This is a genomic window from Methylobacterium sp. PvP105 (genome assembly GCF_017876975.1).
Classification (GTDB): Bacteria; Pseudomonadota; Alphaproteobacteria; order Rhizobiales; family Beijerinckiaceae; genus Methylobacterium; species Methylobacterium radiotolerans.
In genome coordinates this window covers 3,577,501-3,793,715 of record NZ_JAGIPA010000001.1, presented here as the reverse complement: position 1 = coordinate 3,793,715, position 216,215 = coordinate 3,577,501, and the positions used below count along the sequence as shown (strand labels likewise).

Below are 216,215 nucleotides of genomic sequence, written 5' to 3'. Positions count from 1 at the left end.
GGCGCACAGGAGATCGACGCTGAGCCGACGCGGCTCAACCGGGAGCAGCCGGTGGCGGTGCCCGATCCGACACCGGTCCTGGCCGCGAGCCCGTCCGAGAAGTTCACCTTCGGCGGGGCGATCCGCGCCCGCTACGACTGGCGGTTCGACGACGTCGACCGGGCCGGGGCGCCGAAGGCCTCGGAACATCTCGACTTCGACACCCTGGCTCTGAAGGCGGCCTACGATTCCGGGACGATCTTCGGCGCCGCCCAGTACCGTTTCTACGGCGGCAGCTCGATCTACGGACCGCGCAACGGCTACCGCGGCTTTCCGGGCGAAGTCAGCTTCCCGCTCTACGCCTATCTCGGCTACAAATTCACCAGGGAAGACAGCGTCACGGCGGGCATGAATCAAGTGCCGTTCGGCCTCGTGCCGTATTTCGGCGCCAGCTTCATCGAGACCCTCGGTTTCACGATGGGACTCGAGGAGGTCTACAACCTCGGCGTGAAATACGCGCATGTCGAGCCGGAATTCAACTATCAGCTCGCCTATTATCCGGGCGCCAATCCCAACGCGGTCGGCGCCAGCGTCGACAGCGCCCGCTACTCGACCAACATCGTCAAGGCCGACAGCTACGTGCTGGGCGGCAGCCGCAACGCCGAAGAGAACATGATCATCGGTCGCGCCGAGTACTTTCTCGTCAAGAACGACGTCACCTCGTTCGCGATCGGCGGCTCGCTCTGGCACTCCGACGTCTACAATTTCGACACGCGGTCGACCGGATCGAAGCAACTCGAAGGCGTGCACGTGCTCGGCACCTCCGGGCCCTGGGGCTTCAAGGCGATCTACGTCCGCCAGGACATCAACCCGAAGAACCCGACCCGCAACGACCAGATCACCGTCGGCGGCTTCGACTTCTCGTACAATATGGCGACGCACGGCAACTTCGTCTCGGCCGAGGTGACCTACAAGATCGCGGACCCGATCGGCCCGTTCACGGCGGTCCCGTACTTCGGCTACAGCGCCTATTACAAGGACAAGGCGAGCTTCAGGACGAGCGAGCGCTTCATCCTCGGCAGCGCCTGGACGCTGACCGCCGACCCCAACCTCGTGATCTACACGGAGGGGGTGTTCGGTCGGAACGACCCCTACGTCGGCGCCGGCCAGTTCAACAGCGGCCTCGCCATGGGCGGCGACAACCGCTGGAAGTCCCGCTTCATCATGAGCATCGGCTACTATTTCTGACCGAACTGGGCGCGCCCGTTCCGGGCGCGTCCGCCCCTGCCGGCGACAGCAGGAACGAGCCTTCGATCGCCTGGCTCCTCGGGAACCAGGACAAGGTCACACGCAGGCTGCGGCACGGTCCTCGACGGAACGACCTGACGCCGCACAGTCTCCGCGGACAGGATATACCGCATCGCCGCCCCGAGACGCGTACGAGGCGCGTACGAGGCGCAGTGACTGCCGGACGCGCCTGCCTGGCTCAGGCCCCCGCCTTCGCGAGCACGACCTGCGCCGCGCCCGGCCCGCGCCCGACCGCGCCGCCGACGAGCTTGCGCTCCGCGCTCGGCGGGCGCCCGAAATGGTCGACATAGGCCTTCGAGAAGTGCGATGCCGAGGCGAAGCCGCACTCGATGGCGATGCTGAGCAGCGGCATCGCCGTCTGGCGGATCAGGTGACGGGCGTGCTCGAGGCGGATGCGCAGGTAGTGCTTCGCGGGCGAGCGACCGAGATACTTCAGGAACAGCCGCTCGAGCTGGCGCTTCGACAGGCGCACCGAATCCGCCAGCTCCTGGCTGCCGAGGGGCTCGGCGAAGGTCTCCTCCATCAGCCCGACCACGTGCAGGAGCTTGGGGTGCGCCACGCCGAGGCGCATGCGCAGGTCCATCCGCTGCCGCTCGCCGGCCTCGCGGATGCGGTGATGGATCAGCTGCTCGGCGACGTTCGAGGCCAGGTCCGGCCCGTGCTCGCGCACGATCAGCGAGAGCATCATGTCGGCCGCCGCCGTGCCGCCCGCGCAGGTGAAGCGGTTGCGGTCGATCTCGAACAGGTCCGAGCCGATCTCCAGGGCATCGTGCTCCGAGGCGAGGCTCGCGAGATTCTCCCAGTGGATCGTCGCGCGGTACCCGTCGAGGAGACCGGCCTTCGCCAGCACGTAGGTCCCGGTGCAGACGGCCCCGATCGCCGCGCCGCGGGTGCTGCTGCGGCGCAGGCTCGCGTTCAGCGCCCGGTGGTCGTGCCGGTGGATGTCGATGCCGCCGCAGACGATGAGCATGTCGAGGCTCTGCGCCTCACCGAACGCGCCGGACACCTTGACCTCGACGCCGTTCGAGGCGGTGCAACCGTCCCCGCGCTCCGACCAGAGAGAGTAGCGGTAGAGCTCCCGGCCCGCGGCCCGGTTGGCGAGGCGCAGGGGCTCGATGGCCGACGAGAAGGCGATCATCGAGAACTGGGCGACGAGCATGAAGCCGACCGATGTCGTCTCCGACGCCCGACATGCCGCGCTGATCTGGTTCATCGACGTCCCCCGGGGACAGATTAGCCGAGAACCATTCAAAGGTAAGTCCGTGCCGACCACAACCGGCTGAGGCGCGAAACACCCTCTGAATCCCGGTGCGGACGAGCGGCCGGGCTCGGCGTCGCAAATCGCAAACTCGCGGTCGCCGTCGAGAAAGCCGGCCCCGGTCGTCGCGCCGATGATCGATCATCCAAGGGGGCTCACCGATGCGCCGCTTCTCCCTCACATCGCTGCTCTCGGAATCGCTCCGGGGCCACCAGGGCTGGGGCCGTCAGTGGCGGGATCCGCAGCCGAAAGCGGCCTACGACGTCGTCATCGTCGGCGGCGGCGGCCACGGCCTGGCGACGGCCTACTACCTCGCGGCCGTCCACGGGATCACCAACGTCGCCGTGCTGGAGAAGGGCTGGATCGGTGGCGGCAATACCGGCCGCAACACCACGATCATCCGCTCCAACTACCTCTACGACGAGAGCGCGGCCCTCTACGAGCACGCCCTCAAGCTCTGGGAGGGCTTGGCGCAGGAACTGAACTACAACGTGATGTTCTCGCAGCGCGGCGTGCTGATGCTCGCGCACAACATCCACGACGTTCAGAGCTTCAAGCGGCACGTCTACGCCAACCGGCTCAACGGCATCGACAACGCGTGGCTGTCCAAGGAAGCGTGCAAGGACTTCTGCCCGCCCCTGGAGATCGGCGGCCACCTCCGCTACCCGGTGCTCGGCGGCGCCCTGCAGCGCCGGGCCGGCACCGCCCGGCACGACGCGGTCGCCTGGGGCTACGCCCGCGGCGCCGACGCCCGCGGCGTCGACATCATCCAGAACTGCGAGGTGAAGGGCATCCGCCGGGACGCCTCGGGGGCGGCGATCGGTGTCGAGACGACCCGCGGCTTCATCGGCGCCGGCCGGATCGGCGTCGTCGCCGCCGGCCACACCTCGACGGTCATGGCGATGGCCGACGTGCGGATGCCCCTGGAGAGCTACCCGCTCCAGGCCCTGGTCTCGGAGCCGGTCAAGCCGGTCTTCCCCTGCGTGGTGATGTCGAACGCGGTCCACGCGTACATCTCGCAGTCCGACAAGGGCGAGCTCGTCATCGGGGCCGGGACGGACCAGTACACCTCCTACAGTCAGCAGGGCGGGCTCCACATCACCACCCACACCCTCGACGCCATCTGCGAGCTCTTCCCGCAATTCACCCGGATGCGGATGCTGCGCTCCTGGGGCGGCATCGTCGACGTCACGCCCGACCGCTCGCCGATCATCGGGAAGACGCCGGTGCGGAACCTGTTCGTCAATTGCGGGTGGGGCACGGGCGGCTTCAAGGCCACGCCGGGCTCGGGCCACGTCTTCGCCCACACCCTCGCGACCGGCGCGCCCCACGCGATCAACGCGCCCTTCACCCTCGACCGCTTCCGCACCGGGCGGCTCATCGACGAGGCCGCCGCCGCGGCCGTCGCGCACTGACCGGCGACCACCCGTCCCAGCGAGGAGACGCCCGATGCTGCTGATCGCCTGTCCGTATTGCGGGAACCGACCCGAGACCGAGTTCCGCTGCGGCGGCCAGGCGCATGTCGCCCGGCCGGCCGATCCCGCCGCCCTCGACGACGCGGCCTGGGCCGAGCACCTGTTCGTGCGGGCGAACCCGCGCGGCATCCACGCCGAGCGGTGGAACCACGCCCACGGCTGCGGGCGCTGGTTCAACGCCCTGCGCGACACCGTGAGCGACCGCTTCCTCGAGACCTACCCCGCGGGCGCAGCGCCCTCCCGTTCCACCGACACCGAGGCGAGAGCGTGATGGCACAGCCGTACAGACTGGCCCGGGGCGGCCGCATCGACCGCGCGCGGCCGGTCCGATTCAGCTTCAACGGGCGCACGGTCGAGGGCTACCAGGGCGACACCGTCGCCTCGGCCCTGCTCGCCAGCGGCATCCACCTCGTCGGACGCTCGTTCAAGTACCACCGGCCCCGCGGCATCCTGAGCCACGGCCCCGACGAGCCCAGCGCCCTGCTGTCGGTGGATCGCGGCCCCGGCCGGGTCGACCCGAACAACCGCGCCTCGGTGGTCGAGCTGCGCGAGGGCCTCGGGACCCGGTCGCAGAACCACTGGCCGTCCCTGCGCTACGATGTCGGCGCGGTGAACGACCTGCTCTCGCCGGTCTTCGTCGCCGGGTTCTACTACAAGACCTTCATGTGGCCCCGGAAGTTCTGGGACCGGGTCTACGAGCCGTTCATCCGTGCCGCCGCCGGTCTCGGCAGGGCCCCGGCCGAGGCCGACCCGGACCGCTACGCCAACCGCCACGCCCATTGCGACGTCCTGATCGTCGGTGCCGGGCCGGCCGGCCTCGCGGCCGCCACGGCGGCGGCGAGGACCGGCAAGCGGGTGCTCCTCGCCGACGAGGGCGCGGAGCCCGGCGGCAGCCTCCTGCACGACGTGACCTCCGAGATCGACGGCCGCCCGGCCGCGGAGTGGCTGAAGGCCGCCCTCGCCGACCTCGACGGGCGGGAGAACGTCATCCTGCTGCCGCGCACGACGGCGTTCGGCTACTACAACCACAACCACGTCGCGCTGGCCGAGCGGGTCACCGACCACCTGCCCGCCGGGTCCGCGACGGCGCCGCGCGAGCGGCTCTGGCAGGTCCGCGCCGGCGAGGTCGTGCTCGCCGGCGGCTCGCACGAGCGGCCGCTGGTCTTCGCCGACAACGACCGGCCGGGCATCCTGCTCGCCGAGAGCGTGCGGGTCTTCATCAACCGCTACGGCGTCCTGCCGGGACGGCGCATCGTCTTCGCGACCAGCGGCGCCTCGGCCTACGTCGCGGCCCTCGACGCCAAGCGGGCGGGGGCCGACGTGACCGTGGTCGACCTGCGCCTCGAGGCCGATTGCGGGCCCGACCCGGCACGCCTGCGGGCGGCCGGGATCACCGTCCTGACCGGCCACACGGTGGTCGGGTCCAGGGGCCGGGCGCGCGTCACGGGACTGCTCGTGGCGCCGATCGGGAGCGACGGGCGGGTCGGCGCCCGCCGCCGCCTCGCCTGCGACTGCGTGGGCATGTCGGGCGGCTGGACGCCCGCCGTCCACCTGTTCTCGCAGTCCCGCGGCAAGCTCGCCTACGATCCCGCCCGCGACGCCTTCCTGCCCGCGACCTCGGCCCAGGCCGAGCGCTCGGCCGGGGCGGCCAGGGGCACCTACGACCTCGCGGCCTGCCTCGCCGAGGGCGACGCGGCGGGCGCGGCGGCGGCCGGCGCGACGGAGCGGCGCGCCTTCACGGCGACGCCGACGCCGACCGGTTTCCAGCCGGTGCGGATCATGCCGACCGACGCCGACCCCACGAAGCTTCGCGCCTTCGTGGACTTCCAGAACGACGTCACCGCGAAGGACATCAAGCTCGCGGTGCGCGAAGGCTTCCATTCGATCGAGCACGTGAAGCGGTACACCACGACCGGCATGGCGACCGATCAGGGCAAGACGTCGAACATGAACGCCCTGGGCATCGTCGCCGGGCAGCTCGACAAGGCGCTCCCAGGGGTCGGGACCACGACCTTCCGGCCGCCCTACACCCCGGTCACCTTCGGGACCCTCGTCGGCCCGGCGCGCCACGCCCTGTTCGACCCGATCCGCACCACGCCGATCCACGGCTGGGCGGAGGCCCACGGCGCCCTGTTCGAGAACGTCGCCCTGTGGCGGCGCGCCTGGTACTTCCCGCAGCCGGGCGAGGACCTGCACGCGGCGGTCGCCCGCGAGTGCAGGGCCGTGCGCGAGGGCGTCGGCCTCTTCGACGCCTCGACGCTCGGCAAGATCGAGATCGTCGGCCCGGACGCGGCCGAGTTCATGAACCGCCTCTACATCAACCCCTGGGCGAAGCTCGAGCCGGGCCGCTGCCGCTACGGCCTGATGCTCAAGGAGGACGGGTACATCCTCGACGACGGCGTCGTGGCGCGCGTGTCGCCGGAGTGCTTCCACGTCACGACCACCACGGGCGGCGCCGCCAGGGTGCTGGCCCACATGGAGGATTACCTCCAGACCGAGTGGCCGGACCTGCAGGTGTTCCTGACCTCGACCACGGAGCAGTGGGCGGTGATCGCCCTCCAGGGCCCGAAGGCGCGGGAGGTGATCGCGCCGCTCGTCGAGGGCATCGACCTGTCGCCGGAGGCGTTCCCGCACATGGCGATGCGCTCCGGCACGATCTGCGGCGTGCCGACCCGCCTGTTCCGGGTCTCGTTCACCGGCGAGCTCGGGTTCGAGATCAACGTCCCGTCGGACCACGCGCTGGCGGTCTGGGAGGCGCTCATGGACGCGGGGCGGCCCCACGGGATCACTCCCTACGGGACCGAGACGATGCACGTGCTCCGGGCCGAGAAGGGCTACATCATCGTCGGCCAGGAGACGGACGGAACGGTCACCCCGGACGATGTCGGCCTGTCCGGCATGATCGCCAAGGCGAAGAGGGACTTCGTCGGCAAGCGCTCACTCGCCCGGCCCGACGTGGTCGCCTCCGGCCGCAAGCAGCTCGTCGGGCTCCTCACCGACGACCCGAGATGTGTCCTCGACGAGGGCGCCCAGATCGTCGCCGACCCGAACCAGCCGATCCCGATGCGGATGCTCGGCCACGTCACGTCGAGCTACTGGAGCGCGAATTGCGAGCGCTCCATCGCGCTGGCCCTCGTGGCGGGCGGGCGCGACCTACTCGGCCGGACCCTCCACGTCACGACCCCGGACGGCTTCACCACCGCCACCGTGGCCGAGCCGGTGTTCTTCGATCCCAAGGGGGAGCGCATCCATGCTTGAGGCCCGCTACCGCACCGCCCGGGCGCACCCGCTCGGCCGCGCCGACGCTCCGGCGCCGGTCGGCGCCGGTCTCCTGATCCGGCCGGCCGCGGCCGAGGCGCGCTTCGCCCTGCGCCTGCGCGGTCCCCTCGGATCGGCGGCCGGCCTCCCCCTCGACCGCCCGATCAACACCCTGTCGGTCGACGCGACCCGCTGGATCGCCCGCCTCGGTCCCGACGAGTGGCTGATCGGCGCGCCCGAACCCGATGCCGACATCCTGGCCGCCGCCGTGACCGCCGAACTCGCCGGCCGGGCGCACGCCCTCGTGGACGTGTCGCACCGCAATGTCGGGATCGACGTCTGCGGGGTCGCGGCCGCGATCGCCCTCAATGCCGGCTGCCCCCTCGACCTCGGAGACGCCGCCTTCCCGGCGGGCAGCGCCACCCGCACGCTCCTCGGCAAGGCCGAGATCGTGCTGATCCGTCGCCCCGGCCCGGTCCCGACATACCGGGTTGAGTGCTGGCGGTCCTTCGCGACCTACGTGTATGGCTTGCTGCAGGAGGCCGCCTTCGGGGCCGGCCCGCTGGAGAGAGCCGCCGCGCGATGATCAGCGCCTTCGATCTGTTCAAGATCGGCATCGGCCCGTCGAGTTCCCACACGATCGGACCCATGGTGGCCGCGCGCCGCTTCCGCGACCGCGTCGCCGGCCGGCCCGGGCTCGCGCGGGTGAGCGCGGAGATCTTCGGCTCCCTCGCCTGGACCGGGCGCGGCCACGGCACCGACGTGGCGATCTTCCTCGGCCTGCTCGGCCACGAGCCCGCGACCGTCGACCCGGACGCCGTGGCGGGCTACACGCGGTCCCTCGCCGAGACCGGCGCCATCGGCCTGCCGGGCGTCGCCTTCGACACGACGAAGGACCTGCTGTTCAACTTCACCGAGGTCCTGCCCGGCCACACCAACGGCATGCGCTTCCGCGCCCACGACGCCGGCGGCGCCGTGCTGGACGAGGTGGTCTGCTACTCGGTCGGCGGCGGCTTCGTCGAGGAGGAGGACGCGGCGGAGACCGCCGGGCTCGACGCCGTCGCGGTGCCCCACCCGTTCGAGAGCGGCGCCGACCTGCTGCGGATCTGCGCCGAGACCGGCCTGACCATCCCGCAGGTCCAGATGGCCAACGAGCGCGCCCTGCGCACCGAGGCCGAGATCGAGGCCGGGCTCGACGCCGTCCGCGACGCCATGCTGGCCTGCATCGCCCGAGGCCTGCGCATGGACGGCGAGCTGCCCGGCGGCCTCAAGGTCCGGCGGCGCGCGAAGCGCCTGCACGAGACACTCGACGCGAACCGCCTGACGAACAGCCGGCCGGCCCACGAGATCATGGACTGGATCAGCCTGTTCGCCCTGGCGGTGAACGAGGAGAACGCGTCCGGCGGCCGGATCGTCACAGCGCCGACCAACGGCGCGGCCGGGATCGTGCCGGCGGTGCTGCGCTACATCGTCGACTTCTGCCCCGGCTGGACCGAGACCCGCGGCCGGGACTACCTCCTGGCCGCCGCCGCGATCGGCGGTCTGATCAAGCGCCGGGCCTCGATCTCGGGCGCCGAGGTCGGCTGCCAGGGCGAGGTCGGCTCCGCGGCCGCCATGGCGGCCGCCGGGCTCGCGTCCGTCCTCGGGGGCGACGCGCGGCAGGTCGCCAACGCCGCCGAGATCGCCATGGAGCACCATCTGGGCATGACCTGCGACCCAATCGGCGGGCTCGTCCAGATCCCCTGCATCGAGCGCAACGCCTTCGGCGCCAACAAGGCGGTGGCGGCCGCCTCCCTCGCCCTCCACGGCGACGGGGTGCACTTCGTGAGCCTCGACCAGGTCATCGAGACGATGCGCCAGACCGGGCACGACATGCAGGCCAAGTACAAGGAAACCTCCCTGGGCGGCCTCGCGGTCAACGTCGCCGCCTGCTGAGCGCGACCTCCCGCGCCGGCCGCGCGCCCTGGAGCGCGGGGCCGCCGATCCCGCCAGGGCGGCGTCAGGCCGCCTGCGCCGCCTCGGGCAGCGCGAACGGTTCCGGCATGTGCCCCTCCGCGCGGAGCGCGGCCAGCAGGTCGTCCGGCGTGAGATTGAGGGTGCGCGTGCTCACGAGGGGATGGACGTTGATCCGCGCCGCCGTGAGCAGGCTGTCCTGGATGAAGATCCTCACGCGGCCCGGCGCGGCGTTGAGGGCGGCGAGCGGCGAGACCGCGCCGCTCGCGACGCCGAGCTGCTCGCCGAGCGCCTCGGCGCTCGCGAAGGACAGGCCGCCCCGCGCGCCGAGGACGGTCCGGAACGCCTTCAGGTCCACCTGGGCGTCGTGATGGAGCGTGACGAGGAAATACGTCCTCTTCCCGTCGCGCAGGAACAGGTTCTTGGTGTGCGCCCCGACGATGTCGCCGCAGGCCGCCATCATCGCCTCGACGGTCAGGACCGCCGCGTGCTCGTAGAGCTTGTAGGCAACCCCGCGCTCGCGCAGACGGGCCAGGAGATCGTCGGAGGTCAAAGGCATCGGGTTCCTCATCGGGGTTCGCGGGTTGGTGGCGCGAGGACGCCGATCCGGCGCAGGTGCGCCAGGATTTCCCGGGCGGCCTCGTCGGGCTCGGGCCGGACGAGGAGGCGCCCGCCGCCGGACGCGGCCTCACCGGTCGCCGCCCTGAGCCGCTCCGCCGCCGAGCCGCCGGACGGCGCACCTTTTACGAGTTTCGGCCGGCGGCGATAGGGGCGTTCCTCGAGGGCCGGGACGGGGGCGGCCGACGGGTCCGGGTCGCCCGCGACGGTCTCGATGGCGCCGCGCCGCGCCTGCCCGTAGGCGAACGGGAGCGGCGCGGGCGCGTCGGGATGGAGCGTGGCCAGGACCGGCCCGCGCAGGGTCACGCGGCGGCGGGCGCCGCGGCCGAGGGTCTGGTCGAGGGACAGGTCACCCGCGTCGCCGACCGCGAGGGCGACGACGTCGGGGATCAGGAGGCAGTCGAGGGCCTGCGCGAGCGCGTAGGGAACCATCCCGGTCTCGTCGCCCCCCTGGCCGCGACGGCCCGCGAGGATCAGGGCGGGCGCCATCGCCGCCAGGCGGGCGGAGAGCGCCGGCACCGGATCGACTTCAGCCGGCAGGGGGACGTGCACGATCCGGGACAGGCCGTGGCCCAGGGCGTCCGCGACGGCGGCCGCGTCCGGCCCGGCGTGGAGGCCGACGGCCTCGCCGAGGCCCGTGGCGAGGCGGATCGCCTGGGCCTCCAGCCGCGGCAGGACCGTCGCGCCCGAGACCGGATGCCGCCCGGCGGAGAGGAGCACGACGCTGATCATGGGCTGCCCTCCGGGCGCGCGGCCTCCTCGGCCAGCAGCCGCAGCAGGGCGGGCATGACCGTCTGCGCGTCCTGCACGATGGCGAGGCCCGCCCGCTCGATCATCGCCGCGTGCAGGTCGGTGTTGACCGCCACGACGTGCTCGCAGCCCGCGACACCCTGCAGGTGCTGCGGCGCGCCCGAGATGCCGAGGGCGAAGTAGCAGGTCGCCGCCAGGACGGTGCCGGAGGCGCCGACCTGGGTCCGGCGCGGCATTAGCCCGGAATCGCACAGGACCCGGCTCGCGCCCGGGGTCGCGCGGAGCGCCGCGACGAGCTGCCGGAACGTGTCGAGGTCGGTGACGCCGTTGCCCGCGGCGGTGACGAACTCGGCGAGCGCGAGCGGCACCGTGGCCGGGTCGGCCGGGAGGCGCTGCGCCGAGCGGATCGCCGTCCCGACCGGCGCGGGCTCCGCCATCGCGACCGCCAGCGGCCGCGCCTCCCGGGGCGGGCCGGCGTACTCGGCCACCGCGTCGGAGGCGACGGTGGCGAGCAGCCCCGGCGCCGCCCGCTGCTCGACGCTGCGGCCCCGCGCCGGGCGGATCAGCCCGGAGGCGGAGACGCCCTCGGCCTGGGTGAACAGCGGCGCGCCGAGCCGGACCGCGACCCGGCGGGCGACGTCGCCGCCGTCGAGGGATTCCGGGAACAGGACGTGCCGCGGACCGAGTGCGGTCAGGGCGGCGGCGATCCGGGCGGCCCGGCCGGCGGGATCGTAGGCGCGGTCACCGTCGCCGTGCGCGAGGAGACGGTCCGCGCCCGCCGCGCCGCATCCGGCGCAGTCGCCGGCGGCGAGCAGCACGACCGCGCCGTCGCGGCCCGCGAGGACCCGCGCGGCGCCGAGGAGCTGCCGGTCGTGGGTCGAGAGCCGGCCGCCGGCACAGTCGGGCACCGCGACGACGAGGAAGGCCGGGTCGTCCACCGTCACGATGACTGGCGCCGCCTGGGCCGGGCGGGCCGCCTGGACCGATACCGGCACCGCGGGGCGGTCCTGCTGGCTTACGTCGAAGCGCGGGCGGGCGGGGCCGGCGACGCGCCGGCCCTCGCGCTCGGCGCGCGGGTCGCGGCGCGGGCGACCGCCGGCGGCCCGCGCCGCGCGGTCGAAGCGCGGCCGGTCTCCCGTGTCGCGGGGTGCGACGCGCTGGGCGGCCCGCTCGGCGCGGGGGTCGCGGCGCAAGCGGGTCATCGGCCCGCCTCCACGGCCTCGAGGAGCAGCTCCGCGATGTCGCGGATCTCGGCCTCGCGGTCGGTCACGCCCTCCAGCATCGCCGTGCAGGACGGGCAGGCGACCGCGACAGTTCCGGCACCGGTCTCGGCCGCCTGGGCCATCCGCAGGTCGGGGATGCGCCGCTCGCCGGGGATGTCGCTCACCGGGGCACCGCCCCCGCCGCCGCAGCACATGGCGCGGCGTCCGGAGCGGGCCATCTCGACGCGGGTCAGCCCGATCGCGTCGAGCAGAGCGCGGGGTGCCTCCGTCTCCCCGTTGTAGCGGGCGAGGTAGCAGGGGTCGTGATAGGTCACGGCCCGGTCCGGCAGGCGCCCCGGATTCAGGCGCCCGTCCCGGACCAGTTCCAGGAGGAACGCGGAGTGGTGCACCACCGGGTAGCGGGCGCCGAAGTCCGGGTACTCGTTGCGCAGGGCGTGCAGGGCGTGCGGATCCGCGGTGACGATGCGCCGGAAGCGGTGGCGGGCGAGCGTCGCGGCGTTCGTCCGGGCGAGGTCCTGGAAGGTCGCCTCGTCCCCGAGCCGCCGGGCGAGGTCGCCGGTGTCGCGCTCCTCCGGGCCGAGGACGGCGAAGTCCACGCCCGCCTCCCGCAGGAGCCGCACGAGGGCCCGGAGCGTGCGGCCGTAGCGGAGGTCGTAGGCGCCCTCGCCGAGCCAGAGCAGCACGTCGGTGCTCTCCCGGCCGGAGATCAGCGGGAGGTCGAGGCCGGCGGCGAAGTCGGTGCGGGCCCGGAGCGGCCGGCCACCGGGATCGCCGGCCTGGCGCAGCTCCGTCACCGGGGCGACCGCCTTCTCGGGCAGGGCGCCGCGCTCCAGGGTCTCGTGGCGGCGCAGGGCCACCACCGCGTCGACGTGCTCGATCATCATCGGGCATTCCTCGACGCAGGCGCGGCAGGTCGTGCAGGACCAGAGCGTGTCGGGATGGATCCGGGCGTCGGGCCCGATCAGGCGGGCGAGGGGACCCCGCCCGCCCGCGGCCTCGCGGCCGCCCGGATAGGGCGCGCCGGCGTAGGCGGGCTCCGCCGGCGACAGGCCGGCGACGAGGTCCTGGATGAGCCGCTTCGGGTTGAGCGGCTGGCCGGCCGCGAAGGCCGGGCAGGCCGTCTCGCAGCGCCCGCAGCTGACGCAGGCGTCGTAGGAGAGCAGCCGGTTCCAGGTGAAGTCCGCCGGCGTCGCGACGCCGAGCCGCGGCGCTTCGAGGTCGAGGGGCTGGAGCGCGGTGTCCGGCCGCCCCGCGAAGCGGCCGGGCCGCGGATGGGCGACGAGGTGGAGGGCGCCCGCCGCGGCGTGACGCATCGGGCCGTGGCGCACCTCGAAGGCGAGGCCGAGGCCGCCGGCCGCCGCGAGCGCCAGGGCGACGGGGGCGAGGAGGCCGCCGCCGGTGGCCAGCGCCAGGGCCGTTACCGCGCCGCCGAGGGCGTAGGCGACGAGCAGGACGGGCAGGATCTGGAAACGCCCGGCCGAGAGGCGCGGCGTCCGGCGCGGGTAGCGGCGGGCGCCGACGAGCAGCGCGCCGGCGGCCGTGACGGCGAAGGCGAGGGCGACGAGGATCCAGTAGGGCGCGAACCCGCCCAGCGGCGGCAGGATCGCCAGGGCCGTCAGGACCGAGGCCACGAGCAGGCCGCCCGCCACCACCGCGTGCATCCGCGACGCGTAGGCGTCCCGCACCACGACGTTGTGCACGTCCACGAGGTAGCGCCGGGGCAGCTTGGCGAGGCCCTCGAGCCACGCCACCGGGGCGGTCGCGCCGGCCCGCCAGAGGATCGCCCGGCGCGCGACCTGAACGAGGGCCAGCGCCGCCATCGCCCAGACGAGGCCGGGGAAGACGGTGGCCAGGGAGACGGGACCGGCCATGGCTCAGCTCAGATGTCCTTGCACAGCCGCAGGGCGTCGTAGAGCGCCGCGTGGATGTTGCGGCCGGCCACGGCGTCGCCGATCCGGTGGAGGGTGTAGCCACCGGACAGGTCGAAGGGCTGCGGCTCGCCGCGGAGCAGGGCGCCCTGGTCGGTCCGGCCGCGATTCACCGAGCCGGCCTTCAGGCCGTGATAGAGCCCGTCCACCGGGAGGGTGCCGTGATCCACCACGATGCGGTCGACGAGGCGCTCCTCCTCGGCGTCGGTCATGGTGTTGCGCAGGGCCGCCACGAAGCGGTTGCCCTCGGGGTAGATCTCGATCAGCTCCATGTTCGGCGTCATCACCACGCCGAGCCTGTAGAGTTCGCGCAGGTGGATCGGCTGGTTGGTGGTGCCGACCTCCTCGGCCACCATCCGGTCGTGGGTGGCGATCTCCACGAGGCAGCCGCGCTTGGCCAGGAGTTCGGCGACCGAGGCGGCGTTGTGCTGGCCCATCTCGTCGTAGAGCAGGACCGAGCCGGTCGGCTCGACCGCGCCGGAGAGCACCTCGGCCGTGGTCACGGCGTGCGCCTCGGCCCCCTTGGCGTGGCCGCGGGACGGGCTGCCGCCGGTGGCGACGATCACCACGTCGGGCTTCTCGGCGCGGACCGCCTCTTCGGTGGCGGCCGTGTTCAGGCGCAGGTCGACGCCGAGCTTGGTGACCTGGGCGACGAGCCACCGGGTGATGCCCGACATCGCCTCGCGCCAGCCGGCCTTCGCCGCCAGGGTGATCTGTCCGCCGGGCTGGGCGCCCTTCTCGAACAGCACGACCGCGTGGCCGCGCTCGGCGCAGACGCGGGCCGCCTCGAGCCCGGCCGGCCCGGCGCCGACGACCACGACGCGGCGGCGGACCTCCGCCTTTCGGATCTCGTGGGGCATCGTGGCCTCGCGGCCGGTGGCGGCGTTCTGGATGCACAGGGCGTCGCCGCCGACGTAGATGCGGTCGATGCAGTAGCCCGCGCCGACGCACTGGCGGATGTCGTCGGCCCGGCCCTCGGACAGCTTGCGCACCAAGTGCGGGTCGGCGATGTGCGCCCGGGTCATCGCCACCATGTCGACGTGGCCCTCAGCCACTGCCCGGGCCGCGGTCGCGAGGTCGGTGACGCGCTGGGCGTGGAAGACCGGCACGTCGACCTCGCGCTTGATCGCGCTCGGCAGGAACAGGAACGGCGCCACCGGGAAGGACATGTTGGGCAGGGAGATCGCGTGGGCGATGTGGTCCCGCGCCTGCCCGCCCAGGATGTTGAGGAAGTCCACGAGGCCGCGCCTGGCATATTCCGAGGCGATCGCGAGGCAATCCTCCTGCGAGAGACCGTCGGCGATCATCTCGTCGCCGGACATGCGGATGCCGATGACGTAGGCGTCGCCGACCTCGGCGCGCATCGCCTCCAGGACCTCGATGCCGAAGCGCATCCGGTTCTCCAGGCTGCCGCCGTACCGGTCGGTGCGCCGGTTGACCGCGGGCGACCAGAACTGGTCGATCAGGTGGCCGTGGGCCGCCGAGACCTCGCAGCCGTCGAGTCCGCCCTCGCGGCAGCGGCGCGCGGCCGCGGCGAAGCTCCGCACCACGCGGGCGATGTCCTCCGCCTCCATCTCCTTCGGGATCGTGCGGGAGGCGGGTTCCCGGCGCGGCGAGGGCGCGAGCGTCGGCAGCCAGTGCTCGGTGTCCCACTTGGTGCGGCGGCCCATATGGGTGAGCTGGATCATCAGCTTGCCGCCGTGGGCGTGGACCCGGTCGGCGAACTGCCGGAAGAACGGGATCACCGCGTCGTCGGCGACCGAGATCTGGTTCCAGGGGGCGGCCGGGCTGTCGGGGGCGACCGACGAGGAGCCGCCGAACATGGTCAGCCCGATCCCGCCCCTGGCCTTCTCGGCGTGGTAGAGCTGGTAGCGCTCCTGGGGCTTGCCGTCGCGGCCGTAGCCCGGCGCGTGACTGGTGGACATCACCCGGTTGCGGATCGTCAGCCCCTTGATGGTCAGGGGTTTCAGCAGCGCGTCGGCGTTGGCGATCACGGGAGCACTCCCGAAGGCGAGGGGGTGTGCGATGCGGGGAGGGGCCGGGCGCGGCCCGGGCCTCACCGCTCGATGACGAGGTCGCTCGTCGGCCTGGAGCAGCACAGCAGGGCCATGCCGGCATCGATCTCGCGCTGGCGGATGCCGCCCGCGTGGGTCATCGCCACGGTGCCGGAGGTCACCTTCGACTTGCAGGTGCCGCACAGGCCCTTGGCGCAGGAGGAGGGCAGGCGGATCCCGGCCTTGCGGGCCGCGTCCAGCACCGTCGTGTCCTCCGGGCAGTCGAGCACCCGGCGGGTCTTGGCGAACTCCACCCGGAAGCTGCGCACGCCCGCGGCCGGCGCGTCGTCGAGGGCGTGCTCCGCCTCGCGGGCGGCGTCCTGCTCGGCCTCCGGCAGGGCGCCGAAGTCGAAGCTCTCCTCGTGGTACCGGGCCATGTCGAAGCCGGCCTCGGCCAGCATCGCCCGCACCGCGTCCATGTAGGGTTTCGGGCCGCAGACGAAGACCGTGCGCTCGAGGAAGTCGGGCACCGTCTCGCGCAGGAGCGCCGGGGTCAGCCGGCCCCGCGGGCCCGTCCAGGCCTCGCCCGGGGCGTCGGCCTCGCAGATCGCGTGGACGCTGAGCGCCGGGTCGCGGCGGGCCATCAGGGCGAGCTCGTCCCGGAAGACGATGTCGGCCGGGCTGCGCGCCGAGTGCACGAAGGCCAGGTCGCGGCCCGCCCCGAGGTCGTGGAAGGTGCGCGCCATCGCCATCATGGGCGTGACGCCGCTGCCGCCCGACAGGAGCAGGTACTTCGCCCCGGGATGGGTGAAGCACGAGAAGTCGCCCATCGGACCGAGCGCCCGAACGCTGTCGCCGGGCGCCAGATGGTCGTGCAGCCAGTTCGAGACCGGCCCGCCGGCCACGCGCTTGACGGTGATCGCCAGGGTGTGGGGCCGGGTCGGGGCCGAGGAGATCGTGTAGCAGCGGTGGAGCGTCTCCCCGCCGATCTCGAAGGCGAAGGTGAGGAACTGGCCCGGCCGGTAGCGGAACGTCCGCGGCTCGCGGGCGGCGAGCACGAAGGTCTTCACGTCGTGCGTCTCGGCCCGCACCGCGACGCAGGTGAGGACGTCGTCCGTCTCGGCATCCCAGGGCGCGCTGGCCGCGAGCGACGCGGCGGCCGGCTCTGCCGATCCGGGACTTCTGGCGGAGGCCGCGGCCACGATCAGCGCCCCAGATGCGCGGCCATGCGGCCGACGTACCAGGTGCAGAACTTCTCCACGAGCATCTCGGTGTGGGGCGAGTACGGGCCGGGCTCGTAGGCCGGGCTGCGCACGCCCTGCTGGCAGATGCCGACGAGCTCGCTGTCCTGGTCGTTGGTGGCCTCCCAGACGCCGGTCAGGTTGGCGAGATCGTAGTCGACGCCCTCGACCGCGTCCTTGTGGACGAGCCACTTGGTGCGCAGGAGCGAGCGCTCGGTGTCGAGTGGGAGCACCGAGAAGGTGACAATGTGGTCGCCGAGGAAGTGGTGCCAGGAATTGGGCTGGGTCCAGACCGAGAGGCCGCCGAGCTTGGCGTTGGTCAGGCTGCCGAGGAGCTTCCGGCAGGCGGCCTTGGTGTCGATCGTGTGGGATTCACCCTCGCCGTCGAGCGGCAGCCGCTCCGTGCGGAAGCCCGTGATCATGGTGTCGAGCTCGTCGATCTCCTTCGACGGCAGCCCCTCCGCCTCCCACTCGCCGTGGCGCGTCCGGAGCAGGCTGCCGTAGCGCTCGGCCTGGGCGCGGTCGTGCTCGTCCATCTCCTCGGGAGCGAAGCCGAAGCCGTAGGCGAAGAGCGGCACGGTCAGCTCGGGATGGTTCGCGCCGCAATGGTAGCACTCGCGGTTGTTCTCCATCGTGAGCTTCCAGTTGCCCGGCTCGACGATGTCCTTCTGGAAGGCGACCTTGGTGTCGCGGATGTTGTGCGGCGCGATGTAGGGGCCGAGCCGGGCCGCCATGGCATCGAAATCGGCGGGCGGGTCGTCGGAGAGGCAGACGAAGAGCAGGCCTTCCAGCGAGCGGATGTGGACGGGCTTCAGCCCGTGGCAGCCGCGCCTGAAATCCGGCCCCATGTGGTCGGCGTGGATGAGGGCGCCGGTGAGGTCGTAGGTCCAGGAATGGTAGCGGCAGACGAGGTTGCCGACGGTCGACTTCTCCTCGTGGACGAGCCGGGCGCCGCGGTGGCGGCAGACGTTGTGGAAGGCCCGGACCGCGCCGTCGTCGTCGCGGACGATCGCCACGGAGGTCGTGCCGATGTCGACGACCATGACGTCGCCGGCCTCCGGCACGTCGGGCTCGACGCCGACGTAGATCCAGTGGCGGCCGAAGATCACCGCCATGTCGGCGTCGAAGATTTCGGGGCTCAGGTAGAACTCGGCCGGCAGGCTGTAGCCGCGACGGCGCTCCCGCAGGAGACGCTGCAGAGGGGTCGGCGTCACGTCGAGCATGGGACCTCCGGAGCCATTCAGGCCCCGAAACTATCGCCGCCGGACCGACCGCCCGCTGCCACGCCAGCGACACTCGCTTGGTCAACCGCGACGTGGCGCGGACCGGCCTGCGCCGGGAGCTGGAGCGGCGCTACTCGGCGGCCGACCGGGCCGCGCTCTCCGGCCTTTCGTCCGCGCCGAAGCGCGCGATGCTGTCCTCCAGACGCAGCGCGGCGTTGATCAGGGCCATGTGGGAGAAGCCCTGCGGCGTGTTCCCGCGCTGCGCGCCGCTGGCCGGGTCGATCTCCTCCGCGAGCAGCCCGACATCGTTGCACCGGGCGATCAGCCGCTCGAAGGCCGCCTTGGCCTCGCCGGTCCGCCCGTCGAGGGCGAGGCAGCCGACCCGCCAGAAGGCGCAGGCCGTGAACGTGCCCTCGTCGCCCTCCAGCCCGTCCTCCATGCGGTAGCGGTAGATCAGGTCGCCGACGCCCAGCTCGTGCTCGATCGCCGCCAGGGTCGCGCGCATCCGCGGCTCCCGCGGGTCGAGGGCCCCGAACAGGGCCACGCGCAGGACCGCGGCGTCGAGGTGATGCGAGTCGTAGGCGCCGACATAGGCCTGCTTCTCGGCGCTCCAGCCCCTCTCCAGATATTCCGACCGGATCTCGGCGGCGATCCGCTCCCACTCGGCGATCTTCGCCTCCGGCACGCCCGCGATGTTGCGGGCGATCCGGGCCGCGTCCCGCAGGGCGACCCAGATCATCGCCTTGGTGTGGACCTGCTGGCGCGGCCCGGTGCGCAGTTCCCAGATGCCGTGATCCGCGTCGTGGCGGTGGCGGATGGCCCGGGCGGTGAGGTTGTCCAGCACCTCCGGCAGCCGGTCGTTGACCTTCTCGGGCGGGTCGTAATCCACCGCCTCGAGGAAGACACACAGCGCCCGCAGCAGCTCGCCGTAGATGTCGTGCTGGTCCTGGTGCTCGGCGAGGTTGCCGATCACCACCGGCCCCACGCCGTTCCAGCCGGCGAGGTGGCTCAGCTCCTCCTCCGGCGGCATGTCGCCGGCGATGCCGTACATCAGCCGCGTCTCCCGTCCGAACGTGCCGTCGCGCTCGCGCAGGAAGCGCAGGAACTCGGACGCTTCCCTGACGTAGCCCAGCATCACGAAGGCGGTGACCGTGAAGGAGGCGTCCCGCATCCACGTGAAGCGGTAATCGTAGTTGCGGTTGCCCGGGACCGCCTCGGGCAGGCCGGCGGTGGCCGCCGCCACGATGCCGCCCGAGGGCGAGTAGGTCAGCAGCTTCAGGCACAGGGCGGACCGCATCACCGCGTCCCGGTAGGCGCCGCGATAGGTGCTGCGGGCGCTCCAGCGGCGCCAGTAATCGGCGGTCGTCTCCAGGCGCCGCCGGGCGCCGGCGAAGTCCTCGATGCAGGCCTCGTCCTGATCCTCGCCGTGCGTCAGGACCAGGTAGGCGGTCTCGCCCTCCGCGAGGTCGAACCGGATCTCGGCCGCGTCGCCCGCGAGGGTCGGGCACGCCTGCGCGTTGACGCGCACGCGCCACTCCCCGGCCTCGAACAGGACCGAACCGCCCTCGACCAGCGGCGTGCAGGGGCGGCGGGCGTAGTCGAAGGTCGGCCGCACCCGGAACGCGCCCGAGACCCGGCCCTGCTCGCAGGTCAGCAGCCGGATCAGGCGGCTCTCGCTCTCGCCGTCCGGTCCCTCGTCGGGTTCCGGACTCGGCGGGTTGACCGGCATCAGGTCGACGAGGCGCGCCCGGCCGGTCTCGGTGGTGAAGGTCGTCTCCAGGATGTTGGTGTCGGGCAGGTAGCGGCGCGCGCTCCCGGCCGGTCCGTCGAAGGCGACGGTGCAGGCACCGCCCCTCACGTCGTCGAGGAGCTTCACGAACAGCGCCGGCGAGTCGTGACGCGGCCAGCACAGCCAGTCGATCGAGCCGTCGCGGGCGATCAGCGCGCAGGAATGTGTGTCGCCGATGAGGGCGTAATCGCTGATGGGCTTCGACACGGAGCTTCCGGATGGCGGCACCCGGTCCGCCGGGCAGGACAGGTTCGTGAGGTAGCCGGGCGACGCCGGGCGGGGAGTCCCGCTCGACGATTCGCCGCACGGGCGCGCGCGGGCGATCAGGCCCCGGGCCGCGGCAGCATCCGGTCGCTGATGATCCGCCGCTGGATCTCGCTCGTGCCCTCGAAGATCGTCGTCAGCCGCGCGTCGCGCCAGTAGCGCTCGACCCGCCGCTCGGTGGTGTAGCCGTTGCCGCCGTGGAGCTGCATCGCCTGGTTGGTGACCCGCACCGCCATCTCGGTGGCCAGAAGCTTCACCATCGCCGACTCGCTCTCGGCGGGCTCCCCCTGGTCGAGAAGGTGGGCGACCTGGTGCCAGAAGGCCCGCGCCTGCGCGACGTCGGCGGCCATGTCGGCCAGCGCGAAGCGCAGCGCCTGGAAGTCGCCGATCGGGTGGCCGAACTGGACCCGCTCCTGGAGGTAGCTCTGGCAATCCTCGACCGCCGCGCGGGCGACGCCGACGGCCCGGGCCGCCGTGTGGACCCGGGCGATGTTGAGGCCGCGCTGGACGGCGGCGAACCCGCCGGAATCCGCGTCCGCCCCCTGGTCGCCGTAGAGCCCGGTGAGCCGGTCGCTCTCGGGCACGCACACGTCCTCCAGCCTCAGCTCGAAGGTCTGGAAGCCGTGATAGCCGATCTTGTCGATCACCCGGCCGGTCACCCCGGGCGGGAAGCTGTCGCGCTCCTTGAGCACCAGGAACGGCTCCAGGCCGGCGGAGCGCGGTTCCCCCGGCTCCGGGTCGCGGGTCCGGGCCAGGACCTCGATGAAGTCGGCCCCCTTGGCGAAGCCCGCCCAGCGCTTGGTGCCGGTCAATCGCCACCGGTCGCCGTCGCGCACCGCCCGGGTCTGCACGCCGGCGAGGTCGGAGCCGGCATCGGGTTCCGACAGGGAGATCGAGCCGATCCACTGCCCTCGAGCCGAGCGCCGGAGCAGCTCCGCCCGGCGGTCCGGGTCGAGGGTCTGGGTGCCGAGGCCCTGGCCGCGGGCCAGGATGCTGCCCACGGACAGCCAGGCGCGGGCCAGTTCCTCCGAGACCAGGCAGTACTCGAACACGCCGAGGCCGAGGCCGCCGTGCTCCGCCGGGATCGTGATGCCGAACCAGCCTTTCTCGGCCATGGCGTCGATGAGCGCGCGCGGCATCTCGGCCTTGTGGCGGTCGAGCTCGTCGGCGAGCGGCAGCACCGTGTCGCGGGCGAAGGCGCGGGCCTCGGCCTGCAGCGCCGCCCGAGCCTCGGTCCGCCAGGGCGAGGCGAGTTCCGGCGGCCGCGGCGCGATCAGGTCCTTCCGATCCTCGGTTCCGGTCATCGTTCCCCCCTGCGATGTGACGCCGTTCGGCAACTCAGTTCAGGTCCGTGCGGGAAACACGCGCTTACAAAATGGTTCCGTGGCCCACCTTCGAATAATCGGCGGATGGCGTCATAATAGCCTGATGATGCAGGCCGACCCGCAGACCGACTCCTTTGCGATGAGCGCACCCGCAACACCCCACATCCTCGTCGTCGAGGACGATCGGGAGATCTCGGCGCTGATCGCGCGCTACCTGCGCGGCAACGATTGCCGCGTCACGCTGGCCGGGGACGGCACCGACATGGACCGGGTCCTGGCGGAGGCGCGCATCGACCTCATCGTGCTCGACCTGATGCTTCCCGGCGAGGACGGTCTGAGCCTGTGCAAGCGCCTGCGCGGCACCTCGCAGATCCCGATCCTGATCCTGACCGCGAAGTCCGAGGACGTGGACCGGATCCTCGGCCTCGAACTCGGCGCCGACGACTACCTCGCCAAGCCGTTCAACCCGCGGGAACTGCTCGCCCGGATCCGCGCGATCCTGCGCCGGGTCGCCGCCGAGGCGCCGGACGCGGACGAGCGGCGGCGGCTGCACTTCTCCGGCTGGACCCTCGACGTCTCCCTGCGACAGGTGCTCTCCCCCGAGGGCGCCCGCATCTCGATCACCGGGGCGGAGTTCGACCTGCTCCACGCCCTGTGTCTCCGGCCGGGGCGGGTGCTGTCGCGGGACCAGCTCCTCGACCTCACCCAGGGCCGGGCCGCGGGCCCGTTCGAGCGGAGCATCGACGTGCTGATCTCGCGGATCCGCCAGAAGATCGAGCGCGACACCCGCAACCCCGAGTTCATCCGCACGATCCGGTCCGGCGGCTACCTGTTCACGCCCGAGGTCACGCGGTCATGAGCGGCCTGGGGCGGCTCCGCGCGCGGCTGCGCCCGAAGACCATCGCGGGCCAGATCGCGCTGCTCGTGGTCGCCGGCATCGCGGTCGCCCACGTGGTCGCCACCGCGGCCTTCCTGATCCTGCACGAGTCGCAGAATCCCGACACGCTGCCGGGCGTGGCCGCGAGCCGCCTCGGGGTCCTGGTGAGGCTCATGGACGCCGCTGACCCGGCGGCGCGACCGGCCCTCCTGGCGAGCGGTCGCAGCCTGCCGCTGATCCACGTGGAGCCCTGGGACGGGACGGTGCCGTCGGGGGCGACGTCGCCGCCCGACCTGCCGGTGATCCGGAAGCTGCGCAACGGCGCCGGTCGGCCCGTGACGATCACCGACCTCTCGGCGGCCGATCCCGAGCGCGGCCGGTCGGACGCGCGTCTCCATATCGGCGTCGTCACGCCGACGGGGGCGCGGCTCCAGGCGACGCTGCCGAACGATCCCCTCCGGGGTCCCCGCCAGGGGGCGCTGATCTTCACCGTGGTGTTCCTGGCGCTGACGCTGGCGCTGCTCTGCGTCTGGGCCACCCGCGCCCTCACGGCGCCGCTGAAGCGGCTCGCGGGCGCCGCCGAAGCGTTCGGCGCCCGCGACGACCACGTGGCGCTGCCGGAGGCGGGCCCGCGCGAGGTCCTCGCCGTGTCCCGGGCGCTGGACCGGATGCGGTCGCGCGTCCGCCGCCTGATCGACGATCGGACTCAGATGCTGGCAGCGATCAGCCACGACCTGCGCACGCCGATCACCCGGCTCCGCCTGCGCGCCGAGTTCATCGAGGACGAGAATGCCCGGGCCTCGACCCTGCGCGACCTCGACCAGATGAACGGCCTCGTCGAGGCGGCGCTCTCCTTCGTGCGCGACGGCCAGATCCGGGACGCGAACAGCCACAGCCTCGTGGATCTCGCCTCGGTGGTGCAGACGGTCTGCGACGACTTCTCGGATTTCGGCGCCCCGGTCAACGTCAGCCGCAGCCGGCACGTCCTGGTCCAGGGCCGGCCCGAGGAGCTCCAGCGGGCGGTGACCAACCTCGTGGACAACGCCGTGAAGTACGGCGGGCGGGCCGACGTGCAGATGGAGGCCTCCGAGCGCGGTGTCCGGGTCTGCATCTTGGATAACGGCCCGGGGATCCCCGAGGCGGAGCGCGAGGCGATGCTCCAGCCCTTCGTGCGCGGCGACCGGGCGCGCAATCTCAACGAGGCGAGCGGCTTCGGCCTCGGCCTCTCGATCGTGCAGGCCATCGTCGAGGCCCATAACGGGCGCCTGCGGCTGGAGAACCGCCCCGAGGGCGGGCTCTGCGCGGCGATCGAGCTGCCCCTGGCCGCCCAGGCCTTCGCGGGTCGCGCGGCGCAGAAGCCCGCGCCGCTCCCGGCCGAGGCGGCCTGAGGCCGCCCCGGGGGTCGCGTCCGGCCTACGCCGCCCGCACGTTGCGGAGGAACTGCGCCACCTCGGCGCGGAGCTGCTCCGAGCGCGTGGCCAGGGCGTCGGACGCCAGCGCGACCGAGTCCGCGGCCTCGCCGGCATCGCCGGCGACCCGGGCAACCTCGGCGATCTCCAGGGTCATCGTGCCGGTGCCGGCCGAGGCCTGCCCCATGCTGCGGACGATGTCCTGCGTGGTGACGCCCTGCTGGTCCACCGCGGCGGCGATGCTGGTCGACACCTGGTTCATCGCCTCGATCTGGGCCGTGATGCCCTGGATCGCCCCGGCCGCGTCGCCCGTGACATTCTGGATCGAGGCGACCTGACGGCTGATCTCCTCGGTGGCGCGGGTGGTCTGGGCGGCGAGTTCCTTGACCTCGGCGGCGACCACCGCGAAGCCGCGACCGGCCTCGCCGGCGCGGGCGGCCTCGATCGTGGCGTTGAGTGCCAGCAGGTTCGTCTGCCCGGCGATCGTCGAGACCATGCCGACCACGTCGCCGATGCGCGTCGCCGCCGCGGCGAGGTCGGTCATGGTCTGCTCGGCCCGGCGGGCCTCGCCGACCGCGGTGGCGGACATCCCGGCCGCCTGCTCGACCTGACGGCCGATCTCCTGGACGGTGGCGCCGAGCTCCTCGGCCGCGGCCGCCACGGTGTTGACGTTGTCGGAGGTCTGCTGCGCCGCCCCGGCGACGCTGGTCGAGCGCTCGGAGGTGCTGGAGACCGCGGCCCGCATGGTGTCCGAGGCCCCCTGAAGCTCCGTGACGGCGCCGGTCAGGCCCTCGACGATGCCGCCGACCGAGTGCTCGAAGCCGTCGGCCAGCTGCTTGAGCATGGCGCGCCGGCTCTGCTCCTCCCGGAGGCGCGCGGCCTCCGTGGTCTGGAGCTGCTGGGCGGCCTCCTCCAGCGACATGTCGCGGATCGTGACCACGGCCCGGGCGATGTCACCGATCTCGTCCCGCCGCTTGCTGCCGGGCACGTCGGTGAGGGCCTGGCGATCGGCGAGGGCCTTGAGCGCGCGGGTGAGGGCGCCGAGCGGCGCCACGATCGAGCGGGCGAGCAGGAGGCCGAGCAGGGCGGTTCCGGCCAGGACGAACAGGCCGGTCAGGATCAGCGTGCGCGACAGGGCCTGGACCGCGTCGATCGCCTCGGCCTGGGTCTGCTCCGCCACCACCGTCCAGGGCGCGCCCAGGACGGTCACCGCGGAGGCGGCCGCCATGTGGGCGCCGTTCTCCGCCGCGAAGTCGACGGGACCGCCGGCCTTGATCCGGTCGGCGGCCAGGCCGATCCCGGCGAGGCCCGCGCCGGCGTGCACGGCGGGGTTCAGCGGCGGGTTGCTGCGCAGGAGGCCGTCCGCGCCGACCGCCAGGATCTGACCCGTGTCGCCGAGGCCCGTCCGCTTCGACAGCGTCTGGTCGAACAGGGTCGGCGTGACCCGCATGACGATGAAGCCGATCCGCTCGGCGGCCTGCGCCGTGCCCATGGCGACGTTGGCCCGCTTGGTCATGGCGCGGCCGATGAACGCGGCCGGGACCCCGTCCACCGGGTAGGCGGCGAAATCCTCGTAGAGGACCGCGCCCGGGTCGGCGGACTTCAGGCGCTCGACGAGGCGCGCGAGCGCCGTCCCCGCCAAGCCGTCGTCCGTGACCGACTTGCCGAAATCGGCGCCCTTCGTCGTGGTGTAGTCGATCCGGCCGTTGTCGTCGAGGAACAGCAGGTCGGCGTAGCCCGGCTGTGCGACGAGCTTGCGCGCCACTTCCTGGACCTTGACGTGCCGACGGGCATACATCGACGACATGCCGCTGCCGTCGAGGGCGACCCGCGCCTCGGCGGTCTGCGGCGCGCGGAAGGCCTCGATGACGCTCGCGGTGTCGGGCTTCGCCGGGTCGAGGTTCTCGAGCAGGTCGGGGAAGTTCGAGACGATCTGCGGGTGCGCCGCCACCGCCAGGAAGTCGGCCTGCGCCCGGTCCGCCACCAGCTCGATCGCGTCCCGGCGCGCCGCCGCGGCGAGCTCGAGGCGCTCGTGGGCCGCGGTCATCAGGCCCGCCCGCGCCGAGTACCAGCTGAAACCGCCCATGGCGGTGGCGCTCAGGAGCGCGAGGCCGACGGTTGTCGCGGGAAGGCGCGTGCTCAGCCGCGATAGCGTGATCATGATGCCCCTGAATTTTTGAGAAATTGCTTGAGGCTTACCAATCGCCCAATCCTTATAAAAATCTCGTAAACACCAATACGCCGCCCGAAACTTCAGCAGACTCGAAACATACAACTTACGAGACAATCCTAGCGCCACAAACCCAAGTTATGAGTGGTCAATCCTCCGTCCCGGCAAGGTTCTGCCGGTCGGATCGTCGCCGGAACCTTGCGCGTGGCGCGGAGGCCCGGCATCCGGCGCGCCCCTGGAGCGCGCATCGTCTCGCGACCCAGATCCCGGCCCGGGCGCTCCGTCACGGATCTTGCTGGCCGATCCGGTCTCGCGGTCACCGTCATCGGACGGTTATGAGTCCGGATGGTAGAGCGGCCGCGGAGCACCGGTGCTCCGGGACGGCGATGGAGGTGTGATGAGCGGCGAAGCCCTGCCGGACGCGGCGCGCAGCATCGCGCTGATCGGAGCGCCGATCGAGGTCGGCACCAGCGAGCCCGGCGCCCTCATGGGACCGGCGGCCCTGCGCACGGCCGGTCTCGTCCGGGCGCTCGCCGAACTCGGCCACGCGATCGCGGATCGCGGCGACGTGGTCCCGGACGGGCCCGCCGGGACGCGCGGGCTCGAGGGTGTCGCCGCCTGGACGCGGGCCGTGTCCAGGGCCGTGGGGGACGCCCTCGACGCGGGGGCGCTCCCGCTGACCGCCGGCGGCGATCACAGCCTGTCCCTGGGCTCCGTCGACGGGGTGCTGCGGCACTGCGCGCGGCGCGGCCAGCCCGTCTTCGTGCTCTGGCTCGACGCCCACGCCGACTTCAACACGCCGGCGACCTCCCCCTCCGGCAACGTCCACGGCATGCCGCTCGCCGCCCTGTGCGGGGAGCCGGGATTCCCGTCCCTGTTCGCCGAGCCGGCACCGGCGCCCCTGCCGCCCGCCCATGTCCACCTGTTCGGCCTCCGGTCGATCGACGCCGGCGAGCGCGCCCTCGTGACGGCGCGCCGGGTCGGCGTCACCGACATGCGCACGATCGACGAGTTCGGAGTCGTGGCGCCCCTGCGGCGGGTGCTCGACCGCGTCGCCGCGCAGGGGGCGCATCTCCATGTCAGCCTCGACATCGACTTCCTCGATCCGTCGATCGCCCCGGCCGTGGGCACCACCGTTCCGGGCGGCGCGACCTTCCGGGAGGCGCACCTGATCATGGAGATGCTCCACGATTCCGGGCTGGTCCGCTCCCTCGACGTGGTGGAACTCAACCCCTTCCTGGACGAGCGCGGCCGCAGCGCCCGGGTCTTGGTCGAGCTGGTGGCGAGCCTGTTCGGCCGGCGCATCCTCGACCGGCCGACCGGGCCGATCGAGGCCGTGGCCGCAGAGCCGGCCGGACGCGCCTGATGCACGGCCCCCTCGCTCCCGCACCCTCGCCCGAGAGGCTCGGGGCCGCGCCCGCGCGCCAGCGCTCCGACGGGCGCGTCCGGCTGCGCGTCGGGCCGGCCCGTCCGGGCGGCGGGACGCGCATCCTGGATCTCGCGGAAGCCGGGCCGTCGCGTCTGCGCTTCCCGCGGGGGACCGGCGCGCTGGAGGCGGTCCTCGTCAACACGGCGGGCGGCGTGGCCTGCGGCGACAGCTTCGCCATCGACCTCGCCCTGGAACCGGGGGCCGACCTGGTGCTGACCACCACGGCGGCCGAGAAGATCTACCGCTCGGACGGCCCCGTGAGCCGCATCGCCAACACCCTGACCCTCGGGGAGGGGGCCGGCCTCGCCTGGCTGCCGCAGGAGACGATCCTGTTCGATCGGGCCCGGGTGCGGCGGCGCTTCGAGGCCGATCTCGCCGACGGCGCCGCGCTGATCGCCGCGGAGGTCGTCGCGTTCGGCCGCGCCGCCCGGGGCGAGCGGATCGTCGACGGTCTGTTCGCGGATTCCTGGCGGATCCGCCGAGGCGGGCGGCTCGCCTACGCCGACAGCGTCCTGCTGGAGGGGCCGATCAGCGACCACCTCGCCCGCCCGGCCATCGGCGGCGGCGCCCGCGCCTGCGCGACGATCCTCGACGTCTCGCCCGGCGCGGAGGCGCGCCTCGAGGAGGCGCGGGCCCGTCTGGCCGAGGCCGCCTCGCCCGGAACGACGGCGGCGGCGAGCGCCTGGAACGGCCATCTGGCGGTCCGCGCGCTGGGGGACGCGGTCGGACCCCTGCGCGGGCTCGTCGCCCGCTTCCTCGCGGGCTACCGGGCCCTGCCGATGCCCCGGGTCTGGCAGAGCTGACGCGGTCCGCACAATCGGGGCCTCGGGGCCGTTGCCTGCGACCGCCGACCTCTGCTAGAGACGCGCACCCGGAGGTGTCCGCCAAGCTCCGGACGGGACGGCAGCGCCGTTCGGGAAGGCCTCGTGGCGGAGTGGTTACGCAGAGGACTGCAAATCCTTGCACCCCGGTTCGATTCCGGGCGAGGCCTCCATCCCACCTCTAAAGCACTTGTAACTAAAGCGTTTCGTCCTCGGTTTGGGGGCGATTTCCGCTTTGGGTTGGGGCTTGCTTCGGCCGCAGCTTGGAATTTGCGGCGTCGTTGAGCAGCCGCTGGGCGGCCTCGCGGGTGTACCTCTCGACCTCGGCCAGCGACTTGTGGCCGGTGATGCTGGCGATCTCGTGCGGCGTGCATCCGGCCTCGGCGAGGCGCCGGGCCGCAGCCTTGCGCAGGCCGTGGGTGACGCATTCCTCCGGCAGACCGGCAGCGCCGATCGCATCGGCCATCTTGTTGCCGAGCCCCTTGGTGCTGAAGGCGTTGCCATGCGCCGTGTAGAGGATCGACTTCGGCCCCTTCGGCCACGCTGCCAGGATGCTCAGCAGCTCGTCGTGTAGGCCCAGATCCAGCTTCGTGCCGGTCTTGTCCTGTGTGACGGAGATCCGATGGCCGTCCAGGCTCACGTCGGCCCAGGACATGCGAGCCACGTCGGACACGCGCTGGCCGGTGTAGAGCAGCAGAGCGAACGCCGTGCGCTGCTGCGAGCCTACAGGCCAGTGCGCCTCGAAGGTATCGATCTCGGTCTCCGTCCAGGTGTGGTGCGCGCCCTCCTTGAGCTTCTTGATATGAAGCGTCGGGTCGTCCTTCCGGTAGCCGTGCGCGATGGCGAACCGGAGCAGGATCCGCAGCTTCTTGAGCGCGTCGTTTGCGGCGGATGGCGTCTCGACGCGCTTCGCCATGATCCGCTCGACCATGGGGCGCTGCATGCCAGCCACGGGCCGGTGCCCGATGTTCTCCAGCTTCACCAGCCGCTCGATCGCGAGACGATAGGCGCGCTTCGTCGGCGCCTTGAGCGTCAGGAAGCCCGTGCTCTCGAAATACTCGGAGATCAGCCGGTCGAAGGTCCCCGGCTCGCCGCGCTTCTTCGCCTCGGCCTCGGCCGGCTTGGCATCCATGGCGGCCGCGTAGGCGTCCAGGAAGGGCTGAGAGCCAGGTAGCCCCGGCAGGGGGATCCGCTTCCCGCCCGCGCGGCGGAAGTAGTAGCGCATCGTCCCGTGCCGGTCGCGAAACCGGTCGATGTACGGCAGACGGATCCGGCTCACTGCCAATCTTCCCAGCCGTCCGTGTCGCCTACCGCGACGCCGCGCTCGGGCAGCACCGCGAAGAAGGCGTCCACCTTCACCCGATCCCAGATCACGCGGGCGTTGACGAGCTTGGGCGGCGGCATCCTGCCGTCCTTCACCATCTCGTCGAACAGCGGAGCCGACACGCCGACGTAAGCGGCCGCCTCCTGCCGAGAAAGGCCGCGCGGCGGGAACGGCAGCGGCGGCCGGCACGGAGCGTCCTGCGTGGTGTCTGCCGGCCTACGGGGCACCTCGTGCTCCTGTGTTCTCAGATCGAAAATCGGGAAGCCCCCCTGCTGCGCGGACGGCAGGCGCCAGCTGGTAGCCAACGAAGGCAGAGGACGCTTCGGTGTAGGCGAGCAGACCGGCGGCCAGGGCGAGGGAGGTCATGCGGCCTCCCGAGCAGCGCGCAGCGTCTCGGCGAGGCTGTCGCGTAGCGCTGCGCAGTAGGCCTCGTGAGCGTCCTCAAGCTCGGCGAGGGCTTCCGAGCAGGACTGGTCAGCCATCCACCAGAGGGCGGCGTTGCAGAACCGCTCCTTGGCCTCGGCGCGGGCGTCAGTCTGTGCAGGCGCAGTCAAGGGACTCCTCCTGCGGCTCGAAGGTGAGGAGGTCGCCTTGGTCCTGCGACAGGCGCAGCAGCTCGGCGTAGGACGGGCGGTCCTTGCGGAAGTAGGCGAAGTCGCCCGGCCGCTTGGTGCTCGCGAACCGACGTTCCTGGGCGATCCACCAGTCGGCCAAATCGGGACGATCCCGCAGGATGCCGACGATAGTCGCGGCGCCCTTGAGGAAGCACAGATCGCAATTGCCGTGCGGCGTCTTCCCGCCGACGTTCTCCAGGCGCAGGTCGAAGGACTGCCGGGCCCACCACGCCGCCACATCCCGACGGGCAACGCCAGCGTCGGCCAGCGGCATCATGGGGCGGCCGAAGTTCTTTCCATCCTTCCCGCTGGCTGCCCGGGCGTGCTGCTTGGCGACCCGATCGGGCTCATCCGCCCGTAGGCCGACGACGTTCGCCCAGGTCGCGAACCCGAGGATATGCCGGGCGTAGGCCTGCAGCCGCTTGATCTTGCTGTCGATCGTGCAGAACCGCATCACCGGGTTGGCAAGCATCTGCCGCTGAGCCAGAACCGCGGCAAGCGGCTCACCATCGCGCCCGGCGCTGTTGTGATTGACGATGGCCGTCTTGTGCGGTGCCTCCGGATCGAACTCCAACCAGACGATCGGCACGCCCCAGCGCTCGGAGCACTCCTGCACGAAGTCCAAGGTCTCCGGCATCTCCCGGCCGGTGTTGGCGAAGGCGACATGCACATCCGCCGGAAGCGTGCCGCCGTGCGCGTCGAGGATGTGCTTCAGCATGTAGCCGGAGGTCCGGCCGCCGCTGAAGCTGATGAGTGCCGGGCCCTGGATGAGGTACGGGTTCTCGCTCACGCCGCCCTCCCATTCTCGTCCTCACCCGCCTTCTTGGTGACCAGGGCATCGGTGGCGGGGAGAGCGGCAGCCGCGACGTCGCGCGGCCACGCCCAGATCTTCATGCGGCGCCCGGATCGGCCGGTGCGCGCGTCGGTGCCGCCGCCACCACCACGGCCGACAAGCAGCCAGCCGTCGAAGCGGTAAAGGTCGCCCGAGTGCATGGCCTCGTCCTGGTAGGAGACCGCGAGCGCGCGACCGTGGGCGGCGGCGATCGCTGGGAACAGCATCTCGCGCCACAGGCGGAGCATGGGCCGGCAGAGCCCGGGCCGGGCCGCGCAGAGGCGCACGAGCTCGACGCACGCCGCCCGGCGGATCCCGGTCTGCCCGACCACCTCTCGAACTGTCTCGCCCGCAGCTGCGACCGCGACCGGTTCGCCACGCTCGAACATCGCGTGATGCGCCTCGAAGGCGTAGGCCGGGCGCTGATACGGGCCCATGCGGTGACCCCAGCGCACGAGGAGCCGGTTTAGCTCCGCGCGGTCGACCGCCTCGATGTGCTGGACGGGAGCGACGAGCATCATGCGACGAGTTCTGAAAGCGCAAATTTGTGAGAATCGGCGATGTATCTGCAGCGAATTTTCAACCTCAAGCAGTCAAGCTTAGTTCGTTGAGAACTTGGAATAGCACCATGCCTGCTTGGCCATTTGAGATTGGGCGCACCTACAATCGGCGCGCCGACATCCATCGCCGATTTGATGGTCAGCAGCAGGGAGGCATCATCACGCCTGCTGCGCATCCGCTCGTCATCATAATCACCGGCGAGGAGGGGCGCCGTCATGGGTATGAGGATCGCCTCCGTGATGACGGTGTCTTCGAGTACTTCGGAGAAGGTCAGATCGGCCCAATGACGATGGATGCCGGAAATCGCGCTGTACTCCTGCACTCGGCCACCGGCGAGAGCCTTCTGCTCTTTAAGAAGCAACGCGACGGACGACTGCAGTATCAAGGAGAATGGGTTTGTCAGGGCTACCAAGAGCGCCAAGCCCCGGACAGCCTGGAAGAAATGCGCCTGGCGTTCGTCTTCGAACTTCGCCCACTCCAGGCGCTCTTGGACAATGTTGAGATTGAGCCTGAAGACGTTCCTCTCGAGGAGTTGAGAGAACGAGCATTCGCTTCTGTTCGCCCTCCTGAGGGACCGGTACCTGCGCGCAGGAACATCTATCAGCGTAGTAATGACGTCCGTGCTTATATACTCGCGAGGGCTGGCATCAGCTGTGAGGGCTGCGGAGAAAATGCACCCTTCAATCGACCGGATGGCAGCCCATACCTGGAGCCTCACCATCTTCGGCGGCTGAGTGACGGAGGCCCCGATGACCCACGGTTCGTCATCGGTCTCTGCCCAACCTGTCATCGCAGGGCGCATTATTCGGTTGATGGTGTTAGATACAACGCTGAACTTATGGCAAGAATGCCGAACATTGAGCGCATGAACTAATATCTGCAGCAGCAACTGTATTTTTAAGTCGTGATGTCCTGAGGCTCTAAGCCGACAGACCACTTCGCCAAGCTGCGTCTGGCTTAGGCCGGCGGCGACGCGGGGGGGCCTGCCGCGGCCGCCGTCAATCTTGTCCATAGGCCGGGCGCGCTTCGGCCCCTGGATCGCAAGGGCGGCGTTCATGGGCACACCGCGGCGAGCGCGGCGCGGCGCTCGTCCTCGGATGCTGCGCGGAATCGGTTCAGCAGCACGCGCTCGTCGGCCGTCGCCGCAACGGCGGCCATGTCCAGCCCGTCGATCAGCGCGATGTCGAAGCCGTAGAGGTCCGCGATCTTGGTGCGCATCTCGGGCGGGACGGTCTGCTTGGCGCGCTCCCACTTCGAGAGAAGGGCTTGCGAGATCCCGAGCTGCCGGGCGGCCTCGACCTGGAGCATGCCCTTCCGCAGGCGCGGCTCGCGGATGAGGCGGGCAACGCGCAGGCGCTCGGCCTGCTCGAGGCGGCCGTCCACCCGCTGCGGGCGAGGCCCGGCCTCGTAGCGCGGCCGCGACGGACCGCGGGGCGCCGGCTGGCGCAGGAATGCGAGCTCGGTAACGCTCATCGGCGCGGCTCCGTGAAGGTGTTGCGGGGAAGGCCGGCGAGCTTGCTCGGGACCCGGCAGGGCGAAGGCTTGTCGGCGGGCCGGCCGGGCAGGCCGCGGCCCTGGATCGTCTTCTGCGGCGGCTGCCAGCGGTCCGGCTTCGGCGCCCACCGCGCGATGCTCGGATCGTCGGGGGCGATCTCGCCGCGTTCGATCCGCTTCTCGACGAGCTGCCGCGTCTTCCGCATCTCGCCAACATCGCTGCCGGCGGTGGTGGCGCCGGTACCGCGGGTCTTCACCGCATGCCGCGCCTTCGGCCGCCAGACGAGATACCTGGGGTCGTGCTGGTGCGGGCGGTGCTCGCCGGTGGCGGGATCCACGTCGCGGAGCCCGAGGGCCGGCTCGTGGTCGAGCTCCAGTTCCACGGGCTCGCTGACTGCCACCATGCCCAGGCGCTTCATCAGCTCGGCGATCTGGCGCTTGGACGCCTCGAGCTGCTTCGCGAGCGGCACGGCGCGGCGGGGCTCGGCCTTCATGCCGCCCTCCCGACGTTCGCGCTGAGCGCCGAGGCCGGGACGCCGATCAGGTCGGCCACCACCTCAAGGCAGCCCTGCTTGGACCGCTGGAAATCCTCGCGGCCCATGGCCCGCAGTGACTGCGACATGGCCCGCAGATGCCGGACGACGTTCCGGCGGACCTCGGTCACGCTGTACGGGTCGAGGCTGGCGATGACGGTCGCGAGGCGCTGAGCCTCGGCCTGCGAGCCGCAGACGTGCTCGGTGACCGTGGCGAAGCCGGCCTTGATGAGGGCGAACTTCCGCAAGGCCTCGGCGGTCGGGAAGCGCTCGGCCAGGTGCTCGGGCAGCGTGCGCCATGCGTCGCCGATCTCGGCGAACTGGTGCCCGTGCGACGCCTTGGAGCGCTGCTCCTCCGGGACGAGGTTGCGGATCTCGCCGATGGCGTAGTGCTTGTCGGCGACCCGCTGCCAGTGCGGGGTGAGCGGCGCCCAACCCTCGCCCGTGTAGCGGTGCGGGATTGGCGGAACGACGTCCGTCACAGCGCGCCTCCAGCGTTCGAGAAGAGGTCGATCTGGCCCGGGAGCGCGGCGGGCCGCGTCGGCGAGCGGCGGGCCGGCGCGGCCGCGGCGGGTGCGTCCGCGAACAGCATCGAGCGGTAGACCGGGGACTGATGGGCGTGCTTCGTCCGGTCCGTCCGGCAGGCGCGGACCCGCCCAGTGCGGACGATCACGCCGTCCCGAATGGCGCGCGCCCAGACGCTGCCGGCAGCGTTGAAATGCTGGGCCCGGACCGTCAGGATCGGCAGCACGTCGTCCACGTGAACGGTCGACTGCCTGCGCGCGACGGCTAGGATGGCGGCGTACAGCGCCGGGGCGTACTCGGGCTGGTCGCGGCGTTCAGCCTCGGCTGCGGCCTCCATGCCGGCATCGCGCCGGGCTTGGGCGTCGGTGAGGGCGCTCACGAGCTCGCCCCCCGCTGCGCCGCCTCGATCGCCTTCTTCGTCTCCAGCGGATCGCGCGAGGTGTCGCGGCCCCACCACTCGCGCAGGCCGTGCCGGTTCTGCATCTGCCAGGCGCGCACGGCCGCCGGGTCGCCGGCGAGGGCCTTGAGGTGCTCCCGCACGCGGTCGGCGATGCGGCCGATCTCAACGGGCTCTAGCGGCGTGTTCGGCCCGAACTGGAAGAGGATCGTCCGGCCGGCGCCGATGCGCTCCAGCCGCTCCTGCGTGGCGCCCTCGGCTGCTGCCTCGGACGGCAGGACCTCGGAGGCCCGGCTCCGATCCATCTCCTCGGCCGCGTAGACGTTCGCGAGATCGTCCGGCCACGCCTTGCGCAGCGCCAGCGCCTCGGCGACCTTCGCCAGCATCAGCCGGGGCATCTTCCCCCAGTTGCCGGACGTATCGAGCGTCTGCCGACCGGTCGGGCGGCGCTTTCCGTCCTCGCCGGGCGCCCACTCCTCCTTAATCGGGGCGTACTCGTCCCAGTAGGCCGAGGCCGTGACCCGGTGCCACGCTCCGTGTGCGTGCTTGTAGACGCGCACGGTAGCCTTCACGAGACCGGCCGGGTTGGTCGGGCCCTTCGCCTCGGGATCGACCTCGAAGGACGGCTCGTCCTCGTCCGGCCGGTAGGCGCCAGTCCGGTCCGCGATCGCGCGAAAGCCGTCGATCGCCACGATGATCGACATCCGCCGACGGTCCGGCTTGTCCTTGTTGTAGACGAAGGCGAAGATCTGCCGGCGCAGCGGATCCAGGCGCAGATGCCGGGCGGTGTGGACGAAGAGGTTGAACTCGTCGTCGTTGGTGTCGGCGGCGACCGTCCGGCGGATCAGCGCGACCGCCTTGGCGTCGTAGGCGGCCACGGCCGCGGGCATGGTGACGACGTTCGACACGCTCAGGCCCTCCGGATGCTGATGGTGGTGCCGCCGTTGCTCAGGCTGGCGCCGGGCACGTCCCGGCCTTCCTTCAGCGCGGCGAGCAGGGCGCGGCGGTCGAGCTTCGGCGGCTGCGGCTGCCAAAACTCAGCGGGGATGTCCGCGATTTCACCCTCGACGACCTTCTGAGCGACCGGACGCAGGGTGACAGTGCCGCCGTCCGTCTCGATCGTGGGCCGGCCCGAGATCTCCAGGGCCTGCACAAGCAGCCGGCGCTTGAACTCGGCGCGCTCGCCGTACAGCGCGACACGCTGCGCGATCTGGTCCTGATAGGCCTTCAGGCCGACGGCGTGCGCCTCGTCCTCGCCGATGGCGTGCACCAGCGTGGAGACGAGGCCGTCGAGGTCGGTTTCCCCCTCGAGCGAGTCTCGGATGAAGAGCTCGTCACCCTGCGCGAGGTCGGAGAGGTGCTCCCGCAGGACGCGGGCGGCCTCCAGTTCCTTCACGGCGTCACGGGCGATGTCCGGGCGGCGGCGAGCGGCACCCATCAGAGAGCACCGACGCTGGCCGTGGCGGGCAGACGCTCCGCCGGCGCCGCCAGCCGCGCATCCTTGTCGTTCCGGCCGAGCCGGATCTGCATCGCCAGGGCAAGCGAGAGGCTGGTGACGGCGCCCGCGTGGGGCTCGCCCAGCATCACCGCATGGGCGGCCTGCTGGTAGGCGTACTCGGCCTGCTGCGCGATCTTGTTGATCCGCTTCAGGCGCTCGTCGGGAAGGCCCTTGCCGAAGGCAGCGGACCGGGCGCCGTCGTCGATGTCCTGGAGGAGCTTCTGCCGGGCCGCGATGGCGATCAGCAGATCCTCATAGGCCGCATCGGCCTTCTCGCGCAGCGTGGGCGCGTCGGCGGCGTGCGGCTGGTCGGTGGCGGTGAGGAGGCACATGGCTCAGATCGCTCCATGCAGGCGGAGGAAGCAGGCTGCGCCGATGCCGATGCCGGCCACGACGTAGAGGGTGAGGCCGGCGGCGAGGCCGCGGGCGGTCGCGTCCGGCAGGACGTCCGCGAGGAAGGCGCGCATGACGGCTCCGGAGGCTCAGGCTGGGAGGAAGGCGGCGCTCGCGGCGGCGGCCGTGAACAGGGCGGCCACGGCGATGAGGGTCAGGATCTCGACCACGGCTCAGGCCGCCGGCTTGAGGTCGGAGACGATGGCGGCGCGCTCGGCGGTGTTGTCGGCCAGCCGGTGCACGTGCACCTCGGTGGCACCCTTGCTGCGGGCCTTGGCGGTCCAGCGCTGGAGGGTGTCGGCGTCGAGGCCGGACACAGCGCTGATCAGCTCGGCGATGCCGCCCTTGTCGCGACCGACGGCGATGCAGACCGCCTCGGCGCCCTCGTCAGCCTCGAAGCCAACGATCGGATGCACGCCGACGACGTAGCGACGGCCGGACCGACCACGCCAGGCAGAGAGCGGGAGAGCCGGCGTGCCCCGCAGGCCCGCCGTAGTCTTCAAGCGTTCCTCGCGCACGTCGTGCCTCCGCTGCCTGTCGGACTTCAGGTCGCGAAGGGCGGCGGCCCAGCTCATCGTGCGGTTGGACATGGGCGGCTCCATCGCGTCGGGCGATGAAGAAACGCTACATGACGTAGCGATCGCGGTCAACACGCCATGTAGCGATATTGCGATCGTCGGGGTTCGGCGAACTGGGAGTAGCGGCCCGCTATCCACATTCGTCCACAGGTAACAGAAAGTTTGTTCTTGCTATGTTCCGATCCTGAGGCGGATCATCTCGGCGTCGTTCCGGAGGAGCCCGATGCCGAGTACCGAGCGCTACGCTTTCCAGACGTTCAAGAAGATGCCGACGGGCAATTTCAGCCCGGGACGATCCATCCCGTGCAAGACGCTACAGGAAGCGCTCAAGAAGGCAGAGCAGAGCTGCACCGGGAAAGTGGATCACGGTGCTGCCGCATATGTCCTCACAGGCGACGAGGATATCGGCGAGACCGAAGGGCCTAAGACTGTTGGCGTCTATGGCGCTTGCCCGCCGGAACTCACGGACGATCTTCCGTTCTGATCGTCCTATTCGGCAGCTTGAGTCGCAGCCTGCGTCGCAGCTTGCGAGATCTGCGACCAGCTTCGGGCATGCACGGTGCTGATGATGCCCGAAGCCCATTTGATCCGCGCGTCAGAGATCAGCGGCGCGTTGAAGCTCTCGAGGTGGAAGCGGCCCTTCTTGGAGCCCTGCAGGATCCGCTTCAGGTAGCGATCGCCCGTTCCGGTCATCACGACCGCATAGAGGCCCACGAGCCGTTCCGGGTTCTCGCCGTGCTTGGAGCAGAGCACGACGTCGTCGGGATCAAACTTCGGATAGCCCGAGGTGCCACTAACGCGGAAGGCAATGGTGCCTTCCTCGACAGGAAACGGGACCGAGATCTCGTAGAGGTCGGCGCCGTCGGGGAGCTGCTCGGATGCAGTCTCGATAAGGCCGCCGGCGCTGACCAAGCCTTTCACGCCGACGATGTTCTGCCCTTCGACCACGCGCACGGGCGCATCTGTGTCGCCGAAAAGGATGCCGCGAGCGGTGACGTCCACGCCGTCGAAGCGGAAGCGTGCAGCGTAGCGCTCGGCGTCGTCCTGGCCAATCGTCCGGGTTCCGCCTTCATGAGCGCGGTACGAACTCTCGGGCCACTCGTTCTGGATCGCGGCATCGCGCGCCGACCGATAGCCGGCAGCGGCACGAGCCGCCTTCAGGCGAAGCCCCTGGTCCTTCCTGATCTTCTTCACGTCCATGCCACGCAGCGTAGCGACCCGAACGCTACGTGCTGTGTTGACGAGCGTCGCTACCTGATGTAGCGATTGGAGCATGGACACGTTCTCCGATGTCATAGACGCCCTTGGCGTTTCAGCGGTCTCCGAGATCCTCGGCATTCCGGAGAACCACGTCCGGACGCTCAAGGCGCGTGACAGCATCCCGGCTGGCTACTTCAAGCGCCTGGTCGATGCGAAAGCCGGACGCTCGGCGGGCGTGACCTTCGAGCTGCTCTACCGCCTTCACGAAGAGCGTGCCGGCCGTCGCTCAGCCAAGTCGCCGCCCGAGCCTCAGGCGATCGCATCATGATCTGGGCAGCCCTGCCCATCATGATGCTCGCGGCCTTCGCAGCCCTGCCGACGATCGGTGAGGACGGCGAGGATGGCCGCTCGATCTCGCAGCATGCGGCGGGATCGCTTTTCGCGGTCGCCGCGGCCCTCTTCGTCGGCGCGCAGGTGCTGGCATGAAGACGCTGGCGAACACGCCCGAGCGCATCGCCCGCGAACTCAGCGACGGCGCACAGGTCGAGATCACCCACGCCCACGGCCGCACGTACCTCCGCATCAAGCCGAAGGGCGCGCGGTGCTGGTGCTCGGCCCCGGTCGATCTCGAGAGTGCCGAGATCCTGGCCGGTCGCTGGGCTCTCATGAACAGCGTCGAGCGCGCGGCCCGCGCCGCCAAGCAGCGGGAGGGCTGAAATGCTCGCCGATCTCGTCTGCCTCGGCATCGCACTCCTTCCGCAGATCAGCCTGCTGTTCTGGTCGCCCGCGACCGCGCGGGTTGCTGTCGGAGGCCGCCGCTGATGCGCGCATCGCTCCCCTTCCAGACCCCGCGACAGGGGCTCACCACTACTTCCGACCTGTCGCGGCTACTCGCTCGGCCCACAACGCCCACCGGGCCGAGCCTTTCTCTTCCGCAGATCCGCGACGCTAGCTGCCCCGCTGGCCCGTCGCGGAGGGCTCTCGGCCGTCCTTCGGTCGCTCGTGTTCAGCCGAGAGCCCGCGCCTCTTCACCGCGTACCTGCGCCCAGTCGGCGCTCTCTCACCGGAGCATGCGCCGCGTGACGCAAGATGCCCCTGACCTATCCGCCTTGGCCGCCGCGGCCCGGGTCGCCGCCGATGACGCGCTCGCCCTTGCGGCGCGCACGGATCACCTGACGCACCTGTGCGGCGAGAGCGCTGGCGACTGCCAGCGCGGCATGGCCGACGCGATCCGCGCCCATGCGGAGGATCTGGATCGCGGTGCGGTGTTCCTGGAGCGCTGCTCGACTGTCCCCGAGCTGCCCGCCCTGATCTCGGCCATGGAGGCCGGGATCACCTTCGTTCCGACCTCGGCCACCTCCGTCCGGTCGGTTGTCGTTGTGGGCCAGGACGAAGCCGCCAACCGCTCGCCGCTTCGCCATCGCGTTGCCGCGGGCCTTCGCCGCCGCCTGCGCGGGGGCGCCTGAGATGATCTCGTCCGTCGTCATGGCCGCGCCGACCAGTCTCCGTGCCACCGGAAACTGTATCGCGCGCGCTGTCATGTCGTCGTCAACGGCTCGAAATGAGCTGTGCATCGTAGTTCCTCCGTCGCCCTTGCCGCGAAGCCGCCAAGCAATCGGCCTGGGCGCCTGTGTTCCTGAGTTTCGTCTCCTGTTCGACCAAGACCGGCGCTCCGGCCCGCTCCACTCTTTGAGCACGGAGCGCAGTCTTGGATCGTCCAATCGCTGTTCGGAAACGGACAATGCATAGCGCAGCCAGCATCACCCTCCCGATCCTCGGTGCGCTCGTTGAGCGTGCCTCGCGTCGCGCTGGTTCGCGGATGAGCGCCTACGACGACGTGGGCCGCACCATCGGCGAGACCGGTTCCTGGGTCCGCAAATTCCTCGGCCGTCAGCCCGTCCGGCTCGACGCCGACACGTACCTCGCGATCAAGGCCGCCTACGCCCGCGAATGCGAGCGCCTTGAGGCAGAGGCCGCCACAGAACGCGCGCGGTTCTTCGCGCTGGGAGGGAGGCTCGATGCGATGGCTTCAACGGAAGCTCGATCTGCTCGCCTGGAGACGAGCGGCAACTCTTCAGGCGCGCGGTCACCCGCTCCCCTGGTGGTTGCGCGCGTGGCTCCGGTGGTGGACGAGAAGCGGCGATGACTGAGCCGGTCACCGTCGTTCATCGCATCGTCCTGCACCGCTGGCGTGCCGGCGAGAACAGCGCGGACATCGCCAAGGCGGTGTCCCTGACCGAGCAGCAGGTGCTGCACGTGATCTGGGCCGAGCGCGCCGAACGGCAGCGCCGGGACGCCGCGCTCGCGGCGCGCCCCTGGGCCTCCTGACCTTCGCCGCGGCGGGCGGCTCCCGCCATCACCGCCACGAGGCCGAACCCATGGCACAGCCCGACGTGTCGTCAGCCGAAGGCGTCGCCGCCGACGAGCTCAAGCAGTTCATCGAGCGTCTGGAGCGTCTTGAGGAGGAGAAGGCCGGCATCATGGGCGACATCAAGGAGGTGTTCGCCGAGCTGGCCGGGCGCGGATTCGACAAGAAGGCCATCCGGGAGATCCTGAAGATCCGCAAGGAGGAGCACGCCGCCCGTCAGGAGCGCGAGGCGATCGTCGAGCTCTACATGCAAGCCCTCGGCATGGTCTGAGCGCCATGGCTGAGCACCCGATCCTCTCCCTGTTCCTGGCCGAGGCCGAGAGTGGTCGGGCCACCGCCCGCTCTCTCGCGGTGCTCTACGCCCTCATCATCGCCGGTGGTGACCACGTGCACCACGGCGACTGGATCCGGGTGAACGAGGCCGTCAACGCGGCGCTCGGCTTCCGCACGCCGAAGCAGAACGACGCCTTCCGCCGGCTGGCTTGGTCGATCGTCGACGCGACGACCGAGCGGCAGCACGCCGTGCTGGGGCTGACGGCGGCGAGCGCCCACGAGGCACCGAGGGCCGTGCAGTGACGCTCACGGCCGACTGGATCGACACCATGCTGGAGAGCGGCATCCCCGCCGAGCAGGTCCTGTCGGCCGTGCGCGGCATGCTGGTGCGTGAGCAGGAGCGCGCCGCGGCCATCGCTGACGAGCGGGCCGAGCGGAAGCGTGAGGGCAATCGGATCCGTCAGGCCCGCTTCTACGATCGGCACCACCGCCGCCCGACGGAGGACGACGAGCCGACCAATCCTAACGGTTCTAACGGCGTTAGTGGCGTTAAAACGCGTGAGGAGCGTGAGGCCCCTAAAAGGTCCCCCGCACCCCCTAAAACTACACCCCCAGAAGATTCCCCCTCGGACCCTAAAGGGTCCTCTGCCCCCAAGGGGGCGAACCGGCAGCGGGGCACCCGCATCCCGGACGATTTCGCCAGCACCGACGAAGCCCGCGGCGTCTGCGCCGAGATGGGCCTGACCGGTCCCGAGGTCGACGAGGCACTCGCCGAGTTCAGCGATTACTGGCGCGGCGTCCCCGGTGTCCGGGGCACGAAGCTCGACTGGCCGGCGACCCTCCGCAACCGGCTCCGCGAGATTGGCCGCCGCCGGCCATCCGCCCGAGCCAGCCCCCAGAAATCCCGATCCTCGAACGGCTTCTACGACCTGCTCCGCGAAGATTTCGGAGGCCCCGATGACCAGCGTTCAGACCCGCACCGTCAGCACCTCCGTATCGCCGCCGGAGGCCGCCACTAGGCCGCTGCTCGACCTCGTCAGCCGGTTCACGAATCGCCTCGAGGACGGCGACCGGCCGGGTCACAAGCTGATCAGCGCGGGGCTTGCGCCGCGAGGCGCCGAGCGGGCCATGCTGGAGAACCGGAAGCAGTATCTGCTCACCAGCCTGACCCCGCCCGGCAGCGAGGACGACCGCCGCGCGCTGGCGAAGATCATCGCCGCGCTGCTGGGCGCCTTCCCGACCTACGGCGCTGACCGCGAGGACGCGAAGGCGACCGTGGGCCTGATCTGCCGGGCGCTCGACGATGTCCCGCTCTGGGCTGTTCAGCGCGCAGCCGGGCACTTCTTGAAGGGCTCGACGAAGACCCGCTGGAATCCGGACCGCGCCCCGACCCCGCCGCAGATCCGCGCCGAGGCGAAGCTGCTGGTGCTGGATGTGGAGAGCGAGCTGCATCGGCTCGGCCAGGTGCTCGACGCCGAGCTGGTCGACAACGACACCACCGAGGACGAGCGGCGCGCGGCGGTAGCGGCCTGGGACCAGATCAAGGCCGGCATGGGCCGCACCAACGTCCTGCACGAGCGCACGGATGAGGAGATCGCCCTGGAGAGGTCGGAGCAGCGGCGCGCCAACGACCGATTCCGCCAGCGCGATGATCGCACCAAGCGCCGCCTCCAGGCCGAGATCGATGCCGCCCTCCAGTCCGGCGGCGAGCCCTTCGAGGGCGTCGAGCGCACTGCCTGACACCACCGTCGCGTAACCCACAGAGGCCGCCGAGATGAGCAGACGCCAAGCCGCTTTCGCACAGGCCGCCGGTGAGCCGAATCCGCTCACATGGCATGTTGCGGTGACGAACTATGGCTGTGAGCTTCGAGTTCGCGAGCAGATGGCCGAGCGCGGCATCGACACGATCATTCCCATGGTCAGGTTCTGGCGCGTGAAGAATCGGCAGCGGAGCGTCGCCGAGCGCCCTCTTATGGCTCGGACCGTCATCTTCGGCATCGATCACAGCACCCAGAGCTTGATGGATCGCGAGATGGGTCACGAGTGGGTTGGTGAGGGCGAAGATCGGCGCCTCGTGCCGACAGGGCGCACAGGGCGCCTGATTCCCATCCGCGGTCTGGAGCGCATTGCCCGTGGGACGGACGACTGCTGGGCCGTCATGCCGGAGGCCCAAGCCTTTAAGCTACGCTTCAGCATCCTGCGCGGCGACTTCGACGCCACGCTGCGTCAGAGCAACCCGGCATGGGAACTGCCGCCCATGATCCAGTGGCTTCTTGAGCGTGGAGAGATCCCGCGGGATGGAGTGCTGACCCACAAGGAGGCGCGTCGCAGAGGATTGAACTTCTCTGCTGCCGCGTGATATCTAGAGATGTACCGCACGGATGACGGTGTTGCAGATTTGCAACCGTCAGCCGTGCGTTAGCTTTGCGGCTAGATCAGTAGAGATCGACGTAGCCGCGCGTTCCGTCCTTCCAGTGCTCCTCGATCGCGCGATGAACGCGGCCGACCCAGGACTGGTCACCAGCGGCGGCCTTGCCGACATAGCCGTTCCCGGCATTGAGCGTGTCGAGGCGGAAGCGAACGCCCGTCAGGTTCTGACTGCCGATATCGTCGGACAGCACCACGTCGCCGTTGTCCATGACGCGGATCTGTCGGTCCGCGCTGTCGTCCTTTGACGCGATCAGATCCTTGACGCTGTCCACGGTCAGCGAACCCGGATCGTTGAGGTTGATCATCGGCTGCTCCTGTTGAGCCCCCGCCTGCTGCGGATCGGCCTCATAGGCGGGGTGGACGACGTGTTGCAAGGGCGCCAGCGGAGGAGCGATGCTCATGTCTGAGCCCCGCTTCGGATCAGAAGCAGACCGTCAGCACGATGCCCGTCGCCGTGACACCCAGCCCTGGCGCCGCTGGTACCACACAGCCCGATGGCGCCGACTCAGGGCCGGCCAGCTGACCCGCCAGCCCCTGTGCGAGAGATGCAAGGGCCGAGGCGTCCTGACCCCCGCCACCGTGTGCCACCACGTCGTGCCGCACCGAGGGGATGAGAGGCTGTTCTGGTCGGGCCCCTTCGCCTCATCCTGTGCTGACTGCCACGATGTGGACGAGCAGCGCATCGAGCGAGGCGGCCAAGCCCGGCAGACCGTGGGCGAGGATGGCTGGCCTATCGAGTAGGCGCCTATGCGGGGCTGAGCGATAGGCCGCTGCGGGCCCGATACGGGGCAAAGGGTCAGATACCGGACAAGGGTGGGGGCGGGTCGAAAGTCTGAGGCCTAGGGGGCGGCAACCGGTCTGGGACCCCAAAACGAAACGCCGCAGGTTTTCAGCAAATATCCGGACCGTGACCATGGGCGCTCGAGGACCGCGCAAGAAGCTCGCCGAACTAGCCCGTCTCGATGGGAATCCGGGCAAGCGGCCGTTCGTCGACCCGAACGTCAGCGCACTGGGCGATGTGTTCGTGCCCGAGCACCTGCACGAGGACGCGCAGGCCTGCATCGAGGTGATCCGGGGCTCGATGCCGCCGAAGGTCTACGCGGCCCTCGACAGTTTCCTCCTGTCCGGCTTCGCCACCGCCTGGGCGGTCCACAAGCGGGCCGCGCACGAGGTCAGCAACCCCGGGTTCCAGTGGACCGTGGTCAACGGCGCCGGGAGCCTCGCGAAGAACCCATGGCTGAACATCTTGAGCGGCGCGCTGCGCGATATGATGGCAGCGGGCGACCGGCTCGGGCTCGACCCCAAGGCGCGCGCCGCGCTCAAGCTCCCCGCGGAGCAGCCGGCAAGCAAGTTCTCCGGCCTGATCGCGCAGCCCGGGTCATCCGCTTCGTCGAGGCACTGACCGTCCCGAGCGGAGAAGGGCAGGGCGGGCCGTTCAAGCTGCGGCCCTGGCAGAAGCGCTTCATCCGGGACGTCTACGAGCCGCACGGTCTCGACAACCGGCGCCGCGTCCGGCGCGCCATCCTGTCGATCGCCCGGAAGAACGGGAAGACGGCCCTGATCGCGGCCCTGGTGCTGGTGCACCTCGTGGGTCCGGAAGCGATCGCGAACGGCGAGATCTACTCGGCGGCCAACGACCGCGAACAGGCCGCCCAGGTGTTCAAGGTGGCGGCGCAGATCGTGCGGGCCGACCCGGAGCTCGCCGCGCTGTGCCGCGTGGTGGACTCCACGAAGCACATCTCCTGCTACTCGAACGGGAGCTTCTACAAGGCGGTGTCGGCCGAGGCCGGCACGAAGCACGGCCTCAATCCGTCGCTGGTGATCTTCGACGAGCTCGCTCAGGCGCGGAATCGCGAGCTGTACGATGTGCTCGACACCTCCATGGGGGCCCGGGCCGAGCCGCTGTTCATCACGATCAGCACGCAGAGCAACGACCCGGAGCACATCCTGTCGAAGCTCATCGACGATGGGCTGGCCGGCGCGGACCCGACCATCGTCTGCCACCTCTACGCGGTGCCGGAGGAGACTCCGGTCGAGGAGCTGTTCACCGAGAAGGCCTGGAAGCTGGCGAACCCGGCGCTCGGCGACTTCCGGTCCCTGGAGGATCTGCGGACGCTCGCCGCCAAGGCGCAGCGGATGCCGGCCGAGGAGCCGAAATTCCGCAACCTCTACCTCAACCAGCGCGTCGCGCCGGTGTCGTCGTTGATCAGCCGGGTGGAGTGGACGGCCTGCGCGGGCGCGGCCGAGATCGAGGACGGCGCCGAGGTGTATCTGGCGCTCGACATGTCGGCGATCCTCGACCTCACGGCCCTCGCGATGGGCACGGCGGGCGAGCGCACGCGGGTCCGGGCCACGTTCTGGAAGCCGGACGACCTGCTGCGAGAGCACAGCCGCCGGGATTTCGGCTCGGGGCACCTGCGCTACGAGGAATGGGCGAAGGCGGGGCACATTCTGCGCTCGCCGGGCCGCTCTATCGACCCGGCGGCGGTCGCCCTGCACATCGCGGGGCTGGTGCAGCGGTTCCGGGTGCTCGGGCTGGCCTACGATCGCTGGCGCATCGACACGCTGCGGCGCGAGTTCGACCGGATCGGGCTCGCCACCTACCTCGACGGCGAGAAGGGCGACGGCCTCCGGCTGATCCCGTGGGGCCAGGGCTTCAAGGACATGGCGCCGGCGATCGACGCGCTGGAGCAAGCCGTGATCGAGCGGAAGCTGGAGCACCCGGCCAACCCGGTGCTCACCTGGAACATGGCGAACGCCGTCGCGGTCACGGACCCAGCCGGCAACCGCAAGATCGACAAGGACAAGGCCCGGTTCCGCATCGACGGCGCGGTCGCGCTCGCGATGCTGATGGGCCTGAAGTCGCGAGACCGGAAGGACGAGCCCGTGAACCTCGACGACTTCCTCAGTAACGCGGTCTTCGTGTGATGCGGTGGCTCCGCTGGCTTGGCCGGCGCGTGACGGCGCGGGATGGCGACTTCTGGTCGGACTACCACGGCACCGACAGCTGGTCGGGCGAGCGCGTCACGGTCCAAGGCGCGATGAATCTGTCGGCGTTCTGGGCCTGCGCTCGGATCACCGCTCAGACTATCGCGACGCTGCCGATCACGGTCTACGAGCGGAAGTCGAATGGCGACCGTGTGCCGGCCCCGGACCATCCGCTGTATCGGCTCCTGCGTGACACTCCGAACGCCGATCAGACCGCCGTCGAGTTCTGGGAGGGGCGCGTCCTGGGGCTCTGCACAACCGGAAATGGGTTCGCAGAAAAGGTCTCATCGGGCCGGACTCTGATCGCGCTCAACGCAATGCCCGCCGACACCGCGGTCGACGAGCAGCAGGACGGCTCGCTGCGCTACCGCTTCGTCGACCGCGGCAAGGAAGTGACCCTTCCAGAGGAGAAAGTGTTCCACGTCCGGGCATTTGGCGACGGGCGTTCAGGCATGTCGCCCGTGGCATACGCGCGGCAGACGCTCGGGATCGCGATGGCCACCGACAAGGCGGCCGGACAGCTGTTCTCGAAGGGGATGCGGGCCAAGGGCTTCTTCACCTTCCCGTCGCAGCTGACCTCCGAGCAGAGAGAGCAGGCGCGCAAGAACTTCGCCGAGCGCTACAGCGGTTCGGACGCGCCGGGAGTGGGCATCCTCGAGGCGGGCGTCGCCTTCCAGCCCGTGAACATCTCGCCGCACGATGCCGAGTTGATCCTGTCGCGGAAGTTCAATGTCGAGGAGATCTGCCGCTGGCTCGGGGTCCCGCCCATCGTGATCGGGCACTCGGCCGAGGGTCAGACGATGTGGGGCTCCGGGGTGGAGCACATCATGCAGTCCTGGCTAACGCTCGGGCTGCGGCCGTACCTCAAGCGGATCGAGCAGGCGATATCGAAGCGGCTGCTGACCCCGGAGGAGCAGCGACGCTTCTTCGCCGAGTTCAACGTCGAGGGGCTGCTCCGTGCAGACAGCGCCGGCCGGATGAAATTCTACCAGGGCGCGATTCAGAACGCGATCATGACGCCCAACCAAGCCCGCGCGAAGGAGAACATGGAGCAGATGGAGGGCGGCGATCAGCTGCTGGTGAACTCCACGCTCATCCCGCTTGCACTCGCCGGCCAGCAGCGGCCGAGCAACCAGGGGAGCGGCACCCGGGCCGCTGACGACGAATGACCATCCGCCAGCTTCCGCGGGCGCCGCTCGCCGCCACCCCCGCCGCAGTCCGCTCCGACATCCTGCCGGGCGCCATGGACCGATGGCACACTGGGATCCGTGCCGCGGCCGGGAACGACGAGAATACCATCTCGATCTTCGACCCGATCGGCGCCGACTGGTTCGGCGAAGGTGTGACGGCGAAGCGGGTCGCGGGCGCGCTGCGGGCAATCAAGGGCGACGAGATCACCGTCCAGATTAACTCGCCCGGAGGGGACGTGTTCGAGGGGCTGGCGATCTACAATCTGCTGGCCGAGGACGAGCGGCGCGTGACGGTGAAGGTGTTGGGCCTCGCCGCCTCGGCGGCCTCATTCATCGCCATGGCCGGAGACGACGTTCAGGTGGCTCGCAGCGGCTTCCTGATGATCCACAACGCCTGGGTGATGGCGCTCGGCAACCGGCACGATCTGCGGGACGCGGCCGACACCCTGGAGCCGTTCGATGCCGCTCTGTCGGACATCTACGCGACCCGCACCGGTCTCTCGGCCGACGAGATCGCCGCGATGATGGACAAGGAGACCTGGATGAACGGCAGCGATGCTGTCGCCAAGGGCTTCGCCGACGGCCTTCTGGCTTCCGATGCGGTGAAAGAAGAGAAGGGGGGCAGGGCCTCCGCGCTTTCCCGCATTGATCGCCTTCTGGCCAAAGCCGAGGTGCCGCGCACCGAGCGCCGCGCCTTGATCAAGGAATTGACCGCCACGCCGAGCGCTGGCGGTCAGGGCACGCCGAGCGCTGCCGACGCCGTCGATGACGACGGCACCACCGCCGTGAGCCTCGCGCTCGCTCGGCTGAAGCTCACCCGGGCCTGAGGCGCCCAGGAGACACCATCATGGCTGACGAAACCCGCGACCTGCTTAAGCAGGTCTCCAACGAGCTCGTGCGTGTGAGCGACGAGTTCACCAAGAAGGCCGACGAGGCCATGCGTGAAGTCAGGGCGGCGGGCAATCTGTCCACCGAGACCAAGGCGGCCGTTGACCAGCTCGCCACGGCGCAGACCACCCTCACGGGCATGGTCGACGATCTGAAAGCCCGCCTCGGGGAGGTCGAGCAGAAGAACGCCCGCCGTGGTGGCGGCGGCGCGGAACCGCGCAAGTCGGTCGGCGCCCAGCTGGTCGAGGCCGAGGGCGTCAAGTCCTTCGCCGCGAGCGTCCAGGGCGGCCGCCGCGTCTCGGTTCCGGTGAAGAATGCGACGCTCAGCACGAATATCCCCGAGGGTGTCGTCGAGCCGCAGCGCCTGCCCGGCATCGACGTGATGCCCAAGCAGCGCCTCTTCATCCGCGACCTGATCGCGCCGGGTCGCACGACCAGCCCGGCCATCTTCTGGGTGCAGCAGACGGGCTTCACGAACGCGGCCAAGATCGTCCCGGAGGGGACCCCCAAGCCCTACTCGGACATCCAGTTCGACACCAAGATCACGCCGGTCGCCACGATCGCACACATGTTCAAGGCGTCGAAGCAGATCCTGGACGACTTCGCGCAGCTGCAGTCCACGGTCGACGCCGAGATGCGGTACGGTCTGAAGTACGTCGAGGAGCAGGAGATCCTGTTCGGCTCGGGCGCCTCCGGCCACCTGCACGGTATCGTCCCGCAGGCCTCTGCGTTCTCCCCGGCATTCGCGCCGACCGCGCGGACGGAGATCGACGATCTGCGCCTCGCGATCCTGCAGGCGCAGCTCGCGCGCCTGCCCGTCGACGGCTTCGTGGTCCACTTCACCGACTGGGCCAAGATGGAGCTCACCAAAGACGACAGCGGCCAGTACATCCTGGCGAATCCGCTGCGTCTCGCTGGCCCGACCCTCTGGGGCCTACCGGTCGTGGCGACCGAAGCCCCCGAGTTCGAGGGCGAGTTCCTGGCTGGCGCGTTCCAGACCGGCGCTCAGCTGTTCGACCGCGAGGACGCGAACGTCGTCATCTCGACCGAGAACGTCGACGACTTCGAGAAGAACATGGTCTCGATCCGCTGCGAGGAGCGCCTGGCGCTCGCCGTGAAGCGGCCCGAGGCTTTCGTCACCGGCGCCTTCGGCGCGGCCGTCGCGGCCGGCTGATCGCCTCACGTAGCGGGGCGACCAATCCCGGTCGCCCCGTCACCAGGAGGGTGACATGCAACTCAAGGCTCTGCGCACCTTTCGCCACGGCTCGACCACGTTCCGGCGTGGCGCTTCCGTCACCATGCTGAGCGCGCCCGTGGTCAAGGATCTTACGGCCGCCGGGCTGATCGAGGAGGTGAAGCCGGCAACCCCGCCCAAGCCGGCCGAGAAGCCCGTCAAGCCGGCCAAGGCCGACTGAGCGCTGAAGGCACGAGGGCGCCACCGTGGCCGCGACTATCATCACGCCGCCGCAGCCGATCATCTCGGCCGCGGACGCGAAGGCATGGGCGCCGGTCCTTGCCGAAGACGCCGAGGCGCGCATCGAGGCGCTGCTCGCCGTCGCGCAGGCGGGGATCGAGCCCCCGCTCGGCTGGGTCGGCCGGGCCTTCGGCGTCCAGACGCTGGAGGTGGTCTTCGACCGCTTCCGCGACCCGTGCCTGTTCCTGCCGTACCCGCCGCTCCGGAAGGTGATCTCGGTCACCTACGAGGGCGCCGACGGCGAGCAGCAGGAGATCGCGGCGGCCGACCTGCGCGTGCTCGGCCTCGGCACCACCACGGGGTCGATCGCGCCGAAGGGCAGCGCGTCCTGGCCGGCGGCCGCCCGCGGCCCGGAGGCGGTGCGCGTGCGCTTCGAGGCCGGGTACGATGCCGACGACCTGCGGCTCGCGCCGGCGCGGCAGGCCGTTGTGCTCGCGGCGACGCATCTGCGCTCGCTCGGCAGCCAGGATCTGGCCCTACGCAGCGATGAGGTCGAGGGCATCGGCACGAAGACGTGGACCGTGTCCGACGTGGCGCAGAAGCTGATCCAGACCACCGTCGACAGTCTGCTCGCGCCCTACAAGGTCTGGGCGCTGTGACGCCGGCGGACGCCATCGCCAGCCTCGACCGGCAGATTGCCGAGCACGGCCAGAGCGTGAGCCTGCGCCGCGTCGTGGCGAACGCGCCGGCCTTGGAGAAGGGCTGCAAGGCGTGGGTCCGGGGCTACAGGCCCAATGAGCTCGTTGGCGGCCTCCAGCAGGGCGACACGCTGCTGATCTTCAGCCCGACCGACCTGCCGGCCGAGTTCGTCGAGGAGCCGCTGGAGCGCGGCGACGGTATCAAGGTGGATGGCCTGCTGCGCACCGTACAGTTCACCGATCCGGTGCGCCTCAAAGACGTGCTGGTGCGGCTCAACGTGACGGTGAGGGGCGGGAACTGATGGCGCGCGCCACGCGCCTCCGCCCGCTCTCGCGCGATCTCACGCTCGCCGTGCAGCGCGCGCTCGCCCCGCAGGAGCGTCAGCGGCTGATCGCCAGCGCGGCGCGGCGCGTGCTGGCCGAGACCCAGGCGCAGAACGCCCGGGCGATCGGTCGAACCCCGCCGCACGACACCTTCGTGGACGGGCGCGCCGAGGCGCCCCTGGAATCGGTGAACCCGGACCGGGGCGAGATCGTCTTCCGGTTCAGCCTCGCGACCGAGCTGTTCGAGTGGATCGACGAGCAGCTCATCATCCACTCGCCGGTGGGCCGCACACCGAAGAGCCCGCAGTACAGCAAGAGCCACGTGTTCTTCGCGGACGGCGAGCAGGCCGACCCCGCGGCGCCGGTCTCCGGCGAGGTATTCGTGTTCCTCTCGACCGTGCCCTACGCGCGGAAGATCGAGCGCGGGCTGTCCCCGCAGGCGCCGGAGGGCGTCTACGAGGTGGTCGCCGCCCTAGCGCAGCGCCGTTTCGGCAACCTCGCCCGGATCCGCTTCACCTTCCGCTCCTTCCAGGAAGGCGCGATCGTCTACAACGTCGGGAAGTACGAGCTCCGCCAGAAGTTCGGGCGCGCCGCGGCGCACGACATCATCAAGCGCGAGCGCGACACCCGGCAGCCCGCCATCGTCATCACGATGCGCTGACGCCATGGCCAAGAAGCTCGTGATGGACACGGTGAAGCAGGTGCTCACCGCGTGGACGCCTGCCGATGGGCCGCCGCTGGTCGGCGTCTACCCCAACGGTGCTGGCAAGGCGCCGAAGGCACCGAACCCGTACTTCTACGTCCAGTTCCCGGTCGCGAACTCCGACCGCACCACGCACAGCCGCAGCTATGTCGAGGAGGGCGCGGCGCGCATCGTGATCCTGGCCGAGGTCGGATCCGGCACGGATTGGCTCGCGCGGCGGGCCGAAGAGGTCGAGCGGCTGTTCCGGTCGCTGAAGAAGAACGGCATCGAGTTCCAGACGCCGACCTCGCCTCTGATGAACGACGACAACGATAACGGCAATTACTTCCTCGCCTCGGTCGTCGTCCCGTACCTCTATCACTTCGACGATCCCGACGAGGATTGACGAAGTATTGAGATGGCCGCGTTGCCCAGCGCGAGCCTGTGCGAGCCCTTCTGCGGCATGGGCAGCCGTGACAATCGAAAAGGACACCTGTCATGGCGATCAAAACCGCCTCAGGAACCCGCATCTGGATCGGCACGGCCGTCGATCCCGACACCGTGACGCTGACCAGCCTGAAGGCGATCACGACCTGGACCGAGATCAAGAAGGTCGAGAGCTTCGGCGACTATGGCGACGAGTCCGCCGCGGTCGAGTTCTCCGAGGTCGGCCGCGGCCGCAAGGAGAAGGCGAAGGGCGTGCGCGACGCCGGCACGCTGGCGCTGGCCGTCGGCCTCGTCCAGGGCGATCCCGGCCAGCTCGCGATGATCCTCGCCGAGGGCAGCTCCTCGAACTACGCCTTCCGCATCGAGACGCCGGACGGCCCCACGGACGACGACGACAACACCATCGAATACTTCGCCGGCCTGGTGATGTCGAAGAAGAAGAACGTCGGCACCTCGGACAACGTCCTGCGCCGCAACTTCTCCATCGGCATCAACTCCGAGATATTCGAGGAACTCGGCCACATCGTCTGATCCAGATCACGCGCGGCCGCGGCCCCCCGCGGCGGCTTGTGCGTGAGGGGCGTGGTGTTCTGCCGGGAGCGCCACGCCCCACCACCGCATCCCGGCTATCCCGGAAAGCAGGAACGACATGGACCTCTCGACCCTCGAAACCACGACCGTCGCCGAGCAGGGCGCCAAGATGGAGGTGCAGCACCCGGTCTCAGGCGCGGTGCTGACCGATACCAGCGGCGCCGCGCTGACTATCACCCTCGCCGGGCAGGACAGCGAGCGCTTCCGCAAGGCGGACCGCGCCATCACCAACAAGCGGCTCGCGACCCAGGCGTCGGGCCGGCGTGTCGCACTGACCTCCGAGGGCCTGGAGGCCGACAGCATCGCGCGCCTCGTCGCCTGCACGATCTCGTGGAGCGGCATCGAGTTCGGCGGCTCCCCGAAGGAGTGCACCCCGGACAACGTCCGCGAGGCCTACAAGCGGCTGCCCTGGCTGCGCGAGCAGGTCGAGCGGTTCGTGGAGGACCGGGCCAATTTTTTGCGGACGCCGTCGGCGAGCTGATCGCCTACGCGGAGCACATGGCGCGGCGGGCCAAGGGGCCCGTCGCCTACCCCGCCGCGCTTGAGCACGTCTGGAACTGGTTCTGCGCGGTGGCGGCGACCCGGGGCAACAACGGCTTCGGGTTGCTGCCGATCAGCTACGGCGAGATCGCGGCCTGGGCCGCCCTGTCCCGGGCCGAGCCGACGCCGTGGGAGATCTCGCTGATCCGGGAGATCGACGCCGCGGTCCTCGCGATCCTCAATGCCAAGAAGGACGACCGCGAGCCCGAGATCGAGGTGGCCGCCGACGACATCGCGGGCGTGCGCACCGTGATGGGGGCCCTCAAGGCTCGGTCGAGAGCGGTCTTTGGGAAGAAGGCGGCCAACGATCCGGCGAAGCGGCCGGCCTGACCGTTACCGCTTCTTGCGGGCCGCCGGAGCAGCTTCGGGCTCGCACCGGTAGGCCTCGCCGATCCCGCGGTTGCCCATCATCCCGGACTGGACGTCGATCAGCAGCAGGTGGTTGCCGCCTGCGGCTGTCGTCTTCTCCCGCATCTCGGAGAGCATGTTCTCGTAGCCGACTTGGCCGAGGGCGCCGCCGATCAGCGAAGATCCGGTGATCTCGGTCAGACGGGTGCAGCCTGCCACCGCCCCGGAATCCCTTACCAGCCGCACCTGAGCTTGAGCCGCGCCCGCCGCGCAGCACGCTAGGGCCGCCACAATCCACCGAACCATTCACGTCTCCCTGTCGACGGCGCGCAGATAGCGCGACGGGCGGGAGGTACAACCGTAGGGGATCCGATGGCCGATCTCGACACAATCCAGGAGATCCGGATTGTCGCCTCCACGGAGGGCGTCAACGAGACCATCGCGGCCGCCAACCGGCTCGGGACCAGCCTGGATAAGCTGGCGACCACCAACGATAACCTCGCGGCGTCCGAGGCGCAGGTGGCGGTCGCGGGTGACCGGACCACCAAGTACCGCATCAGTGCCGCGGCGGCCGCCGACCGGCTGCAGCGCAGCCTGGACGCCGAGTACCGCGCTCAGAAGCAGATGGAGGCCGCGCTCAAGGACATCGAGCGCGCGCGATCGCAGGGCATCATCAGCGCTACGCGCGAGGGCGAGCTGCTGAAGCTGGCGCAGGACCGCTACAGCGGTGTAGCGGTGGCGATGAACCGCGCGTCGGCGGCCAACACCAACCACGCCGCCTCGTCCGGCATCGCGGCCCATCAACTCCAGAATCTCGGCTACCAGCTCAACGACGTGGCGACTTCGCTCGCGAGCGGTGCGCCCCTCTTCCAGGTGTTTGCCCAGCAGGCCGGCCAGATCGGGCAAGTCCTGGGCGAAGCTGGGGTCATGGCTACGATCCGGGGCGTCGGCGGGGTCATCGCCCGCTTCCTCACCCCGGCCGTGGTGTCGATCGGCGCCCTGACCGGCGCGGTCGTGCTCGGCTACATGGCTTGGAGCCGGTACGACGACGATAGCCGAAAGGTCAGCGTCACGCTGCAGGGCCTCGGTCGTGAGACCGGGCTGACCCAGGATGCGTTCGAGAAGCTCGCCGCCTCCGCGGCCGCGGCCGGCAACATCAGCGTGCGGCAGGCCTCCGCCCTAGGCGCGACGTTGGCCGCCACCGGTCGGATCGGGCCCGAGAACATCGGGAAGCTGATCGCCGTCTCGAAGGATCTGGCGGCCACCTTCGGCACCGACCTCGACGGCATCAAGGACAAGCTGACGGCGTTCGGGACGGTCGAGGGCATCTCGCGGCTGAACGATCAGCTCCAGTTCCTCGACGCGCGCACCCTCCGCGTGATCCAGAGCCTGTTCCAGGCCGGCAAGGAGCAGGACGCAATCCGTCTCGCTGTGGAGCGGCTGCCGGCCGCCCTGGCGAAATCGGAGACCGCCCAGGGTGCCGTCGCGCGCGCGTGGGAGGCGATCAAGAACGGCGCCAGCGACGCCGACAACGCCGTTGGGCGCTTCATCGACCGGCTCACCAAGGGCCCGTCGCCTGCGGATCGGCTAAAGGAGCTGCAGGACCGGGTCGAGGCGTTGAAGGCGGCTGACGCCGAGAACCTCGTGCAGCCCGGCGGCACGCGGCGCGCTTACGTGCCGCCGACCTCGCCGACCGTCGCCAGCACGACCGCGGTTCCGATCCCGCCCTCGCGGCCGACCGAACTTCAGAGCGCGCAGTCCGAGCTCCAGAAGTACATGGAGAAGCTCGCCGCCACGAAGCGCGAAGAGCTGGAGGTGGCTGAGCGTAAGGAACTGGAAGCCAGCCTAAACCGGAAGTCCAACGAGCTGAAGAAGCTCACCGAGGAGGCCGGTCTCGGGTCCGACTCCTGGCGGAAGTACAAGGACTTCCAGATTGCGGCAGACGAGGCGCTCAAGTCCGGCAACCCGGAGCTGATGAAGCGCGTCGACAATGTGAAGGACTTGGCCGAGGCCGGCTCCATCCTCGAACACGTGGTGAAGACGACCTCGAACGCCGAGGGCGAGCGGCTCACCGCTGGCGACAAGGCGGCGGAGCAGCGCCGGATCGACATCGCCAGCACCCGGGCCGTCACGGTCGAGGAGCGGGCCCGCGCCGCGCAGATGCAGGTCGAGGCGCGCCAGCGCGGGCAGCTCATCACCGTGCAGCAGGCGCAGGCGGATGCCGAGCACGCCGCGCAGATGGTGCGCGAGCAGTCGGACGCCCAGTTGCGTCAGATGCTGCGCGACCAGGGGCTGGAGGCCGACGGCATCCGGAAGCGGATCGATCTCATCGGCCAGGGCGCCGAGGCGCAGGCGGTCGCGGTGGCGCGCCAACGCGCCGAGCAGGATCTCACCCGCCAGGGCATCAGCCTCAACGGGTCGCTCGCGCAGAGCGTCATCGCAGGCGCGGAGGCCAACGCCCGGCTCAGCGTGTCCTACGACAAGGCCGCCGAGGCGCAGCAGCGGATGCGCGACGGCCAGCGCGAACTCGCGAGCGAGTTCACCGGCTTCATCACCGACATTCTGGCGGGCGGCCAGAAGATCGGGCAGGCCTTCGACACGGTCGCCAAGAACCTCTCGGCGAACTCGCTCCGCGCGGTAATCAGTGGCGAAGGGCCGCTCGCCGGCCTGCTCGGTACAGCTTCGACCGAGAAGGGGCAGCTCGGCGGACTCCTCGGGGGCAGCCTCAACCTCAACAAGCTGTTCGACGTCGACAAGATCACCGAGACGCTCGGGATCGGCGCGGAGAGCGGCATCGGTAAGGCGCTGAGCACGGCACTGAAGCCGTCGCGGTCAGGCGGCGGGATCCTGTCCTCACCGCTGGGCGGCGCGCTGACGTCGGCAGGAGCTGGCGCCTCTATCGGGTACAGTAGCCAAAGCCCGCTCGTCGGCGCGGCCGGTGGGGCGCTGGCCGGCTATATGGTGGGCGGTCCGATCGGTGCGCTCGTCGGTGGCGGCGCGGGCCTTCTGGGCGGCTTGTTCGGCGAGTCGCAGGCCAAGAAGCAGGCCAAGAAGCAGCTCCAGCAGGAGCTCCAGGCCCGACGCGAGGCGCTGGATCAGGCGCGGCCGCAGATCGAGCAGCTCGCCTTGACGTTCGAGGGCGGCTCGATCGGCAACATCGGGAAGCAGATCTCTGACGCGCTGACCCAAGCGAAGCAGGCGATCAAGACTGCCAGCGACGGTGGTGATCAGGCGCTCGCCGACCGGCTGATGAAGGGCTACCAGACCTATGTCGCTCGCGTAACGGCGGTCTTCTCCGAGGGCTTCAACGGCGTTGCGGCCGAGATGCAGGCCGGCTTCGGCACCGGTGGCCCGTTTTCACAGGCCATCGCCTCGGTCCAGCAGCTCGGCGAGACGATCAAGGGCTTCGTCGCGGATGCCGGTCGGCTGAGTCCTGCCGCTGTTGCGGCTGCGCAGGCTGCGGCGGTGACGGGCGCCCTGGCGGCGCTCCAGCCGCCTCCGAACCTGTCAGCGACCCAGACGGAGCTCGCCCGCATCAACGGCACGGCCACTGGTTTGAACCAGGTGCTGAAGGATCTCGGCCTCTCCGCCGAGGAGGCGGCCGACGCGATCCGGAACGGCACGAACAAGGCGCTCGACCAGCTCCGGACGAAGTTCACTGACGACCTCGGCCGCAAGATCAACGACGCCCTGAACAAGGGCTATCTCAACGACGCGGCCGACCTCGTGAAGGAGGTGGCGAGCCTTCAGGAGGATGCCTCGGCGATCGGCGGCGACCTCGGACAGGTCGACACCTACTTCACCGCGGCGGCGCAGAAGATCGTGGACGGCAGCCAGCTCGCGGGCGGTGCATTCGACGAGCTGATTGCCAAGTTCCCGCAATTGGCTGGTCGGGTCCGGGAGTACTCCGAGACCGCGTCCATGAGCGCGGATCAGGCGGCGAAGGCTGCGCAGGAGGCGCTCTCCGCCATCCAGGACAGGATGCGCGGGTACGAGGACCGCTACGTCGCCGCCACCTTCGAGACCGAGAGCCTGCCGGGCAAGCTCCTGGCGTTCGACCGGGCCGCGGAGTGGGAGCGCTGGCAGGAGGGCGCGAAGGGCAATCAGGCGATCAACGAGCTCGAGCAGGCGCAGGGCGCGGAGCGGCTGAAGATCATCACCGACTTCGCGAAGGCAGCCACCGAGGCGCTGAACACCCGCCTGAGGGGCTACGCCGACCGGCTGTTCGCCGCGACCAACGACACCTCGACCCTGGGTGGTCAGCTCGCGGCCTACGACCGGCAGGCTCAGCAGGAGCGTCAGGATGAGGTGAAGGCCGGCGGGCAGGCGCTCGCCCAACTGGAGCAGACCCAGTACGCCGAGCGGCTGAAGATCATCACCGATTTCCAGAAGCAGGCCACCGAGGCCGCGAAGCAGCAGCTCGCCGCCGCGCAGACCGCATTCGAGACGTTCGTCAAGAACATCAAGACGTACCTCGACAACCTGCGCTCTGGTGCCTCCACGCCGCTGTCACCGAAGGATCGCCTCGCTGCGGCGCAGAGCCAGTACGATGCCCAGCTTGCCCTGGCGAAGGGCGGCGACCGCACGGCGCTCGACAGCATCACGCAGTACAGCGACGCGCTGCTGGAGGCGTCGAAGGCCTACAACGCCTCGGGCGCGGCCTATCAGGCGACCTTCCAGAAGATCCTGACCGACCTGCAGGCGCTGCCCACGCAGGTCTCGGCCGAGCAATTCATCGTCGACGCGATCAACGACAGCAAGGAGGCCATCGTCTCGGCCACCGAGGCGATGCGCGCCGCGCTGCAGGCGGGCCTCCAGGCTAACAGCCCGGCGCTGATCGCGACCGCACTGCTGCAGAACTTTCAGATGCTCGACACGAGCGTGAACGGGCTGCTCGACCAGGGCGAGTTCCTGGCGGGTCTCGGCCCGCTCGCGACCTCGGATGAGCAGCGGCAGGCGAAGCAGATCTTCAACGCAATCGACACGAACGGCGATGGCCAGCTCAGCCGGCTCGAGCTTCAGAATGCCTCGTCGTATCGCGTCGAGCAATACACCGCGGCGACCAACAGCAACGTCGATACAAACAACAACATCGCAAACGCGCAAAAATCGACGATGGATTATCAGTCCGGCATCCTGAACAATCAGAATGCCATCCTCAACAACGTAAACGCCCTCAACAACGCTCAGCTCGGCACGCAGCAGCAGCTAGTCAACTTGAATTCCAGCATGAATGGGCAGAACTCGTTCATCCAACAGAACACTGGCTTCACCAATGATGTGCTGGTGAGAACTTATGGCACGCTCGCCGGAACCTACGATCTCACCACCTCGATGCTGAACAACCTGCGTTCCGCGAACGCGAAGAATGGCGCTGGCGTGTTCGCGACCGGCGGCTGGGTTAACGGCCCCGGCACGGGCACCTCGGACAGCATCTCCGCGCGCCTGTCGAATGGCGAGTTCGTCGTGAACGCTGCGTCGGCTCGGCTGTACGGCCCGATGTTGGAGGCGATCAACGACAACGCTGGCGTCTCGATGCCGGCTGTTGCGATGCCGGTGCCGGTTCGGGCCGGCCGGGACGACAGCGCGCTGATCGCCGAGGTGCGGGCGCTTCGGGCTTCGAACGAGCGGCTCGAAAAGCGTGTCGCGGTGCTGACCGAGGTCGCTGAGGCGGGCCACCTTCAGACGATTGGGGCGGTGAAGCAGACCACAGCGGCGGTCCAGGACGGCAACGCCAACGAGTCGCGTCGCTCGCTCGCGAAGAAGGTCGCCTGAGCCATGGCGATCTACACGATCGAGCTCCAGGCTCACACGGGCGCCGGCGGGGTGCAGACCTTCTACCTCGCCGACGGCCCCTTCAACACGGCCCCGGACGACCTGCCGGCCAATCAGCACTTCCACCCGTCGCTCCAGACGCCGGCCAACTTCGAGCGGGCCCTGTTCTCGACCGGCAGCACCTCCGGCGCATCGAGCATCGGTTACGGCGAGATCGTGGTGGTGAACGCCCATGGCCGATACGACGCATGGCCGGATTATGCCTTCGACGGCCGGCCCTGCATCGTGAAGGCGATCCCGACGGATCCGGAGAACGGGAAGCCGCTCTGGTCCTATCGCAACGCGCCGGTGCTGATCCGCGGCACGGTCGAGGCCATCGACATCACCGACGCCTTCAGCACAATCCGGCTCCGGCTCTACGACCGGATGACGGTGCTGGATAAGCCGCTGCTGACGGTGAAGTACGCGGGCACCACGACCGCGGGCGGCCTCGGCGTCGAGGGCGTCGAAGCGCAGAAGGACACGGGCAAACCGGTCATCTACGGCACCAAGCGGAACGTCGCACCGGTGGATGTGAACCCGTTCGACCTGATCCGGCAGGTCTCGGCCCGGGCATGCGTCAGCATCAAGGTGTTCGACGGCGGAGTCGAGCTCACCAACGTCGGCGACTTCGCCACGGTGGCCGCGCTCACCGCGGCAGCGCTGAGCCCGGGCCAGTACGCGACCTGTCTCGCGCTCGGCCTGTTCCGGCTCGGTGGCGCGCCCGTCTTTCCGGTCACCGCCGACGTCGTGGCGGCCGGGCCGACCTCCGCAGCCGGTATCGCCCGGCAGATGCTGCTCGACTTCGGCCTGACGCCTGCCGACCTCGACGGCCCGGCCTTCGATGCGCTCGCAGCGGCAGCCCCGGCATCGTGCGGCATCAGCGTGTCCGGGGACACCACGGCGATCAGCGCGATCAGCCAAGTGCTGGCGAGCATCGGCGGTTGGATCATCTCCGACAATCTCGGGGTGTTCACGGTCGGGCGGCTGGTCCTTCCGCAGGGCAAGCCGATCGCGGCCTTCGACGAGTGGCAGTGCCGGGGCAGCATTGAGCGCCAAGCCCCGGGAGACAGCAGCAACGGGATCCCCGCCTACCGGGTGACGGTGCTATACGGGCAGATCGGGCAGACCCAGGGCGACGGTGATCTGGCCGGCGCGGTTCCGCCGTCCCTCCGAGCGGATCTCGCCCTGGAGTGGCGCTCGGCCATGGCGGAGTCCCCGGCGGTCAAGGAGCAGCACCTCCTCGCCGCCGAGATCACGATCGACACCTGCTTGGCGGACGCGGCCGACGCGCAGGCGGAGGCGCAGCGGTTGCTGGCGATCTATGGCGCCCGCCGGGACGTCTGGCGGATCAAGGTCGACATGACCGCGCTGGACTACCGATTCGACGATGCCGACGGCGACCCGTTCACGATGGCGATCCGCCTCGGGTCCGTGGTCCGCCTCACCGCCACGCGCTTCCTCGTCCCGTACCGCGACCTCGTCGTGATCGGCCGGGTCGAGGACTGCGTGAACAACCGCATCCAGTTCGATCTGTGGGGGTAGGCGTGGGACAGTCGAATCTCGCCCTGATCTACGAGAACTATGCCGATCGCGGCACGCTGTCGGGCGGCTCGTGGCAGACCGGCTCCCTGAAGCTGGCCAACCTGCAGACGCCATACCTCGCCGAGGTGGCGCGCTCGAAAACGACCGCCGAGGCTGACACGCAGTTCACGGTCACGTTCGGGCAGCCGTACCTGATCAGCGGAATCGCCTTCGGCCCCTGCAACGTGCGCCCGGACGCCCTCTGCCGCTACCGGGCCTATGACCAGAACGGGCTCGTCTACGACAGCGGCCTGCTGCAATTTCCCGGCAGCACGATCGACAGCGCCAACCTCGAATGGGAGGACAGCGGCTTCTGGGAGGGCACGTCGCGGGAGTTCGACGACCTCTTCAAGGGCATCTACCTCATCAACCTGCCGGACCTGCCGCTCTCCTGTGAGAGCATCACGGTCGAGATCATGGACGCCGGCAACCCGGCCGGCTTCATCGAGATCGGCCGCCTGATCTGCGGGAAGGCGTGGCAGCCGAGGTACAACTATGGCCCCGACGGCCACAGCCTCGACCTCGAAGACCTGACCGATCGTGAGGAGAGCCGCAGCGGTGCGCGGTTCTTCAACCCGCGGCCGACCCGGCGGAGCTTCTCGTTCAGCTTCGACTATCTGCCGGAAGCGCAGACCTTCCAGGACGTCTACCGGATCGCGACCCGCTCGGGGACGCACCGGCAGGTCGTCGTGATCCCGAACCCTGGGGATCCGGACAGCTACGCCCGTGAGGCGTTCGTGGGCACCCTCGGCACCCTGCCATCGCTGCGGCGGCCCGTATTCGGAGGCGCGGCGACCGCCTTCAAAATCGAGGAGACGCTCTGATGGCGTACACGCCCGAACAACAGGCGGCGCTGCAGCGGCTGCTCAAGTATTACAACGCCACGCAACCGTACAACCCGAACACCAACCCCGGCGGCCTGCGGAACGGCGGCCACCGCACGAATTTCGTCCCGGCGCTTCAGGACGTCGCGCTCATCGCGCAGCTCATCGGCGTGGTGCTCGATCAGGGGACGGCGGACTCCCGGGCGGCCCAGGCCGCAGCGGAGGCCGCCCGGGACAACGCGCGCGGTCAGGCAGACACCGCCACAACGGCCCGGCAGGATGCGCAGACGGCCCGCGATGCTTCCCGGACGGCTCAGACCGGATCTGAGACTGCCCGCGCCGGATCGGAGGCCGCCCGCGACGCATCCCTCGTCGCCAAGACCAATTCCGAGATCGCGCGGACCGGCTCGGAGCAGGCCAAGTCGGCCGCGGAGACCGCCCGCTCGGCCGCGGAGACCGCTAGCTCGGGGGCGGTTGCTGCTCGCACGGCGGCAGAGACCGCGCGGGCCGGCTCCGAGAGCGCAAGGGCAGACGCAATCGATGCCGATGCCCGCGCCCAGGTAGCCCGCACCGGGGCCGAGGCTGCGGTTCTCGCGGCCCAGGCCGCACGGGTCGATGCCGCGAACTACGCGGCCCTCGCCGGCGCCGTCATCTACGATTTCAGCTTCGACGCTGATCCCTCTCCTCAAGACGACTGGAGCAATAGCTGATGTCCCGCCAGCCGCGCCAATTCATGCGCCAGGGGGTCTCGGACCTCCCGACGCGTCAGACCGTGAAGGACTACGTCGGCGCCCCCGGTGAACCGATCTTCGACTTCTCCACCCTGCGCATGCACGACGGGGTGACGCCGGGCGGTATCCCGCTGCTCTCCCCAGCCGAAGATCTCGAGCTGACGCCGGATCAGCAGGCCCAGCTGCGGGAGAACATCGGCGTCACCGCACCCGCGGATGCCCCGGTCTCGACCGCGCAGCAGGCTGAGCTCGACAAGAAGGTGACCGTCGGCGGGGACGTGTCGGACGCGACTGCGACGACCGCCAGCGGCCTGAAGGTGTCGGTGAAGGACGTCGCAGCGAAGCTCTACCCCTCGGCGGCAGACAGCAAGCGCGTCGTGATCTTCGGCTCGTCCAACGGCGCGGGCCTGGGGGCGTCGGGCTACTCGGGCGACCCGAGCGCGGCGAACGGCTATGCGTCCCCGCCGACCAGCTGGGCCGGCCTGCTGCGGACCGCCCTCAAGGCGATCGACAACTCCTGGGAGGTCATCAACCGCTCCATCTCGGGTTCGGGCACGGCGCAGTCGGTCGCCCGCTTCTGGACGGACGTAGCGCCCTACCGGCCGAGCCACGTCGTCCTCTGCACCCACCCGCTCAACGACAACATCGATACGCAGCTCATCTTGCGTAACACCGAGCTGTTGTGCCGGATGTGTGAGCAGATCGGCGCCGTTCCGATCCTCCGTGGCGCCTATTGCTGGAACGGGTACACGGCCGTCCAGTATCAGGCGATGCTCAGCCTGAACCGCCAGCTCGATCTTCTGGGGCGGCACCGCATCGATCACTTCGCCACGCTGGACGACGGCACGGGTAAATTCATCGGCGACACGGCATTCCATATCGGGGACGGCTTACACCCGAACGACGCCGGCTATGCCGTGCTGTTCGACGCGATCGACATCGGCATCTTCCTCCATGGCTCGTCCGGCCGCTTTGCGGACGCTGACCGCGGCGCCGCGTGGCGCGTGAAATCCGACACGCCTGCCGGCAACGGGATCCTCATCAACGCGGCGTCCGGGCTGCTGAAGTTCCCCCGTTCGCTCACGATGCGTGTTCGGGTGAAGCCGCCGGCGACGAACCCCCGCGGCGCAGCGGCATTCATGTGCGCCTATGCGGAAGGAGACCTCGGGGCGGCGCAGCCTGTCCGGTTTCGCAATTCTGCGGGCCCCTATGACGTCGGGGACGGGGGCGCTGCCGTTCTCGGAACGTCCGCATTTTCTCCGATTACCGACCAGACGACGCGGGATCTTGTTCTGGTCGTCAACGCCGCCACGAACAAAATCCAGGCTTACGTCGATACTGTGAAATTCGTGGATGCAGCACCGGCGATCGCTCTAACGCCCTGTAAGCTGTTCTCGTTCATGGCTCGCGGCGAGCCTACGAACCCGTCGCAAGCCACGCTTTACACGGCGGCGGACTTTGCCGTGTGGACCGTGGCGCTCGGGCCTGCTGCGATCGCGGACATCTTCCGCACCAATCGTCTGCCCCCCGCGAGCATGATCTTCCGGGCCAACCTCGCCGGGTCCCCGGGTGTCGGCGGCATCGTCCCGAACGGCGTCGCCAACGGGCTCTCGGCCGTGATCGGCGAAGCGACGTTCGAGGCCGTCCCGAACATCTAGGCCGGGCGCTCACCCCACCTCGTGCCGGCCTAACACCACCCCCGCCCCAGCGACCGCAGATCCCCGCCGCAGGGTGATCCCGGGGCACCAACCCTGACATCGTGAGGATTACCATGGCAGCCGCCAACTTCGAGCGGGCGCTGGCGCTCGCCCTCGTGCATGAGGGGGGCTACGTCGATCACCCCGCGGATCCGGGCGGCGCGACGAACCTCGGCATCACCATCGGGACGCTGTCGGACTGGCTGGGCCGGCCGGCGACCAAGGCCGAGGTCCGCGCGCTCACGAAAGCGACCGTCGCGCCGATCTACCGGAAGAACTACTGGGACGCGGTCCGCGCCGACGATCTGCCCTCCGGGGTGGATTACTGCGTCTTCGACTTCGCGGTGAACTCGGGCCGGGGGCGGGCGATCCCGTCGCTCCAGCGTGCCGTGGGCGTCGCTGATGACGGCAAGATCGGCCCGATCACCCTGGCGGCGGCGCGCGCGAAGGATGCCGGCCAGACCGTCGAGCGGATCTGCGCGGATCGGCTCGCCTTCCTGCGGCGCCTCTCGACGTGGCCGACCTTCGGCAAGGGGTGGAACTCGCGCGTGCAGGGCGTGCGCGCCGAGGCGCTGGCCCTGGCCGCTGTCGCCGTGCCCACCGTTCCGGTCGAGGTCGTGCCCGTCCCGCCGCTTGTGGCGCCTGCCCCACGCCGGACCGCCGACCCGGCCCTGCCCGCCACCGGCGGCGTCACCGTCCAGACCGGCGGCGTCGGTGCGTGGCTCAAGTCCCTGTTCTCGAAGAAGGCAGCGTGATCATGGAATGGCAGAGCATCGCGGGTCAGCTCGCGCAGATCGGGCTCCCCGCGCTGGGCGGCCTGTTCGGTGGCCCGCTGGGCAGCACCATCGGCGGCCTCGTCGGAAAGGGCGTGGCGGCGGCGCTGGGCGTCGAGCCGACCCCGCAGGCGGTATCCCAGGCGATCGCGGCCGATCCAAACGCAGCGGCCGTGAAGCTGGCGCAGATCGAGGCTGAGACCAAGGGACGGGAGGCCGAGCTCGCCGACATCGCCAACGCCCGGGCCATGCAGATCGCGCTCGTGCAGAGCCATTCGTGGGTGCAGAACATGCCCGCGATCCTGACGCTGCTCATCATCGCGTCGTGGATCACGCTGACGATCGCGCTCTACTTCGTGCAGGCCGAGATCCCCGAGCGGGTCTACCAGCTCCTGAGCCAGGCCTACGGTGCCGCGAACCTCGCGCTCGGCACGGCCATCGCCTTCTGGCTCGGCTCTTCTCGGTCGTCTCAGGTCAAGGACACGCAGATCACCGCGCTCCTGCCAGCAGCAACGCGGCGCTGAGCCATGCCCCACAGCAAGAAGCCGCTGATGCCGGCGCACCCCGCGGGCCCGTACAGCACCTATCGCCTGTTCGAGTGGTGCATGGCGACGATGATGATCCTCATCGCCATGACCCTCGCCATGCCCGGCGACACGATGGAGCGGGCGGCGCTCAGGCCGATCGCCGAGATGGGTGCCACCGAGGAGAACATGGCCCTGTTCTTCGGTGCCGTGGGCGTGCTGCGCGTCATGGCGCTCTACCTCAACGGCCACATCAACAACATCGTGGTCGGGCCGAAGGGGGCCTACATCCGGGCCGTCGGCGCGGCTGCCGGCTGCTTCATCATGGGGCAGCTCACCGGCGCGCTCGTGTTTGATGCCTTCAAGGCCGATGCGCCGAGCTTCGTCATCCCGGTGTTCGGGACGCTCGCCGGGTTCGAGGCGCTCTCGGTCTACATCGCAGCTCTGGACGGCGTCTCCCGCAAGAGCCGAATCGGCAAGGCGCTCGACAATCTTGAGAGGGTGGTTGGTTGATGGACGCGTTCCTGACGTTCCTGGCCAACATCGTCGCGACGCAGCAGTTCTTCCAGGTCTGCGTCGGTGGCTGCACCATGTGGCTGATCGGGTGGATGGTGACCCGAGGTCGCAACGACAAAGACGCGCTGCCAGCACCCGCTCCGGGCACGATCGCAGACGTCCCCTCAGTCCCGTTCGCCCAAGGCCCGCGTGAGGTCCTCGACATCATCCGCGAGCAGCGGGACATGGATCGGCGGCGCACCGAGGACAGCACGCACATTCGGGAATGCGTGCGGATCATCCGCGAGCAGGCGCTGAAGCAGACCGAGCTGCTGCAGGAGATTGCCGAGGATCAGCGCCTCGAGCATCGCCTGAACGCTGAGCGGCAGCACCGGCACCCATGACCTGCGCTCCTATCGAGCAGGACCTCAGCCTCGTCTGGGCGCTCCTCGCCTTCTTGGCCGGCATCATCCTCGGCAATCGGACTGCGCCGAAGGATTAAGCTGCCCCGCGCCGCCGTCTACACCCCGTGAACGCAACCACCTCGAACCGCCCGGCTCCGGCCGCGGCGGTTTTTTCGTGCCGAGCGCTGGTCAGATCTGCATCCGGCGCCGTGGCATACCCGCAAGCGCGGGCGTACCGTTTGTCGTCTCTCTCCCAGAGATCACCTCCAGCCCCGCCGGCACCGCCACGCGGGGCTTTTCTTTACCTACGTCGCCTTAGGGTTGCACCGGATCTAGGCGCTTGCCCCCACTCGCCTCGGATCTGGGGAGGGCCCGCCCGGTTCGCCGGCGCGGGCCTCTTCGTCTTCGTGAACGATCCGTCGGCCTTCGCGTTGACCGCGAAAGCAGGAGCGCACGATGCAGAGCAAGTGGATGACCTTGGCCGAGGTGGCCGCCGATCGGCACCTGACCCTCGCCGAGGCGCAGAAGCTGGTCGATGAGAGCAACTGCCCGAAGGCCTTCAAGACCAGTGGCACTGTCTACCTGATCTGAGGCCGGCGCCAAGCCGATCACCGCCCGCCCGGCCAGCCGCCGGCGCGGGCTTTTTCATGCGCCGACGGTCGCATCACATCCTCGCGCGCACGCTCTGCGGAGACAGGCCGGTAACCATTCGGGCGCACTGCTGCGCTGCAACAGCGAGAGCGATTATGCCCAGCCGGCAACCCACTTTGCGCCGTCCTATGACGGCGGCACCCTCTAGCCTCGAGACGACGATCCTTGAGGGTCGGGCCGCTGGTCTCGGGAGATGGGACGCGCGTGCAGCTATGGCTAAAGCGACTGAGGCAGCTGCCTGCCGACGCGGTGCGCCTTCGATCCGCCTGGCCGCGTAGCCCTGCCGGACGGTATCTCTCGCTGATCTGAGCCCGCCCGGTCTGTCGGCGCGGACTTTTTCGTGCCTGGAATCCCGGCGCGAGACGGCTTGCCCGCCGGCCCGGCACGGCCCGGTAACCGACGCCCGCCATCCTGCCCCCGAGCCAAGTTGCGTATCGGCTCGGCTCACACGCTGGTGAGATCAGGCGCTCCCCCGCCCCGTGAGCAGATCGGGGCGGGGCCGAGCGGCTTTGATCGTGCGCCTCCCGGCAGGGCAGCCGCCGGGATGGTTGTGTCGAAGGGCCGCTAGATCAGCCGCCGGTAGCGCGGTGCTCGCCGACTGGTGCCGGCCGCTCCGCACTCGGGTGCTTCTGATTGAAACGCCAGGTCAGCAGGGCAAAGAAGCCGCCGCCGCCAACGACCGCCAATCCGAGGGCGCTCCATAGGAGCATGGTGGGTGTCACAGCCTACTCCTCCGATTGCATGACGAGAAAATTTAAGACGTAGGGCAGGATATGAAACCCCAGCGCGATAAGACACCACTGGGCCGAGTTCGCGTCTAGGGCCGCGTCGGCATTTTTGACAAACGGGATAATCGCGGCCGCCGCGAGGATGCCCGCGGCTAGCGTATTACAGAACGCATTGAAGTGTTTCAGACTTTCGTTGATGCGCTTCGCATCGAGTTTGCGCCTAACAGTATCATCGGGCGAAGGGGGCAAAGTTCCCCCAGTAAAAGATGTCCCGTTGATCTTTCGAAGAAGATCTTGAGTTTCTGTCTCCGTAAATTTGTCGACAGACCTCAGCGACGCAGAAGTTTTCTTCGAAGCCTCCGACATTAAGCCGGCTTTCTGAGAACGTTGTAAACAACCTGATAGATCACACCGACCGGCGCGCGGCACGGCATCACTGAGAACGAAACGAAGTAATCAAATTTTTCGTCATGCGCAAAACTTGGCTCTACTCGCGTAGCAGTAGGCAAGACCAAATTCTTGCTTCGAAAATGTTCTATATAAAGAACACCCTCAGCATCCTCAAAGATGTTGTTTGATGTCTGATCATCGAGATCGACCCGAATCGTAAATTTTATTTGATATTCGTTATCATCGTCGAAAGGCTTTAAGGTCACCACCTCATCGAGGCCGGTTATGAAGGTGTCGGTGTAGACCAACTCCTTACCTTCAATGACGGCGGACACTCTCACCACAGTACCGTCTCGAATCGCGATGCGGCCAGCCGATCAGGACCTGCCGATGATTTCGGGGCTCTTACTCTATGCCGCACGCACAAGACCCCTGCTGGCTTGCCGGGCGAGAGCCTCGTGCTGCCGTGAGTTGGCGCCTCGTTAATCTCACTCTCCTACGACGCCGGCTATGTCAAACCTACCGCCCGCCGTTGCCTCCTGGCGCGACCAGATCGAGCGCCTGTCCGAGCACGCCTCGCCGTGTCGATACCTGGCCCCGTCGCGATGGGCGGCGATGCGGGCGAACGCGCTGGCCTTCATCGACGAGCACGGTGCCGAGGCGCATCGACTCGGCTGGACCGCGCAGCAGCTCTTCGGCGTCCATCCGGAGCACGGCTTCCTACGCGTAGAGTATGCCGGCGCGCTGATGGTCAACGATAGCCGGGTGGTCGGCGTCGAGCCGGACCGGATCGTGTTCGACCGGTTCAGCGGCTACCGGACGAAGCCCGGGCAGACCTGGGGCCCGCCGGTCTGGGAGTTCGCGGCCAAGGGGCGTGGCTGAACATCAGAGCGTAGACGCGACACTCGACAATTAAGTCGGACTACGAGCCTTTCGGTCAGATCGACGCAGATCGGACGAACCTAACATCTGGCTAGGGAACACACGGCCGCGTCGTGTCAGCAGGTACACAATCGCGGTCACGATCTCTCGGCACCCGCGAGTGAGGGTTCGATGCGCCCCCGCCGGCAACGAACCGGATACCGGAATGCCGCGCTTCTACTTCAACGTTCACGACGGCAAGAGCGGCCTCGACGTGGTCGGCACGGAGCTGCCGGACATACCCACCGCCCGCATTGAGGCTGTCCGGCTCGCGGGCGAGATCCTGAGAGACGAAGCTCCGCACATCGTTCTCGACAACGACTGGCGCCTTGAGGTGACCAATCACCGCGGGCTCGTCTTGTTTCAGATGGCGGTCCTGCTGATCGAGTCGCCGGTGCTGTCTCAGGGCTCACGGGATTTGGTGGACGACGCTAGTTGAGGGGTTGAGGCGCACGTGCCGGTTCACCGAAGCGCCTGACTGGTCTGAGCTTTCCGAACGCCATCCACACCGCTCCACCACGACTTCGCGCGACTCAGTCGCCGCCGGTTGAAGCGCGCGGGCGCCTCAGGCTTGTTCCGCATTCGTTCGCGAGCGGAGGGCCACCAGAATGGGGCGCCTGGGGGATGCGGGACCCGGTCGGGTGTACGTCGACTGCGCGACCTGCAAGCGCTCGGGCCGCTACACCGTTGCCAGCCTCATCGATCGCTACGGGGCCGACGTCTCGACGATCGACCTGCTGCGGCATCTGACGGTCTCGTGCCGCTACCAGCGCGCGCCCGGGGCGCCGCCCGCGCGGAAGTACGAGCACCTCTGCCTCGCCGCGATCACGCTGCCGCCGGCCGCCAGGAAGATCCCGCCGGTGCCGCCGGGCGTCCCCTACACGATTGAGGTTTGGCGCGAGATCGGCGGCGGCATCGAGCTGCATCTCGCCACGATCTACCCGCTGGCCGTAGCGATCGCTGCATTCGAGGCGGCATGCCTGGAATGGCCGACACACGAGGTCACCCTGCGGGATCGCGCTCGGATAGTTCGGATGCGGGAGCGACCGCAACCGAGCACCACCGCGTCCGGGTCCGGCGGATGACGCTGTACGCCAGTCCCTCGGCCTCCAGGTGCTCCAGCGCGCGGGTAGCCTGCACAGCGCGTTCCCGTCCTGGGATGCCGGCCCGCTCGGCGATCTCGCTCGCGGTCGACGGCTCGGGCGTGAGGGCGGCCAAAACGCGCGGCCGGAGGTCCTGGCGCGGACGGGCGCCTCGAGGCGATGGGACCTTGGGCATGGCGCCGGGCTACCGCGCGTCGCCGCCGTCGACCAGCCCGCGGCTCTCGGCCAAACGCAACACGTCGGCATCTGAGTAGATCAGGTTGCCGATCTGCCAGAGCTCCATGTCGTGGCCCGTGGGGATGGCCTTGATGCCGGCAGCCCGTAGCGCTGCGACGGCTGCAAGGACCGGGTCGGTGTCGTCGATCATGCCAGCGCGATCAGCATCCAGGCCCGCGCCTTCGCCTCGATGTCGGCGACCGACGCAGACGAGTCATCAGCGATGGCGCGCTCGATGATCTGCCGCGCCTCCGGGACGCTCAGACCGATTCCTTGGATGAAGCCGCCGAGACGGATCACCAGCCGTTCGCGGAGTTGCCCGGGATCCTCGCTCATCCCTTCACCGGGTGCGCCAGCAGGATCGCGGTCCGGACCATGTTCCGTTTCCAGGCCGGCTTGTCGGTTGTGAGCGCCTCGACCGCGCGGGTGTTCGTGCGGAGCGTCTCGACGAGGTCGAGGGTCCAGCCCTTTGCAAGCGGATACGCCTCGGTCGACAGATCCGCGAGCACCGCGTCGACCGCGGCGTCGATCTCCTGGTCGGTGATCTCGGCCGACTTGCGCAGCTCGGAGACGGTCGGGGGTTCTTTGGCCATCGGCCGGCCTATTGCAGCTTGGTCGTCGTCGAGTCCATGAGGCCGACCCGCACAGCGAGGGCAAGTAAGTCGCCGTCTGTCAGCGTCTCACCGTCTACTAGCCAATAGGGCAGGCCGCCGGTCCATGGCTCGACGGTATGGCCGCGGGCCCGAAGCGCCGCAACGGCTTCGCGAATCGGATCGTGGCCGTCGCTCATAAGATGACGCTACCGCGGGCAGGGGAGGGGCGTCTAGGCAAGCGGATACCTTGGGCTAGGGTTGGGAACTGGCCGAAAAGCCTTTTCCTTTCATTGCCCGGCCAGACAGGGTTGGGACCAATAAGCCATTGCCGGTACTTCCATGTGGAAGAACGGGCGAGGCCTCCATCCTTCCCCGACAGACTGAACCGGCCGCGCCGCGCCGATGCGGCGCCCCTCAGGCGCCGTGGACCTCCACCATGAAGGTCTCGATCGCCCGCTGCAGGCTGTGCGTCCCGGCATTGACCCGGGCGGCACTGCCGCGCACCTGGCCGGCCTGCGCCTCGTTGGACGCGGCCGCGGCCTGAACGCCGGCCACGCTCTCCGAGACATGCCGGGCCTCCGCGGCCGCGCCGGAGATCGCCCGGGCGATCTCCTGGCTGGCGCGGCCCTGCTGGTCGGTGGCGTCGGCCACCTCGGACGCGATCAGGCTCATCCGGGCGATCGTCTCGCCGATCGTGCCGATGGCGCCGACCGTGCGCCCGGCGGCCCCCTGGATCGACCCGACCTGTCCGGTGATGCGGTCCGTGGCGAGCGCCGTCTGGCCGGCCAGCGCCTTCACCTCCGCGGCGACCACCGCGAAGCCCCGCCCGGCAGCCCCCGCGCGGGCCGCCTCGATCGTCGCGTTGAGCGCGAGAAGGTTCGTCTGCTCGGCGACCTCGCGGATCAGCGTGACCACGGCGCCGATCTCCTCGGCCGCCTGCGAGAGGCTCATCACCGTCTCCTTGAGCCCCTGCGTGTCGGAGAGGGCGGAGGTGGCGATCGCGCTCGTGTGCCGGACCCGCGCCTCGATCTCCCGCGCCGAGGCCGAGAGTTCCTCGGCGGCGCTGGCGATGCTGTCGACGAGGCCCGCGCTCTGTTCCGACGCTCCGGCCACGACGGCCGCCTCGGCGGTCATCGCGCCCGCATTGCCCGAGAGGGTGTCGGCCGCCGCCTGCATCGCCTCGGCCGAGTCGGCGAGATCGGTGACGGCGCGATGCGTCTCGGCCTCGAAGGCGCGCGTCGCCGCGGCCAGGGCCTCGGCCCGGCTGCGGTCGCGGTCGCGGCGCGCCTGCGCCTCCGCGTCGAGGTCGCGCTTCTCGATCAGCGCCGTGCGGAACGCCGCGATGGCGGCGGCCATCTCGCCGATCTCGTCGCGGCGATGCGTGAACGGGATCGCGCGGTCGAGATCGTTGGCGGCGAGCGCCGTCATGCCGTCCTTGAGCCGATGCAGCGGCCGCCGCACCTGAGTCAGGATGATCCAGATCGCCGCGAGCAGGCCGAGCGCCAGCGCGACGGCCGGCACGACCACCAGGGTGATCCGCGACCGGCGGCGGTCGGCCGCGTCCGCGGCGCGACGGGCGTTCAGGCGGCTCAGCACCTCCCGCCCGAGAATGCCGATCTCGGCCACCATGCGCTCGCGGTTCTTCACGGTCGCCTCGTCGGTCGCCTGGATCAGGGCGGCCTTCGGCGAGACCGTGAGGCCGAGTTCGGCGGTATCGGTCTGGTAGGCGATGAATTCCTTGACGAAGAGGTCGAACCGCCGCCGACGGTCGGCGGGAAGTTGATCCTTCATGGCCTCCAGGAAAGGCCCCCGCACCTGCTCCACCGTGGCGAGGGCGTCGTGGAGCGCCGACAGGCGGGTGCGCGCCTCGGTCGTGTCGTCCGCGGTGTAGAGGGCCGTGGCCTGCACCACCGCGTGCTCGATCGCCTGGCCCAGAGCGCCGGCCTGCAGGCCGGCGTTCCAGATCCGGTCCGTGGCGGCCGCGCGCTCCTGCTCCCAGTTCGATTGGCGAATCGCGAAGGCCGCGATGCCGCTCGCCACAAGGGCGAGCAGCCCGATCACCGCAGAGAGCTTCAGGCCGAGTGAGATACGCATGGCAGGAGGGCCGCTGTGACCGGAGGATCGCGCTGCCGCAGCTATATCCAAGCCAATCTTTTCGGAAAAATGAATATAGCCGGCAAATTCGACCCTTTTACACTGCGCAAAAGCGCATAGATGGCCGACAAAATACCGCAATATTCGGACGATATACGGGATCAATACGCAGCACCGATCCAGATTTCGTGCCGCGCGGGACTGTCAGTGCGGTCTCGCGCGCGCCAACAGTCGGCTCTGGGACGGGCGCGAGGTTGAATTCGCCCGGACCGCACCGGAGCGCCGCGCCCCGAGCGTCGGCGACGCATCCGCTCGGCGATCAGGGCAACCGGATCTCGGCCCGGCCGGGGATGCGCGGCTCCGGCAGCAGAAAGGCGGCGACGATCTCGCGACGGAGATCGTCGCGCTGCGCCTCGACGAGGTCGGGCAGGATATCGGCCTCGTGCTCGTCCAGGGCCGCGATCAGGCAGGGATGATCGGCGGCCCACTCGAAGGCGACGCGCACCTCGCGCTCGGCGTAGGGGTCCTGCGGGTCGAGGCAGCGATGGGTCAGCATGGGTGTCAGGGTCTTCACACCGGCGCGCCGGCGAGGTGGCTCGCGTAGGGGCGTGTCACGACAGACGGATGACTTCCGTCGCCCGCGAACGAGGCGATCGCAGCCGGACTCGGGCGGGAGCGGCGCATGGGGTCGACCCGAATGTTGCCGATCAGTCACAGTCCGGGCCTCGCGAACGCCCCGGGGAGGGCGCCTGCCCCGTGGCGCAGGGCGCCGCGCGTCGGTTTGAACGCGGATCCTGCAACGAGGCCCTTGCGCCCCGCGATCCCGGTGTGTAGAGACCCCCTCGTGATCCCCGATAGCTCAGTTGGTAGAGCAGGCGACTGTTAATCGCCTTGTCGCAGGTTCGAGTCCTGCTCGGGGAGCCATCCACTTACCAACATCTTGATCTGACTCAGTTTTCGGCATCCCGGCCTGCGGCGGGCTCTGAGGCCGGGAACAGCGTTGCCGTTCCGGCATTCGGCAATACGCGCGGCGCGCTGTGCTCGACCGGCGCGAGGCAGAGAGGCCGGCGGCCGGGCCGATTGCGGCGGCTGCAGGACGGCGCCCGTCGAGGCGGCGTCGCGGATCGTTCCTCGCCCGTCGCCGCCGGATCCGACGCGCGATGGTATCGATGGAGTTCGGGATGCTTCGGGCCCGCTCGAACGTCTCTGTCGGGCAGCCTTGCCGCTCGGAGGCGGCGGCGCGCTGAGCGACGACGACAGCCACGACGGTGATCCCGATGTCGGGCGACATGCTCGGACCCTTGGTCCTCGCGGCCGTCTTCACGCTGGGCTGCCTCAGCATCCACAGCGCGCGCAGGCATCCGGACGCCGTGACCATCGGCCTGCTTCTGCTGCTCGGCTTGCTGGCGACCCTGTACGTCGGCCAGCACGTCGGATTGGACGCGCGCCACCCCACTTGGCAGCACGAGGTCTTGCACCGTGAGCCAAGCCCGGCGTCGCGTCCGACGATGTGACGGGTGCGGCATCTCCTTGCCAGCGCGTTCGGCCGCACCGACATCGGCGGCGCCGCCGCCCCGCAGCCCCACCCTCAGACGCGTGTGGCCGGGCGCCGGGCGCGACCTAGATCCCGGATCCACCCTGCGAGAGACCGGTCATGGCCTTCACCGATCCGAACGAACCCAGCGCGACGTCGATCAGCGACCAGGAGTTGGTCAACACCCTGATCGAGCGCAAGGAAGCCGGCGAGCCGGTCGACGCCGACATCCTGGCGCTCCTGACCGACATGGAACGGCTGGGGCTCACCGGCACGGATGCCTACGCGACCCTCGACGCGTATCGGCCGGGGCCCACGGTCGGGGCAACCGGCGGCGACGACGAGGCCGAGACGATGTCGTAGCGCCGGCGCTACGTCGTGCCGCGTGTCTGATCAGGCCGATCGCGCCGAGGCCACCTCCAGTCCCGCCGACGCCGCAGCGTGCCGGGACTGTTCCATGGCCGATTCAGTCGCCTCAGGACGGCCGAGCCTTACCGGCAGCGATGGCGGCGCCCGTCCCGGCCGAGATAGGTCCCGCTCTGCGGGTCGTAGGACCGGAACCGGCGCGCGCAGCCGCGGTCATCGTCGACGACGCGGTCGGTCTCGGTGTCGGCGTAGCCGTAAGTGACGGGCGCGTAGCCGCCGTAGTACCCGGCGTCGTAGCCGTATCCCGGATAGCCGTAGCCGCCGTACAGACCGCCCACAGCGAGCCCCAGGCCCAAACCGCCGAGGCCATACCCGCGCCGGCCGTAGCCGTAGCCGTAGGGCCTCCCGTAGAAGCCGCGGTTGTAGCCGTCATGGCGATGATGACCGTAGCCGCGATGGGCCCCGAGCCCGTGCCCGAAGCCCAGGTTGGACAGCCCGCCGCCGACAGAGGGCCGACCGAAATTGTGGTTGCCGAAACCGTGATTGGCGAAGCCGGCGGCAGCCGCTCCCGACCCGAGCGCGTGATTGCCGAAACCCCGGTTGGCGAAACCGCCGCCTGCGGGACCGGCTCCGAAGCCGCGATTGCCGAAGCCGTGATTGCTGAAACCACCGCCGCCCGCGACGGCCGCAGCTCCGAAGTTGTGGTTGCCGAATCCGTGATTGGCGAAGCTGCCCGCCTGCGCGCTGGCTCCGGTCGGCATGCCGAAAAGGGCGCCGGCAAGGATTGCCGATGCCACCGCTGTGACTGTTGTGGTCATGGTCGCTACTCAGGCTGTGTCATATCTATCCGAATGAACGTCGCGCAGGAGACGGCCAATCCCGCTTCCTTTTGTCCTGCGACAGTTCAGAGAGGCCGCCACTTCGGCGACCGTCACCTCGTCGCGCGGCGTCGCTGTACCGGCGGGCACGCTCAGGTCGGCCGACGGCAAAGCCCCGTGAACCGCATTCGGCTCCGGTGCGGTGTCCGTGGGTGGGCTGGAGGCGGCGCGCACGGTCCCACAGTCCCGCGAGGCGGCGCTCCGTCACTCAGCGCCGGCGGGCGCGCAGCGCGTACAGAACCGCGAAGGCGATGATGATGCCGATCAGCAGCAGGGCCGGCATCCCGAGCAGCCCGTTGGATTGCGCCGCCTCGGTTCCCGGCGTCGGATTCACGGCCTGCGCCTGAGCGCGACCGGCGGCCAAACCGAGCAGCGCTGTGGCCAGACCTCTCACACGCGACATCGCGCCTCTCCGGGATGGGGTGGCCGGCGCCGCAGGTCGAATGCTGCCCGCGCGAACGTCGGACGCGGCGCGCCGGTATGGGCGCGCGGGGGGTTCCGCGCGGTGCGGCCTCGGGAGACGCGGATCTCGCGCCGCGCCTCCCCGATCGTGGACTGGGCGCCTACGAGTGCTGCTGACGCTTCAGGCTGCTCTGCGCCCCGGACTCGTCCGTCTTCGGGTTCGCCAGGCCGCTCGTGTTGCCGTCGGCGTCGGCGTCCAGCTCGGCGACCACCTGCCGATTGCCGGCGTGATCCTGGTACTGCTCGGTCTGGACGTTCTTGCTGTCCAGGCCTCGCTCGTCGCTGTGCCGGGACTTGTCGCGGTTGCTGAGCACCATGTTCTCCGGCAGCACGCCTTCGGGCAGCTCCGACATGGCCCCGGTTCCGCTTCCCTTGCCCTGGGCGCCTGGGCCGACCTTGTGCCGACTGGCATTCGCCATGATCATCCTCCGGTGCAGATCAACACTCTCGTCGGGCACGGCGGCTCGCGGCGCCCGCGCGGCTCGGACCGTCAGCGGTCCTGCTGGTAGCCCTGGTTGGTGGTGTTCACCTTGGAATTTCCGGCTTGGCCGACCTTGTCCGGATCCTTGGTCTGGGATCCGGCACGGCCCTGCGTGAGCGGCGCTTCGGTGGCGCTGCCGGGCCCCTTGTCGGACCGGTTGGCCGGCGGAACAGGCGGTGGCTTGGTCGTCATGGTAACCCCGTGTTGGCCGAATACGGAGCCAACCCGACAAGGTCCGCATCGTTCCGGACCAGGCTTTCCCGGTCACGCTTGGTAGCTGATCCGCGAACGCGGCACCGTTCGAGCGAAACTATACATTCATCCGCCCCGATCACGGAGGCGAGCGAGCGCCATGATCGGCGCCATTACTGTGCCCGTGCGCGCAACGACCTCGACACTGCGCGGCGGCTCGCGAATCCCGCGAAACAATGCCGGCCGGGTCGGGTTGTCGACACGGGGGACGATTCCTGCCGAGACCCCGGTCCCGGCCACGCTCGACCTCCGCGGCATCCGGCGGCCGGGCGCAGACATGTCCGCGGTCGATCCGGGCGCCGAGGCGCAGCTCCCGTTCGACGCCCCGCCTGGGGATCCCCGCAGCGCGACCACCTCAGCCGCCGCCCAAGGAGCGCCACATGACCGACTTCCCGAAGCCGCCCTTCGACCGGCAGCGCCAGCTCACCCCGCCGGCCCGCGACGCCGACATGGATCCGCGACCGGATTACGGCGAGTCGCACTATCGCGGCTCGGGGCGGCTGTCCGGCCGCAAGGCGATCATCACCGGCGCGGACAGCGGCATCGGCCGGGCGGTGGCGCTCGCCTTCGCCCGCGAGGGGGCGGACGTGCTGGTCAGCTACTACGACGAGCACGACGACGCCCGGGAGACCTGCCGCCTCGTGGAATCGGCGGGCCGCACGGCCGTGGCGGTGCCGGGGGACATCAAGGACCCGAAGCATTGCCGCGCCATCGTCGACAAGGCGGTGGCCGCGTTCGGGCAGGTCGACGTGCTCGTCAACAACGCCGCGCACCAGAAGACCTTCGCGAACCCGGAGGAGATCTCCGACGAGGAGTGGGAGGTCACCTTCGCGACCAACATCCACGCCATGTTCTACCTGGTGAAGGCCGCTCTCCCGCACATGAGGAGCGGCAGCTCGATCATCAACACCACCTCGGTGAACGCCGACGCGCCCAGCCCGCAACTGCTCGCCTACGCCACCACCAAGGGCGCGATCCAGAACTTCACCGGCGGCCTCGCCCAGATGCTGGCGGAGCGCGACATCCGGGTGAACTGCGTGGCCCCGGGGCCGGTCTGGACGCCGCTCATCCCCTCCACCATGCCGGAGGAGAAGGTCCGCTCCTTCGGGTCGCAGGTGCCGATGAAGCGCCCCGGCCAGCCCTGCGAGCTCGCCCCCGTCTACGTCATGCTGGCCGGACCGGAGTCGAGCTACGTCTCCGGCGCCACCGTGGCGGTGACCGGCGGCAAGCCGATCCTCTGACCCATCCCGTCACAGCTCAGGAGAACCGCCATGGCCCGCAACCCGACCGATGCGAACCCGTCCGACCGCGCGAGCCTGCGCAGCTTCAGCGCGACGGCCGACCGGAACGGCCAGGATCTGGGTCAGGACGAGGCCCGGGATCTGGCGCGCCCGGCGGAACTCATGCACGAGCGCCAGTCCGATCCGGGCTGGCAGGCCGAGGTCGTCCGCACCGCGTCGGGTCAGCACCGCGTCGACGCGGTGAGCGGCGGCAGCGTCGACTCCGTGGAGGCGACGGAGGCCGAGACGCCGCCCGAGAACCTGCGCCATCTCGGCGACGCGAGCACCGGGCCGAGATCCGCCTGACCCGCTGCCGAGGCCGTGCCGGACATGATCCCGATCCACGTGCACGCCGTCACCGACTACGCCGTCCCCGCCCTGATCGCCGCGCTGTCGCGGCGGCCGGGGCGGGAGCCCGCGGCTCGGAGGATCATGCGGACCGGGCCGGTCTGGCACGCGGCCTACACGGTGCGGACGCGCTACGAGGGCGACCTCGTCCCCGCCCCGTCGATGCGGACCCCTCACGCCTGCGACGCGGTGGGCGCCCGGCCCCTGTCGGGACGCGATCGGTGATGCCGTCCGGTCTCGGCTTTCCGCTCGCGATGGCGTCCCTGTTCACCCTCGGCTGGATCGTCATCCAGAAGGCCGGGACCCGCACCGAGGCCGTGGCGGAGGGGCTGGGAGCCCTGTTCCTCCTGAGCGCGTTGCTGGCCGTGGTCGCGCTCCTCGCGGCCTTCGGCAACGGGCACGCGACCGGGCTCGTGCTGATGCGGTCCGTGTCGGCCGGCTAGGAGCGGCAGATTCTGCCGCCCGGCCGATCCTGCCGGCCAGGGGCCCGGACGCGCCGCTGAAAACATTGGGGAAATCCTGGAACGGCCCGTGCCTGCCCGCAGCGAGGGCGGTCGCGGAGACGTACCATGTCGGTGAATACGGTTTCGGGCAGTTCACTCCAGCGGGATCTCGTCGGCGCCCTGAGGCAGGCGCGCGCGGCGAACGCGGCCCGCCTCGACGCCGGGACCGCCGCGACGGCGGGCCAGGGGACCGGCGCGCAGGCGGCGACCGCGGACAGCGCCGCCCCGTCGACCGGGACGGCATCGACGCCGACCCTGTCGAACGACCTGATGGCGTCGCTCCTCCAGCTGCAATCCGACTTCAGCCAGATGGGGCTGCAGAACGGCGTCACCGCGCCCGCGGAAGCCGCGGCCAACGCCGACGACGCGTCGACCACCGGCACCGAGGCCGGCCAGGCCGCGGCCGGCGCGCGCCCCGTCCAGCACCATCGCGGCCACCACGGCCATCGCTCGGTGTCGGATGCCGAGCAGGGCGGGGCGGCCGCCCAGAGCGGCGGCGCCGCGGACGCGTCCGCGGCCTCGTCCGCAAGCACCTTCGCGAGCACCTCCGCGAGCACCTCCGCGAGCACGTCCACGACCGCGTCCGCCGATCCCGCGACGGCCACGGCGACGGACAGCGGCAGCGACCTGCAATCCTTCCTGCAGCAGCTGACGAAGGCGGTCACCGCCTACGCGGCCGGCGGACCGCTCGGCATCGCGGCCGCGCTCACCAGCAGCACCAAGGCCTGACGCCCCCGGGTTCGACCCGCGTCTGGAGCGGCGCGGCCGGCTCTGGCATGATCGGGACAACCGGAGAGCGCCATGGCCCTGACCATCCCCGTGATCCTCGGCAGCGTCCGGGCCGACCGCATCGGCATCCGCGCCGCGCGCTTCCTGATCGCGCAGCTCGCGGCGCGCGGCCACGCCGCCCCGCTGGTCGATCCGGCCGAACTGGCGCTCCCGCTCCTCGACCGGATGTTCAAGGAATACCCGGCCGGGACGGCCCCGGAACCCCTGCAGCGCTGCGCCGACCTCTTCCGCCGCGCCGACGCCTTCCTGGTCGTCACGGCCGAGTACAACCACGGTGTGCCGCCGGCGCTGTCCAACACCCTCGATCACTTCCTCGAGGAGTATTTCTGGCGGCCCTCGGCCATCTGCTGCTACTCGGCCGGCCAGTTCGGCGGCGTCCGGGCCGCGATGCCGCTGCGGGCCATGCTCGCCGAGATGGGCATGTCGAGTATCCCCTCGCTCCTGCCGATTCCCCGGCTCCAGAAGGTCGTCGACGCGCAGGGCGTCCCCGCCGAGCCCTGGCTCGCGGCGGCGGCCGGCCGCTTCCTCGACGAGCTGGAATGGCACGCCGAGGCCCTGCGGAACCGGCGCCGGCGCGGCACGCCGTACTGACCCGCGGAGCGCCTCCCGGCTGGCGCCGACTCGTGCCGGGCGGTGACCGCGAGGCCGTGCGGCCGCCAGCATCGTCCCCGGCGAATCGGAGGTATTCGGGCGGCGATGCTGGCCTCCACGCGGGGGTTTTCTGTGCCCTGAATCTGTCGAGATAGCGCATTCGATTCTCGAAACGCCCAAATACTCGGCACGTGATTGTAGAACAACTGAGCCGGATCGCGGCGGCGAGACGGTGAACGGGCAGAGCGCCCCGGTCGCGAGACAGTATTGCGCTGTTGCAAAAAGGTGGCTGCACACGGCCGCGAAGTATGAGAGCTTGGCCGTGTTCCCGAACCCGGACCGATTCCGATGAAGATCGACGAGAGGGCGCTCCTGCAGGAGCGCGTGCGGACACTTGTGCTGCGCCACGCCCTGGAAGCCGTGCTGGACCGCCTCGCGTCCGTCGCGCGGGAGGCGGGCAAGGATGCGGAGACGGAATTCCTGAATCTGGAGCAGTCGCTCGTCTCGGCCGCGCGCGGCCTCGCCGATCGGGCCACCGCCCAGAAGCTGGCGGTGCTGGTCGCCGTCGAAGACGCGGGCACGACGATCCGGGCCGCGTTCGACAACGCCCATGACCGTCTCGAGGTGCTTCGGCCGGCCCACCTCACCCTCGTCGCGCCGACCGCGGCCGTCGCCGCCTAGGCGCGCACGGGTCGGCCTCTGCCGGGAACGCGCGGCGCGGACCGGGCCTCAGCGCGGGTGCGCCTCGGGCAGGGACGCGCCGGCGCTCGCGGGCGCGGGCCCGCGGAACGTCGCGAGACCGGCCGAGAGCCGCACCAGCGTCGCGAGGCCGAAGGCGAGGAAGACGGCCCCGCCGGTCAGGACCACCCGCTCGATCCGGTCGGTGTTGATGATGTGGTCCGGCACCTCGACGCATTGCACGAGGATCTCGGCGACCAGCCCCAGGACCAGCAGGGCGAGGCCGCCGTGGTGGCAGAGGGCGTCGATCGCCGCCTCGTGCTCCGGATCCTCGCTCGGCAGGCCGCCGAGGAGATGGCTCACGCCGTGGCGCTCCTCCAGCACCACGCCCCAGCCGATCAGGATGACCCCCATCCCCTCGATCAGGTGGCCGGCTTCGTGGATCGTCGCGTGGGTCCGGAAGCCCGTGCCCCAGAGCAGCGACGCGACCTCGACGAGCGCCAGCGTCAGCGGCAGCGCGATCAGCGCGTTGAACACGACGATCGACCAGCGATCGAGGAGTAGTTTTGCCAGCATGGACCGGAGCGCAGTCTGAACGCGCATGGACGCAGAACTCGGGCGCGACGCGGGCTCACCGATCCCGGTCAAGCTCAGCAAGACCGCGCCGCTCCGGCTTCGTCGAGGACGGACGGCATTCGGGACGCGAGGTCCGGTTTCCAGGACTGAACGCGCTACCACGCGCCCGATACAGGCGGCGCCCGCCGCCGCGCAGCTCACGTCTCCGAGTCGCGTCACCCGGCCGGACAGGTCCACGACGCTCCTCGCCGGCGCGGCCCGGTAGGGCGGAACGTCGGATCGGGCAGGCGCGTGCGCGACGCGCCCGCCCGGCGCCTCACTGCTTGGCGCGGTTGATGATCGCCCAGAGCGCGCGGGCGACAGGCTCGGTGACGGTTCGACGGTACTTGCGGTGAACCAGTTGCCCGTTGTGGTAGACGTCCTGCTCCACGTAGAGCCGCTCGCCGTCCCAGCGGACGATGTTGTCGGACTCGGTGGTCTCCTCGACGCCGAGATCGCCTCGGAGAATCGAGTTGCCTGTCTGGGTCAGCATACGCGCGTCCTCGTTCACGCAGTCGGTCCTACCCGGGAAGCGCCATCGCGGCCCGTGCAGCGCGACCCCAGGCAGCCCCCGACAAGGGCAGCATAGGAGGGCATCGGCGGACTTGCCAGCGAGGCGGTGGACGCAAGCGCCCGACCGTCACGTCGTCCCCGGCCGGGCCCGCGAGCCGGCCGGCCGGGAGGGCCCTTAACGTTACCCGTGTGCGCTTCGGCACGTTCAGCTCGGCCGTAAGGTGCGATGCTTCACATGCGCACCCTGTCTCTCTGCACGACGCAGGCGGGATCGGCGGCGCGACGGAGGCGTCCATGCTCGCTCGCCCGTTCCGCCTGATCGCCCCGGCGCTCGCGGCCCTCGGCCTCGTCGCCCTGCGCCTCGCGAGCCCGTTCATCGGGCCGGTCTCGCCCCCGCAACCGGGCGCCTCCGACGACGGCGGCGTCGTCTTCCGGCACTATCTCTGAGACTCAACCCCGGCGGCTCAGCACGGGAGCCGCGGCCGGCAGCGGGCACGACGCTCCGGCCGCGGGCCCGAGGATGATGTCGCCCTGGCGCGGGTTGTTCACCGTGAAGGGCGCCGTCTCCTGGAGGCCGATGAAGCCGCGCCCGAGCTGCGGCACGAACAGGTCGCCCCCGAACCGGACGAAGCAGCGGTCGAGCACCGCCTCGTAATCGAAGGTCCGCTGGGTGACCGGGGTCCCGCCCGCGGCCGGCACACCGCAATAGGCCGCGATGTCGATCTGTCCCGGCCGCGCGAGCCGCACCGGGAGCGACTGGCCGGGCAGCAGGGTAGCGGGCGGCCCGCCGTCCTGACGGGCGACGAGGACGAGGTTCGACCGGTTATAGACCCGGCGCAGGCAATCCGCCGACGCGCCGGAGACGGCCGAGACCGACCCGGCGATGCCGAGCAAGAGGCCGGCCCATGCGCACGCTACACGCTTCGTCACCGCAATTCCTCCGCCGGCCGGGCGCTCGATCGGTCGAGGCCGTCGATGTGCCGTGCATGACTTGAACAGCGGCCAGCTTGGCCGCGCAAGACGAACGCGGCAAGACCCGCCGCGTTCACGCGCGTCGCGGAAATTCCCGCGCGCGCCTCGCGGTCAGCGGCGCTCGTACAGGAGGCGGGCGCGGATCGTGCCCGGGATGGCGCGGATCTCGGTGAGCAGCGCCTCGGCATCCGCGTCGGTGGCGTCGGTCTCGAGCACCACGTAACCGACCTCGCCGTCGGTCTGGTAGAACTGCGCGGCGATGTTGACGTGGCCGCGGGAGAACACGTCGTTGAGCCGCCCGAGCATGCCGGGCAGGTTGCGCTGGACGTGGATGAACCGCGTCCCGGTCGGGCGGGCCGGGAGCTGCACCTGCGGGAAGTTCACGGCGCCGACGGTCGAGCCGATATCGGAGTAGTCCACGAGCTTACGCGCCACCTCGGAGCCGATCCGCTCCTGCGCCTCCTCGGTGGACCCGCCGATATGCGGGGTGAGGATCACGTTCTCGAGCCCCTGGAGCGGGCTCACGAAGGTTTCGGCGTTCGAGCCGGGCTCCACCGGGAAGACGTCGACGGCCGCGCCCTTGAGATGGCCGTCGCGCAGGGCCGCGGCCAGCGCCTCGAGATCGACCACGGTGCCCCGGGCGTTGTTGATCAGGAAGGCGCCGGCCTTCATCGCCCGGATCTCGGCCGCGCCGATCATGTTGGCGGTGGCGTCAGTCTCCGGCACGTGCAGCGAGACGACGTCGCTCTGGGCCAGCAGATCGTGCAGCGTCTCGACCGGCTCGGTGTTGCCGTGGCGCAGCTTGTCGGTGTGGTCGTAGAACAGCACCCGCATGCCCATGGCCTCGGCCAGGGTCGAGAGCTGCGTGCCGATATTGCCGTAGCCGACGATGCCCAGCGTCTTGCCGCGCACCTCCAGCGAGCCCGCCGCCGACTTGTCCCAGCGGCCCGCGTGGGCCCCCACCGAGCGCGGAACGATCCGGCGCAGCAGCATCACGATCTCGCCGATCGTCAGCTCCGCCACCGACCGGGTGTTCGAGAAGGGGGCGTTGAAGACCGGGATGCCCCGGTGACGCGCCGCTTCCAGATCGACCTGGTTGGTGCCGACCGAGAAGCAGCCCACGGCCAGGAGCCGGTCCGCCGCCTCGAAGGCGGCCGCGTCGAGCTGCGTGCGCGAGCGGATGCCCACCATGTGAACGCCCTGGAGCGCCTCGTGCAGGGCCTCCCGGTCCAGCGCCTTCGGCAGCCGCGTCAGGTTGGTGTAGCCGGCCGCCCGCATCAGCGCGACGGCGCTGTCGTTGATGCCCTCGAGCAGCAGGACTCGGATCTTGTCCTTCGGCAGGGAAAGCTTGTCGGGCGTCATGGGCGTCGATCGTCTGGCAGCAGGCCGTGCCCGGCGGAGCCGGCCGACCCTGGAATCGAGCGGCCTGGGATAAGAGGGCGCCGTGTGCGTTGCAACATGGCGCAGTGACGGACGGCCCCGCTTGACCGCAGCCCCGCCCTCGGCCTGCCGCATGGCTGCCCCCGAGGCCCCGAGGCGACCGCCGCGCGGCCCTTGCCAAATATTCAGGCAGCTCAAACTGTCTTGAACTGACCTCGCTGACGGAACCTGACCTCGGCTCGCGGTTTGTAGGGCCCTGTACTGTAACGATCCGTCTGCCGGCCCGGCCGGACAGCGACCATTTTCACGGTCTCCGACGATGCACATCCGCACCGGCTTCTCGATCGCCTTCGACACGTTCGGCCCCACGCCGATGAACCTGCTCCTGAACGTGCGCCCGGAGCGCCGGGGTGACCTCCTGACGCCGGAGGTGATCACCTTCGATCCGCCGGTCGCGGCGGCGCAGCACATCGACGCCTTCGGCAACGTCTGCACGCGCATCGTCGCGCCGGGCGGCCGGATCACCGTGGCGGCCGATTTCACGATCGCCGACAGCGGCCTGCCGGACGATCAGGCCCCGGGCGCCCGCCAGATGGCGGTGCAGGATCTGCCCGACGACGTCATGCCGTACCTGCTCGGCTCGCGCTACTGCGACACCGACAAGCTCTCGCAGACCGCGTGGTCCCTGTTCGGCGGCACCCCGGAGGGCTGGAGCCGGGTCCAGGCGATCGTCGATTTCGCCCATACCCGCCTGCGCTTCGACTACCAGCAGGCCGACGCGACCCGCACCGCCTTCGACGGCTACACGCAGCGCGTCGGCGTGTGCCGGGACTTCGCGCATCTGGCGATCACCCTGTGCCGGTGCATGAACATCCCGGCGCGCTACGCCACCGGCTACCTCGGCGATATCGGCGTCCCGAAGGATCCGGCGCCGATGGACTTCTCGGCGTGGTTCGAGGTCTTCCTCGAGGGGCCCGAGGGACCGCGCTGGTACACGTTCGACGCCCGCCACAACCGGCCCCGCATCGGCCGCATCGTCATGGCCCGCGGGCGCGACGCCACCGACTGCGCCCTGACGACGAGCTTCGGCGCCGCCCACTTGGTCCGGTTCGACGTCCACACCGACGAGGTGACCGAGGCCCCCGATACGCTGGCCCGGGCCGCCTGAGGCGCGCGCCCGCCGGACAGTCCGCCGGACAGTCCGCCGGCCCGCCCCCTAGACCGCCTCGGCGGCCTCGCGGGCCGGGATCGAATTGTTCGCGAGGTGCAGGAAGGTCTGGTCGAACTCCGCGACCTCCGCCAGCGCGTCCCAGTCCTCGATCGTCAGGAGGCCGCCGCTGAGCGTGACGAGCCCGCGTCCGCGAAGGGTGCGCAGGACCCGGTTCAGGTGCACGCTGGTCAGACCGAGCGCGTCGGCGAGTTCGGACTGCTTGGGCACCAGCGGGCAGCTCAGGCCGCGCGCGAGCCCGACCGCCTTCTGCCGCAGGTACAGTTCGCAGAACAGGTGGGCCACGCGGCCGAGCGCCTGCCGCCGCCCGAGGCTGGTGATGCGCTCCCGGTAATGGGCGGCGTCGATGAGGCTGTCGCGCCAGAGGGTGCCGGCGAGCCCCGGATTGCTCAGGAGGACCGCGCGCAGGTCGTCATGCGCGATCAGCGCCACGACGCAGGGCGTGAGGGTGCCGAGGTTGTGATCCATCCGGTGCAGGTGAAGGCTCTGCAGGTCCGGCAGGTCGCCCGCGATGTAGAACGACAGGATCTGCCGCCCGCCCTCGGCGAGGGCGGCGTAGCGGTAGACCCAGCCCTGCAGGACGAGGCAGCTGTGGGTCGGCCGGTCGCCGAACCGGACGATGTCGTGGCGGGCCGGCAGGTTCCGGACCGTGTGCGGCAGGTCGAGGAGCGCCGCGCGGTCGGAATCGGCCAGGCGCGAGATGCTGTCGAGCTTGCGCGCCAGCATCTCCATCGGGGTGCTGTACCCGTTCGGCATCGGAGGCTCAGCCCCCGGATCGCGCGGTCCCGCCGCGCCGACGGTGGTCAACCCGTAAGTCGTGATCAGGACGCCGCACGCTTCACCCCCTAACACGCCCCGCATCGCCGGACCGGCCCGGATCCCGGCCGGTCCGGCGATGCCCCCCTCGATTCGCGGAAGCGCGACCGCGAGTGTTCGATGGCGGACACGTTCGCCAAAACCGCCGCCGGCGGCAAGACCGCCCGGTCTCCGCGGACCGTCCGCCTCCCGCCGAGCCTAAAACCCTAATCGGTTGAAGTCGCAAGGGCGATGTTGTAAGGGACGCGCGTCCTCCCGGATCCGCCCTCGCGCGCTCGTCTTCTGGCGCGCCCGCCGGGCCGCCGGACGGACCGCCCTCGTCATCCGTATCGACGCGTCGGCAAACCGGGTCCCACGGGACCGGTCGCCTCTCCCGAAAGACTCCGGGAAGGCCGCGGCGAACGGGGGCGCCTGCAACGCGAGCCGCCGACGCAACGGGCCTCCGCCGGGGGCCGTTCAGGAGACAGAATGACCGCAGGTACCGCTCTGGGGCGTGGCCCGAGCCGCGAGGATTTCGCAGCCCTCCTCGAGGAGAGCTTCCTCGAACACGAGATCACCGAAGGCTCCGTCGTCAAGGGTCGCGTCGTCGCGATCGAGAAGGACGTGGCCGTCATCGACATCGGCGCCAAGACGGAAGGCCGTGTCGCGCTCAAGGAATTCACCGGTCCCGGCCGCGAGGGCGAGCTGAAGGTCGGCGACGAGGTCGAGGTCTACGTCGACCGGATCGAGAACGCGCTCGGCGAGGCCGTCATCTCGCGCGACAAGGCGCGCCGCGAGGAGAGCTGGGTCAAGCTCGAGAAGTCGTTCGAGAACAACGACCGCGTCACCGGCACGATCTTCAACCAGGTCAAGGGCGGCTACACCGTCGACCTCGACGGCGCCGTGGCGTTCCTGCCGCGCTCGCAGGTCGATATCCGTCCGGTCCGCGACGTCACCCCGCTGCTGGGCACCCCGCAGCCGTTCCAGATCCTCAAGATGGATCGGCGCCGCGGCAACATCGTCGTGTCGCGCCGCACGGTCCTCGAGGAGAGCCGCGCCGAGCAGCGCTCGGAGCTGGTGGCCAACCTTGAGGAAGGTCAGGTCATCGACGGCGTCGTCAAGAACATCACCGAGTACGGCGCGTTCGTCGACCTCGGCGGCATCGACGGCCTGCTGCACGTCACCGACATGGCGTGGCGCCGCGTGAACCACCCGTCCGAAGTGGTCACGATCGGCCAGACCGTGAAGGTCAAGATCATCAAGATCAACCACGAGACGCACCGCATCTCGCTCGGCATCAAGCAGCTGCTGGCCGATCCGTGGGAGGGCATCGCCGCCCGCTACCCCGAGGGCGCCAAGCTCAAGGGCCGCGTGACCAACATCACCGACTACGGCGCCTTCGTGGAGCTGGAGCCGGGGATCGAGGGCCTGATCCACGTCTCCGAGATGAGCTGGACCAAGAAGAACGTCCATCCGGGCAAGATCGTCTCCACCTCCCAGGAGGTCGAGGTTCAGATCCTGGAGGTCGATCCGGTCAAGCGCCGCATCTCGCTGGGCCTCAAGCAGACCCTGCAGAACCCCTGGGAGGCCTTCGCCGAGAAGCACCCGGTCGGCTCCGAGGTCGAGGGCGAGGTCAAGAACAAGACCGAGTTCGGCCTGTTCATCGGCCTCGAGGGCGACGTCGACGGCATGGTCCACCTGTCGGATCTCGACTGGAACCGTCCCGGCGAGCAGGTCATCGAGGAGTTCAAGAAGGGCGACATGGTCCGCGCCCAGGTTCTCGACGTCGACGTCGAGAAGGAGCGGATCTCGCTGGGCGTGAAGCAGCTCGGCGGTGACCCCTTCGCCGAGGCCGGCGAGATCAAGAAGGGCCAGATCGTCACCTGCGAGGTGATCGAGGTGAAGGATGCCGGCGTCGAGGTGAAGATCGTCGACACCGACATGCAGACCTTCATCCGTCGCGCCGAGCTCGCCCGCGACCGCGGCGACCAGCGTCCCGAGCGTTTCGCCGCCGGCGAGAAATTCGACGCCCGCGTCGTCCAGTTCGACCGGAAGGCCCGCCGCGTGCAGGTCTCGATCAAGGCCCTCGAGGTCGCCGAGGAGAAGGAGGCCATGGCCCAGTTCGGCTCCGCCGATTCGGGCGCCTCGCTCGGCGACATCCTCGGCGCCGCCTTCAACAAGAAGCGCTCCGACGACGAGTGAGCGACGGCCTCCGCCGCCCGGCCTGTCCGGGCGGCGGATCCGCCGCGTCGTGACCCGCGCGGGACCCCGGTCCCGGGCGGGTTTTTCTTTTGGCACCGACAATTCAAGGTTGCCGAACGCGGGCCGCGAGCCCGGTCGCGCCGTCCGACGCGACAGCGGCCCGCCGCCCCGTCATTTTCTTCGCGCGCCCCGTATCCACGCCCGCGGAAAATGCTCTAGAACACCGGCCTCGCACGGCTCGGACCGAGCGAGCCGAAGGAAACCAAGGACTTGCCCGGCGCGGGGGTACGCCTCCCGCACCCCGTCGAGGGGCCGGTCGGGGTGCTTTAGGGGAAGCGACAGCATGGCAGCCGATGCCGAACTGCTGATTGACCGGCGGCGCCTGCGCCGCAGGTTGTCCCTCTGGCGCGTGCTCGGCGTCGGCGGCCTCATCGTGGCGGTCGGGGCTCTCGGGTACCGGGTGCGGACGGGCGCGGACGGCGCCTTCGCGGTCCAGCCGCAGATCGCGCGCATCTCCGTCTCGGGCTTCATCGCCGGGAGCGAGGCCACCGCGAAGCTGATGAAGCGGGTCGGCGATTCGGACGCCGTGAAGGGCGTGATCGTCTCGATCAACTCGCCGGGCGGCACCACGACGGGCTCGGAGGAGATCTTCCGCAACCTCCGGGCGCTCGCCGCCAAGAAGCCGATCGTGGCCTTCGTGGACGGCACCGCCGCCTCGGGCGCCTACATCACCGCCATCGCGGCCGATCACATCGTCGCGCGCGAGACCAGTCTGGTCGGCTCGATCGGCGTGCTGTTCCAGTACCCGGACTTCTCGGGTCTCCTGGACAAGGTCGGCGTCAAGGTCGAGTCGGTGAAGTCGTCGCCGCTCAAGGCCGAGCCCTCGGGCTTCACCCCGACCTCGCCGGAGGCGCGCGCCGCGCTCGCCTCCGTGGTCGGCGACACCTACGCGTGGTTCAAGGGCCTCGTCGCGGAGCGCCGCGGCATGGATCCGGCGCAGCTCAGCACCGTCTCGGACGGCCGGGTGTTCAGCGGGCGCCAGAGCGTGCCGCTGAAGCTGGTCGACGAACTCGGGGGCGAGCGGCAGGCGGTGGCGTGGCTGGAGAGCGCCCGCGGCGTCCAGGCGAACCTGCCGATCAAGGACTGGAAGCCCGCCTCGGAGAGCCGGTTCTCCCTCTGGTCCGCCGCCGGGATCGGCGCCGACCTCCTCGGCCTGGAAGGCCTCGCGGCGCGGCTGCGGGCCGTCGGCGCCGAGGCCGAGGCCGCCCGGGGCGGGATGCTCGCCCTCTGGCGCCCGGAACCCTGAACGACCGCCGCCGCGCAGCCCGCCCCGATCCCGCGAGAAGATCCCACGCCATGATCAAGTCGGAGCTCGTCCTCAAGATCGCCGAGCAGAACCCGCATCTCTACCAGCGCGACGTGGAGATCCTGGTCAACGCGATCCTCGACACCATTTCCGACGCGCTGGCCCGCGGCGACCGGGTCGAGCTGCGCGGCTTCGGCGCCTTCTCGGTCAAGCGCCGCGAGGCGCGCCGGGGACGCAACCCGCGCACGGGTGCCGCCGTTGCCGTGTCCGAGAAGGCGATCCCCGTGTTCAAGACCGGCAAGGAGATGCGCCAGCGCCTCAACGCCGCCGGGATCGGCGAGAATGCCTCGGCCGCCGAGTAGGAAGGACCTGTGAGCGCGATGATCCGTTTCCTGAAGAGCCTCGTGCTGCTGCCGATCGCCGCCCTGGTGATCCTCCTGGCGGTGGCCAACCGCGCGCCGGTGCGGCTCTCCTTCGATCCGTTCAACGTGGACGCGCCGGTCTTCAGCGTCGATCTCCCGCTCTACGCGATCCTGTTCGGCGCGGTGGCCCTCGGCATCGTCGTGGGCGGCATCTTCACGTGGCTGGGTCAGGGCAAGACCCGGGCGCGGGCGCGCTACCACCGCCGCGAGGCCGTCCGGCACGAGCGCGAGGCGACCCGACTGCGGGCCTACGCGCCGGAGACCGAGACCTCGGGCGCCTACACGGTGCCCAATACGGGCCGGACGGCCCTTCCGGCCCCGCGCTGAGCCGGGGGCCTCAGCGGCCGCCGCGCGCGGCGGCCACGAAGGCCGCGATCCGCGCCGGATCCTTCACACCGGGCGCCGTCTCGACGCCGGACGACACGTCGACCGCGCCGATCCCCGTGCGGGCGAGGGCGTCGGCGACGTTACCGGCATCGAGACCGCCCGACAGCATGGTGCCGGCCGGGAGCGCGGCACCGCGCAGGATCTCCCAGTCGAAGCGCCGGCCGTTGCCACCCGGCAGGGCAGCATTCGGCGGGGCCTTGGCGTCCAGCAGGATCCGGTCGGCCACCGCCGCGTAGGCGGGCATCGCCGCGAGATCCGTCGACGTCGCGACGCCTATCGCCTTCATCACCGGCCGCCCGGTCCGGGCGCGGATCGCCGCCACGCGCTCCGGGCTCTCGCTCCCGTGGAGCTGGATGAGGTCCGGATCCGCCGCCTCGACCGCCGCGGCGAGCAGCGCGTCGTCAGGATCGACGAGCAGGATGACCCGCTCGGCCCGCCCGCGGGCGCGGGCCGCCAGGGCGGCGGCCTGCGCGAGCGAGACGTGCCGGGGACTGCGCGGGAAGTGCACGAGGCCGATCCAGTCCGCCCCGGCCTCCAGCGCGGCGGTCAGGGTCGCTTCGGTGCTGAGCCCGCAGATCTTGACGCGAGTCGGGGACGCGGATGAGGCCATGGGCCCTCTATAGCCGATCTCGCGACGCCGAGCAGGTCCGCGACCCGGGTCAGCGGGTCGCCTAGTACAGCGCCGGCACGTAGACGTTGGGGATCGGGAAGCCGCTGAAGACGACCTTCCCGTCGACGAGCCGCAGCGGCGGGAGCGCCTTGAGCGGCGTCGCGTCGGCCGGCGCGCCCGGGTTGGGGCGCTGGGCCAGGCCCAGGAGTCCGCCGACCAGCTGGCCCACGAGGGCACCCTTGTCCGAGCCGAAGCGCTGGCCGACGATGCTGCCGACCAGCGCGTCGACGCCGGCCGCCCGCAGATCGACCTGACCCGCGGGGCGGTGGGCGGCGTCGAGGGCGAGCGTGCCCTTCGCCTGGACGCGCTGCGGGCCCTTGGCCAGCGACAGGGCCGTCAGGTCCAGGGCGCCCCCGGCCTGACGCCAGCGCTCCAGCTCGCGCGCCACCGTCCCGGTGCGCAGCACGGTGGCCTGGGTCAAGGTCGCGTCCACGGCCAGATCGGCCGGATCCTGCGTCCCGGTGAGGGCGTCGAGCTGCGGCACCGCCGCTTGGTTCAGGCGCAGGCTGATATCCACGGCGCCGTCGGACTCGAACCGGCCGGGGCTCGGCCGGGCATGCAGCTCCAGGTGCCGGCCCGAGACCGCGATCGGGTCGGGCTCGGCGCCCGTCACGGAGATGTCGGGATTGTCGACGACCAGCGAGGCGCGGGTGAACCCTCCCGCCGCGCCGTGGAAGCTGCCCTGGAGCGCGGTCCAGGACGCGTCGCCCGTCAGCGGGCCCTGCTCGACATGGAACGGCCCGACGCTCTCGAACACGACGAGGCGGGGCTGATAGATCTGCGCCACGGCGGTGCTCGGCCCGAGCCGGAAGCGGCCGTCGGCGCGCTCGAGGGTCACGGCGCTGCAGCGCAGCTCGAGGCGGAACGGGTAGCCCCCGAGGGACCGGTCCGCACAGGTCCAGGTGCGCCCGGCCGCCGCCTCGCGGGCGATCCAGCCGTCGATCTCGCTGGCCGCGCGCTCACGCATCCACAGCCAGCCGGCCGACCAGCCCGCCACCACGAGGGCGAGCAGGATGTAGGGCAGGAACAGCCCGAGCCGGGATCGCCGCGCGCCCCGAACCGGGGCTGTCCCAGCGGCGCTCTCCGGCCGCGTCCGATCCTGCACCATGCGCTCCGCTCCCCGACCCCGTCCCCTCGGGGACATCGTGGCCCCGCCTTGAGGCCATGCACGGGGCGAAACTGGGGCAGCGCCGCCCGGGGTCGACCGCCACGGACGCGATCCGTTCCTGCGCGGCGCGTTTCCGCTCAGACCTGCGCCGGCTCGACGGTGTCGACCTGCAGATCCTCGACGATCGCCGTCCGCTCGGCCTCGTTCTCGGCGAGGCGGTGCACGTGCATCTCGGTGGCACCCCGGCGACGAACACGGTCGAGCCAGGTCCGGCGCAGATGGTCGCGCGGGCTCTCGCTGGAGCTCGCCACCGAGACCATCTCGGCGATGCCGGCATTGTCCCGGCGGACGGCGATCACCACGGCCTGCGCCATCTCGTCGAGGTCGAAGCCCCCGGCCGGATGGACACCGACCACGTAGCGCCGGCCGGAACGGCCACGCCAGGCCGAGAGCGGGAGCGCGGGGGAGCCGCGCAGACCCGCGGTCGTCTTGAGGCGTTCTTCACGCACGTCCTGCCTCCGGGTGCGATCGTCCTTCAGGTCGCGGAGCGCGGCCGACCAGGACAGGGCTCTTCTGTTCGCCATTTGTTCCAACCTAACGCGCGATATCCACAGGCGTCAAGGGCGACGTTCCTAGAGGGAGATGTGGCGACGATGCCCGTTATCCACAAGCCGCCGGGCACCGGCCCGACGCGGAAAACCGCGCCCGCGAGCGGCTCAGCGACGGGCGTCGGCGGCGGCCGGCGCCTCGTCGGCCGGCACGGCGTGCCCCTCGGCCGCGAGGCCCTGGAGTCCGCCCTCGACGAGGGCGTTCGAGGCCGTCTCGAGACGCTCCTGGGCCAGCGCCTGGAACGCCTGGCGGGGCAGGCCCGGGGGGATGGGCGGCAGGAACTCGATCACGGCCCGGCCCGGCCGGCGCACGAGGCTGTTGCGCGACCAGAACAGCCCGGTGTTCAGCGCGACGGGCAGGCAGGGGACGTTCAGGGCGGTGTAGAGGTGCGAGAGCCCCTGCTTGTAGGCGGGCGGCGCCCCGACCGGACGGCGGGTCCCCTCGGGGAAGATGATGAGCTGGCGCCCGTCCCGGATCGCCGCGCCGGCGGCGGCGTTCATCAGGCTCATGGCCCGGGTGCCCTTCGACCGGTCGATCGCCACCATGCCGCTGCGCGACAGGTACCAGCCGATCAGCGGGATGAGCAGCAGCTCCTTCTTCAAGATGTAAGCGAAGTTCGGCAGCACCGTGCAGAGGGCCAGGGTCTCCAGGGCCGACTGGTGCTTGGCCGCCACCAGCAGGGGGCCGGGCGGGATGTTCTCCAGCCCGCGGAACTCGACCCGCGTCCCCGCGACGACCCGCAGGAGCCACAGGGTGATCCGCCCCCAGGCGCGGGCGAGCCGCAGCACCGACCGGCCGGAGACCAGCATGGGCAGGCCGGCGAAGGCCAGGACCGTCGTGACGGCGTAGAAGCAGACGTTGAAGGCGAGAGAGCGCAGGGCGAGCATCGGAAACCGTGTCGTGGCGGCTCCCCTGTAGCGCGCCCGCGCGTCCGGGGCCAAGGGCGGCGTCGCGGGAAGCGTCAGGTCCCCTCCGGGCGATGCCGGTCCCGGAGAAGGCCGGCGCCGCGCCCGGCCACCAGCCAGTAGACCAGCCCGGCGCTGGCGCCGACAGCGAACAGGATCAGCGTCAGGCGCGCCTCGCCGGCGAGGAGGGCGGCGTCGCGGGCGCCTCCGCCGGACCGGAGCGCGCCGCGCGTCAGCCAGGGGAGGGCGGCGGTGAGCAGCCCGCAGCCGGCGCCGTACCACAGGACGCCGCGGCGCCCGAGGATCTCACCGCCGAGACCGATCAGGGCCGGGGGCACGAACAGCAGCGCGAACAGCGCCTTGGCGAGGCCGGCGAGGAACAGGGCGAGCCCCTCCGGCGGCAGCCCGGCCGAGAGGTCCGACAGGGCCATGTCGAGGCCGGCGAGCGCCCCGCCGGTCAGCCAGGCCTGCGCGTCCGGGTCGACGAGGAGCGCCAGGACGAGGACCGCGAGGCCCGCGGGGACGGCGAGCAGGAGGGCGAAGGCCCCGAGAATCAGGCGACCGAGGGCGTGCATGCCGCGAGCCTCTACACCGGGCGCCCCCCGCCCGTCGCGCGGAAGCCGCGCCCGACCCTCGCGGATCCGGCGCGGCCTCCGGGTTCTGGCGGCCCGGGCTTGGCGGCCGCGCTGGCCGTCAGCCGTGGGCCGGGGCGGCGCCGCCGGGATCGCCGTGCGTGTGCTTCTTCCGGAATCGGCCCAGCCAGATCGAGAAGTGGCGGATGACCACGTAGAAGACCGGCGTCAGGAACAGGCCGAAGAAGGTCGCGCCGATCATCCCGAAGAACACCGCGGTGCCGAGCGCCTGGCGCATCTCGGCGCCGGGGCCGGTGGCCACGACCAGCGGCAGGGTGCCGAGGATGAACGCGAAGGCGGTCATCAGGATCGGGCGCAGGCGGAGACGGCAGGCCTCCACCGCCGCCTCGACCGGGCCGCGGTGCTCCCGCTGCTCGATGTCGTGCGCGAACTCGACGATCAGGATCGCGTTCTTCGCCGCGAGGCCGATGAGCACGATCAGGCCGATCTGGGTCAGGATGTTGTTGTCCTGCCCCCGGAACTGCACGCCCGCCAGGGCGGCGAGCACGCCGGTCGGCACCACCAGCAGGATCGCGAGGGGCAGCGCCCAGGATTCGTACTGCGCGGCGAGCACGAGGAAGACCAGCAGCACGCCGAGGGCGAAGACCGCGCCGGCCGTGCCGCTCGCCGCCTTCTGCTGGTAGGCGATCTCGGTCCAGTCGTAGGAGTAGCCGTCGGGCAGCGCCTTCTTGGCGATCTCCTCCATGGCGTTGAGCGCCTGGCCGGTCGAGACGCCGGGCTTGGCCACGCCCTGCACCGGGACCGAGTAGTACAGGTTGAACCGCTGCACGATCTGCGGCCCGGTGACGTCCCGCACCGAGGCGAGCGTGCCCATCGGCACCAGCGCGCCGGTGGAGGAGCGCACCTTGATCTGCGAGATGTCCTGCACCGACGTGCGGAAGGCCGCGTCGCCCTGCAGGCGCACCTGGTAGATGCGGCCGAGGGTGTTGAAGTCGTTGACGTAGGTGCCGCCGAGATCCGCCTGGACCGACGAGAACACGTTGGCCAGCGGCACGTTCAGCATCCGCGCGATGGTGCGGTCGATGTCGAGGAAGAGCTGCGGCGTCGAGTTGTCGAAGGTCGTGAAGACGCGCTGGACGTCCGCGCTCTGGTTCGCCTGGGCGATGACCTCGCCGGCGGCGGCCATGAGCGGACCGATGTCCGACGATTGGCGGCTCTCGATCTGCATCTTGAAACCGCCGCCGTTGCCGAGACCGCGGACCGGCGGCGGCGGGATGACGATGACCCGCGCCTCCTGGATGTCGGACGTGGCCTTGAGCACCTCACCGGTGATCACGGCGGCGCTCCGCCCCTGCTCGGCGCGCTCCTTCGCCCCCTTGAGGGTCAGGAACATCACGCCGGCATTGGTCGTGTTCGTGAAGGTGGCGCCGTCGAAGCCCGCGATGATCACCGCGTTGGCCACGCCGTCGACCGTCCGGGCCTGCTTGGCGGCGCGCAGGCACACCTCCGTGGTGCGGTCGAGGGAGGAGCCGGAGGGGAGCTGGACGACGCCGATCAGGTAGCCCTGATCCTGGTCGGGGATGAAGCCCGTGGGCGTCGTCTGCGCCAGATGCAGCGTCCCGGCGATCACCGCCGCGTAGACCAGCAGCATCACGCCGAGGCCGACGATGCCGCCGGTCAGGACCCGGATCAACCGTCCATAGGCGTTCGACGTGGCGTCGAAGGCGCGGTTGAAGCCGTTCGCCAGCCAGTTCACGAACCGGGTCAGGAAGAACTTCGGCTCCTTGCGGGCGTGGTGGGGCACCAGCAGCAGCTTGCAGAGCGCCGGCGACAGGGTCAGCGAGTTGAAGGCCGAGATCAGGGTCGAGGCCGCGATGGTCAGCGCGAACTGCTTGTAGAACTGGCCCGAGATGCCCGGGATGAACGCCGTCGGCACGAACACCGCGGCGAGCACCAGCGCGATGGCGATGACCGCGCCGCCGACCTCGTCCATGGTCTTGTGCGCGGCATCGCCCGGCGACAGGCCCTCGGCCATGTTGCGCTCGACGTTCTCCACCACCACGATCGCGTCGTCGACCACGATGCCGATGGCGAGCACCAGCCCGAACAGGGTCAGGTTGTTCAGCGAGAAGCCGAAGGCCGCCATCGCCGCGAAGGTGCCGATCAGCGAGACCGGGATCGCGATGACCGGGATCAGGGCCGTCCGCCAGCTCTGGAGGAAGACCAGCACCACGATGACGACGAGGCCGACCGCCTCGAACAGCGTCTTGTAGACCTCGTGGATCGATTCCTCGATGAACTCCGTCGGGTTGTAGGCGATGCGGTACTCGACGTCCGGCGGGAAGTTCTTCTTGACCTCCTCCATCACCTTCTTGACCGACGCCGCCGCGTCGAGGGCGTTGGTGCCCGGCCGCTGGAAGGCGCCGATGCCCACCGCGGGCGTGTCGTTGAGGAACGAGTTGGTCGTGTAGTCCTTCTGGCCCATCTCGACGCGGGCGATGTCCTTGACCCGGACGAGGCGCCCGTCCTGCGCCTTGATGATCACCTCGGCGAACTGCTCCGGCGTCTTGAACCGCGCCTGCGACTGCACGACGAGCTGGAACGCCTCGCCCTTGGCGGCCGGCGGACCGTTCAGCTGGCCGGCGGCCACCTGGACGTTCTGCTCCTGCAGGGCGGTCGTGACGTCGGTGACCGAGAGGCCGTAGGCGGCGAGCTTGTTGGGGTCGACCCAGACGCGCTCGGCGTACTCGTTACCGCCGAAGATCGTGATGTCGCCGACGCCGTCGAGGCGCAGCAGCTCGTCGCGGATGTTCAGGTAGATGTAGTTGGCGAGGTAGTTCTGGTCGTAGGTCTTGTTCGGGGAGAGCAGGTGCACGACCAGCATCAGGTCGGGCGAGGCCTTGCGGACCGTGACGCCGAGGTTGCGCACGTCCGGCGGCAGGCGCGGCTGCGCCACCGACAGCCGGTTCTGCACCAGCACGTTCGCGATATCGAGGTTGGTGCCGACCTTGAAGGTCACGGTCAGCAGCATGTTGCCGTCGTTGGTCGACAACGACGTCATGTAGAGCATGTTGTCGACGCCGTTGACCTCCTGCTCGATCGGCGTCGCGATCGTGGCGGCCACGGTCTCGGCGTTGGCGCCCGGATAGGAGGCGCGCACCGTCACGGTCGGCGGCACGATCTCGGGGTACTGCGAGACCGGCAGGCTCTCGTAGGCCACGAAGCCGAGGATCAGGAAGACGATCGACGTGACGGACGCGAAGATCGGTCTGTCGACGAAGAAGTGGGCGAAACGCATCGGTCAAACCTCTGAGGCCCGCCGGTCTCCCGGACGGGGCCCTGCGTCGTCGGTGCGGGGCGCGCCGCGCGGCGCGCACGAAGGCGTTCGTGTCGAGCCGCGCGGGCTCAGGTCTTGCTCGGCGGCAGCTCGATCGTCTCGGGGGTGACCTTCGCGCCCGGACGGACGCGGGACAGGCCGTTGACCACCACGGTCTCGTCGCCCTTCAGCCCCGACTGGATCACCCGGTAGCCGTCGACCTTCGGCCCGAGCACGACGTCCTTCTGCTGGATCACGTTCTCGGGTCCGACGATGTAGACGATGCGCTTGTCCTGGTTGGCGGACACCGCCTCGTCGGGCAGCAGGATGCCCTGGAACGGCTTGGTCGCCGGCATCGAGACGATGCCGAACAGGCCGGGCTTGATGAACATGTCGGGGTTCGGGACGGTCGCGCGCAGCAGGATCGTGCCGGTGGCGTTGTCGACGCGGTTGTCGACGAAGTCGAGGGTGCCCTTGCGGGTCGGCTTCGCCTCCCCGGACAGCGCGATCAGGATCGGCACGCCCTTGCCCTGCTGGGTCTGGCCCATGCCGATGCCGAGGCTGTTCTGGTACTTGAGGAACGACTTCTCATCGACCGTGTAGCTGAAATAGATCGGGTCGAGGGACACGATCGTCGTCAGCATGGTCTGGTCGGCACTGACGATGTTGCCCTCGGTCACCAGGCGGCGGCTGATGCGGCCGTTGATCGGCGCCTTCACCTCGCTGAAGTCGTAGTTCAGCTGGGCGTTGTTGAGGGCGGCCTGGGCGCTGTCGACGTCGGCCTGGGCGGTCTGCGAGGCCTGCCGCCGCTGGTCGGTGACCTGCTCGGAGATGTTACCGCTCCGGGACAGGGTCTGCGCGCGCTCCAGGTCCGTCTGCGAGAAGGACTGGCGCGCCTTGGCGGAGGCCAGGGCCGCCTGGGCCTGCTCCAGCGCCGCCTTGTAGGGGCGCCGGTCGATCACGAACAGGACGTCGCCCTTCTTCACCGTCTGGCCGTCGACGAAGTTGATCTTCTCGAGGTAGCCGGTAACCCGGGCGCGGACCTCCACGTACTCGATCGCGTCGAAGCGACCGGTATACTGATCCTGCTCGACGATCTGGCGCACCACGGGCTTGGCCACGGTGACCTTGGGCGGCGGGCCGCCCGGCGCCTGCGCGCGGGCGGGGGTCGCGAGGGGCCCTGCCGCGAGACCCGCGATCAGGCCTGACAAGACGGTGAGAAGGCTGGGAAGCCGGCTGCGCATCGGGTCCTGCTGTCCGTTGGCCGACCGTCCGGTCGCGCCGAGCTTGACGATTGTTCCGCCGCGGGTGCGCCGTAACCCGCGGTCGACGGTGTTGCTTGTGCGCGACCGCACATCACGGCCTCGCGAGCCGGATTGAAACGGTTGATCAGTCGACGGTTTCGCCAGCGCTGTACCAGTCCTTGAAGCCGCCCTTGTAATGTTCGGCGAGGTCGAGCCCGGCGTTCTGCGCGGCCATCAGCGCGTGGACGGAGCGGACGCCCGCGGCGCACGAGAAGACCGCCCGCCGGCCGTCCTCCGCCACGAGGGCCGCGACCGCCCGCGGATCGAAGCTCGAGAGCGGGTGCGAGACGGCGCCCGGGATGTGCCCGGCCGCGTATTCATGCGGTTCACGGACATCGATGATCAGCATCGAGCCGTCATCGAGCCCGCGCTTGACCGTCTCGCGATCGAGGTCGACCACCCGCATCGGCAGGATCTCCGTTCCGCCCGCTCTCGGCCAGGCTGGTTGACTGACGCTTTTCCTTATTCGTCAGACCTCGGCGGCGCAACGTGCGTCGTCGGCGCGCGACCGGCCGGCAGGCGGGCCGACCGTTGCCGGCCCGGCGCGGGCCGGCCCCCTCTCAGAGCGCCGCGAGGGTCGGCGCCACGGCGGCGAAATGCGCGGGCCAGTCCGGCGGCCGATACCCGTCGAGACGACCGGCCAGCTCGGACCGGAGGGGCGCGCCGGGCCGCGCGAGCGCCTCGATCGCCTCGATCCAGCCCGGACCGTCCAGGGGATCGCGGAACAGCGCGAAGCTGTCGGCGATCTCGCGATGGACCGCGATGTCGGAGGCGACGACCGGCAGCCCGGAGGCCGCGGCCTCGACGACGGGAATGCCGTACCCTTCGGTGAAAGACGGCATCAGCAGGGCGGTGCAGCTGCGCATGAGCGCCGCCAGACCGTGCGTGGACAATCCCGAGGCCTCGATGACGTGGGCGCGCACGCCGGGGCAGCGCTCCAGCATGTCGATGGCGCTCTCCGCCTCCCAGCCCCGGCGACCGACCACGACGAGCCGGGGCGCGGCATTCCCGTGGCGCTCGGCGAGGAGCCGCCAGATCTGGAACAGCAGCAGATGGTTCTTGCGCGACTCGATGGTGCCGCAGACCAGGAAGGTCGGCCGGTCGGGCGTGAACCGGGGTCCGTCGCGCCCGAAGGCAGGCTCGACGCCGAGATGGCCCACGGCCACCGGCGGCCTTCCGAACCCCTCGGCGGCGAGGTGCGCGAGGGTGCGCCGGCCGGTATCCTCCGAATTCACCAGGATGGCGGAGGCGTGCCGCCCGATCGTGCGCAGGCGCGCCCGGTGGCGGTCGGCCTCGCCGGACCGGCCGTATTCCGGATGGGTGATCGGGATGAGGTCGTGGACGAAGAACGCCGCCCGGACGTCCCGGCGGGTATAGAGCCAGTCGAACCGCCGCGGGTCGTCGAGGCGCAGGTGCGAGGTGTGCAGGTAGAGCGCGTCCTGGGGCAGGACGGCGACCGACCGGCCACGCAGCGCGATGTCGACGGTCTTGCGCGCCTGGATCCGGCGCCTCTCGGCGGACCCGGTCCGCGGCGCGGCGAGCGGCGACGGCGGGGCGGCGGGATCGCCGCACCGGGACGCGAGCCGCCGGTAGACCGGGTCCGACCCGGCGTCCCGGTCCTCGACCCAGCCGGCCGCCACCGCCTCGACGATCTCCAGCGCCTGCGCGCGATCGAGGATGCGCGGTCCGAAGGCCGTGGCGACGACGCCGACGCCCGTCTCCGCCCGGCCGAGATAGGCGCGCGCGTAGGCGAGGTCGACGCGGTCGATGCCCGACGGGCTCGCGTGGCGCAGCCGCGTGACGAGGCGCGTGAGATCGAAGGCGATCGGTCGGTCCGTCATGATCCTCGGGCAAGTGTCGGGGTGAGGCCTCCCCGTAGCGGGCCTGACCCGCGAGAGCCAGCATCTCCGCGCGGCCCGCGCGCGCCGGAGGGCTTGCGCGGGCGCGGCGCGGAGGCTAAGAGCCGCGAGCCCTAGCGGCGTCGGAGTGTAGCGCAGCCCGGTTAGCGCACTAGTCTGGGGGACTAGGGGTCGTGGGTTCGAATCCCGCCACTCCGACCATTAAAGCCTTTGGGCTGAAAGGCTTTTTCCACGAACAACCGACCGGCCGCCGGTAAGCCGAAGCGGAACGGACGGTGCACGTGGGGACCATGGGGCGCCAAAACCACCCACGGAATCCCCCACGGTGTGTTCTCGGTTGGTGCGCCGCTCGTGATGGAGGGTAGCCGGAGCCGATGGCCAAGGAACCGCCGACCGTCTCCGAGCTGCGCAAGGCCGCCGAGGTCACCGACCAGGAGATCGACGCCGCGGTCGACGCGGTGCTCGCGGATCTGGCGACCGAATCATACCCGCTCTCGAAAGGCTGGACCCTCGACCTCGTCGAGACGCTGCGGACGAACACCCGCGCGGCCGAGGCGCTCACCACCGACAAGCCAGCCTGGAAGCGCAACATGGTCCGGACCGCGATCCTGCTGGCGCACCCGGTGAAGGGATGAGCGAGGATGAACCCGACAGCTCTCGGATGGATGCTCGCGATCCTCGCGGGTGGGGTGGCCATCGGCTTCGAGGCCTTCAGGCTTGGCGCATGGGCAGGCGTAGGCCTGTACGTCCTGGCGCTGATGGTCCTCGTGAACCCGCGCTTCTGGTGGCCGAGCCGGCGACGAACCGATCGAGGAAGCGGTGAGCGACGATTCCGCATCCGCGCATGAACGCGCCGCCATCCAGTACATGATGCGGCGGCTGGATGGATTTGCGCGCGGGCTCGGCCTCGACGAGGCGGCCACGCGGCAGATCGTTATGAGGATCGCCGCTGACATGCCGGAGCGATCCGACGAGGATCGGCTGGAGAGCGCCCGCAGGTGCCTGCTGGCCTCGGCGTCGGCATAGCGGCATGGCTGAGCAACCGACCAACCCATTCGGCCTCTCCCTGCCGCTGCGCATCGTGCAGCTCGATGAGGCCGTGAAGGTGATGGATTCGGGCGACCGGGTCGCGGCCTACATCTACGTGTCCGAGGACCGAGAGCGGCGGATCCAGACGCATCGGGTCTCACCGGCGGAGGGCATCGAAGCCGCGAAGGTGATCGCCCGGGCGCTGACGGACGCGATCGCGGGCGGATCATGACCGACGAGCAGAAGGGCTACCTGCAGGCGCTATCCGACGTGCGCTCCTGGCATCGATGGGAGCTGGCGCAGTGCCTCGGCGATGTTCGCGCCATGGAAGCCCACGAGAAGGCCATCGCGTGGCTCGACATGCTCATCGCCACGAAGAAGCTGCACGCAGCCCAGGATGAGGATGAGCGGCGACGCGGCGGCCCGGTGCCCCTGGGCTAGAGCAGGCCGCCCACCGGGCCGCCGGTCAGGGTCTTGCCGGCCCGGGTCACCAGCTTCGAGAAGGCCAGCGCCGCGGCCGACGCCTGCGCCTCTGACGGGAATGTCCGATCTGATTCCATCACCGTCAGGTGGGTCGCGTCGAGCAGCACCCAAGTCCAGAGGTGGCGGCCGGTGGAGCGGATCTCGAAATGCATGGTCGGCTCGGTACGTAAATGGACATACCGGCACTTTGCTCTCGGAAAAGGCGCGACGTGTTAATGGCTTGCCCGGCGCAACATCCTGCGCCGGCTCACAACGGGCTTGCCCCCGACATCCTCGCAGATCACAGGCGCGATCAGCCGCGCCCCTTGGCCGCGATCTCCCAGACCGGCGGTCCCCAGGTTTGCCCAGGCTTCGTCCGGTAGCCGCTGAACCGGTCGAACACGATCCGGTGCGGCTCCACGCCGACGACCTTGCTGTCGTTGACCATCAGGGCACCGGCATACTCGACGCGCAGGAAGCCGTGCTCCGGATGGACGCCGAACAACTGCTCCGCTGTCCAGCCGAGCCGGTGTGCCTCGGCGCCGTGCTGGTCGATGAAGGCCAGCGCGTTCGCCCGCATCGCCGCCCAGCGAGTCGGCGTCAGATACCGGCACGGCGAGACGTGCTCGGACAGGCGCTCGATCTGGTCGCGCCAGGAGGCGACGGCGTTCGGGAGTTCTGACATGAACCGCGCCCATAGTGGGGCCAAGTTAATGATCTATGTAGAGCGTACGTGAAAGTACGCCACCCAATTAAAATATACGCGAGATAAAATATTAGGATAATCGCAGAGCTGCTATGGATTGCGATTAATTTGTTTTGGCTGCTCCTCGTGCCGATGCTTTTCGAAGAGGATAAATACGCAAAACGCCCTCAGATGCTTTTCCTCGAAAGCAACCAACCGGTCAATCTGATTTTCTGCACGCTGTATGTCGATAAGAACTTCTGTTCGCTCGGGGCAATAGCCAAATTCGTAGTCGCTCTGATGACGTTTATATTGTATTTGTAGAAAGAACTCGCAGAAATCTACTATCGTTTGTGGGAACCGCTGTAGATGTTTCTGCGCGCACTTTGTGGCTATGCGCGTGTGATCGTTGGCACGATAAACGTGACGCCAAGCGCGCTCAGCTCTGTCGGGTCCGGGCTGCCCAACTATTAGATCAGCTGTAAGCTTCGCGAGGGCCTCGAAGACCGCGTAATAGGTTGTGCTTATTGCGGCGCACAGATCTTCGCGCGTACTTCCTCCAGGCCGATCAGTAAGATACTGAGCGGTCTGAAGTGTCGCATTGGGCAAAGCTAGGCTCCCTGGAAGCCGGCCGAACGAAAGCGAACCACAGGAAACGCGTGGTAAACGTCTTCGACGTGCGCCCTAAGTTTTGACAAGAAACCAGGGGGCTCTTTACGGGCGATTTCGGAAGGGGTGCCTTCAACCATGATGGTTATATTGAAAACCGGCAGCCCGTCGCGGTCAAAATCTTCGTCCACCTGAATGGACCTGATTTCAACAGCACCAAATCGACCTCTGATAAAATCCTCAATCGACCCCTGAGGGTCGTCGCGATACGCGTGCGTCATGCGGCCCTCCTATGGAACCTGAGAAAGCCGGAGCTTGCCACGAAAGTTGCAAAACTTGCACGCTAACGCACACGAGAAGTTTGCATCAAGCGCGATAGCGCTTGATGCAAGTATCACATTCGCAACTCTTTTGCAAGGGGGCTAAGCCTTTGACATGATTGAGTTTGCATGGTCTTTTCCAACGTTGCAAAAAACTAGGAACGCAACATGCAAGCGGACGCCGCGGTTCGGAAGCAGCTCGCCACGCGCTTGAAAAGGTTGCGGCAGAAGGCAGTAGCAGTATCTGCTGAGATCGAGCTCGTGGAACGGCTTCTTATCGGCTTGGAAAAGGGGCCGTCCCAACCCATTCGAGGGCTCAGGAAAAACAGCGTCGCAAGATTATCCTTCCAGAGCATAGTTAGGCAGACGATTGAAAAATCCGGATCGCCACTCAAATCTGCCGAAATATTTAAGGCACTGATTGATGTCGATCCAGGCCTTAAGCCGGCAACATTTAGATCGCATCTGAAGCGGATGGTCGATGCTGGTGTTCTTACTCGCAAGGGCCCACGGGGATTTTACGACGTTGTCGATAAGAATTTTGATACTGTAAAAGAGATAATTTATCCAAAAAAGAGGCCGGACTTATCGCGATATGAGGATTAATCAAAAGCAATTTTCCAGCTCTGCCTAGTTACAACTATGAATATCGGAAACGACAAAAGGCGCCCCGGCCGAAGCCAGGGCGCCGGAGGGTGTGAGGTAGGATGTGGAGTGGCGTTCAGATCGGGATGTGCGCGCTCGAATAGATCAGCTTAAGCAGCAGGCCGCCGAACGCGGTGATGATGCCACCGCTGCCCCAGACCACGAGGCTCTGGAGCTTCCCGACGTCCTTCCGAACCTCGCCGAGCCCTTCCTTCGCCTCAGCCTTCGCGCCCTCGACGGCCTTGTCGATCCGGCGCTCGATCTCGTCGCGGTGCATGAAGGTCTCGATGTCCCGGCGGTAGGCGACACCCTCTAGCCGCTCGTCGATGCGGCTCATCTTCTTCTGCACGTCGTCGAGCTGGCGCCCGTTGGCGTCTGAGCGCTCCAGCAGCCTGCCGAGCAGGCCTTCGATCTGCGGATTGTGCATGGGGTCGTCTTCTCGGCTCGCTCGCTCGAGGAGGCCCTCGCCGAGACCAGGGGGAATCGGGGGTGGAACGCGACGGTCGAGGCCCTCGCCAATTAGGTCCAGTCCCTTGCGCGGCACGGCCGGCCGGCGGGCGCGGCGGGGCTTCTCGTCGGACATGGCGCGGGTCTCAGGAGGGAGCGGCTACTTGCCGAAGATCCGGCGGACGGTCGGGGCGATGCCGGCGACGCCGATCACCGAGAGCACGATGGCGTTCTCCATCGCGTCGTACGGCGCCGGCAGCTTCGCGACCTGCCAGTTGAACCGGAAGGTGCTGTCGAGGACGATCGCGCCGAAGTGGATCATGCAGAGCCCGAACGCTGTCGGGATCATCCAGGCCGTCCAGGGCGAGAGGTGCTGCTCGGCGCGCTCCTGCGCGACCACCTTCCGTTCCTCGACGTAAGCGGTGAGCTGCGCCTGGGCGAACGTGACGTCCCCGGTCACGTTCTGCGCGTTCGTCAGCACCCCGTTGTCGGAGCGCTTGTTCAGATAGGCGAGCACCGCCTGAACGATGCCCGAGCCGAACAGCTTCACGAGGAGGCTGCCGGCCATGGCGAGGAGAGCTGGCATCAGCGCGGCCCTCCGGCGGCCGGGGGCGGGCCGACCATTGCGAGGCGCCGGATCACGATGCCCAGCACGACGCGCGCGATGGCGAGGATGGAGGCGGACTTCGCGCCCCAGCCCGGCGGCAGCAGCACGGTGAAGTCGACGCCGGCCAGCGCGTCGAGGATGTCGGGCACGGCGAGCACCAGGGCGAGCGCGTAGATCCGGTACCCGCGCGCGGCAGCGTACCAACGCAGGATGCCGAGGCGGACCCGGCGGAAGCGGGCGCGATGCATGTCAGGCCACCTTGTCCTTCCGGGAGAGCAGAGCGTGGAGACGCGCCCAGAAGCCGGGCTGGGCGGCCGGGACCGGCGCGGCGACCGTCGGCTTGGCCGCTGTCATCGGCGCAAGCGGGTCGGGTGCGGTTGCCGGAGCCGGCAGCGTGCCGGCCATCGCCTTCACAGGCGAGCGGTCGCCGCGGCGCGCGTAGACCTTGACGCCATCGTAGGAGGCGAGGGCGGCCTGGTCGTGCTCGCCCTGCCGGCGCGAGATGATCGCGGCCGGCTTGTTCCACATCAGGAACGCCTCGACGGCACCCGCGAGGTCGCCGGCATTGGCGCGGCGGACCACGGTCGAGTGCGCGAAGCCGACCGGCCCGATGTTGTAGGCGAGGCTCACGCAGGCGTCGAAGAACGGCTGCGGGACCGGCTTGGCCAGGGCGGCGCGGACCGGGGCGGCGTACTTCTCCAGCGCGGCGGCGAAGAGCGCGTCGGACTGGAGCGGCGTGATCGTGAGGCCCGGCACGACCTTGATCAGCCCGGAGGCGGTCGTGATCCCGGTGCCGATCGTCCAGACGCCGACGGAATCCTTGTAGGCGGTCAGCCGGGTGCCTTCCCGCCCCTCGAGGGCGGCGCGTCCGATGGGCGAGACGTCCATAGTGGTCTCCGGGTCAGCCGAGGATGGCGAGGTGGACGCGGCCGACGCCCGACAGGCCGATGGCCCGGGCCGCGCCGCGCGAGAGGTCGATCGCTCGGCCGGCGACGAACGGGCCGCGGTCCGTGATGCGCACGACGACCGAGCGGCCGGTGGCGGCGCAGGTCACCCGCACCCGGGTCCCGAACCGCAGGGTCTTATGCGCGGCGGTGAGCGCATCCTGGTCGAAGCGCGAGCCGTCGGCGGCTCGGCGCCCGTGGAAGCCCGGGCCGTACCAAGAGGCGGTCTCGGCCAGGGCGCACGGAGCCGATCCCGAGAACACGAGGCACGCGAGGGCGGCCCGCGCCAGGAAGCGCAGGGTCATCAAGCAATCCAGAGATTGAGGAGGGCGGCGAGCTACTTACTGGCAGTTAAAGCAAGCAGAATGATTACTTGATGCCGATATAATTACCGACGTTCTGAATGGCCGGCAGAGCGACGTTCCAGCCAGTCTTTTGTACGCCGAGGATGTTGTGCTGAGTGTCAGCATCGATTTGCAGAAGCGTGCCCGAGCCCGTCCCCGCATCATCCGGGCGCAGGTTTGTGACGCTGAGCCGCCCGCCGGATCCCTTCTGCCAGATCACCGGCTGCGTCCGGGTGACGTTGCTGATGCCGCCAATCCGGGTTTCGCCCAGGTTCATCTCCCCAGCGCTGCACAGCGCGAAGATGGTCTGGCAGCGGTTGTCGGGCACGTGGGAGTTGTCGTTGAAGGCTTCCATCCGCGTGACTGCCGCCTGCAGCACGCCGGCGGCGCCATCGACCAAGATCAGCGGGTTCGCCGGCGTCTTCTGGCCCACGCCCGTAATCGAGAGCACGCCGATCGTCGGCTTGCCGCCGCCGACATGCATGCCGATCGACTGGGCATCCGTGTTGATGCGCAGAGAGGAGAGCGTCGCTTGGCCGCCGACGAAGTCGATGTTGGGGCCACCATTGGCGCCACCATCGAAGAACATGTCGCCGAGATGCAGGCCGAGGTTGCTGATATTGTTGTAGATCAGCCGCGAACGCCAGAAAGTTGAGCGCGTGATGGCGCCGCCATCAACGCCTTCGATCGTCGCGAACGGGCTGTACGTGTTGTAGATCGTCTCGAACTCGGTTCCGCCGATGCCGAAAACCCATCCCCGGACGTTGTCGATCGTGACGAAGTCGGTGCCGGTGCAGCCGATGTGGTAAATCTCGTTGAAGCACCCGAGTTCGAGATCGCGCCAGTTCCAGGCGCCGCCGTTCTTGCCGGTGGCGTTGCTGTTGCCGTTGATGCCATTCCACGCCCGCTGCACCTGCACGTCAGTCAGACGGCTGCGGCTCGAGGTCGTGAGATCGATTGCCCACGGGTACCGGATCAGATCATCCCGGGTCGGCGCCCTGCCGAGCTGCGCGGAGCCGGGATGCCAGAAGGAGATGCCGACGCTGGAGAGCGAGCACTCGTGGGTCTGCTCAACGACCGACGATGCTCCCAGATTGAAGCTCGGATAGCCCGCCCGGCCGCTCGCCACGCACAGGGACGCGCCGTAACGATACTGGAACTCGTACGAGAACGGGCGCGAGCCGAGGATCTGCTGGCACTGCCGCTTGTACGTCAGCTTGTCGGAGAGCCAGAACCTGCCGCCGGAGCCGAGATCCAGGTCCTCGCCGGCATCGAGAGCCGACTGCAGCATGGGGCGGGTGTCGGCGACATCGACACCGTTGCGGATGCCCCATTCGCGCGCAGGGTCGATCCACCAGAACGGCGACAGCGGCTTGTCGCGCGGGATGCCCTTGAGCAGCCGCGGCATCGGCAGGGGAGCGGGGGCCTGATTGGCGGAGGAGGCCGCCACGCTCATCCCCTCGACCGGGCCCTCGGAGCCGGGACCGTGGAGGACGATCCGGTCCATCTCCGGCCGGAACATCAGCGGCGAGCCGTACCGACGCGCCTGGGTGGGGTCGAACATATTGAACCTCGGGAAGAGCTCGACCAGCGGCGAAGAGTAGGGAGCGCGAGACGCGTCAGAACCCGATGGCCGAGACCACCGGCGTGCCGCTGGCGGCGACCGCGAAGAGCGCTGCGGAGGTGTTCCGGGCGTCGAAGGTGATCGTCTCGCCGGGCTTGAGCGGGTACCCGTTGCTGGCGGTCACGCCGCTCGGCCCGAGGTAGATCGTGATCGAGGCGTCGGTGTTCTTGATCGTGCGCTGGTTGGTCAGGCTGCCCGCGGCGACGATCTGCTGAGCGCTCGTGGAGAGCGTCGTGGTCGCGACCGCGTAGGGGGATGACACCGAGCCCAGGGTCGCATTGACCTGGCCGCCCGTGACGTAGGCGGCGTTCGGTGACCATCCGTTCGCGCGCAGCGTCAGCGTGCCGGCCACGGTCCCGGAGCCGTAGATCGCCACTGAAAGCCGCATCAGCTTCCCCTGGACCGGAACGCGCGTCAGTCCGCTGGACGGCACGGCCTGGAAGGCGAGCAGTCCGCCGGTCGGCAGATTGCCCGGGAAGAGGGTGACCGCCGTGTTCGCCGCGCCGCCGGAGCCCTGGTACTGCACGACCACGGAGTTGCCCGAGCCGAACGACGACAGGTCGACGTCGAGGTACGCGTACCCGGTGGTGTCGATCCATGCGGTGCTGCCAACCGCGGTGAAGCTGAAGGCGGTGGCCGCCGGCGCATCGGCCGGGGCGGAGGTCAGGGTGCCCAGAAGCCGGTCGCGGATCGCCCGAAGCGCGCCGATCACGCTCGTGTTCGCACCCGACGCCGTGGCGGCGTCCGCCGTCGTTCCGGTCGCGGTGGAGAGGCCGGTGATGGAGGTGTTGACCGTACCCAGAAGCGCATCCGTTGCGGCACCCGCCGGCAGCGGCAGGGCGGCCGCCGAGATCGGCTGAGTCACGCCGGATCCGTCCACCTTCCAGGCGGCGGCGCCTGCCGCACCCTGGTTCGAGGTCACCGTGCCGCTGACGGTCAAGGTGCCGAGCAGCTTGTCACGGATGGCACGCAGGGCACCGATGATGCTGGTGCTGGTACCGCCGGCCGTCGCGACATCGGTCGGCGCGCCCGTCGCCGTGCTGATGGCCGCGTTCGAGGTCGCCACCCCCTGCAACGTCGCGTCGAGCGCGAAGGCGTTCCCGATGGTGCCGATCTGCGCCGCGCCGGCCCCGAGGCTGACGGTGCCGGAGACGGGCTGCGTCGCAGGGAAATTGCCGACCGTGACCGGCTGCACGACGCCGGACCCGTCGACCGAGAGCCGACCGCCGACCAGCGCGGCCGGAAGGCGATCGCGGATCGCGGCGAGGACGGTCGCGATGCCGGTCTGCGTCCCGAGAAGGCGCGTCACCTTGGCGATGAGCGAGCCGGTCGCTGCGTCGGATCCGGGCGCGACGTCCGACGGCGTGCCCAGGCCGGTCGCGATGTTCGAGAGCGTAGCGTTGGCGGTGGCCAGCAGCGCGCGGCACGCCTCGAGGCGCGCGTCGGTCGCGATCAGCGCACCGTCGTCGCGAAACCCGGTGAGGGGGCCCGTCGCGAGGCCGGTGGTGTTGGCCGCCAGCGTCATCACCGAGCCGGCGATCGACGCGTAGCCGAGCCCGGAGCGGCCCTTCGCGAAGATGAACCGGTTGGTCGGCTCGTGCAGGACGGCGAGCACGGTGCGCGGATCGAAGCCGGCACCGAGCGCGGAGAAGTCCAGCGTACCGGCGACGGGATCGAGGACGATGCCCGTGAGGATGGGGGGCAGCTTCATGTCAGATCCCGCCGAAGATGAGGGCTGCGGTGATGGCGATGTCCTCGGCCTGGCCCTCGTCGATGCCGCCGAAGTCGCTGACCCAGGCGTTCCCAGAGGCCACGACGAGGTAGAAGGCGCCGGCCTGGATACGGCCGGGCGGCGGGGCGGAGCCGTCGAAGTGCCGCCAAGGGCGGGCGCCCATGCTGTCGACGTTCAGCGTCGGCGAGCCGGTGTTGTCCCGATCGGCCTGGATGAGGATCGCGATGCCTGGGCGGATCCGGGGCACGCCCGAGGCGGTGCGCGCGAGGTACGCGTTGGCCAGGCCGCCGGTGACGATGGCGCCGCCCTGGTCAGCCAGCACCGCGGCCTGCGCCGCCATGAGGTCCCGGACGAGGGCGGGGAGGTCGCGGGCCGATGTCCCGTCGCGCGCAGGCACGTCGGCGTCGGCCGTGGCGTTCTGCACGGCCTGCGTCGACCAGTCGAAAGCACCCATGTCAGTCCGCCGTCGTGAAGGCGATCGAGACGCCGTTGAACCAGGGCTTGCCCTTCCCGGGCGGGGGCGTGTTCGGCAGGATCGCGGTGAGCGCCTGCAGGAGCACGTTCACGTTCAGCACGGCGAGATCGGTCGGGCCTGGATTGACCTTCCGCCATCCGGGCGATGCGGGCATGATCGCCTCGTCCCAGACCACGAGCTGGAACTCGCCCTTCCGCACCGCGCCCGGCGCCAGTTCGACGCCGGAGGAATCCCGCCACGGGGCGGGTCCGTAGCCGTCGACCGCGAGGGCCGGTTCGGCGATGCAGTCGCGGTCCGCGAAGAAGCCGATCATCACGCCGGGAGCCGGCTTCAGCCCGGAGGTGGTCTGCACCTCGAAGACGTCACCGGCCCCTGTCGAGACGAGCGCGCCACCCTGATCCGCGACCAGCATGGCCACGCCAGCCATGATCCCGCGCGCCGCATCGGGGAACAGGCGCGCCGTGGTCCCGGCCACGGCCGGCACGGCGGGATCGGCCTGACCGTTCTGGGTCGGGTCGGTCTTCCAGTCGAAGGCGCTCATCCGGTCCTCAGGTCTTGATCGCCCACGTCACCACCGCGCCCGGCGGGACGTTCGGGTGCGGGTCGCCCGAGCCGGCCGTGTCGATCACCAGCGTGTGGGTGTGGGCCGGGGTCGGATCGATCGTGTGGGTGTGGCTGCCGTCGAGCTGGATGCCGTGGCTGTGCGTGCCGCCCGGATCGGTGCCGAAGCTGTGCGCGTGGTTGCCGGTCGCGACGGTTGTGAACGTGTGTACGTGCGGGCCGCTCTGGGTGGTCTGGCCGTTGCCCTGCGAGCCCAAGTTGATGCCGGTGACGACCTGCGCGTTGTTCGGCGTGGCGGTGCTCACCAGCCCGTAGCCGTACTGGACCACGTGGGCGTGGTCGCCGCTGATGTCGGTCGTCCCGACGTGGGCGTGGTTGCCGGTGACGTTCGTCGACCCGGTGTGGTCGTGGGCGCCGTCGATGTTCGTGCCGCCGTGGTTGTGCGCACCGGCGGACTGGATGTTCGGCGAGAAGGCACCGGCCGGCGACATGGTCGAGGTGTGCATGTGCCGCGGCATCTGGTTCGGCAGCATCGCCACCACCTCGCCGCCGCCGAGGTAGCCGAGCGAGCCGACGAGCCCGCCCGCACCCGAGAGCAGGTTCAGCCCGCGGTTCGCGCCGAACAGCGACCGCCCGCGCAGGTCCGGCAGGTTGAAGGTCGTGAAGCCGTCGCCGTTGCCCCAGAACGTGCTGATCGCGGCGAGCAGGGCGGCATAGCTGGTGCGCGAGACCGGCCGGCCGTCGCAGATCTCCCAGCCGGAGGGGACGTTGGGGCCGCCGAAGGCCTTGATCGCCCCGGCCTGCTCGGTGGTGGGCGAAAGGGTCCGGTAGACCTTCGCGTCGGGGTCGTAGACCACCGACCAGACGACGTTCTGTCCGATGTCGCCGGGCCCGAACTGCGTCCCGTCCCAACGCAGCCACGGCTTCGGTGCGTTCCCGTCCGCAGCCAGGGTGCAGGGGTTGAGGTTGGTGGTCGTGGTCCGGAACTTGAGCGTGTGCGCCGTGGCCGCAGCTTTCGCCGAGACGCCCTGCTGGGTGATGACCGTGTAGGCGTCCGAGCCGTAGGCCTGGTTCACGCCCGCGTTGTCGAGCATCCAGAGCTTCATGGAGGCCATCAGCGCGCGCATGGCGTCGTTGATGGTCTTGGCCGGCTGCCCCTCGTTGAAGATGATCGGGGGATCCGAGACGTCGTTGCCCGAGGGCGCGACGTCCCAGTTGATGGCGCCGGGCATAGAGCCGTCCTCGGGTTAGCGGGTCTTGGTGCCGGGCAGCAGCGCGAAGAAGCGCTGCGCGTCGAAGGCGGGGGCCTGCCGGCGAGCCGGCTGCATCTGGACCGGAGCCTGCGCGGGTGCCGCGGCGGCCTGGGCCACCGGCGAGGCGGCCGGCGCATCGGCGGCGGTGAGCGTCCGGAGGAGCGAGGCGACCTGGAGGGTGCGGTCCGCCTCAGGCGACTGCATCGCGGCGCCGCCCGCGGGGGTCACCGAACCGTCGGTGCCGGCCGCGACCGGTCCGGACAGACCGAACGCGCCGCGGGGCGCAGCCGAGCCGGGCGAGAACGCCCCGCCGAGGAAGGCGGCGGCCTTCGCTCGGTGGCCGGCCATCTGGCCGTTGACCTTGTCGGCGACGGTGCCGGGCGTGCCGCCGTTCGCCGTGTCGCTCCGGTCATAGAGCCCGGGTCGGCCAGCGTTCACCGTCGAGTAGAGGTCGAGCATCCCCATGCCGGGCTTGAAGCCACGGTCGGTCAGGTAGCGCTCGACGGCGGGAAGCTGGTCGGCGAAGCTCTGGTCCTGGCTCGCGCCGTACTGCTGCTGCTCGGTCGGCCCGAACTGGATCAGGCCGATGTGCCGGTTGCCCGAGCCGCCCCGGATCGAAGGGCTGAACCCGCTCTCGAACGACATCACGGTCGCAAGGTCGAGCGGATCCGCGCCGATGCGCTGCGCGCTGGCGATCAGCGCGTCGCGGTCTGCGGCAGTCGGCATGTCGGGAGGTCCTGAAACGCGAAAAGCCGCCCTTGCGGAGCGGCTTTCAGGGTCCGGCGCGCAGCGCTGCGGACGGTGGCTTATTCCCGCGGTTCGCCCGTCGGGTCAAGTGTGTGGCTGGCACGTCATATTCAGCGCGCCGGACACGCGCGTAGGTTGATGGCCGCGACGAGGGGACAATGGCGCATAGCAGGCAACAGAGACGATGAGCGCGCCGTTGAATTTGGGTCAGCGTCTGATCAGGGGCGCCAAGCGGATTGGCCTCCTTATATCAGTGCCGGTGTTTGCGGCCGGCGTCATAGCTTCTACATTTTGGGGTTATAATGAGGGCGATTTCGCAACCAGTAAGTACGATCAGACATCTTGCCTGCTAGAAAAGATCAATAAAGGACTGACAACATCCCAGGGCAATAACGGTTTTTACACAACTGACGTTGGATGCCCCGGTAAGGCATACTATATATCAAATCAAGATCTATATGGCAGCTTCGGCACAGACAGACCAAGCTTTCCTAATATATTTGCCAGATTGTTCGGCTCGGGATTGTTTATGTCTTCGATGCTGGCGCTTGCGCTATATGGCCTCTGCTGGGCAATTGGCTGGGTTTGCGCAGGTTTTACGAGCGAATAGGTAGCTGTATGCCCCGTTGGCTTTCCTTCACGCTATGGATGATCGCGCAGGCAGCAGCGACATGGTGCTCCATGTGGGTCCATGCGGCGGAAGCGGGAGCTCTCTATAGGTGCGTGGCGGAGGATGTCCGGCGGTTGGGTGAGGATGGAAGGCTCGGCAGCTACCCAGATGATCGCCCAGCCCGCGACGCCCTAGGTACGCTCATCGTTGATACCGATGCCGGCACCATCCGTGGACCTCTCGGCGTTGCTCAATGGCACATTGTCCAGCAGGGAGGCGACAGTAGTGATTTTGTCGCTAGTCCGGGATTGTCACCCAGCAGGATGATCACCGACTTCATTCGCGTTCGCGCCTGGAAATCGGAGACTAATGTGACGTTTTTCCGCGTTGGTCTAACAACCGTTATCAGCGGCCGCTGCGAGGCGATCCGCTGATGCGCCGCTGGCCCGAGATCCTGCTGACCCTCGTCCTGTTCGCCGCCGCCATGGCGGGGGTCTCGTGGGTCGTTAACGCGACCGTGCCGGGTGCGGTGGACTGGGCCTGGGATCGCTTCGGCGGGTTCGCGTCCTGGGCGATCTTCCTGGTGCTAATGGCTGGGTGCGGCCTCTACGCGTGGCGTGGTCACCGTACGGCGGGCAAGAACCCGAACGGCACGTAAGCCCGCGCCCGATCAGCCTGCGAGACCGTCGCGGCCGTCGTCCCGATCTGCGCCGCGCGCCCAACGCCACTCGCCATCCGCTCCGCGGCCTGCCGGGCCCCGATTGCCTCCAGCAGGGCGTCGAGCTGCTCGCCCTGGCGGCGAGTCAGCGCCTCAGCAAGTTCCTTGTTGCGGGCGATGTCGCGGGCCCGGCCAGCGGCGTTGAGGCCAGCCTGTGCGCCCTTGATGCCGAGCTTCGCAGCCTGCGCGGCGAGGCCCGCCTGGACGCCGCCAACCGCGGCGGCAACAGCCGGCACGGCATCGGACGCCGACGGGCGCACGTCGCGGGGCGCGAGGTCAGCCGCGGCTGCCGTCCGCTGCGCTGTCTGCGAATTCCGCACGATGTTCTGGTGTGTCGCGTCGAACGCAGCCTCACGGTCGACGGCCGCCGCCATGCCCGCGGTCGGCTCCTCACCGAATACGGTCCCCATCCGGGCGCGGTTGTAGTCTCCCTCGCCCATCAGCGCCTTCCGGAGTGCCAGCCGGTCGTTGAGCTGCGTGCCGACGAGGCGGTCGACCTCCGTGCGTAGGCCGAGACGCTGGGCCTGCTGCACCTCCGGCGTCATGGCCGCGGTGTCGGCGGCGACCTGGGCGGGGCGGGCCGCCTCGCGACCCCCGTTGAGCAGGCGCTGCCCGGCGTCGAAAGCGTCGCGCTGCTGGAAGAAATGCTGCGCCGTCCGGTTCGCCTCGGCGTAACCTGGCACCTGCGCTTCGAGGGCATCGTTCACGCCCGAGCGCACGGCTGACAGAGCGCGCAACTCGCTCGCGGCGGCCGAGCCCTGCTGCGCCTGGACGTGCGCGATCATCGAGTCCAGCGCTTCCTTTGCGTTGTGCAGCGCCTCGGGGCGCCGGTCCGGCACAACCGCACGGCCGAGACCCGGCACCTCCTGCTCGGCGTGGAGCAGCCCCCAAGCGCGGCGAAGCGCCAGCTCGGCACCGCCCTTCTCTTGCGCGCCCATGCGCCCAATCGTCTCCAGCACGGGGGACGTGTCGACCTGGACGGGCTGACCGAGCGCCTGCTGATAAAGAGGCGGCACGGCCTCGCGATAGGCGTTCTGCCACTCGGCAGCAAAAGCGGCCGGGTCCATTGTCGGGCCGAGATGCTGATCAACATCGGCAGCGAGCCGGGCATTTGCACCCGCCGCACGCTGGCGCAGCGGGTCGACGATGGCTTCCCGGGTGTCGGGCAACACGGCGAGGCCCTGCGCACGGCCCTCGAACGAAGGCGAGGCGTCGAGCAACATCGCCTCGGGGCCGAGCTCGCCCAAGCGCACCCGCACCGCGCCGGTCCCGCCGGCGTTGGAGGTGTCGGCCGCCAGCTTCTCCATGGCCGGTGCGCCCATGCCAGCGGACGGGACCGCACGCATGCCCACAGCCTCGGCGATCTTGCGGGCGCCGGCGCCAACTGCTTGCCCGAGACCGGGGGCGGCAGCACCAAGGGTTGCGCCCGCGACACCGCCCTTCAGCGTCTCCTTGGCATCACCGCCACTACGAACGGCGGCATCCGCCGTGCCGAGGATGCCACCAGAAAAGGCCGAGGCCGCCGAACGGGCCATGAGGCCACCGGCCCCCGCCCCGAACGCGGCCGGCGCGGCCAGGACGAGGGGCGCGGTGCCGACGATGCCGCCGCCGATCCCGCCCGCCGTCTCGGCGATCGGGTGCTCGGCCGCGACCTCGGCGCCGTAGCGCTTCGCCCCGTCGACCTCGTCGGAGTAGCGGGAGTCGTTCTGGACAGCGCGCACCGCCGCGTCGGCGCGATCGATCCCGGCCAGTGCGTACGGGCCGACGATGGGCAGACCGTTCACGACGCCGCGGGCGAAGGCGTTGAGGGCACCGTGCGCGCGGCCGCCCTCTGCCGACGCGGGCGCATCGTCCTCGACGAGCGTGCCCGAGAACCGCGGGCCGGCCGGAGCCGGTGCCGCATCGTCCTCGACGAGGGTGCCGCTGAAGCGGGGTCCGGCCATGGATCAGTTCTTCCGGTAGCGGCGGCCATCGGAGGGGTCGACGTACATCGCCCCCTTCGGCAGGGCATCGAAATCGGCCTGGGAGCGCGGGGCCGCGATGCCGCCGGGCCCACTCGCGCCGGTGGCGCCGTCGGACCGCTGCGTCGCCGCGGCCTGCGCCGCCGGGAACAGCGGGTTGGCGCCGGCATACTCCTCAAGCTTCTGATCGAAGCCGGAATCCAGGCGACCGCCGTTGTTCGCGGCATAGTCCCGGGCCAGCTTCGACACCGCCTGCTGCCGCTGCGCGAGAGAGCGGGCGATCGCGATGAGTTCGAGGTTGCCGGCCTGGCTCTGGGCCAGCGTCGGCGCGGTGCGGCCGATATAGTCGCGGTCGGTGTTCGAGATGCCCGGGCCGAGCGAGCCGCCGAGACCGTCGAGCACGACCTTGTTGGAGAGGGCGTCGAATACCTCGGTGGGCTTGGTGTAGTTCGCGTCCTTCACGCCCATGGCGACGAGGAACTGATTGGCCCGCTTCACCGTCTCCGCGCCCGTGCCGGAGTAGAAGTTCGGGTTGCGGGCCGCCTGCTCCATCAGCGCGAGGCTGTTGAGGGTGTTGCCGGCGTTCCGGCCCTTGGTGGCTAGGTCGACCTGATAGTCGCCGTACGCCTTGCCCACGGTCGCGTCCTGCGCCTTCTCGGCGCCCATGTTGATCGTGGTGCCGGTCGCGTTGATGGGGCTGATCTTGCCGTTGGCGTCCTTCTGGTAGGAGCCCGCAGGCAGGCCAAGCGCCACCCGGTCGGCCTCGGGGACCGGGGTCACGGTCTTGTCGTCGTCCTTCTTGAGCGCGATGGTTTCCTGGCCAGTCCGCTCGTTCCGGTTCCACCGGTTGCCGTCAGCGTCGGTGTACTGCTTGTACAGCTCCGTCGGCGGCAGCACGCCCTTGAACAGCTCGTTCATGAAGGCGCTGTTGCCGCCTAGGGTGAGCGCCTGCTCCGGGCTGATGCCGGGGATCTTGCTCGCAACGTACTGGGCGTTCCCGGAGAGTTGGCGCTGCTCCTGCGCATCCTTCCGGACCTTCAGGCCGAACTCGGCTCTGGCGAGGTCGGAAGCGGCGCGCTTCCCCTCGTTATCCTGGTAGTTCTTCAGCCCGGCAGCGACGCCACGCCCCCAGCCCGGCGTCGACATCAGCCCCATGCCGATCGACATCAGCAGATCGCCGCCGCCATTGGAGTTGAGGTTGCGCAGGCCGTCGCCGATCCTGTCGAGGAACGAGGGATCCGCGGCGGACGGTGCTGCGGCTGATGCTGTGCTGGACGAAGCGGCCGGAGCGGTTCCAGTCGTCGCCGGGGACGCAGGGGCCACCGGGGCCACAGGGGTATCCGGCGCCGCGGGAGCCGCAGTCGGCAGCCTGCCAAAAGTCAGCGGGCGAACCGGGGGCGTCGGCATGGCGCGCGCGGCGGGCGCGCCGGTCTCGGGCTCCGGCTGGGCGGTGGCAGCCGGCGGCACGATGGTTCCCGACGTCCCGGAGAAGCCACCCTGGCCGCCCAGGCCGGACCGGTCGAACAACAGCCCATCTACTGGAGAGGGGACGGTCGGCTGCTGCGAACGAGCGACGCGGGCGAGATCGTCCGGCGAAAGGCCGGCGAACTGCGGTAGGGCGCCGAACGGGATAATGCCTGCGGCCACGGCTCGCTCCTACTTGCCCATGAACTTCGACGCGACGTTCGCGCTGGCGAGGCCGGCGCCGAACAGCGACTGCAGCACGCCCGGCTGCGGGATCTTCTGGACGGTCGTGCCGCTGGTCTGCGAGCCGAGACCCGCGATCGGGTTGACCAGGCCCGAGTAGAGGCCGAGCTGCTTCCAGGGCGACGCCTGCTGCTCGTCGAAGACCTGCTGGGCAGTGTCGAGCTGCTGCTGGCGGTCGGCATCGAGGGCGGCACCGACACCGGCCAGGGTCAGTCCCGGGCGCTGGAGGTTGTCGATGTTCGTCCCGACCATGCCGAGGCCCTGGAGCGCCGCGGCCCTGTCCGCCTGCGCTGCGGACAGCTTCAGGCTCGACTTCGACATCTCGTTCTGGATGTTCTGGTTATCCAGACCGGCCAGTGCGGTCGCGCCGCCGAGCGCCGTCGTGTTCGTGTCGTTGTAGAGCCCGGCCCCGGATAGCGCGAGGCCGGCGTTGACCTGCTCGGCGTTATTGATCGACCCGTAGAGCCCCTGCTGGAGGCTGGTCCGGGCGTTGCGCGAGCTGTCGATCGCCGTGGCCGCCTGCGCCTGTCGGGTGCGCTCGTTATCGTAGTCCGTGTACCGCGCCTGCGTGGCGATCCCGCCGAGGGTGTCGGCGATCGTCGCCGCGTAGCGGCCCGAGCCGCTGCGGCCCGCCGCGCCCATACGCTGCGCGATCTGCGATGCCGCCTCGCCCTGGCTCCGGCCGATCACCGCGTCGAGGTACGGGTTCGCCCCGCCCAGGAACTTGCCGTCGGCGGCATCCTGCAGCGACTTCTCCGTCTGCGTCTGGCCGGACAGGCTGTTGAGCAGGCCGGTGTAGCCGTCGGTCGAGAGGTTATAGTCGCCCCGGGTGAGCGCCCGCGCCGTCGAGTAGGCGAGGTTGTTCGGGTCGGCCATCTGGTCGGCGAGCGACGAAACCCGGGACGTGTCGATCTTCCCGATGCTGTCGAGGCCGGAGAGCGCGGACTGGATGCCGGAGGTCGTGCCGCCGTTCTGGAGTAGGCCAGTCAGGTAGCTGTCGCCGGCCTTGGCCGCGCCCTGGCCCGCGCTGGCGCTGCCGGCGATGCTGTTCAGCGCATCGAGCGAGACATCCCCGAGGCCGGCATAGCGCTGGCCGCCGTAGACCTGCGAGCCGACGCCCGAGTTGTACGCCGCGGTCGCACCGGAGAGCACGCCCTGGAGCGCGGGCTGTGCCGGCGCCCACGGGTCGTTGTTCTGCTGCTGGACCGTGGTCTGGGTCTTGGTACCGCCGCCCATGTCAGGCCCCGATGCGCTTGGTGAAGTGGTGGCCGAGCTCACAGGGCGCGGCGGTGTAGTCCGGCAGCACGCGGGCCCAGCCGCGGCGGCCGACGAACTCGACGGTGGTGCAGCCGAGCCGGGCCGCGCCGCGCTCGACGGCCGCGATGACGGTGCCCCACGGGCCGGCCGCGCGGCCACCGAGCGACAGCACCCAACAGGACAGCCGGCCGCCGCGGTGCTGGCGGACCTGCGTCACGCCCGCCGCTACGAACCGATCGCCCTCGAAGATCCCGACGAGCTGCGCCTGCCCGGCCGCGCAGGCCGCGAGCAGGCTAGGCACGGTCAGGTCGCAGCGGGGCAGGGCGCAGGCGGCGCCCAGGCATGCCTCGACGTGCTCGGCGAGGTCAGGCGCGAGCGGCATCAACAGGGGCTGGAGGCGCATCAGGCCCGGCGCATCTCGAAGCGGAAGGTGCGGTCCGTGGCCGAGTTCAGATCGTGCCCCACGGTGAAGCTGCGGCGGTCGGCCGAGACGAGCCAGAGCTGCGCCTTCGACGCGGATTCCGTGATCGGCACCCAGCGCGGCAGGGCGCCCGGGCCACAGTTCTCGCAGGGCACGACGGTGCGCGAGACGCCGTTGGCCAGGGTGAAGGTGCTCGACGCGATCGCGTTGGTGGCGCCGCGCGCGAGGTCGTCAATCGCGCGGCTGAAGAGCGACAGGTCCTTCTCGTTCCGGCCGGGGACGTTCATCGCGAGCCCTCCGCCGTCGCGTCCGGCTCGATCGCCGAGACGTAGGACCAGGTCGTGCCGGCCGGGATCCGCACCCGGGCGCGGTGATAGCGGCCCGACGCGCGGGTCGGCGCGATCCGCTCCACGGTCGGGGCGGTCTCCGGCAGCCAGCGCACCGGCGCGGAGGCGGCGAGGCTCTCCCGGACGCCGATGGCCACGCGCCAGTCATCGGCATCCGTGTCCAGCCGGGCCCCACGCAGGAAGGCCCGGTTCGGCCGCGCCAGCATGGCGTCGGGGGTCTGCACCACCGCCTCCAGCGGGGCGCCATCGAGCACCGCCAGCCGGTTGTCGGTCGTCATCACCGCGAGCAGCGTCGCGCCGCCCTGGTACATCGGGTCGTCGAGCGAGGGCTGGACCGGATCGTCGATCGACCCTTCGATGCTGTCGACCGAGGTGTCCGGCGTGGCCGCCGACATACCGAAGCGGATCGGGGTGTTGAGGAACGACCAGCGGTCGAGCAGCCAGTCGTACAGCAGCGCCTCGCCCAGGAGCGACGGGTCCGCGGCGTCGGTGCCGGCGAGCCGGTAGGCGAACAGGATCCGCTCACCGGTCGGGTCGCGGAACGCCACCGTCATGCCGACCCGCTCCGGATCGACCCGCCCCTGGAAGAACCGGTTCACGCGCTCGGCGCCGATCGGCTGCGAGGGGCCGCCGCCGATCACGAGGGCATAGAAGCCGTCCCGGTCGAGGAAGAAGATGCGCGGCCCGACCTTGGCGATGCACCAGGGCGCCACCGCGCCGCGGTTCTCCTCGAGGACGGAGCAGTCGAAGATGTTGCCGGAATCCGGGCTCAGCGTCATGCGCCGGATCGCCCGCTCCTGGAAGATCACGCCGTACTCGCCGCCCGCGAAGCCGGTCACGGCGCCGCCGTCGGGGAGCTGCTGCTCGTCGGCCTCGTGACCGTCGAGGCCGAGGCCCCACTGCTCGATGTCACCGCTGTCCGACCAGCGGACCGACTGCGGCTTGTCCGGCAGGCCGGCGAGCACGAGGAAGTCGCCGACGACGCCCATATGCCGGGCCCGGGGCGGGTTGCCGAGGAGATCCGTGAACGGCTGTGTGCCGGCCTGGACGACGTCGATGGTCGCCTTCTGCACCGGGGTGCCGGCCGAGCAGGCGAGCAGCAGGGTGCCGTAGACCGCGAAGGACCAGTAGTCCCCGGGCGGCACGCTGTAGGGCGTGTTCGGGTTCGTCACCTCGTGCCACGCCTGATCCGTCGTCCGGTAGACGAACAGTCCCTTCGAGGTACCCGCGACGTAGATCGGGAAGTTGTAGGTCGGGGAGAACACCGCGATCGCGCCGCGGCACTCCGCCGGCAGGGCGAGCGACAGCGGCACCGGCGCCAGAACCGGGCCGTACCCGTCGGAGCGCGGCACCACGTTGGTGGCGACCGCCGAGACCGATGCGTCGACGGAGGCCGTGTCGGGCGCGAACGGCGCCAGCTTGATCGGGTCCATGCTACTCGGGCCGCGCCACGGCCTGCGTCGAGGCCTGGAGCTCGGCCGGGCGGCCGGTGCGCTTGGCCACCTTCGCCGTGTCGGCCTTGATGCCGAGCGCGGCCAGGACCTGGAGCATCAGGCCGGTGTGCGCCTGGACCGCGGCCGGATCCTTCTGGAACAGGTAGGCCTCCGCCAGGACGGCGTAGAGGTAGGCGTCCGGCGCCTTGGCCAGCAGCCAGTTCTTCGGCGCGTCGGAGGTCAGCGGCGGGATCGCGGCGTAATAGGCCAGCGTCACCACGCCGGGCTTCTCCGGCACCATGCGCACCTTGCCGGCGCGGATCGTGAAGTACTGCGGGTCGCCGCCGGGACGGTGCCGGAAGCGCGCCTCGGGGCTGTCGGCCTCGGCGAAGGTCGGGCGCGCCGTGCGTCCGGAGCCGACCCACGACACGGCCAGCCACTCGATGAAGTCGGTGGGAAGGTCCATCGCGGCGACAGGCGTCGCGGCGGTGCCGCCGCTCACCTCCGCCTCCATCTCGCGCGCGCGCAGGATCGCGTTGAAGTGGCTCTCGGCCAACGCGATGAAGCCCGGCACCGCGTCCACGAGGTCGGGGCGGGCGATGTAGTCCAGCACGGCGGCCTGGAGGCTCGCCAGATCGGTGATCGGTGCGGCCATCAGCGCCTCAGGGGGTCGGCTCGGTGCTGCGCATCCGGGACCGGCCCCAGCGCGCGTCGCGGTCGAGGTCCTTCAGGTCCGAAATGCCGGCCTCCAGCATGGCCCGCCACGTCACCATGCGCGTGTCGTTGCGCAGGAACGGCTCGGCCTCCAGCAGGGCGGCGTAGAGGTAGAGGTCGGGGTTCTTGGCCAGCAGCCAGTTCGACGGCCGGCGGTCGCTGAGCGGCGGGATGCCCTGCCGGTAGACGAGGTTCACCGAGCCGAACGAGGCCGGCCGCACGCGGAGGAAGGCGTTGTCGAGCCCGAACTGCCACGCGTCGGTGGAGTCCGGCACATCGTCCAGCGGGATCGACCCGAGGATCGTGAACACGCCCGCCGCGAAGCCGGTCCCGCCGTAGGGCAGTAGCGGGTCACGGAAGAGCGACGCGGAGGCGTGGGGCGGCATGTAGTCCAGCCGCTCGCCACAGGGGCCGGTGAGCGAACGCCACGCCCGGTAATCGTCCGGGAGGGGCGCGGCGCCATCTACGAGCGCCAGCGACAGGGCCGTCTCGTTGTCCGCGAGGTTCAGCCGCCGATCGAGACGGACCTCGGCCAGACGGATGAACGTCGGGATCCGGGACCGCAGATCGGCACGCTCCAGGTAGTCTTCGAGCGTGCCGGTGAGGTCGTCGAGATTGTCGAAGCCGGCCATCGGATCAGATCCGGCCCGCGCGGGTGCGGAAGCGGGCGTGGTTGCTGTCGTTGAGCCAGCGCGACAGGTAAGCGCGATCCTGCTGCACGATCGCCGGCGCCAGCCGGTTCGACCAGATGTGCATCGGCACGCGGGCGACGAGCGCCATGTCGCCGAACGGCCGGTTCAGGTTCTCGACCTGGAGCGTGGCGTTCTCAGCTAGGATCTCGTCGACCGGCATCACCTCACGGATGCGCAGCTTGCCGCCCTCGTCGAGGGCCCAGACCTGCTTACCGGTCAGCGGATCGTGGTCGATCAGGCACCAGTCGCCGTCGAACACGAGGTCGGATTCCGCCACGACGGCGGAGGTCGCGGCGGACTGCATCAGGCGACCTTCGCGCGGTCGCGGCGGCCGATGCCGGCCTCGACGACGTCCATGGCCTCGTCCACGCCCAGCTCGGCGCTCTCGCCGGCGCGAACGCGGTACTCCTGATCCTCCGGCAGGTCGGCCGGGCGCGGGCCCTTCGGCCAGTAATCGCGCTCCATCAGGACGATGACGGTGGGCGCCGGGGCGGCGGCGGGCTTGTCGGCCGGCTTGGCCGCGGTCGGGTTCGAGGTATCGGCCACGCTGGCCTCCGGGTTCGAGGGGTGCGGAAAAGCGAACGGGGCGCCGGTGAGGGCGCCCCGCTCAGGGTCGTCTCAGGCTGTCAGCCGAGGATCAGGTCAGGTCCTCGATCGTGCCGTGGGCGGCCTCGTTCGAGACCTCCAGGGTGTACTCCGTGAGGAGCATCCGCTTGGTGGCGTCGCCGGTCTGGGCCGGCTTCACGACCTGCATCGGGCGCAGCCACGCGAGCTTCACCATGGAGGGGTCGATCATCAGCACGCGGTTGGCCACGAACTGGCGGTTCGGCACCGCGGACAGCGGACCGAAGTCGCCGACGTAGACGTCCGCGGCGGCCACGATGGTCGCCGCCTTGTTGCCCGTGTCGCGGCGCTGCTGGGCGATGCCCGGGAAGGCCGAGAACTGGCGCTTGTAGGCGACCGGCATCATCAGCATCGAGGGATTGCCGCCGGCCGTGTAGCAGGACTGCTGGATGTCCTTCACCTGGCTCTCGGCGAAGGCCCGCGCCGTTCCGGCGGTCGGAGCGACCACCTGCCCGGTGCCCTGATTGAAGCCGCCGTTGGCGCCACCGGCACCGCGGGAGACGTTCGTCACGAGCCAGGACGGGAAGCCGCCGAGCTTGCGCGGGGTGTTGGTGCCCCCGTTCGAGGTCGAGCCGCCGGCGTTGGAGGCCTGCGCGGACAGGAGGATGGCCTCCTCGTCCTTCTTCAGCTCCTTACCGGCCTTCAGGCTCTGGTACTTCACCTCGGACTTGCGGCCCGCCTTGTCGACGGCCTCCGCGGTGCCCGAGACGATGATCGGCTTGCGGCTGATCTGGCAGACGTTGCCGACGCGGATGGTGCCAGCGCGCTGGGTGTAGGAGAACTCGTCGCCTTCCAGCTGCGCGTTGGTCGTGTCGGCCGGCGCCAGGGCGTCGGTCTGCCACTCGTGCTTCACCGCCTTGGCCTTGCCGCGCCCGATGTTCGAGATGAACGGCGTGTCGGCCTTGGAGATGTTGTAGATCGCGTCCTGGAGGTCCTCGCGCTGGCCCTTCTGGACGTAGGTATCGAGGGTGCCCGCAACCTGGGTCATGATGTCCTCGGAGAGATGATCCGCCGGCGCCCCTCAGGCGAACGGACGGCTCGGGTCAGGAGAAGAGGCTGTCGTCGAGGAGTTCGGCGGCTGCCTCGATGGACCCGTCGCGCTCGAGCCGAGCCCGGGCCGATGCGACCGCATCCGCGCTCCGGGTGCCCGGGGCCTGCCTCGCGGCGGCCCGGATCGGAGGAGCGGCCTGCGCGCGCTGGACGGCGGCGGGCTTCTTCGCCTGCAGCTCTCGCCACTTCGCAGCGTCGGACAGCACCAGGAGGGCCCGGTGATCCTGGATGCCCCGCACGTCCTCCGGGCTGAGCCCGTAGTGCGCGCCTGCGGCCTCGGCCTTCGCGAAGAAGGCCTTGTGCCCCTCGGGCGTCCGGAGTTCCGGAACCTTGGACTGGAGCGTCCGATACTCGGTGGCGAGCGCCTCGCGTTGCGCCGTCTGGGCCTGCTCGTCCGCGGCCTGCCGCTCCTGGTCGGAGCCGGCGTTGGCGGTCTTGCGTGCGTCGGCGAGCTTCTGGAGCTCGGCCATCGCGGCCTTGTAGGCGCGATCCTGCTGCATGTAGCCGACCACGTCCGTGTCGATCAGCGCGGGGTCCGGCTCCGGGGGGAGGTGGGCCTTCACGATGTCGGTGGCGAGGTCGAGGATCGACGCGAGCTGCTGGCGGTCGTTCGTGACGGTGGTGCGCTCGGCCTGGAGGGCTTGGCGCTCGGCCGCCACCTCCTGGGTCTTGCGCGTGTAATCGGCCTGGCGGAGGTAGCCGTTCTGCACTTCCTGGAGGGGTATCGCCTTCCCGTCGATGACGACGGTCTGCGGTCCCTCGGCGGTGGGCTCGGGCTGCTCGGGTTCGACCGTCGGCTCCTCCTCGGTCGGCTCGGGGGGCAGATCGCCCTCCGGCTCTTCCTCGGTGGGGGCCTCTTCTGCGGCGGGCTCTTCGCCACCCTCGGGGTGCTCCTCGGCGGAGTCCTCGAGCAGCTCGAACGCGTCGTCGGGAACAAGGTCCGCGGCTGCGGACATGTCGAGTTCACCAGTCTCGGCCGGGGCCGAGGTGTTGGCATCGCTCATCGGTCAACTTTCAGAGGTGGATGGCCCCGCCCTCAGGCGAAGGAGGGCCCGGGGCGGTCGCTCAGCGCGGCGTTGGTCACGATGGACTCGACGTGCCGGCGGACGGCTCTGACGGCCTGAAGGAGGGCCGTGTGTTCGATCAGCGCGGCCGGGTCGGCCACGTTGGCGCGGGCGAGGGCGTCGACGGCACCGGCCTCGATCTCACCCAGCGCCTCGACGAAGGTCTCGTCGGCGAGGAGGGCCTGCGCACGCAGCGCGCGGGAGGCGGGATCGCGGTCGCTCATCCCTGCCTCGGAATGTCGGTCTGGGCCGGCGAGTGCATCCCGGCCAGGATCTCTGTGCCCTTGAGTTGCGCCTCGAGGCCCATCTCCTCGCGGCGCAGGGCGAAGTCGCGCTCCAGCCGGTCACGCTCCAGCGCCTCTTCCGAGACCATGCGCTCGCGCTCGATCTGGATGTGCGCCTCGGCTCGGGTGCGGTCGCCCTGTACCTGCGCGGCGATCTTCTGCTGGTCACCCTGGACCTGGGCCTGGATCTTCGCGACCTCGGCCTGCGCGCGGGGATCCTGCTGTTGCGGACGGCTCGCCATCCACTTCGCGAAGTCCTCGTCCGACACGTCGGCGAAGTAGGTCTCGGGCGCCTTCAGCCCGGACGCCTCGACCATCTTGTGCAGGGTCTTCACGTACATCGACGGCGTCACGACCGGGTTGTCCGGGCCGAGCTGCTCGATGATCTTCTCCTGCCGGGCCGCGACACCGGCCAGCATCGTCAGGTCCCGCTCGCGCGAGCCGGTGCCCATGCCGATGTTGACCTCGACGTCCATCGACGCATTCCAGGCGCGCGGGTCGAACTCCACCCACTGGTCCCGGAGCCGGATCGTCCGCGGCCGGTCCTGATTGCGCACGATGATGCGCAGGATCTTCGAGAACAGCTTCTTCACGCCGAGCTTCGCCATGTTCCGGGCGATCAGCTCGACGCGGGCATAGCTGGCATCGTGCTCCAGTTGCTCGGCCGTGGCCGTCTGCGGCTCCAGGGCGGTCGCGTCGAGCGAGGCGGTGGCGCCCGACACGCCGGTGCGGCGCTGGGCGATGCCGTCCACCGCCTGGATCGCGACGAGGATCTTGTCGGCGATCTGCGGGGTGACGACGTCCCGGACCGCGCCGGCCTTCTTCACCCGGATAACGCCGCCGAAGGTCGGGTTCAGCACCTCGTCCGGGTTGATGATGTCGTCCTGGACGGCCTCGCGCTGCGGCCGGTTCTGCGCGTACGTGTTGTCGAGGACGCCGCGCCAGAGCGAGGTCTTCACCCGCATCAGGTCCATCACGTCGTCGGCGATGGAGCGGCCCATCCAGCGATGCGGGACCACCTGCGGGGTCAGGTCCGCGAACGGGCGATCGTCGCTCCACTCCTCGTTCTTGAGGAGCTTGCGCCCGCCCGCCCCGCCGGCCGTGACGACCTTCCTGGATTCCGCGATGCCGTCGCCATCGCAGTCCGCGAAGACGTAGGCCTCGACGATGTCGATCTCGGTGTTCGCGCCCGAGCCCTCGGCGCCGACACCGGCATCCTGCTCGCGGTCGACCGTCTCGGACGGCGCACCATCGGAGGCCGGCAGCGACCACACCAGGTCGCGCTTGTAGCCCTGCTTGAGCAGGTCGGACCGGGTGAGCTTCGTGCGGTGCCAGACGCACCGGGCCGTGTCGACCGACTTCCCCCGGCGCGAGATGCCGAAGTCCTCCGGGGGCACGTTCTCGATCACCAGCCGGCCGGACGAGGTGCGGCGGCGGATCTTCACATCGTGCAGCGGCAGCGGCACCGACTGGCCCGTGGCCGGATCCTGGACCATCTGCGGACGCTCGGCGTAGCCGACCACCTCGACGTCCGGATCATCGAACAGGATCACGAGCTGCTCGTCGGAGAGCCCCGTGAACTCCTCGGTCTCGGTCTCCGGCGTCGGATCCCAGTAGGCCTTAACGATGCCGTTGCGGACCTGGAGGGCATCCATGATCCAGGTCAGCAGGATCAGGTACCCGTCGCAGTCATTCGCCCAGACATGGTTCACGTAGTCCGTGGCCTGGTCGGCGCTCTTCTCATCGCCGGGGCGGGCCGGGCTGTAGACCGCGACGCGGTCCGAGCCGTCGAAGACCCGCATCAGGCCGGGCAGCATGGTCCCGATGATGTCGGACACGTCGCGGGACACGACCTGGGATCGGCCCTTCTCGGCCGGCAGATCCCGCACGACGCCGTCGAAGTACTCCAGCGCGGTCTCGCGGTCGCCCTTGGCCGAGCCGGTGCGACGCTCGCCGTTCGCGGTCAGGTCGTTGTCGAACGACACGCCGCCGGCGATTTCCTCGTCGATCAGGCGCAGCAGATCGCTGTCGCTGACCGCATCGGTGCGCGCCATCGAGGATCCTGCAGATTGTAGAGGGTGACAACGAGACGGGGCAGCGCCCGCACGTCTCGCGGCGATAGCTCTCTGACGGTGTTCGCCCGTCGGGTCAAGCGGTTCTACTGCGTCGGCTCGCGCGTGATCACCATCACGGCGGCATTCGCGGCCGGGGTGGCGAAGGGGCTCACCAACAGCCCGGCGAGCGACGCCAGGGCGCCGGGCAGCGTCGTCGAGGTGGACTGCCAGCACTTCCCCGAGGCGGCCGTGGCGGAACGCGCTGCCACGTTGCACAGGATCGGGAGCGACCCGGTGTTCACCGGCAGCGGGTTCACCACCGGAGCCGACGAGGTGAAGCCGCGCGCCCAGGTTACGGACCATGCGCCGTTCCCGTCGGTCTGGACGTTCGCCGCCTGGACCGATGTCGGCCGCGACGCGTCCTTCGGGACGTAGCAGTTGGCCGAGCCCGCCGAGCCGTTCAGCGTGTCGGCCATCGGGATCGCGCCGCAGGGCGCCGGCATCTGGGCGCGGGTGGCGTAGGCCGACAAGTCGGTCGGCGTGCCGGACGGTCCCGCCGCCAGGGCAGGGCCGCACGCGAGCAACAGAGCAACGAGCGCACGCACGACAGTCTCAGTAGCTCATGACCGCGACGGAGCCGCCGGCCGCCGAGCACGCCACGAAGATCGCGGCCTTGGTCCGGCCGGCGTCGTCGAAGGTGAAGGCTTGCCCGGCCGCCAGCGGGTAGCCGGTGCCGTAAGCGGTCGCGGCCGGCATGATCTCGCAGGCCACGGCACCGATGTTCGACACCGTGCGGCGGTTGGCCGGATCGGCGGCCGAGACCTGCACGCCGGTCGTGCCGATGCCCGTCGTCCGGGCGACCGAGAACGAAGCTGAGCCGCCAGTGGTGATGCAGAGCTTGCCGATCGCGTCGACGACGAACCCGGTGCCGTCGCCGGACGTCAGCACCGGGCCGGCGCAGCCGGAGAAGACGCGCGCCTGCTGTGCCTCGGCCGGGGCGGCGCAGGCGAGCGCGAGCATCCCAGCCAGTGCGAGGAATCGGAGCTTCATGGAGAGGTCCAGTGCTGCGGATCAGGAGATCCAGGCGGTGCTCGGCGTGCCCCAGTCCTGAGGCTTGGTCTCGATCACCGGCTCGGCGAAGGTCAGAGCGACCGCGTCCCAGAGGTCCGGCGAGGGGATGCCCATCGAGCGCATCTTCTCCTTCGACCAGAGCTGGATGTACCCGCGGCTGTTGTGGCTGTAGCCGGTCGAGCAGGCATCTGCCTGCAGCTCGTCGTCATCCGGCACATCGACGCCGGCCGGGTCCATCAGCCAGTCGAGCGAGTTCAGCCAGATCTCGGCGCGGCGGTTCAGCGGGCCGGGCAGCTCCTCGTCCGTGGTCGGTGAGACCCGCGCGGGCTGGAGGGGCGCGCCGCCGAAGTTCACCGGCACGACGATGTTGCGGCCCTCGGGGCCGTACCCACGCTCCACCAGGATGTCGTAGACGCCGGCGCCGTAGCCGCCGGTCACGTCAATGAAGCACTTGATCGGGCCGTCCCGGTCGATGTGGCCCGCGACGTAGTTCGCGCTCTCCGGGATCGACAGACCGGGCTTGCCGCCGGCCCAGAGCACCTTGCGGCCGCGGCGCTTGGCCAGTGCGTGGCGGTCGCCTCCCTGGTGCGCCGGATCGTACCCGAAGACGAGGGGGCCCGAGGGCTGCACGGTGCGCTTGCGGGCGGCCACGACCAGCTTCGAGCTGATGAGGCCGTTCGTGTTCGCCATCTGGAAAGCCTCGGCCGCGTTGGCGGGGTATTCCTGCCGGAACAGGGTCTCGCCCAGGTCCGCGATCTTCCGGCGCCGCCAGAACATCTGCTCCGCGTCGAGCCCGTAGGCCTCCGCGTAATCGACCTCGGACTCGCCCTGCTCATCCGGGTCGGGCGACAGCGTGAAGTCGGGCGGCGGGGCCTTCCGATACTCGTCCTGCCAGAACCACGGCACGAAGATCGCCTGAAACTCGCTCTCCCCACGCTCAGCCTTGCGCCACTGCTGGTGGAAGTAGTTCCCGACGCCGTTGGCCGTGCTCTCCAGGATCACCTCGGTGCCCGGCTCATCAGCGATGGCCTGCAGGATGCCCGACGCGTGGCTCTGCGCGTGCGGCCAGAACCCGACCTCCGAGCCGTGGAAGAGTTGGAGCGTGTTACCGCGACCGACCGCCTTCGAGCCGGCCGTGCCGACCTTGTAGCCGCTGTCCAGGCGATCGAAGAGCAGCTCCTTCGCGTTCGCCGCGCCGGCAGACGGGCGCACCAGCGACGGGCAGTGCTCGTGATAGCGTGACACCATCTCGAACAGCGCGGCCGTGGAATCGTCCTGGTGCGTCAGGATGAAGGTCCGGACGCCGCGCTTGTGCGTCGTGCGCCAGAAGAACCGGCCGCCGATGTAGGTCGAGGCGCCCTGCTGCCGTCCCTTCAGGATCAACGCCCGGACGCTCCCCGACGTGCGGAGCTGCTCCTGGAGGCGCTCGTGGATGTACTGCTGCGCCCGGTTCAGCGTGAACGGGACGATCTTGCCCGACTTCGTCCGGATGCGCAGGCAGCGGGGCGCGTAGTGCTCGAAATCGTCCTTGAGGCGCTGGCGTATCTCGCGCTCGCGCTCACTCAAGGTCGCCGAGAGCGTCCTCGTGGCTGCGGACGGTGTGATTGGCATCGATCCGCTGGCGGTTGGTGAAGACGTCGCCGACCTCCTTCGCCGCCTGGACGACGAGCTGGGCGGCCAAGGCGATGTTGCCCTGCGTCTCGGCGCGATCGGCGAGGCGTTGGAGCGTTCGGAGGCGGGTCACGCGGTGCGAGATGCCGATCGACGCCGTGTCCTCGAGGAAGGCCTCGCGCGTGACGCGGAACAGCTCCCGGAGGTGCTCGCCGAGGTTCTGGCCCGCCCGGCGCTCCGGATTGTAGGACTCGACCTGCTGCGGGGAGACGGTCTCGTTGAACTCGGCCTTGACCGCCTTCACCACCACCGAGGGCGGGTCGAAGCACGCAAGCTGCTGGACGATGAAGGTTTTCACCTCATCCGAGAGCACGTTCACGGCTGCGAATCCGTCAATCCAGGATCAAACTCGGCGCCCGCAGGTGCCGCATGCGCCGACGATGTCCGCCTCGCACACGATCGGGGGCCGGTTGGCCGCCTCGACCAGCGCCGCGGTCTGGCCCGCCGCGGCACCGACGCCGTAGCGCGCGACGACGCCGACGAACTCCTCGACATCGTGGCCGCGCATCGTGAAGATCGGCCGGCCCGTCGCCTTCGAGAACCGCGGGGCGCCCCAGGCGTCCTTCGCCTGCGCGCAGTGGTAGAGCTCGTGCTCGACGAGGGAGCAGAACGTGGCGTCGTCGGCCTGGTCCGCGAAGCCCGCGTCGAGCGTAATCATGAAGTCCGGGACGAGGCCGAACCACGCCTCGACCTGCTGGAAGAACCGGGCCCGGGCCCACTTCCCGCCCTGGATGGACGGGATCTCGGCCTGCCCGACGACACCGTTCCCGCCGCGCGCGTTCGGCACGGACGTCCACATGAAGCCGAGCGTGGCCTCGCGGAGGTGCGCGTGCTCCTCGTTCAGCAGCACCGCATCCTCGCTGATGAAGGCGGCGCGGGCCCAGGCTTCCAGCTCGGGCGCCGGCTCGAAGGGCAGCGCCGTGAGGGCGCCTTCCTGGCCGAGCAGCCGCTCCGGCGGGCGAGGGCGGGCCAGCATCAGAGCGCGCGGACCCGAGCTTCGAGCGCGGCCGGGACGTGCCACGCGCCGTCGGCGCCCTGCACGAGGTCGATCACCTCCGGGCCGTCGAAGCGGGAGGGCTTGCGCGGCTCGGCGGGGCGCATCGTGCGGAAGTCGAAGGTGTCACCGGCCCGTGAGGCGGTCCGGGCCTGGGCGCCGTTGATCGCGTCCCACTGCGCGTAAGCCTGTGCCTGTGCTTGCTGCCGCAGCAGCTCGGCGAAGTAGGCATCCCGGGTGCTCGCCATCGCTCAGCCCTTCCGCCGCTCGCAGAACGTCTTGTGCGTGCCGCCGGCCGGCAGGCTCAGATGCGTGGCCAGCAGCGTGCCGACCATCGGGCACTCGGTGACCAGTGCTACCGGCTGGGTGAGCACGTCGAGCGCGGTCTCGCGGGTGCAGTCCGGTCCCTCGACGCCGGCCGGGCAGGCGAGGGCGCCGGCCAGGAAGCCGGGCTGTGCGGCATGCGCGGGGCGATCGAACACCCACACCCAGGCCCAGCCAGCAACGAGCACCAGCAGGATGCCGGCAGCGTGCCGGAGGCCGACGATGCCGCGCATCAGTGCTTCGCCTTGGACGGCATGTCGCCGAAGAGGAGCGTCAGGCGCTCGGCCGAGACGCGCACGTCGTCGGGGACGGCAGGCCGGACCAGCACGAAGGAGGCCGGCCGGCGCGGGCGTAGGGCTGCCGCGGCGATGCCGGCGAGCAGGACGGCGGCGCAGAGGCGGGGCATCAGTGCTCGTAGCCCTTCGCGATCACGGACAGGATCAGGATCGCCACACCGGCGGCAGCCGTGAGCGCGACGAGGGCGGCGATGCCGCCGATGACACCGGCAACGACGGACATGCTCATCTCCCCTGGTGGACGCCGAAGCACCGAAGCGCCTCGTCGTAGGACAGCTTCGCGATGGGGCCGGCCGGTGCGCCGAGGTCGGGGCCGGACGTCAGCTCGCGCTCGCCGCGGTGGACGATCGGGGCAGCGGCAGCCGACTGACCGCGGAGCAGCCAGCGGAGGACGAGGCGCTTCAGCATGGCCGGGCTCGCAGCATCGCCATGGAGCGGCGGACCTCGAACTCGCCGGCCCGAGCCTCGTCGTACGGGGTCTCGGCTGGGAGCTGGACCGGCGCCGGGATCAGGCCCTGGCGGCGGAGGTGGTCGCCGTAGGCTTGGGCCGCCGGGTCGCGCTGGAGGCGCTGCGCATGACGAAGCGCCCGGTCCGCGTCGGCCGAGGTGAAGTCGGGGCGTGCGGTCACGCGAAGGCCTGGCGAAGCGCCGACGCGAACGCGGGCCGGGCAGCCTCGGCGTCCTCGCGCGTGGCGAAACCCTCCTGGACGAGGCCGCCGGCGAGGCGAGCGCGCAGCAGGAAGGGACGAGGCCCGGCGGAGGGCTCGTGGACGAGTTCGATGCGCATGGAGGCCTTCAGCCGATGATGGCTTCGTGGGTCCCGGGCTGGAGCACGTGCTGCTCGGCGCCGGTCCAGGTGAACAGGTACTCGACCGCCCCGCGGTACTTCGGGTTGTCGAGGACGTAGCCGACCGTGTCGTGCCGCCACCGGCGGCCGGTCGGGGAAGGGATGCCGTCGCGGTTCAGCCCCTCGGCGATCGCCTGGAGGGTTGCCCGCGGGCGCTTGCCGCGGCCCCGCTCCCGGAAGATGCGCCGGACGATCGCCGCCTGCTCCGGAACAATGACAAGGCCGCCGGCCCGGTCGGTGGCGTAGCCGTAGGGGACCCGGCCCCCAGCGAAGCCGCCGCGGCCCGCCTTCGCCAGCTTCCCGCCCGCGGTCCGGTCCCTGATCGTGAACCGCTCCGATTCCGCCATGCCGGCGAGGATCGCGAACACGGTGCGCCCCATCGGCGTCGCCGTGTCGATCGGCTCGGTGACGGACCGGATGCCGACCTCGTGCGTCTCGGCGAGATCCGCCACCGTGGTCACCGCGTACCGGATCTCGCGGGCGAGCCGGTCGAACCGGTAGACCAGCAGCACCGAGAACTTCCCGTCGGCCGCGAGTTGCAGGACCTCGCCGAAGCCGGCACGGTCGGCGGGCCGGGTCGCCCCAGAAACGCCCGCGTCGGTGATGACGGCGACGAGCTCGTAGGCCTGGCTCTCGGCGAAGGCGCGAAGGGCTCGCTCCTGCGTCTCAAGCCCGAAACCGTGAGCGGCCTGCTCATCGGTGGAGACCCGGAGGTAGGCCACCGCCCGGGTGGCCAGAACCGCCTTCGCGGCCTCTTGGGTTTTTATTCTGCCCCGGGCGCGAGCGGTTCGCCGCGACCCTGAAATCGCGGGTAAGTCACTCATTTTACTGCGCTATTTACGCTGTCGGAGCGGTTCTTGCGGAAATGTCTTGGTAATTCCGCATCGACCTACAAATCAGGCCGCCCGGCGCCGCCTCGCGACGGTGAACGGCTTGCCCTTCTCGCTCACGCCGGACTGGCCGAACGTGCGCTTCTCTACGGTCCCGAGCTGAGGGCGGAGCTGGCGCACGAGCGCGGCGATGCGCTTGCAGTGCGAGTCCTTGGCTTCGAGGTAGTCCGCCTGATCGCGGAAGCGCCGCCGGCAGAAGGCCGCGGCCTCCTGCTCGATCGCGGTCACTGTCGCATGCGCGCTCACGCGGGTGCGCCCGGCTGGATCATGGTGAAACGACCATATCGCGGAACCGCTGCCGCGTCTGCCGGAGCAACGCCTAAGCTGTTGAGCGGGTTCGGTGAAGTTGGGCCCAGACACACAGACGCCCGGCGGCTTCTCAGCCCCGGGCGCGCGTCTCGCTTCATATAGATCCCTGCCGTTTCGCCCGTCGGGTGTCAAGCCGGGGCGGTTTCGGAGACCTCCTCGTCCGCGGCCCGAGCCTTCAGCGCGGCGACCCTGCCCGGCACCGTGTCGGCGTCGGCGGAGTAGATGTCATCCGGTGCATAGCGCCGGGCGCCCTCCGCGGTGTGGAAGTGATCCGTCACCGATTCCAGCAGCCACCGGAAGCGATCCCCGACCCGGCCGACGCCGCGGTCACCACCCCCGACCGTGCACGAGGCGTAGGTCTTGAGGGTGTGGCCCTCGACCAGGATGGCCTTGAGGAATCGAACTCCGATCCAGCCGATGACGCCAGCGAGTTTCTCGTCGAGCTGCGTGACGGCGCGAACCCGGAACAGGTGCCGCAACATCCCCATCTCGCGAGGGGCGAGGTCCTCGCCAGACTGGCCACCGGGGAGGATCCCGTATTGTGCCAGCCGGTCCAAGCGGCCGTCGACCTCGGATCGATCGCCGACCCACGCGGCCTGGAGGAGGCGGCCGACGGCGAACTCCTGATCGCTGATCCGATTGGCCGAGTGCTCCATGGTCAGCACGTCGAGCTGCTTGTTGACCTGAACCTCGACGAAGCCGCCGAGCTTCGTCGGATCGGTGACGATGCGGCGGCCGGGCTTGATCGCGGTGTCCCGCTCGACGTGCGGGTTGAGCTTGAGCCGGCGCCGCTGCTGGTTCGCACGGTGCCGTTCCTGCGGCGTCTCCAGCTTCCGGCGCGCCCGAGCATCGGCTTCCCGCTGCTGGATGCGCCCGATCACGACCTTGCAGAGGTCCTTCGCCCGCTCGTTCTCGGCCGCATCCTTCGCGGCGAGCCGCGCCTTCAGCTCGTCGTTGTCGGCGCGCTTCTCGGCCAGATCCGCCTGCTCGGCGCGAAGCACGGCAAGGCGGTCGACACGGCGCTGAGACCGGCGGATCGTCTTCGTCAGGCGAACGACCTCGGTCTCGTGCGCAGCCAGGACCTCCTCGGAGGCGCCGGCATCGCGGTCTCGCGCGAGGCGAGCCTGGCGCCGCTCCAACGCGGCGGCATGACGGGCGACAGCGCCCGGCGGGTGAAACGCCGGCGAGCCGGCGAGGGTGATGGCCTTGGTCCTGGACGCTGCCACGGTGGTACCCCTTGAGGCGGTCGACCTTCCGTCGATCCGTGACACCTGATCTGCGTCCCGTTTTTGGACACACGCAAGCGTGATCTATGCCTGCGTCACTCCGGCGTGCCTGTGACCTTTGCGTTCCAGGCATCGGCGAGGCGATGGCACGCCCGCTTCCGGCGCCGGTCGAAGGTGCGCCGCTGGACGCCGACCTCGGCGCAGTAGTCCGTGACGGTGCCCCCGGGGACCTCGCGCAGGAGGCGGAGCCGGCGGTGGCGCCGGATCCGCCGCCGTGCCTTCGCCCGGGCCCAGGTGAGGAGCGCGATCCGCTCCGGGCTGTCGAGGCCGAGGACCTCGGCGGAGAAGACGATCCAGTCGAACGTCGCCCGCATCTCCTGAGGGTCGTTCGGCTGGAGCCGGTTCGGCCGGACGCTGAAGATGCCCGAGCTGGTGAAGGCCATGAACGCCGCTACCAGCCACCGCTCCACATCAGCCGGCGCGAACGGAACGCTCTCTGACCTTCGATTCATCTCGTGGAGTCGTGAGCGCCCGATGAGGATCCCACCCGGCGACCAGACGCTGGCGGACGGTGGCGGTCGAAACGGGCGCCTGTTCGCAGGCGTCCAGAAGAAGCATGTGCTCGCCGTTGTGGTCGACGAACCTGTTAGCGCGCGTGTTGCGCATCTGCTCTGACCACGTGGCCCACCGGCAATTGCCCGGCTCATAGTTCCCGTCGTTGTTCACGCGCTCCAGACTATGATCAGAAGTCGGTCGCAGCCCCATATCAGCAATGAAGTTGTCCACCGATGCGACCCAGCGCTCGCAGACGCGAATGCCGCGGGCGCCATAGTTACAGTACGCAGCATCCTCAGGATCGGTGCAGCGCTGGATCATATGTCGCCAGATGCCGTACTCGGATGTTCTTGAGAGCCCGTGGCGGAAATTGCCGTTGCCGGTTCCGCGGCGAGAACAGCCGCAACTCTTCGTCATGCCCCGCACAACATCGCGCACGCGCAGGTCTTTCTCGACGCCGCAGGCGCATCGGAACAGGAACCGCTGAAGGCTGGATTTCGGGTCCCGAGGTCGAGGAGCGATGGCGGTGAACAAGCCGAAGCGGTCTCCGGGGCTGACGGCGATACGATTCATGGGCTGCTCCTCATTCGTCCGCGCACGTCATGGCCGGCGGGTCTGGGCCTTCGATCCTCAGCGGGTTCGCCATCAGCACCGGACGCGGATACTCCTCACGCAGCCGATCGGCCGAAGAGGTCAGCCGCCGGCGGGTCAGCGCGGGCGGGCGCGGCCGGCATCTGAGGCACCGCCACGCGCGCCTCGACGATCGCGCGGCAATCCGGATCGGCGCACGACCACATTCCGTCGGAGCGATTCCGGAAGACGCCGAAGCCGAACGAGGCGCCGAACACGCCGCAGGACGCGCAGGTTCGCTCGATCCCTCCCTTCGCCGCCTGCTCTGCGGCTTCTTCTGCGGCCAGCCGATCCGCCTCGCGACGCCGCAGCTCCGCCTTCCAGATGTCGGGGCGCTTGCTCATGCCGGCACCCGCTTGCGGTCGAGGCTCGCCATGAGGTGCGAGACGTCCAGAGTGCGGAGCGGCGCCACCATCTCGGCATCAGAGGGACGAGGGATCGCCGGTGAGGAGCCGCGCTCTGCCCTGCCGGCGATGAGCAGGCTGTTCGGCGCAGCCGCGATGTCGTCGAGCACCTTCTGGCGCTCGGCATCGGAGATCGGCCGGTACGGCACCGCGTCGAGGACCTCCACCAGCCCGGCGATCTCCGCGTGGATCTCGTCGAGCGACCGCCTCGTCTCCGCGGCGAGCTGCGGCGGCGTCGGGCAGCGCTCCCCCGCCCACGGGAGCAACGTCTTGCCGGCGAGGAAGCGAGCGGCGGCCTCACGAACGGCCCACGTTGGCAGCTCGGCCAAGGCCCGGACGTAGAGGTTCGCCGTGGCTCGCGCGCCGTCGGCTGCCACGCCGAAGGTCGGGAACGCAGCCAGCAGCGCCAGGACGACGTCGCGCTTCGCCACCTGCCCTGGCCTCGGATCCTCGCCATCAGAGAGGCCGGCACGGAGCAACGCGAGACGGTTCACCATCACGCCGCGGTCTGCCGCGGTCGGGGCTTGGTCCGACCGGATCGCAGGCGGCACGCCATAGCCGCCGCTGCGGTCCAGGCGGTTGCGGTAGATCGCGACCACCACGTCACCGGCCCGAGTTGCGGCCGCCGGCCGCGAGGCGATGGACGTTTCCGTGTTCTGAGTGCTGGTGGCTGGAACCTGGGTCATGGGAACCCCCGTGGTCGTCGAGGAGAGCGTCGAGGAAGCCGTTGCCGGTGCCGCGGCGGGCAGGGGCGTCTCGGGGGCGGCCCTGGCGGCGGGTGGATTCGCGGAGGCGGTTCCGAAGCGTGGCGAGCCAGTCGAGCTTCATGCCGCGGACGCCGGGAACGCCGACCCAGAAATCCTGGAACTCGGCCAGTGCCTCCTCGACGTCCCGACCGGTGAGGCCGGCATCGAGGCAGGCTTGCCGGGCTTCCGGCCGGAGACCGAAATCGACCGGGATGCGGGTGCCCCGATGCCGGTCCGCCCCCTTGGGGGCAGAGGACCCTTTAGGGTCCGAGGGGGAATCCCCTGGGGGTGTAGTTTTAGGGGGTGCGGGGGACCTTTTAGGGGGCGTAACGCCGTTACTCGCGTTATCGGCGTTACTTCCGTTACGTTCGCCGTTACGCGCGTTACGCCGGGCCCGGAAGGCGGCCTGCCGGAGCCGGTTGCCCTCGCGGTTCGCCTCGATGCGCGCGCGCTCCGCCTCGGCCGCCGTGACATGCTGACGGGCCAGCTCGGAGCGAACGACGACGAGGATCTGCTCCGGGCTGATGCCGGCAGCGACCATGGCGTCGATCATCTCTGCGGTGACGGCCATGGCGGCTACTCCGCCGCCACAGGGAGGGGCAGCGCCTCCGCAGCCGGGTCGAACTTCGTCGATTCATTACCCCAGGCATCCCAGCCCGGGCGCGATTGGCGGGCGAAGATCTCAAGGTACGGACCGGGGCAGAAGCGCTCGATGCGGCGGTAGAACTCGTCCGGCTTCCGGCTGTGCTCACGCACCGGAGCGAGGATCACCTCGTGCACGGACGCGGAGAGGCGCTGCGGCCGCCCTCGCCGGAAGAGGAGGCAGTCCTCGGCATTCTTCCGGGTGGTGTAGCCCTGGCCCATGAAGAGGCCGTCCCGGTAGGCGAAGAGCGAGTCCTGATCGCCGCGCTCGGTCTTCACCCAGAGGAAGGCGCGGGCCGAATAGCGGAAGCCGTAGCCCTCGACGATCTCCTGGGCAGTCAGCCGCGTGGTGGCGCGCGGTGCCCGGTAGAACTTCGGCGACGTGTGCCAGTAGAAGAGGAAGCAGCCGTCCGGATGCGCGAACTCGCCAATCGGAAGGGCAGCGATCTGGTGATCTGTCATCCGCGGATAGTGCTGCGGACGCCCCTTCGTCCCGCCAACGAAGCGGGTCGGCGAGTCCATCACGATGCAGCGGTAGTGCCGGCGGGGCAGGGTCGCGAAATCGCTCATGCGGCCCTCCGGCGGCGGACCGGCATCATGTCTTCCGGGACCAGGCGCACGCCGGGCGCGAGGCGGGGCGCCATCTCGGTGCCGTCCAGGTGGAACGACCGCGCGCAGAGCGAGAAGGACTCGGCGGCGTCGAGCGCCTGCCCGTAGGAGCCGCGGTAAAGGACGCGGCTGGCGCTCATCAGGAGCCACGTCATGCCGCCGCCCTCACGGCTTGCGGCTCCAGCGCCGTGACCTGGATCACCAGATCGGGCGTCTCGCCGTAGAATTTGCGGACAAGGCCATCGACCACGGAAGCGTCGTCGGCCCAGACGACGTGGTTCAGCGCGTCGATGACTTTGGCGATGTTGTCCCAGTCGGGCTTGGTCGTGGGCCGCAGGCGGCGCTCGATCGCGTCCAGCCGCTTCCGCTTCGACCAGCTCGCCGGGATCGGCATGGTGGCGAAGATCCGGACCTCCAGTGGTCCGGTGAGGGGGGCGCGCCCGCGCATTACGGCACCGGCCGCGAGGCGCAGGGCGCTCTCGTAGGCCTCGGTCTTCTGGTCGGGATGGGAGTGGATGCGCGCCACGCCTCCCCGATGGACGAGTTGCGCGCGGTGCCGGCCCTTCCCGCGAGGGGCGCCGGGCAAGCGGATGATGACGGTCTCGGACACCGCGCGCCTCCAGGCTCAAGCGTCCGCGGGTTCGCGCGAGCGGCGCGACCGGGTCTCGCGGGCGGGCGGCTCCGGCAGGGGCGAGCGATCGGCGTCGACCTCATCACCCTCCTCGTCGCCGTCCTCGGCCCCCGAGTCCTCGTCGATGGGGAGGTCGGGCTGATCCTTGTCGGCAACCGCATCGGCGCGCTGCCCGAAGAAGACGCTCGGCTCCGCCAGGACGAGGACGGCCGGCTTCGCGCCGTGCTCGGCCAGCTTGGTGATGTCGTCGACCGAGCCGGACGCGCCGACCTCGAGCTTGAGGCCGTCCTTCACGGTCCACTTGCCGGTCGAGACGACCAGGTGGTCGAAGCCCTGGTGCGCCACGACCTTGATGGCCTCGCGCACGGTCTTCCCAGCGACCTCGTCACAGCGGCCGATCATCAACCGCTGCTCGTGCTCGGACATCTTGGTCCAGCACGGCATCTGCCGGCAGATGTTGTCGAGGATCCGGTCGCGGATGTCGCCGCGCAACGTCTCGATGCCGAGCTCTACAGCGGCTTCGGCTTGCGCGACCGCGTCTGTTGTGGCTTCCATTGGTCTCTCCATGGATGGGCACCACGCCCATTCTGTTCAGACCGCCCGGCACCCGCTCCCACAGCAGGCCGGGCGGTTCTCGTTTCAGGGATGCGGGCGGTTGCCCGGCAGGCGCGGGTCGTGGCCGGCGTGACGGGGCACGCGCGGCTCCTCGACGACGGGCGAGCGGTCGCCGAGCGGCGCGTGGAACTGCTGCTGGGCGGGCGCCGGCGTGATCGACACAAGCGCGTGGGCCATCGCCTCCGCCCAGCCGAGCAGGGCGATCAGGCCCTTGCGGACGATCGCGTTCACGGCCGTCTCGGGCACGTGCGTCTCGACGCCCTCGCGCAGGGTCGCGAAGTGCGTCGGCAGGGTGGTGACGAAGGCGCCGTCGGACATGGTCAGGCTCCGAACGACAGGGGCGCGCGGGCCAAGCCCAGGAAGTCCTCGCGGGTCAGGCCGAACACACGGCGGCGCGGCCGCTTGTTCTTCTGCTGCTCGGCCTGAGTGGCCCAGCGGACATTGCCCGGCGCATAGTCTCCGAACGTGTCCCTACGATCCACAGTGTGCTTCGGCGTCGGACGAGGACCGATCTCGGCCAAGAACTGCTCGAAGCTCGTGAACAGGCACCGGATGCCAGCACCGCCATAATTGGCGTACTTCTTCGCCGCCTTGTTCGTACAGCGGGCCTTCATTGTCATGAAGATCCCATACTCGGGCGTGCCGACCGCCCCGTGCGTACGGCGAGCGGCAATCCGCGACGCGGCAGCACACGCATCACATCCGACCGGCGCCGGTGTCCTCCGGAGATTGCCGCCGCGCCTCACGCACTCGGCGCCGCAGTCGCAGCGACACCGCCACGCGGCGCTTCCGCGGAAGGTGCGGACCGCCTCGATTGCCACGAGGCCGCCGAAGCGCAGACCGGCCATCTGCCGGAAGTCGCGACGGGCCTTCATCGACCGGCATCCGCCAGGGACTGCCGAAGTAGGTACCCTTCGAACGCCCAGATCTGCCGGAACGCGTCGTCGTAGGCGTACCGCTCGCCGAGCGCCTGGCTGTAGTTCTCGGGCGAGGCGCAGGCCGACTTCCCGACGATCGTGAAGCCGTTCGCCAGGGTCAGGATGCAGATCGTGAGCGTCTTCGAGCGGAAGTACTCCGCGCTCGCGACTTTCGCCTCCAGGCTCTCCAGAGTGACGCGCGGCGCCGGGGCCGCCGACAGGCTGGCATCGGCCTCCGCGCGGGTGATCGCCGGCTTGCCGGTGGCGTCAGCCTCGCGGGAGGCCGGCATGTAGGACGCCGCGAAGATGTCCGGCTTGCAGGGGTACAGCTCGCCCTTCACGCCGCGGATGATCCAGTCGCCGGGGCGGGCGATCATGGAGCCTTCGAGCGTGTCGATGAGCGCGGTGCCGTCCTCGACGTAGCGCACCCGGCCGGACGCCACGTCGGCGCCCAGCTCGGACGGCTGCTCGCCTGCCAGGAACTGCACCGCTTCGATCGTGACCGGCTTCTTCGTGTACTGGGGCATGACGGCTCCTCAGGGTGAGCCGAGCGGCCGCGCCGCCCGGGGAAAGGGTCAGGCGGAGACGACCATCCAGTCGTCAGCGAGCATGTCAGACTGGGAGGCCAGCCAGCCCATGAGGATCTCACCGGTGGCGGTCTTCATGTTGATGCAGGGCAGCACGGTCGCGGAGCCGCCGTTGAGGCGAGCGAACTCGCTGCAGGGCTTCGACCAGAAGTTCTCGAAGGCGATCTCGCGGCCTGCCAGCGGGCCGGACAGGGCGAGCCACATGCCCTTGCCGTTCCAGCCTTCGCGGGCGATCCGGTCGCCAGCCTTGAGTTGCTCCAGCGCTTGGCCGAACGTCAGCCCGCGGCCGCCGCCCTCGTAGGATTTCCGATGCTCGGCCGGCACGATCGCCGTGTAGCCGGCATCGAACGGCGCCCGCGGTGAGAACGCGAAGTAGCCGTCCGGCTCGCGCTCGTTCGGCTCGTAGCGGACCAGCATGGAGCCGGGCTCGGGAGTGCCGCGCGCCGTGATGCTCGCCGGCACCGGGATCTCGCGATGCGAGCCGCCGACGTCGACGATCGCGATGAGGCCGCGCTCATCCTGCTCGTCCAGCCTGAGGCGGACGAGCGGATAGGCCTGGACCCGCTTGTGCGAGATGTGCGTCGGCGAGAACGGCGGCAGCGAGCTGCCGACGACAACGCCCTGTTCCGACGGCACCACGTCGCTCTCGTCTTTCGGTCCGCAACCCATGCTCAGCTCCTGAAGGTGGCCGAGCGGCGCCGATCGCCGCCCGGAGGTGGCGATCAGCCGATCACGCGCTCGATCTGCTCGAGAGCGGCGGACAGGCGAGCGAGGGCAGGGTCGGCAGACACCGCACGCGACGTGACGCGATCCACCGACACCTGCATGGCGGCGAAGGCGGAGGAGGGGCTAGCTTCTTTCGAGGTATCGCCACGTCCCTCGGACTGGCCGCGCGAAGGGTACGGACCGGCAAGCGTTGTCGCGATGGTCTCGGCACGCTCCACCAGCGCGAACAGCGACTTCACGCGCTGGCCGACGGCTTCATCGGCCACGTTGGCGGCGTCGATCACCGTCGCGATCGAAGGGTTCCGAGCGCCGATCGCATTCGATGTGTTGGTGGCAGCGTTCAAGGACTGGCCGCTCGCGGCCATCTTCTCGGCCATCCGAGCGGAGTCCCTGTAGCCATCAGCCACGTCGTTGCCCCAGTTCATCGCTCACTCCTCCTCGTTCGCGGCCCGCCACAGCGGCAGGTCGTTCAGTTCCACCGGAAGCGCTTGAACCGGCTGGCGAAGCGGACGCGCCACGCGCGCAGCTGCGCCTTCAGCCGGGCGGTCTGCCGCGCGAAGAAGAGCTTCACCCGCGCGCACAGCAGGGTGCGCAGGGCCAGCGATGGCGGCGGTGACCTGGACGTCATGGGCGAGCCTCCTGAGTTGCCGCTCGCATTCGGCGGCGTGGGCGGCCTCGATCCGCGCCAGGATGTGCGAGGCGATTTCCTTGGGGGGCCGGTAGCGGAGCGCCCACAGCTTCCCGAAGGGGATGGCGGCGCGCGTCGCGATCCGGCGCATGGCGTTGGCCGTGTCGCCCGGTCCGCGGATCTCGAGGCGCAACAGCTCGTCGAAGGCGCTACGCGCCCGGATCACGTCAGCGTCTGGCATTTGAGCTTTCCGCAAAAACCTTTTGCACATCAGCAAATCCGTCCGTGGTTACTTGAAGCCACGGACGGAGAGGGCCGACATGCAGAGGGAGTTCTTGAGGGTACGCACGACACACAGCGCGACCGCCGGCTTGGCGGCAGGGACGGGCGCGCAGGAGAAGGGACGACCCGGCCGAGGGTCCGAGTTTGCGATGGTCTCGGCCGGGTCGCTCGCTGGCGGGAGGCGTGAGCCTGCGACCGCTGCGATGGGGGATGAGGGACGCCTGCCCGCCGTTGGCGAAACGGAGGGGAAGGTGCGGGCAGGCGATCGGCCGGTGAAGCCCGGCGCGATAGGGGGACGCTGTGCACAGGCGCGCAACAGCAAGTAGAGACGCTGTCACGATCCGCGAGTTACTATCGTCGCGGACGAGAACGGCAGAGCCGACGATGTGCACGGGCAGCGACATACTAGGCCGCCCTCCGGAAGAGGCGGCCGACCGCACGAGCTACGCGGTCCAGCAGACCAACATCGTTCGCCGCGGGCCGAGGCTGCTCCGGCTGGCGAACGACAACCGCAAGGGGGAGCAGCAGGACATCGCCGCCGGCCGCCCGGTGCGCGAGGTAGGCCTGCAGGTCCGCGTCCGCAGCCTGGCGGTCCAGCTCCTGCGCCGCCTCGTGCATCCCGAGCGCCAGCAGGGCGATGTCTGCGCTCCGGCCCGTCGCCGCTTCCGCGGGACGGCGGCGCTGGATCTGCTCGACCTCAAGGAATAGCCCCGAAGCGCCGAAGCGGAGGATCCGCGCGAGCTGCATCAGGCGGTCGGCGGCGGTGAGAGCTTGCGGCATGGCAGTCGTCCGGAGGGAGACCGCCACCGGGCCGAATGGCCTACGCGCGTGGCAGATCAGGGTGGAACGCAGATGAGGAATCGGGGCAGGGGGCGTCATGCGCTTTCCCCGAGGTCATTCAGTCGAGCATAGTCGCCGTGCATCTCCAGAGCTTTGGCATTGTACGCGCGCGCAGCCGAGACCTTATCGGCGAACATGCCGATATAGTGCTGTCGACCGTTGGCGCGGATCTGTGCTCGAAACTTGCCGCGCGACCGATAAACGCCCTTGTAGCCGCTGGTATTGTTGCGGCCGATGCGGCGATTACGAGCGTTCTCCGACGCGCTACAAAGACGAAGATTGTGCCGACGATTATCGAGCGTATCGCCGTTGCGATGGTCAACGAAATCGCCAGGACCAGCCAAGAGGATGCTTCGGTGAAAGAACTCGACTACGAAACGCCGACCAATTCGGGTGTTGCGGATGGCGTAGAGACGTCGGCTCCCGGCGTCGCCTTGAACGCGCCACGCGAAGGCTTCCGCCAATTCCAAGTCGCAGGCGTCGATCACCGTCGAGTATCCGCGGGTGAGTTCGACACGGAAAGCGCCGCACGGCAGGGCAACGACCGCCCGCGGCGCGCTGCGCCTGCTGGCCTGCTCACCGAACCCCGGAGGCCGCATAGCTACGTCCGGCATCGAGCGGATGATGCCGTGAACAGTATGCTTGCCGACCCCAAACCGAGCGCCGACCTGCGAGAGGGATAGACCCTCCTCGACATAAGCCGAGGCCATCGCCGCGTTACGCGCAGCACGGCTGATGAAGGGGATGAAGCCGACGTTCTTGCTCACCGGAGCGCTCCGCCGCAGACGATCAGCCCAGCGCCGACCACGAGGCCGACGTGGCTCGCGCGGCGGACCAGCGCGTCAGACGGACCACCCGAGATCAGGGCGCGCCCAGCGGTGCAGCTCAGACCGATCCAGAAGCCGAGGCAGAGGCATGCCGTACCCATCAGCGGCCCTCGATGTGCGGGGCCACCGGCGCGGGCCGGAGCGTCCAGTGGACACCCGACCCGCGCGGCCTACCATCGGAAGTGCGAAGACCGATGGAGCTTGAAAAATGGCTGACCCGACGATCACGGTGCAGGGCGTCGTCCGTGAGACGAACCCGAACACTCGGCAGTCCGGCTGGCGCGCTACGCTGCGCATTACTGAAGACGCCGGCCCGCAGTACGAGTTCTCGGCTTGGTACAACGACACGACGGAGGATTTGGCCGCCATTGTGGCGCAGGCGAAGGCTGATCTGCATCGGATCAGCTCCCAACTGGCCGCGGGGGCGGCGCAAACGCCCGACCCATCCACTCCGTCAGATCTGGGCGAAAGCGAGCGGGAGCGAAAGTGGCGCGAGGGCCAGGAGCGTGCTGGGTCCGGCTGGGCCGTGTGACGCCAAGCGCCCGGTACGCCATCTCCAGAAAGAGGTTGGCGCGGCCCCAGTCGGTGGCCGCGACGTAGGCGCTCAGAACGTCGGCGTAGGCCTGCGAGCAGGGACCGTCGTACCGTTCCAGCGCCGCCTCAATCACGCGGCGGGCATCGTCGTGCGTGTTGACGGCGCGATCGGTGCCGAGGACGTCCGTCAGATCGGCGCCCATCACGCGGCCCTCCCGGATTGGTCGAGGGCTGACGGAGGCAGTGATTTCCAGACGCGCGGATCAGCAGCGCGACCGATCTCTTCAAGGGCACGGCTGATCGGCTCGTAAGCCGCCGCCGTGAACAGCCCGCGGTCCCGCCAATTCGAGACCGCCTGCATCGTTCGGCCGGTGAGCCGCGCGACCGCGGCCGTTCCGCCCAGAGCGTCGATGACTGCGGAGGTGGTGCGAAGCGGCTCCATACCCCCGTCATATACACAGATTGGGGATACGACAAGATGCAGAACGTGTTGATGGATACACAGATTGTGAAGTGCGAGAATGCGGGCATGCCGCAGGTCTCGTATCCGCCCGGGTATCTGGATGAAGTTGCCGCCAGGGTGCGGCTTTTCCGTTCGGTCGTAGCTTCCTCGCAAAGGGAGCTATGCGATCGGATCGGCATCTCCACGACGTCGTGGAATCACTACGAGTCGGGACGCAGCCCGCCGAGCCAGCCAGTTTGCGCGAAGTTAAAGCGCCTGCACGGCGTCACGCGGGATTGGTTCATGGACGGCAGTCTCGCGGGCATGCCTGTCGATCTCGTCGAGAGACTCGATAAGGCTGATCCTCCCGAGTACCGTAAGAACAAGAAGCGCGCCTAGCGGGCGACCTTCGGCCGGAAAGGTTGGATTTTCTTCTCGGCCTTACCTGCGTTGCACAGGAAGAAGTCATACCCGACTCGCATCAGCTCCATGACGTAATGGGCATCTCGCTCATTGCGGGGGAGCTGCATTGCCAGCTCCATCGCCAGCGAGCGGAGGTCTCGTTCGCTTAGGTCCACGGTGGGCGGATCTTCTGCTGGCACGCTTGCTCTCCCGGTCTCCCAATGAGAACATTGCAGGAACGATCGCGCAAGGGTTGATCCGAGGACCTGGGGATATCCCAGCGATCAAAATACACAGTTTGTGAAGTTCGCGCTTGCGTATCCCCAAACTGTGTATATGCTCCCTCCATCGCCGCTCACCGAGCCGATGGAGCCCCAGATGCTCACCGCCTACCTCGACCACCTCCAGCACGCCTCGGCCACGACGGCGGTCGCGCACTGCCTGCTGGCCTCGTTCACCATCGGCATCGCCCCGTTCGTGCCGGGCTTCATCATCCAGCACGTGGCCGCCGTCCGGGGCTCCCGCTGATGGCCGGCCAGCCCGCTACCGACGTCGACGTCCGCATCGGCGAACGCATCAGCGCCGCCAGGATCCGGGCTCGCCTCACCCAGCGCACGGTTGCCGCCGCGATCGGCGTCTCTGCCGCCCAGCTCCAGAAGTACGAGAAGGGCACGAGCCGCATCAGCGGCGTCGCGCTGAGCATCGTCGCCAAGCTCACCGGTGCGCCGATCGCGTCCTTCTTCGACGTGCCGGAGACGCCCGCGCCGCTGACGGCCCCGCAGACCGTCGACAAGGCTCGCGAGCACCTTCTCCGAGCCGCCGACCTCTACGTCGAGGCGCGACTGGTGGCCGGGGACATGTACGGCCCGCGCTCGCTCGCCCTCGTCCCTGAGGCGGCCTGACCATGGCGCGCCTCGACATCCCCGCCGGCTACCGGATCAGCGGCTCTCCCGCCGGCTACGCCGCGCACAGCCCCTACGGCCTGATCCGCGACGACTGCGACTGCTGGGCCGAAGCCTGTTTCGCCGCCCAGGACCACGCCGACTCTCTCGCGCTGGAGGCCGCCGACGAGCTGGCCGCCATCGCGGACTTCGAGGCCGATCAACTCCGCGAGGCAGCATGAACGCCCAGCATCCCATCCGGGCCGCTTTCGGCCATCTGCCGAAGGTCGCGCCGCACCTCGTCGAGAGTGTCGCCGAGGATCAACCGCTCGTCCGGCTCGCGCCGGGCGTCACCGTCGAGGCAATCGAGGCGCGACTCTCGAACTTCGATCGGGGCCACTCCATCGGCGAGCTCGGTGCTGGCATCTCCGGCCTGGACGGATTGATCGAGTCCCTCGCCATGATGGCTTGGCACGTCGAGCGCGCTGTCGAGCGCGGCGCCGGGCAGGCCTACGACCTCGACAAGCTGGAGCGCATCAAGGGCCGCATCGCCGAGGTTCACCAGAAGGTGGAGATCTCCGCCGGGCGCATCACCGCGAAGCTGGCGGGTGCGCGATGAGGCCCGCCCGCACTTCCGATGCGGCCTTCCTGCGCCCGGAGTACCGGCCGCAGTCCCGTCCGCGCTTCGCCGCCACGGGGCCGCGCCCGCGCGGTGTGCCGAGCGGCGCCGAGCTGTCCGAGCGCGAGACCGTCGCGGGCATCGTCCGGGAAGCCCGCCTGCGTGCCGGCATGCCTCAGCAGGACGTCGCTCACCTGATCGGGACGTCCCAGACGGTGCTCAGCCGCTGGGAGCGCGGCGAGGACGCAATCCCCTTCGCCCGCCGTGCCCAGTTCGCCGGCCTCTACGGCTTTGATCTCAGCCTCATCGCGGGCCTCGACGTCGATGGCGTCGCGGTGACCGCCGACGAGCGAACCCTCCTCACCGCCTTCCGCCACCTGCCCGCGGCCGACCGCAGGGCCCTGCTGGAGCTCGTTCGCCCGTGAGCATCGTCAGCTATCTCGACCTCGCCCTAGCGCTGCCGGCGGCCCTGGCGCTCGCCGCCCCGGAGCCGCGCCCGGCCGCGCCGGCACCCGAGGATATGCGCCTCACGCCCGCCGAGGCGGCCGAGCTGCTCCCGCGTGTCGGCATGGTCCACGTCCAGGTCGGACACGTCCGCGCCCGCTGGGAGCGCGGGGACCTCATCGCGGCGCTCCGGGCCGGCCGCGACCGGCGCCTCACGCTCGCCGCCCGCTCCGCCGGCTTTGGCCTCTCTTTCGTCCGCGACAGCGGGGAATCCGTCCTCGTCCAGACCGACGACGCAAAGGTCCGCGGCTGGCTGGAGCGCCAGGCCAAGCGGGCAGGGGACTGAGCCTGTCACCCGCCCCGTAGCCCCTCAGGAGATCCGCCGTGAACCAAGCCAAGCAGCAGCTCGCCACCGTCGAAGACCACCCGCCAGCACCGGTCGCCGCCCAGCCGGCCGAGGGCGCTGCCGTCCTCTCCATCATCGAGCGGATGGCGCGGGACCCGAACATCGACCCGGACCGCGTAGAGCGGTTCCTCGTCATGGCGCGCGAGGATCGGGCCGAGCGGGCACGGATCGCCTTCAACGCCGCGATGTCCGCCTGTCAGGCCGAGCTGCCGCGCGTCCTGCGAGACGCCCGCAACACGCACTCTGGCGCCGCCTACGCCCGCCTGGAGAGCATCGCCAAGGCGACAGCGCCGATCATCGCCCGGCACGGCTTCTCGCTGTCGTTCGATACCGAGCCGTCGCCGATCCAGAGCAACCTCCGGGTCACCTGCACCTGCGCGCACGAGGCGGGGCACGAGCGCGCCTATCACCTCGACCTCCCGCCCGACACCGCCGGCGCCCAGGGCAAGGCGAACAAGACGCCGATCCAGGGGATCGGCTCCACGATCACCTATGCGCGGCGCTACCTCGTCCTGCAGGTGTTCAACATCGCGCTGACGAACGACCCGTACGACACGGACGGGGCGCCGGCCGGCGGCAACGACGACGTCATCAGCGACGAGCAGGCGGAGCAGATCCGCAAGCAGCTCACCGAGCACAAGATCCCGCCGGACCGGCTGCTGCGCTTCTTCGGCGTCGAGAGCGTGCCGGACCTGCCGGCCAACCGGTTCGACGAGGTCCTCGCCTCCATCAAGACCACCGTGGCCAACCGCGCCCGCCAGCAGGAGGGCCGCTGACATGGCCGATATGGTCCAGGGCTCGCCGGAGTGGCTCGATGCCAGGGTCGGCAAGGTCACCGCGTCCCGCGTCGCAGACGTTCTCGCGGTCAAGGCCGACGGGAAGACGCCGAAGGCAGAGCGCGAGCGCTACCTGATGGAGCTGGTCGGCGAACGGCTGACCGGACTCGCCACCTCGCATTACCTGACCGGCCCGATGCTGGAGGGCTCCGAGCGTGAGCCGCAGGCGGCCGACGCCTACGCCTTCCTGCACGGCGTCGACGTCGACCAGATCGGCTTCGTCGAGCACCCGAGCATCGCCATGGCCGGCGCCAGCCCGGACCGGCTCGTCGGAGATCTCGGCCTCGTCGAGATCAAGTGCCCGACCCTGCGGACACACCTCGACACGCTGCTCTCCGGCGCGATCCCCGAGCAGTACCTGCCGCAGATGCGCTGGCAGATGGCCTGCACGGGCCGGAAGTGGTGCGACTTCGCCTCCTGGCACCCGAGCGTGCCGCCGGCCCTCCGCCTCTGGGTGAAGCGCCTCCACCGCGACGACGAGCAGATCGCGAAGGACGAGGCGGCCGTGCGCGCCTTCCTCGGCGAGGTCGAGGCCCGCGTCGCGTCCCTCCTGGCCATCGGAACGGCGGAGGCCGCGTGATGCTGATCCGGGTCGTTGATCTCGAGACCACCGGCTTCGAGCCGCCGGAGGCCGGTGTCTGTGAGGTGGGCTGGTGCGACCTCGCCGCGGCCGGCCGGGACGAGGCCGGTGCGCTGACGGACTGGCGCGTTGAGGGCGGCCTGTGGTCCTTCGTGAACCCGGGCCACCCGATCACGCCCGCGACGTCGGCCGTGCACCACATCGTCGACGAGGATGTGGCGGACGCTCGCGCGTGGGACCGGGTGCTTCCGGGCGTTCTGACGACGGCCGCGCCGATCGTCGCGCTGGCCGCGCACTCGGCGAAGTTCGAGCGCCAGTGGTTCACCGACGAGGTGACCGGCGGCCTGCCCTGGATCTGCACGTACAAGTGTGCCCTGCGGCTCTGGCCCGACGCTCCGCTGCACTCGAACATGGGCCTGCGCTACTGGCGCCGGCCGGAGGGACTGGACCGCGCCCAGGCCGCGCTTGCTCACCGGGCCTACCCAGACGCCTATGTCACCGCGCACCACCTGCGGGACCTCCTCGCCCTCGCGCCGATGGAGGATCTGATCCGCTGGTCGAGCGAGCCGGCGCTCCAGGTCCGATGCCACATCGGCAAGAACCGCGGCCTGCTCTGGTCGGAGGTGGACTTCAGCTTCCTCCAGTGGGTCGCCGACCGCGACTTCGACGAGGACGTGCTCTTCACGGTCCGCCACGAGATGCAGCGCCGCCGCGATGCGTGGGCGGCCGAGGCGAAGGCCGAGCGCGAGCGGGAGGGCATCGCCTGATGGCCCGCTACGTCCTCGAAGGCGAATGGTCCGGCTACTCGTCGTCCCAGCGCCGCGTCGTCCACCGCGAGACGATCAACGAACGCCGCCGCGCCCGGTACGAGGGCCGCGGCCGCCTGTTCGCGGTCCGGTTCACGGACGGCACCCTGCTCGAGCTGTCCGTCCGCCCGGTCCGCCGCGGCGAGAAGGTCGAGCCCCTCATCGGCTACGGCTCCCTGATCTGCGAGGCCGAGGCGAGCACGGCGACGTGCTTCCAGGTCCGGCCGATCAGCGGTTCGGACGAGGCCGCTTGATGTGCTGGCCGAGCTTCTTCATCGGCTTCGGCGCGGCGAGCACCCTGGCGGCCTTCGCCTGGATGTTCGCCTCTGCCGCCCGCGACCTGCGGGCCGAGGATGCCGCGCGCGGGGAGGGCGACCGCTGATGGCCGCCCCCATCTGCCCGACCTGCGAGACCGCGGCGCGCCTCACCGACGGCCGCGAGATCTACCCGCACCGCCCGGACCTCGCGGACAAGCCGATCTGGGCCTGTACCGTCTGCGAGGACACCTATGTCGGCTGCCACCCCGGCACCGAGGATCCGCTGGGCTTCCCGGCCGACGCCGCGCTGCGCGAGGCACGGATCCTCCTGCACCTCCGCAGGATCGACCCGCTCTGGAAGGATGCCCCGCGGACTGGCGGATACGGCCGTCTCGACGCCGACGGCATCAAGGCTACGCAGCGGGCCGCCCGAGCGCGCGTCTACGGCTTCCTCGCCGCCCGCATGGGGCTCACCCGCGAGACCTGCCACACGGCGATGTTCACGCTGGAGCAGTGCCGCGAGGCTTGGGCCGCGCTGACCGGCGTCGCGTACCCCGAGGTGCGCGAATGGGCGAAGCGCGGTGACCGGCCGAAGCTCAAGGGCCGGAAGCGGCGCGCCCCGGCGAGCGGCGAAGGGGTGGCGGCATGACGGTCCGCATCCTTCAGGGCGACTGCCGCGAGGTCCTGCGCACCCTGCCGGACGAGAGCGTGCATTGCGTCGTAACCAGCCCGCCGTACTTCGGTCTGCGGGACTACGGCGTGAACGGCCAGATCGGCCTCGAGGCTACGCCGACCGCCTTCGTGTCCGAGCTGGTGGCGGTTTTCCGCGAGGTGCGACGTGTGCTCCGAAAGGACGGCACGCTCTGGCTGAACCTCGGCGACAGCTACGCTGGATCTTGGGGAGCACAAGGACAGCGGGAGAGCAGCGCGGCCGATCACTCATGGAAGGGCTCGCGCATCCGCAACCACGCCAAGCGGTCGCAGGGTGCCGGCACGATCCGGGAGTTGGGCCTCAAGCCGAAGGACCTGATCGGCATCCCGTGGCGCGTCGCCTTCGCGCTTCAGGCGGACGGCTGGTGGCTGCGCCAGGACATCATCTGGTCGAAGCCCAATCCGATGCCGGAGAGCATCGAGGATCGGTGCACGAAGGCGCACGAGTACCTGTTCCTGCTCTCGAGGAGCGAGCGGTACCACTTCGACGCCGTGGCAATCGCTGAGCCCGTCTCCGGCCCAGAGACGAAGACGGGCGTAGGCTGGGGGCGCCTCGACCAGCTGCGCCCGGCCATCACGCCGCGCGGCCGCGACCGCATCAAGCGGTCGGGCAACATCGAGCGCAAACCCGGGACAGCCCGGGGCTGCCCGGAAGGTACCGGCTCGAACGTCTGCGGCTCGGTCCCTTGGGAGGGGCTGACCCGCAACAAGCGATCCGTCTGGACGGTCACCACGGCGCCTTTCGCCGAGGCGCACTTCGCGACATTCCCGCCTGGGCTGATCGTCGACTGCATCAAAGCCGGCTGCCCAGCCGGCGGCATCGTCCTCGATCCGTTCGGCGGCGCCGGCACTACCGGCCTCGTCGCCCAGCGGCTCGGCCGCGACGCGCTGCTGATCGAGCTCAACCCCGAATATGCGGCCATGGCCGAGCGCCGGATCGCGGCGGACCGGGCTGGCCCCGTCGAGCGCGACCGCATCCGCCACGGCCACAAGCCCGCCGACCACGGTCCCCTCTTCGCAGACCCAGGAGCGGCGGCATGATGTGCTGGGCCTCTCGCACCGGCACGCGCCGGAACCTCGACGCCCTCGGCCGGCACGGCTGGGGCCTGCTGGTCTCGCGCGCCGGCGTCTGGCGCGTGGAGGCGTGGACCTGTCCGGAGACGGGCGAGCCGATCCGTTTCCGCATCGTCGCCGACAACGGCGCATGGAGCGATTTCCAGATCGGACGCGAGTTCGACGAGGAGGAGTTCGAGCGCTTCCTCGACTGGCTATTCCGGCTCGACCGGCCCGCGGAGTGGCTGGTGCTGCCGGACATCGTCGCCGGCGGCCTGCGCTCGCTCGACCTGTCCGTCCGCTACCTCAACCGGTGCTTGGCAGTCGTGCCGCTGGTCCTGATCGCGGTGCAGGACGGCATGGAGCACGCCGACCTCGCGCCGCTGGTGGGCCCGAGCGTCGGCATCTTCCTGGGCGGCTCGACCGAGTGGAAGCTCGCCCGCATGGCGGACTGGGGTGCGTTCTGCCGCGAGCACGGCTGCCACTTCCACGTGGCCCGGGTGAACACCATCCGCCGCATTCGCATGGCTCACGCCGCGATGGCGCACAGCATCGACGGCACGAGCGCGACCCGCTTCGCGACGACCTTGCCGGCGCTCGATCTAGCGGCCCGCCAGCCTGATCTCATCGGGAGGGCGGCATGATGCTCGTCGCCCCCGTCCAGCACATCGAAGCGATAGACCGCGCAGAGCTGAACCGGCTCCTCGTCCGCTGGGGCCACCGCATGGGGCCGTACCAGCGCCCGGCTTACGCGTTCGAGGCGCACCACGCGATGTTCGAGCGCGGCGAGCCGGTCGCGGTCGCAGCTGCGGGCGAGACGGTCCGTGAGGTGGTCGGGCAGACCGGGATCCGCCGAGCGGCGTGCGTCGAGCTCATCCGTCTCTGCGCGGCCCGGCCCGGTCTCTGCCGGCCCATGCTCCGCCTGTGGCGCGAGATGCTGTTCCCGGCGATCGCCGCCGCGCACGGCCGCGCGCTGGCGATCTCCTACCAGGACGAGGCCCTGCACTCGGGTGACCTCTACCGCTTCGACGGCTGGCTGCTGCTCGGTCGCGGCGGTGGCGGCGGGCCCGATAGCCGGACCGGCCGTCTTGGGCGCCGCATGAAGATCTGGGCGTGGCCGCGCGACGTCGCCGCCGCCGCTCTCACCCCCATCCCCGAAGCCGCGGAGTAGCAGCATGGCCGAGTCCAGCACCATCACGCGCGAGCCGGAGATCTCGGCGCGCGACGTCGCCGCGATCCCGCCCGACGATTATCCGGCGGTCCAGCAGGCCCTCAAGCGGGCGGCAGCGACCGACGACCAGGTCGCGAAGAACTACGCGCTGAAGCGGGCGGCCGAGAGCATCGGTCTGCTCTCCGGCCACCAGCCCTTCCCGGTCGAGCCGTTCTCGGATGGCGCCTATCCCGCGGTGTTCCTGCTGATCCGCGAGAGCCTGGAGGCAGGCGCGCCGGGCATCGCCGCCGGGCTCAAGGACGCGATGGCCCGGAGCGCCGCGTTGAAGGTGGTCGCCCGGAAGCTTGCACCGGCCGCCTACGGGGACAAGCGCCGGCCATACTACACCCACGCCTGCGCCGGCGTGGAGGGCATGTCCGCGACCCTGCACCTCCGCGACGGCTCGCTGGAGCTGGTCTTCAAGGACGAGGAGCTGGACCTCATCAACGAGGAGGGCCGCGACCTCTACGTGGCGCGCATCGAGGCGTCCGAGGTGCTCGCGCTCCGGCAGTGGCTGATCGACTTCCTGCCGGCGTCCGAGGCCGAGATCAGCGCGGGGCATGGCATAGCGCCGCTCGTGAGCGTCACCGTGCCCGCGCCCGGCACCGAGGAGCGCGACTTTTGGCTTGAGGCCGCGCGCCAGCACGGCTTCGAGGAGACCAGCGAGGAGCAGCTGCCGTATCTCGCGCTTCCGGCCTACGCCTCGAATGAGGAGGGTCTGCTGGCGCTCATGGCCGCGGCCCGTGAGCAGGGGCGGAAGGACGTGCTCGACGCTCTCGCGAAGAGCGGCCCAGCCCGGCCGGTCGCGCTCGCGGATGGCTGCCGGTCGGCATTCGCGCCCTGCGCTCACCAGAAGGACGACCCGACCACGCTCTGCGGCTCCTGCCAGCGGGCAGCGGCGGATCGCGACTTCGACGAGGACATGATGCCGGGAGGGTTCAACTGATGGCTGAGACCTCATCCATCGAGTGGACCGACGCGACCTGGAACCCGATCGCGGGCTGCTCGCTGAAATCGCCCGGCTGCACGCACTGCTATGCTATGCCGACTGCTCGCCGGCAGGAGCTAATGATGGCCGCTCTCGGCCGGGTCAGCCCCTACGCGGGCCTCACCCGGGTCGTGAACGGGAAGGCGGTCTGGACCGGCGACATGCGCTTGGTCGAGGCCGCGCTGACGCTGCCGCTCCGTTGGCAGCGGCCGCGGCGCATCTTCGTCAACAGCATGTCCGACCTCTTCCACGAGGACGTGCCGGACGAGTGGATCGACCGCGTGTTCGCCGTGATGGCCCTCTGCCCGCAGCACACCTTCCAGGTGCTGACGAAGCGGGCGGACCGGATGCGGGCCTACCTTACCCGCGGCCCGGGCGGCGGCAAGCAGGACGTCCGCAATCACATCGCCTGGAACGTCGTCGGTGACGTCCTCCGTCTGGTCGCGCCAGCTTGGACGATGGAGCCGGTCGACGGGAAGTGGCGCAGCCGCGCGATCGGCGCTTGCGGGACATGGCCGCTCCCGAATGTCTGGCTGGGCGTCTCGGCCGAGGACCAACGTCGCGCCGACGAGCGCGTGCCGGACCTGCTGGCGACGCCGGCCGCGGTGCGGTTCGTGTCGGCAGAGCCGCTGCTGGGACCGATCGACTTCCGCCACATCGCGATCCCCTGTGATGCCCCGCAGACAACCTTCTTCGTGGATGCGCTGACGGGCTTTCATGGGGCTCGCTACTCGCCACACATGATCGCCTCATCACCGAACCCGCTGCCGAAGACGAGCGGTCTCGATTGGATCATCGTGGGCGGCGAGAGCGGCCCCGGCGCCCGGCCGATGCACCCGGACTGGGCGCGCCAGATCCGCGACGCCTGCGCGGCCGCGGGAGTGGCGTACCTGTTCAAGCAATGGGGTTCGTGGGGGCCGGGCGCGGCCTTTGACGCCGCCCCTTCAGCCCGCAGTGCCTACCTCGGCGAGATCCAGACCCTCGTCGGCCCAGGCACGCGCACCATCAAGATCGCGATCCCGACGCGCATGGATGACGTGCTCGGCCCCCCGCTGACGCTGAAGCAACTCGGCAAGAAGGCCGCCGGCCGTCTCCTCGACGGTGTCGAGCACAACGGATTCCCGGAGGTGGCCCGTGGCTGACCGTCCCATCCTTTTCAGCGCGCCGATGGTCCAGGCCCTGCTCCGCGAGGCGCACCAGCCTGGTACCGGCAAGACGCAGACGCGGCGGATCCTGAAGCCGCAGCCGCCGGATTGGGCGACGTTCTGCCAGCAGCCCGACATGCTCAACGTCGAGCACCGCTGGGTCCCGTCCAGGCTTTGGCGCTGGAGCGAGCCGGAGCAGACCCCGCGGCGGGCCCTGCGCGCGTGGCCGGTAGATGCCGAGGGCGAGCACTACTGGATGCGGCTGCCCTGGCAGGTCGGCGATCGGCTATGGGTGAGAGAGTCGTGGCGGACGCTCCAGAAGGTCGACTGCCTGAAGCCGCGGGATCTCGCCGACGACCGGTCGAAAGTGACCTACGAGGCCGACCCCGAGAACCGGAACCCGCTCTGGGTATTCGGCAAGCGCCGGCCGTCGCTGTTCATGCCACGCTGGGCCTCGCGCCTCACGCTCCTGGTGACCGACGTCCGGGTCGAGCGGCTGCAGGGCATCAGCGAGGCGGACGCGATCGCGGAAGGGATCGAGCGCCTTCGGTCTGGCCGCGGCTTCTACGATCCGACCCTCTCACATGCCGACAGCCGCGCCGCGTGCCGGTTCGGCGGCTACTTCGAGACGGCGACCCATGCCTTCGAGGCGCTCTGGCGCAGCATCAACGGCGCCGACGCGTGGGAGGAAAACCCGTGGGTCGTGGCCGTCACCTTCTCCGTCCACGCGCGCAACATCGACCAGCTCGCGCCGATCGCCGAGGCCGCGGAATGAGCTGCTACGTCGACCAGCCCATCTTTCCGTTCGGGCGCATGATGATGTGCCACCTCTGGGCCGACAGCTTGGACGAGCTGCTGGCGATGGTGGACCTCATTGGCGTCGACCGGAAGTGGATCCAGGGCCACCCGGATCTCTCGTTCGGGAAGCACCGCAACGCCTCGTGGATCCACTTCGACATCGCGAAGGGCAAACGCGCCTTGGCGATCCAGGCCGGCGCGCTGGAAACCGACCGCTACGGGGCCTCCTACTTCGACGCGCAGCAGCGCGGGCGAAGCAAGATGGTCGCGGACATCGAGGCGATCCGAGCCAAGGCCGGGAAGCCGGTCGACGGCATAATTCGGCCGACCGAGGACACGAGCGGGAGGGCAGCGTGAACCGCCGCTACGCCGCCGACACCTCGGTCCCGATGGACCGCAGCATCTCCGAGATCCGGACGACCGTCCGGCGCTACGGCGCCAGCGAGTTCGCCCACATGGAGAGCGACACGCAGGCCGCGATCCACTTCACGATGCGCGGCCGGCGGATCCTCTTCCGGCTCGCGATGCCGGACCCGAAGGCCGGCGAGTTCGTGCTGACCGAGACCGGCAAGGTGCGCTCTGCCAGCGTCGCCGAGGCCGCATGGGAACAGGCCTGCCGATCGCGTTGGCGGGCGCTCGCCCTGGTCATCAAGGCCAAGCTGGAGGCCGTGGAAGTCGGCATCGTGGTGTTCGAGGACGAGTTCCTCGCCAACACGGTGCCACCCGGCGCGAGCGTCACCTTCGGCGAGGCTGTCCGCGAGGACATGAGACTCGCGCACGAGAAGCGCGAGCTGACACCGCTGTTGCCTTACCTCGGAGGAGGGGAATGACCGAACGTCTGCCGGTGCCGAGCCGCCTCGCCGCGGCCTTCGACGGGCGCACGACTCTCACCCTCCAGGAGACCGCCTCCGCCCTAGAGATGGACCAGAAGACGCTCCGCCGCGAGGTCGACCGGGGCCGGATCAAATACGTGTTGCGGGGGACTGGGGAGAAGCGGAAGCTCCGCCGATTCCTGCTCAGCGACCTGCTCGATTACCTTCACGATCAGAGGCGATCGGAATGTCCGTCTATAAGCGTCCCGACGCGTCGGCCTACTGGTGCGAGTTTTGGATCGAAGGTGACCGATATCGCCTCTCTACGGGCCAGACTGAGCGGCGTGCCGCGCAGCTCACCGAAAAGCAGCTGAAGGCCGAAGCCAAGGCGAACAGGGCGGCGGTCAAGAAGCAGCGCCAGGAGTGGGGCGGGAAGGAGCCGCCGACGATGGCGGTGTTGGTTGCGCTCTACTGGGAAGAGGTCGGCAAGCATCACGCGGTACCGGCGACGACGTGGCGATCACTGGAGTGGATTATGGACCACTTCGGCGAGGATACGCTGCTCACCGAGATCACCGGCCAGAAGATCGCTCAGATGGTGGCGCGGCGCCGCGGCATCCGCGTCGTGCGAGACAAGGACTCGCGTCGGCTGCGCGAGATCCCGTCCGACACGGTCCAGAACGCGACGGTGAACCGCTACGCGGTCGACCCGCTCCGCAAGCTGTTCCTGCGCGCCCGAGATGTCTGGGGCTACCCGGTGATGTCTCCGAAGTGGGGCGACTTTCGCCTTCGCGAGCCGGAGGAGCGCGTCCGCGAGGCCAGCGTTGACGAGGAGAAGCGTATCATCAAGGCGCTCGGCCCCGATTACGGCCGGCTCTTCCGGTTCATGATAGCCACCGGCTGCCGGGCACAGGGCGCGCTGCTGACCTGGGCCCAGGTCGACCGGCTCAGCATGCTCGTCCGCATCAAGAACAAGGGCAAGGACGGACAGGCCCGGTTCTACACGATGCCGCTCACGCCGCGGCAGCTCGCGATCATCGACGAGGCCGTCGGTCATCACCCGACCCACGTGTTCACCTACGCCGAGGCTCGCCCCGGCAAGGGACCGGACGGCAAGCCGCTCGAACCGAAGCGCCACCCGATCACCGACAACGGTTTCAAGTCGCACTGGCGGCGGCACGTCCGCGACGCTGGAATCGCGGAGGGCTTCCGCCGCCACGACACCCGCCACACCATGGGCACGCGGCTGGTCCGGGCTACCGGGAACCTCAAGCTCACCCAGAAGCAGCTCGGCCACTCCCGCATCGAGACGACGATGCGCTACGCCCACGTTTTGGTCGAGGATATCCGGACCGGCGTCGAAGCGATGGAAGAGGCCCAGATCGCAAAGAACAACCACGTTTCCCACCCACGCCGCGCGCGGAAGTAGCGTAAAGCACTGACGCCAAACACAATATTTTCGAAGGATCTTGTTCTGGGGGACTAGGGGTCGTGGGTTCGAATCCCGCCACTCCGACCATTAGAGCCTTCGGGCAACAAGGCTTCTCCATCAACGGCCGCCAGTCCGCCCGCAGGCCGAGGCGGAACGGACGGCGCACGGGGAACCACGGGGCGCCAGAACCGCCCATGGGGCGACTCACGCTCTCCTCGCGGTCTGTGCACTGCTGGGCGCGGCGGGTAGCCGAAGCCCGTGGCCACGCATCCGACCGTCTCCGAGCCTCGCGCGGCCCCGAGGCCTCCGACCAGGAGACCGGCGCCGCTCAGGGAGCGAGCCGCGCGCTGGCACGGCCGGAGGCCAACGGCTTGGCGAGTGGCGAGACCCACTGAGACTGGACGCTGGCGCGCACCCCGCTGAGAACGCTCCCCGCGGCTGCCAACGACCCACCCGGGTATTCGGAGCGGCATCGCCCCGCCCCGAAGGCGGACGGTCGGTGGAGGCGAAGCCTCACGCAGCGCGCCTGTCCAGATGCAGGTACCGGGGGTCGAACTCAGCAACCTCCATCAATTCCTCCCACGCCTCGATCACCAGCGTGCGGCTGCGGAGCGTGATCAGGGCTCGGCTGCGCAAACCCATGAGCACGCGGTTGATGTGGACGGGCGTGAGACCCAGCGCATCCGCCAGGTCCATCTGCGTGATCGGCATCGGGCAGCGGTAATCGCCGGCGAGCCCCACAGCCTGGAGCTTCAGGTACATCTCGCAGAACAGGTGTGCGATCCGCTCGTCGGCCGAACGGCGGCCCAAGCCGGTCATCCAGGCGCGGAAGATCGCCGCGTCGATCAAGGTATCGCGCCACAGGAGCGCGGCGAGATCGGGCAAGCGTGCGGTCAGAGCGCGCAGGCTCTCATGCGAGATGAAAGCGACGGTCGTGTGCTTCATCGTGGCGAGGCTGTGATCCATGGTCGGCAGGTGCAAGCTCTGCAGATCCGGGATATCGCCCGGAACGTGGAACGACAGGATCTGCCGCTTGCCCTGGTTGAGCAGCTTGTAGCGGCAGGCCCAGCCGTCGAGGATCAGGCAGCATTGCGAGGACGTGTCGCCGTCGCGCACGATGTCCTGGTGCGCGCCGAAGACCTGCGTCCTCACGGGCAAGCTCTGGATGGCCTCACGCTCGACCTCGGAGAGGGCGGTGATGCTTTCCAACTTGCGAATGAGAGCTGATGTCACTTGCCTATCGGGGGCTGACGGCATGTCGCTCCACCTTCGCCTTGCAGGTGGAAGCGCACGGCTCTCCCAGTCGCCGACACCTGTCGCGAGTCAGCCGACGATGCCCATCATCTTAAACATGCTATAACAGGATTTCATGACGTACATCAATTTGTGTGAGAATATATATTCCCATTGTCCTCGGAACCACGCCGGATTTCGTCCGTTTTCACCGTCGCCCAATATCGCGTGGTTCGCGCGAAATCGCTCTCTGGCTCAACGTTTCCGGCGAGATTTCGGCGGCCCGCGCGGCGAATGCACGCGTTCCTCGTTCGCCGGTGCGCGGAAGAGACTTCATTCTCCCGCGCCCGATGAGTGTCGCAGGCGGATCGGATCGCGACGGCCGCTCCGATGCATGCTCCACTCGCAGCGGGCAGACCGCTCCCCACAACGAGCGGTCATTCCGCAGGCGACCCAGCCCGGTCGCCCGAACCGCTCGGGCCCTCCCGAGCGCGGTCCATCGCCGATGAAGCTGCAGGGTCGTCGTCTCGACACGCGTGCCCTGGAGACCGCCGTCGGCAACGGCGCGAAATTTCACGTGGAAGCACCGATGCCCCTCAACGCTGTCGACCTCGCGAAGCAGCTCATCCGGTTCCGGTCGATCAATCCTCCGGGTGAGGAGAAGGAATGTTCCGAGTTCATCGCTCGCCTGCTGACCGGATACGGGTTCGATGTCGTCAGCTACGAATTCGCCAGGGATCGGCCAACGCTGGTCGCGCGCATGCCTGGGACGGCCAACGGCAAGCCGCTCTGCTTCACTGGGCACATAGACGTCGTGCCACTCGGGTCGAACGAGTGGCAATTCCCTCCCTTCGACGGGATCGTGCAGGATGGCCGGCTGTACGGCCGCGGCGCCAGCGACATGAAGGCGGGCGTGGCCGCGTTCGTGGCGGCTGCGTGCAACTTGATCGAGGACGGGCGCAGCTTTCACCGCGGTATCACGCTCGTGATCACCGCCGGAGAGGAGACCGGATGCGAGGGCGCATTCCATGTCGCCCGCGAGAAGGGTCTCGGGCCAGCCGAACTCCTGATCGTGGCAGAGCCGACGTCGAATGCCGCCCTCTTCGCCCATAAGGGCTCTCTCCGCGTCGTCGTGACCGCGCGCGGGCGGACGGCGCATTCCTCGATGCCGCACGAGGGCGAGAACGCGATCAGCAAGGTCGCGGAGTGGATCCGGAGGCTCGAAGGCTACGATCTCGGCGCCCGTCATCCACTGCTGGGCAGCGCCACGGCCTGCGTCACCACCGTCCGCGGTGGAGAGAATATCAACTCCGTCCCTGACTGCGCCGAGTTCACCGTGGATATCCGGACCCTCCCGGATCAGAGACACGCGGCGCTCGTCGTCGAACTCGGCCGCCTCTTCGGACCCGAGGCCGAGATCCGGATCGTCACGAGCTTCCCGGGCTTCGCGACCGAGCCGGACGATCCGTCCGCTGCCCCGCTCCTGGCGCTGCTGCGAGAGCGGACGGGGGCAGCGGCGGAACCGGCCGGGGCACCCTACTTCACCGATGCGTCGGCTCTCGTGCCGGCTTTTGACGGTGTCGCCACGCTGATCGTCGGCCCCGGCGAAGCGGCGCAGTGCCACAAGACGGATGAGTACTGCCTCGTGGAACGGATCGAGGAGGCGCAGGCCATCTACAGAGACTTGATGCTCCGCATGTGCTGCGGCCGCGCCGAGTGAGGCCCAGCGACAGGCGCCGTTCCCCCCCTTCGAAATCGTGACCCTGGGAGTCCGGAGTTCGGATGCCGCCGCGCCGACCATTCCTCGTCCGCGACAAGCGATCGGCCGCACGGGCCCGGCCGAGCGCCATCCGGATCTTCGCGCCATCCGGATCTTCGCGTCGTCCGGGCCGGCCGGACCGTGCCGACCCGAGATCGAACCGGCCGCGAACCGACAGATCTCGGACGTCCGTCGTCGGGCCGGTGGCCGCCGATCTACGCGCGCCCGAAGTGACGGAGCACGAGGGGCTCGGTCCGGGCCAGCCTGACGCCGCGCGGCCGCGAGCGGGCGCCCCGTCCAGTGAAGAGGGCCAGGCCGACGAGGCCGACCGATCCGGTCAGCGCCACGGCCACGCACCACCAGAACGCGACATCAAGCATGACTGTTCAGGGGCTCCGGTTGAGGCTGGAACTCTCGGACAGCACGGTAAACGGAGCGTTAAACGCCTGTTCGACCGAAGTGCGCCACCGTTTTCGGCGACCGCGCCGTGTACAATCCATCCGGGCGCGCCGCATTCGGGCACCCGAACCGGCCAGTGACCGATCCGAAAGCGGATCCGACGCCCAGTCGATGAGGGTCGGGAACGGAACCCTGCCGCTGCGTGGTGACCGAGGCCGCCCTGGAGGCCGGCGAGCACGTCTACTCCGAGGAGCCGCTCGCCATGGAGTACGCCCGGACCGGTGCGCCGGCAGAACGCGCCGAGGCGAGGGGCCTCTCGCCGAGCGGCGCAGCCGCGAGCATGCTCGGCGAGGCGCGCGACCGTGGAGGCCGTCGCGTCCGGCGAGATCGGGTCGGTCCGGCCCGTCTCGGATTCGTGGGCCAGCCGGGGCCCGGTCCTTCTCCGGTCGCCGAGCGCCTCCACACCGACGCGGCGGGCCGCTAGCGCGCCGCCGGGCTGAGGGTCAGGGTTCCGCGGAATGGCTGGGACCTGTCGTTCACGCTCGTGCAGCCGTAGGGATACTGGCCGGCCGCGATCGTCCGCACGCGGATCTCGCCCTGGCCGTTCTGCTTGACCGTATAGCCGTCGTTGCTGGCCACGTGCACGACGTCGCCGTCGTGGTGGAGCACGTTCTTGTTCTCGAAGATCTGGGGCGCGGTCAGGACGATCTGACTCGTGGACTTGTTCTGCACCCGGATGCTGACATCCGACTCGGCGGGCAGACGCAGCTCGGCGGGCGCGCATGTCGCGGCTCCGTTCTCCGCGGTCATCGTCAGGTCGACGGAGGGCATCGCCTCGGCCGCACGGGCGCCATCGGCGAGAGAGCCGGTCAGCGAGCCGACGCCCAACCCGGCCGCGACGGCCGCCGCCATGCGCCAAGCCGGACGTGCGGCCCCGAGCCGGAAACCGGATTCAGACATCATACGTGGTCTTCCCGCCGTGTCGTTGTCAGGAGTGACACTGGCTCAACCACACGGAGCAAGTCGCAGTTCAAACGGGCCGGGGACCGAATGACGGCCCGGAGGCCATCAGCGCGCCGCGCCTGCCGCCTTGGCGGAAGGGAGCTTGCGCAGGATCCGCGCGATATGCGCCCGCAGGGCTGACCTCTCAGTCACCGGCTCGGCCTGCCCGGCAGAGGCGGTCGGCTCCTGGAAGGTCGCGAGAAGATCGGTCATCGACGCCGGCGCTGTGATGGGAAGCCGACCGTACCGCAGGGCTTGGCCGTTGAATACATCATTTCATAGATTTTCACGATCGGAACACAAAGTGTTTGGACCTACGATAACCGCAGTATCCTGGCGACAATAGCGACCGCGCCTTGCCGGCGTCGACATTCCCGCTCACGGCGCGCGGCGCCGCTGTCTTGCGAAGAAGCGGCGGGCGGAATTCCTCGACGCGGTGCGCGGCTTCACACATCCGTGGCTGCGCGCGACGATCATCCACGATGTCGGTACTTTACATCGCGACGCCCGATCTCCGCCGAGTCGTCCTGTAGAGCGGCTGACTGGCCTCGCGCCTGGGCGAAAACCGGTGGAACGGTCGCGATGAATTGTGCGCCGCGTGACAGACACCGCCCGCCATTGCGGTTTCGATGACCGTGGGCGTACAACCAACAGCCAAGCCATGCGCCCGGTGCAACTAGGACTTGCGCAACTTATTGGTGCACTAAGCAGTTTTTGGTTGTGTTTTTTACCGCGACACCCGGTAAGTCGCCCCCGTCCCGCATGCCGAAGGTTTCCGTCCGATGTCGTCCTCCCCGAAGCCCAAGTCCGCCACCGAGACCGATCGCACGATCGGCGGCCGTATCGCGGCGCTGCGCGTGGCACAGGGCCTGAGCCAGACCGACCTCGGTCAGGCCATCGGCGTCAGCTTCCAGCAGGTTCAGAAGTACGAGAAGGGGCGCAACCGCATCGGCGCCGGGCGGCTTCAGGCCATCGCCGACCTGCTGAAGGTGCCGGTGGACACCTTCTTCGCCGATCCGCGGGACACCGGCGGCGGACGCGTCGGGCCCGCAGCCCTGTTCGAGGATCCGAAGGTCATGGAACTCGTTCTGGCCTTCACCAGCATCACCGACGAGACGACCCGCGGCGGGATCCTGTCGATCGTCAAGGCGGCCGCAGCCCTCCAGGAGAGCCGCGCAGGCGCGCAACGTCCGAACGCCGTCGGCGAGGCGTGACGGCGCCGGTCCGGTGCCGGACCGCCGAGGGTGTGACCAGGGCTTGTGCGGCAAATTCCCGCGCGGTGGGACACCTGCGCGTGATCGAGCCGCACGCGCCGGAGAGTGGTGCAGGCTTTAATTCAAATTAAACCAAGACAAAGTCACGTAACGATGTAGATAGGCGCCCGCGTCCGGAGGCTGTTTTACAGCGCATGAGCGGACAGCATGTTTCGCGCTGACGCTGGAAACCGGGTCCTGACCATGCCGATCGAGACGTCGAAAGCTTGGGGCCGCGGCGAGCTGTACGAGACCCTGTGCCTGCTCGTGATCGGCGTCGGGATCTGGTTCGTCGGCGTCACGCTGGGGACCTTCGCGTATCTCAACACCCTGGTCGCCACCTACAACCTCACGGATCTCCTCCTGCTCGCCGCCTGCATGGGCGTGGCGCAGTGGGGCGCCAGCATCCGCAAGTCGATCATCCTCCGGCGGCTCATGCTCGAGCGCGCCGCCGCGGCGGCGCAGGCCGAGGCGATCGCCCGGCACGACGGGCTGACCGGTCTGGCGAACCGCCGCCGCTTCATCGACGCCGTGGAGCGGGCGCACGCGTCGGGCGCCGGGGACGCGGCGGTGCTGCTCATCGACCTCGACCGGTTCAAGCCGGTCAACGACCTCTACGGCCACGCGGCCGGGAACGCGGTCCTGTGCGCCGTGGCCGAGCGCCTCCAGCAGCTCGTGCCGTCGGGCGGCCTGGCGGCCCGGCTGGGCGGCGACGAGTTCGCCATGCTGGTCCCGCTCCGCTACGAGAGCGAGGCGCTGAGGCGTCTCGCCCAGGCGGTCATCGGGCGCATCGCCGAGCCGGTGACGTGGAGCCAGAACGACCTCAAGGTCGGCGCGACGGTCGGCGTCGCCGCGGTGTCGGCCGAGCACGGGGACGCCGACGCGATCCTGCACGCGGCCGACCTCGCCATGTACCAGGGCAAGAAGGACGGGCGCGGCAATTTCCGGTTCTTCCGCAGCGCCATGGACGCGGAGCTGCGCGCCCGCGCCCGCATGGAGACGGAACTCCGCGGCGCCATCGAGACGGGCGCGATCGAGCCCTTCTACCAGCCGGTGGTGTCGCTCCCCGAGCGGGAGATCGTCGGCGTCGAGGTGCTGGCGCGCTGGCGCCACCCGTCGCGCGGGCTGGTCGGACCGAGCGAGTTCATCCCGGTGGCCGAGGAGACCGGGATGATCGCGGATCTCAGCTACACGCTGATCCGCCGCGCGTGCCTGGATGCCCGCGCCTGGCCGCCCCACCTGATCCTGGCGGTGAACATCGCCCCGCAGCAGTTCCAGGACGCGTGGCTCGCCCAGCGCATCCTGGGGATCCTGACCGAGACCGGCTTCCCGCCGCAGCGCCTGGAGGTCGAGATCACCGAGAGTGCCCTGATCCAGGACCTGGAGGCGACCCGGACGACCCTGCTGTCCCTGCGCGAACTCGGCGTGCGCATCGCGCTGGACGATTTCGGAACCGGCTATTCCAGCCTGTACCACCTGCGCGAACTCAAGTTCGACAAGCTGAAGATCGACCGCAGCTACGTGGACGCCATCACGATGAGCGACGAGCGGGCGAAGCTGGTCGACGCCATCATCAAGCTCGGGGCGAGCCTCGGCCTCTCCACCACCGCCGAGGGGATCGAGACCGACGCCAGCCTCGACTGGCTGTCCGACCAGGGCTGCCATTTCGGCCAGGGCTACCTGTTCGGCCACGCCATGCCGAAGGCCGAGATGGACGACGTGCTCGCCGCCGCGCGATCCCCGGCCCCGTTCCCGGATCTGGCGCGGGCCTCGTGAGGCGTGGGACGCCGCCCGCGCGGCGTCGCGCGGGTCAGCGCGGCGCCCGGTAGGCGGAGCCGTCGGCGGCCCCGAGCGGGTGCTCCACGAACCGGCCCGTCTCCGGGACCGCGACCCGGTCAAAATCCTCCGCCAGGGCGTCGAGGGCGCGGCGCATCTCGGGCCCCTGCAGCGGCCGGCCGTGCCCGGTGATGACCCGCTCCGGGGCGAGCGCTGCGAGCGCCCGCACCGACGCGCGCGCCGCCGGCCAGTCGATCGTCAGGTACATCGGCGGCCCGTGCAGTTCCGGCGCCTGCGTGGCGACCGCGTAGGCGGATTCCTGCGCCGTGGTGATGAAGGCGTCGCCCGCGATCAGCGTCCGGTCGGACTCGCGCCAGAGCGAGACGTGGCCGGGCGCGTGGCCCGGCGTGTGGATCCAGCGCCAGCCGGGCAGGGGCGGCACCGAACCGTCCTCCGGCAGGTGGTGCAGCCGCCCGGACACGTCGACGGGGTGGGTGGGGAACAGCGGCGACAGGCGACCCAGGAGGCCGCCGCCGACGCTCGGATCCGGCGTCGGGTAGGCGGCGCTGCCGTCGAGATAGGGCCGCTCCAGGACGTGCGCGTAGACCGGGACATCCCATTCCTCCGCGAGGTCTTCCAGGACGCCGACATGGTCGAAATGGCCGTGGGTCAGGACGATCGCGGCCGGCCGGGCCCCCGCGCCGAAGCGGGCCCGGGCGGCGGCCTGGATCCCGCGCTTGGCGCCCATCACGCCGGCATCGATCAGGACCCAGCCCCGGTCGCCCGCGCCGGGGGCCCCCACGAACACGACGTTGACCAGGACGTGGCGCTGGTAGGCGACGTCGTCGGCGATGGCGTGGGTCGCGTCGTCCCGCTCGGCGTCGCGGCGGGGATCGTCGGCCCGGGCCTGCGGGTCGACGGGGATCTGCTGGGCCATCTGGGGCGGCTCCCGTACACGGTCGCGGAAGGGACGGTCGGGCGCGCGGCCCGGCCGGGGCCCGACGGGATCGACCGATCCCGGCGCGGCCACGGGCGTCCCGGCACCGGATGGCGCGACCGCCCGTATCCTGGCCAACCGGCCTCGCCCGGGCGTGTTCCTGGCGCTGTTCCCGGCGCCGTTCCCGGCTCGGTGCCCGGTCCCGCACGGCGCGCCGGGCCTCACGCCGGTCGACACGGACCCCATATTGGCCGCATCGATACCGTCCGCTTCGACGCGCCGTCGCAGGTCACAGCATGGCACCGAGCCCTCTCGCCCTCATCGCCTCCGCCGCCCTCATCGCCGTGGTCGCCACCGGCACCGGGGCGATCGTCCTCCAGCAGGGCTCGCGGTTCAGCCATCCCCGGAAGGTCGGCGGGCCGTTCACGATGGCGGATGTCGACGGCCGCCCGGTGACCGAGGCCGATCTCCGCGGCAAGCCGTCCGTCCTGTTCTTCGGCTTCACCCACTGCCCGGATGTCTGCCCGACGACGCTCGCGACCCTGTCGGCCGCCCTCGGCCGGATGGGTCGCGACGCGGACCGCCTCAACGTCGTCTTCGTCACCCTCGACCCGGAGCGCGACACGCCCGACGCCCTGCGGGAGTACCTGGCCTCGTTCGATCCGCGGATCCGCGGCCTCGTCGGCACGCCGCAGCAGGTCGCCCGCATGGCCGACGCCTACCACGTCGCCTACAAGCGCGTGCCGACCAAGGACGGCGACTACACGATGGAGCATTCCGCCACTGTGGCGCTGTTCGACAGGACCGGGCGCATGGTCGGGGAGATCGGCTACGGCGAGGACGAGGCCAGCACCTTCGCGAAGCTGATCACCCTGGCGCTGCCGGGGCAGTGCCCGCCGGGAGGCGGTGCCAACCTCTGGACGACCGACGGCAGCACCGGCAGCTGCGGTCCGCGGAGCTGAGCCGCGGGCCGGGAAATTGCGCCGCCGCGCCGGCGTGGCTAGAGGGCGGCGCGGGTCGCGAGGCCCGGCCGCATCGGGGGGTTCCAGCTTGATCACGCGCCGCGTCCTGACCGCCATCGGGCTCCTCGCCCTCGCGCCGTATCCCGGCCTCGCCCGGGCCGCCGGCAGGCCGCGCCTGGCGCCGCCGGAGCCCATGGATCTCGACCGGCTGAAGGACCTCGCCCGGACGCTGCGGGACCGCCCCTACGCGCCGCCGCCGGAGGCCCCCGCCTCGGCGGCCCTCGACGCCCTGACCTACGGGCCGCTCCAGGAGATCCGCTACCCGCCGGGCCACGCCCTGTTCGCCGACAGCCCCTACCCGGTGACCTTCTTCCACCTCGGCAACTTCTTCCGTCACCCCGTGAAGGTCTACGCCCTGGAGGGCGGGCAGGCCCGCGAGGTGCTGTACGCCCACGACCTCTTCACCTACCCGCCCGGCAATCCGGCCAAGGACGTCCCGGACGGGGCGGGCTTCGCGGGATTCCGGTTCCAGAAGGCGCCCGCGGGCCAGCCGGGCGACGACGGCGACTGGCTGGCCTTCCTGGGCGCGTCCTACTTCCGCGCCGCCGGGGACGGTGCCCAGTACGGCGCCTCGGCCCGGGGCATCGCGATCGACACGGCGCCCGGGCCCGGGAAGACCGAGGAGTTCCCGGTCTTCACCCGCTTCTACGTCAGCCCGGCCTCGGACGGCGCCGTGACCGTGCTGGCGCTCCTCGAGGGCCAGAGCCTGACCGGCGCCTACCGGTTCGTCGCCCGGAAGGAGCCGCACGTCGTCATCGACGTCGCCTGCACGGTCTACATGCGTGAGGCGGTGGAGCGGTTCGGCATGGCGCCCCTGACCTCGATGCTCTGGTACTCGGAGGGCATGAGCCGCTTCCTCGCGAGCGACTGGCGTCCCGAGGTGCACGATTCCGACGGCCTGCTGATGCAGACCGGGTCCGGCGAGCTGATCTGGCGGCCGCTCAACAACCCGCCCCGCCTCAGCGTCAGCGCCTTCGCGGACCGGTCGCCGAAGGGGTTCGGCCTGCTCCAGCGCGACCGCGCGTACGAGACCTACATCGACGACGGCTTCGAGGAGAACCGGCCCGACATCTGGGTCGAGCCGCAGGGCGACTGGGGCCGCGGCAGCGTCCAGCTCGTCGAGATCCCGACCCACCAGGAGACCGACGACAACATCGTCGCCCTCTGGGTGCCGGACGACGCGCCGAAGGCCGGGTCCGACCGCAGCTTCGCCTACCGGCTGCGCTGGACCGTCGCGGAGCCGGTCGCCACCGATCTCGCCCGGTGCGTCGCGACCCGGGCCACCAAGGCCGCGTGGCTCGCGGATGCGGACCGGCGGCCGGGTCGCGCCAACCTCGTGCGGCAATTCGTCCTGGAATTCGAGGGCGCGGCCCTGTCGGGCCTCGATCCCGAGAAGGCGACGGTCGCGCTCACCCTGTCGCGCGGCAGCGTCGAGGAGGTCGGCGCCACCTGGGCGCCCTACGGCAAGCCGAGCCCCTGGCGGGTCTTCCTCAAGGTCTACGCCGAGGGACCGGATCCGGTGGAGATGCGTCTGCAGCTGAGATCGGGCGACCGGCTGCTCTCCGAGACCTGGGCCTACCAGTACTACCCGCAGGCACCCGGCACGGTGCTGTGAGCGGCGGGCGGCGGCGCCCGGCCGCCGGTCGCCCGAACAGGTCCGGCTCCCGCCCGCCTCGGAACGGCCCATCGTCGCATCGGAGACCGCCATGACCGGCGAGACACCGCCCGGCCCGCACCTCCCGGAGGCGCTGACGCGGCTCCTCAAGGCTCCCCGGGCGGCGATCTGGCCGACCCCGGAGGACCGGAACCGCCTGCGGCTCGGTCGGTCGCGGCCACGGCAGCCGAGCCGCGCCGTCCTGGGTGTGTGGATCTGGGCGATCCTCTACAACGTCGTCGGCTTCGCGATCCTCGCGGCCCTGTGGTGGACGATGCGCTGAACCGATGAGCCGACACGCCTTGATCTCCTGCCGAGCCCCCCTCGCGGCGACCCTCCTGCTCGGCCTCTCCGTGCAGCCCGGCGCGGCGCAGAGCCCGGGCGACGCGCTGAACGCCGATGACGGCACCGGTGCGATCAAGGTCTGCTCGCCGGTCGCGATGCCGCGCTGGCGGTCCATGACCCCGGTACCCAAGACCTGGACCTTCCTGGACTGCATGGGCTTCGCGGGCGAGATGGGCGCGACCCACTTCCAGCTCGGCTGCCTCTTCGCCAACGTCACGCCCCACGCCCAGAAATACGCCTGGGGCGCGATGGTGCAGATCGAGAAGTCGGCGATGGCCAAGGCGCAGCCGCCGATCCCGAACTGCGGCTGGTAGGGCCCGCGCTCAGCCGTCGGCGGCCTGCCAGTCCAGGTCGAGGGTGAGGCGGGCGCGGAAGACCGTGCTGCCGGTCGCGTCCCGGACCCGCGTCTCCAGCACCAAGCCGGCATCGCCGGGAGCCGGCCGGTCCGCCCGGACGCGGAGCCGGTCCTGCGCGGCCTCGACCAGGGCCTCGGTCGCCGACAGGCACGCCGCGTGGCAATCGGCGAAGGGCAGCCCCTCCTCGTCGCGGGACAGCCCGCGGTCGTCGGTGAAATCGGTGAAGTAGCGCACGGCGCAGAACCTCACGGCCAGATGACGAGCGTGCGCCGCGACCTGAGCGATGTCGTTAACCTGTGTGTGGGCACCGGCATGGCCTCGCGCGACCGGACGCCCGACCCTCGCGTCGCGGCGACCGGGCAGGAAACGCGGCTCTCCGGGCCGCGATCCGGCCGCCCTCGAAAAAAATGTATGAGTGTGGACATAGGCCCCGGTGCGGCGGACGCCGTTCGGAGCGCCGGATCCTCTGCGCGAACGTCCGATCGGGCCGGCATGGTCCGACCCGCAGGCGTCGGCGCGCACGATGCCGCGGCCGCCCGCGCGCACGCTGCTCCTCCCGGCGGGTGCGCGGCGGCCGGCCCCCCGCCCGGCGTGGTCCGCGCCGGTCCGACACCCTGCTCAGGCCCCGACTCCGCTCCGACAGGGGAATGGCGCTCCGATCCCGACGGCGGGGCACGCCGATCGCCGATCGGGAGGGCGACGAGCTGCCCGACCGGGCCGCGGCCGAGCGCCTCGCCCACGACGTCCTGAGCGCGATGCGCCGGCCGCACGTCGACGGCACGCCGCGCGGCCGGCGCCGTGGTGGCCGAAGCGCCCTAGGCCAGCGTGCTCTGAGGGCGCCGCAGCGGGCCGATCAGGCGCTCGTACTCGGCCTCGGCCGGGCCGTAGGTCTGGCCGGCAGCCTCCTCCAGGCGCATGCGGCTCAGGACCCGGATCCGGCCGCGCCGGGCCCGGATCAGGCCGGCGCCCTCGAGGGTGTGGATCGCGACCGTGACCGTCGGCCGGCGTACGCCGAGCATGATCGACAGGAACTCGTGCGTCACCGACAGATCGTCGCCGTCCTGCCGGTCGTGGTACATGAGGAGCCACCGCGCGAGCCGTTCCTCGGCGGGCGCGCCCGCGTTGGCGATCGCGGTCTGGGCAACCTGGATCAGGAAGGTCTGGACGTAGCGCAGCAGCAGGTTGCGCAGCGACGGGCTGGATCGCAGGGCTTCGCGCAGGGCCGACACGGAGATCCGGCGCCCGCGACCGGCAACCTGCATGAAGATCTGGTACGGGATCGTGTCGGTTCCGAGCAGCAGCGCCGGCGCAGCCATGCCGTCGCGTCCGAACAGTCCGATCTCGATGCGGCCGCCCTCGGCCATGGTCGACACCACGGAGCACAGGCCGGTGTCGATGAAGACCGCGTGCGGTATCGTGGCGGCCGGCTCGACGAGCACCTTGCCGAGAGGAAGGTCGATCGCCTCGAGATGAGGCCGGAGCAGCGCGCCATCCGCCTCGGATAGGGCAGCCAGAAGGCGGTTCTGATGCGGCATTCGGCAGACGCGTACGCAGAGATCGACATCCGCGCTCCGGCTCGGGTGCGGGAACCGGGGCGCACCCCCGAGCCATGCTCGGATCAACACGCAATAGCGAGCGGATATTGCATCTAGCGGACGAAGCGTCTGCAACCAGACAAACCAATGCCGGCGATTTTCGGATGTCTTGGCAAACGCGCGCGGACGAATGCGCAAACCTTCCTTTAAGATCTGCCTTCAGACTGCGGGGTGGAAGACCGGGATGTGGCCGACGCGCCACGGGCGCGGCAGCGCTGTGCACTTGCCAACATCCGCGTGCGCGGTCGCGCTTTGACGCGCGGGCCGGATCGGGCTAGAGAAAGCGCAACGGAACAAGCAAGAACCATGCCGTGAGCAGCGTGGCTCCGGCTGGCGAACCGCGCCGGAAGGGCATCGGGGCCTCGCATGAGTTTGGTGCAACGGCTGGAAGTGCGTCAGGGCCAGGCCCTGGTGATGACGCCGCAGCTCCTGCAGGCGATCAAGCTTCTGCAATTGTCGCACCTCGATCTCTCGGCCTACGTCGAGGCCGAGCTGGAGCGCAACCCGCTGCTGGAGCGCGCCGAGCCGGACCTGCCGGCCGCGGGCGATGCCGCCGAATCGGGCGGCCACGCCGACGAGGCGGGGTCGGACGGGTTCGAGGCGGCTGAGCCCGAATCGTGGCTCTCGGTCGACCTCAACCCGAGCCGCGGCGAGATCGAGAGCGACTTCGACACGCGCCTCGACAACGTCTTCCCCGACGAGAGCCCCGTCCAGGCGCGCGAGGCGGGCGGGGGCGACATGCTCTCGCTGACGCCGCCGCCCTACGGCAGCACCGGCGGCAGCTTCGACGCCGAGGCCCCCGACTTCGAGGCGACCCTGACGGCCGAGACCTCGCTGCGCGAGCACCTCGCGGGCCAGCTCGACCTCGCGACCCGGGATCCGGCCGAGCGGCTGATCGGCGGGTTCCTGATCGACGCCGTCGACGAGGCCGGCTACCTGCGCGAGACGGTGGAGGGCGTGGCCGAGCGCCTCGGCGCCGACCCGGCCCTCGTCGGCCGGATGCTGGCGCTGGTCCAGACCTTCGACCCGCCCGGGATCGCGGCCCGCGACCTCGCCGAGTGCCTCGCGATCCAGCTGCGCGAGCGCGACCGGTTCGACCCGGCGATGCAGGCGCTGGTCTCGCGGCTGGACCTCGTGGCCAAGCGGGACTTCGCCGCGCTGCGCCGCCTCTGCGGCGTCGACGACGAGGACCTCGTCGACATGCTGGGCGAGATCCGGCGCCTGGACCCGAAGCCGGGCCGGGCCTTCGGGTCGAGCGCCGTCGAGGTCCTGGTTCCGGACGTGTTCGTGCGCGCCGCGCCGGACGGCTCCTGGCTGGTCGAGCTGAACAGCGAGGCGCTGCCCCGGGTCCTGGTGAACCAGAGCTACTACGCCCGCGTCTCGCGCAACGCCGCCGCGGAGGGCGACAAGGCGTTTCTGTCGGAGGCGCTGCAGAACGCCAACTGGCTGACCCGCTCGCTGGAGCAGCGTGCCCGCACCATCCTGAAGGTCGCCACCGAGATCGTCCGCCAGCAGGACGGTTTCTTCGTCCACGGCGTCACCCACCTGCGGCCGCTGAACCTCAAGACCGTGGCCGAGGCGATCGGCATGCACGAATCGACCGTCTCGCGGGTCACCTCCAACAAGGCCATCGGCACGAGCCGCGGGACCCTGGAGATGAAGTACTTCTTCACCGCGGCGATCCCCGGGGCGGCCGGCGCCGCCGCCCACTCCTCGGAGGCGGTGCGCCACCGCATCAAGCAGCTCGTCGACGGCGAGACGCCGGACGACGTGCTGTCCGACGACGCGCTGGTGCAGAAGCTGCGCGGGGAGGGCGTCGACATCGCCCGGCGCACGGTGGCGAAGTACCGCGAGTCCCTGCGGATCCCGAGCTCGATCGAGCGCCGCCGGGAGCGTTTCGCCCACGGCTCCAGCCAGCACGTCGCCCTGGCGCTGCGCTGATCGCTCCGGACGGGGTTGCGCCGGGCGCCCGTCCGGCCCATCCGTCGTGGCCTTCGATCGACGCCTGGACCTGCGATGACCCCGACCGGAACGCCCTCGCGCAGCCTCACCGCCATCGTGCTCGCGGCCGGGAAGGGCACGCGGATGCGCTCCGACCTGCCGAAGGTGCTGCACCGGATCGCCGGCCGCAGCATGCTCGGCCACGTCCTGGCCGCCGTGCAGGCGGCGGGCGCGGGCCGGATCGCCGTGGTGGCCGAGCCCGGCCGCGACGACGTCGCCGCCGAGATCGCCCGGGCGGCCCCCGGCGCCCGGGTCTTCCCGCAGGCCGAGCGCCTCGGCACCGCCCACGCGGTCCTGGCCGCCCGGGAGATCCTGGCCGACCCGGACGACGACGTGGTGATCGCCTTCGGCGACACGCCGCTCGTCTCGGCCGACACCTTCCTGCGCCTCCGCGCGCCCCTGGCCGACGGCGCCGCGGTGGCCGTGCTGGCCTTCGAGACGGCGACGCCCGCCGGCTACGGACGGGTGCTGACCGAGGGCGACCGCGTGCTCGCCATCCGCGAGGAGAAGGACGCGAGCGCGGCCGAGCGGGCCGTGACCCTGTGCAATGCCGGGCTGATGGCGCTCGCCGGACGGCACGCCCTGGCGCTGCTCGCCCGCATCGGCAACGACAACGCCGCCGGCGAGTACTACCTGCCCGACGCGGTGGCGCTGGCGGTCGCCGACGGGCTTCCCGTCACGGTCGTGCCGGTGGACGAGGCCGAGGCGCAAGGCGTCAACGACCGGGTGCAGCTCAGCGTGGCGGAGGCCGCGATCCAGGCGCAGCTGCGCCGCAGCGCCATGCTGGGCGGCGCGACGCTGATCGCGCCCGAGACGGTGTTCCTCAGCCACGACACGGTGCTGGGGCGCGACGTGATCGTGGAGCCCCACGTGGTGTTCGGCCCCGGCGTGCGGGTCGCGGAGGGCTGCACCGTGCGCGCCTTCGCGCATCTCACCGAGAGCAGCCTGGAGGCGGGCGTGAAGGTCGGGCCGTTCGTGCGGCTGCGCGGCCACGCCGTGCTGGAGGCCGGCGCGGAGCTCGGCAATTTCGTCGAGCTGAAGAACGCCCGGATGGGGGCCGGCGCCAAGGCCGCGCACCTCACCTATCTCGGCGACGCGGAGATCGGCGCCAAGGCCAATATTGGCGCCGGCACGATCACCTGCAATTACGACGGCGTGCTCAAGCACCGGACGACGATCGGCGCGGGCGCGTTCATCGGCTCGAACTCGGCCCTGGTCGCCCCCGTCTCGGTGGGGGAGGGCGCCTACGTCGCCTCGGGCTCTGTGATCACCGACGACGTGCCGGCGGACGCGATGGCGGTGGCCCGGGGCCGGCAGGCGGTGAAGCCGGGCTGGGCCAGGGAGAAGCGGGCGGCGCTGCAGGCCGAGAAGGCGCGGCGCGGGAAGGCGTGAGCGCGAAGGGCCGCGTGACCGGGGCTGGCCCTGCGCCGTCCCGATCCGGTAGAAGTCCCGCTCGGCCCCGCACGGCGCGGGGCGGCCCGGACCTTGCGCAGCGCTGCGCGTAGCCATCCGGGCGCGACAGCGAGAGACACTCCTATGTGCGGCATCGTCGGCATCGTCGGGCGCGACGCGGTGGCGGGGCAGGTGATCGAGGCCCTGCGGCGGCTCGAGTACCGCGGCTACGATTCCGCCGGCATCGCCACCCTGGAGCACGGCCGGCTGGCGCGGCGCCGGGCCTCGGGCAAGCTGGTCAACCTGGAGGCCAAGCTCGCCCAGGAGCCGCTCACCGGCACGATCGGCATCGGCCATACCCGCTGGGCGACCCACGGCCGGCCCAACGAGACCAACGCCCACCCGCACGCCACAGCGCGCCTGGCGGTCGTGCACAACGGCATCATCGAGAATTTCCGCGAGCTCAAGCAGGAGCTGGAGGCCGACGGCGTCGTCTTCGAGACCGAGACCGACACCGAGGTCGTCGCCCAGCTCGTCAGCCGCAACATGGACCGGCAGATGGGGCCGGTCGAGGCGGTCGCCGCCGCCCTGCCGCGGCTGCGCGGCGCCTTCGCGCTGGGCTTCCTCTTCTCCGGCGAGGAGAACCTGCTGATCGGGGCCCGCCACGGGGCGCCGCTGGCGATCGGCTTCGGCGAGGGCGAGACCTACCTGGGCTCCGACGCCCTGGCGCTCGCCCCGTTCACCGACGCGATCACGTATCTCGACGAGGGCGACTGGGCGATCCTGTCCCGGGGCGGCGCGGAGATCCGCGACGCGTCGGGCGCCACGGTCGAGCGCGCCCGGCAGAAGATCGCCACGCAGGCCTACCGGATCGACAAGGGCGAGTACCGCCACTTCATGGCCAAGGAGATCCACGAGCAGCCCGAGGTGGTGGGCCGCACGCTCGCCCACTACGTCGACATGGCGAACGGGCGGGTCATGCTGCCCGAGGCGCTGCCCTTCGACTTCGCCAAGCTCAGCCGCGTCTACATCACCGCCTGCGGCACGGCCTACTATGCGGGCCTCGTGGCCCGCTACTGGTTCGAGCAGGTGGCGCGCCTGCCGGTGGAGATCGACGTCGCCTCCGAGGCCCGCTACCGCGAGGCGCCGCTGGAGAAGGACGGGCTGACGCTGGTGATCTCGCAATCGGGCGAGACCGCCGACACGCTGGCCTCCCTGCGCTACGCGAAGACCCAGGGCCAGCACACGCTGAGCGTCGTCAACGTGCCGACCTCGACCATCGCGCGGGAATCCTCCGTGGTGATGCCGACGCTGGCCGGGCCGGAGATCGGCGTCGCCTCCACCAAGGCGTTCTCGTGCCAGCTCACCGTGCTGCTCTGCCTCGCCATCGCGGCGGGGCGCGCCCGCGGCACGCTCGACGCGGCGGGCGAGCGGCGCCTGGTCGACGGCCTGATCAAGGCGCCGGGCCTGATGGCGGAGGCGCTGACCCACGAGGCGGCGATCGAGGGTCTGGCGCGGGAGGTCGCGAAGGCGCGGGACGTGCTCTATCTCGGCCGCGGCACCAGCTACCCGATGGCGCTGGAAGGCGCGCTGAAGCTCAAGGAGATCAGCTACATCCACGCCGAGGGCTACGCGGCGGGCGAGCTGAAGCACGGGCCGATCGCCCTGATCGACGAGAGCGTGCCGGTGATCGTCATCGCGCCGCACGACGCGGTGTTCGAGAAGACCGTCTCGAACATGCAGGAGGTGGCCGCCCGCGGCGGGCGCATCGTGCTGATCGGCGACGCCAAGGGCGCGGCCGAGCACGGGCTGGACACGCTCGCGACCTTCACCATGCCGGCGCTCGATCCGACGGTGGCGCCGATCGTGTACGCGGTGCCGATCCAGCTGCTCGCCTACCACACGGCGGTGTTCATGGGGAAAGACGTCGACCAGCCGCGCAACCTCGCCAAATCGGTCACGGTCGAGTAGGCGCGGCCGACCAGATCGGCGGATCGTGCGGGCGCGGCGCCGTCCTTGCGAGCGGAGCAACCCAGGGCGGCGCAGCTCTCGCAGTCTGGCGCCGACCGGATCGCTTCACTCCGCTCGCACGGACGTCCGGACCGCACGGTCCCGGCAGCCCGGTATGAGGACCCCGATGACCACACCTGACACCGACGTTCTCCGCTGGCTCGACGGGCAGGAGGGCGCGATGCTGGCGCTCCTCGAGGCGCTGGTGAACATCGATTCCGGCTCCTACGACAAGCCGGGCGTCGACGCGGTCGGCATCCGCATCGCCGAGTTCCTCGCCGGCCACGGCATCCCGGTCACGACGATCCCGGTCGACGGCTACGGCGACGCGCTGAAGGCGAGCGTGGCCGGGTCCGGCGGCGGCAACCGGCCGGTCGTGCTCATGGGCCACCGCGACACCGTCTTCCCGAAGGGGGAGCCGACGCGGCGGCCGTTCCGGGTCGCCGACGGCCGCGCCTACGGGCCGGGCGTCGCCGACATGAAGGCGGGCCTCGTGATGAACGCCTTCGTGCTGGCGGCCTACCACCGGGCCGGCGGCGCGCCGGTGCCCCTCGTCGGCCTGTTCACCAGCGACGAGGAGATCGGCTCGCCGGCCTGCCGCCCGATCATCGAGGAGACCGCCCGGGGCGCCCGCGCGGTGCTGAATTCCGAGCCGGGGCGGCCGACCGGCAACGTCGTCACCGGCCGCAAGGGCGGGGTGTTCATGCACCTCGAGGTGCTCGGCAGGGCTGCCCATTCCGGCGGCAACTACGCCGACGGGCGCAGCGCCATCCTGGAGCTCGCCCACAAGACCGTCGCGCTCCACGCGCTCACCGACCTCGACCGCGGCACCACGGTGAATGTCGGCCTGATCTCCGGCGGCCAGTCGGTGAACACCGTGGCGCCGCGGGTCACCTGCGAGATCGACCTGCGCTACGTGACCCCGCCCGACCGCGAGGCCGCCATGAGCCGGATCGCGGAGATCGTGGCGGGATCGACGGTGCCCGACACCACCGCGCATCTCACCATCAAGGGCGAGTTCCTGCCGCTCGTGCAGGACGAGGCCTCGCGGGCGCTGTTCGAGACCTACGCCCGGGTGAGCGCGGACGGCGGCCATCCCGTCACCGGCGAGTTCGCCGGCGGCTGCGCCGATTCGGGCTTCACCGCCAGCGTCGGCTGCCCCACGCTCTGCGCCGTGGGCCCGGTCGGCGGCAAGGCCCACTCGCCCGAGGAGTACCTGGAGGTGGGAAGCCTCGTGCCGCGGGCGCGCGCGATGGCCGAGACCATCGCGGCGCTCTGACGGCGCAGAGACCGACCATCGCCGGCCCGGCCGCGCCGTAGCGGTCGCCGTCTCCGGGCGGACGCCGCGGCGCCGGACGCGCCTGTCCGTTCGAGGCGCAGGCGGCGGCCGGGATATCGCGGCCGGCCGCCAGATGCGGCCGGTGCTCAGGAGCTTCGTCGATCACGTCCGGGGCCGCTAGCGCCGCCGGCCCGCCTACGGGCGCAGGGCCGCGACGAGGCGCAGCAGGAAGCCGTCGACGGCCGTCTTGTCGATCCAGCGCAGGACCGCGACGAGGTCGTGCTCGGGATCGCACCAGATCACGTTGTTGCCCGCCCCGAGGGCGCTGAAGGCCGAGGCCGGCAGGTGCGGCTTGGCGGCCGCGCCGCGGTTCAGCCACCAGAGGTAGCCGTAGCTGTCGAGGGTCGGGGACGGCGTCAGCATGGCGCGGATCCAGCGCTCCGAGAGGAGCTGCCGCCCGTTCCAGGCGCCTCCGCGGGCGATGAGGAGGCCGAAGCGGGCGTGGTCGTCGGCCCCGATGAACAGGCCGCCGCCCCAGTGGCCGCCGCCGGGGACCGACTGGACCCGCGCGCCGGCGACCGCGACCCAGGCCGTCCCGTAGCCGTGCCACGCCCAGTCGCGGGAGGCGCCGATCGGGTCCATGATCCGCTCGCGGAGCACCTCCGGGAGGGCCCGGCCGAAGCGGCGCATCAGGCAGTACGACAGCAGGTTCACCCGGACGTCGTTGTACTCGTAGTAGGTGCCCGGGCGCCGCAGCGCGCGGGCCTCGCCCTTGCGGCTGTTGTCGGCGCCGGGGCCGATCTGCCGGAAATGGTCGACCTGATCGGACTTGCCGAACAGCGTGCCCTGCCACTCGCTCGATTGCTGCAGGAGGTGGCGCCACGTGATCGCGCCGTTGTGCGGGCCGTCGAGCAGCGGGTCGGGGACGCTGTCCCGCACCGGCGCGTCGACGTCGGGGATCAGGCCGTCGTCGTGGGCGAGGCCGGCCAGGACCGCGAGATAGCTCTTGGCGATCGAGAAGGTCATGTCCGGGCGGGCCGTGTCGCCCCAGGTGGCGACGCGCCGGCCGCGCTTCAGGATCACGCCCGCCGGGCCGCCCCGCGGACGCACCGGCCCGTCGATGGCGCTCCAGGGCCCGGTCTCGTTCCACTCGACGATCCCGACGTAGCGCCCGTCGGGATAGTACAGGCCGCGCGGCCACGCGCTCTCGTGGGCCTCCGCGAAGCCGACCGCCTCCGCGAGCCGCCCGGCATCGAGCCCCGCCGCTTCCGGGTCCTGTCCCGCCCAGTCATCCGTCGGCCAGTACGGCCCGGTCACTTCGGTCACGCGCGTCTCCTGACGGTCCTCTCCGGTGCGGACGCATGCAGGGCCCGCGCCGCGGATCGGACCCTCCGTAGAGCCATCGCCGCCGCGGGGGCAGGGCGCGCGGCGCGGTTCCCCCCGCCCCGCGCGCCCGAGACGGCTGGGTCAGCCCTTCCCGGTGAAGCGCACGGCGCAGCCCGGACGGGCCGCGACGAGATCCGCGCCGCGCGCGGGGCCGAGGACCATGCAGGCGGTCGAGAGCCCGTCGGCGACGAGCCCCGTCGGCGCGGTCACCGTCACCGACGACAGGGCGCGCGGCGACCGGCCGGTCGCCGGATCGAAGATGTGATGGTCCGCGCGGTCGTCCGAGAAGCTCATGTTGTAGTCGCCCGAGGTCGCGGCGAAGCCCGTGAACGGCGCGAGGACGGCGGCGACCTCGCCGGGGTGGCGGGGATCGGCCAGACCGAGGCGCCAGGGCGTGCCGTCCGGATGCGCGCCGGCGGCACCGAACTCGCCGGTATCCACGAAGGCGTCGGCGATGCCGCGCGCCCGGAGCGCCGCCATGACCTGGTCGGCGGCGTAGCCCTGGATCAGGGCGTTCAGCGTCAGGGCCGTCCCGGGCTCCAGGACGATCCGGTCCGTCGCGACCCGCACGCGCCGCCAGCCGACCCGCGCCAAGGCCGCCCGCAGGGCCTCCGCCCCGGGGCGCTCGCCGCGGGCGGCCGCGCCGGCCCAGACCGGCCAGAGCGGCTGGACGGTCGGGTCGAAGGCGCCGCCGGTCTCGGCCGCGAGGGCGAGCGCGAAGCGCAGCAGGGCGACGAGGTGCGGGTCGGGCGCTTCCAGGGACCCGTCCCGGTTGAGACGGGCCAGGGCGCTGTCGGCCCGGAACAGGCTGGCGGCCGCCTCCACGGCGCGCATCGCCGCGAACCCGTCGCCGAGGGCCGCCTCGATCGCCGACGGGTCGGGTCCCGCGGCGGTGAGCGCCACGGTGGTGCCGAAGGCGAGGCCGGCGCGGGTGCGCAGCGCCAGCCCCCGCGACGCCGCGGCGGCGCGGAGCGCCGCGACGCCGCCGAGCGCGGCCAGCCCCGCGGCACCGACGAGGAGCCGGCGCCGGGCCGGCGCGAAGCGGGCCGGCGCGAAGCGGACCGGCGCGCTCATCCGACGGTCACCGGCCGGGGCGCGGCGCGGCGGCCCCGCTTGCGCGCCACCACCTGCGGCACGCACTGCCCGGGATCGTGGATGATCGTCACGCACTCCATGCACTGGAAGCACTCGGCGTAGTCGACCCGGCCGGAGGGCGCGATGGCGCCGTAGCGGCAGCGGACCTTGCAGAGCTGGCAGGGCGAGCCGCACTCCGCCCGGCGCGGGATCCAGTCGAGGACGCGGACCCGCCCGAGGAGGGCGAGGGCGGCGCCGAGCGGGCACAGGTAGCGGCAGAAGCCCTTGTAGACGAAGAGGTTGAGCACCAGCAGCCCCGCCGCGTAGGCGACGAACGGCCACGCCCGGACGAAGTACAGGGTGACGGCGGTCTTGAACGGCTCGACCTCTGAGAACGTGTCGGCGAGGGGCGACCCCGCCGCGGCCGCGCCGAGGATGCCGGCCAGCACGACGTATTTCAGCGACCGCAGCGCCCGGTCGAGGCCGGGCGGCACCGCGACCGGGCGGATGCGCAGCGGCCGGGCGAGCAGCGCCACGAGTTCCTGCAGCGCGCCGAAGGGGCAGAGCCAGCCGCAGAACGTGCCGCGCCCCCAGGCGACCAGGGCGGCCAGCGCGAAGGCCCAGAGCACCAGCGAGGGCGGGTCGTAGAGCAGGAAGGCGAGGTCGTGGGTCGCGGTGGCGGCCCGCACGAGCCCGACGAGGGTCACGATCGACAGCTGCGCCTGCGCGTACCAGCCGACGAAGCCGAGGGTCAGCGCCAGGAAGCCGAGGCGGAAGAGGGTGAAGCGGCGCTGGTCCGCCACCAGCCCGCGCTGGCGGCTCAGGACCGGCACCAGCACGGCGAGCATCAGGCCGATCAGCGCGAGTTCGGGCGCCCGGGCCCGCCAGGGGTCGGTCCAGCTCGGCCCTTCATCGGGCCGGACCCGCGTGAACAGGTCGGCGGGCAGGGCGGTCTCGACCGTGAAGGTCCGGGCGATCTTCTCGGACAGGATCTGGCCGCGCTCGCGGACGATCGTCTCGGTCAGCGCCCAGGGCGCGGACGGGTCGAAGCCGGCGGCCTGGTCGATCCGCAGGACCGTCCAGGGGCCGGACGGCAGCCCCTCGGCGAGGCCGGCCTCGCGGCGCTCCACCGCCATGTCGCGCGCGTTCACGATCAGGCCGCCCTGGCCGATCGCCAGCCGGTCGGGGACGGCGCCCAGCACGAACCGGTCGCCGACCGGGTTCTCGGGCGCGTCCTCCGGCCCGGCGCTGACCACCATCACGGCGTGGTTGCCGGGGCCGAGCTCGCGCATCAGCGCGTCGTAGCGCGACGGACCCAGAAGGTTGCGGCCGATCGAGGGCGGGTCCAGGACGGCGACGTACAGGTCGGTCAAGGCGGCATCGGGCGGCCCCTCGGACGGGTCCGCCACGCCGGTGCCCCGGAAGGCCGCGGCGGCGTCCGCGTTCGTCACCGTCAGCCGCCGGACCCAGCCGCGCGCGAGAAGGTCGGCCAGGGACAGGGGCTCGTAGCGGTCCGGCCGGGCCTCGACCTTGAGGCCGACATTGGCCGCCCCGAAGCCGAGCTTCGCGCGGGCGACCGCCAGCGCCGAGGCCAGGATCGACTGGTTGATCACCCGGGTCGAGGCGGTGGCCATGGAGATGCCGTCGACGGTGGTCTGGGGCGCTGCGCCGGCGGCCCGCGCGTTCGGGCGCCCGACCCGGATCGCCTGCCGGGCCGAGAGGCCGGCATACTGCTCGACGAAGGCGAAGAGCGGCTCCGGGCCGAGGCCCTCCAGGAAGACCGGCTCGTGGTGCGAGAGCACCGTCACGTCCCGGAAGGTGCCGTCCGGGGCGAGCGCGATCAGCAGGTCGGGCGGCGTGCCGCCGAAGCCGGGGATCGGCGCGAGGTCGACGGATTCGAACGCGTAGGCGAAGACCTCGTAGGAGCCCGCCTGCTGCTTCAGGATCGGCCAGACCGGGAGCCTGTCGTCCTTCTCGCCGACCACCAGCGGGGGCGGGAAGTGGCGTTCGACGCCCGCGCGATCGAGCTGGCCGGCCCGGGCCGGAAGGGTCGGCAGGAGCAGGGCGAGAAGGAGGAGCGCGGCTCGAAGGAGCATATCCGCGCCTCGAGCCACTGCGGTTCGGGACGCGAGCGGGCGCGGAGACGCCACGCTCCGCAACGACTGGGCCTTCTCCCTGTCTCCGCCCCTGGCCGCGTCGGTCACCCATAGGGGTCGCGCACCGACGCCGGCGGCAGTGCGCGACGGGCCCCCTCTCCCGTGCCGGAGAGGGTCGGGGTGAGGGACGAGGAGTTTCAGGATGGAGCACGGTCTCGACCCGCGGTCGCCTCGCGCCTCGTCCGGACGGCCCTGATCCCTCACCCTGTCCCTCTCCCGCACGGGAGAGGGGACCCGAGTGTCCTTCGGCGCCGCTGTGGCCCAGCCCCCAGTGTGAATCCGGAAGCCTCCAGCGAGGGAGGCGGATGCCTGGGTCCGCGTCGGCCAGACTGTCACGGCACCGCACCGGCGGCGCGTCCGTCCGTCGCCTGCGCCGAAGGCATCGGCCGCGCCGCCGCACCCCAGGGGAAGCGGCCGACCTTCACGGTCTTGATCGGCCGGAACGTCGCGGCGTCGATCACCGTTACGTCGCCGGAGACGCCGTTGGTGGTGAAGAGCCGCGTGCCCGCCGCGTTGAGCGCGAGCTGCCACACCCGGCGGCCGACCAGGATGTAGCTCTCGACCCGGTAGGTCGCGGTATCCACCACGGCGACCCGGTCGGACGGCCCCAGCGCCACGAAGGCGTGGCGCCCGTCCTTCGACATCTGGATGCCCACCGGCTGGATCCGGTCGGCCGCGATCCCCTTCACGGCGAACGCGATCGTCTCGATCACCTTGCGGGTGGCGACGTCGATCACCGACACGGTGCCGCCGATCTCCGAGGACGCCCAGAGCCGGGACCCGTCGGCCGTGAAGGCGGCGAAGCGCGGCCGCTGCCCGACCGGCGTCGCGTCCACGGCCGCGAGCGTCCGCGTGTCGATCCAGTGGACCATGTTGGTGGTCTCGGAGGTCGTGACGGCCGTGCGCCCGTCCGGGCTCACCGCGACACCCTCCGGCTCGATGCCGACGTCGATCTGCGCCAGCACCTTGCGGGTCTGCGCGTCGACCACCGTGGTGGTGGCGTTCTCCTCGTTGGCGATGAACAGGGTGCGCCCGTCGGGCGCCAGGGCGAACTGCTCCGGGTCCTCGCCCGAGGGCAGGTTGTGCCGGACCTGCCCGGTCTCCGGGTCGATCACCTGCACGGCGTCGGAATCGCTGGCGCAGACGTAGAGGGACCGCCCGTCCTGCGAGAAGGTCAGGCCGCGGGGCCGACGGCCAACCGGGAAGGTGCGCAGCACCTCCAGGCTGTCGCCGTCGATCACCGAGACGGTGTTGTCGCGCTCGTTCGAGACGTAGATCTCCTCGGCCCGCGCGGGGCCCGCGAGGCAGAGGAGCAGCGCGAGGGCGGCGAGCCGGCTCATCCCGATGTCCCTGAGAAGGCGCGGCAGGCACTCTCGGGCTCGTCGAGGCCGAGCGTGTCGAGTTCCGTGCGGTGGTGGAGGAAGCCCTCGATCGGCGCCGTCGCGGTGACGGCCCCCGGCCAGAGCAGGAAGACCGGCTGGCGCAGCTGCCCGTCCCAGGCGCGGAAGCTCAGGGGGCGCCCCTTGAAGCCGCCGATCTCGAAGCCGGGCGCCGTCAGCGCGGCGCGGACCGTCGCGGGGTCGGTGCTGCGCGCCTTCACGGCCGCCTCGCCGACGGCGTGCACCGCCATCCAGCCGGCCCAGTCGACGGGCCGCATGGCGCGGCCGGCGAGCTTGCGGAACCGGCCCTGGAGCTGGACGGCGGCCCAGGCCTCCACGGCCCGCCCCCAGGCGGCCGGCGCGAGGCCCTGCGTGCCGACCAGGGGCCGGGGCGAGGCGGTGTTGTAGTTGAGGCTCGCGCCGAACGCGCCGGCCTCGTCGGCCACCGCGACCACGTCGTGCTCGGGCCCGCGGGTCGGCAGGGCGAACTCGCGCAGGGCCGTGTCGCGGACGTCGCCGCCCTGCGGGTCGTAGCGCGACTCGGCGACGATCCGCGCGCCGAACTTCCTGGCGCTGCGCCGCAGCGCCTCGGCGAAGAGCGCGTCCTCCGGCGCGGGACCGGTCACCAGCAGGATCCGGGACCAGCGCTTGAACGCCAGGAACTGCACCAGCGCGTCGGCCAGCATGGCCCGGGACGGCAGGACGTGGAGCAGGTTCCGGCGGCAATCGGCGTCGCGCAGGCGCGTGTCCGGGGCGCCGATGTTGAGGATCACGCTGCCCTTCGCCTCCGGCAGGTCGGCGAGGGCGAGGACGTCGGCGGCGGGCGCGTTGAGCACCACGAAGCGGCGGTCGGCGAGGTCCCGGAAGGCCTGGCGGATGTCGTCGCCCGGTTCGACGACCGCGGTGCCGAGGGCGAAGCCGAGGCCGAGGAAGCGGCCGGTGGCGTTGGAATCCCTCAGGCCGAGTTCCGCGCCCTTCGCGCCCTCGTCGTCGGGGACCGGGTCCTCGTTGTTCAGCGGCGCCGGCCGCTCGACCCGCCGCTCCAGGTAGTGAATCGTCAGGGGCGGCCCCGCCGGCGCGGGCGCGGCCCGCGCCTGGGCGACCGGCGCCAGGGCCGCCAGCACGACGGCGAGCCGCAGGCCGGCCCATGGCCCGCCGCGCATCCCGGGCCGCCGCGCACCGGAGGACACCATCCCGCCCGTCTCCTCCAGACCCGCGGTTCTCGTCGTTGGCCGGGAGTCTAGGAGCCGAGTTGCGCCCTCGGATATTGGACCAAGGTGCACACACGGATTTTGATGCGGCGCAACACAAGTCGTGGGCGGCGCTATTCTCGCGGATCCGTACCAAAGCATAATGGGTCCGCCGCCCGGTACTTGCTAACCGTCGTGCAACGACGACGGGAGGGGCGGATGCGCACGATGAAGACGGCGGCGGGCGGCGTGCTCGCGGCGCTTGGATTGGCCCTGGCCGCCGGCGGCGCCCTCGGGCACGGCGATGTCCAGCCCCAGCCGGTCAACACCGACGGCCTGAAGCCGCTGGGCACCGAGTGGGTCGCCGAGAACCCCTACAAGGGCGACAAGCACGCCATCGCGATCGGCGCCTCGGGCTTCAACCAGAACTGCGCCCGCTGCCACGGCCTGGAGATGATCTCCGGCGGCCTCGCCCCGGACCTGCGCTACCTGCCGCAGGGCAAGGAGGGCGACGAGTACTTCGTCGAGCGCATGAAGCACGGCGCGGTCATCAACGGCGTGACCAAGATGCCGGCCTTCGAGGGTGTGATCTCGCAGGAGGGCCTGTGGGCGATCCGGAGCTACATCGAGTCGAAGCATGAGGAATAGGCCCCCCGCGATGGGCCGGCGCCCCCTCCTGCTCGGGCTCTGCGGCCTGCTCCTGGCGGCGCCGCTCCCGCCGGCGGCCGCGGCGCGCCCCCTCGACCAGGTCACGACCGACGGGACGCTGCGGGTGGCGGTCTACGGCGACAACGCGCCGTTCTCCGAGGAAGCGGCGGGCAAGCCCCGCGGGATCGACGTCGATCTCGCCCGCGCGATCGCCGAGACGCTCAAGGTGAAGCTCGACCTGCGCGTGGTCGATGCCGGCGAGAACGTCGACGGCGACCTGCGGCTGAACCTGTGGCGCGGCGACCTCGCCGGCACGCCGCTCGCCGACCTGATGCTGCACGTGCCCACCGACCGCCAGCTCGCCCTGCGCAACGAGCAAGTGTTCTTCACGGCGCCGTATTTCGAGCAGGAGATTGCCTTCGCCTACCGGAAGGGCGCGCTGGAAGGCTTCGACAGCCTCGACGACATCGGCGACAGGAGCGTCGCGCTGGAGGGGACGGGCGCCGCCGACCTGATGCTGCTGACCGCCCAGGGCGGCCGCTTCCGCCCGAACCTGAAGCACTACAAGAGCTTCGAGGAGGCCGCGAAGGCCTACCTCGCCGGCGAGGCGCCGATCCTGGCCGGAACCCGCGCGGCGATCGAGGCGGCCCTGTCCGCCGCGAAGGCCCCCAAGGACGACAACCCCGTCGCCACGGTCCCCTCGACGGGGCTGGTGAAGACCCGCTGGGAGATCGGCGGCGCGGTGCGGACCGATTCCCGCGACCTCGCCTACGCGGTCGGGGACGCGATCACGGCGCTGAACGCGGACGGTCGCCTCAAGGCGATCTGCGAGACCTACGGCGTCACCTACACGCCGCCGAAAGGGTACTGAACGCCTCCGTCTCGGCGAGCGGAGCGAAGCGATCCAGACAGCGCGCCGTCTCGGGATGGTGCGCCGCCCTGGGTCGCCTCGCTGCGCGCGCGATGACGGCAAGGGCGAACATCAGATTTCCCGAACGGGATGTCCGGCAGATCCGCGCCAATTCGGGCGTCGATCTCGCCGAATACATTGCATCCGCCAGTCCGCAGAACGGCCTCATTGGACCAATGGCCAATAAGACTTTTCTGAGAACAGCGATAGCCTCGATCTCCAAGGGGGCGCCCCGCGACTCGTGCGGCCCGCGTCGAAACCCGGATGCCCCGGCCACACGGACCGGGGCCGACCACGGAGGACACGTCATGAGAATGCGGACCCGGTTCCTCGCCGCGGTGGGCGTCGCCGCCCTCGTGGCGGGCGGCGCCCTGCCGGCCATGGCCCAGGGGGTGACCGAGCAGGACATCATCAACGACGCCAAGACCCCCGGCGACGTCGTCACCTACGGGCTCGGGCCGCAGGCCCAGCGCTTCAGCCCGCTGAAGACCCTCAACCGCGACAACATCAAGGGCCTCGTCCCGGCGTGGTCGTTCTCGTTCGGCGGCGAGAAGCAGCGCGGCCAGGAGAGCCAGGCGCTGGTCAAGGACGGCATCATCTACGTCACGGGCTCGTACTCGCGCATGTACGCGATCGATTCCCGCACCGGCGAGAAGAAGTGGGAGTACGATGCCCGCCTGCCGGAGGGGATCCTGCCCTGCTGCGACGTGGTGAACCGCGGCGCCGCGCTCTACAAGGACAACGTCTACTTCGGCACGCTCGACGCCAAGCTGGTCGCGCTGAACACCAAGACCGGCAAGGTGGTCTGGCGGAAGGAGATCGACGACTTCAAGGCCGGCTACAGCTACACGGCCGCCCCGATCATCGTGAAGGGCAAGATCATCACCGGCGTGTCGGGCGGCGAGTTCGGCGTGATCGGGCGCATCGAGGCCCGCGACGCCGAGACCGGCGAGGTGGTGTGGAAGCGGCCCGTGATCGAGGGCCACATGGGCGAGCTCAACGGCAAGCCCTCGACCATGACCGGCAAGGTCAACGAGACCTGGCCGGGCGACATGTGGAAGTTCGGCGGCGGCGCCACCTGGCTCGGCGGCACCTACGACCCCGAGACCAACCTCGTCTATTTCGGCACCGGCAACCCGGGCCCGTGGAACTCCTGGCTGCGGCCGGGCGACAACAAGTGGACGTCCTCGCGCCTCGCCCTCAACCCCGACAACGGCGAGATCGTCTGGGGCTTCCAGACCACCCCGCACGACGGCTGGGACTTCGACGGCGTCAACGAGTTCGTGCCGTTCGACCTGAACAAGGGCGGCAAGACCATCAAGGCCGGCGCCACCGCCGACCGCAACGGCTTCTTCTACGTCCTAGACCGGACCAACGGGAAGTTCATCTCGGCGACGCCGTTCGTCGAGAAGATCAACTGGGCCAAGGGCATCGACGAGAACGGCCGCCCGATCTACAACGAGGAGAACCGGCCCGGCGACCCGAGCAAGGCGACCGGCGACGACAAGAAGGGCAAGTCGGTCTTCGCGGTGCCGAGCTTCCTCGGCGGCAAGAACTGGATGCCGATCGGCTACAGCCCCGACACCAAGCTGTTCTACGTGCCCTCCAACGAGTGGGGCATGGATATCTGGAACGAGCCGGTGAACTACAAGAAGGGCGCCGCCTATCTCGGCGCCGGCTTCACCATCAAGCCGGTCTTCGACGACCATATCGGCTCGCTCAAGGCGATCGACCCGACCTCCGGCAAGGTCGTGTGGGAGTACAAGAACAAGGCCCCGCTCTGGGCCGGCGTGCTGACCACCGCGGGCAACCTCGTCTTCACCGGCACCCCGGAGGGCTTCCTGAAGGCCTTCGACGCCAAGACCGGCGAGGAGGTCTGGAAGTTCCAGGTCGGCACCGGCGTGGTCTCCTCGCCGATCACCTGGGAGCAGGACGGCGAGCAGTGGGTCGGCGTCGCGGCGGGCTGGGGCGGCGCGGTGCCGCTCTGGGGCGGCGAGGTCGCCAAGTCCACCGCCGGCATCAACCAGGGCGGCAGCTTCTGGGCGTTCAAGCTGCCGAAGACGGTGGCGTCGCGCTGAAGGCCCTCAACCGAAAGCGTGCCGGCCCCCGCGGGCCGGCACGCCCAGGCTCCGGGGCAGGGCGGTCGTCTCAACACCCGCTTGCGCCCCGGGGCCGCATCGATCACCTTCGGCCCTCCCGCCCGCGATTTCGGCGGATCCTGTGAGGATCTCGAGCGAAGGACCGAGGTCTCCGTGCATCTCCTGATCGTCGACGACCACCCGCTGTTCCGCGACGCCCTGGCGGCCACGATCCGCCTCGCGCACCCGGACGCGGTTCTGCACGAGGCCGACGGGATCGAGGCGGCCTGCGCCGTTCTGGCCGCCAACCGCGGCATCGACCTGACGCTCCTCGACCTCTCGATGCGGGGCGTGACCGGCTTCGACGGGCTGATCACCATCCGGGCCAGCTTCCCGCGCATCCCGATCCTGATCGTCTCCGGCCACGAGGACCCGCGCATCGTCCGCGAGGCCCTGCAGCACGGGGCGGCGGGCTTCGTCCCCAAGGCCATGGACAAGGCGACGCTGACCCGGGCGATCACCGAGGTGATGAGCGGCGCCCTGTTCCTGCCGCCGGGGCTCGCCGAGGCCGGCGCGCCCGCGCCCCGGAGCAAGAAGGCGCCGCTGCCGGAGCGCCTCGCCCGGCTGACGCCGCAGCAGTTGCGGGTCCTGATGATGATCCGGCAGGGCAAGCTCAACAAGCAGATCGCCCACGAGCTCCAGGTCGGCGATTCGACCGTGAAGGCGCACGTCTCCGAGATCCTGCGCAAGCTCGAGGTCATCAGCCGCACGCAGATCGTGATCGACACGGCGTCCCTCGATTTCGATCAGATCCACAACAGCCACTCGGCCTGACGGCGCGGCTGCGGGACCGGAGAGCTCCTGACCGGCGGCCCCACGCTCCACCTCATCCCGAGGTGCCGGAGCGCCGCGGAGGCCCCGCAGGAGAGCTCCAGCCGGCCGCGCTCCTCGAAGCTTTCCGTCGAGGCCCGCCGACGCGGACATCTCCGGACGCGGGGAGGCGTCGGAACGTCCGGTCCGCCTCGGTCTCGCCACGCATTCCGCCGACGCCGGATCGGCACGGAAAAGGTGCGAACCTATTCGTCCGGCGCAACTCTGATGGCGCGAAACGTCTCCCGGTCCGAATCGGTATGATGCTATCTATCAGCATGCGAGCTGATTGATCCGGTCTCTCCACCGGGTCCTCGCGTGGATGGATCAGGTAGTGACCGGCAACGACGATCCGAGGACGCGCGAGCGGCTGCAGCAGGCCTTCACCCACGCCCTCCTGACCACCGGCCGCCACTGGCGCCGTGCCGCCAACAATGTCGCGGAGGCGCACGGCCTGTCCGACGCCACCGCGCACCCGCTGATCATCATCGGCCGGATGGAGGAGGAGCCGCGCCAGAACGTCCTGGCGGAGGCCGTCGGCATCGAGGGCCCCTCGCTCGTCCGCCTCATCGACCAGCTCGCCGCGGCCGGGCTGGTGGTCCGCCGCGAGGACCCGTCCGACCGCCGCGCCAAGGTGCTGGGCCTGACCGCGCGCGGCCGACAGGTCTTCGAGCGGATCGAGGCCGAGCTCTCGACCCTGCGCGCCCGGGTGTTCGCCGAGGTCGACGGCGCGGATCTCGAGGCGAGCCTCCGGGTCTTCGCGGCGCTCCAGCGCCACGGGCGGGAGGCCGCCGCGGCCGCGCGCGAACCGGAGGCGGTGCCGTGATCCTCCCCGGATGGCGCGACTGGGCCTTCGCGCTGAAGACCTACGCGGCGGCGATGCTCGCCCTGTTCCTCGCGCTCTGGATCGACCTGCCGCGGCCCTACTGGGCCCTCGGCACCGTCTACATCACCAGCCAGGTCCTCTCCGGCGCGACGCGCGCGAAGGCGGTCTACCGGGTCTGCGGCACCGCGCTCGGCGCGGCGGTGAGCGTCGTGCTGGTGCCGAACCTCGTGAACGAGCCGATCCTGCTGAGCCTCGCGGTGGCGCTCTGGGTCGCGCTCTGCCTCTACGTCTCGCTCCTCGACCGCACGCCCGCGAGCTACCTGCCGATGCTCGCCGGCTACACGGCGGCGCTGATCGGCTTCCCCGCCGTCGACGATCCCGGGGCGATCTTCGACACGGCGGTGGCGCGGGCCGAGGAGATCTCCCTGGGGATCGTCTGCGCCAGCCTCGCCGCCACGCTGATCCTGCCGCAATCGGCGGCCCCGCTGATCGTCGCGCGGCTGGACCACTGGTCGGCGGAGGCCCGGGCCTGGATCCGGAGCGCCCTCGCGGCCGCCCGCGCCCCGGAGGCCGCCGGGCCGAGCCAGGGCCGGCGCCTGCGCCTCGCCTCGGACGCGCTCGGCCTCGACGCCCTCGGCCTCGCCCTGCGCAACGAGGCGTCGGGCGCGGAACGCGCCGCGGAGGCCTTCGCGCCGCTCCGGCAGCACATGCTGATGGTCCTGCCGATCGTGGCGGCCGTCGCGGACCGCGTCGCCGCCCTCGAGCAGGCGGGCGCGCTGCCGGCGCGGGTCCGGGCCTTCCTGTCGGACCTCGCCGTCTGGCTCAACGACGAGACCGGGGATGGGGCCGGCGATGGGGCCGGGGATCCGGACCGCGCCGCGCGGCTGCGCGGCCGGATCGACGGGTTCGAGCCGGCCCTCGGCCGGGCTCCGGACTGGAACACGCTCCTGCTCGCGAGCCTCGCGGTGCGCCTGCGCGACGTCATCGACCTGCGCCAGGACCTGCGGGCGCTCCGCGGCCACCTCGCCGCCGGCACCGCCCCCCGGGCGCCGCTCGCCTTCGCCTACACGGCCCGGGTCCGCTCCATCCGCCACCGGGACCACGGGCTGGCGGCGTTCTCGGCCTTCGGGGTGTTCGTGGGCCTGCTGGTCTGCTGCGCGATCTGGATCGCCACCGGCTGGCCGGACGGCTCCGCGGCACCGATGATGGGCGCGGTCGCCTGCTGCCTGTTCGCCGCGCAGGACGATCCCGCGCCGCAGATCCTGAGCTTCACCAACTCGGCGATCGTCGGCGCCCTCGGCGCGGCCCTCTACCTGTTCGCCGTGCTGCCGCTCGCCACCTCCTTCGAGATGCTGGCCCTGGCGCTGGCGCCCGCCCTGATCCTGTGCGGCCTGATGATGACGCAGCCGCGCACCACCCCGATGGGCATGGGCGCGGCGCTGAACGGCGCGACGCTGCTGGCGCTCCAGAACGGCTACAGCGGCGACTTCGCGCCCTTCGCCAACGGGGTGATCGCCTCGGTGGTCGGCATGTGGGTCGGCGCGGTGGTCACCCGGCTGATCCGCTCGGTCGGCGCCGGCCGGAGCGCCCGGCGGCTGGTGCAGATCAACCGGCAGAGCCTCGCGGCCGCCGCGGCCGGGCGCGGCGCCGGCCACGGGCTCGAGCTCGCGGCCCTGATGCTCGACCGCGTCGGGCTGATCGCGCCGCGGCTGGCGAGCCTGCCCGCCGACATGTCGGCCTCCGTGGGCGACCTGCTGGCCGATGTCCGGGTCGGCATCAACCTCGTGGAGGTCCGCCGGGTGCGCCGGCGGCTGACGGGACCGGCCCGGAGCGCCGTCGACCGGGTGCTGGCGCTGGCGGCGCGCCAGCTGCGCGGCCGGATCGGCCGGCCGGATTCGGCGCTCCTGGCGGCCCTGGACGACGGACTGGACGCCGTCGCGGGCGCGGCCCCGTCGCCGGAGCGGCGCGCCGCCCTGATCGGCCTCACCGGCCTGCGCCGCGGGCTCTTCCCCGACGCGCCGGCCTACCGGGCGGCGCCCGCGCTGCCCGACCGGGAGATGGCGGCATGATGGGCGAGATCGACCTCTACGGCGTGTTCGTGCCGGGCCTCGCGCTCTGGATGGCCGTCGCCTTCGCGCTCAGCCTGCCGCTGCGCCGCCTGCTGGCGGCGACCGGCTTCTACCGCCTCGTCTGGCACAGGCCGCTCTTCGACCTCGCCCTCTACGTCGTCCTGCTCGGCGGCGTCGTGACCCTCGCCCACCGGATCCTGCAATGACCGCCCTGTTCTCCACCCTCGGCCGCCTCCTGGTCACCCTCGGCATGGTCGCCGCGGCGCTGATCGTCGGCCTCGGCCTGTGGGACTACTACATGGACGCTCCCTGGACCCGGGACGGGCGCGTGCGCGCCGACGTGGTGGCGGTGGCCCCCGACGTCTCCGGCCTCGTCACCGAGGTGCTGGTCGAGGACAATCAGGTCGTCCGGAAGGGCGACGTCCTGTTCCGGATCGATCCGGACCGGTTCCGCCTCGGGCTGCGGCAGGCGGAGGCGATGGTGCAGAACCGCAAGGCCACCGCCGAGCAGAACGCGGCCGACTACGCCCGCTACAGCAGGCTCTCCGACGCGGCGGTGTCGCAGCAGAAGGTCGAGGCCGCCAAGGCCGCCGACCTCTCCGCGGAGGCCGCCTACGAGCAGGCCCTGGCGGATCGCGACCTCGCCAAGCTCAACCTGGAGCGCTCGGCGGTGCGCGCCTCGGTCAACGGCCGGATCACCAACATGGAGCTGCGGCCGGGCGCCTACGTCACCACGGGCCGCGGGGTCATGGCGCTGATCGACAGCGATACCCTGCGGATCGAGGGCTACTTCGAGGAGACCAAGCTGCCGCGGATCCGCGTCGGCGCGCCGGTGACGGTCCAGCTCATGGGCGAGGACGGGGTGCTCAGCGGCCGCGTCGCCAGCATCGCCGGCGGCATCGGCGAGTCGGGCCGCAGCGACGCCGCCAACCTGCTCGCGAACGTGAACCCGACCTTCTCGTGGGTGCGCCTCGCCCAGCGCATCCCGGTGCGGATCGCCCTCGACGGCGGCACGGCGGATCCGCGGCTGGTGAGCGGCCGGACCGCGACGGTCTCGATCGCGCCGGCGGCCGGCGGGGCGGCGCTGCGCTGGCCCTGGACGGCGTGGCGCGAGGCGCTCGCCCGCTGACGGCGCGCCCGAACCATCCTGGCGCCCCCGAGTTGGCCTGACACGACAGCGCGACGTCAGCAGCGCACCGTCATGTCAGGAGGTCCCATGTCGAAGACGATCCTCGCCCTCGCCACGTCCGTCGTTCTCGCCACGTCCGGGGCGGCGCTCGCCCAGGCGCCGCAGACCGGCGGCGCCAACCAGGGCAACGTCAACAAGTCCGGCGCGGTGGGCGGCACCGGGACGGGGGCCGGGTCCATGGAGAGCACCGGCTCCACCGGCGCCGGCACGGCGCCCGGCACCAGCGGCGGGCCGCGCGTCAGCACGCCGGGCGCGCCCGCCGGCAGCAGCTCGGGCAACGCCGCCACGGGCAGCGGAGCGGCGCCCAGCGGGCGGTAGCTCCGCCGACGCGTCCTGTCCGGGCGCGTCGGTGCGTCGGGCTTGCCCGGCTCCCGGCGCGCCCCTCCGGGTCCGGGCTCGCCTGCGGCGCACCGGGAGGACGCTGCGCGAACGGGTCGAGAGCGCCGGGGCGGGCGTCAGCCGCCCAGCCCGCCCACGCACAGGTACTTGGTGTTGAGGTAATCCTCGATGCCCTGGTACGAGCCCTCGCGGCCGAGGCCGGATTCCTTCACGCCGCCGAAGGGCGCCACCTCGGTGGTGATGATCCCCTCGTTGATCCCCACCATGCCGTATTCCAGCGCCTCCGCGACCCGGAAGGTCCGGCCGAGGTCGCGGGTGTAGAAGTAGCAGGCGAGCCCGTACTCGGTGTCGTTGGCCATGCGGATCGCCTCCGCCTCGTCGCGGAAGCGGAACAGCGGCGCCAGCGGCCCGAAGGTCTCCTCCCGGGCCACCGCCATGGCGGGCGTGGCGCCGGTGATCACCGTCGGCTCGAAGAACTGGCCGCCGAGCGCGTGGCGGTGGCCGCCCGCCACCACGCGGGCGCCCTTCTCGACGGCGTCGCGGATATGGGCCTCGGTCTTCTCCACCGCGGCCATGTCGATCAGCGGCCCCTGGGCGACGCCGTCCTCGACGCCGTTGCCGACCTTCAGGCGGTTGGCCGCCTCGGCCATCTTCTCCGCGAAGGCGTCGTAGATCCCGTCCTGCACCAGGAACCGGTTGGTGCAGATGCAGGTCTGGCCGGAATTGCGGTACTTGGCGAGCATCGCGCCGGCGACCGCCCGGTCGAGATCGGCGTCGTCGAACACGATGAACGGCGCGTTGCCGCCCAGCTCCATCGAGACCTTCTTCACCGTGCCTGCTGCCTGCTCCAGCAGCACCTTGCCGACCTCGGTGGAGCCGGTGAACGTGATCTTCTTGACGAGCGGGTTGCCGGTCATCTCGCCGCCGATGGCGCGGGCCGAGCCCGTCAGGATGCTCACAACCCCGGCCGGGAAGCCGGCGCGCTCGCACAGCACGCCCCAGGCGAGGCCCGAGAGCGGGGTCTGCGAGGCGGGCTTGATCACGATCGGGCAGCCGGCGGCGAGCGCCGGGGCGATCTTGCGGGCGATCATCGAGGACGGGAAGTTCCACGGCGTGATCGCCGCCACCACGCCGACCGGCTCCTTGGTGACGAGGATCTTGCGGTCGCCCCAGGGGGAGGGGACCACGTCGCCGTAGACGCGGCGCGCCTCTTCGGCGAACCACAGCACGTAGGCGGCCGACATGGCGACCTCGCCGCGGGACTCGGTCAGCGACTTGCCCTGCTCGGCGGTGAGGATCTGCGCCAGATCCTCCTGATGCTCGGTGACGAGCGCCGCGAGCTTGCGCAGCAGCACGGCGCGCTCGTTGGCGGTCTTGGCGCGCCACGCCGGGTAGGCCTCGTGCGCCGCCTTGATCGCCTGGCGGGTCTCGTCGGCGCCGGCATTCGGCACCTTGGCGATCAGCGCGCCGGTCGCCGGGTTGGTGACGTCGATGCTGCCGGAGCCGGCCTTCGACCATGCGCCGCCGATCAGGCAGGCATCGACCAGCAGGGCGCGGTCCTTCAGGGAGGGGGTCTCGAACTCAGGCATCCAACGGTTCCTTCGGCGGCCGCGGCATGTCGGTCTGGGACATGCCGGGCCGGGGCTTGAGAGGCACGCTCTGGGCCGTATTCCTCGCCTGCGCCTCGGCTCTTGTCTCGAAGACATGGGGAGCCAGGTCGCGGCTCGCCAACGAGGCGCCGAGTTTCAGTCGCAAGAACGCGCTCGTGGTATACCGGGACGCGGTCTCGTAATAGCGGTTTTCGAGATAGGCGATCGCCGAGAAGTACGCGTCGCTCACCGTCGGGTCGATCTCGAAGCCGTCGTAATTCGCGATGAGGTGGACCTTCCGGCCGATCTCCTGGCAGGCGCGCTCGTATTCGCGGCGCACCAGCTCGACGTCGTCGATGGTCCGGACCTGGAAACCCTCGAGGTTCGAGAACAGGATGTTGCGCTCCGGGTCGTAGCTGATCCGCTCCGACAGCGAGAGTCCGAGCAGCCACGGCTCCAGCGCCATCACGGACTCGCGGAACAGGCGCGGATCCATCGGCCGCGGATCCTGCACGATCGGGGTGAAGCCCATCTGCCCGAGGATGTCCCGCGCGATGTCGATCCCCGGCGCCACCTCGACCAGCTCCATGCCGGCCCGCGTCCGCCGGAACACGCAGCGCTCGGTCACGTAGAGCACCGGCTGGCCGCGCTCGGCCGCGTAGGCCCCCGAGAAGGTCACCTGCTCCACCGCGGCGATGAATTTCCGCGAGCGCCCCTCGCTGAGGATCCGGATGCCGCCGTCCTCGACCGCCACCTTGAGGCCGTCGGCCGTGAAGGTGCCGGCGAAGACGAGGCTCTTGGCGTTCTGCGAGATGTTGATGAACCCGCCCGCGCCCGCGAGCCGCGTGCCGAACCGGCTGACGTTGACGTTGCCCTCGGCGTCGCACTGGGCGAGGCCCAGGCAGGCGAGATCGAGGCCGCCGCCGTCGTAGAAGTCGAACTGCTGGTTCTGGTGCAGCACGGCGGCCGGGTTCAGGGCGGCGCCGAAATCCAGCCCGCCCTGCGGCAGGCCGCCGATCACGCCGGGCTCGGCGGTCAGCGTCAGGTATTTCAGCACCCGCTCCTCGGCGGCGACCGCCGCGACGCCCTCAGGCATGCCGATGCCGAGATTGACCACGCCGCCCGGCGGCAGCTCGAAGGCGCAGCGCCGGGCGATGACCTTGCGGGTATCGAGCGCCATCGGGGCGATCCGGTCGAGCGGCACGCGCTGTCGGCCCGTGAAGGCGTGGTTGTACGGCGTGCCGTAGGTCTGGCGGTGGTTCTCGGGCGTGCTGAGCACCACGCAGTCGACCAGCACGCCGGGCACCTGCACCTCCCGCGGGTTGAGCGAGCCGGCCTCCGCGAGCCGCTCCACCTGGGCGATGACGAAGCCGCCGGAATTCTTCGCCGCCATGGCGGCGGCGAGGTTGTCGAGGGTGAGCGCCTCGCGCTCCATGGTGATGTTGCCGGCGGGGTCGGCCGTGGTCCCGCGGATCAGCGCGACGTTGACCGGGAAGGCCTTGTAGTGGAGCCAGGTCTCGCCGCCGAGCTCGACGACGCTGACGAGGTCCTCCCGGGTCACGGCGTTGAGCTTGCCGCCCTCCAGCCGCGGGTCGACGAAGGTGCGCAAGCCCACCTTGGTGATGTGGCCGGGGGTGTGGGCGGCGATCTCCCGGTAGAGGTGCGAGACCACGCCGAGCGGCAGGTTGTAGGCCTCGATCTCGCCCGCCACCGCCATGGCGCCGAGCTTCGGCACGAGCGCCCAGTGGCCGCCGACGACGCGGCGGACGAGGCCCGGTATCGCCAGGCGGTTGAGGCCGCGCTCCTTGCCGTCGCCGGGGGCGGCGGCGAACATCAGGCCGAGCCCGTGCGGGCCGGCGCCGGATTCGAAGCGGCGGGCGAGCGCCAGGATCAGCTCGTCGGGCGTGCCGATCCCGACGAAGCCCGACACCGCGACCATGTCGCCGTCCTGCAGGATGGCGGCGGCCTCGTCGGCGCTGACGATCTTGTTCTTCAGGCTGCCCATGCGGTGCTCCCCCGAGACTGCACGCTACCCCCGCTCGCCGAGCCAGTCGGCGATGCCGGAGCCCAGCAGCTTCTGTGCCTTCCCGCCCACGAACACGCCGACATGGCCGCCGGGCAGACCCATCTCGGTGTAGTCGGTGGTGCCGATCTTATCCCTCAGCGCCTGCGAGGTGGCGGGCGGGATGATGTGGTCGTCCTGGGCGAAGACGTTCAGCACCGGGCAGGTGATGGCCTTCAGCTCCACCCGCCGGCCGCCGAGCTCGAAGGCGCTCTCGACCAGCTTGTTGTCCTGGTAGAGGTCCTTCAGCCACTGCTTGGCGGCCTCGCCGGGATGGTCCGGACGGTCGGCGATCCACTTCTCCATGCGGAGGAAGTTCAGGAACTTCTTCCTGTCGTCGAGGGCGTCGAGCAGGTCGAGGTTGTACTTCGTCATGGTCCGCATCGGCGTCATCATCGAGAACACCGAGCCCATGAAGGCGCCGGGCAGGGAGCCCTGCGCCTCGATCAGCCGGTCGACATCCTCGGGCGTGAGCGAGCGGGTCCAGACGTTGATGAAGCCGTGGCCGGCCCGGTTCTCCCGCGTGTCGGCGTGGAAGTCGATCGGCGTGATGGTCAGCACCATCGCGTTGACGGTCTCGGGGTAGAGCGCCGCGTAGCAGGTGGTGAAGACGCCGCCCTCGCAGATGCCGAGCAGGCTGATTCTCTCCCGCCCGGCCGCCTCCTGGATGAAGGCGACGCATTCGGCGAGGTAGCCGTCCACGTAGTCGTCGATGGTGACGTAGCGGTCGGCCCGGCCCGGATTGCCCCAGTCGACCACGTAGAGGTCGAGGCCGAGATTCAGCAGGTTGCGGACCAGCGAGCGGTCCTCCTGCAGGTCGGCCATCGTGTAGCGGCCGATCAGGCCGTAGACGATCAGGACCGGCGGCAGGCCCTTGCTCTCGGCGAGCGGCCGGTAGCGGTAGAGGCTGACCTTGTCCTGGCTCCAGACCAGATCCTTCGGCGTGGTGGCGATCTCGACATCCGCGTCGCTGACATCGGCGAACAGCTTGGCGCCCTCGCTGATCCGCCGGCCGAGGGTACCGACCTCGGCCAGCAGCGCGGCGGGGGTGAGATTCAGCGGCGCGGCCGGTCCCTTCGGGCTTTCCTGATCAGCCATGGGCGTCCTCCCCGACCTGTGAACCGCCCGCCTTCGCGGCCTTGCCGGCCTGCCGGCGCTCGCGGCGGAGCGCCCGGACCTCGCGGCGCAGCTCGGTCAGGCTCTTGTGCACGTCGTCGAGCTCGGCGCGGGTCGGCTGGCCGTAGAACTCGGACAGGAACGCCGCGACGTCCTGCTGGGCGAGGCGCAGGTCGGTCGAGGCCCGGAGCACCGCCCGCTGAGACGCCAGGAACTTGTCCGAACGCTGGACCTCGAGCAGGACCGCGTTGGCGGTCTCGATCCACCGGCCCATCATCTCGCGGGCGGAGGCGAAGCTCTCGCCGCGCTCGGCGCGGGCATTGGCTTCCTGGGCGAAGGTCCCGGCCGCGCGCGTCCAGGCCTCCAGCATCACGGCCTGGTGCTCGCTCTGCGCCCGCCGGAGCGTCGCCCAGGCGGTGAACAGGGCCGCGTAGCGCCGCTCGGTCTGCCACAGGTCGGCGAGCTGCGGGCCCTCGGCCATGCGGGTCAGGGCGGCGTCGAACTCGGCCGAGCCGCCGAGCCAGGCCTGCGGATCGAAGATCCGGGCGAGAACAGCCCCGGCGGTCGGGTCCGGCGCGCCGGGACCGCCCTGAAGGGATCTGGCGAGGGTCTGCGAGAGGGCGGTCGCGGCGGTCCAGGCCTCGGTCAGCTTGGCCTGCGCGGTGGCGAGGCCGGCGACGTCAGGCGTCGGAAAGGTCGGCCAGCCGAAGCCGGGGGCGGGTTGCCCCGCGCCCTGCGTGAAGAAGCCCGCGCCGGCCCGGGTCCAGAACTCGCTCATCGCCCGGAACGCGTCGAACTGGTCCATGCTGGCGTCTCTCCTCACAGCCTCAGGGCTGAAGACATCGGACCCGCCGTCTCCGCGAGCCAAGCGAAGCGATCCAGCAGCGCCACGCTCGGCGCGGGCGCGCCGCCCTGGGTCGCCTCGCCGCGCTCGCGATGACGGTGGAGGCTGGACCGATCGGGCGACAGCCCCAGCACCGCCGCCGCCGTCGCGCTCACGCCGCCGGCCGCGCCTCTCCCAGCGCCTCGGCGTAGATCGCGAAGGCGTCGTCGTAGGTGACCTCGCGCGGGTTGTTCACGAGGAGCCGCGTCTGCTTCATCGCGTCGGTGGCCATGCGCTCCAGGTCCTGCCGGGCGACGCCGACCTCGGCGAGGGACGCCGGCACCTTGCAGTCGCGGCAGATCGCGTCGAGGCTCTCCACGAAGCGCCGGGCGGCCTCGGGCTGCGGCAGGTCCGCGGCCGCCGGGTCGAGGATCGGCGCGAGCTCGGCGTAGAGCGCCTCCGCGTGGGAGAGGTTGAAGCGCATCACCCCCATCAGCACCAGGGCGTTCGAGAGCCCGTGCGGCACGTGGAAGATCGCGCCGACCGGGTAGGCGAGGGCGTGCACCGCCGCGACCGGCGCGTTGGCGAAGGCCATGCCGGCCAGCATCGAGCCGAGCAGCATGCCGGAGCGCGCCTCGAGGTTCTTCCCGTCCGTGCAGGCGGTGCGGATGTTGGCCGAGAGCAGCGCCAGCGCCTGCTTGGCGAGCTGGTCGGAGATCGGGTTCTTCTTGTTCTTGCTGGTGAAGGCCTCGATGGCGTGGACCATGGCGTCGATGCCGGTCGCCGCCGTGACGTGCGGCGGCAGGCCGAGCGTCAGCTCCGGGTCGAGCACCGCCCAGTCCGGCAGGAGCTTCGGGGCGACGACGCCCTTCTTCTCGGTGGTCGGCGTCGTGACGATCGAGATCGGCGTCACCTCCGAGCCGGTGCCGGCCGTGGTCGGCACGAGGATCAGCGGCAGCCGGTCGCCCTTGGCGAGGCCGACGCCGTAGATCGAATCCAGCGGCTCGTCCGACTTGGCGAGGTAGGCCACGAGCTTGGCGGTATCGAGGGCCGAGCCGCCGCCGATCGACAGGACGAGGTCGGTCCCGAGGTCCCGGGCGCGCTTGGCCGCCGCCTCGATCACCGTGGAGGGCGGGTCGGCGACCACGTCCTCGTAGATGTCGAGGGCGACGCCGGCCTCCGCCAGCGCCGCCTCGGCGGCCTTTGTGAGGCCGGCGCCGCGCACGCCCTTGTCGGTGACGAGCAGGACGCGCTTCGCCCCGAAGCTGCCGACGATCTCGGGCAGCTTCCGGGAGGCGCCGGCCTCGAACAGCACGTTCGGCGTGGTCTGGAAGGTGAACGGGTTCATCGCGCTGCCCTGTTGTCGTGCCGATCCGTCTGCAAGGCCGAGGTCACTCGGCCGGCTCGAAATCCTTCACCTTGGCGCGCAGCTCGTCGACCAGCACGCGGGTGTTCTCCGAGTAGTCGATCGGCACCGCCACGAGGTGGACGCCGCCCGCCGCGAAGGCCCGGTCCAGCGTCGGCACGAGGTCGTTGACCGACTCGACCCGGTGGCCGGTGGCCCCGTACGACTTGGCGTAGAGGACGAAGTCCGGGTTGTTGAAGGTCATGCCGTAATCGGCGAACTTGTCGACCGCCTGCTTCCAGCGGATCATCCCGTAGGCCGAGTCGTCGAGCACCAGCACCACGAGGTTGAGCTTCAGCCGGACGGCGGTCTCCATCTCCTGGCTGTTCATCATGAAGCCGCCGTCGCCGCACACCGCCATCACGCGCCGCTTCGGGTAGAGCATCGCCGCCATCATGGCCGAGGGCAGGCCGGCGCCCATCGTGGCCAGCGCGTTGTCGAGGAGCAGCGTGTTGGCGACGTAGGTGCGGTAGTTCCGGGCGAACCAGATCTTGTACATCCCGTTGTCGAGGCAGACGATCCCGTCCTCGGGGATCACCCGGCGCACGTCGCGCACGAGGCGCTGCGGCGTCACCGGGAAGCGGTCCTCGCCGGCCCGGTCGCCGATATGGCTGAGGATGTGCTCGCGCAGGTGCAGCAGCGCGCCCGCGTTCGGGAGCTTGCCGTCGAGCTTGTCGGCCAGAAGCTTCAGCGTCGGGCCGAGGTCGCCGACCACCTCGGCGTCGGGGTAGTAGACCTGCTCGACGTTGGCCGGCATGTAGCTGATGTGGACGACCTTCTGGTCGGCCTGGCCCATGAAGAACGGCGGCTTCTCGATCGTGTCGTGCCCGATCGCGATGATCAGGTCGGCCCTGTCGATCGCCTCGTGGACGTAGTCGCGCTCGGAGAGGGCGGCGGTGCCCATGTAGAGGTCGGTCCCGCCCGCGACGGTGCCCTTGCCCATCTGGGTGGTGAAGAACGGGATGCCGGTGCGCTGCACGAAGCCGCCGAGCTCGCCGGTGGCGCGGGGGCGGCTCGCGGCGGCGCCCAGCATGATCAGCGGGCGCTCGGCCTTCAGGATCATCTCCGCGGCGCGCGCGATCGCGGTCGGGTGCGCGACCGGGATGTCGATCGGGTGCGAGGGGACGAGGTCGGCCTCGGCCTCCTCGGAGGCGATGTCCTCGGGCAGCTCCAGCAGCACCGGGCCGGGCCGCTCCTCGGTGGCGACCCGGAAGGCGTCGCGCACGATGGTGGGGATCGAGGAGGCCGAGACGATCTGCCGGGCCATCTTGGTGATCGGCTTCATCGACGAAATCACGTCGACGATCTGGAACTTGGCCTGGCGCGAGGACAGGATGCCCTTCTGGCCGGTGATGATGATCATCGGCATGGCGCCGAGATGCGCGTAGGCCGCGCCGGTGGAGAAGTTCAGGGCGCCCGGGCCGAGCGTCGAGAGGCAGACGCCCGGCCGGCCGGTGAGGCGGCCGTGGGTGGCGGCCATGAAGCTCGCCGCCTGCTCGTGGCGGGTCAGGACCAGCTCGATCTTGGAGTTCCGCAGGGATTCGACGACGTCGAGGTTCTCCTCTCCGGGAATCCCGAAGATGCGGTCGACGCCCTCGTTCTCGAGGGCCGCGACGAGGAGATCTGAACCCTTGGGCATGCGAAGTCTCGCTGATGCAACGGTATTCCCGGGACGTCCACGCCGATCCCGGCACTTCGATCGCGAGGCCGTGAACGACACGAGACGGAGGAACACCCCCCGAATACTCGGTTCGTTAGAGGGCCGGCCTGTAGGGTGGTCAAGGGCCGTCCGGGCCCGTGACGTCACAGAGCCGGCCGGATGCTACCGTGCGGTCGTCCGCCCCGGCTCCGGGGTGGGCGACGGCACGGACGGGGCCGCCCCGCATTCCGCGATGGGACAGCGATGGATCGCATCGAGAGCGACAAGACGGCGCCGCCCGAGGACCGGGAGGCGGACGCCCCGGGCCTGGACGCGGTGCTGGCGCCGGTCGCCGAGTTCCCGCGGATCGACCTCCGCGCGGGCGTCGAGGCCTGGGACAAGCGCCGCAAGGCCGGCAAGCGGCTGCGCGCCGAGGTGCCCCACGCGCGCCAGGCCGCGCTGAATCCCGATCCGGACCGGCCCGACCCGGTCGCCCTGATCGAGGCCGCCCACGCGGGCCGCCAGCCGCACCTGATCCCGCTGCGGGTCGCCCGGATGGCGAGTTCGCCCTTCGCGTTCCTGCGCGGGGCCGCGCACGTCATGGCCTGGGACCTGTCGCGCGGGCCGCGCAGCGGCATCGACGTCGTGATGAACGGCGACGCGCACACCGACAATTTCGGCCTGTTCGGCACGCCGCAGCGCGACATCGTCCTCGACCTCAACGACTTCGACGAGGTCACGATCGGCCCGTGGGAATGGGACCTCAAGCGCCTCGCGGCCGGGCTGGCGGTCGCCACCGCCGACGCCGGCGCGCCGGCGAGCGAGCGGCGCGCGGCCGTCACGGAGGCGGTCTCCGGCTACCAGCACACGATGCGGCGCCTCGCGCCGCAGGGCTCCCTCGACGTCTGGTACCAGACCACCCGCGCCGACGCCCCGCACATCGCCGGGCTGCAGATGGACGCGGAGGCCCGGGCCGTGGTGCGGCGGGCGGTCGACAAGGCGCGGCGGCGGAACAACCGCAGCCTGCTGGACCAGGTGGCCGAGCGGCGCACCGACGGCAGCTGGCGCCTGCAGACCGATCCGCCGATCCTGACGCCCGTGGACGCGGAGACCCGCGAGGGCGTCGTCACCGGCCTGGAGCGCTACGCCGAGACCCTGCCGCGGGAGCGCCGCTTCATGCTCGACCGCTACCACGTGGTCGATGTCGCCCACCGCGTCGTCGGCGTCGGCAGTGTCGGGACCCGGGCCTACCTCGCGCTGCTGTTCGGCAATTCCGACGCCGACGCGCTCTTCCTCCAGGTCAAGGAGGCGGTCCGGCCGGCACACGCGCCCTACCTGCCGGGCGTGCCGGCGCCGTTCTCCGGGCACGGGGGCGAGCGGGTGATCTACGGCCAGCGCCTGCTCCAGGCGGTGGGCGACCCGCTGCTCGGCTGGACCAGCATCGCGGGCCGGCCGTTCTACGTGCGCCAGATGAAGAACCTGAAGGGCGCGATCCCGCTGGCGCGGATGTCCGGCGCGCCGCTCCTGACCTTCTCGTACGCCTACGGGACGCTGCTGGCGCGCGCCCACGCGCGGACCGGCGACGCGGCGGCGATCGCCGGATACTGCGGCAGCGGCAAGCACCACGACCTGAGCGGGGCGATCGCCGACTGGGCGGCTTCCTACGCGGAGCGCAATGCGGCCGACTTCGCCCTGTTCCGCGCGGCGATCGCGAGCGGCCGCCTGGAGGCCGCGGACGATCCCTGCCTCTGAGCCCCGAGCTCAGATGATGCCGGGGGCCGGCGGCTCGTGGGCCAGCCGGACCAGGAGTTCCCGGAGCCAGCGATGGGCCGGGTCGTGGTCGTACGAGGCGTGCCAGAGCATCGACACGGACACGTCGTCGAGGGGGACCGGCACGGGGCTGACGCTGAGCGCCAGCGCGCTGGCGAAGGAGGTGGCGAGCCGCGCGTGCATCGTGGCGATCACCGGCGCCGCCCGCACCATGAACGGGACGACGAGGAAGCGCGGGGTCGTGACCGCCAGGGTGCGCGAGCGCCCGATCAGCGCGAGGGCGTCGTCGACGACCCCGTGGGCGGTCTCGCGCAGGGACGTCAGCACGTGGGGGAAGCGCAGGTAATCGTCGAGCCCGATCGGCGGCTCCAGGCCGATCAGCGCGGCGTTGAACAGCACCACGTAGCTGTCCCGGTAGAGGAGGCGCTGCTTGTGGTGGAGCTGCCCCTCCGAGAACAGGCCGATGGCGAGGTCGACCCGGTCGGCGTCGAGCTCGTCCAGGATCCGGGTCCGGTCGACCGAGCGCAGCAGCAGCCGGATGCCGGGCGCGTCCCGGCGGAGCTGCGCGATCAACCGCGGCCCGAGCAGCGCCTCGACGCTGTCCGGAAGGCTCACCGTGAAGGTGCGCGCGACCGTGGCCGGATCGAACTGCTCCTCCCGGTGCACCAGCGCCTGCACCTGCCGGAGGGTGCTGCGCAGCGGCTCGGCGATCCTGCGGGCGCGGGGCGTCGGCCGCATCCCGTCCGGCGCCCGGGTCAGGAGCTCGTCGTCGAACAGGCGGCGCAGGCGGGCGAGGCTCGAACTCATCGCCGACTGGCCGATCCCGACGCGCGCGGCGGCCCGCGTGACGCTCCGCTCGTCGAGCAGCGCGTCGAGGGCGACCAGCAGGTTCAGGTCGATCCGGCTGAGATCGATATGGTCGATGGCCACGGGCGTCGCGCTCGATGGGGATTCGGCAGCCCGACATAGCAGACGCGACGGCGTGCCCGTCATCCCGGGGATCCCCGCGCCGATGGGCCAGGATCCCGCTCCGACGTCGCCGGTCGGGACACCCGCGCCGTGCCCCCTCTCCCGTGCGGGAGAGGGCTGGGGTGAGGGACAAGACGTTTCCGGATCGGGCGGACCATCACCGCGCGTCCGCGTCGAGCCACGTCCGGACAGACCTGATCCCTCACCCTGTCCCTCTCCCGCACGGGAGAGGGGACCCGCGCTCGCCCCCGCGCGTCGAGACGTCCAACTGCGCCCCGAGCCTTGACAATGTTCCTATTTTGTGCCTCCTGACCGCACCTGTCCGCGGCGTTTCGGGAGCGATCCCGGGGCGTCCTTCGGGGGCCTGCCCGGTGGCTGACCGGTCGGGTCCGGGGACGGGGCGGCGCCCGCGTCGGTGGCTCTCAGCCGCCATCGCCCCGGGCGGCGGACCGGTGCGGGGCGTGCCTCGGACGCGGGCGTGAGACCGGGCGGCACTCTGCCCGGCGGGGGAGGAAATGCCCCCGCGCCGACCCGCCTCTGGGCTGACCCTGAGCGACCTGCGGACCCGCCCACGACGAGGCGGGGGACGGCTGGAAGGCCACGGCGCCGATGCGGGTTCCGGGGGTTGCGGGCACGGCGTGCGCGCACCTCGCCCGAGACCGCTAACGGGGAGTCGCAGGACCGGGACGTCGGAGACGCCGCGACGAGAAAGACGGCAGCGGCCGGGGACCATGCCCGGCCGGTGCCGCGGGGCGCCGCGGGGATCGGATCCCGCGCGTGCTTGGCCGACACCTGGGTTCCCGCGGCGTCCCGCGTCCCTCGTGCGGTCTCCCGGGCCATGCCCCCGGCGCCCAGGCGCGCGGGGACGATCACGCGTGTCCGGTGCCGGCACCACGGGACGACCCGGGGAGAGCGGCGCTCCGCGCCCCGCCGATCCTCAGGCCGGCAGCGGCTCCCGCGGCTCGGTGTGGTCGAAGAGCCGGGGCGGCGCGATCGCGTCCCGGGCCCCCATCCGGGCGACGAGATGATCGGCGACCCGCAGGGCGTTGGCGATGATCGTCAGCGTCGGGTTCACGGCGCCGATCGACGGGAAGAAGCTGGCGTCGGTCACGTAGAGGTTGTCCAGCTCGTGCGCCTTGCAGTTCGTGTCGAGCACCGACGTCCTCGGATCCGCGCCGAACCGCAGGGTCCCCGCCTGGTGGGCCGTCCCGCCGATCGGGACGTTCTTGCCGAGGTAGAGCGAGCGGTCGAACAGGTGCGGGTGGATGTCGGTGAAGCTGCAGATCTCGCGCAGCTTGTGCCGGAGCCGCTTGTGCGCCTCGACGTTCGTCTCGGTGAGGTCGAGATGGACCTTGCCGTCCTTGTAGAAGATCCGGTTCTGCGGCAGCGGCACGTCCTCGGAGGTCAGCCAGAAGTCGACGGAGTGCTTCGCGATCCAGTCGAAGGGTTTGTCGGGGAACCACTGCAGGAAGCCCGGCAGGCCCTCGCCGTGGATCTGGGCCCCGTCCGACTTGCCGACCATCTGGATGTGGCCGAGGGGAAAGTCCCAGCTGTCCTTCGGGTCCGGATCGCCGAAGTAGAAGTCGTTGAGGCCGAGCGTCTTCTGGAAGCGGGTCGGGTTCGGGACCTTCGAGATCGCCAGCACCGTCGAGTTGTTGTGGCGCATGTAGTTGCGCCCGACCTGGTCCGACCCGTTGGCGAGGCCGTTCGGGTGCCGGTCGCTGGCCGAGCGCAGCAGCAGCAGCGCCGAGGAGAGGGCACCGCAGGCCACCACCACGATGTCGGCCGAGGCCTCGAACGGCGCGCCATCGCGCGTGCCGACGACGCCCGTGACGGTTCGCCCCGAGGCGTCGGTGACGAGGCGCTCGACGTAGGTGCGGGTGAGCAGCGTCAGGTTCGGGCAGTCGCGCAGGGCCGGGTCCACCACCATGGTCTGCGCGTCGGACTTGCCGTTGGTGGGGCAGGGGAAGCCGTCGAAGGATTCGCACTTGATGCAGGGCGAGGTCGGCACCGCGCGCCCGTCCTTCTCCACCAGCCGCACGCCCACCGGCAGGTGGAACGGGTGGTGGCCGGCCCGCTTCAGGTTGTCGAACAGCTCCTGGATCCGCGGCTCGTGCGCCACCGGCGGATGGGCGTAGGGCTTCGTCGACCAGGGCTCGGTCGGGTCCTCGCCGCGCAGGCCGTGGACGTGGAACAGCTCCTCGGCCGCCTGGTAGTACGGCTCGAACACGTCGTAGCCGACCGGCCAGGCCGGCGCGACGCCGTCCTGGTGGCGGATCTCGGCGAAGTCCTTCTCGCGGAGGCGGAAGAGGATCGATCCGTAGAACTTCGAGTTCCCGCCGACGTAGTAGTGCAGGCCCGGATGGAAGCTCTTGCCGTCCGAGGAGTACCACGTCTCCTTGGCCTGGTAGTAGCCGTCGACGATCACCGCCTGACTGTCCCAGTTCCGCGGCTCCCGCAGCAGGTAGTCGCCGCGCTCGATCAGCAGGATGCGCTTGCCCGTCTGGGCGAGGCGCCACGCCATCGTGCCGCCGCCGGGTCCGGACCCGACAATGATGACGTCGTAGTGCTCACCGGGCATGTGCCGTCTCCGTCCGGACCCGCGTCCTGGCAGGCAACTCGCGAGCCGCTTTTCGGATCACCTCACGGTTCCGTTAAGCGCGCGCCGCGTCGCGGACTCCGCCGCGGACTCCGCCGCAGACTCCGCAAAGTCCGCAACCGGCGGTTAAGGGCCTTTCCCAACGCCGCCTTCAGCTTCGGCTGCGATCCTGCCGCGAACCGGCCCGACGCCGGGGAGGCCGGAATGATCGACACGATGGCGCCTGTCCTGGCGCTCCTGACAGCGGCCGCTCTGGCCTTCGGCCTCTGGCGCCTGCTCGGCACGCGGCGCGCCGAGCGCGAGGCCGAGCGGCTGCAGGACCGCATCTGGCGGATCAGCGAGAGCGAGGACCGCTACCGGGCCCTGGTGGCCGCCACCACCGAGATCATCGTCCAGCGCGATGCCCGCGGACGCATCACCTACGCCAACGAGGATTTCGCCCGCCTGCTCGGCCGCGAGCCGATCGCGCTGATCGGCTCCCGGGACGATCTCGAGATCCTCGACCGGAACGCCGTGGAGATCGGGCCGGACGGGGTCCGCCGCCTGGAGGCGCAGGTCCGGACGGCGGACGGGCGGGCGCGCTGGTTCGCCTTCGTGGAGATGCCGGTGGCGCACGGCGACGCGACGCACTGGCTGCGCGCGGGCCGGGACGTGACCGCGCGGGTCGAGGCGATCCGCAGCCGCGACGCGGCCCTGGAGCGCGCCGAGGCGGCGAGCGTCGCGAAATCCCGCTTCCTCGCGACGGTGAGCCACGAGATGCGGACGCCGCTCAACGGCATCCTGGGCATGGCCGACCTCGTGCTCGGGACCGAGCTGAATCCGGAGCAGCGCACCTACGTTGAGGCGGTCCGCACCAGCGGCCAGGCGCTGCTCGGCCTGATCGACGGGGTCCTCGACTTCTCGCGGATCGAGGCCGGGCGCCTCGACCTCGCGGCCGAGCCCTTCGACCTGCCGGCGCTCTCCGAGGGGGTCGTCGAGCTGCTGGCGCCCCGCGCCCAGGACAAGGGCATCGAGATCGCCCTCGACGTGGCCGAGGACTTCCCGGCCGCCGTGCTGGGCGATGCCGACCGGGTGCGGCAGATCCTGATCAACCTCGCCGGCAACGCGATCAAGTTCACCGAGCGCGGCGGCGTCGGCGTCAGCCTGGGCTTCGCGCGGGCCGGGACCGGCGGCGAGGTCGTGCTCGCCGTGGCGGATACCGGCCCGGGCATCCCGGAGGAGAGGCTGCCGATCCTGTTCGAGGAGTTCGAGCAGGGCGACGGCAGCGCGAGCCGCAGCCACGAGGGCACCGGCCTGGGGCTCGCCATCACGCGGCGGCTCGTGACCCGCATGGGCGGGCGGATCGAGGCGGACTCGCGCCTCGGGCGGGGCTCGACCTTCCGGGTCCTGCTGCCCCTCGCCGAGGTCGCGGGGGCCGAGGGCGTCGGGCGCGCGCCGCTGCCGACGCTCGCCCCGCGGCGCTGCCTGATCGTCGCCGACTCCCCGTTCCAGGCGCCCTACCTCGCCCGCAGCCTGTCCCGGGCCGGGGCCGCCACCGTCATCGTCGACAGCCTGGATTCGGGCCTCGACGCCCTGTCGGGCGCGGCCTTCGACGCGGTGCTGGCCGACCGGGCTCTGGGCGACACGGCGGTGCGGCAGATCGCCGACGCGGCGCGCGCCTGCGGGGTCCGCACCAGCCTCGTGCTCCTCTCGCCGTTCGACCGGCGCGGCTTCGGGGCCCCCGGCGCGGCGGGTTTCGACGGCTACCTGATCAAGCCGGTCCGGCCGCGCTCCCTGTTCGAGCGCCTGCTCGCGTCGGCGGGCCCGGTCGAGGCCGCGGCGGCCCCGCCGGCGGTGCCGCCGCGCGTCGGCAGCAGCCTTCGGGTCCTGCTGGCCGAGGACAACCCGATCAACGCCCTGCTGGCGACCCGGGCCCTGGAGCGGCTCGGCGTCACGGTGGTCCACGCCGCCGACGGCCTCGAGGCCCTCGCGCGTCTGGAGACGGACGGCCCGTTCGACCTCGCGCTGATCGACGTGCGGATGCCCCGCCTCGACGGGCACGAGACCGCCCGGCGGATCCGCGCCGCCGAATCGGACGGGGCGCAGCGGCTCCACCTCGTCGCGCTGACCGCGAATGCCGGACGAGAGGACGAGGCCGCCGCCCGGGCGGCCGGCTTCGACGGGTTCCTGGCCAAGCCGCTGAACCTGAAGCTGCTGCCGCCGCTGCTGGAGCGGCAGTCCGCGCGCGCCGCCTGAGGGCGCGCGTTGACAGGCGGGCGGGTACCGCGCCAACAGGACGCCCATGTCGACAGCCAGCCCACCGCCGCCCGCACCGCGCTCGTCGAGCGGCGCGCTCGCCGCCTGGGGCGCCGCACTCCTCGTGATCGCCACCGTGCTCATCGGCGCCCTGGCGCCCGCGCGGCACGCGGCGCCGGCGGTCTCGGCGGCCGAGGACCCGGCCTGCCTCGAGTGGAGCGACGGCTGCACGGTCTGCCGGCGCCTGGCGGAGGGGCCGGCCTGCTCGCTGCCCGGGATCGCCTGCCAGCCCGGCGCGCTGCAGTGCCTGCACCGCCGCGACGGCTGATCCGGCGGTCCGGCCCGTGAGCGCCGAGGCGCCGGTGCTGCGCTTCGCGCCGAGCCCGAACGGGCGGCTGCACCTCGGCCACGCCTACTCGGCCCTGCTCAACGCGGACCTCGCCGCCCGGATGGGCGGCGTCTGCCGCCTCCGGATCGAGGACATCGATCCCGCGCGCTCGAAGCCGGACTTCGTCCACGGGATCGTCACCGACCTCGCCTGGCTCGGGCTGACCTATCCCGAGCCGGTGCGGCATCAGTCCCGGCACATGGCGGACTATCGGGCCGCCCTCGACGGGCTGATCGGCCGCGGGCTCGCCTATCCGTGCTTCTGCTCACGCGGCCAGATCCGGGCGCGCATCGCCTCGGGCGTCGACAGCCCCCGCGATCCGGACGGCGTGCCCCTCTATCCCGGCACCTGCCGCCACCTGGGCCCGGCGGCGGCGGACCGGATCGCCCGCGGCGACCCGCATACCTGGCGGCTCGACATGGCGGCCGCGACGCGCCGCGCCGGCCCGACGCACGGCTACGTCGCCTTCGACGGGACCGGCGCGCACCGGGTCGCGGCGGATCCGACACGCTGGGGCGACGCGGTGATCGCCCGGCGCGACGTGCCGACGAGCTACCATCTCGCCGTGGTCCACGACGACGCGGTCGAGGGGATCACCCACGTGGTGCGCGGCCGCGACCTGGAGGCGGCCACCGACCTGCACGTGCTCCTCCAGGCCCTGCTCGGGCTGCCAGTGCCGCGCTACCGCCACCACCCGCTGCTGCTCGATGCCGGGGGCGAGAAGCTGTCCAAGTCGCGCGGCTCGCGATCCCTCGCCGACCTCCGGGAGGCCGGCGCGACGCCCCAGGCTGTCCGCGCCCGGCTCGGCTTCGCCTGAGCGGCGACGCGCACCCTCAGCGAACCGCCGCGTCGCGCTGGGCGAGGGCTGTGGCGCTCTTCGATTTCTGCATAGTGGCGTCGATCTGCTCGCGCTGGCGCTTGAAATCGGCGAGCAGGCGCCCGTCGAGTTCCCGGCCACGGGGGACGCGGATCTTCATCGGGTCGACGAAGTGGCCGTTGATGATCACCTCGTAGTGGAGGTGCGCGCCGGTGGACAGGCCGGTCGAGCCGACATAGCCGACGATCTGGCCCTGCCGGACCTTGACGCCCTCGCGGATGCCGCGGCCGAACCGCGACATGTGGTTGTAGGTCGTCACGTAGCCGTTGACGTGCTGGATCTCGACCCGGTTGCCGTAGCCCGAGGTCATCTCCGCGCGGATCACCACGCCGTTGCCGGCCGCCATGATCGGGGTGCCGATCGGGTTCGACCAGTCGACGCCCGTGTGCAGCTTGGCGTAGCCCAGGACCGGGTGCCGGCGGTAGCCGAAGCCGGAGCGCATGATTCCGTCGGCGATCGGCTTGCGCAGCAGGAACTTCTTCAGCGACCGGCCCTGCTCGTCCAGATAGTCGATCGTGCCGTCGTCCGGGGACTGGAAGCGGTAGACCCTGCGGGTCTCGCCGCCGAGCGTCAGCGCCGCGTAGAGCAGGTCCGGACGATCGGCGCTGGCATCGTCGTCGGTGCTGTAGAAGACGTCGAGTCCGTCGCCGCTGCTGATGCGGCGCTGGAAGTCGAGGTCGTAGCTGAAGACCCGGACGATATCCTCGACGGTCGCCCGCGGCAGGTCGTGGCGCGCGGCCGTCTCGTACAGGCTCTGGTACAGGCGCGGCCCGGAGCCGGAATCCTCGTCCTCGTCCTCGCCGGCCTCCGCCTGAGGCTGCGCCTTGGGGGATGGAACCTCCTCGGCGGGGGGCGCCACCGAGACGAAGGCGCCGCGGTCGTTCAGCGCCGCGATCCCCTCGATCCCGTTCTCGCCGTAGAGCACCACGCGCGTGACCTGCCGGGGATCGCCGGGACGCGGGCCGGGCGCGATCTGGACGCGCATCGGCTGGCCCTCGCTGAGGGCAGCCGTGCGGGTCTTGCCGCCGAGCGCGGCGACGATGCCGCGGACGGCGTCGTCGCTCGCGAAGCCGGTGGCCTTCAGCGTGGTTTCCACGGTCTCGCCGCGCTTCAGCGCGAGATCGCGCTCCTCCACGAGCGGAGCCTCGTTGGCCTTCAACTCGATCTTGGCGACCTTGGTGACGTTCTCCGGGACGACCAGCACCTCGATCGACTTGAACGGGTTCGCCTCCTTCGGCGCCGCGCCGTCGCCGTCTCCGGTCGCGCCCTGCTGGAGCGTCCGCGACAGCATGATCTGCGGCGCGATCGGGATGGCGGCGCGACGTCCCGCCTCGGCGGCGATGCGGCGCTCCTCCTCCACCTGCGCGGTGACGTCGTCGTCGGTGAGGGCGGGCGCGTTGGCATCGACGGCGGCGTCGGCGAGATCGCGCTTGACCACGGTGACTTCGGCGCTGGGCGCGTCGGCGGACGCGTCGGGCGCGCGCTCCAGCGGCTCGTCGGAGACGAATTTCATCGGGTCGAAGCGGGGAGGCTCGCTGGCGTAGACGCCCGTCGTCATCGACAAGGGCGTGGTCAGCCGCACGAAGGCCTTGGCCTTGATGATCTCACGGTCGCCGAGGCGGACCGTGACGGGCGCCTTGAAGCTCTGCTTGGCCGAGGCGATCATGAGGTTGCGAACCAGCCGATCGCCCTTGCGGGCGATGTTTGCGCCGCTCTCGCTCGGCTGAGGCCGGGGCATGATGGTCGCCTTCTCGGGAATGGCCGCGAAAGAGACGTCGCCCTGAAGAGACACGTGGAGCGCCGCCGCGATCAGGCCGGCGCCGGTCAGGCCCGTGAGGCTGCTGGCGCAGAGCCAGCGGAGGTTGACGGCGCGCCGGTCGATCTGCGTCGCGGTCGCGCCGAGATGATCGAGGGGCTCGTGCCCACCGCGGGCCGAGGGGAGGGCGGCCACATCGCCGATCTTGAGTCGCTCGCGCTTCACTCGAAGGCCCTGAGAAGACGATGGCGAACGGGCGTCCCTGCAGGACCCACGGCGCTGAGGCCGGACTCGACCATACCGGAGCGCGCCACCCGCGCCCGGTAATCTCATCTCACGGCCCAGCGTGTCGAGATTGAGGCGTGCCGCGGCCGAGCGCCAGTCCCGTACAGAGGACACCGGGATCGTCCACCGGGAGGCTTCGGGGCAGGCCCGACGCACCCGCCGGCGAAAAGGGTGTTGACGGGCGATTCCGAGGGCTCTATACCCCGCTCATCGGCGCCGGCC

Annotated in this window: 258 protein-coding genes and 3 tRNA genes (1 of these 261 running past the window's edge); 126 read left to right on the top strand and 135 right to left on the bottom strand. The window is 70.5% G+C overall.

Annotated elements, in window-relative coordinates; all coding sequences use genetic code 11:
- On the top strand, positions 1-1,227 hold the 3' portion of the coding sequence (locus J3A75_RS18745; protein ID WP_058607009.1) for a hypothetical protein. Its footprint begins 66 nt before the window's first position; only the last 1,227 of its 1,293 coding nucleotides appear in the window; the start codon falls outside the window, past its left edge; its stop codon occupies positions 1,225-1,227.
- Between the two features lie 238 nt (positions 1,228-1,465).
- Here J3A75_RS18745 and J3A75_RS18740 read toward each other — a convergent pair whose 3' ends face one another.
- Positions 1,466-2,500 (bottom strand): GlxA family transcriptional regulator, encoded by a 1,035-nt coding sequence (locus tag J3A75_RS18740; RefSeq protein WP_209650676.1) that lies wholly within the window; start codon positions 2,498-2,500, stop codon positions 1,466-1,468.
- Positions 2,501-2,706: 206 nt separating this feature from the next.
- Between J3A75_RS18740 and J3A75_RS18735 the strand changes: the two genes are divergently transcribed.
- The 5 genes from J3A75_RS18735 to J3A75_RS18715 are packed head-to-tail and all read left to right on the top strand — an operon-like array spanning position 2,707 to position 9,213.
- On the top strand, positions 2,707-3,960 hold the full coding sequence (locus tag J3A75_RS18735) for a sarcosine oxidase subunit beta family protein (protein ID WP_012319455.1): 1,254 nt from the start codon (positions 2,707-2,709) through the stop codon (positions 3,958-3,960).
- 34 nt (positions 3,961-3,994) lie between these two features.
- Complete coding sequence (locus tag J3A75_RS18730; RefSeq protein WP_012319454.1) at positions 3,995-4,291, top strand: sarcosine oxidase subunit delta; 297 nt, start codon at positions 3,995-3,997, stop codon at positions 4,289-4,291.
- Complete coding sequence (locus J3A75_RS18725; RefSeq protein ID WP_209650675.1) at positions 4,291-7,278, top strand: sarcosine oxidase subunit alpha family protein; 2,988 nt, start codon at positions 4,291-4,293, stop codon at positions 7,276-7,278. Before J3A75_RS18730 ends, J3A75_RS18725 begins: the two co-directional genes overlap by 1 nt.
- Positions 7,271-7,864, top strand: coding sequence for a sarcosine oxidase subunit gamma (locus J3A75_RS18720; protein WP_070999571.1), 594 nt, complete (start codon positions 7,271-7,273; stop codon positions 7,862-7,864). Before J3A75_RS18725 ends, J3A75_RS18720 begins: the two co-directional genes overlap by 8 nt.
- Complete coding sequence (locus J3A75_RS18715; RefSeq protein ID WP_070999570.1) at positions 7,861-9,213, top strand: L-serine ammonia-lyase; 1,353 nt, start codon at positions 7,861-7,863, stop codon at positions 9,211-9,213. Before J3A75_RS18720 ends, J3A75_RS18715 begins: the two co-directional genes overlap by 4 nt.
- Positions 9,214-9,277: 64 nt before the next feature.
- Here J3A75_RS18715 and J3A75_RS18710 read toward each other — a convergent pair whose 3' ends face one another.
- The 9 genes from J3A75_RS18710 to J3A75_RS18670 form a co-directional block, all read right to left on the bottom strand.
- The gene (locus J3A75_RS18710; protein ID WP_024829781.1) at positions 9,278-9,790 is read right to left on the bottom strand and encodes a prolyl-tRNA synthetase associated domain-containing protein; all 513 of its coding nucleotides are present in this window, start codon (positions 9,788-9,790) and stop codon (positions 9,278-9,280) included.
- A gap of 8 nt (positions 9,791-9,798) precedes the next feature.
- Complete coding sequence (locus J3A75_RS18705) at positions 9,799-10,581, bottom strand: electron transfer flavoprotein subunit beta (RefSeq protein ID WP_070999569.1); 783 nt, start codon at positions 10,579-10,581, stop codon at positions 9,799-9,801.
- Positions 10,578-11,801: an electron transfer flavoprotein subunit alpha/FixB family protein gene (locus J3A75_RS18700; RefSeq protein WP_209650674.1), complete on the bottom strand. Its 1,224-nt coding sequence runs from the start codon at positions 11,799-11,801 to the stop codon at positions 10,578-10,580. The genes J3A75_RS18705 and J3A75_RS18700 overlap by 4 nt, the downstream gene beginning before the upstream one ends.
- On the bottom strand, positions 11,798-13,693 hold the full coding sequence (locus J3A75_RS18695; protein ID WP_209650673.1) for a DUF3483 domain-containing protein: 1,896 nt from the start codon (positions 13,691-13,693) through the stop codon (positions 11,798-11,800). Before J3A75_RS18695 ends, J3A75_RS18700 begins: the two co-directional genes overlap by 4 nt.
- Before the next feature lie 8 nt (positions 13,694-13,701).
- The gene (locus J3A75_RS18690; RefSeq protein WP_070999566.1) at positions 13,702-15,744 is read right to left on the bottom strand and encodes an NADH:flavin oxidoreductase; all 2,043 of its coding nucleotides are present in this window, start codon (positions 15,742-15,744) and stop codon (positions 13,702-13,704) included.
- A 62-nt stretch (positions 15,745-15,806) separates the two neighbouring features.
- On the bottom strand, positions 15,807-16,946 hold the full coding sequence (locus J3A75_RS18685) for a hybrid-cluster NAD(P)-dependent oxidoreductase (RefSeq protein WP_029358872.1): 1,140 nt from the start codon (positions 16,944-16,946) through the stop codon (positions 15,807-15,809).
- Positions 16,947-16,948: 2 nt separating this feature from the next.
- Positions 16,949-18,208: an aromatic ring-hydroxylating oxygenase subunit alpha gene (locus J3A75_RS18680; protein WP_012319444.1), complete on the bottom strand. Its 1,260-nt coding sequence runs from the start codon at positions 18,206-18,208 to the stop codon at positions 16,949-16,951.
- A 130-nt stretch (positions 18,209-18,338) separates the two neighbouring features.
- Positions 18,339-20,204, bottom strand: a complete 1,866-nt coding sequence (locus tag J3A75_RS18675) for a glycoside hydrolase family 15 protein (RefSeq protein WP_070999565.1) — start codon at positions 20,202-20,204, stop codon at positions 18,339-18,341.
- Positions 20,205-20,320: 116 nt separating this feature from the next.
- Positions 20,321-21,565, bottom strand: coding sequence for an acyl-CoA dehydrogenase family protein (locus tag J3A75_RS18670; RefSeq protein ID WP_043073768.1), 1,245 nt, complete (start codon positions 21,563-21,565; stop codon positions 20,321-20,323).
- A gap of 124 nt (positions 21,566-21,689) precedes the next feature.
- Here J3A75_RS18670 and J3A75_RS18665 point away from each other — a divergent pair, with 124 nt between their 5' ends.
- Positions 21,690-22,445, top strand: coding sequence for a response regulator (locus tag J3A75_RS18665; RefSeq protein WP_012319441.1), 756 nt, complete (start codon positions 21,690-21,692; stop codon positions 22,443-22,445).
- The gene (locus J3A75_RS18660; protein WP_063110457.1) at positions 22,442-23,851 is read left to right on the top strand and encodes an ATP-binding protein; all 1,410 of its coding nucleotides are present in this window, start codon (positions 22,442-22,444) and stop codon (positions 23,849-23,851) included. The genes J3A75_RS18665 and J3A75_RS18660 overlap by 4 nt, the downstream gene beginning before the upstream one ends.
- Positions 23,852-23,876: 25 nt before the next feature.
- On the opposite strand, the gene J3A75_RS18655 is transcribed toward J3A75_RS18660, so the two are convergent.
- Positions 23,877-26,033: a methyl-accepting chemotaxis protein gene (locus J3A75_RS18655; protein WP_012319439.1), complete on the bottom strand. Its 2,157-nt coding sequence runs from the start codon at positions 26,031-26,033 to the stop codon at positions 23,877-23,879.
- A 406-nt stretch (positions 26,034-26,439) separates the two neighbouring features.
- Here J3A75_RS18655 and rocF point away from each other — a divergent pair, with 406 nt between their 5' ends.
- From rocF to J3A75_RS18640, 3 genes are all read left to right on the top strand, one after another.
- On the top strand, positions 26,440-27,408 hold the full coding sequence (gene rocF / locus J3A75_RS18650; protein WP_209650672.1) for an arginase: 969 nt from the start codon (positions 26,440-26,442) through the stop codon (positions 27,406-27,408).
- The gene (locus tag J3A75_RS18645; RefSeq protein ID WP_024829792.1) at positions 27,408-28,274 is read left to right on the top strand and encodes an urease accessory protein UreD; all 867 of its coding nucleotides are present in this window, start codon (positions 27,408-27,410) and stop codon (positions 28,272-28,274) included. Before rocF ends, J3A75_RS18645 begins: the two co-directional genes overlap by 1 nt.
- Positions 28,275-28,391: 117 nt before the next feature.
- Positions 28,392-28,465, top strand: a tRNA-Cys gene (locus tag J3A75_RS18640).
- Positions 28,466-28,488: 23 nt separating this feature from the next.
- On the opposite strand, the gene J3A75_RS18635 is transcribed toward J3A75_RS18640, so the two are convergent.
- The 5 genes from J3A75_RS18635 to J3A75_RS18615 all read right to left on the bottom strand — a co-directional run bounded on the left by J3A75_RS18635 (position 28,489) and on the right by J3A75_RS18615 (position 31,583).
- Positions 28,489-29,571, bottom strand: a complete 1,083-nt coding sequence (locus J3A75_RS18635) for a tyrosine-type recombinase/integrase (protein ID WP_209650671.1) — start codon at positions 29,569-29,571, stop codon at positions 28,489-28,491.
- Positions 29,568-29,843 carry an XRE family transcriptional regulator gene (locus tag J3A75_RS18630; RefSeq protein ID WP_312892619.1) on the bottom strand — a complete coding sequence of 92 codons (276 nt, stop codon included), beginning with the start codon at positions 29,841-29,843 and terminating at the stop codon, positions 29,568-29,570. The genes J3A75_RS18635 and J3A75_RS18630 overlap by 4 nt, the downstream gene beginning before the upstream one ends.
- Positions 29,844-29,978: 135 nt before the next feature.
- Entirely contained in the window at positions 29,979-30,170 is a 192-nt protein-coding gene (locus J3A75_RS18625; RefSeq protein WP_209650670.1) for a hypothetical protein, read from the bottom strand.
- Positions 30,148-31,020: a phosphoadenosine phosphosulfate reductase family protein gene (locus J3A75_RS18620; protein WP_312892618.1), complete on the bottom strand. Its 873-nt coding sequence runs from the start codon at positions 31,018-31,020 to the stop codon at positions 30,148-30,150. The genes J3A75_RS18625 and J3A75_RS18620 overlap by 23 nt, the downstream gene beginning before the upstream one ends.
- Positions 31,017-31,583, bottom strand: a complete 567-nt coding sequence (locus J3A75_RS18615) for a hypothetical protein (RefSeq protein WP_209650669.1) — start codon at positions 31,581-31,583, stop codon at positions 31,017-31,019. The genes J3A75_RS18620 and J3A75_RS18615 overlap by 4 nt, the downstream gene beginning before the upstream one ends.
- 107 nt (positions 31,584-31,690) lie before the next feature.
- Between J3A75_RS18615 and J3A75_RS37260 the strand changes: the two genes are divergently transcribed.
- On the top strand, positions 31,691-32,497 hold the full coding sequence (locus tag J3A75_RS37260; protein WP_209650668.1) for an HNH endonuclease: 807 nt from the start codon (positions 31,691-31,693) through the stop codon (positions 32,495-32,497).
- A gap of 179 nt (positions 32,498-32,676) precedes the next feature.
- Here J3A75_RS37260 and J3A75_RS18605 read toward each other — a convergent pair whose 3' ends face one another.
- The 9 genes from J3A75_RS18605 to J3A75_RS18570 all read right to left on the bottom strand — a co-directional run bounded on the left by J3A75_RS18605 (position 32,677) and on the right by J3A75_RS18570 (position 37,053).
- Positions 32,677-33,096, bottom strand: a complete 420-nt coding sequence (locus J3A75_RS18605; protein ID WP_209650667.1) for a helix-turn-helix transcriptional regulator — start codon at positions 33,094-33,096, stop codon at positions 32,677-32,679.
- On the bottom strand, positions 33,093-33,611 hold the full coding sequence (locus tag J3A75_RS18600) for a hypothetical protein (protein ID WP_209650666.1): 519 nt from the start codon (positions 33,609-33,611) through the stop codon (positions 33,093-33,095). Before J3A75_RS18600 ends, J3A75_RS18605 begins: the two co-directional genes overlap by 4 nt.
- Positions 33,608-34,132, bottom strand: a complete 525-nt coding sequence (locus J3A75_RS18595) for a hypothetical protein (RefSeq protein ID WP_209650665.1) — start codon at positions 34,130-34,132, stop codon at positions 33,608-33,610. Before J3A75_RS18595 ends, J3A75_RS18600 begins: the two co-directional genes overlap by 4 nt.
- Positions 34,129-34,554, bottom strand: a complete 426-nt coding sequence (locus J3A75_RS18590) for a hypothetical protein (protein ID WP_209650664.1) — start codon at positions 34,552-34,554, stop codon at positions 34,129-34,131. Before J3A75_RS18590 ends, J3A75_RS18595 begins: the two co-directional genes overlap by 4 nt.
- Positions 34,551-35,480 (bottom strand): phage recombination protein Bet, encoded by a 930-nt coding sequence (gene bet / locus J3A75_RS18585; RefSeq protein ID WP_209650663.1) that lies wholly within the window; start codon positions 35,478-35,480, stop codon positions 34,551-34,553. The genes J3A75_RS18590 and bet overlap by 4 nt, the downstream gene beginning before the upstream one ends.
- A gap of 2 nt (positions 35,481-35,482) precedes the next feature.
- Positions 35,483-35,968 (bottom strand): siphovirus Gp157 family protein, encoded by a 486-nt coding sequence (locus tag J3A75_RS18580; protein WP_209650662.1) that lies wholly within the window; start codon positions 35,966-35,968, stop codon positions 35,483-35,485.
- A 41-nt stretch (positions 35,969-36,009) separates the two neighbouring features.
- A complete protein-coding gene (locus J3A75_RS18575) occupies positions 36,010-36,402 on the bottom strand; it encodes a hypothetical protein (RefSeq protein ID WP_209650661.1) in 393 nt (130 codons plus the stop codon).
- A gap of 3 nt (positions 36,403-36,405) precedes the next feature.
- Positions 36,406-36,537, bottom strand: a complete 132-nt coding sequence (locus J3A75_RS37060) for a hypothetical protein (RefSeq protein WP_266284678.1) — start codon at positions 36,535-36,537, stop codon at positions 36,406-36,408.
- Between the two features lie 99 nt (positions 36,538-36,636).
- Positions 36,637-37,053, bottom strand: a complete 417-nt coding sequence (locus J3A75_RS18570) for a hypothetical protein (protein WP_209650660.1) — start codon at positions 37,051-37,053, stop codon at positions 36,637-36,639.
- A gap of 211 nt (positions 37,054-37,264) precedes the next feature.
- Between J3A75_RS18570 and J3A75_RS18565 the strand changes: the two genes are divergently transcribed.
- A complete protein-coding gene (locus tag J3A75_RS18565; protein ID WP_209650659.1) occupies positions 37,265-37,525 on the top strand; it encodes a hypothetical protein in 261 nt (86 codons plus the stop codon).
- Positions 37,526-37,530: 5 nt separating this feature from the next.
- Here J3A75_RS18565 and J3A75_RS18560 read toward each other — a convergent pair whose 3' ends face one another.
- The gene (locus J3A75_RS18560) at positions 37,531-38,241 is read right to left on the bottom strand and encodes a S24/S26 family peptidase (protein WP_209650658.1); all 711 of its coding nucleotides are present in this window, start codon (positions 38,239-38,241) and stop codon (positions 37,531-37,533) included.
- A gap of 73 nt (positions 38,242-38,314) precedes the next feature.
- On the opposite strand from J3A75_RS18560, the gene J3A75_RS18555 reads away from it, so the two are divergent.
- The 11 genes from J3A75_RS18555 to J3A75_RS18505 all read left to right on the top strand — a co-directional run bounded on the left by J3A75_RS18555 (position 38,315) and on the right by J3A75_RS18505 (position 43,241).
- Complete coding sequence (locus tag J3A75_RS18555) at positions 38,315-38,569, top strand: hypothetical protein (protein WP_209650657.1); 255 nt, start codon at positions 38,315-38,317, stop codon at positions 38,567-38,569.
- A complete protein-coding gene (locus J3A75_RS18550) occupies positions 38,566-38,727 on the top strand; it encodes a hypothetical protein (RefSeq protein ID WP_209650656.1) in 162 nt (53 codons plus the stop codon). Before J3A75_RS18555 ends, J3A75_RS18550 begins: the two co-directional genes overlap by 4 nt.
- Positions 38,724-38,957 (top strand): hypothetical protein, encoded by a 234-nt coding sequence (locus J3A75_RS18545; protein ID WP_209650655.1) that lies wholly within the window; start codon positions 38,724-38,726, stop codon positions 38,955-38,957. The genes J3A75_RS18550 and J3A75_RS18545 overlap by 4 nt, the downstream gene beginning before the upstream one ends.
- Before the next feature lie 354 nt (positions 38,958-39,311).
- Positions 39,312-39,707: a hypothetical protein gene (locus tag J3A75_RS18540; RefSeq protein WP_209650654.1), complete on the top strand. Its 396-nt coding sequence runs from the start codon at positions 39,312-39,314 to the stop codon at positions 39,705-39,707.
- 353 nt (positions 39,708-40,060) lie between these two features.
- Entirely contained in the window at positions 40,061-40,387 is a 327-nt protein-coding gene (locus J3A75_RS18535; protein WP_209650653.1) for a hypothetical protein, read from the top strand.
- Positions 40,384-40,569, top strand: a complete 186-nt coding sequence (locus J3A75_RS18530) for a hypothetical protein (RefSeq protein ID WP_209650652.1) — start codon at positions 40,384-40,386, stop codon at positions 40,567-40,569. The genes J3A75_RS18535 and J3A75_RS18530 overlap by 4 nt, the downstream gene beginning before the upstream one ends.
- Before the next feature lie 50 nt (positions 40,570-40,619).
- Positions 40,620-40,880 (top strand): DUF2312 domain-containing protein, encoded by a 261-nt coding sequence (locus J3A75_RS18525; protein WP_209650651.1) that lies wholly within the window; start codon positions 40,620-40,622, stop codon positions 40,878-40,880.
- A gap of 5 nt (positions 40,881-40,885) precedes the next feature.
- Positions 40,886-41,185, top strand: coding sequence for a hypothetical protein (locus J3A75_RS18520; RefSeq protein ID WP_209650650.1), 300 nt, complete (start codon positions 40,886-40,888; stop codon positions 41,183-41,185).
- Positions 41,182-41,901, top strand: coding sequence for a hypothetical protein (locus J3A75_RS18515; protein WP_209650649.1), 720 nt, complete (start codon positions 41,182-41,184; stop codon positions 41,899-41,901). The genes J3A75_RS18520 and J3A75_RS18515 overlap by 4 nt, the downstream gene beginning before the upstream one ends.
- On the top strand, positions 41,840-42,622 hold the full coding sequence (locus J3A75_RS18510) for a hypothetical protein (protein WP_209650648.1): 783 nt from the start codon (positions 41,840-41,842) through the stop codon (positions 42,620-42,622). Before J3A75_RS18515 ends, J3A75_RS18510 begins: the two co-directional genes overlap by 62 nt.
- A 34-nt stretch (positions 42,623-42,656) precedes the next feature.
- Positions 42,657-43,241: a transcription termination/antitermination NusG family protein gene (locus J3A75_RS18505; protein WP_209650647.1), complete on the top strand. Its 585-nt coding sequence runs from the start codon at positions 42,657-42,659 to the stop codon at positions 43,239-43,241.
- 76 nt (positions 43,242-43,317) lie between these two features.
- On the opposite strand, the gene J3A75_RS18500 is transcribed toward J3A75_RS18505, so the two are convergent.
- A complete protein-coding gene (locus tag J3A75_RS18500) occupies positions 43,318-43,713 on the bottom strand; it encodes a hypothetical protein (protein WP_209650646.1) in 396 nt (131 codons plus the stop codon).
- Between the two features lie 512 nt (positions 43,714-44,225).
- On the opposite strand from J3A75_RS18500, the gene J3A75_RS36585 reads away from it, so the two are divergent.
- The 13 genes from J3A75_RS36585 (at position 44,226) to J3A75_RS18440 (ending at position 53,404) form a co-directional block, all read left to right on the top strand.
- The gene (locus J3A75_RS36585) at positions 44,226-44,714 is read left to right on the top strand and encodes a P27 family phage terminase small subunit (protein WP_245364412.1); all 489 of its coding nucleotides are present in this window, start codon (positions 44,226-44,228) and stop codon (positions 44,712-44,714) included.
- The gene (locus J3A75_RS18495; protein WP_312892926.1) at positions 44,693-46,240 is read left to right on the top strand and encodes a terminase TerL endonuclease subunit; all 1,548 of its coding nucleotides are present in this window, start codon (positions 44,693-44,695) and stop codon (positions 46,238-46,240) included. The genes J3A75_RS36585 and J3A75_RS18495 overlap by 22 nt, the downstream gene beginning before the upstream one ends.
- Positions 46,240-47,469 carry a phage portal protein gene (locus J3A75_RS18490; protein WP_209650644.1) on the top strand — a complete coding sequence of 410 codons (1,230 nt, stop codon included), beginning with the start codon at positions 46,240-46,242 and terminating at the stop codon, positions 47,467-47,469. Before J3A75_RS18495 ends, J3A75_RS18490 begins: the two co-directional genes overlap by 1 nt.
- Positions 47,466-48,317 (top strand): head maturation protease, ClpP-related, encoded by an 852-nt coding sequence (locus J3A75_RS18485; RefSeq protein ID WP_245364413.1) that lies wholly within the window; start codon positions 47,466-47,468, stop codon positions 48,315-48,317. The genes J3A75_RS18490 and J3A75_RS18485 overlap by 4 nt, the downstream gene beginning before the upstream one ends.
- Before the next feature lie 20 nt (positions 48,318-48,337).
- Positions 48,338-49,552, top strand: a complete 1,215-nt coding sequence (locus J3A75_RS18480; protein WP_209650643.1) for a phage major capsid protein — start codon at positions 48,338-48,340, stop codon at positions 49,550-49,552.
- Between the two features lie 55 nt (positions 49,553-49,607).
- The gene (locus J3A75_RS18475) at positions 49,608-49,793 is read left to right on the top strand and encodes a hypothetical protein (protein WP_209650642.1); all 186 of its coding nucleotides are present in this window, start codon (positions 49,608-49,610) and stop codon (positions 49,791-49,793) included.
- Between the two features lie 25 nt (positions 49,794-49,818).
- Positions 49,819-50,451: a hypothetical protein gene (locus J3A75_RS18470; RefSeq protein WP_209650641.1), complete on the top strand. Its 633-nt coding sequence runs from the start codon at positions 49,819-49,821 to the stop codon at positions 50,449-50,451.
- The gene (locus J3A75_RS18465) at positions 50,448-50,792 is read left to right on the top strand and encodes a hypothetical protein (RefSeq protein WP_209650640.1); all 345 of its coding nucleotides are present in this window, start codon (positions 50,448-50,450) and stop codon (positions 50,790-50,792) included. The genes J3A75_RS18470 and J3A75_RS18465 overlap by 4 nt, the downstream gene beginning before the upstream one ends.
- Entirely contained in the window at positions 50,792-51,475 is a 684-nt protein-coding gene (locus J3A75_RS18460; protein ID WP_209650639.1) for a hypothetical protein, read from the top strand. The genes J3A75_RS18465 and J3A75_RS18460 overlap by 1 nt, the downstream gene beginning before the upstream one ends.
- A 4-nt stretch (positions 51,476-51,479) precedes the next feature.
- A complete protein-coding gene (locus J3A75_RS18455; protein WP_209650638.1) occupies positions 51,480-51,902 on the top strand; it encodes a phage tail terminator-like protein in 423 nt (140 codons plus the stop codon).
- Between the two features lie 92 nt (positions 51,903-51,994).
- On the top strand, positions 51,995-52,474 hold the full coding sequence (locus tag J3A75_RS18450; RefSeq protein ID WP_209650637.1) for a hypothetical protein: 480 nt from the start codon (positions 51,995-51,997) through the stop codon (positions 52,472-52,474).
- Positions 52,475-52,592: 118 nt separating this feature from the next.
- Positions 52,593-53,015 (top strand): hypothetical protein, encoded by a 423-nt coding sequence (locus tag J3A75_RS18445; RefSeq protein WP_209650636.1) that lies wholly within the window; start codon positions 52,593-52,595, stop codon positions 53,013-53,015.
- Positions 53,016-53,032: 17 nt separating this feature from the next.
- Positions 53,033-53,404 (top strand): hypothetical protein, encoded by a 372-nt coding sequence (locus J3A75_RS18440; RefSeq protein ID WP_209650635.1) that lies wholly within the window; start codon positions 53,033-53,035, stop codon positions 53,402-53,404.
- 3 nt (positions 53,405-53,407) lie between these two features.
- On the opposite strand, the gene J3A75_RS18435 is transcribed toward J3A75_RS18440, so the two are convergent.
- Positions 53,408-53,728 (bottom strand): hypothetical protein, encoded by a 321-nt coding sequence (locus tag J3A75_RS18435; protein WP_209650634.1) that lies wholly within the window; start codon positions 53,726-53,728, stop codon positions 53,408-53,410.
- 66 nt (positions 53,729-53,794) lie between these two features.
- Here J3A75_RS18435 and J3A75_RS18430 point away from each other — a divergent pair, with 66 nt between their 5' ends.
- From J3A75_RS18430 to J3A75_RS37055, 10 genes are all read left to right on the top strand, one after another.
- Positions 53,795-59,197: a phage tail length tape measure family protein gene (locus tag J3A75_RS18430; RefSeq protein ID WP_209650633.1), complete on the top strand. Its 5,403-nt coding sequence runs from the start codon at positions 53,795-53,797 to the stop codon at positions 59,195-59,197.
- A gap of 3 nt (positions 59,198-59,200) precedes the next feature.
- On the top strand, positions 59,201-60,781 hold the full coding sequence (locus J3A75_RS18425) for a hypothetical protein (protein WP_209650632.1): 1,581 nt from the start codon (positions 59,201-59,203) through the stop codon (positions 60,779-60,781).
- A 2-nt stretch (positions 60,782-60,783) separates the two neighbouring features.
- Complete coding sequence (locus J3A75_RS18420) at positions 60,784-61,644, top strand: hypothetical protein (RefSeq protein WP_209650631.1); 861 nt, start codon at positions 60,784-60,786, stop codon at positions 61,642-61,644.
- Positions 61,644-62,354 carry a hypothetical protein gene (locus J3A75_RS18415; protein ID WP_209650630.1) on the top strand — a complete coding sequence of 237 codons (711 nt, stop codon included), beginning with the start codon at positions 61,644-61,646 and terminating at the stop codon, positions 62,352-62,354. The genes J3A75_RS18420 and J3A75_RS18415 overlap by 1 nt, the downstream gene beginning before the upstream one ends.
- Entirely contained in the window at positions 62,354-64,033 is a 1,680-nt protein-coding gene (locus J3A75_RS18410; RefSeq protein WP_209650629.1) for an SGNH/GDSL hydrolase family protein, read from the top strand. The genes J3A75_RS18415 and J3A75_RS18410 overlap by 1 nt, the downstream gene beginning before the upstream one ends.
- Positions 64,034-64,146: 113 nt before the next feature.
- Positions 64,147-64,827: a glycoside hydrolase family 108 protein gene (locus J3A75_RS18405; RefSeq protein WP_209650628.1), complete on the top strand. Its 681-nt coding sequence runs from the start codon at positions 64,147-64,149 to the stop codon at positions 64,825-64,827.
- Positions 64,828-64,829: 2 nt separating this feature from the next.
- Entirely contained in the window at positions 64,830-65,369 is a 540-nt protein-coding gene (locus tag J3A75_RS18400) for a hypothetical protein (RefSeq protein WP_100253798.1), read from the top strand.
- A gap of 3 nt (positions 65,370-65,372) precedes the next feature.
- Entirely contained in the window at positions 65,373-65,882 is a 510-nt protein-coding gene (locus J3A75_RS18395; RefSeq protein ID WP_209650627.1) for a hypothetical protein, read from the top strand.
- On the top strand, positions 65,882-66,268 hold the full coding sequence (locus J3A75_RS18390) for a hypothetical protein (protein WP_209650626.1): 387 nt from the start codon (positions 65,882-65,884) through the stop codon (positions 66,266-66,268). Before J3A75_RS18395 ends, J3A75_RS18390 begins: the two co-directional genes overlap by 1 nt.
- A gap of 456 nt (positions 66,269-66,724) precedes the next feature.
- Positions 66,725-66,859: a hypothetical protein gene (locus J3A75_RS37055; RefSeq protein ID WP_281068110.1), complete on the top strand. Its 135-nt coding sequence runs from the start codon at positions 66,725-66,727 to the stop codon at positions 66,857-66,859.
- Between the two features lie 785 nt (positions 66,860-67,644).
- On the opposite strand, the gene J3A75_RS18385 is transcribed toward J3A75_RS37055, so the two are convergent.
- Entirely contained in the window at positions 67,645-68,013 is a 369-nt protein-coding gene (locus J3A75_RS18385) for a hypothetical protein (protein WP_209650625.1), read from the bottom strand.
- The gene (locus tag J3A75_RS18380) at positions 68,013-68,372 is read right to left on the bottom strand and encodes a hypothetical protein (protein WP_209650624.1); all 360 of its coding nucleotides are present in this window, start codon (positions 68,370-68,372) and stop codon (positions 68,013-68,015) included. The genes J3A75_RS18385 and J3A75_RS18380 overlap by 1 nt, the downstream gene beginning before the upstream one ends.
- Before the next feature lie 175 nt (positions 68,373-68,547).
- On the opposite strand from J3A75_RS18380, the gene J3A75_RS18375 reads away from it, so the two are divergent.
- The 3 genes from J3A75_RS18375 (at position 68,548) to J3A75_RS18365 (ending at position 70,043) form a co-directional block, all read left to right on the top strand.
- Positions 68,548-68,919 carry a hypothetical protein gene (locus J3A75_RS18375; RefSeq protein WP_209650623.1) on the top strand — a complete coding sequence of 124 codons (372 nt, stop codon included), beginning with the start codon at positions 68,548-68,550 and terminating at the stop codon, positions 68,917-68,919.
- A 205-nt stretch (positions 68,920-69,124) separates the two neighbouring features.
- A complete protein-coding gene (locus J3A75_RS18370) occupies positions 69,125-69,397 on the top strand; it encodes a DUF6894 family protein (protein ID WP_209650622.1) in 273 nt (90 codons plus the stop codon).
- 202 nt (positions 69,398-69,599) lie between these two features.
- On the top strand, positions 69,600-70,043 hold the full coding sequence (locus J3A75_RS18365; protein WP_312892615.1) for a hypothetical protein: 444 nt from the start codon (positions 69,600-69,602) through the stop codon (positions 70,041-70,043).
- Positions 70,044-70,245: 202 nt separating this feature from the next.
- On the opposite strand, the gene J3A75_RS18360 is transcribed toward J3A75_RS18365, so the two are convergent.
- The 5 genes from J3A75_RS18360 to J3A75_RS18340 form a co-directional block, all read right to left on the bottom strand.
- Positions 70,246-70,428 carry a hypothetical protein gene (locus J3A75_RS18360; RefSeq protein WP_209650620.1) on the bottom strand — a complete coding sequence of 61 codons (183 nt, stop codon included), beginning with the start codon at positions 70,426-70,428 and terminating at the stop codon, positions 70,246-70,248.
- Entirely contained in the window at positions 70,425-70,613 is a 189-nt protein-coding gene (locus J3A75_RS18355) for a hypothetical protein (protein WP_209650619.1), read from the bottom strand. The genes J3A75_RS18360 and J3A75_RS18355 overlap by 4 nt, the downstream gene beginning before the upstream one ends.
- A complete protein-coding gene (locus tag J3A75_RS18350; protein ID WP_209650618.1) occupies positions 70,610-70,870 on the bottom strand; it encodes a hypothetical protein in 261 nt (86 codons plus the stop codon). Before J3A75_RS18350 ends, J3A75_RS18355 begins: the two co-directional genes overlap by 4 nt.
- A 414-nt stretch (positions 70,871-71,284) precedes the next feature.
- Entirely contained in the window at positions 71,285-72,964 is a 1,680-nt protein-coding gene (locus tag J3A75_RS18345; RefSeq protein WP_053621610.1) for a methyl-accepting chemotaxis protein, read from the bottom strand.
- 319 nt (positions 72,965-73,283) lie between these two features.
- Complete coding sequence (locus J3A75_RS18340) at positions 73,284-73,520, bottom strand: hypothetical protein (protein ID WP_024829794.1); 237 nt, start codon at positions 73,518-73,520, stop codon at positions 73,284-73,286.
- A 292-nt stretch (positions 73,521-73,812) separates the two neighbouring features.
- Between J3A75_RS18340 and J3A75_RS18335 the strand changes: the two genes are divergently transcribed.
- The 3 genes from J3A75_RS18335 (at position 73,813) to J3A75_RS18325 (ending at position 74,861) form a co-directional block, all read left to right on the top strand.
- A tRNA-Asn gene (locus tag J3A75_RS18335) sits at positions 73,813-73,888 on the top strand.
- Positions 73,889-74,241: 353 nt separating this feature from the next.
- Positions 74,242-74,478, top strand: a complete 237-nt coding sequence (locus tag J3A75_RS18330; protein WP_012319434.1) for a hypothetical protein — start codon at positions 74,242-74,244, stop codon at positions 74,476-74,478.
- A gap of 140 nt (positions 74,479-74,618) precedes the next feature.
- Positions 74,619-74,861 carry a hypothetical protein gene (locus J3A75_RS18325; protein ID WP_012319433.1) on the top strand — a complete coding sequence of 81 codons (243 nt, stop codon included), beginning with the start codon at positions 74,619-74,621 and terminating at the stop codon, positions 74,859-74,861.
- Between the two features lie 128 nt (positions 74,862-74,989).
- Here the strand turns inward: J3A75_RS18325 and J3A75_RS18320 are convergent, their stop codons facing one another.
- The 4 genes from J3A75_RS18320 to J3A75_RS18305 form a co-directional block, all read right to left on the bottom strand.
- The gene (locus tag J3A75_RS18320; RefSeq protein ID WP_209650617.1) at positions 74,990-75,682 is read right to left on the bottom strand and encodes a BA14K family protein; all 693 of its coding nucleotides are present in this window, start codon (positions 75,680-75,682) and stop codon (positions 74,990-74,992) included.
- Positions 75,683-75,950: 268 nt separating this feature from the next.
- A complete protein-coding gene (locus J3A75_RS18315) occupies positions 75,951-76,145 on the bottom strand; it encodes a hypothetical protein (protein WP_059409541.1) in 195 nt (64 codons plus the stop codon).
- A gap of 160 nt (positions 76,146-76,305) precedes the next feature.
- Positions 76,306-76,623 (bottom strand): hypothetical protein, encoded by a 318-nt coding sequence (locus J3A75_RS18310; RefSeq protein ID WP_012319430.1) that lies wholly within the window; start codon positions 76,621-76,623, stop codon positions 76,306-76,308.
- Between the two features lie 71 nt (positions 76,624-76,694).
- Positions 76,695-76,877: a hypothetical protein gene (locus J3A75_RS18305; protein WP_012319429.1), complete on the bottom strand. Its 183-nt coding sequence runs from the start codon at positions 76,875-76,877 to the stop codon at positions 76,695-76,697.
- A 440-nt stretch (positions 76,878-77,317) separates the two neighbouring features.
- Here J3A75_RS18305 and J3A75_RS18300 point away from each other — a divergent pair, with 440 nt between their 5' ends.
- The 7 genes from J3A75_RS18300 (at position 77,318) to J3A75_RS18270 (ending at position 81,129) form a co-directional block, all read left to right on the top strand.
- The gene (locus tag J3A75_RS18300) at positions 77,318-78,178 is read left to right on the top strand and encodes a glucose 1-dehydrogenase (protein WP_012319428.1); all 861 of its coding nucleotides are present in this window, start codon (positions 77,318-77,320) and stop codon (positions 78,176-78,178) included.
- Positions 78,179-78,208: 30 nt separating this feature from the next.
- A complete protein-coding gene (locus J3A75_RS18295; protein WP_012319427.1) occupies positions 78,209-78,523 on the top strand; it encodes a hypothetical protein in 315 nt (104 codons plus the stop codon).
- A gap of 24 nt (positions 78,524-78,547) precedes the next feature.
- Positions 78,548-78,790 carry a hypothetical protein gene (locus J3A75_RS18290; protein WP_024829918.1) on the top strand — a complete coding sequence of 81 codons (243 nt, stop codon included), beginning with the start codon at positions 78,548-78,550 and terminating at the stop codon, positions 78,788-78,790.
- Positions 78,790-79,008, top strand: a complete 219-nt coding sequence (locus J3A75_RS18285; RefSeq protein ID WP_012319425.1) for a hypothetical protein — start codon at positions 78,790-78,792, stop codon at positions 79,006-79,008. The genes J3A75_RS18290 and J3A75_RS18285 overlap by 1 nt, the downstream gene beginning before the upstream one ends.
- 126 nt (positions 79,009-79,134) lie before the next feature.
- The gene (locus tag J3A75_RS18280) at positions 79,135-79,797 is read left to right on the top strand and encodes a hypothetical protein (protein WP_024829919.1); all 663 of its coding nucleotides are present in this window, start codon (positions 79,135-79,137) and stop codon (positions 79,795-79,797) included.
- 72 nt (positions 79,798-79,869) lie between these two features.
- Entirely contained in the window at positions 79,870-80,448 is a 579-nt protein-coding gene (locus J3A75_RS18275; RefSeq protein ID WP_127991035.1) for an NADPH-dependent FMN reductase, read from the top strand.
- A gap of 348 nt (positions 80,449-80,796) precedes the next feature.
- Positions 80,797-81,129: a hypothetical protein gene (locus tag J3A75_RS18270; RefSeq protein ID WP_012319422.1), complete on the top strand. Its 333-nt coding sequence runs from the start codon at positions 80,797-80,799 to the stop codon at positions 81,127-81,129.
- Positions 81,130-81,177: 48 nt separating this feature from the next.
- Here the strand turns inward: J3A75_RS18270 and J3A75_RS18265 are convergent, their stop codons facing one another.
- Both J3A75_RS18265 and J3A75_RS18260 read right to left on the bottom strand, forming a co-directional pair.
- Positions 81,178-81,729, bottom strand: coding sequence for a hypothetical protein (locus tag J3A75_RS18265; RefSeq protein WP_043073764.1), 552 nt, complete (start codon positions 81,727-81,729; stop codon positions 81,178-81,180).
- Positions 81,730-82,018: 289 nt separating this feature from the next.
- Entirely contained in the window at positions 82,019-82,234 is a 216-nt protein-coding gene (locus tag J3A75_RS18260) for a hypothetical protein (protein WP_012319420.1), read from the bottom strand.
- Positions 82,235-82,548: 314 nt separating this feature from the next.
- Here J3A75_RS18260 and J3A75_RS18255 point away from each other — a divergent pair, with 314 nt between their 5' ends.
- Complete coding sequence (locus J3A75_RS18255) at positions 82,549-82,701, top strand: hypothetical protein (RefSeq protein WP_012319419.1); 153 nt, start codon at positions 82,549-82,551, stop codon at positions 82,699-82,701.
- A 3-nt stretch (positions 82,702-82,704) separates the two neighbouring features.
- On the opposite strand, the gene J3A75_RS18250 is transcribed toward J3A75_RS18255, so the two are convergent.
- Entirely contained in the window at positions 82,705-83,184 is a 480-nt protein-coding gene (locus J3A75_RS18250; RefSeq protein ID WP_012319418.1) for a hypothetical protein, read from the bottom strand.
- Between the two features lie 153 nt (positions 83,185-83,337).
- Positions 83,338-84,588: a phosphoglycerate dehydrogenase gene (gene serA / locus J3A75_RS18245; protein ID WP_070999560.1), complete on the bottom strand. Its 1,251-nt coding sequence runs from the start codon at positions 84,586-84,588 to the stop codon at positions 83,338-83,340.
- A gap of 337 nt (positions 84,589-84,925) precedes the next feature.
- Between serA and J3A75_RS18240 the strand changes: the two genes are divergently transcribed.
- Entirely contained in the window at positions 84,926-85,774 is an 849-nt protein-coding gene (locus tag J3A75_RS18240) for a transglutaminase-like domain-containing protein (RefSeq protein WP_029359643.1), read from the top strand.
- 48 nt (positions 85,775-85,822) lie between these two features.
- Here J3A75_RS18240 and J3A75_RS18235 read toward each other — a convergent pair whose 3' ends face one another.
- Positions 85,823-86,590 (bottom strand): Crp/Fnr family transcriptional regulator, encoded by a 768-nt coding sequence (locus J3A75_RS18235; protein ID WP_063110463.1) that lies wholly within the window; start codon positions 86,588-86,590, stop codon positions 85,823-85,825.
- Between the two features lie 528 nt (positions 86,591-87,118).
- On the opposite strand from J3A75_RS18235, the gene rpsA reads away from it, so the two are divergent.
- The 4 genes from rpsA (at position 87,119) to J3A75_RS18215 (ending at position 90,886) form a co-directional block, all read left to right on the top strand.
- On the top strand, positions 87,119-88,831 hold the full coding sequence (rpsA, locus tag J3A75_RS18230) for a 30S ribosomal protein S1 (protein WP_012319414.1): 1,713 nt from the start codon (positions 87,119-87,121) through the stop codon (positions 88,829-88,831).
- Between the two features lie 343 nt (positions 88,832-89,174).
- Entirely contained in the window at positions 89,175-90,137 is a 963-nt protein-coding gene (gene sppA, locus J3A75_RS18225) for a signal peptide peptidase SppA (protein WP_012319413.1), read from the top strand.
- Between the two features lie 50 nt (positions 90,138-90,187).
- Complete coding sequence (locus J3A75_RS18220; protein WP_012319412.1) at positions 90,188-90,499, top strand: integration host factor subunit beta; 312 nt, start codon at positions 90,188-90,190, stop codon at positions 90,497-90,499.
- Positions 90,500-90,517: 18 nt separating this feature from the next.
- Entirely contained in the window at positions 90,518-90,886 is a 369-nt protein-coding gene (locus J3A75_RS18215) for a LapA family protein (RefSeq protein WP_012319411.1), read from the top strand.
- A 10-nt stretch (positions 90,887-90,896) separates the two neighbouring features.
- Here J3A75_RS18215 and J3A75_RS18210 read toward each other — a convergent pair whose 3' ends face one another.
- The 9 genes from J3A75_RS18210 to J3A75_RS18170 form a co-directional block, all read right to left on the bottom strand.
- Entirely contained in the window at positions 90,897-91,556 is a 660-nt protein-coding gene (locus J3A75_RS18210) for a phosphoribosylanthranilate isomerase (RefSeq protein ID WP_058607025.1), read from the bottom strand.
- A gap of 61 nt (positions 91,557-91,617) precedes the next feature.
- Positions 91,618-92,724 (bottom strand): DUF2125 domain-containing protein, encoded by a 1,107-nt coding sequence (locus J3A75_RS18205; RefSeq protein ID WP_070999559.1) that lies wholly within the window; start codon positions 92,722-92,724, stop codon positions 91,618-91,620.
- 137 nt (positions 92,725-92,861) lie between these two features.
- Positions 92,862-93,308 carry a hypothetical protein gene (locus J3A75_RS18200; protein ID WP_012319408.1) on the bottom strand — a complete coding sequence of 149 codons (447 nt, stop codon included), beginning with the start codon at positions 93,306-93,308 and terminating at the stop codon, positions 92,862-92,864.
- A gap of 132 nt (positions 93,309-93,440) precedes the next feature.
- Positions 93,441-94,220 (bottom strand): lysophospholipid acyltransferase family protein, encoded by a 780-nt coding sequence (locus J3A75_RS18195; RefSeq protein ID WP_063110464.1) that lies wholly within the window; start codon positions 94,218-94,220, stop codon positions 93,441-93,443.
- A 74-nt stretch (positions 94,221-94,294) separates the two neighbouring features.
- The gene (locus J3A75_RS18190; RefSeq protein ID WP_070999558.1) at positions 94,295-94,813 is read right to left on the bottom strand and encodes a hypothetical protein; all 519 of its coding nucleotides are present in this window, start codon (positions 94,811-94,813) and stop codon (positions 94,295-94,297) included.
- A gap of 118 nt (positions 94,814-94,931) precedes the next feature.
- Positions 94,932-98,129: an efflux RND transporter permease subunit gene (locus J3A75_RS18185; RefSeq protein WP_012319405.1), complete on the bottom strand. Its 3,198-nt coding sequence runs from the start codon at positions 98,127-98,129 to the stop codon at positions 94,932-94,934.
- A gap of 107 nt (positions 98,130-98,236) precedes the next feature.
- Positions 98,237-99,391, bottom strand: coding sequence for an efflux RND transporter periplasmic adaptor subunit (locus J3A75_RS18180; RefSeq protein ID WP_012319404.1), 1,155 nt, complete (start codon positions 99,389-99,391; stop codon positions 98,237-98,239).
- Between the two features lie 145 nt (positions 99,392-99,536).
- Entirely contained in the window at positions 99,537-99,857 is a 321-nt protein-coding gene (locus J3A75_RS18175) for a rhodanese-like domain-containing protein (protein WP_012319403.1), read from the bottom strand.
- Between the two features lie 154 nt (positions 99,858-100,011).
- Complete coding sequence (locus J3A75_RS18170) at positions 100,012-101,292, bottom strand: glycosyltransferase family 4 protein (protein WP_012319402.1); 1,281 nt, start codon at positions 101,290-101,292, stop codon at positions 100,012-100,014.
- A gap of 141 nt (positions 101,293-101,433) precedes the next feature.
- Between J3A75_RS18170 and J3A75_RS18165 the strand changes: the two genes are divergently transcribed.
- From J3A75_RS18165 to J3A75_RS18145, 6 genes are all read left to right on the top strand, one after another.
- A tRNA-Pro gene (locus tag J3A75_RS18165) sits at positions 101,434-101,511 on the top strand.
- Between the two features lie 173 nt (positions 101,512-101,684).
- Complete coding sequence (locus J3A75_RS18160; RefSeq protein WP_209650616.1) at positions 101,685-101,945, top strand: hypothetical protein; 261 nt, start codon at positions 101,685-101,687, stop codon at positions 101,943-101,945.
- A 6-nt stretch (positions 101,946-101,951) separates the two neighbouring features.
- Positions 101,952-102,158 carry a hypothetical protein gene (locus J3A75_RS37385; protein ID WP_409518668.1) on the top strand — a complete coding sequence of 69 codons (207 nt, stop codon included), beginning with the start codon at positions 101,952-101,954 and terminating at the stop codon, positions 102,156-102,158.
- A complete protein-coding gene (locus J3A75_RS18155) occupies positions 102,130-102,336 on the top strand; it encodes a hypothetical protein (RefSeq protein WP_209650966.1) in 207 nt (68 codons plus the stop codon). The genes J3A75_RS37385 and J3A75_RS18155 overlap by 29 nt, the downstream gene beginning before the upstream one ends.
- A 4-nt stretch (positions 102,337-102,340) precedes the next feature.
- Entirely contained in the window at positions 102,341-102,571 is a 231-nt protein-coding gene (locus J3A75_RS18150) for a hypothetical protein (RefSeq protein WP_209650615.1), read from the top strand.
- On the top strand, positions 102,568-102,780 hold the full coding sequence (locus J3A75_RS18145) for a hypothetical protein (RefSeq protein ID WP_209650614.1): 213 nt from the start codon (positions 102,568-102,570) through the stop codon (positions 102,778-102,780). The genes J3A75_RS18150 and J3A75_RS18145 overlap by 4 nt, the downstream gene beginning before the upstream one ends.
- Here J3A75_RS18145 and J3A75_RS18140 read toward each other — a convergent pair.
- The 3 genes from J3A75_RS18140 to J3A75_RS18130 form a co-directional block, all read right to left on the bottom strand.
- Complete coding sequence (locus tag J3A75_RS18140) at positions 102,777-102,974, bottom strand: hypothetical protein (protein ID WP_209650613.1); 198 nt, start codon at positions 102,972-102,974, stop codon at positions 102,777-102,779. The two genes, J3A75_RS18145 and J3A75_RS18140, sit on opposite strands and share 4 nt — an antisense overlap.
- 140 nt (positions 102,975-103,114) lie before the next feature.
- A complete protein-coding gene (locus tag J3A75_RS18135; protein WP_209650612.1) occupies positions 103,115-103,486 on the bottom strand; it encodes a hypothetical protein in 372 nt (123 codons plus the stop codon).
- Positions 103,487-104,097: 611 nt separating this feature from the next.
- Positions 104,098-104,376, bottom strand: coding sequence for a hypothetical protein (locus J3A75_RS18130; protein WP_209650611.1), 279 nt, complete (start codon positions 104,374-104,376; stop codon positions 104,098-104,100).
- A gap of 207 nt (positions 104,377-104,583) precedes the next feature.
- Between J3A75_RS18130 and J3A75_RS18125 the strand changes: the two genes are divergently transcribed.
- Positions 104,584-105,021 carry a hypothetical protein gene (locus J3A75_RS18125; RefSeq protein WP_209650610.1) on the top strand — a complete coding sequence of 146 codons (438 nt, stop codon included), beginning with the start codon at positions 104,584-104,586 and terminating at the stop codon, positions 105,019-105,021.
- Between the two features lie 115 nt (positions 105,022-105,136).
- Here the strand turns inward: J3A75_RS18125 and J3A75_RS18120 are convergent, their stop codons facing one another.
- The 11 genes from J3A75_RS18120 to J3A75_RS18070 form a co-directional block, all read right to left on the bottom strand.
- Entirely contained in the window at positions 105,137-105,643 is a 507-nt protein-coding gene (locus J3A75_RS18120) for a hypothetical protein (RefSeq protein ID WP_209650609.1), read from the bottom strand.
- A 24-nt stretch (positions 105,644-105,667) separates the two neighbouring features.
- Complete coding sequence (locus J3A75_RS18115; protein ID WP_209650608.1) at positions 105,668-106,093, bottom strand: hypothetical protein; 426 nt, start codon at positions 106,091-106,093, stop codon at positions 105,668-105,670.
- Positions 106,093-106,362, bottom strand: coding sequence for a hypothetical protein (locus tag J3A75_RS18110; protein WP_209650607.1), 270 nt, complete (start codon positions 106,360-106,362; stop codon positions 106,093-106,095). The genes J3A75_RS18115 and J3A75_RS18110 overlap by 1 nt, the downstream gene beginning before the upstream one ends.
- A 1-nt stretch (position 106,363) precedes the next feature.
- Positions 106,364-107,002 carry a lysozyme gene (locus tag J3A75_RS18105; protein ID WP_209650606.1) on the bottom strand — a complete coding sequence of 213 codons (639 nt, stop codon included), beginning with the start codon at positions 107,000-107,002 and terminating at the stop codon, positions 106,364-106,366.
- Positions 107,003-107,015: 13 nt separating this feature from the next.
- A complete protein-coding gene (locus J3A75_RS18100; protein WP_209650605.1) occupies positions 107,016-107,363 on the bottom strand; it encodes a septal ring lytic transglycosylase RlpA family protein in 348 nt (115 codons plus the stop codon).
- Positions 107,364-107,427: 64 nt separating this feature from the next.
- The gene (locus J3A75_RS18095) at positions 107,428-108,966 is read right to left on the bottom strand and encodes a hypothetical protein (protein ID WP_209650604.1); all 1,539 of its coding nucleotides are present in this window, start codon (positions 108,964-108,966) and stop codon (positions 107,428-107,430) included.
- A gap of 55 nt (positions 108,967-109,021) precedes the next feature.
- Positions 109,022-110,737: a hypothetical protein gene (locus J3A75_RS18090; RefSeq protein ID WP_209650603.1), complete on the bottom strand. Its 1,716-nt coding sequence runs from the start codon at positions 110,735-110,737 to the stop codon at positions 109,022-109,024.
- Between the two features lies 1 nt (position 110,738).
- Positions 110,739-111,212 carry a hypothetical protein gene (locus tag J3A75_RS18085; protein WP_209650602.1) on the bottom strand — a complete coding sequence of 158 codons (474 nt, stop codon included), beginning with the start codon at positions 111,210-111,212 and terminating at the stop codon, positions 110,739-110,741.
- Between the two features lies 1 nt (position 111,213).
- Positions 111,214-111,774: a hypothetical protein gene (locus J3A75_RS18080; protein WP_209650601.1), complete on the bottom strand. Its 561-nt coding sequence runs from the start codon at positions 111,772-111,774 to the stop codon at positions 111,214-111,216.
- 7 nt (positions 111,775-111,781) lie between these two features.
- Positions 111,782-113,026, bottom strand: a complete 1,245-nt coding sequence (locus J3A75_RS18075; RefSeq protein WP_209650600.1) for a phage tail protein — start codon at positions 113,024-113,026, stop codon at positions 111,782-111,784.
- A gap of 15 nt (positions 113,027-113,041) precedes the next feature.
- Positions 113,042-113,773, bottom strand: coding sequence for a hypothetical protein (locus J3A75_RS18070; protein WP_209650599.1), 732 nt, complete (start codon positions 113,771-113,773; stop codon positions 113,042-113,044).
- 205 nt (positions 113,774-113,978) lie between these two features.
- On the opposite strand from J3A75_RS18070, the gene J3A75_RS18065 reads away from it, so the two are divergent.
- The 3 genes from J3A75_RS18065 (at position 113,979) to J3A75_RS18055 (ending at position 115,062) form a co-directional block, all read left to right on the top strand.
- Positions 113,979-114,404: a hypothetical protein gene (locus tag J3A75_RS18065; protein WP_209650598.1), complete on the top strand. Its 426-nt coding sequence runs from the start codon at positions 113,979-113,981 to the stop codon at positions 114,402-114,404.
- A gap of 134 nt (positions 114,405-114,538) precedes the next feature.
- On the top strand, positions 114,539-114,838 hold the full coding sequence (locus tag J3A75_RS18060) for a hypothetical protein (RefSeq protein ID WP_209650597.1): 300 nt from the start codon (positions 114,539-114,541) through the stop codon (positions 114,836-114,838).
- Complete coding sequence (locus tag J3A75_RS18055) at positions 114,838-115,062, top strand: hypothetical protein (protein WP_209650596.1); 225 nt, start codon at positions 114,838-114,840, stop codon at positions 115,060-115,062. The genes J3A75_RS18060 and J3A75_RS18055 overlap by 1 nt, the downstream gene beginning before the upstream one ends.
- On the opposite strand, the gene J3A75_RS18050 is transcribed toward J3A75_RS18055, so the two are convergent.
- The 43 genes from J3A75_RS18050 to J3A75_RS17840 form a co-directional block, all read right to left on the bottom strand.
- Entirely contained in the window at positions 115,026-117,065 is a 2,040-nt protein-coding gene (locus J3A75_RS18050) for a hypothetical protein (RefSeq protein ID WP_209650595.1), read from the bottom strand. The two genes, J3A75_RS18055 and J3A75_RS18050, sit on opposite strands and share 37 nt — an antisense overlap.
- A 3-nt stretch (positions 117,066-117,068) precedes the next feature.
- Positions 117,069-118,250 (bottom strand): hypothetical protein, encoded by a 1,182-nt coding sequence (locus J3A75_RS18045; RefSeq protein ID WP_209650594.1) that lies wholly within the window; start codon positions 118,248-118,250, stop codon positions 117,069-117,071.
- A gap of 489 nt (positions 118,251-118,739) precedes the next feature.
- Complete coding sequence (locus tag J3A75_RS18040) at positions 118,740-120,026, bottom strand: hypothetical protein (RefSeq protein WP_209650593.1); 1,287 nt, start codon at positions 120,024-120,026, stop codon at positions 118,740-118,742.
- Position 120,027: 1 nt separating this feature from the next.
- The gene (locus tag J3A75_RS18035) at positions 120,028-120,450 is read right to left on the bottom strand and encodes a hypothetical protein (protein ID WP_209650592.1); all 423 of its coding nucleotides are present in this window, start codon (positions 120,448-120,450) and stop codon (positions 120,028-120,030) included.
- Entirely contained in the window at positions 120,450-120,755 is a 306-nt protein-coding gene (locus tag J3A75_RS18030; RefSeq protein WP_209650591.1) for a hypothetical protein, read from the bottom strand. The genes J3A75_RS18035 and J3A75_RS18030 overlap by 1 nt, the downstream gene beginning before the upstream one ends.
- Positions 120,752-122,248 carry a hypothetical protein gene (locus J3A75_RS18025; protein WP_209650590.1) on the bottom strand — a complete coding sequence of 499 codons (1,497 nt, stop codon included), beginning with the start codon at positions 122,246-122,248 and terminating at the stop codon, positions 120,752-120,754. Before J3A75_RS18025 ends, J3A75_RS18030 begins: the two co-directional genes overlap by 4 nt.
- 1 nt (position 122,249) lies before the next feature.
- Entirely contained in the window at positions 122,250-122,903 is a 654-nt protein-coding gene (locus tag J3A75_RS18020) for a hypothetical protein (RefSeq protein ID WP_209650589.1), read from the bottom strand.
- Between the two features lie 7 nt (positions 122,904-122,910).
- The gene (locus J3A75_RS18015; RefSeq protein ID WP_209650588.1) at positions 122,911-123,594 is read right to left on the bottom strand and encodes a hypothetical protein; all 684 of its coding nucleotides are present in this window, start codon (positions 123,592-123,594) and stop codon (positions 122,911-122,913) included.
- A gap of 4 nt (positions 123,595-123,598) precedes the next feature.
- Positions 123,599-123,958, bottom strand: a complete 360-nt coding sequence (locus J3A75_RS18010) for a hypothetical protein (protein ID WP_122162288.1) — start codon at positions 123,956-123,958, stop codon at positions 123,599-123,601.
- Entirely contained in the window at positions 123,958-124,200 is a 243-nt protein-coding gene (locus tag J3A75_RS18005) for a hypothetical protein (protein WP_209650587.1), read from the bottom strand. Before J3A75_RS18005 ends, J3A75_RS18010 begins: the two co-directional genes overlap by 1 nt.
- A 91-nt stretch (positions 124,201-124,291) precedes the next feature.
- Positions 124,292-125,266 carry a DUF5309 domain-containing protein gene (locus J3A75_RS18000; RefSeq protein WP_043387899.1) on the bottom strand — a complete coding sequence of 325 codons (975 nt, stop codon included), beginning with the start codon at positions 125,264-125,266 and terminating at the stop codon, positions 124,292-124,294.
- A 55-nt stretch (positions 125,267-125,321) separates the two neighbouring features.
- Positions 125,322-126,332 carry a hypothetical protein gene (locus J3A75_RS17995; protein WP_209650586.1) on the bottom strand — a complete coding sequence of 337 codons (1,011 nt, stop codon included), beginning with the start codon at positions 126,330-126,332 and terminating at the stop codon, positions 125,322-125,324.
- Between the two features lie 32 nt (positions 126,333-126,364).
- Positions 126,365-126,616 (bottom strand): hypothetical protein, encoded by a 252-nt coding sequence (locus tag J3A75_RS17990; protein ID WP_209650585.1) that lies wholly within the window; start codon positions 126,614-126,616, stop codon positions 126,365-126,367.
- The gene (locus J3A75_RS17985) at positions 126,613-128,730 is read right to left on the bottom strand and encodes a hypothetical protein (protein WP_209650584.1); all 2,118 of its coding nucleotides are present in this window, start codon (positions 128,728-128,730) and stop codon (positions 126,613-126,615) included. Before J3A75_RS17985 ends, J3A75_RS17990 begins: the two co-directional genes overlap by 4 nt.
- Positions 128,731-128,834: 104 nt before the next feature.
- Positions 128,835-129,335 carry a hypothetical protein gene (locus tag J3A75_RS17980; RefSeq protein WP_209650583.1) on the bottom strand — a complete coding sequence of 167 codons (501 nt, stop codon included), beginning with the start codon at positions 129,333-129,335 and terminating at the stop codon, positions 128,835-128,837.
- A gap of 7 nt (positions 129,336-129,342) precedes the next feature.
- Positions 129,343-129,780 carry a hypothetical protein gene (locus J3A75_RS17975; RefSeq protein ID WP_209650582.1) on the bottom strand — a complete coding sequence of 146 codons (438 nt, stop codon included), beginning with the start codon at positions 129,778-129,780 and terminating at the stop codon, positions 129,343-129,345.
- Positions 129,781-129,801: 21 nt separating this feature from the next.
- Positions 129,802-131,367: a hypothetical protein gene (locus tag J3A75_RS17970; protein WP_209650581.1), complete on the bottom strand. Its 1,566-nt coding sequence runs from the start codon at positions 131,365-131,367 to the stop codon at positions 129,802-129,804.
- Positions 131,360-131,785 (bottom strand): DUF2280 domain-containing protein, encoded by a 426-nt coding sequence (locus tag J3A75_RS17965; RefSeq protein WP_209650940.1) that lies wholly within the window; start codon positions 131,783-131,785, stop codon positions 131,360-131,362. Before J3A75_RS17965 ends, J3A75_RS17970 begins: the two co-directional genes overlap by 8 nt.
- Before the next feature lie 30 nt (positions 131,786-131,815).
- Positions 131,816-132,448, bottom strand: coding sequence for a putative metallopeptidase (locus tag J3A75_RS17960; protein WP_245364415.1), 633 nt, complete (start codon positions 132,446-132,448; stop codon positions 131,816-131,818).
- A complete protein-coding gene (locus J3A75_RS17955) occupies positions 132,448-132,714 on the bottom strand; it encodes a hypothetical protein (protein ID WP_209650580.1) in 267 nt (88 codons plus the stop codon). Before J3A75_RS17955 ends, J3A75_RS17960 begins: the two co-directional genes overlap by 1 nt.
- 3 nt (positions 132,715-132,717) lie before the next feature.
- Entirely contained in the window at positions 132,718-133,023 is a 306-nt protein-coding gene (locus J3A75_RS17950; RefSeq protein ID WP_209650579.1) for a hypothetical protein, read from the bottom strand.
- Positions 133,023-133,196 carry a hypothetical protein gene (locus J3A75_RS17945; protein ID WP_209650578.1) on the bottom strand — a complete coding sequence of 58 codons (174 nt, stop codon included), beginning with the start codon at positions 133,194-133,196 and terminating at the stop codon, positions 133,023-133,025. The genes J3A75_RS17950 and J3A75_RS17945 overlap by 1 nt, the downstream gene beginning before the upstream one ends.
- Positions 133,197-133,311: 115 nt before the next feature.
- Positions 133,312-133,494 carry a hypothetical protein gene (locus J3A75_RS17940; protein WP_209650577.1) on the bottom strand — a complete coding sequence of 61 codons (183 nt, stop codon included), beginning with the start codon at positions 133,492-133,494 and terminating at the stop codon, positions 133,312-133,314.
- Entirely contained in the window at positions 133,488-133,715 is a 228-nt protein-coding gene (locus J3A75_RS17935) for a hypothetical protein (protein WP_209650576.1), read from the bottom strand. Before J3A75_RS17935 ends, J3A75_RS17940 begins: the two co-directional genes overlap by 7 nt.
- A complete protein-coding gene (locus tag J3A75_RS17930; protein WP_209650575.1) occupies positions 133,712-133,873 on the bottom strand; it encodes a hypothetical protein in 162 nt (53 codons plus the stop codon). The genes J3A75_RS17935 and J3A75_RS17930 overlap by 4 nt, the downstream gene beginning before the upstream one ends.
- Before the next feature lie 8 nt (positions 133,874-133,881).
- The gene (locus tag J3A75_RS17925) at positions 133,882-134,655 is read right to left on the bottom strand and encodes a recombinase family protein (RefSeq protein ID WP_312892604.1); all 774 of its coding nucleotides are present in this window, start codon (positions 134,653-134,655) and stop codon (positions 133,882-133,884) included.
- A 174-nt stretch (positions 134,656-134,829) separates the two neighbouring features.
- Positions 134,830-135,069 (bottom strand): hypothetical protein, encoded by a 240-nt coding sequence (locus J3A75_RS17920; RefSeq protein ID WP_209650573.1) that lies wholly within the window; start codon positions 135,067-135,069, stop codon positions 134,830-134,832.
- Positions 135,070-135,260: 191 nt separating this feature from the next.
- Positions 135,261-136,358, bottom strand: a complete 1,098-nt coding sequence (locus J3A75_RS17915; RefSeq protein WP_209650572.1) for a hypothetical protein — start codon at positions 136,356-136,358, stop codon at positions 135,261-135,263.
- Positions 136,359-136,453: 95 nt separating this feature from the next.
- Positions 136,454-136,801 (bottom strand): hypothetical protein, encoded by a 348-nt coding sequence (locus tag J3A75_RS17910; protein ID WP_245364416.1) that lies wholly within the window; start codon positions 136,799-136,801, stop codon positions 136,454-136,456.
- Positions 136,802-136,829: 28 nt separating this feature from the next.
- Positions 136,830-137,486, bottom strand: a complete 657-nt coding sequence (locus tag J3A75_RS17905) for a hypothetical protein (RefSeq protein WP_209650570.1) — start codon at positions 137,484-137,486, stop codon at positions 136,830-136,832.
- 95 nt (positions 137,487-137,581) lie between these two features.
- Positions 137,582-137,887, bottom strand: coding sequence for a hypothetical protein (locus J3A75_RS17900; protein WP_209650569.1), 306 nt, complete (start codon positions 137,885-137,887; stop codon positions 137,582-137,584).
- A complete protein-coding gene (locus J3A75_RS17895; RefSeq protein WP_209650568.1) occupies positions 137,884-138,546 on the bottom strand; it encodes a hypothetical protein in 663 nt (220 codons plus the stop codon). Before J3A75_RS17895 ends, J3A75_RS17900 begins: the two co-directional genes overlap by 4 nt.
- Before the next feature lie 4 nt (positions 138,547-138,550).
- Positions 138,551-139,264 carry a hypothetical protein gene (locus J3A75_RS17890; RefSeq protein ID WP_209650567.1) on the bottom strand — a complete coding sequence of 238 codons (714 nt, stop codon included), beginning with the start codon at positions 139,262-139,264 and terminating at the stop codon, positions 138,551-138,553.
- Positions 139,265-139,269: 5 nt separating this feature from the next.
- On the bottom strand, positions 139,270-139,905 hold the full coding sequence (locus tag J3A75_RS17885) for an MT-A70 family methyltransferase (protein ID WP_209650566.1): 636 nt from the start codon (positions 139,903-139,905) through the stop codon (positions 139,270-139,272).
- Positions 139,902-140,099 carry a hypothetical protein gene (locus J3A75_RS17880; RefSeq protein ID WP_209650565.1) on the bottom strand — a complete coding sequence of 66 codons (198 nt, stop codon included), beginning with the start codon at positions 140,097-140,099 and terminating at the stop codon, positions 139,902-139,904. The genes J3A75_RS17885 and J3A75_RS17880 overlap by 4 nt, the downstream gene beginning before the upstream one ends.
- Positions 140,096-140,554, bottom strand: coding sequence for a RusA family crossover junction endodeoxyribonuclease (locus J3A75_RS17875; RefSeq protein WP_209650564.1), 459 nt, complete (start codon positions 140,552-140,554; stop codon positions 140,096-140,098). The genes J3A75_RS17880 and J3A75_RS17875 overlap by 4 nt, the downstream gene beginning before the upstream one ends.
- 15 nt (positions 140,555-140,569) lie before the next feature.
- Entirely contained in the window at positions 140,570-141,130 is a 561-nt protein-coding gene (locus J3A75_RS17870; protein WP_209650563.1) for a hypothetical protein, read from the bottom strand.
- A gap of 84 nt (positions 141,131-141,214) precedes the next feature.
- Positions 141,215-141,508 carry a hypothetical protein gene (locus J3A75_RS17865; protein WP_209650562.1) on the bottom strand — a complete coding sequence of 98 codons (294 nt, stop codon included), beginning with the start codon at positions 141,506-141,508 and terminating at the stop codon, positions 141,215-141,217.
- A gap of 2 nt (positions 141,509-141,510) precedes the next feature.
- On the bottom strand, positions 141,511-142,065 hold the full coding sequence (locus J3A75_RS17860; protein WP_209650561.1) for a hypothetical protein: 555 nt from the start codon (positions 142,063-142,065) through the stop codon (positions 141,511-141,513).
- Complete coding sequence (locus tag J3A75_RS36580) at positions 142,062-142,634, bottom strand: Gp49 family protein (RefSeq protein ID WP_245364417.1); 573 nt, start codon at positions 142,632-142,634, stop codon at positions 142,062-142,064. Before J3A75_RS36580 ends, J3A75_RS17860 begins: the two co-directional genes overlap by 4 nt.
- Before the next feature lie 48 nt (positions 142,635-142,682).
- Positions 142,683-143,363 carry a DUF2829 domain-containing protein gene (locus tag J3A75_RS17850; RefSeq protein ID WP_209650560.1) on the bottom strand — a complete coding sequence of 227 codons (681 nt, stop codon included), beginning with the start codon at positions 143,361-143,363 and terminating at the stop codon, positions 142,683-142,685.
- 53 nt (positions 143,364-143,416) lie between these two features.
- Positions 143,417-143,845 (bottom strand): hypothetical protein, encoded by a 429-nt coding sequence (locus J3A75_RS17845; RefSeq protein ID WP_209650559.1) that lies wholly within the window; start codon positions 143,843-143,845, stop codon positions 143,417-143,419.
- A 3-nt stretch (positions 143,846-143,848) separates the two neighbouring features.
- Positions 143,849-144,289 (bottom strand): hypothetical protein, encoded by a 441-nt coding sequence (locus tag J3A75_RS17840; protein ID WP_051976100.1) that lies wholly within the window; start codon positions 144,287-144,289, stop codon positions 143,849-143,851.
- Between the two features lie 425 nt (positions 144,290-144,714).
- Here J3A75_RS17840 and J3A75_RS17835 point away from each other — a divergent pair, with 425 nt between their 5' ends.
- Positions 144,715-145,038, top strand: a complete 324-nt coding sequence (locus J3A75_RS17835) for a hypothetical protein (protein WP_209650558.1) — start codon at positions 144,715-144,717, stop codon at positions 145,036-145,038.
- A 167-nt stretch (positions 145,039-145,205) separates the two neighbouring features.
- Here the strand turns inward: J3A75_RS17835 and J3A75_RS17830 are convergent, their stop codons facing one another.
- On the bottom strand, positions 145,206-145,937 hold the full coding sequence (locus J3A75_RS17830; RefSeq protein ID WP_312892603.1) for an HNH endonuclease: 732 nt from the start codon (positions 145,935-145,937) through the stop codon (positions 145,206-145,208).
- A complete protein-coding gene (locus tag J3A75_RS17825; protein WP_209650557.1) occupies positions 145,934-146,098 on the bottom strand; it encodes a hypothetical protein in 165 nt (54 codons plus the stop codon). The genes J3A75_RS17830 and J3A75_RS17825 overlap by 4 nt, the downstream gene beginning before the upstream one ends.
- A gap of 107 nt (positions 146,099-146,205) precedes the next feature.
- Between J3A75_RS17825 and J3A75_RS17820 the strand changes: the two genes are divergently transcribed.
- The gene (locus J3A75_RS17820; protein WP_209650556.1) at positions 146,206-146,529 is read left to right on the top strand and encodes a hypothetical protein; all 324 of its coding nucleotides are present in this window, start codon (positions 146,206-146,208) and stop codon (positions 146,527-146,529) included.
- A gap of 480 nt (positions 146,530-147,009) precedes the next feature.
- Positions 147,010-147,372, top strand: coding sequence for a helix-turn-helix domain-containing protein (locus J3A75_RS17815; RefSeq protein WP_209650555.1), 363 nt, complete (start codon positions 147,010-147,012; stop codon positions 147,370-147,372).
- Here the strand turns inward: J3A75_RS17815 and J3A75_RS17810 are convergent.
- Positions 147,369-147,575, bottom strand: a complete 207-nt coding sequence (locus J3A75_RS17810; RefSeq protein ID WP_209650554.1) for a hypothetical protein — start codon at positions 147,573-147,575, stop codon at positions 147,369-147,371. The two genes, J3A75_RS17815 and J3A75_RS17810, sit on opposite strands and share 4 nt — an antisense overlap.
- A gap of 178 nt (positions 147,576-147,753) precedes the next feature.
- Here J3A75_RS17810 and J3A75_RS17805 point away from each other — a divergent pair, with 178 nt between their 5' ends.
- The 22 genes from J3A75_RS17805 to J3A75_RS17710 all read left to right on the top strand — a co-directional run bounded on the left by J3A75_RS17805 (position 147,754) and on the right by J3A75_RS17710 (position 160,350).
- Positions 147,754-147,903 carry a hypothetical protein gene (locus J3A75_RS17805; RefSeq protein WP_209650553.1) on the top strand — a complete coding sequence of 50 codons (150 nt, stop codon included), beginning with the start codon at positions 147,754-147,756 and terminating at the stop codon, positions 147,901-147,903.
- A complete protein-coding gene (locus tag J3A75_RS17800) occupies positions 147,903-148,277 on the top strand; it encodes a helix-turn-helix domain-containing protein (protein WP_209650552.1) in 375 nt (124 codons plus the stop codon). Before J3A75_RS17805 ends, J3A75_RS17800 begins: the two co-directional genes overlap by 1 nt.
- Before the next feature lie 2 nt (positions 148,278-148,279).
- Positions 148,280-148,498 (top strand): hypothetical protein, encoded by a 219-nt coding sequence (locus J3A75_RS17795; RefSeq protein WP_209650551.1) that lies wholly within the window; start codon positions 148,280-148,282, stop codon positions 148,496-148,498.
- Positions 148,495-148,875, top strand: coding sequence for a hypothetical protein (locus tag J3A75_RS17790; protein WP_209650550.1), 381 nt, complete (start codon positions 148,495-148,497; stop codon positions 148,873-148,875). The genes J3A75_RS17795 and J3A75_RS17790 overlap by 4 nt, the downstream gene beginning before the upstream one ends.
- Entirely contained in the window at positions 148,872-149,300 is a 429-nt protein-coding gene (locus J3A75_RS17785) for a multiprotein-bridging factor 1 family protein (RefSeq protein WP_209650549.1), read from the top strand. Before J3A75_RS17790 ends, J3A75_RS17785 begins: the two co-directional genes overlap by 4 nt.
- On the top strand, positions 149,297-149,665 hold the full coding sequence (locus J3A75_RS17780) for a hypothetical protein (RefSeq protein WP_209650548.1): 369 nt from the start codon (positions 149,297-149,299) through the stop codon (positions 149,663-149,665). Before J3A75_RS17785 ends, J3A75_RS17780 begins: the two co-directional genes overlap by 4 nt.
- A 38-nt stretch (positions 149,666-149,703) precedes the next feature.
- Complete coding sequence (locus J3A75_RS17775; RefSeq protein WP_209650547.1) at positions 149,704-150,501, top strand: ERF family protein; 798 nt, start codon at positions 149,704-149,706, stop codon at positions 150,499-150,501.
- A 1-nt stretch (position 150,502) separates the two neighbouring features.
- Positions 150,503-151,141 (top strand): lambda exonuclease family protein, encoded by a 639-nt coding sequence (locus J3A75_RS17770; protein WP_209650546.1) that lies wholly within the window; start codon positions 150,503-150,505, stop codon positions 151,139-151,141.
- Positions 151,141-151,908 (top strand): exonuclease domain-containing protein, encoded by a 768-nt coding sequence (locus J3A75_RS17765; protein ID WP_209650545.1) that lies wholly within the window; start codon positions 151,141-151,143, stop codon positions 151,906-151,908. The genes J3A75_RS17770 and J3A75_RS17765 overlap by 1 nt, the downstream gene beginning before the upstream one ends.
- On the top strand, positions 151,908-152,201 hold the full coding sequence (locus J3A75_RS17760; RefSeq protein ID WP_127992007.1) for a hypothetical protein: 294 nt from the start codon (positions 151,908-151,910) through the stop codon (positions 152,199-152,201). Before J3A75_RS17765 ends, J3A75_RS17760 begins: the two co-directional genes overlap by 1 nt.
- Positions 152,201-152,329, top strand: coding sequence for a hypothetical protein (locus J3A75_RS37050; RefSeq protein ID WP_281068108.1), 129 nt, complete (start codon positions 152,201-152,203; stop codon positions 152,327-152,329). Before J3A75_RS17760 ends, J3A75_RS37050 begins: the two co-directional genes overlap by 1 nt.
- Entirely contained in the window at positions 152,329-152,853 is a 525-nt protein-coding gene (locus J3A75_RS17755) for a zinc-finger-containing protein (protein ID WP_209650544.1), read from the top strand. The genes J3A75_RS37050 and J3A75_RS17755 overlap by 1 nt, the downstream gene beginning before the upstream one ends.
- Entirely contained in the window at positions 152,850-153,956 is a 1,107-nt protein-coding gene (locus tag J3A75_RS17750; protein ID WP_209650543.1) for a site-specific DNA-methyltransferase, read from the top strand. The genes J3A75_RS17755 and J3A75_RS17750 overlap by 4 nt, the downstream gene beginning before the upstream one ends.
- Positions 153,953-154,612, top strand: coding sequence for a hypothetical protein (locus tag J3A75_RS17745; RefSeq protein WP_209650542.1), 660 nt, complete (start codon positions 153,953-153,955; stop codon positions 154,610-154,612). Before J3A75_RS17750 ends, J3A75_RS17745 begins: the two co-directional genes overlap by 4 nt.
- On the top strand, positions 154,609-155,139 hold the full coding sequence (locus tag J3A75_RS17740) for a hypothetical protein (RefSeq protein WP_209650541.1): 531 nt from the start codon (positions 154,609-154,611) through the stop codon (positions 155,137-155,139). Before J3A75_RS17745 ends, J3A75_RS17740 begins: the two co-directional genes overlap by 4 nt.
- Positions 155,140-155,143: 4 nt before the next feature.
- The gene (locus J3A75_RS17735) at positions 155,144-156,124 is read left to right on the top strand and encodes a hypothetical protein (protein WP_209650540.1); all 981 of its coding nucleotides are present in this window, start codon (positions 155,144-155,146) and stop codon (positions 156,122-156,124) included.
- The gene (locus J3A75_RS17730; RefSeq protein ID WP_209650539.1) at positions 156,124-157,308 is read left to right on the top strand and encodes a DUF5131 family protein; all 1,185 of its coding nucleotides are present in this window, start codon (positions 156,124-156,126) and stop codon (positions 157,306-157,308) included. Before J3A75_RS17735 ends, J3A75_RS17730 begins: the two co-directional genes overlap by 1 nt.
- Positions 157,301-158,086, top strand: a complete 786-nt coding sequence (locus tag J3A75_RS17725) for a hypothetical protein (protein WP_209650538.1) — start codon at positions 157,301-157,303, stop codon at positions 158,084-158,086. The genes J3A75_RS17730 and J3A75_RS17725 overlap by 8 nt, the downstream gene beginning before the upstream one ends.
- Positions 158,083-158,466 carry a DUF4031 domain-containing protein gene (locus J3A75_RS17720; RefSeq protein ID WP_209650537.1) on the top strand — a complete coding sequence of 128 codons (384 nt, stop codon included), beginning with the start codon at positions 158,083-158,085 and terminating at the stop codon, positions 158,464-158,466. The genes J3A75_RS17725 and J3A75_RS17720 overlap by 4 nt, the downstream gene beginning before the upstream one ends.
- Positions 158,463-158,939 (top strand): hypothetical protein, encoded by a 477-nt coding sequence (locus tag J3A75_RS17715; RefSeq protein WP_209650536.1) that lies wholly within the window; start codon positions 158,463-158,465, stop codon positions 158,937-158,939. Before J3A75_RS17720 ends, J3A75_RS17715 begins: the two co-directional genes overlap by 4 nt.
- A complete protein-coding gene (locus tag J3A75_RS37380; protein ID WP_354404926.1) occupies positions 158,936-159,295 on the top strand; it encodes a helix-turn-helix domain-containing protein in 360 nt (119 codons plus the stop codon). The genes J3A75_RS17715 and J3A75_RS37380 overlap by 4 nt, the downstream gene beginning before the upstream one ends.
- A 74-nt stretch (positions 159,296-159,369) precedes the next feature.
- A complete protein-coding gene (locus J3A75_RS17710) occupies positions 159,370-160,350 on the top strand; it encodes a tyrosine-type recombinase/integrase (protein WP_209650936.1) in 981 nt (326 codons plus the stop codon).
- 516 nt (positions 160,351-160,866) lie between these two features.
- On the opposite strand, the gene J3A75_RS17705 is transcribed toward J3A75_RS17710, so the two are convergent.
- Complete coding sequence (locus J3A75_RS17705; RefSeq protein WP_024829971.1) at positions 160,867-161,610, bottom strand: Crp/Fnr family transcriptional regulator; 744 nt, start codon at positions 161,608-161,610, stop codon at positions 160,867-160,869.
- Positions 161,611-162,091: 481 nt separating this feature from the next.
- Here J3A75_RS17705 and J3A75_RS17700 point away from each other — a divergent pair, with 481 nt between their 5' ends.
- On the top strand, positions 162,092-163,306 hold the full coding sequence (locus J3A75_RS17700; protein ID WP_159392749.1) for a M20 family metallopeptidase: 1,215 nt from the start codon (positions 162,092-162,094) through the stop codon (positions 163,304-163,306).
- 254 nt (positions 163,307-163,560) lie between these two features.
- Here the strand turns inward: J3A75_RS17700 and J3A75_RS17695 are convergent, their stop codons facing one another.
- Entirely contained in the window at positions 163,561-163,725 is a 165-nt protein-coding gene (locus J3A75_RS17695) for a hypothetical protein (protein WP_012319399.1), read from the bottom strand.
- A gap of 221 nt (positions 163,726-163,946) precedes the next feature.
- Here J3A75_RS17695 and J3A75_RS17690 point away from each other — a divergent pair, with 221 nt between their 5' ends.
- Positions 163,947-164,228 (top strand): hypothetical protein, encoded by a 282-nt coding sequence (locus J3A75_RS17690; RefSeq protein ID WP_070999557.1) that lies wholly within the window; start codon positions 163,947-163,949, stop codon positions 164,226-164,228.
- Here J3A75_RS17690 and J3A75_RS17685 read toward each other — a convergent pair.
- Both J3A75_RS17685 and J3A75_RS17680 read right to left on the bottom strand, forming a co-directional pair.
- The gene (locus J3A75_RS17685; RefSeq protein WP_245295956.1) at positions 164,225-164,656 is read right to left on the bottom strand and encodes a cupredoxin domain-containing protein; all 432 of its coding nucleotides are present in this window, start codon (positions 164,654-164,656) and stop codon (positions 164,225-164,227) included. The genes J3A75_RS17690 and J3A75_RS17685 overlap by 4 nt on opposite strands.
- A gap of 156 nt (positions 164,657-164,812) precedes the next feature.
- Positions 164,813-164,959: a hypothetical protein gene (locus tag J3A75_RS17680; protein WP_158682005.1), complete on the bottom strand. Its 147-nt coding sequence runs from the start codon at positions 164,957-164,959 to the stop codon at positions 164,813-164,815.
- Positions 164,960-165,528: 569 nt separating this feature from the next.
- On the opposite strand from J3A75_RS17680, the gene J3A75_RS17675 reads away from it, so the two are divergent.
- Positions 165,529-165,960 (top strand): helix-turn-helix domain-containing protein, encoded by a 432-nt coding sequence (locus tag J3A75_RS17675; protein ID WP_029359654.1) that lies wholly within the window; start codon positions 165,529-165,531, stop codon positions 165,958-165,960.
- 207 nt (positions 165,961-166,167) lie between these two features.
- Entirely contained in the window at positions 166,168-167,775 is a 1,608-nt protein-coding gene (locus J3A75_RS17670) for a putative bifunctional diguanylate cyclase/phosphodiesterase (RefSeq protein ID WP_012319396.1), read from the top strand.
- A gap of 34 nt (positions 167,776-167,809) precedes the next feature.
- Here the strand turns inward: J3A75_RS17670 and J3A75_RS17665 are convergent, their stop codons facing one another.
- Positions 167,810-168,712: an MBL fold metallo-hydrolase gene (locus tag J3A75_RS17665; RefSeq protein ID WP_071000685.1), complete on the bottom strand. Its 903-nt coding sequence runs from the start codon at positions 168,710-168,712 to the stop codon at positions 167,810-167,812.
- Between the two features lie 296 nt (positions 168,713-169,008).
- Between J3A75_RS17665 and J3A75_RS17660 the strand changes: the two genes are divergently transcribed.
- The 4 genes from J3A75_RS17660 to J3A75_RS17645 all read left to right on the top strand — a co-directional run bounded on the left by J3A75_RS17660 (position 169,009) and on the right by J3A75_RS17645 (position 172,047).
- On the top strand, positions 169,009-169,674 hold the full coding sequence (locus J3A75_RS17660) for an SCO family protein (RefSeq protein WP_029359657.1): 666 nt from the start codon (positions 169,009-169,011) through the stop codon (positions 169,672-169,674).
- Between the two features lie 88 nt (positions 169,675-169,762).
- Positions 169,763-171,349 carry a glucan biosynthesis protein gene (locus tag J3A75_RS17655; RefSeq protein WP_209650535.1) on the top strand — a complete coding sequence of 529 codons (1,587 nt, stop codon included), beginning with the start codon at positions 169,763-169,765 and terminating at the stop codon, positions 171,347-171,349.
- A gap of 91 nt (positions 171,350-171,440) precedes the next feature.
- Entirely contained in the window at positions 171,441-171,671 is a 231-nt protein-coding gene (locus J3A75_RS17650) for a hypothetical protein (RefSeq protein ID WP_012319392.1), read from the top strand.
- Between the two features lie 4 nt (positions 171,672-171,675).
- Positions 171,676-172,047, top strand: a complete 372-nt coding sequence (locus tag J3A75_RS17645) for a hypothetical protein (protein ID WP_012319391.1) — start codon at positions 171,676-171,678, stop codon at positions 172,045-172,047.
- Between the two features lie 9 nt (positions 172,048-172,056).
- On the opposite strand, the gene J3A75_RS17640 is transcribed toward J3A75_RS17645, so the two are convergent.
- Together J3A75_RS17640 and J3A75_RS17635 are read right to left on the bottom strand one after the other, a co-directional pair.
- On the bottom strand, positions 172,057-172,323 hold the full coding sequence (locus tag J3A75_RS17640; protein WP_012319390.1) for a DUF6894 family protein: 267 nt from the start codon (positions 172,321-172,323) through the stop codon (positions 172,057-172,059).
- Positions 172,324-172,904: 581 nt separating this feature from the next.
- The gene (locus J3A75_RS17635; RefSeq protein ID WP_012319389.1) at positions 172,905-173,624 is read right to left on the bottom strand and encodes a Crp/Fnr family transcriptional regulator; all 720 of its coding nucleotides are present in this window, start codon (positions 173,622-173,624) and stop codon (positions 172,905-172,907) included.
- A 426-nt stretch (positions 173,625-174,050) separates the two neighbouring features.
- Here J3A75_RS17635 and rpoN point away from each other — a divergent pair, with 426 nt between their 5' ends.
- The 4 genes from rpoN (at position 174,051) to J3A75_RS17615 (ending at position 180,366) form a co-directional block, all read left to right on the top strand.
- On the top strand, positions 174,051-175,625 hold the full coding sequence (gene rpoN / locus J3A75_RS17630; RefSeq protein ID WP_043073757.1) for an RNA polymerase factor sigma-54: 1,575 nt from the start codon (positions 174,051-174,053) through the stop codon (positions 175,623-175,625).
- 75 nt (positions 175,626-175,700) lie between these two features.
- Complete coding sequence (glmU, locus tag J3A75_RS17625) at positions 175,701-177,077, top strand: bifunctional UDP-N-acetylglucosamine diphosphorylase/glucosamine-1-phosphate N-acetyltransferase GlmU (RefSeq protein ID WP_029359658.1); 1,377 nt, start codon at positions 175,701-175,703, stop codon at positions 177,075-177,077.
- Between the two features lie 144 nt (positions 177,078-177,221).
- The gene (glmS, locus tag J3A75_RS17620) at positions 177,222-179,048 is read left to right on the top strand and encodes a glutamine--fructose-6-phosphate transaminase (isomerizing) (protein WP_012319386.1); all 1,827 of its coding nucleotides are present in this window, start codon (positions 177,222-177,224) and stop codon (positions 179,046-179,048) included.
- Positions 179,049-179,214: 166 nt separating this feature from the next.
- The gene (locus J3A75_RS17615) at positions 179,215-180,366 is read left to right on the top strand and encodes a M20 family metallopeptidase (protein WP_012319385.1); all 1,152 of its coding nucleotides are present in this window, start codon (positions 179,215-179,217) and stop codon (positions 180,364-180,366) included.
- Between the two features lie 195 nt (positions 180,367-180,561).
- Here J3A75_RS17615 and J3A75_RS17610 read toward each other — a convergent pair whose 3' ends face one another.
- From J3A75_RS17610 to J3A75_RS17590, 5 genes are all read right to left on the bottom strand, one after another.
- Positions 180,562-181,692 (bottom strand): serine hydrolase domain-containing protein, encoded by a 1,131-nt coding sequence (locus tag J3A75_RS17610; RefSeq protein WP_209650534.1) that lies wholly within the window; start codon positions 181,690-181,692, stop codon positions 180,562-180,564.
- Positions 181,693-181,833: 141 nt separating this feature from the next.
- Positions 181,834-182,826 carry an FAD:protein FMN transferase gene (locus J3A75_RS17605; RefSeq protein WP_209650533.1) on the bottom strand — a complete coding sequence of 331 codons (993 nt, stop codon included), beginning with the start codon at positions 182,824-182,826 and terminating at the stop codon, positions 181,834-181,836.
- Positions 182,823-184,922, bottom strand: a complete 2,100-nt coding sequence (locus tag J3A75_RS17600; RefSeq protein WP_070999553.1) for a 4Fe-4S binding protein — start codon at positions 184,920-184,922, stop codon at positions 182,823-182,825. The genes J3A75_RS17605 and J3A75_RS17600 overlap by 4 nt, the downstream gene beginning before the upstream one ends.
- Before the next feature lie 392 nt (positions 184,923-185,314).
- The gene (locus J3A75_RS17595) at positions 185,315-186,322 is read right to left on the bottom strand and encodes a YVTN family beta-propeller repeat protein (protein ID WP_042670208.1); all 1,008 of its coding nucleotides are present in this window, start codon (positions 186,320-186,322) and stop codon (positions 185,315-185,317) included.
- Positions 186,319-187,554, bottom strand: a complete 1,236-nt coding sequence (locus J3A75_RS17590; RefSeq protein ID WP_012319380.1) for an ABC transporter substrate-binding protein — start codon at positions 187,552-187,554, stop codon at positions 186,319-186,321. Before J3A75_RS17590 ends, J3A75_RS17595 begins: the two co-directional genes overlap by 4 nt.
- Before the next feature lie 216 nt (positions 187,555-187,770).
- On the opposite strand from J3A75_RS17590, the gene pedF reads away from it, so the two are divergent.
- The 9 genes from pedF to J3A75_RS17545 all read left to right on the top strand — a co-directional run bounded on the left by pedF (position 187,771) and on the right by J3A75_RS17545 (position 196,459).
- Entirely contained in the window at positions 187,771-188,199 is a 429-nt protein-coding gene (gene pedF, locus J3A75_RS17585; protein ID WP_012319379.1) for a cytochrome c-550 PedF, read from the top strand.
- Between the two features lie 10 nt (positions 188,200-188,209).
- Positions 188,210-189,070: a substrate-binding periplasmic protein gene (locus J3A75_RS17580; RefSeq protein ID WP_029360933.1), complete on the top strand. Its 861-nt coding sequence runs from the start codon at positions 188,210-188,212 to the stop codon at positions 189,068-189,070.
- Positions 189,071-189,417: 347 nt separating this feature from the next.
- Complete coding sequence (locus J3A75_RS17575; protein WP_029360935.1) at positions 189,418-191,187, top strand: PQQ-dependent methanol/ethanol family dehydrogenase; 1,770 nt, start codon at positions 189,418-189,420, stop codon at positions 191,185-191,187.
- A 174-nt stretch (positions 191,188-191,361) separates the two neighbouring features.
- Complete coding sequence (locus J3A75_RS17570) at positions 191,362-192,021, top strand: response regulator (protein WP_012319376.1); 660 nt, start codon at positions 191,362-191,364, stop codon at positions 192,019-192,021.
- Between the two features lie 358 nt (positions 192,022-192,379).
- Entirely contained in the window at positions 192,380-192,883 is a 504-nt protein-coding gene (locus J3A75_RS17565) for a MarR family winged helix-turn-helix transcriptional regulator (protein ID WP_179239995.1), read from the top strand.
- Entirely contained in the window at positions 192,880-194,952 is a 2,073-nt protein-coding gene (locus tag J3A75_RS17560; protein ID WP_209650532.1) for an FUSC family protein, read from the top strand. Before J3A75_RS17565 ends, J3A75_RS17560 begins: the two co-directional genes overlap by 4 nt.
- The gene (locus J3A75_RS17555; RefSeq protein ID WP_012319373.1) at positions 194,949-195,158 is read left to right on the top strand and encodes a DUF1656 domain-containing protein; all 210 of its coding nucleotides are present in this window, start codon (positions 194,949-194,951) and stop codon (positions 195,156-195,158) included. The genes J3A75_RS17560 and J3A75_RS17555 overlap by 4 nt, the downstream gene beginning before the upstream one ends.
- The gene (locus J3A75_RS17550) at positions 195,155-196,081 is read left to right on the top strand and encodes an HlyD family secretion protein (RefSeq protein ID WP_029360938.1); all 927 of its coding nucleotides are present in this window, start codon (positions 195,155-195,157) and stop codon (positions 196,079-196,081) included. The genes J3A75_RS17555 and J3A75_RS17550 overlap by 4 nt, the downstream gene beginning before the upstream one ends.
- Before the next feature lie 87 nt (positions 196,082-196,168).
- The gene (locus J3A75_RS17545) at positions 196,169-196,459 is read left to right on the top strand and encodes a hypothetical protein (protein WP_012319371.1); all 291 of its coding nucleotides are present in this window, start codon (positions 196,169-196,171) and stop codon (positions 196,457-196,459) included.
- Between the two features lie 137 nt (positions 196,460-196,596).
- Here J3A75_RS17545 and J3A75_RS17540 read toward each other — a convergent pair whose 3' ends face one another.
- From J3A75_RS17540 to J3A75_RS17510, 7 genes are read right to left on the bottom strand one after another with little or no spacing between them, the layout of a single operon-like run.
- Positions 196,597-198,069 (bottom strand): NAD-dependent succinate-semialdehyde dehydrogenase, encoded by a 1,473-nt coding sequence (locus J3A75_RS17540; RefSeq protein ID WP_012319370.1) that lies wholly within the window; start codon positions 198,067-198,069, stop codon positions 196,597-196,599.
- Positions 198,062-200,074, bottom strand: coding sequence for an acyl CoA:acetate/3-ketoacid CoA transferase (locus tag J3A75_RS17535; RefSeq protein WP_070999552.1), 2,013 nt, complete (start codon positions 200,072-200,074; stop codon positions 198,062-198,064). Before J3A75_RS17535 ends, J3A75_RS17540 begins: the two co-directional genes overlap by 8 nt.
- A gap of 24 nt (positions 200,075-200,098) precedes the next feature.
- Positions 200,099-201,229 (bottom strand): class III poly(R)-hydroxyalkanoic acid synthase subunit PhaC, encoded by a 1,131-nt coding sequence (gene phaC, locus J3A75_RS17530; RefSeq protein WP_070999551.1) that lies wholly within the window; start codon positions 201,227-201,229, stop codon positions 200,099-200,101.
- Positions 201,222-202,052, bottom strand: a complete 831-nt coding sequence (locus J3A75_RS17525) for a poly(R)-hydroxyalkanoic acid synthase subunit PhaE (protein WP_070999550.1) — start codon at positions 202,050-202,052, stop codon at positions 201,222-201,224. The genes phaC and J3A75_RS17525 overlap by 8 nt, the downstream gene beginning before the upstream one ends.
- A 14-nt stretch (positions 202,053-202,066) precedes the next feature.
- The gene (locus J3A75_RS17520; RefSeq protein ID WP_041372318.1) at positions 202,067-202,246 is read right to left on the bottom strand and encodes a hypothetical protein; all 180 of its coding nucleotides are present in this window, start codon (positions 202,244-202,246) and stop codon (positions 202,067-202,069) included.
- Positions 202,243-203,418: an iron-containing alcohol dehydrogenase gene (locus tag J3A75_RS17515; RefSeq protein ID WP_116656778.1), complete on the bottom strand. Its 1,176-nt coding sequence runs from the start codon at positions 203,416-203,418 to the stop codon at positions 202,243-202,245. The genes J3A75_RS17520 and J3A75_RS17515 overlap by 4 nt, the downstream gene beginning before the upstream one ends.
- 43 nt (positions 203,419-203,461) lie before the next feature.
- On the bottom strand, positions 203,462-205,114 hold the full coding sequence (locus J3A75_RS17510; protein WP_012319365.1) for an acetolactate synthase large subunit: 1,653 nt from the start codon (positions 205,112-205,114) through the stop codon (positions 203,462-203,464).
- 264 nt (positions 205,115-205,378) lie between these two features.
- Between J3A75_RS17510 and J3A75_RS17505 the strand changes: the two genes are divergently transcribed.
- The gene (locus tag J3A75_RS17505; protein ID WP_209650531.1) at positions 205,379-206,866 is read left to right on the top strand and encodes a DUF2252 domain-containing protein; all 1,488 of its coding nucleotides are present in this window, start codon (positions 205,379-205,381) and stop codon (positions 206,864-206,866) included.
- A 9-nt stretch (positions 206,867-206,875) separates the two neighbouring features.
- Here the strand turns inward: J3A75_RS17505 and J3A75_RS17500 are convergent, their stop codons facing one another.
- Together J3A75_RS17500 and J3A75_RS17495 are read right to left on the bottom strand one after the other, a co-directional pair.
- Positions 206,876-207,814, bottom strand: a complete 939-nt coding sequence (locus J3A75_RS17500; protein ID WP_209650530.1) for a LysR family transcriptional regulator — start codon at positions 207,812-207,814, stop codon at positions 206,876-206,878.
- Positions 207,815-208,790: 976 nt separating this feature from the next.
- Entirely contained in the window at positions 208,791-210,434 is a 1,644-nt protein-coding gene (locus tag J3A75_RS17495; protein WP_012319362.1) for an FAD-dependent oxidoreductase, read from the bottom strand.
- Between the two features lie 222 nt (positions 210,435-210,656).
- On the opposite strand from J3A75_RS17495, the gene J3A75_RS17490 reads away from it, so the two are divergent.
- The 3 genes from J3A75_RS17490 to gluQRS are packed head-to-tail and all read left to right on the top strand — an operon-like array spanning position 210,657 to position 213,892.
- A complete protein-coding gene (locus tag J3A75_RS17490) occupies positions 210,657-212,687 on the top strand; it encodes an ATP-binding protein (protein ID WP_070999548.1) in 2,031 nt (676 codons plus the stop codon).
- Positions 212,688-212,733: 46 nt separating this feature from the next.
- On the top strand, positions 212,734-213,015 hold the full coding sequence (locus tag J3A75_RS17485) for a hypothetical protein (protein WP_012319360.1): 282 nt from the start codon (positions 212,734-212,736) through the stop codon (positions 213,013-213,015).
- 16 nt (positions 213,016-213,031) lie between these two features.
- Positions 213,032-213,892: a tRNA glutamyl-Q(34) synthetase GluQRS gene (gene gluQRS / locus J3A75_RS17480; RefSeq protein WP_070999547.1), complete on the top strand. Its 861-nt coding sequence runs from the start codon at positions 213,032-213,034 to the stop codon at positions 213,890-213,892.
- A 16-nt stretch (positions 213,893-213,908) separates the two neighbouring features.
- On the opposite strand, the gene J3A75_RS17475 is transcribed toward gluQRS, so the two are convergent.
- The gene (locus J3A75_RS17475; RefSeq protein ID WP_012319358.1) at positions 213,909-215,933 is read right to left on the bottom strand and encodes a M23 family metallopeptidase; all 2,025 of its coding nucleotides are present in this window, start codon (positions 215,931-215,933) and stop codon (positions 213,909-213,911) included.
- Positions 215,934-216,215 lie beyond the last annotated feature (282 nt).

Coding starts and splice junctions, on each gene's coding strand:
- J3A75_RS18740 (WP_209650676.1), bottom strand. CDS start 2,500: ATGAACCAGATCAGCGCGGCATGTCGGGCGTCGGAGACGACATCGGTC.
- J3A75_RS18735 (WP_012319455.1), top strand. CDS start 2,707: ATGCGCCGCTTCTCCCTCACATCGCTGCTCTCGGAATCGCTCCGGGGC.
- J3A75_RS18730 (WP_012319454.1), top strand. CDS start 3,995: ATGCTGCTGATCGCCTGTCCGTATTGCGGGAACCGACCCGAGACCGAG.
- J3A75_RS18725 (WP_209650675.1), top strand. CDS start 4,291: ATGGCACAGCCGTACAGACTGGCCCGGGGCGGCCGCATCGACCGCGCG.
- J3A75_RS18720 (WP_070999571.1), top strand. CDS start 7,271: ATGCTTGAGGCCCGCTACCGCACCGCCCGGGCGCACCCGCTCGGCCGC.
- J3A75_RS18715 (WP_070999570.1), top strand. CDS start 7,861: ATGATCAGCGCCTTCGATCTGTTCAAGATCGGCATCGGCCCGTCGAGT.
- J3A75_RS18710 (WP_024829781.1), bottom strand. CDS start 9,790: ATGCCTTTGACCTCCGACGATCTCCTGGCCCGTCTGCGCGAGCGCGGG.
- J3A75_RS18705 (WP_070999569.1), bottom strand. CDS start 10,581: ATGATCAGCGTCGTGCTCCTCTCCGCCGGGCGGCATCCGGTCTCGGGC.
- J3A75_RS18700 (WP_209650674.1), bottom strand. CDS start 11,801: ATGACCCGCTTGCGCCGCGACCCCCGCGCCGAGCGGGCCGCCCAGCGC.
- J3A75_RS18695 (WP_209650673.1), bottom strand. CDS start 13,693: ATGGCCGGTCCCGTCTCCCTGGCCACCGTCTTCCCCGGCCTCGTCTGG.
- J3A75_RS18680 (WP_012319444.1), bottom strand. CDS start 18,208: ATGCTCGACGTGACGCCGACCCCTCTGCAGCGTCTCCTGCGGGAGCGC.
- J3A75_RS18670 (WP_043073768.1), bottom strand. CDS start 21,565: ATGACCGGAACCGAGGATCGGAAGGACCTGATCGCGCCGCGGCCGCCG.
- J3A75_RS18665 (WP_012319441.1), top strand. CDS start 21,690: ATGATGCAGGCCGACCCGCAGACCGACTCCTTTGCGATGAGCGCACCC.
- J3A75_RS18660 (WP_063110457.1), top strand. CDS start 22,442: ATGAGCGGCCTGGGGCGGCTCCGCGCGCGGCTGCGCCCGAAGACCATC.
- J3A75_RS18655 (WP_012319439.1), bottom strand. CDS start 26,033: ATGATCACGCTATCGCGGCTGAGCACGCGCCTTCCCGCGACAACCGTC.
- rocF (WP_209650672.1), top strand. CDS start 26,440: ATGAGCGGCGAAGCCCTGCCGGACGCGGCGCGCAGCATCGCGCTGATC.
- J3A75_RS18645 (WP_024829792.1), top strand. CDS start 27,408: ATGCACGGCCCCCTCGCTCCCGCACCCTCGCCCGAGAGGCTCGGGGCC.
- J3A75_RS18615 (WP_209650669.1), bottom strand. CDS start 31,583: ATGATGCTCGTCGCTCCCGTCCAGCACATCGAGGCGGTCGACCGCGCG.
- J3A75_RS37260 (WP_209650668.1), top strand. CDS start 31,691: ATGCCTGCTTGGCCATTTGAGATTGGGCGCACCTACAATCGGCGCGCC.
- J3A75_RS18605 (WP_209650667.1), bottom strand. CDS start 33,096: ATGAGCGTTACCGAGCTCGCATTCCTGCGCCAGCCGGCGCCCCGCGGT.
- J3A75_RS18600 (WP_209650666.1), bottom strand. CDS start 33,611: ATGAAGGCCGAGCCCCGCCGCGCCGTGCCGCTCGCGAAGCAGCTCGAG.
- J3A75_RS18575 (WP_209650661.1), bottom strand. CDS start 36,402: ATGTGCCTCCTCACCGCCACCGACCAGCCGCACGCCGCCGACGCGCCC.
- J3A75_RS37060 (WP_266284678.1), bottom strand. CDS start 36,537: ATGCGCGCCTTCCTCGCGGACGTCCTGCCGGACGCGACCGCCCGCGGC.
- J3A75_RS18570 (WP_209650660.1), bottom strand. CDS start 37,053: ATGTCCAACCGCACGATGAGCTGGGCCGCCGCCCTTCGCGACCTGAAG.
- J3A75_RS18565 (WP_209650659.1), top strand. CDS start 37,265: ATGCCGAGTACCGAGCGCTACGCTTTCCAGACGTTCAAGAAGATGCCG.
- J3A75_RS18560 (WP_209650658.1), bottom strand. CDS start 38,241: ATGGACGTGAAGAAGATCAGGAAGGACCAGGGGCTTCGCCTGAAGGCG.
- J3A75_RS18555 (WP_209650657.1), top strand. CDS start 38,315: ATGGACACGTTCTCCGATGTCATAGACGCCCTTGGCGTTTCAGCGGTC.
- J3A75_RS18550 (WP_209650656.1), top strand. CDS start 38,566: ATGATCTGGGCAGCCCTGCCCATCATGATGCTCGCGGCCTTCGCAGCC.
- J3A75_RS18545 (WP_209650655.1), top strand. CDS start 38,724: ATGAAGACGCTGGCGAACACGCCCGAGCGCATCGCCCGCGAACTCAGC.
- J3A75_RS18540 (WP_209650654.1), top strand. CDS start 39,312: ATGCGCCGCGTGACGCAAGATGCCCCTGACCTATCCGCCTTGGCCGCC.
- J3A75_RS18535 (WP_209650653.1), top strand. CDS start 40,061: ATGAGCGCCTACGACGACGTGGGCCGCACCATCGGCGAGACCGGTTCC.
- J3A75_RS18530 (WP_209650652.1), top strand. CDS start 40,384: ATGACTGAGCCGGTCACCGTCGTTCATCGCATCGTCCTGCACCGCTGG.
- J3A75_RS18525 (WP_209650651.1), top strand. CDS start 40,620: ATGGCACAGCCCGACGTGTCGTCAGCCGAAGGCGTCGCCGCCGACGAG.
- J3A75_RS18520 (WP_209650650.1), top strand. CDS start 40,886: ATGGCTGAGCACCCGATCCTCTCCCTGTTCCTGGCCGAGGCCGAGAGT.
- J3A75_RS18510 (WP_209650648.1), top strand. CDS start 41,840: ATGACCAGCGTTCAGACCCGCACCGTCAGCACCTCCGTATCGCCGCCG.
- J3A75_RS18505 (WP_209650647.1), top strand. CDS start 42,657: ATGAGCAGACGCCAAGCCGCTTTCGCACAGGCCGCCGGTGAGCCGAAT.
- J3A75_RS18500 (WP_209650646.1), bottom strand. CDS start 43,713: ATGAGCATCGCTCCTCCGCTGGCGCCCTTGCAACACGTCGTCCACCCC.
- J3A75_RS36585 (WP_245364412.1), top strand. CDS start 44,226: ATGGGCGCTCGAGGACCGCGCAAGAAGCTCGCCGAACTAGCCCGTCTC.
- J3A75_RS18490 (WP_209650644.1), top strand. CDS start 46,240: ATGCGGTGGCTCCGCTGGCTTGGCCGGCGCGTGACGGCGCGGGATGGC.
- J3A75_RS18485 (WP_245364413.1), top strand. CDS start 47,466: ATGACCATCCGCCAGCTTCCGCGGGCGCCGCTCGCCGCCACCCCCGCC.
- J3A75_RS18480 (WP_209650643.1), top strand. CDS start 48,338: ATGGCTGACGAAACCCGCGACCTGCTTAAGCAGGTCTCCAACGAGCTC.
- J3A75_RS18475 (WP_209650642.1), top strand. CDS start 49,608: ATGCAACTCAAGGCTCTGCGCACCTTTCGCCACGGCTCGACCACGTTC.
- J3A75_RS18460 (WP_209650639.1), top strand. CDS start 50,792: ATGGCGCGCGCCACGCGCCTCCGCCCGCTCTCGCGCGATCTCACGCTC.
- J3A75_RS18455 (WP_209650638.1), top strand. CDS start 51,480: ATGGCCAAGAAGCTCGTGATGGACACGGTGAAGCAGGTGCTCACCGCG.
- J3A75_RS18450 (WP_209650637.1), top strand. CDS start 51,995: ATGGCGATCAAAACCGCCTCAGGAACCCGCATCTGGATCGGCACGGCC.
- J3A75_RS18445 (WP_209650636.1), top strand. CDS start 52,593: ATGGACCTCTCGACCCTCGAAACCACGACCGTCGCCGAGCAGGGCGCC.
- J3A75_RS18440 (WP_209650635.1), top strand. CDS start 53,033: ATGGCGCGGCGGGCCAAGGGGCCCGTCGCCTACCCCGCCGCGCTTGAG.
- J3A75_RS18435 (WP_209650634.1), bottom strand. CDS start 53,728: ATGGTTCGGTGGATTGTGGCGGCCCTAGCGTGCTGCGCGGCGGGCGCG.
- J3A75_RS18430 (WP_209650633.1), top strand. CDS start 53,795: ATGGCCGATCTCGACACAATCCAGGAGATCCGGATTGTCGCCTCCACG.
- J3A75_RS18425 (WP_209650632.1), top strand. CDS start 59,201: ATGGCGATCTACACGATCGAGCTCCAGGCTCACACGGGCGCCGGCGGG.
- J3A75_RS18415 (WP_209650630.1), top strand. CDS start 61,644: ATGGCGTACACGCCCGAACAACAGGCGGCGCTGCAGCGGCTGCTCAAG.
- J3A75_RS18410 (WP_209650629.1), top strand. CDS start 62,354: ATGTCCCGCCAGCCGCGCCAATTCATGCGCCAGGGGGTCTCGGACCTC.
- J3A75_RS18405 (WP_209650628.1), top strand. CDS start 64,147: ATGGCAGCCGCCAACTTCGAGCGGGCGCTGGCGCTCGCCCTCGTGCAT.
- J3A75_RS18400 (WP_100253798.1), top strand. CDS start 64,830: ATGGAATGGCAGAGCATCGCGGGTCAGCTCGCGCAGATCGGGCTCCCC.
- J3A75_RS18395 (WP_209650627.1), top strand. CDS start 65,373: ATGCCCCACAGCAAGAAGCCGCTGATGCCGGCGCACCCCGCGGGCCCG.
- J3A75_RS18390 (WP_209650626.1), top strand. CDS start 65,882: ATGGACGCGTTCCTGACGTTCCTGGCCAACATCGTCGCGACGCAGCAG.
- J3A75_RS37055 (WP_281068110.1), top strand. CDS start 66,725: ATGCAGAGCAAGTGGATGACCTTGGCCGAGGTGGCCGCCGATCGGCAC.
- J3A75_RS18385 (WP_209650625.1), bottom strand. CDS start 68,013: ATGTCGGAGGCTTCGAAGAAAACTTCTGCGTCGCTGAGGTCTGTCGAC.
- J3A75_RS18375 (WP_209650623.1), top strand. CDS start 68,548: ATGTCAAACCTACCGCCCGCCGTTGCCTCCTGGCGCGACCAGATCGAG.
- J3A75_RS18370 (WP_209650622.1), top strand. CDS start 69,125: ATGCCGCGCTTCTACTTCAACGTTCACGACGGCAAGAGCGGCCTCGAC.
- J3A75_RS18360 (WP_209650620.1), bottom strand. CDS start 70,428: ATGATCGACGACACCGACCCGGTCCTTGCAGCCGTCGCAGCGCTACGG.
- J3A75_RS18355 (WP_209650619.1), bottom strand. CDS start 70,613: ATGAGCGAGGATCCCGGGCAACTCCGCGAACGGCTGGTGATCCGTCTC.
- J3A75_RS18350 (WP_209650618.1), bottom strand. CDS start 70,870: ATGGCCAAAGAACCCCCGACCGTCTCCGAGCTGCGCAAGTCGGCCGAG.
- J3A75_RS18345 (WP_053621610.1), bottom strand. CDS start 72,964: ATGCGTATCTCACTCGGCCTGAAGCTCTCTGCGGTGATCGGGCTGCTC.
- J3A75_RS18340 (WP_024829794.1), bottom strand. CDS start 73,520: ATGCTGACCCATCGCTGCCTCGACCCGCAGGACCCCTACGCCGAGCGC.
- J3A75_RS18330 (WP_012319434.1), top strand. CDS start 74,242: ATGTCGGGCGACATGCTCGGACCCTTGGTCCTCGCGGCCGTCTTCACG.
- J3A75_RS18325 (WP_012319433.1), top strand. CDS start 74,619: ATGGCCTTCACCGATCCGAACGAACCCAGCGCGACGTCGATCAGCGAC.
- J3A75_RS18320 (WP_209650617.1), bottom strand. CDS start 75,682: ATGACCACAACAGTCACAGCGGTGGCATCGGCAATCCTTGCCGGCGCC.
- J3A75_RS18315 (WP_059409541.1), bottom strand. CDS start 76,145: ATGTCGCGTGTGAGAGGTCTGGCCACAGCGCTGCTCGGTTTGGCCGCC.
- J3A75_RS18310 (WP_012319430.1), bottom strand. CDS start 76,623: ATGGCGAATGCCAGTCGGCACAAGGTCGGCCCAGGCGCCCAGGGCAAG.
- J3A75_RS18305 (WP_012319429.1), bottom strand. CDS start 76,877: ATGACGACCAAGCCACCGCCTGTTCCGCCGGCCAACCGGTCCGACAAG.
- J3A75_RS18300 (WP_012319428.1), top strand. CDS start 77,318: ATGACCGACTTCCCGAAGCCGCCCTTCGACCGGCAGCGCCAGCTCACC.
- J3A75_RS18295 (WP_012319427.1), top strand. CDS start 78,209: ATGGCCCGCAACCCGACCGATGCGAACCCGTCCGACCGCGCGAGCCTG.
- J3A75_RS18290 (WP_024829918.1), top strand. CDS start 78,548: ATGATCCCGATCCACGTGCACGCCGTCACCGACTACGCCGTCCCCGCC.
- J3A75_RS18285 (WP_012319425.1), top strand. CDS start 78,790: ATGCCGTCCGGTCTCGGCTTTCCGCTCGCGATGGCGTCCCTGTTCACC.
- J3A75_RS18280 (WP_024829919.1), top strand. CDS start 79,135: ATGTCGGTGAATACGGTTTCGGGCAGTTCACTCCAGCGGGATCTCGTC.
- J3A75_RS18275 (WP_127991035.1), top strand. CDS start 79,870: ATGGCCCTGACCATCCCCGTGATCCTCGGCAGCGTCCGGGCCGACCGC.
- J3A75_RS18270 (WP_012319422.1), top strand. CDS start 80,797: ATGAAGATCGACGAGAGGGCGCTCCTGCAGGAGCGCGTGCGGACACTT.
- J3A75_RS18265 (WP_043073764.1), bottom strand. CDS start 81,729: ATGCGCGTTCAGACTGCGCTCCGGTCCATGCTGGCAAAACTACTCCTC.
- J3A75_RS18260 (WP_012319420.1), bottom strand. CDS start 82,234: ATGCTGACCCAGACAGGCAACTCGATTCTCCGAGGCGATCTCGGCGTC.
- J3A75_RS18255 (WP_012319419.1), top strand. CDS start 82,549: ATGCTCGCTCGCCCGTTCCGCCTGATCGCCCCGGCGCTCGCGGCCCTC.
- serA (WP_070999560.1), bottom strand. CDS start 84,588: ATGACGCCCGACAAGCTTTCCCTGCCGAAGGACAAGATCCGAGTCCTG.
- J3A75_RS18240 (WP_029359643.1), top strand. CDS start 84,926: ATGCACATCCGCACCGGCTTCTCGATCGCCTTCGACACGTTCGGCCCC.
- J3A75_RS18235 (WP_063110463.1), bottom strand. CDS start 86,590: ATGCCGAACGGGTACAGCACCCCGATGGAGATGCTGGCGCGCAAGCTC.
- rpsA (WP_012319414.1), top strand. CDS start 87,119: ATGACCGCAGGTACCGCTCTGGGGCGTGGCCCGAGCCGCGAGGATTTC.
- sppA (WP_012319413.1), top strand. CDS start 89,175: ATGGCAGCCGATGCCGAACTGCTGATTGACCGGCGGCGCCTGCGCCGC.
- J3A75_RS18220 (WP_012319412.1), top strand. CDS start 90,188: ATGATCAAGTCGGAGCTCGTCCTCAAGATCGCCGAGCAGAACCCGCAT.
- J3A75_RS18215 (WP_012319411.1), top strand. CDS start 90,518: ATGATCCGTTTCCTGAAGAGCCTCGTGCTGCTGCCGATCGCCGCCCTG.
- J3A75_RS18210 (WP_058607025.1), bottom strand. CDS start 91,556: ATGGCCTCATCCGCGTCCCCGACTCGCGTCAAGATCTGCGGGCTCAGC.
- J3A75_RS18205 (WP_070999559.1), bottom strand. CDS start 92,724: ATGGTGCAGGATCGGACGCGGCCGGAGAGCGCCGCTGGGACAGCCCCG.
- J3A75_RS18200 (WP_012319408.1), bottom strand. CDS start 93,308: ATGGCGAACAGAAGAGCCCTGTCCTGGTCGGCCGCGCTCCGCGACCTG.
- J3A75_RS18195 (WP_063110464.1), bottom strand. CDS start 94,220: ATGCTCGCCCTGCGCTCTCTCGCCTTCAACGTCTGCTTCTACGCCGTC.
- J3A75_RS18190 (WP_070999558.1), bottom strand. CDS start 94,813: ATGCACGCCCTCGGTCGCCTGATTCTCGGGGCCTTCGCCCTCCTGCTC.
- J3A75_RS18185 (WP_012319405.1), bottom strand. CDS start 98,129: ATGCGTTTCGCCCACTTCTTCGTCGACAGACCGATCTTCGCGTCCGTC.
- J3A75_RS18180 (WP_012319404.1), bottom strand. CDS start 99,391: ATGCGCAGCCGGCTTCCCAGCCTTCTCACCGTCTTGTCAGGCCTGATC.
- J3A75_RS18175 (WP_012319403.1), bottom strand. CDS start 99,857: ATGCGGGTGGTCGACCTCGATCGCGAGACGGTCAAGCGCGGGCTCGAT.
- J3A75_RS18170 (WP_012319402.1), bottom strand. CDS start 101,292: ATGACGGACCGACCGATCGCCTTCGATCTCACGCGCCTCGTCACGCGG.
- J3A75_RS18160 (WP_209650616.1), top strand. CDS start 101,685: ATGGCCAAGGAACCGCCGACCGTCTCCGAGCTGCGCAAGGCCGCCGAG.
- J3A75_RS37385 (WP_409518668.1), top strand. CDS start 101,952: ATGAACCCGACAGCTCTCGGATGGATGCTCGCGATCCTCGCGGGTGGG.
- J3A75_RS18150 (WP_209650615.1), top strand. CDS start 102,341: ATGGCTGAGCAACCGACCAACCCATTCGGCCTCTCCCTGCCGCTGCGC.
- J3A75_RS18145 (WP_209650614.1), top strand. CDS start 102,568: ATGACCGACGAGCAGAAGGGCTACCTGCAGGCGCTATCCGACGTGCGC.
- J3A75_RS18140 (WP_209650613.1), bottom strand. CDS start 102,974: ATGCATTTCGAGATCCGCTCCACCGGCCGCCACCTCTGGACTTGGGTG.
- J3A75_RS18135 (WP_209650612.1), bottom strand. CDS start 103,486: ATGTCAGAACTCCCGAACGCCGTCGCCTCCTGGCGCGACCAGATCGAG.
- J3A75_RS18130 (WP_209650611.1), bottom strand. CDS start 104,376: ATGACGCACGCGTATCGCGACGACCCTCAGGGGTCGATTGAGGATTTT.
- J3A75_RS18125 (WP_209650610.1), top strand. CDS start 104,584: ATGCAAGCGGACGCCGCGGTTCGGAAGCAGCTCGCCACGCGCTTGAAA.
- J3A75_RS18120 (WP_209650609.1), bottom strand. CDS start 105,643: ATGTCCGACGAGAAGCCCCGCCGCGCCCGCCGGCCGGCCGTGCCGCGC.
- J3A75_RS18115 (WP_209650608.1), bottom strand. CDS start 106,093: ATGCCAGCTCTCCTCGCCATGGCCGGCAGCCTCCTCGTGAAGCTGTTC.
- J3A75_RS18110 (WP_209650607.1), bottom strand. CDS start 106,362: ATGCATCGCGCCCGCTTCCGCCGGGTCCGCCTCGGCATCCTGCGTTGG.
- J3A75_RS18105 (WP_209650606.1), bottom strand. CDS start 107,002: ATGGACGTCTCGCCCATCGGACGCGCCGCCCTCGAGGGGCGGGAAGGC.
- J3A75_RS18100 (WP_209650605.1), bottom strand. CDS start 107,363: ATGACCCTGCGCTTCCTGGCGCGGGCCGCCCTCGCGTGCCTCGTGTTC.
- J3A75_RS18095 (WP_209650604.1), bottom strand. CDS start 108,966: ATGTTCGACCCCACCCAGGCGCGTCGGTACGGCTCGCCGCTGATGTTC.
- J3A75_RS18090 (WP_209650603.1), bottom strand. CDS start 110,737: ATGAAGCTGCCCCCCATCCTCACGGGCATCGTCCTCGATCCCGTCGCC.
- J3A75_RS18085 (WP_209650602.1), bottom strand. CDS start 111,212: ATGGGTGCTTTCGACTGGTCGACGCAGGCCGTGCAGAACGCCACGGCC.
- J3A75_RS18080 (WP_209650601.1), bottom strand. CDS start 111,774: ATGAGCGCCTTCGACTGGAAGACCGACCCGACCCAGAACGGTCAGGCC.
- J3A75_RS18075 (WP_209650600.1), bottom strand. CDS start 113,026: ATGCCCGGCGCCATCAACTGGGACGTCGCGCCCTCGGGCAACGACGTC.
- J3A75_RS18070 (WP_209650599.1), bottom strand. CDS start 113,773: ATGCCGACTGCCGCAGACCGCGACGCGCTGATCGCCAGCGCGCAGCGC.
- J3A75_RS18065 (WP_209650598.1), top strand. CDS start 113,979: ATGAGCGCGCCGTTGAATTTGGGTCAGCGTCTGATCAGGGGCGCCAAG.
- J3A75_RS18055 (WP_209650596.1), top strand. CDS start 114,838: ATGCGCCGCTGGCCCGAGATCCTGCTGACCCTCGTCCTGTTCGCCGCC.
- J3A75_RS18050 (WP_209650595.1), bottom strand. CDS start 117,065: ATGGCCGGACCCCGCTTCAGCGGCACCCTCGTCGAGGACGATGCGGCA.
- J3A75_RS18045 (WP_209650594.1), bottom strand. CDS start 118,250: ATGTCGATCGGCATGGGGCTGATGTCGACGCCGGGCTGGGGGCGTGGC.
- J3A75_RS18040 (WP_209650593.1), bottom strand. CDS start 120,026: ATGGGCGGCGGTACCAAGACCCAGACCACGGTCCAGCAGCAGAACAAC.
- J3A75_RS18035 (WP_209650592.1), bottom strand. CDS start 120,450: ATGCGCCTCCAGCCCCTGTTGATGCCGCTCGCGCCTGACCTCGCCGAG.
- J3A75_RS18030 (WP_209650591.1), bottom strand. CDS start 120,755: ATGAACGTCCCCGGCCGGAACGAGAAGGACCTGTCGCTCTTCAGCCGC.
- J3A75_RS18025 (WP_209650590.1), bottom strand. CDS start 122,248: ATGGACCCGATCAAGCTGGCGCCGTTCGCGCCCGACACGGCCTCCGTC.
- J3A75_RS18020 (WP_209650589.1), bottom strand. CDS start 122,903: ATGGCCGCACCGATCACCGATCTGGCGAGCCTCCAGGCCGCCGTGCTG.
- J3A75_RS18015 (WP_209650588.1), bottom strand. CDS start 123,594: ATGGCCGGCTTCGACAATCTCGACGACCTCACCGGCACGCTCGAAGAC.
- J3A75_RS18010 (WP_122162288.1), bottom strand. CDS start 123,958: ATGCAGTCCGCCGCGACCTCCGCCGTCGTGGCGGAATCCGACCTCGTG.
- J3A75_RS18000 (WP_043387899.1), bottom strand. CDS start 125,266: ATGACCCAGGTTGCGGGCACCCTCGATACCTACGTCCAGAAGGGCCAG.
- J3A75_RS17995 (WP_209650586.1), bottom strand. CDS start 126,332: ATGAGCGATGCCAACACCTCGGCCCCGGCCGAGACTGGTGAACTCGAC.
- J3A75_RS17990 (WP_209650585.1), bottom strand. CDS start 126,616: ATGAGCGACCGCGATCCCGCCTCCCGCGCGCTGCGTGCGCAGGCCCTC.
- J3A75_RS17985 (WP_209650584.1), bottom strand. CDS start 128,730: ATGGCGCGCACCGATGCGGTCAGCGACAGCGATCTGCTGCGCCTGATC.
- J3A75_RS17975 (WP_209650582.1), bottom strand. CDS start 129,780: ATGAAGCTCCGATTCCTCGCACTGGCTGGGATGCTCGCGCTCGCCTGC.
- J3A75_RS17960 (WP_245364415.1), bottom strand. CDS start 132,448: ATGCTGGCCCGCCCTCGCCCGCCGGAGCGGCTGCTCGGCCAGGAAGGC.
- J3A75_RS17955 (WP_209650580.1), bottom strand. CDS start 132,714: ATGGCGAGCACCCGGGATGCCTACTTCGCCGAGCTGCTGCGGCAGCAA.
- J3A75_RS17950 (WP_209650579.1), bottom strand. CDS start 133,023: ATGCGCGGCATCGTCGGCCTCCGGCACGCTGCCGGCATCCTGCTGGTG.
- J3A75_RS17945 (WP_209650578.1), bottom strand. CDS start 133,196: ATGCCCCGCCTCTGCGCCGCCGTCCTGCTCGCCGGCATCGCCGCGGCA.
- J3A75_RS17940 (WP_209650577.1), bottom strand. CDS start 133,494: ATGCTGAAGCGCCTCGTCCTCCGCTGGCTGCTCCGCGGTCAGTCGGCT.
- J3A75_RS17930 (WP_209650575.1), bottom strand. CDS start 133,873: ATGCGCATCGAACTCGTCCACGAGCCCTCCGCCGGGCCTCGTCCCTTC.
- J3A75_RS17910 (WP_245364416.1), bottom strand. CDS start 136,801: ATGGCCTTCACCAGCTCGGGCATCTTCAGCGTCCGGCCGAACCGGCTC.
- J3A75_RS17905 (WP_209650570.1), bottom strand. CDS start 137,486: ATGAATCGTATCGCCGTCAGCCCCGGAGACCGCTTCGGCTTGTTCACC.
- J3A75_RS17900 (WP_209650569.1), bottom strand. CDS start 137,887: ATGAGCAAGCGCCCCGACATCTGGAAGGCGGAGCTGCGGCGTCGCGAG.
- J3A75_RS17890 (WP_209650567.1), bottom strand. CDS start 139,264: ATGGCCGTCACCGCAGAGATGATCGACGCCATGGTCGCTGCCGGCATC.
- J3A75_RS17885 (WP_209650566.1), bottom strand. CDS start 139,905: ATGAGCGATTTCGCGACCCTGCCCCGCCGGCACTACCGCTGCATCGTG.
- J3A75_RS17880 (WP_209650565.1), bottom strand. CDS start 140,099: ATGACGTGGCTCCTGATGAGCGCCAGCCGCGTCCTTTACCGCGGCTCC.
- J3A75_RS17870 (WP_209650563.1), bottom strand. CDS start 141,130: ATGGAAGCCACAACAGACGCGGTCGCGCAAGCCGAAGCCGCTGTAGAG.
- J3A75_RS17865 (WP_209650562.1), bottom strand. CDS start 141,508: ATGTCCGACGGCGCCTTCGTCACCACCCTGCCGACGCACTTCGCGACC.
- J3A75_RS17860 (WP_209650561.1), bottom strand. CDS start 142,065: ATGAAGGCCCGTCGCGACTTCCGGCAGATGGCCGGTCTGCGCTTCGGC.
- J3A75_RS36580 (WP_245364417.1), bottom strand. CDS start 142,634: ATGCCCCAGTACACGAAGAAGCCGGTCACGATCGAAGCGGTGCAGTTC.
- J3A75_RS17850 (WP_209650560.1), bottom strand. CDS start 143,363: ATGGGTTGCGGACCGAAAGACGAGAGCGACGTGGTGCCGTCGGAACAG.
- J3A75_RS17845 (WP_209650559.1), bottom strand. CDS start 143,845: ATGAACTGGGGCAACGACGTGGCTGATGGCTACAGGGACTCCGCTCGG.
- J3A75_RS17840 (WP_051976100.1), bottom strand. CDS start 144,289: ATGCCAGACGCTGACGTGATCCGGGCGCGTAGCGCCTTCGACGAGCTG.
- J3A75_RS17835 (WP_209650558.1), top strand. CDS start 144,715: ATGTGCACGGGCAGCGACATACTAGGCCGCCCTCCGGAAGAGGCGGCC.
- J3A75_RS17825 (WP_209650557.1), bottom strand. CDS start 146,098: ATGGGTACGGCATGCCTCTGCCTCGGCTTCTGGATCGGTCTGAGCTGC.
- J3A75_RS17820 (WP_209650556.1), top strand. CDS start 146,206: ATGGCTGACCCGACGATCACGGTGCAGGGCGTCGTCCGTGAGACGAAC.
- J3A75_RS17815 (WP_209650555.1), top strand. CDS start 147,010: ATGCAGAACGTGTTGATGGATACACAGATTGTGAAGTGCGAGAATGCG.
- J3A75_RS17805 (WP_209650553.1), top strand. CDS start 147,754: ATGCTCACCGCCTACCTCGACCACCTCCAGCACGCCTCGGCCACGACG.
- J3A75_RS17800 (WP_209650552.1), top strand. CDS start 147,903: ATGGCCGGCCAGCCCGCTACCGACGTCGACGTCCGCATCGGCGAACGC.
- J3A75_RS17795 (WP_209650551.1), top strand. CDS start 148,280: ATGGCGCGCCTCGACATCCCCGCCGGCTACCGGATCAGCGGCTCTCCC.
- J3A75_RS17790 (WP_209650550.1), top strand. CDS start 148,495: ATGAACGCCCAGCATCCCATCCGGGCCGCTTTCGGCCATCTGCCGAAG.
- J3A75_RS17785 (WP_209650549.1), top strand. CDS start 148,872: ATGAGGCCCGCCCGCACTTCCGATGCGGCCTTCCTGCGCCCGGAGTAC.
- J3A75_RS17770 (WP_209650546.1), top strand. CDS start 150,503: ATGGCCGATATGGTCCAGGGCTCGCCGGAGTGGCTCGATGCCAGGGTC.
- J3A75_RS17765 (WP_209650545.1), top strand. CDS start 151,141: ATGCTGATCCGGGTCGTTGATCTCGAGACCACCGGCTTCGAGCCGCCG.
- J3A75_RS17760 (WP_127992007.1), top strand. CDS start 151,908: ATGGCCCGCTACGTCCTCGAAGGCGAATGGTCCGGCTACTCGTCGTCC.
- J3A75_RS37050 (WP_281068108.1), top strand. CDS start 152,201: ATGTGCTGGCCGAGCTTCTTCATCGGCTTCGGCGCGGCGAGCACCCTG.
- J3A75_RS17755 (WP_209650544.1), top strand. CDS start 152,329: ATGGCCGCCCCCATCTGCCCGACCTGCGAGACCGCGGCGCGCCTCACC.
- J3A75_RS17750 (WP_209650543.1), top strand. CDS start 152,850: ATGACGGTCCGCATCCTTCAGGGCGACTGCCGCGAGGTCCTGCGCACC.
- J3A75_RS17745 (WP_209650542.1), top strand. CDS start 153,953: ATGATGTGCTGGGCCTCTCGCACCGGCACGCGCCGGAACCTCGACGCC.
- J3A75_RS17740 (WP_209650541.1), top strand. CDS start 154,609: ATGATGCTCGTCGCCCCCGTCCAGCACATCGAAGCGATAGACCGCGCA.
- J3A75_RS17735 (WP_209650540.1), top strand. CDS start 155,144: ATGGCCGAGTCCAGCACCATCACGCGCGAGCCGGAGATCTCGGCGCGC.
- J3A75_RS17730 (WP_209650539.1), top strand. CDS start 156,124: ATGGCTGAGACCTCATCCATCGAGTGGACCGACGCGACCTGGAACCCG.
- J3A75_RS17720 (WP_209650537.1), top strand. CDS start 158,083: ATGAGCTGCTACGTCGACCAGCCCATCTTTCCGTTCGGGCGCATGATG.
- J3A75_RS37380 (WP_354404926.1), top strand. CDS start 158,936: ATGACCGAACGTCTGCCGGTGCCGAGCCGCCTCGCCGCGGCCTTCGAC.
- J3A75_RS17710 (WP_209650936.1), top strand. CDS start 159,370: ATGGCGGTGTTGGTTGCGCTCTACTGGGAAGAGGTCGGCAAGCATCAC.
- J3A75_RS17705 (WP_024829971.1), bottom strand. CDS start 161,610: ATGCCGTCAGCCCCCGATAGGCAAGTGACATCAGCTCTCATTCGCAAG.
- J3A75_RS17700 (WP_159392749.1), top strand. CDS start 162,092: ATGAAGCTGCAGGGTCGTCGTCTCGACACGCGTGCCCTGGAGACCGCC.
- J3A75_RS17695 (WP_012319399.1), bottom strand. CDS start 163,725: ATGCTTGATGTCGCGTTCTGGTGGTGCGTGGCCGTGGCGCTGACCGGA.
- J3A75_RS17685 (WP_245295956.1), bottom strand. CDS start 164,656: ATGGCGGCGGCCGTCGCGGCCGGGTTGGGCGTCGGCTCGCTGACCGGC.
- J3A75_RS17680 (WP_158682005.1), bottom strand. CDS start 164,959: ATGACCGATCTTCTCGCGACCTTCCAGGAGCCGACCGCCTCTGCCGGG.
- J3A75_RS17675 (WP_029359654.1), top strand. CDS start 165,529: ATGTCGTCCTCCCCGAAGCCCAAGTCCGCCACCGAGACCGATCGCACG.
- J3A75_RS17670 (WP_012319396.1), top strand. CDS start 166,168: ATGTTTCGCGCTGACGCTGGAAACCGGGTCCTGACCATGCCGATCGAG.
- J3A75_RS17665 (WP_071000685.1), bottom strand. CDS start 168,712: ATGGCCCAGCAGATCCCCGTCGACCCGCAGGCCCGGGCCGACGATCCC.
- J3A75_RS17660 (WP_029359657.1), top strand. CDS start 169,009: ATGGCACCGAGCCCTCTCGCCCTCATCGCCTCCGCCGCCCTCATCGCC.
- J3A75_RS17650 (WP_012319392.1), top strand. CDS start 171,441: ATGACCGGCGAGACACCGCCCGGCCCGCACCTCCCGGAGGCGCTGACG.
- J3A75_RS17645 (WP_012319391.1), top strand. CDS start 171,676: ATGAGCCGACACGCCTTGATCTCCTGCCGAGCCCCCCTCGCGGCGACC.
- J3A75_RS17635 (WP_012319389.1), bottom strand. CDS start 173,624: ATGCCGCATCAGAACCGCCTTCTGGCTGCCCTATCCGAGGCGGATGGC.
- rpoN (WP_043073757.1), top strand. CDS start 174,051: ATGAGTTTGGTGCAACGGCTGGAAGTGCGTCAGGGCCAGGCCCTGGTG.
- glmU (WP_029359658.1), top strand. CDS start 175,701: ATGACCCCGACCGGAACGCCCTCGCGCAGCCTCACCGCCATCGTGCTC.
- glmS (WP_012319386.1), top strand. CDS start 177,222: ATGTGCGGCATCGTCGGCATCGTCGGGCGCGACGCGGTGGCGGGGCAG.
- J3A75_RS17615 (WP_012319385.1), top strand. CDS start 179,215: ATGACCACACCTGACACCGACGTTCTCCGCTGGCTCGACGGGCAGGAG.
- J3A75_RS17605 (WP_209650533.1), bottom strand. CDS start 182,826: ATGAGCGCGCCGGTCCGCTTCGCGCCGGCCCGCTTCGCGCCGGCCCGG.
- J3A75_RS17600 (WP_070999553.1), bottom strand. CDS start 184,922: ATGCTCCTTCGAGCCGCGCTCCTCCTTCTCGCCCTGCTCCTGCCGACC.
- J3A75_RS17595 (WP_042670208.1), bottom strand. CDS start 186,322: ATGAGCCGGCTCGCCGCCCTCGCGCTGCTCCTCTGCCTCGCGGGCCCC.
- J3A75_RS17590 (WP_012319380.1), bottom strand. CDS start 187,554: ATGGTGTCCTCCGGTGCGCGGCGGCCCGGGATGCGCGGCGGGCCATGG.
- pedF (WP_012319379.1), top strand. CDS start 187,771: ATGCGCACGATGAAGACGGCGGCGGGCGGCGTGCTCGCGGCGCTTGGA.
- J3A75_RS17580 (WP_029360933.1), top strand. CDS start 188,210: ATGGGCCGGCGCCCCCTCCTGCTCGGGCTCTGCGGCCTGCTCCTGGCG.
- J3A75_RS17575 (WP_029360935.1), top strand. CDS start 189,418: ATGAGAATGCGGACCCGGTTCCTCGCCGCGGTGGGCGTCGCCGCCCTC.
- J3A75_RS17565 (WP_179239995.1), top strand. CDS start 192,380: ATGGATCAGGTAGTGACCGGCAACGACGATCCGAGGACGCGCGAGCGG.
- J3A75_RS17555 (WP_012319373.1), top strand. CDS start 194,949: ATGATGGGCGAGATCGACCTCTACGGCGTGTTCGTGCCGGGCCTCGCG.
- J3A75_RS17550 (WP_029360938.1), top strand. CDS start 195,155: ATGACCGCCCTGTTCTCCACCCTCGGCCGCCTCCTGGTCACCCTCGGC.
- J3A75_RS17545 (WP_012319371.1), top strand. CDS start 196,169: ATGTCGAAGACGATCCTCGCCCTCGCCACGTCCGTCGTTCTCGCCACG.
- J3A75_RS17540 (WP_012319370.1), bottom strand. CDS start 198,069: ATGCCTGAGTTCGAGACCCCCTCCCTGAAGGACCGCGCCCTGCTGGTC.
- J3A75_RS17535 (WP_070999552.1), bottom strand. CDS start 200,074: ATGGGCAGCCTGAAGAACAAGATCGTCAGCGCCGACGAGGCCGCCGCC.
- phaC (WP_070999551.1), bottom strand. CDS start 201,229: ATGGCTGATCAGGAAAGCCCGAAGGGACCGGCCGCGCCGCTGAATCTC.
- J3A75_RS17525 (WP_070999550.1), bottom strand. CDS start 202,052: ATGGACCAGTTCGACGCGTTCCGGGCGATGAGCGAGTTCTGGACCCGG.
- J3A75_RS17515 (WP_116656778.1), bottom strand. CDS start 203,418: ATGAACCCGTTCACCTTCCAGACCACGCCGAACGTGCTGTTCGAGGCC.
- J3A75_RS17510 (WP_012319365.1), bottom strand. CDS start 205,114: ATGCCCAAGGGTTCAGATCTCCTCGTCGCGGCCCTCGAGAACGAGGGC.
- J3A75_RS17505 (WP_209650531.1), top strand. CDS start 205,379: ATGGATCGCATCGAGAGCGACAAGACGGCGCCGCCCGAGGACCGGGAG.
- J3A75_RS17495 (WP_012319362.1), bottom strand. CDS start 210,434: ATGCCCGGTGAGCACTACGACGTCATCATTGTCGGGTCCGGACCCGGC.
- J3A75_RS17490 (WP_070999548.1), top strand. CDS start 210,657: ATGATCGACACGATGGCGCCTGTCCTGGCGCTCCTGACAGCGGCCGCT.
- J3A75_RS17485 (WP_012319360.1), top strand. CDS start 212,734: ATGTCGACAGCCAGCCCACCGCCGCCCGCACCGCGCTCGTCGAGCGGC.